Annotated in this window: 212 protein-coding genes, 3 tRNA genes and 1 pseudogene (1 of these 216 cut by a window edge); 107 read left to right on the top strand and 109 right to left on the bottom strand. The window is 71.3% G+C overall.

The annotated features are described in order from the left end of the window. Positions 1-2: 2 nt before the first annotated feature. Positions 3-1,010, top strand: coding sequence for a sugar phosphate isomerase/epimerase family protein (locus EV187_RS18055; RefSeq protein ID WP_130354443.1), 1,008 nt, complete (start codon positions 3-5; stop codon positions 1,008-1,010). Positions 1,011-1,100: 90 nt separating this feature from the next. Here the strand turns inward: EV187_RS18055 and EV187_RS18050 are convergent, their stop codons facing one another. The 11 genes from EV187_RS18050 to EV187_RS18005 all read right to left on the bottom strand — a co-directional run bounded on the left by EV187_RS18050 (position 1,101) and on the right by EV187_RS18005 (position 12,821). Then, positions 1,101-2,327, bottom strand: a complete 1,227-nt coding sequence (locus tag EV187_RS18050; RefSeq protein ID WP_130354442.1) for an ROK family transcriptional regulator — start codon at positions 2,325-2,327, stop codon at positions 1,101-1,103. Positions 2,328-2,398: 71 nt separating this feature from the next. Beyond that, positions 2,399-2,962 (bottom strand): isopentenyl-diphosphate Delta-isomerase, encoded by a 564-nt coding sequence (gene idi / locus EV187_RS18045; protein ID WP_130354441.1) that lies wholly within the window; start codon positions 2,960-2,962, stop codon positions 2,399-2,401. Further along, positions 2,959-4,374, bottom strand: coding sequence for an alkaline phosphatase family protein (locus EV187_RS18040; protein WP_130354440.1), 1,416 nt, complete (start codon positions 4,372-4,374; stop codon positions 2,959-2,961). Before EV187_RS18040 ends, idi begins: the two co-directional genes overlap by 4 nt. Further along, positions 4,371-5,588, bottom strand: coding sequence for a metabolite traffic protein EboE (eboE, locus tag EV187_RS18035; protein WP_130354439.1), 1,218 nt, complete (start codon positions 5,586-5,588; stop codon positions 4,371-4,373). The genes EV187_RS18040 and eboE overlap by 4 nt, the downstream gene beginning before the upstream one ends. Further along, on the bottom strand, positions 5,588-6,463 hold the full coding sequence (locus EV187_RS18030) for a TatD family hydrolase (protein WP_130354438.1): 876 nt from the start codon (positions 6,461-6,463) through the stop codon (positions 5,588-5,590). The genes eboE and EV187_RS18030 overlap by 1 nt, the downstream gene beginning before the upstream one ends. 2 nt (positions 6,464-6,465) lie before the next feature. Beyond that, a complete protein-coding gene (locus EV187_RS18635; RefSeq protein ID WP_207221890.1) occupies positions 6,466-7,077 on the bottom strand; it encodes an EboA domain-containing protein in 612 nt (203 codons plus the stop codon). Next, positions 7,074-7,964 (bottom strand): sugar phosphate isomerase/epimerase family protein, encoded by an 891-nt coding sequence (locus EV187_RS18630; RefSeq protein ID WP_207221889.1) that lies wholly within the window; start codon positions 7,962-7,964, stop codon positions 7,074-7,076. Before EV187_RS18630 ends, EV187_RS18635 begins: the two co-directional genes overlap by 4 nt. Then, on the bottom strand, positions 7,961-8,827 hold the full coding sequence (locus tag EV187_RS18020) for an SCO3242 family prenyltransferase (protein ID WP_130354437.1): 867 nt from the start codon (positions 8,825-8,827) through the stop codon (positions 7,961-7,963). Before EV187_RS18020 ends, EV187_RS18630 begins: the two co-directional genes overlap by 4 nt. After that, complete coding sequence (locus tag EV187_RS18015; RefSeq protein WP_242609697.1) at positions 8,824-10,071, bottom strand: inositol-3-phosphate synthase; 1,248 nt, start codon at positions 10,069-10,071, stop codon at positions 8,824-8,826. Before EV187_RS18015 ends, EV187_RS18020 begins: the two co-directional genes overlap by 4 nt. 23 nt (positions 10,072-10,094) lie before the next feature. Further along, a complete protein-coding gene (locus EV187_RS18010) occupies positions 10,095-11,246 on the bottom strand; it encodes a polyprenyl synthetase family protein (RefSeq protein WP_130354435.1) in 1,152 nt (383 codons plus the stop codon). A gap of 273 nt (positions 11,247-11,519) precedes the next feature. After that, positions 11,520-12,821 (bottom strand): alpha-hydroxy-acid oxidizing protein, encoded by a 1,302-nt coding sequence (locus EV187_RS18005; RefSeq protein ID WP_130354434.1) that lies wholly within the window; start codon positions 12,819-12,821, stop codon positions 11,520-11,522. A 118-nt stretch (positions 12,822-12,939) separates the two neighbouring features. Here EV187_RS18005 and EV187_RS18000 point away from each other — a divergent pair, with 118 nt between their 5' ends. Together EV187_RS18000 and EV187_RS18840 are read left to right on the top strand one after the other, a co-directional pair. Next, the gene (locus tag EV187_RS18000) at positions 12,940-13,347 is read left to right on the top strand and encodes an NUDIX domain-containing protein (RefSeq protein WP_130354433.1); all 408 of its coding nucleotides are present in this window, start codon (positions 12,940-12,942) and stop codon (positions 13,345-13,347) included. Positions 13,348-13,405: 58 nt separating this feature from the next. Next, positions 13,406-15,052, top strand: coding sequence for an alpha/beta hydrolase (locus tag EV187_RS18840; RefSeq protein WP_130354432.1), 1,647 nt, complete (start codon positions 13,406-13,408; stop codon positions 15,050-15,052). 47 nt (positions 15,053-15,099) lie between these two features. On the opposite strand, the gene EV187_RS17990 is transcribed toward EV187_RS18840, so the two are convergent. The 5 genes from EV187_RS17990 to EV187_RS17970 form a co-directional block, all read right to left on the bottom strand. Continuing rightward, a complete protein-coding gene (locus EV187_RS17990; protein ID WP_130354431.1) occupies positions 15,100-17,208 on the bottom strand; it encodes a multicopper oxidase family protein in 2,109 nt (702 codons plus the stop codon). 167 nt (positions 17,209-17,375) lie between these two features. Continuing rightward, the gene (locus tag EV187_RS17985; RefSeq protein WP_165391271.1) at positions 17,376-18,236 is read right to left on the bottom strand and encodes a serine hydrolase; all 861 of its coding nucleotides are present in this window, start codon (positions 18,234-18,236) and stop codon (positions 17,376-17,378) included. 143 nt (positions 18,237-18,379) lie between these two features. Next, positions 18,380-20,341 (bottom strand): M13 family metallopeptidase, encoded by a 1,962-nt coding sequence (locus EV187_RS17980; RefSeq protein ID WP_130354429.1) that lies wholly within the window; start codon positions 20,339-20,341, stop codon positions 18,380-18,382. An 89-nt stretch (positions 20,342-20,430) separates the two neighbouring features. Then, entirely contained in the window at positions 20,431-21,132 is a 702-nt protein-coding gene (locus EV187_RS17975) for a potassium channel family protein (protein ID WP_130354428.1), read from the bottom strand. Next, the gene (locus EV187_RS17970) at positions 21,125-22,501 is read right to left on the bottom strand and encodes a TrkH family potassium uptake protein (RefSeq protein ID WP_242609696.1); all 1,377 of its coding nucleotides are present in this window, start codon (positions 22,499-22,501) and stop codon (positions 21,125-21,127) included. Before EV187_RS17970 ends, EV187_RS17975 begins: the two co-directional genes overlap by 8 nt. A gap of 218 nt (positions 22,502-22,719) precedes the next feature. Here EV187_RS17970 and EV187_RS17965 point away from each other — a divergent pair, with 218 nt between their 5' ends. Continuing rightward, entirely contained in the window at positions 22,720-23,367 is a 648-nt protein-coding gene (locus EV187_RS17965; protein ID WP_130354426.1) for a DUF305 domain-containing protein, read from the top strand. 107 nt (positions 23,368-23,474) lie between these two features. On the opposite strand, the gene EV187_RS17960 is transcribed toward EV187_RS17965, so the two are convergent. Continuing rightward, a complete protein-coding gene (locus EV187_RS17960) occupies positions 23,475-25,277 on the bottom strand; it encodes an LVIVD repeat-containing protein (RefSeq protein WP_130354425.1) in 1,803 nt (600 codons plus the stop codon). A gap of 187 nt (positions 25,278-25,464) precedes the next feature. Between EV187_RS17960 and EV187_RS17955 the strand changes: the two genes are divergently transcribed. After that, complete coding sequence (locus EV187_RS17955) at positions 25,465-26,817, top strand: MATE family efflux transporter (protein WP_130354424.1); 1,353 nt, start codon at positions 25,465-25,467, stop codon at positions 26,815-26,817. Here the strand turns inward: EV187_RS17955 and EV187_RS17950 are convergent. The 3 genes from EV187_RS17950 to tdh all read right to left on the bottom strand — a co-directional run bounded on the left by EV187_RS17950 (position 26,798) and on the right by tdh (position 30,465). Next, a complete protein-coding gene (locus EV187_RS17950) occupies positions 26,798-27,913 on the bottom strand; it encodes a LacI family DNA-binding transcriptional regulator (RefSeq protein WP_130354423.1) in 1,116 nt (371 codons plus the stop codon). The two genes, EV187_RS17955 and EV187_RS17950, sit on opposite strands and share 20 nt — an antisense overlap. Positions 27,914-28,209: 296 nt before the next feature. After that, positions 28,210-29,403, bottom strand: a complete 1,194-nt coding sequence (locus EV187_RS17945) for a glycine C-acetyltransferase (protein ID WP_130354422.1) — start codon at positions 29,401-29,403, stop codon at positions 28,210-28,212. Positions 29,404-29,421: 18 nt separating this feature from the next. Further along, on the bottom strand, positions 29,422-30,465 hold the full coding sequence (gene tdh / locus EV187_RS17940; RefSeq protein WP_130354421.1) for an L-threonine 3-dehydrogenase: 1,044 nt from the start codon (positions 30,463-30,465) through the stop codon (positions 29,422-29,424). A gap of 238 nt (positions 30,466-30,703) precedes the next feature. Between tdh and EV187_RS17935 the strand changes: the two genes are divergently transcribed. The 3 genes from EV187_RS17935 to EV187_RS17925 all read left to right on the top strand — a co-directional run bounded on the left by EV187_RS17935 (position 30,704) and on the right by EV187_RS17925 (position 33,576). Next, positions 30,704-31,999 (top strand): MFS transporter, encoded by a 1,296-nt coding sequence (locus EV187_RS17935; protein ID WP_130354420.1) that lies wholly within the window; start codon positions 30,704-30,706, stop codon positions 31,997-31,999. Positions 32,000-32,060: 61 nt separating this feature from the next. Continuing rightward, entirely contained in the window at positions 32,061-32,756 is a 696-nt protein-coding gene (nucS, locus tag EV187_RS17930) for an endonuclease NucS (protein ID WP_130354419.1), read from the top strand. Positions 32,757-32,889: 133 nt separating this feature from the next. Then, on the top strand, positions 32,890-33,576 hold the full coding sequence (locus EV187_RS17925; protein WP_341272768.1) for an HAD hydrolase-like protein: 687 nt from the start codon (positions 32,890-32,892) through the stop codon (positions 33,574-33,576). 16 nt (positions 33,577-33,592) lie between these two features. Here EV187_RS17925 and EV187_RS17920 read toward each other — a convergent pair whose 3' ends face one another. Together EV187_RS17920 and EV187_RS17915 are read right to left on the bottom strand one after the other, a co-directional pair. Next, positions 33,593-34,021: a hypothetical protein gene (locus tag EV187_RS17920; RefSeq protein WP_130354418.1), complete on the bottom strand. Its 429-nt coding sequence runs from the start codon at positions 34,019-34,021 to the stop codon at positions 33,593-33,595. Between the two features lie 85 nt (positions 34,022-34,106). Next, positions 34,107-34,970 (bottom strand): alpha/beta hydrolase, encoded by an 864-nt coding sequence (locus EV187_RS17915; protein ID WP_130354417.1) that lies wholly within the window; start codon positions 34,968-34,970, stop codon positions 34,107-34,109. A gap of 317 nt (positions 34,971-35,287) precedes the next feature. On the opposite strand from EV187_RS17915, the gene EV187_RS17910 reads away from it, so the two are divergent. After that, positions 35,288-38,092, top strand: a complete 2,805-nt coding sequence (locus tag EV187_RS17910) for an immune inhibitor A domain-containing protein (RefSeq protein ID WP_207221888.1) — start codon at positions 35,288-35,290, stop codon at positions 38,090-38,092. Between the two features lie 137 nt (positions 38,093-38,229). Here EV187_RS17910 and EV187_RS17905 read toward each other — a convergent pair whose 3' ends face one another. Then, positions 38,230-38,937: a TetR/AcrR family transcriptional regulator gene (locus tag EV187_RS17905; RefSeq protein ID WP_130354415.1), complete on the bottom strand. Its 708-nt coding sequence runs from the start codon at positions 38,935-38,937 to the stop codon at positions 38,230-38,232. Positions 38,938-39,109: 172 nt separating this feature from the next. Here EV187_RS17905 and EV187_RS17900 point away from each other — a divergent pair, with 172 nt between their 5' ends. Continuing rightward, positions 39,110-40,069 carry an NAD-dependent epimerase/dehydratase family protein gene (locus EV187_RS17900; protein ID WP_165391270.1) on the top strand — a complete coding sequence of 320 codons (960 nt, stop codon included), beginning with the start codon at positions 39,110-39,112 and terminating at the stop codon, positions 40,067-40,069. A gap of 58 nt (positions 40,070-40,127) precedes the next feature. On the opposite strand, the gene EV187_RS17895 is transcribed toward EV187_RS17900, so the two are convergent. From EV187_RS17895 to EV187_RS17880, 4 genes are all read right to left on the bottom strand, one after another. Beyond that, on the bottom strand, positions 40,128-40,481 hold the full coding sequence (locus EV187_RS17895) for a putative quinol monooxygenase (protein WP_130354413.1): 354 nt from the start codon (positions 40,479-40,481) through the stop codon (positions 40,128-40,130). Continuing rightward, positions 40,478-41,245 carry an ATP-binding cassette domain-containing protein gene (locus EV187_RS17890; RefSeq protein ID WP_130354490.1) on the bottom strand — a complete coding sequence of 256 codons (768 nt, stop codon included), beginning with the start codon at positions 41,243-41,245 and terminating at the stop codon, positions 40,478-40,480. Before EV187_RS17890 ends, EV187_RS17895 begins: the two co-directional genes overlap by 4 nt. Positions 41,246-41,334: 89 nt before the next feature. Continuing rightward, positions 41,335-42,375: an ABC transporter permease gene (locus EV187_RS17885; protein ID WP_242609695.1), complete on the bottom strand. Its 1,041-nt coding sequence runs from the start codon at positions 42,373-42,375 to the stop codon at positions 41,335-41,337. Positions 42,376-42,497: 122 nt separating this feature from the next. Further along, on the bottom strand, positions 42,498-43,598 hold the full coding sequence (locus EV187_RS17880) for a substrate-binding domain-containing protein (RefSeq protein WP_130354411.1): 1,101 nt from the start codon (positions 43,596-43,598) through the stop codon (positions 42,498-42,500). A 172-nt stretch (positions 43,599-43,770) separates the two neighbouring features. On the opposite strand from EV187_RS17880, the gene EV187_RS17875 reads away from it, so the two are divergent. Then, positions 43,771-44,775 (top strand): LacI family DNA-binding transcriptional regulator, encoded by a 1,005-nt coding sequence (locus EV187_RS17875; RefSeq protein ID WP_130354489.1) that lies wholly within the window; start codon positions 43,771-43,773, stop codon positions 44,773-44,775. 4 nt (positions 44,776-44,779) lie between these two features. Further along, entirely contained in the window at positions 44,780-45,709 is a 930-nt protein-coding gene (locus EV187_RS17870) for a carbohydrate kinase family protein (RefSeq protein ID WP_130354410.1), read from the top strand. Positions 45,710-45,735: 26 nt separating this feature from the next. Here the strand turns inward: EV187_RS17870 and EV187_RS17865 are convergent, their stop codons facing one another. Together EV187_RS17865 and EV187_RS17860 are read right to left on the bottom strand one after the other, a co-directional pair. Further along, positions 45,736-46,773, bottom strand: coding sequence for a LacI family DNA-binding transcriptional regulator (locus EV187_RS17865; RefSeq protein WP_165391269.1), 1,038 nt, complete (start codon positions 46,771-46,773; stop codon positions 45,736-45,738). 159 nt (positions 46,774-46,932) lie between these two features. After that, on the bottom strand, positions 46,933-47,448 hold the full coding sequence (locus tag EV187_RS17860) for a GNAT family N-acetyltransferase (RefSeq protein WP_130354408.1): 516 nt from the start codon (positions 47,446-47,448) through the stop codon (positions 46,933-46,935). A 715-nt stretch (positions 47,449-48,163) separates the two neighbouring features. On the opposite strand from EV187_RS17860, the gene EV187_RS17855 reads away from it, so the two are divergent. From EV187_RS17855 to EV187_RS17835, 5 genes are all read left to right on the top strand, one after another. Then, complete coding sequence (locus EV187_RS17855; protein WP_423190905.1) at positions 48,164-51,121, top strand: GH32 C-terminal domain-containing protein; 2,958 nt, start codon at positions 48,164-48,166, stop codon at positions 51,119-51,121. A gap of 163 nt (positions 51,122-51,284) precedes the next feature. Continuing rightward, positions 51,285-53,897: a DUF4062 domain-containing protein gene (locus EV187_RS17850; protein WP_165391268.1), complete on the top strand. Its 2,613-nt coding sequence runs from the start codon at positions 51,285-51,287 to the stop codon at positions 53,895-53,897. Beyond that, positions 53,894-56,524: a DUF4062 domain-containing protein gene (locus EV187_RS17845; protein WP_130354406.1), complete on the top strand. Its 2,631-nt coding sequence runs from the start codon at positions 53,894-53,896 to the stop codon at positions 56,522-56,524. Before EV187_RS17850 ends, EV187_RS17845 begins: the two co-directional genes overlap by 4 nt. A 16-nt stretch (positions 56,525-56,540) precedes the next feature. Beyond that, the gene (locus EV187_RS17840; RefSeq protein WP_165391267.1) at positions 56,541-59,171 is read left to right on the top strand and encodes an ATP-binding protein; all 2,631 of its coding nucleotides are present in this window, start codon (positions 56,541-56,543) and stop codon (positions 59,169-59,171) included. A 104-nt stretch (positions 59,172-59,275) separates the two neighbouring features. After that, on the top strand, positions 59,276-61,918 hold the full coding sequence (locus EV187_RS17835; RefSeq protein WP_165391266.1) for a DUF4062 domain-containing protein: 2,643 nt from the start codon (positions 59,276-59,278) through the stop codon (positions 61,916-61,918). 122 nt (positions 61,919-62,040) lie between these two features. Here the strand turns inward: EV187_RS17835 and EV187_RS17830 are convergent, their stop codons facing one another. Continuing rightward, the gene (locus EV187_RS17830; RefSeq protein ID WP_130354403.1) at positions 62,041-63,630 is read right to left on the bottom strand and encodes a glycoside hydrolase family 68 protein; all 1,590 of its coding nucleotides are present in this window, start codon (positions 63,628-63,630) and stop codon (positions 62,041-62,043) included. 741 nt (positions 63,631-64,371) lie between these two features. On the opposite strand from EV187_RS17830, the gene EV187_RS17825 reads away from it, so the two are divergent. After that, a complete protein-coding gene (locus tag EV187_RS17825; RefSeq protein ID WP_207221887.1) occupies positions 64,372-66,075 on the top strand; it encodes a glycoside hydrolase family 32 protein in 1,704 nt (567 codons plus the stop codon). Between the two features lie 61 nt (positions 66,076-66,136). Here the strand turns inward: EV187_RS17825 and EV187_RS17820 are convergent, their stop codons facing one another. Continuing rightward, positions 66,137-67,201: a LacI family DNA-binding transcriptional regulator gene (locus EV187_RS17820; protein ID WP_130354402.1), complete on the bottom strand. Its 1,065-nt coding sequence runs from the start codon at positions 67,199-67,201 to the stop codon at positions 66,137-66,139. A gap of 101 nt (positions 67,202-67,302) precedes the next feature. Between EV187_RS17820 and EV187_RS17815 the strand changes: the two genes are divergently transcribed. Beyond that, a complete protein-coding gene (locus tag EV187_RS17815; protein ID WP_130354401.1) occupies positions 67,303-68,418 on the top strand; it encodes a DUF998 domain-containing protein in 1,116 nt (371 codons plus the stop codon). Positions 68,419-68,425: 7 nt separating this feature from the next. Here EV187_RS17815 and EV187_RS17810 read toward each other — a convergent pair whose 3' ends face one another. Together EV187_RS17810 and EV187_RS17805 are read right to left on the bottom strand one after the other, a co-directional pair. Then, a complete protein-coding gene (locus tag EV187_RS17810; protein WP_130354400.1) occupies positions 68,426-69,790 on the bottom strand; it encodes a threonine/serine exporter family protein in 1,365 nt (454 codons plus the stop codon). Between the two features lie 11 nt (positions 69,791-69,801). Continuing rightward, on the bottom strand, positions 69,802-71,361 hold the full coding sequence (locus EV187_RS17805) for an SLC13 family permease (RefSeq protein ID WP_130354399.1): 1,560 nt from the start codon (positions 71,359-71,361) through the stop codon (positions 69,802-69,804). 131 nt (positions 71,362-71,492) lie between these two features. On the opposite strand from EV187_RS17805, the gene EV187_RS17800 reads away from it, so the two are divergent. Continuing rightward, positions 71,493-73,193 carry an MFS transporter gene (locus tag EV187_RS17800; protein WP_207221886.1) on the top strand — a complete coding sequence of 567 codons (1,701 nt, stop codon included), beginning with the start codon at positions 71,493-71,495 and terminating at the stop codon, positions 73,191-73,193. After that, the gene (locus EV187_RS17795) at positions 73,190-74,707 is read left to right on the top strand and encodes a leucyl aminopeptidase (protein ID WP_130354397.1); all 1,518 of its coding nucleotides are present in this window, start codon (positions 73,190-73,192) and stop codon (positions 74,705-74,707) included. The genes EV187_RS17800 and EV187_RS17795 overlap by 4 nt, the downstream gene beginning before the upstream one ends. A gap of 44 nt (positions 74,708-74,751) precedes the next feature. Here EV187_RS17795 and EV187_RS17790 read toward each other — a convergent pair whose 3' ends face one another. From EV187_RS17790 to EV187_RS17780, 4 genes are all read right to left on the bottom strand, one after another. Then, positions 74,752-75,009: a zinc-ribbon domain-containing protein gene (locus tag EV187_RS17790; protein ID WP_130354396.1), complete on the bottom strand. Its 258-nt coding sequence runs from the start codon at positions 75,007-75,009 to the stop codon at positions 74,752-74,754. A gap of 74 nt (positions 75,010-75,083) precedes the next feature. After that, complete coding sequence (locus EV187_RS17785) at positions 75,084-78,089, bottom strand: helix-turn-helix transcriptional regulator (protein ID WP_242609705.1); 3,006 nt, start codon at positions 78,087-78,089, stop codon at positions 75,084-75,086. 101 nt (positions 78,090-78,190) lie between these two features. Next, a complete protein-coding gene (locus tag EV187_RS18470) occupies positions 78,191-78,379 on the bottom strand; it encodes a hypothetical protein (protein ID WP_165391264.1) in 189 nt (62 codons plus the stop codon). Between the two features lie 334 nt (positions 78,380-78,713). Then, on the bottom strand, positions 78,714-79,394 hold the full coding sequence (locus EV187_RS17780) for a pyridoxamine 5'-phosphate oxidase family protein (protein WP_242609694.1): 681 nt from the start codon (positions 79,392-79,394) through the stop codon (positions 78,714-78,716). A gap of 86 nt (positions 79,395-79,480) precedes the next feature. Between EV187_RS17780 and pdxR the strand changes: the two genes are divergently transcribed. The 4 genes from pdxR to EV187_RS17760 all read left to right on the top strand — a co-directional run bounded on the left by pdxR (position 79,481) and on the right by EV187_RS17760 (position 82,428). Further along, entirely contained in the window at positions 79,481-80,977 is a 1,497-nt protein-coding gene (gene pdxR / locus EV187_RS17775; RefSeq protein WP_165391263.1) for a MocR-like pyridoxine biosynthesis transcription factor PdxR, read from the top strand. A 178-nt stretch (positions 80,978-81,155) separates the two neighbouring features. Beyond that, on the top strand, positions 81,156-81,518 hold the full coding sequence (locus EV187_RS17770; protein WP_130354393.1) for a LysM peptidoglycan-binding domain-containing protein: 363 nt from the start codon (positions 81,156-81,158) through the stop codon (positions 81,516-81,518). Between the two features lie 71 nt (positions 81,519-81,589). Beyond that, entirely contained in the window at positions 81,590-81,991 is a 402-nt protein-coding gene (locus EV187_RS17765; RefSeq protein WP_130354392.1) for a hypothetical protein, read from the top strand. Between the two features lie 14 nt (positions 81,992-82,005). Beyond that, positions 82,006-82,428, top strand: coding sequence for a hypothetical protein (locus EV187_RS17760; RefSeq protein ID WP_130354391.1), 423 nt, complete (start codon positions 82,006-82,008; stop codon positions 82,426-82,428). A gap of 23 nt (positions 82,429-82,451) precedes the next feature. Here the strand turns inward: EV187_RS17760 and efeB are convergent, their stop codons facing one another. The 3 genes from efeB to efeU are packed head-to-tail and all read right to left on the bottom strand — an operon-like array spanning position 82,452 to position 85,890. Then, positions 82,452-83,741 (bottom strand): iron uptake transporter deferrochelatase/peroxidase subunit, encoded by a 1,290-nt coding sequence (gene efeB / locus EV187_RS17755; RefSeq protein ID WP_130354390.1) that lies wholly within the window; start codon positions 83,739-83,741, stop codon positions 82,452-82,454. Then, positions 83,738-84,961 (bottom strand): iron uptake system protein EfeO, encoded by a 1,224-nt coding sequence (efeO, locus tag EV187_RS17750; protein WP_130354389.1) that lies wholly within the window; start codon positions 84,959-84,961, stop codon positions 83,738-83,740. Before efeO ends, efeB begins: the two co-directional genes overlap by 4 nt. Positions 84,962-84,993: 32 nt before the next feature. Then, positions 84,994-85,890 carry an iron uptake transporter permease EfeU gene (efeU, locus tag EV187_RS17745; RefSeq protein WP_130354388.1) on the bottom strand — a complete coding sequence of 299 codons (897 nt, stop codon included), beginning with the start codon at positions 85,888-85,890 and terminating at the stop codon, positions 84,994-84,996. A gap of 154 nt (positions 85,891-86,044) precedes the next feature. Between efeU and EV187_RS17740 the strand changes: the two genes are divergently transcribed. Next, a complete protein-coding gene (locus tag EV187_RS17740) occupies positions 86,045-88,207 on the top strand; it encodes a S9 family peptidase (protein WP_130354387.1) in 2,163 nt (720 codons plus the stop codon). A 103-nt stretch (positions 88,208-88,310) separates the two neighbouring features. Continuing rightward, on the top strand, positions 88,311-89,630 hold the full coding sequence (locus tag EV187_RS17735) for an FAD-binding oxidoreductase (RefSeq protein WP_130354485.1): 1,320 nt from the start codon (positions 88,311-88,313) through the stop codon (positions 89,628-89,630). 9 nt (positions 89,631-89,639) lie between these two features. On the opposite strand, the gene EV187_RS17730 is transcribed toward EV187_RS17735, so the two are convergent. Beyond that, positions 89,640-90,251, bottom strand: coding sequence for a DUF1349 domain-containing protein (locus tag EV187_RS17730; RefSeq protein ID WP_130354386.1), 612 nt, complete (start codon positions 90,249-90,251; stop codon positions 89,640-89,642). A 39-nt stretch (positions 90,252-90,290) separates the two neighbouring features. Beyond that, positions 90,291-90,656 (bottom strand): metalloregulator ArsR/SmtB family transcription factor, encoded by a 366-nt coding sequence (locus tag EV187_RS17725; protein WP_423190906.1) that lies wholly within the window; start codon positions 90,654-90,656, stop codon positions 90,291-90,293. A 111-nt stretch (positions 90,657-90,767) separates the two neighbouring features. On the opposite strand from EV187_RS17725, the gene EV187_RS17720 reads away from it, so the two are divergent. Then, positions 90,768-92,117 carry an FAD-dependent oxidoreductase gene (locus EV187_RS17720; RefSeq protein WP_130354385.1) on the top strand — a complete coding sequence of 450 codons (1,350 nt, stop codon included), beginning with the start codon at positions 90,768-90,770 and terminating at the stop codon, positions 92,115-92,117. Here EV187_RS17720 and EV187_RS17715 read toward each other — a convergent pair. Continuing rightward, positions 92,114-92,548: a DUF2834 domain-containing protein gene (locus EV187_RS17715; RefSeq protein ID WP_130354384.1), complete on the bottom strand. Its 435-nt coding sequence runs from the start codon at positions 92,546-92,548 to the stop codon at positions 92,114-92,116. The two genes, EV187_RS17720 and EV187_RS17715, sit on opposite strands and share 4 nt — an antisense overlap. Positions 92,549-92,599: 51 nt before the next feature. Between EV187_RS17715 and EV187_RS17710 the strand changes: the two genes are divergently transcribed. From EV187_RS17710 to EV187_RS17700, 3 genes are all read left to right on the top strand, one after another. Next, positions 92,600-93,499, top strand: a complete 900-nt coding sequence (locus EV187_RS17710) for a metalloregulator ArsR/SmtB family transcription factor (RefSeq protein WP_130354383.1) — start codon at positions 92,600-92,602, stop codon at positions 93,497-93,499. 83 nt (positions 93,500-93,582) lie between these two features. Further along, complete coding sequence (locus EV187_RS17705) at positions 93,583-93,990, top strand: arsenate reductase ArsC (protein ID WP_130354483.1); 408 nt, start codon at positions 93,583-93,585, stop codon at positions 93,988-93,990. 2 nt (positions 93,991-93,992) lie between these two features. Beyond that, positions 93,993-94,658, top strand: a complete 666-nt coding sequence (locus tag EV187_RS17700; RefSeq protein WP_242609693.1) for an arsenate reductase ArsC — start codon at positions 93,993-93,995, stop codon at positions 94,656-94,658. Between the two features lie 85 nt (positions 94,659-94,743). On the opposite strand, the gene EV187_RS17695 is transcribed toward EV187_RS17700, so the two are convergent. Next, positions 94,744-95,400 carry a hypothetical protein gene (locus EV187_RS17695; RefSeq protein WP_130354382.1) on the bottom strand — a complete coding sequence of 219 codons (657 nt, stop codon included), beginning with the start codon at positions 95,398-95,400 and terminating at the stop codon, positions 94,744-94,746. A gap of 116 nt (positions 95,401-95,516) precedes the next feature. Here EV187_RS17695 and EV187_RS17690 point away from each other — a divergent pair, with 116 nt between their 5' ends. Further along, positions 95,517-96,122 (top strand): GIY-YIG nuclease family protein, encoded by a 606-nt coding sequence (locus tag EV187_RS17690; RefSeq protein WP_423190904.1) that lies wholly within the window; start codon positions 95,517-95,519, stop codon positions 96,120-96,122. Positions 96,123-96,801: 679 nt separating this feature from the next. On the opposite strand, the gene EV187_RS17685 is transcribed toward EV187_RS17690, so the two are convergent. Continuing rightward, on the bottom strand, positions 96,802-97,026 hold the full coding sequence (locus EV187_RS17685) for a hypothetical protein (RefSeq protein WP_130354381.1): 225 nt from the start codon (positions 97,024-97,026) through the stop codon (positions 96,802-96,804). A gap of 150 nt (positions 97,027-97,176) precedes the next feature. Between EV187_RS17685 and EV187_RS17680 the strand changes: the two genes are divergently transcribed. Beyond that, on the top strand, positions 97,177-97,617 hold the full coding sequence (locus tag EV187_RS17680) for a MarR family winged helix-turn-helix transcriptional regulator (RefSeq protein ID WP_242609704.1): 441 nt from the start codon (positions 97,177-97,179) through the stop codon (positions 97,615-97,617). Between the two features lie 6 nt (positions 97,618-97,623). Here the strand turns inward: EV187_RS17680 and EV187_RS17675 are convergent, their stop codons facing one another. From EV187_RS17675 to EV187_RS17650, 6 genes are all read right to left on the bottom strand, one after another. Beyond that, positions 97,624-98,271, bottom strand: a complete 648-nt coding sequence (locus EV187_RS17675) for a DM13 domain-containing protein (RefSeq protein WP_130354379.1) — start codon at positions 98,269-98,271, stop codon at positions 97,624-97,626. Continuing rightward, positions 98,264-99,181 (bottom strand): NAD(P)-dependent oxidoreductase, encoded by a 918-nt coding sequence (locus tag EV187_RS17670; protein ID WP_130354378.1) that lies wholly within the window; start codon positions 99,179-99,181, stop codon positions 98,264-98,266. Before EV187_RS17670 ends, EV187_RS17675 begins: the two co-directional genes overlap by 8 nt. Positions 99,182-99,305: 124 nt before the next feature. Continuing rightward, positions 99,306-100,451 carry an alcohol dehydrogenase catalytic domain-containing protein gene (locus EV187_RS17665; protein ID WP_130354377.1) on the bottom strand — a complete coding sequence of 382 codons (1,146 nt, stop codon included), beginning with the start codon at positions 100,449-100,451 and terminating at the stop codon, positions 99,306-99,308. A 100-nt stretch (positions 100,452-100,551) separates the two neighbouring features. Continuing rightward, complete coding sequence (locus EV187_RS17660; RefSeq protein WP_130354376.1) at positions 100,552-101,943, bottom strand: MFS transporter; 1,392 nt, start codon at positions 101,941-101,943, stop codon at positions 100,552-100,554. 154 nt (positions 101,944-102,097) lie between these two features. Further along, positions 102,098-103,036, bottom strand: coding sequence for an EamA family transporter (locus tag EV187_RS17655; RefSeq protein WP_242609692.1), 939 nt, complete (start codon positions 103,034-103,036; stop codon positions 102,098-102,100). Positions 103,037-103,064: 28 nt separating this feature from the next. Further along, positions 103,065-104,594 (bottom strand): FAD-dependent monooxygenase, encoded by a 1,530-nt coding sequence (locus EV187_RS17650; protein WP_242609691.1) that lies wholly within the window; start codon positions 104,592-104,594, stop codon positions 103,065-103,067. Between the two features lie 100 nt (positions 104,595-104,694). Between EV187_RS17650 and EV187_RS17645 the strand changes: the two genes are divergently transcribed. Continuing rightward, a complete protein-coding gene (locus EV187_RS17645) occupies positions 104,695-105,609 on the top strand; it encodes a cation diffusion facilitator family transporter (RefSeq protein ID WP_341272767.1) in 915 nt (304 codons plus the stop codon). Between the two features lie 73 nt (positions 105,610-105,682). Further along, positions 105,683-106,993 carry an AI-2E family transporter gene (locus EV187_RS17640; RefSeq protein WP_242609690.1) on the top strand — a complete coding sequence of 437 codons (1,311 nt, stop codon included), beginning with the start codon at positions 105,683-105,685 and terminating at the stop codon, positions 106,991-106,993. On the opposite strand, the gene EV187_RS17635 is transcribed toward EV187_RS17640, so the two are convergent. Further along, on the bottom strand, positions 106,990-107,805 hold the full coding sequence (locus EV187_RS17635; protein ID WP_130354374.1) for a DNA/RNA non-specific endonuclease: 816 nt from the start codon (positions 107,803-107,805) through the stop codon (positions 106,990-106,992). The genes EV187_RS17640 and EV187_RS17635 overlap by 4 nt on opposite strands. 128 nt (positions 107,806-107,933) lie before the next feature. Here EV187_RS17635 and EV187_RS17630 point away from each other — a divergent pair, with 128 nt between their 5' ends. Continuing rightward, a complete protein-coding gene (locus tag EV187_RS17630) occupies positions 107,934-109,805 on the top strand; it encodes an alkyl/aryl-sulfatase (protein ID WP_130354373.1) in 1,872 nt (623 codons plus the stop codon). Between the two features lie 56 nt (positions 109,806-109,861). Here the strand turns inward: EV187_RS17630 and EV187_RS17625 are convergent, their stop codons facing one another. After that, a complete protein-coding gene (locus tag EV187_RS17625; protein WP_242609689.1) occupies positions 109,862-110,728 on the bottom strand; it encodes a DNA/RNA non-specific endonuclease in 867 nt (288 codons plus the stop codon). Positions 110,729-111,027: 299 nt separating this feature from the next. Between EV187_RS17625 and EV187_RS17620 the strand changes: the two genes are divergently transcribed. Together EV187_RS17620 and EV187_RS17615 are read left to right on the top strand one after the other, a co-directional pair. Then, positions 111,028-112,440 carry a pyridoxal phosphate-dependent decarboxylase family protein gene (locus EV187_RS17620; protein ID WP_130354372.1) on the top strand — a complete coding sequence of 471 codons (1,413 nt, stop codon included), beginning with the start codon at positions 111,028-111,030 and terminating at the stop codon, positions 112,438-112,440. Positions 112,441-112,534: 94 nt separating this feature from the next. Next, positions 112,535-113,398: an SDR family oxidoreductase gene (locus EV187_RS17615; protein ID WP_130354371.1), complete on the top strand. Its 864-nt coding sequence runs from the start codon at positions 112,535-112,537 to the stop codon at positions 113,396-113,398. 74 nt (positions 113,399-113,472) lie between these two features. Here EV187_RS17615 and EV187_RS17610 read toward each other — a convergent pair whose 3' ends face one another. Further along, the gene (locus tag EV187_RS17610) at positions 113,473-114,063 is read right to left on the bottom strand and encodes a septum formation family protein (RefSeq protein ID WP_165391262.1); all 591 of its coding nucleotides are present in this window, start codon (positions 114,061-114,063) and stop codon (positions 113,473-113,475) included. Between the two features lie 123 nt (positions 114,064-114,186). Here EV187_RS17610 and EV187_RS17605 point away from each other — a divergent pair, with 123 nt between their 5' ends. Together EV187_RS17605 and EV187_RS17600 are read left to right on the top strand one after the other, a co-directional pair. Next, positions 114,187-114,522 carry an ArsR/SmtB family transcription factor gene (locus tag EV187_RS17605; RefSeq protein WP_130354369.1) on the top strand — a complete coding sequence of 112 codons (336 nt, stop codon included), beginning with the start codon at positions 114,187-114,189 and terminating at the stop codon, positions 114,520-114,522. Further along, complete coding sequence (locus EV187_RS17600) at positions 114,519-114,983, top strand: SRPBCC family protein (protein ID WP_130354368.1); 465 nt, start codon at positions 114,519-114,521, stop codon at positions 114,981-114,983. Before EV187_RS17605 ends, EV187_RS17600 begins: the two co-directional genes overlap by 4 nt. A 50-nt stretch (positions 114,984-115,033) precedes the next feature. Here EV187_RS17600 and EV187_RS17595 read toward each other — a convergent pair whose 3' ends face one another. From EV187_RS17595 to EV187_RS17585, 3 genes are all read right to left on the bottom strand, one after another. Further along, positions 115,034-115,378: a DUF1036 domain-containing protein gene (locus tag EV187_RS17595; protein ID WP_130354367.1), complete on the bottom strand. Its 345-nt coding sequence runs from the start codon at positions 115,376-115,378 to the stop codon at positions 115,034-115,036. A gap of 1 nt (position 115,379) precedes the next feature. Continuing rightward, positions 115,380-115,604, bottom strand: coding sequence for a hypothetical protein (locus EV187_RS17590; RefSeq protein ID WP_130354366.1), 225 nt, complete (start codon positions 115,602-115,604; stop codon positions 115,380-115,382). Positions 115,605-115,802: 198 nt separating this feature from the next. Continuing rightward, the gene (locus EV187_RS17585) at positions 115,803-116,747 is read right to left on the bottom strand and encodes an N-acetylglucosamine kinase (protein ID WP_130354365.1); all 945 of its coding nucleotides are present in this window, start codon (positions 116,745-116,747) and stop codon (positions 115,803-115,805) included. Positions 116,748-116,856: 109 nt separating this feature from the next. Between EV187_RS17585 and EV187_RS17580 the strand changes: the two genes are divergently transcribed. Then, positions 116,857-117,294 carry a DUF7144 family membrane protein gene (locus EV187_RS17580; protein ID WP_130354364.1) on the top strand — a complete coding sequence of 146 codons (438 nt, stop codon included), beginning with the start codon at positions 116,857-116,859 and terminating at the stop codon, positions 117,292-117,294. On the opposite strand, the gene EV187_RS17575 is transcribed toward EV187_RS17580, so the two are convergent. Both EV187_RS17575 and EV187_RS17570 read right to left on the bottom strand, forming a co-directional pair. Beyond that, positions 117,224-119,719 carry an HAD-IC family P-type ATPase gene (locus EV187_RS17575; protein WP_130354363.1) on the bottom strand — a complete coding sequence of 832 codons (2,496 nt, stop codon included), beginning with the start codon at positions 119,717-119,719 and terminating at the stop codon, positions 117,224-117,226. The genes EV187_RS17580 and EV187_RS17575 overlap by 71 nt on opposite strands. 184 nt (positions 119,720-119,903) lie before the next feature. After that, positions 119,904-120,998, bottom strand: a complete 1,095-nt coding sequence (locus EV187_RS17570) for a ThuA domain-containing protein (RefSeq protein WP_165391261.1) — start codon at positions 120,996-120,998, stop codon at positions 119,904-119,906. 267 nt (positions 120,999-121,265) lie between these two features. On the opposite strand from EV187_RS17570, the gene EV187_RS17565 reads away from it, so the two are divergent. The 4 genes from EV187_RS17565 to EV187_RS17555 all read left to right on the top strand — a co-directional run bounded on the left by EV187_RS17565 (position 121,266) and on the right by EV187_RS17555 (position 123,677). After that, a complete protein-coding gene (locus EV187_RS17565) occupies positions 121,266-121,610 on the top strand; it encodes a cupin domain-containing protein (protein WP_130354361.1) in 345 nt (114 codons plus the stop codon). Positions 121,611-121,698: 88 nt separating this feature from the next. After that, complete coding sequence (locus EV187_RS18465) at positions 121,699-121,848, top strand: hypothetical protein (RefSeq protein ID WP_165391260.1); 150 nt, start codon at positions 121,699-121,701, stop codon at positions 121,846-121,848. A 45-nt stretch (positions 121,849-121,893) separates the two neighbouring features. After that, the gene (locus EV187_RS17560) at positions 121,894-122,757 is read left to right on the top strand and encodes a carbohydrate kinase family protein (protein WP_242609688.1); all 864 of its coding nucleotides are present in this window, start codon (positions 121,894-121,896) and stop codon (positions 122,755-122,757) included. 35 nt (positions 122,758-122,792) lie between these two features. Continuing rightward, positions 122,793-123,677: a hypothetical protein gene (locus EV187_RS17555; protein WP_130354360.1), complete on the top strand. Its 885-nt coding sequence runs from the start codon at positions 122,793-122,795 to the stop codon at positions 123,675-123,677. A 21-nt stretch (positions 123,678-123,698) separates the two neighbouring features. Here EV187_RS17555 and EV187_RS17550 read toward each other — a convergent pair whose 3' ends face one another. Further along, positions 123,699-125,981, bottom strand: coding sequence for an LLM class flavin-dependent oxidoreductase (locus EV187_RS17550; protein ID WP_130354359.1), 2,283 nt, complete (start codon positions 125,979-125,981; stop codon positions 123,699-123,701). 107 nt (positions 125,982-126,088) lie between these two features. On the opposite strand from EV187_RS17550, the gene EV187_RS17545 reads away from it, so the two are divergent. Beyond that, positions 126,089-126,460, top strand: coding sequence for a winged helix-turn-helix transcriptional regulator (locus EV187_RS17545; RefSeq protein WP_130354358.1), 372 nt, complete (start codon positions 126,089-126,091; stop codon positions 126,458-126,460). Positions 126,461-126,485: 25 nt separating this feature from the next. On the opposite strand, the gene EV187_RS17540 is transcribed toward EV187_RS17545, so the two are convergent. Next, positions 126,486-127,403, bottom strand: a complete 918-nt coding sequence (locus EV187_RS17540; RefSeq protein ID WP_242609687.1) for a DNA-3-methyladenine glycosylase family protein — start codon at positions 127,401-127,403, stop codon at positions 126,486-126,488. A 71-nt stretch (positions 127,404-127,474) separates the two neighbouring features. Next, a complete protein-coding gene (locus EV187_RS17535; RefSeq protein ID WP_207221883.1) occupies positions 127,475-127,948 on the bottom strand; it encodes a hypothetical protein in 474 nt (157 codons plus the stop codon). Positions 127,949-128,030: 82 nt separating this feature from the next. Between EV187_RS17535 and EV187_RS17530 the strand changes: the two genes are divergently transcribed. After that, on the top strand, positions 128,031-128,708 hold the full coding sequence (locus tag EV187_RS17530) for a hypothetical protein (RefSeq protein ID WP_130354357.1): 678 nt from the start codon (positions 128,031-128,033) through the stop codon (positions 128,706-128,708). Here EV187_RS17530 and EV187_RS17525 read toward each other — a convergent pair. Further along, positions 128,667-129,536 carry a universal stress protein gene (locus tag EV187_RS17525; protein ID WP_130354356.1) on the bottom strand — a complete coding sequence of 290 codons (870 nt, stop codon included), beginning with the start codon at positions 129,534-129,536 and terminating at the stop codon, positions 128,667-128,669. The genes EV187_RS17530 and EV187_RS17525 overlap by 42 nt on opposite strands. 177 nt (positions 129,537-129,713) lie before the next feature. Between EV187_RS17525 and EV187_RS17520 the strand changes: the two genes are divergently transcribed. Continuing rightward, entirely contained in the window at positions 129,714-131,459 is a 1,746-nt protein-coding gene (locus EV187_RS17520; protein WP_130354355.1) for a sensor histidine kinase, read from the top strand. Further along, positions 131,456-132,103 (top strand): response regulator, encoded by a 648-nt coding sequence (locus tag EV187_RS17515; protein ID WP_130354354.1) that lies wholly within the window; start codon positions 131,456-131,458, stop codon positions 132,101-132,103. The genes EV187_RS17520 and EV187_RS17515 overlap by 4 nt, the downstream gene beginning before the upstream one ends. Positions 132,104-132,133: 30 nt before the next feature. Here the strand turns inward: EV187_RS17515 and EV187_RS17510 are convergent, their stop codons facing one another. Further along, positions 132,134-132,559 carry a pyridoxamine 5'-phosphate oxidase family protein gene (locus tag EV187_RS17510; protein ID WP_130354353.1) on the bottom strand — a complete coding sequence of 142 codons (426 nt, stop codon included), beginning with the start codon at positions 132,557-132,559 and terminating at the stop codon, positions 132,134-132,136. 94 nt (positions 132,560-132,653) lie between these two features. Continuing rightward, positions 132,654-133,133 (bottom strand): universal stress protein, encoded by a 480-nt coding sequence (locus tag EV187_RS17505; protein WP_207221882.1) that lies wholly within the window; start codon positions 133,131-133,133, stop codon positions 132,654-132,656. Positions 133,134-133,304: 171 nt separating this feature from the next. On the opposite strand from EV187_RS17505, the gene EV187_RS17500 reads away from it, so the two are divergent. Continuing rightward, positions 133,305-134,027 (top strand): histidine phosphatase family protein, encoded by a 723-nt coding sequence (locus tag EV187_RS17500; RefSeq protein WP_130354352.1) that lies wholly within the window; start codon positions 133,305-133,307, stop codon positions 134,025-134,027. Then, the gene (locus tag EV187_RS17495; protein WP_130354351.1) at positions 134,011-134,922 is read left to right on the top strand and encodes an ADP-dependent NAD(P)H-hydrate dehydratase; all 912 of its coding nucleotides are present in this window, start codon (positions 134,011-134,013) and stop codon (positions 134,920-134,922) included. Before EV187_RS17500 ends, EV187_RS17495 begins: the two co-directional genes overlap by 17 nt. Before the next feature lie 14 nt (positions 134,923-134,936). Here EV187_RS17495 and EV187_RS17490 read toward each other — a convergent pair whose 3' ends face one another. After that, the gene (locus EV187_RS17490) at positions 134,937-135,416 is read right to left on the bottom strand and encodes a YciE/YciF ferroxidase family protein (RefSeq protein ID WP_130354350.1); all 480 of its coding nucleotides are present in this window, start codon (positions 135,414-135,416) and stop codon (positions 134,937-134,939) included. A 290-nt stretch (positions 135,417-135,706) separates the two neighbouring features. Between EV187_RS17490 and EV187_RS17485 the strand changes: the two genes are divergently transcribed. Beyond that, positions 135,707-136,756, top strand: a complete 1,050-nt coding sequence (locus tag EV187_RS17485) for a diacylglycerol/lipid kinase family protein (RefSeq protein WP_207221881.1) — start codon at positions 135,707-135,709, stop codon at positions 136,754-136,756. 18 nt (positions 136,757-136,774) lie between these two features. On the opposite strand, the gene EV187_RS17480 is transcribed toward EV187_RS17485, so the two are convergent. Next, positions 136,775-137,215, bottom strand: a complete 441-nt coding sequence (locus EV187_RS17480) for an SRPBCC family protein (protein ID WP_130354349.1) — start codon at positions 137,213-137,215, stop codon at positions 136,775-136,777. A 191-nt stretch (positions 137,216-137,406) separates the two neighbouring features. Here EV187_RS17480 and EV187_RS17475 point away from each other — a divergent pair, with 191 nt between their 5' ends. After that, positions 137,407-137,604, top strand: a complete 198-nt coding sequence (locus tag EV187_RS17475) for a hypothetical protein (protein WP_130354348.1) — start codon at positions 137,407-137,409, stop codon at positions 137,602-137,604. Next, a complete protein-coding gene (locus tag EV187_RS18625) occupies positions 137,597-137,773 on the top strand; it encodes a multidrug transporter (protein ID WP_207221880.1) in 177 nt (58 codons plus the stop codon). The genes EV187_RS17475 and EV187_RS18625 overlap by 8 nt, the downstream gene beginning before the upstream one ends. 33 nt (positions 137,774-137,806) lie before the next feature. On the opposite strand, the gene EV187_RS17465 is transcribed toward EV187_RS18625, so the two are convergent. Further along, positions 137,807-138,385, bottom strand: coding sequence for a TetR/AcrR family transcriptional regulator (locus EV187_RS17465; protein WP_130354347.1), 579 nt, complete (start codon positions 138,383-138,385; stop codon positions 137,807-137,809). 86 nt (positions 138,386-138,471) lie between these two features. On the opposite strand from EV187_RS17465, the gene EV187_RS17460 reads away from it, so the two are divergent. After that, positions 138,472-139,554 (top strand): SDR family NAD(P)-dependent oxidoreductase, encoded by a 1,083-nt coding sequence (locus tag EV187_RS17460; protein WP_130354346.1) that lies wholly within the window; start codon positions 138,472-138,474, stop codon positions 139,552-139,554. Positions 139,555-139,607: 53 nt separating this feature from the next. Here EV187_RS17460 and EV187_RS17455 read toward each other — a convergent pair whose 3' ends face one another. Then, entirely contained in the window at positions 139,608-139,967 is a 360-nt protein-coding gene (locus tag EV187_RS17455) for a DUF5655 domain-containing protein (protein ID WP_130354345.1), read from the bottom strand. 83 nt (positions 139,968-140,050) lie between these two features. Here EV187_RS17455 and EV187_RS17450 point away from each other — a divergent pair, with 83 nt between their 5' ends. The 5 genes from EV187_RS17450 to EV187_RS17430 all read left to right on the top strand — a co-directional run bounded on the left by EV187_RS17450 (position 140,051) and on the right by EV187_RS17430 (position 142,822). Then, positions 140,051-140,593, top strand: a complete 543-nt coding sequence (locus EV187_RS17450) for a YbaK/EbsC family protein (protein WP_130354344.1) — start codon at positions 140,051-140,053, stop codon at positions 140,591-140,593. Between the two features lie 49 nt (positions 140,594-140,642). After that, positions 140,643-141,350, top strand: coding sequence for an SOS response-associated peptidase (locus EV187_RS17445; protein ID WP_130354343.1), 708 nt, complete (start codon positions 140,643-140,645; stop codon positions 141,348-141,350). Between the two features lie 112 nt (positions 141,351-141,462). Next, positions 141,463-142,134 (top strand): HAD family hydrolase, encoded by a 672-nt coding sequence (locus EV187_RS17440; RefSeq protein WP_130354342.1) that lies wholly within the window; start codon positions 141,463-141,465, stop codon positions 142,132-142,134. Between the two features lie 27 nt (positions 142,135-142,161). Next, positions 142,162-142,542, top strand: coding sequence for a DUF2255 family protein (locus EV187_RS17435; RefSeq protein WP_130354341.1), 381 nt, complete (start codon positions 142,162-142,164; stop codon positions 142,540-142,542). A gap of 67 nt (positions 142,543-142,609) precedes the next feature. Then, positions 142,610-142,822 (top strand): SCO4848 family membrane protein, encoded by a 213-nt coding sequence (locus EV187_RS17430; RefSeq protein WP_130354340.1) that lies wholly within the window; start codon positions 142,610-142,612, stop codon positions 142,820-142,822. A gap of 6 nt (positions 142,823-142,828) precedes the next feature. Here the strand turns inward: EV187_RS17430 and EV187_RS17425 are convergent, their stop codons facing one another. The 3 genes from EV187_RS17425 to EV187_RS17415 form a co-directional block, all read right to left on the bottom strand. Further along, complete coding sequence (locus EV187_RS17425) at positions 142,829-143,131, bottom strand: NIPSNAP family protein (RefSeq protein WP_130354339.1); 303 nt, start codon at positions 143,129-143,131, stop codon at positions 142,829-142,831. A gap of 64 nt (positions 143,132-143,195) precedes the next feature. Beyond that, positions 143,196-143,441, bottom strand: coding sequence for a DUF1653 domain-containing protein (locus EV187_RS17420; protein WP_130354338.1), 246 nt, complete (start codon positions 143,439-143,441; stop codon positions 143,196-143,198). Positions 143,442-143,507: 66 nt separating this feature from the next. After that, a tRNA-Leu gene (locus EV187_RS17415) sits at positions 143,508-143,594 on the bottom strand. A gap of 234 nt (positions 143,595-143,828) precedes the next feature. On the opposite strand from EV187_RS17415, the gene EV187_RS17410 reads away from it, so the two are divergent. From EV187_RS17410 to pknB, 9 genes are all read left to right on the top strand, one after another. Then, on the top strand, positions 143,829-144,665 hold the full coding sequence (locus tag EV187_RS17410) for an HAD family hydrolase (RefSeq protein ID WP_423190903.1): 837 nt from the start codon (positions 143,829-143,831) through the stop codon (positions 144,663-144,665). After that, the gene (locus tag EV187_RS17405) at positions 144,662-147,172 is read left to right on the top strand and encodes a glycoside hydrolase family 65 protein (protein ID WP_130354336.1); all 2,511 of its coding nucleotides are present in this window, start codon (positions 144,662-144,664) and stop codon (positions 147,170-147,172) included. Before EV187_RS17410 ends, EV187_RS17405 begins: the two co-directional genes overlap by 4 nt. A 65-nt stretch (positions 147,173-147,237) precedes the next feature. Then, positions 147,238-147,981, top strand: coding sequence for an FhaA domain-containing protein (locus EV187_RS17400; RefSeq protein WP_130354335.1), 744 nt, complete (start codon positions 147,238-147,240; stop codon positions 147,979-147,981). Then, entirely contained in the window at positions 147,978-148,538 is a 561-nt protein-coding gene (locus EV187_RS17395) for an FHA domain-containing protein FhaB/FipA (protein ID WP_130354334.1), read from the top strand. Before EV187_RS17400 ends, EV187_RS17395 begins: the two co-directional genes overlap by 4 nt. A gap of 3 nt (positions 148,539-148,541) precedes the next feature. Continuing rightward, entirely contained in the window at positions 148,542-149,771 is a 1,230-nt protein-coding gene (locus EV187_RS17390) for a PP2C family protein-serine/threonine phosphatase (protein WP_130354333.1), read from the top strand. Continuing rightward, complete coding sequence (locus tag EV187_RS17385; protein ID WP_242609686.1) at positions 149,764-151,176, top strand: FtsW/RodA/SpoVE family cell cycle protein; 1,413 nt, start codon at positions 149,764-149,766, stop codon at positions 151,174-151,176. Before EV187_RS17390 ends, EV187_RS17385 begins: the two co-directional genes overlap by 8 nt. Then, positions 151,173-152,627 (top strand): peptidoglycan D,D-transpeptidase FtsI family protein, encoded by a 1,455-nt coding sequence (locus EV187_RS17380; RefSeq protein ID WP_130354332.1) that lies wholly within the window; start codon positions 151,173-151,175, stop codon positions 152,625-152,627. The genes EV187_RS17385 and EV187_RS17380 overlap by 4 nt, the downstream gene beginning before the upstream one ends. Continuing rightward, entirely contained in the window at positions 152,624-154,318 is a 1,695-nt protein-coding gene (locus EV187_RS17375; RefSeq protein WP_130354331.1) for a protein kinase domain-containing protein, read from the top strand. Before EV187_RS17380 ends, EV187_RS17375 begins: the two co-directional genes overlap by 4 nt. Positions 154,319-154,371: 53 nt before the next feature. After that, a complete protein-coding gene (gene pknB / locus EV187_RS17370; protein WP_130354330.1) occupies positions 154,372-156,066 on the top strand; it encodes a Stk1 family PASTA domain-containing Ser/Thr kinase in 1,695 nt (564 codons plus the stop codon). A 23-nt stretch (positions 156,067-156,089) separates the two neighbouring features. Here the strand turns inward: pknB and EV187_RS17365 are convergent, their stop codons facing one another. The 3 genes from EV187_RS17365 to EV187_RS17360 are packed head-to-tail and all read right to left on the bottom strand — an operon-like array spanning position 156,090 to position 157,682. Further along, positions 156,090-156,728, bottom strand: a complete 639-nt coding sequence (locus EV187_RS17365; RefSeq protein ID WP_130354329.1) for an anthranilate synthase component II — start codon at positions 156,726-156,728, stop codon at positions 156,090-156,092. Further along, the gene (locus tag EV187_RS18460) at positions 156,725-156,883 is read right to left on the bottom strand and encodes a hypothetical protein (protein WP_165391259.1); all 159 of its coding nucleotides are present in this window, start codon (positions 156,881-156,883) and stop codon (positions 156,725-156,727) included. Before EV187_RS18460 ends, EV187_RS17365 begins: the two co-directional genes overlap by 4 nt. Before the next feature lies 1 nt (position 156,884). Then, on the bottom strand, positions 156,885-157,682 hold the full coding sequence (locus EV187_RS17360) for a class E sortase (protein WP_130354328.1): 798 nt from the start codon (positions 157,680-157,682) through the stop codon (positions 156,885-156,887). A gap of 71 nt (positions 157,683-157,753) precedes the next feature. Here EV187_RS17360 and EV187_RS17355 point away from each other — a divergent pair, with 71 nt between their 5' ends. Further along, on the top strand, positions 157,754-157,993 hold the full coding sequence (locus tag EV187_RS17355; protein ID WP_130354327.1) for a cell division protein CrgA: 240 nt from the start codon (positions 157,754-157,756) through the stop codon (positions 157,991-157,993). A gap of 279 nt (positions 157,994-158,272) precedes the next feature. On the opposite strand, the gene EV187_RS17350 is transcribed toward EV187_RS17355, so the two are convergent. Both EV187_RS17350 and EV187_RS17345 read right to left on the bottom strand, forming a co-directional pair. Further along, on the bottom strand, positions 158,273-159,148 hold the full coding sequence (locus tag EV187_RS17350) for a rhomboid family intramembrane serine protease (protein WP_242609685.1): 876 nt from the start codon (positions 159,146-159,148) through the stop codon (positions 158,273-158,275). Between the two features lie 7 nt (positions 159,149-159,155). Continuing rightward, entirely contained in the window at positions 159,156-159,695 is a 540-nt protein-coding gene (locus EV187_RS17345) for a peptidylprolyl isomerase (RefSeq protein ID WP_130354326.1), read from the bottom strand. 120 nt (positions 159,696-159,815) lie between these two features. Between EV187_RS17345 and EV187_RS17340 the strand changes: the two genes are divergently transcribed. Further along, positions 159,816-160,340, top strand: coding sequence for a hypothetical protein (locus tag EV187_RS17340; RefSeq protein ID WP_130354325.1), 525 nt, complete (start codon positions 159,816-159,818; stop codon positions 160,338-160,340). Between the two features lie 561 nt (positions 160,341-160,901). Next, positions 160,902-161,150, top strand: a complete 249-nt coding sequence (locus EV187_RS17335; RefSeq protein WP_130354324.1) for a hypothetical protein — start codon at positions 160,902-160,904, stop codon at positions 161,148-161,150. 178 nt (positions 161,151-161,328) lie between these two features. Here EV187_RS17335 and EV187_RS17330 read toward each other — a convergent pair whose 3' ends face one another. From EV187_RS17330 to EV187_RS17320, 3 genes are all read right to left on the bottom strand, one after another. Continuing rightward, complete coding sequence (locus EV187_RS17330; RefSeq protein ID WP_130354323.1) at positions 161,329-161,775, bottom strand: NUDIX hydrolase; 447 nt, start codon at positions 161,773-161,775, stop codon at positions 161,329-161,331. A 76-nt stretch (positions 161,776-161,851) separates the two neighbouring features. After that, a complete protein-coding gene (locus tag EV187_RS17325; protein ID WP_130354322.1) occupies positions 161,852-162,622 on the bottom strand; it encodes a hypothetical protein in 771 nt (256 codons plus the stop codon). Between the two features lie 77 nt (positions 162,623-162,699). Then, entirely contained in the window at positions 162,700-163,656 is a 957-nt protein-coding gene (locus EV187_RS17320; protein ID WP_130354321.1) for a hypothetical protein, read from the bottom strand. A 43-nt stretch (positions 163,657-163,699) separates the two neighbouring features. Here EV187_RS17320 and EV187_RS17315 point away from each other — a divergent pair, with 43 nt between their 5' ends. Together EV187_RS17315 and EV187_RS17310 are read left to right on the top strand one after the other, a co-directional pair. After that, entirely contained in the window at positions 163,700-164,047 is a 348-nt protein-coding gene (locus EV187_RS17315; RefSeq protein WP_130354320.1) for a GntR family transcriptional regulator, read from the top strand. A 114-nt stretch (positions 164,048-164,161) separates the two neighbouring features. Further along, on the top strand, positions 164,162-164,491 hold the full coding sequence (locus EV187_RS17310) for a hypothetical protein (RefSeq protein WP_130354319.1): 330 nt from the start codon (positions 164,162-164,164) through the stop codon (positions 164,489-164,491). 4 nt (positions 164,492-164,495) lie between these two features. On the opposite strand, the gene EV187_RS17305 is transcribed toward EV187_RS17310, so the two are convergent. From EV187_RS17305 to dnaA, 9 genes are all read right to left on the bottom strand, one after another. Further along, positions 164,496-164,568: transfer RNA gene (locus EV187_RS17305), tRNA-Ala, on the bottom strand. A 44-nt stretch (positions 164,569-164,612) separates the two neighbouring features. After that, positions 164,613-164,686: transfer RNA gene (locus tag EV187_RS17300), tRNA-Ile, on the bottom strand. Between the two features lie 65 nt (positions 164,687-164,751). Beyond that, positions 164,752-165,156: a DUF3566 domain-containing protein gene (locus tag EV187_RS17295; protein ID WP_130354318.1), complete on the bottom strand. Its 405-nt coding sequence runs from the start codon at positions 165,154-165,156 to the stop codon at positions 164,752-164,754. Positions 165,157-165,162: 6 nt separating this feature from the next. Next, entirely contained in the window at positions 165,163-167,712 is a 2,550-nt protein-coding gene (gene gyrA, locus EV187_RS17290; protein WP_242609699.1) for a DNA gyrase subunit A, read from the bottom strand. 79 nt (positions 167,713-167,791) lie between these two features. Next, positions 167,792-169,804, bottom strand: a complete 2,013-nt coding sequence (gene gyrB / locus EV187_RS17285) for a DNA topoisomerase (ATP-hydrolyzing) subunit B (protein WP_130354316.1) — start codon at positions 169,802-169,804, stop codon at positions 167,792-167,794. Positions 169,805-169,927: 123 nt separating this feature from the next. After that, positions 169,928-170,419 carry a DciA family protein gene (locus tag EV187_RS17280; RefSeq protein WP_130354315.1) on the bottom strand — a complete coding sequence of 164 codons (492 nt, stop codon included), beginning with the start codon at positions 170,417-170,419 and terminating at the stop codon, positions 169,928-169,930. After that, positions 170,412-171,596 (bottom strand): DNA replication/repair protein RecF, encoded by a 1,185-nt coding sequence (recF, locus tag EV187_RS17275; RefSeq protein ID WP_130354314.1) that lies wholly within the window; start codon positions 171,594-171,596, stop codon positions 170,412-170,414. Before recF ends, EV187_RS17280 begins: the two co-directional genes overlap by 8 nt. A gap of 97 nt (positions 171,597-171,693) precedes the next feature. Beyond that, a complete protein-coding gene (dnaN, locus tag EV187_RS17270; RefSeq protein WP_130354313.1) occupies positions 171,694-172,842 on the bottom strand; it encodes a DNA polymerase III subunit beta in 1,149 nt (382 codons plus the stop codon). A 568-nt stretch (positions 172,843-173,410) separates the two neighbouring features. Next, a complete protein-coding gene (dnaA, locus tag EV187_RS17265; protein WP_130354312.1) occupies positions 173,411-174,832 on the bottom strand; it encodes a chromosomal replication initiator protein DnaA in 1,422 nt (473 codons plus the stop codon). Positions 174,833-175,260: 428 nt separating this feature from the next. Between dnaA and rpmH the strand changes: the two genes are divergently transcribed. The 8 genes and pseudogenes from rpmH to EV187_RS17220 all read left to right on the top strand — a co-directional run bounded on the left by rpmH (position 175,261) and on the right by EV187_RS17220 (position 183,797). Next, on the top strand, positions 175,261-175,398 hold the full coding sequence (rpmH, locus tag EV187_RS17260; RefSeq protein ID WP_022889115.1) for a 50S ribosomal protein L34: 138 nt from the start codon (positions 175,261-175,263) through the stop codon (positions 175,396-175,398). Positions 175,399-175,405: 7 nt separating this feature from the next. Next, positions 175,406-175,762 carry a ribonuclease P protein component gene (gene rnpA, locus EV187_RS17255; RefSeq protein WP_130354311.1) on the top strand — a complete coding sequence of 119 codons (357 nt, stop codon included), beginning with the start codon at positions 175,406-175,408 and terminating at the stop codon, positions 175,760-175,762. 55 nt (positions 175,763-175,817) lie between these two features. Next, positions 175,818-176,054: pseudogene (gene yidD / locus EV187_RS18835) on the top strand (membrane protein insertion efficiency factor YidD); the annotation flags it as partial. Between the two features lie 180 nt (positions 176,055-176,234). Next, positions 176,235-177,191: a membrane protein insertase YidC gene (yidC, locus tag EV187_RS17245; RefSeq protein WP_130354309.1), complete on the top strand. Its 957-nt coding sequence runs from the start codon at positions 176,235-176,237 to the stop codon at positions 177,189-177,191. A gap of 3 nt (positions 177,192-177,194) precedes the next feature. Continuing rightward, entirely contained in the window at positions 177,195-177,692 is a 498-nt protein-coding gene (locus tag EV187_RS17240) for a Jag family protein (RefSeq protein ID WP_130354308.1), read from the top strand. Between the two features lie 16 nt (positions 177,693-177,708). Beyond that, entirely contained in the window at positions 177,709-178,338 is a 630-nt protein-coding gene (gene rsmG / locus EV187_RS17235; protein ID WP_130354470.1) for a 16S rRNA (guanine(527)-N(7))-methyltransferase RsmG, read from the top strand. 3,489 nt (positions 178,339-181,827) lie between these two features. Continuing rightward, positions 181,828-182,814 (top strand): ParA family protein, encoded by a 987-nt coding sequence (locus EV187_RS17225; protein ID WP_130354306.1) that lies wholly within the window; start codon positions 181,828-181,830, stop codon positions 182,812-182,814. After that, positions 182,814-183,797, top strand: coding sequence for a ParB/RepB/Spo0J family partition protein (locus tag EV187_RS17220; RefSeq protein ID WP_130354305.1), 984 nt, complete (start codon positions 182,814-182,816; stop codon positions 183,795-183,797). Before EV187_RS17225 ends, EV187_RS17220 begins: the two co-directional genes overlap by 1 nt. Before the next feature lie 79 nt (positions 183,798-183,876). Here EV187_RS17220 and EV187_RS17215 read toward each other — a convergent pair whose 3' ends face one another. The 6 genes from EV187_RS17215 to EV187_RS17190 form a co-directional block, all read right to left on the bottom strand. Beyond that, complete coding sequence (locus EV187_RS17215; RefSeq protein WP_130354304.1) at positions 183,877-184,836, bottom strand: D-alanine--D-alanine ligase family protein; 960 nt, start codon at positions 184,834-184,836, stop codon at positions 183,877-183,879. Positions 184,837-184,853: 17 nt separating this feature from the next. Further along, the gene (locus EV187_RS17210) at positions 184,854-186,176 is read right to left on the bottom strand and encodes an aminotransferase-like domain-containing protein (RefSeq protein ID WP_130354303.1); all 1,323 of its coding nucleotides are present in this window, start codon (positions 186,174-186,176) and stop codon (positions 184,854-184,856) included. Between the two features lie 168 nt (positions 186,177-186,344). After that, the gene (trxA, locus tag EV187_RS17205; protein WP_130354302.1) at positions 186,345-186,668 is read right to left on the bottom strand and encodes a thioredoxin; all 324 of its coding nucleotides are present in this window, start codon (positions 186,666-186,668) and stop codon (positions 186,345-186,347) included. 55 nt (positions 186,669-186,723) lie between these two features. Further along, on the bottom strand, positions 186,724-187,731 hold the full coding sequence (gene trxB / locus EV187_RS17200; protein ID WP_130354301.1) for a thioredoxin-disulfide reductase: 1,008 nt from the start codon (positions 187,729-187,731) through the stop codon (positions 186,724-186,726). Between the two features lie 138 nt (positions 187,732-187,869). Next, on the bottom strand, positions 187,870-189,495 hold the full coding sequence (murJ, locus tag EV187_RS17195; protein WP_242609684.1) for a murein biosynthesis integral membrane protein MurJ: 1,626 nt from the start codon (positions 189,493-189,495) through the stop codon (positions 187,870-187,872). After that, positions 189,488-191,857, bottom strand: coding sequence for a DUF6049 family protein (locus EV187_RS17190; RefSeq protein ID WP_130354299.1), 2,370 nt, complete (start codon positions 191,855-191,857; stop codon positions 189,488-189,490). Before EV187_RS17190 ends, murJ begins: the two co-directional genes overlap by 8 nt. An 85-nt stretch (positions 191,858-191,942) precedes the next feature. On the opposite strand from EV187_RS17190, the gene EV187_RS17185 reads away from it, so the two are divergent. Next, positions 191,943-193,373: a CCA tRNA nucleotidyltransferase gene (locus EV187_RS17185; RefSeq protein ID WP_130354298.1), complete on the top strand. Its 1,431-nt coding sequence runs from the start codon at positions 191,943-191,945 to the stop codon at positions 193,371-193,373. Between the two features lie 22 nt (positions 193,374-193,395). Here the strand turns inward: EV187_RS17185 and EV187_RS17180 are convergent, their stop codons facing one another. Next, entirely contained in the window at positions 193,396-194,007 is a 612-nt protein-coding gene (locus tag EV187_RS17180) for a class I SAM-dependent methyltransferase (RefSeq protein WP_242609683.1), read from the bottom strand. Between the two features lie 168 nt (positions 194,008-194,175). Here EV187_RS17180 and rpsF point away from each other — a divergent pair, with 168 nt between their 5' ends. The 5 genes from rpsF to dnaB all read left to right on the top strand — a co-directional run bounded on the left by rpsF (position 194,176) and on the right by dnaB (position 197,866). Beyond that, positions 194,176-194,589, top strand: coding sequence for a 30S ribosomal protein S6 (gene rpsF / locus EV187_RS17175; protein ID WP_130354297.1), 414 nt, complete (start codon positions 194,176-194,178; stop codon positions 194,587-194,589). Between the two features lie 5 nt (positions 194,590-194,594). Then, on the top strand, positions 194,595-195,104 hold the full coding sequence (locus EV187_RS17170; RefSeq protein WP_130354296.1) for a single-stranded DNA-binding protein: 510 nt from the start codon (positions 194,595-194,597) through the stop codon (positions 195,102-195,104). Between the two features lie 45 nt (positions 195,105-195,149). After that, complete coding sequence (gene rpsR, locus EV187_RS17165) at positions 195,150-195,410, top strand: 30S ribosomal protein S18 (protein WP_056727560.1); 261 nt, start codon at positions 195,150-195,152, stop codon at positions 195,408-195,410. Positions 195,411-195,421: 11 nt separating this feature from the next. Then, positions 195,422-195,874 (top strand): 50S ribosomal protein L9, encoded by a 453-nt coding sequence (rplI, locus tag EV187_RS17160; RefSeq protein WP_130354295.1) that lies wholly within the window; start codon positions 195,422-195,424, stop codon positions 195,872-195,874. A gap of 618 nt (positions 195,875-196,492) precedes the next feature. Then, entirely contained in the window at positions 196,493-197,866 is a 1,374-nt protein-coding gene (dnaB, locus tag EV187_RS17155; protein ID WP_130354468.1) for a replicative DNA helicase, read from the top strand. A 228-nt stretch (positions 197,867-198,094) separates the two neighbouring features. Here the strand turns inward: dnaB and EV187_RS17150 are convergent, their stop codons facing one another. Then, on the bottom strand, positions 198,095-198,772 hold the full coding sequence (locus EV187_RS17150) for a trimeric intracellular cation channel family protein (RefSeq protein ID WP_130354294.1): 678 nt from the start codon (positions 198,770-198,772) through the stop codon (positions 198,095-198,097). Between the two features lie 79 nt (positions 198,773-198,851). Next, positions 198,852-199,562: an alpha/beta hydrolase gene (locus EV187_RS17145; RefSeq protein WP_130354293.1), complete on the bottom strand. Its 711-nt coding sequence runs from the start codon at positions 199,560-199,562 to the stop codon at positions 198,852-198,854. A 332-nt stretch (positions 199,563-199,894) separates the two neighbouring features. On the opposite strand from EV187_RS17145, the gene EV187_RS17140 reads away from it, so the two are divergent. Next, entirely contained in the window at positions 199,895-200,164 is a 270-nt protein-coding gene (locus tag EV187_RS17140) for a hypothetical protein (protein ID WP_130354292.1), read from the top strand. A gap of 96 nt (positions 200,165-200,260) precedes the next feature. Here the strand turns inward: EV187_RS17140 and EV187_RS17135 are convergent, their stop codons facing one another. The 5 genes from EV187_RS17135 to EV187_RS17115 form a co-directional block, all read right to left on the bottom strand. After that, positions 200,261-201,076, bottom strand: a complete 816-nt coding sequence (locus tag EV187_RS17135) for an SGNH/GDSL hydrolase family protein (protein WP_130354291.1) — start codon at positions 201,074-201,076, stop codon at positions 200,261-200,263. Positions 201,077-201,317: 241 nt separating this feature from the next. Further along, positions 201,318-201,875: a hypothetical protein gene (locus EV187_RS17130; RefSeq protein ID WP_130354290.1), complete on the bottom strand. Its 558-nt coding sequence runs from the start codon at positions 201,873-201,875 to the stop codon at positions 201,318-201,320. Between the two features lie 12 nt (positions 201,876-201,887). Beyond that, on the bottom strand, positions 201,888-202,847 hold the full coding sequence (locus EV187_RS17125; protein WP_165391258.1) for an alpha/beta fold hydrolase: 960 nt from the start codon (positions 202,845-202,847) through the stop codon (positions 201,888-201,890). Between the two features lie 222 nt (positions 202,848-203,069). Continuing rightward, positions 203,070-203,810, bottom strand: a complete 741-nt coding sequence (locus EV187_RS17120; RefSeq protein ID WP_130354288.1) for a hypothetical protein — start codon at positions 203,808-203,810, stop codon at positions 203,070-203,072. Between the two features lie 81 nt (positions 203,811-203,891). After that, positions 203,892-204,203, bottom strand: a complete 312-nt coding sequence (locus EV187_RS17115) for a DUF1905 domain-containing protein (RefSeq protein ID WP_242609682.1) — start codon at positions 204,201-204,203, stop codon at positions 203,892-203,894. 183 nt (positions 204,204-204,386) lie between these two features. Here EV187_RS17115 and EV187_RS17110 point away from each other — a divergent pair, with 183 nt between their 5' ends. Further along, on the top strand, positions 204,387-205,082 hold the full coding sequence (locus tag EV187_RS17110; RefSeq protein ID WP_130354287.1) for a hypothetical protein: 696 nt from the start codon (positions 204,387-204,389) through the stop codon (positions 205,080-205,082). Here the strand turns inward: EV187_RS17110 and EV187_RS17105 are convergent, their stop codons facing one another. Then, complete coding sequence (locus EV187_RS17105; RefSeq protein ID WP_242609681.1) at positions 205,083-206,363, bottom strand: wax ester/triacylglycerol synthase domain-containing protein; 1,281 nt, start codon at positions 206,361-206,363, stop codon at positions 205,083-205,085. Between the two features lie 211 nt (positions 206,364-206,574). On the opposite strand from EV187_RS17105, the gene EV187_RS17100 reads away from it, so the two are divergent. From EV187_RS17100 to EV187_RS17085, 3 genes are read left to right on the top strand one after another with little or no spacing between them, the layout of a single operon-like run. Beyond that, complete coding sequence (locus EV187_RS17100; RefSeq protein WP_130354286.1) at positions 206,575-207,753, top strand: Re/Si-specific NAD(P)(+) transhydrogenase subunit alpha; 1,179 nt, start codon at positions 206,575-206,577, stop codon at positions 207,751-207,753. After that, positions 207,753-208,157 carry an NAD(P) transhydrogenase subunit alpha part 2 gene (locus EV187_RS17095; protein WP_242609680.1) on the top strand — a complete coding sequence of 135 codons (405 nt, stop codon included), beginning with the start codon at positions 207,753-207,755 and terminating at the stop codon, positions 208,155-208,157. The genes EV187_RS17100 and EV187_RS17095 overlap by 1 nt, the downstream gene beginning before the upstream one ends. Further along, a complete protein-coding gene (locus EV187_RS17085) occupies positions 208,154-209,527 on the top strand; it encodes an NAD(P)(+) transhydrogenase (Re/Si-specific) subunit beta (protein WP_130354285.1) in 1,374 nt (457 codons plus the stop codon). Before EV187_RS17095 ends, EV187_RS17085 begins: the two co-directional genes overlap by 4 nt. 92 nt (positions 209,528-209,619) lie before the next feature. Here the strand turns inward: EV187_RS17085 and EV187_RS17080 are convergent, their stop codons facing one another. Next, on the bottom strand, positions 209,620-210,045 hold the full coding sequence (locus tag EV187_RS17080) for a VOC family protein (RefSeq protein ID WP_130354284.1): 426 nt from the start codon (positions 210,043-210,045) through the stop codon (positions 209,620-209,622). Between the two features lie 126 nt (positions 210,046-210,171). On the opposite strand from EV187_RS17080, the gene EV187_RS17075 reads away from it, so the two are divergent. From EV187_RS17075 to EV187_RS17065, 3 genes are all read left to right on the top strand, one after another. Further along, a complete protein-coding gene (locus EV187_RS17075; protein WP_130354283.1) occupies positions 210,172-211,137 on the top strand; it encodes a helix-turn-helix transcriptional regulator in 966 nt (321 codons plus the stop codon). A gap of 177 nt (positions 211,138-211,314) precedes the next feature. Next, entirely contained in the window at positions 211,315-211,899 is a 585-nt protein-coding gene (locus tag EV187_RS17070; protein WP_130354282.1) for an HdeD family acid-resistance protein, read from the top strand. Continuing rightward, the gene (locus tag EV187_RS17065) at positions 211,896-212,264 is read left to right on the top strand and encodes a hypothetical protein (protein ID WP_130354281.1); all 369 of its coding nucleotides are present in this window, start codon (positions 211,896-211,898) and stop codon (positions 212,262-212,264) included. The genes EV187_RS17070 and EV187_RS17065 overlap by 4 nt, the downstream gene beginning before the upstream one ends. A gap of 186 nt (positions 212,265-212,450) precedes the next feature. On the opposite strand, the gene purB is transcribed toward EV187_RS17065, so the two are convergent. Continuing rightward, positions 212,451-213,830, bottom strand: a complete 1,380-nt coding sequence (gene purB / locus EV187_RS17060; protein ID WP_130354280.1) for an adenylosuccinate lyase — start codon at positions 213,828-213,830, stop codon at positions 212,451-212,453. Further along, complete coding sequence (locus tag EV187_RS17055; RefSeq protein WP_130354279.1) at positions 213,827-214,354, bottom strand: low molecular weight protein-tyrosine-phosphatase; 528 nt, start codon at positions 214,352-214,354, stop codon at positions 213,827-213,829. Before EV187_RS17055 ends, purB begins: the two co-directional genes overlap by 4 nt. A 90-nt stretch (positions 214,355-214,444) precedes the next feature. Between EV187_RS17055 and EV187_RS17050 the strand changes: the two genes are divergently transcribed. The 3 genes from EV187_RS17050 (at position 214,445) to EV187_RS17040 (ending at position 217,215) form a co-directional block, all read left to right on the top strand. Beyond that, entirely contained in the window at positions 214,445-215,338 is an 894-nt protein-coding gene (locus tag EV187_RS17050; protein WP_130354278.1) for an aminoglycoside phosphotransferase family protein, read from the top strand. A 96-nt stretch (positions 215,339-215,434) separates the two neighbouring features. Beyond that, positions 215,435-215,752, top strand: a complete 318-nt coding sequence (locus tag EV187_RS17045; RefSeq protein ID WP_130354277.1) for a hypothetical protein — start codon at positions 215,435-215,437, stop codon at positions 215,750-215,752. Beyond that, complete coding sequence (locus EV187_RS17040) at positions 215,749-217,215, top strand: hypothetical protein (protein ID WP_130354276.1); 1,467 nt, start codon at positions 215,749-215,751, stop codon at positions 217,213-217,215. Before EV187_RS17045 ends, EV187_RS17040 begins: the two co-directional genes overlap by 4 nt. On the opposite strand, the gene EV187_RS17035 is transcribed toward EV187_RS17040, so the two are convergent. Further along, entirely contained in the window at positions 217,187-217,573 is a 387-nt protein-coding gene (locus EV187_RS17035; protein ID WP_130354275.1) for a phage holin family protein, read from the bottom strand. The two genes, EV187_RS17040 and EV187_RS17035, sit on opposite strands and share 29 nt — an antisense overlap. Before the next feature lie 53 nt (positions 217,574-217,626). Here EV187_RS17035 and EV187_RS17030 point away from each other — a divergent pair, with 53 nt between their 5' ends. From EV187_RS17030 to EV187_RS17015, 4 genes are all read left to right on the top strand, one after another. Beyond that, positions 217,627-218,736 carry a histidinol-phosphate transaminase gene (locus EV187_RS17030; RefSeq protein ID WP_130354274.1) on the top strand — a complete coding sequence of 370 codons (1,110 nt, stop codon included), beginning with the start codon at positions 217,627-217,629 and terminating at the stop codon, positions 218,734-218,736. A gap of 16 nt (positions 218,737-218,752) precedes the next feature. Next, positions 218,753-219,886 carry a thiamine pyrophosphate-dependent dehydrogenase E1 component subunit alpha gene (locus tag EV187_RS17025; protein ID WP_242609679.1) on the top strand — a complete coding sequence of 378 codons (1,134 nt, stop codon included), beginning with the start codon at positions 218,753-218,755 and terminating at the stop codon, positions 219,884-219,886. 125 nt (positions 219,887-220,011) lie between these two features. Further along, the gene (locus EV187_RS17020) at positions 220,012-220,995 is read left to right on the top strand and encodes an alpha-ketoacid dehydrogenase subunit beta (RefSeq protein ID WP_130354464.1); all 984 of its coding nucleotides are present in this window, start codon (positions 220,012-220,014) and stop codon (positions 220,993-220,995) included. Between the two features lie 36 nt (positions 220,996-221,031). Further along, a complete protein-coding gene (locus EV187_RS17015; protein WP_130354273.1) occupies positions 221,032-222,474 on the top strand; it encodes a dihydrolipoamide acetyltransferase family protein in 1,443 nt (480 codons plus the stop codon). 25 nt (positions 222,475-222,499) lie between these two features. Here the strand turns inward: EV187_RS17015 and EV187_RS17010 are convergent, their stop codons facing one another. Further along, positions 222,500-222,985, bottom strand: a complete 486-nt coding sequence (locus EV187_RS17010; RefSeq protein ID WP_165391257.1) for a GNAT family N-acetyltransferase — start codon at positions 222,983-222,985, stop codon at positions 222,500-222,502. Positions 222,986-223,136: 151 nt separating this feature from the next. Between EV187_RS17010 and EV187_RS17005 the strand changes: the two genes are divergently transcribed. From EV187_RS17005 to EV187_RS16990, 4 genes are all read left to right on the top strand, one after another. Beyond that, a complete protein-coding gene (locus EV187_RS17005) occupies positions 223,137-224,228 on the top strand; it encodes a metal ABC transporter substrate-binding protein (RefSeq protein ID WP_130354271.1) in 1,092 nt (363 codons plus the stop codon). Between the two features lie 4 nt (positions 224,229-224,232). After that, positions 224,233-225,048, top strand: coding sequence for a metal ABC transporter ATP-binding protein (locus EV187_RS17000; RefSeq protein WP_130354270.1), 816 nt, complete (start codon positions 224,233-224,235; stop codon positions 225,046-225,048). 61 nt (positions 225,049-225,109) lie between these two features. Next, positions 225,110-226,033, top strand: a complete 924-nt coding sequence (locus EV187_RS16995) for a metal ABC transporter permease (protein ID WP_130354269.1) — start codon at positions 225,110-225,112, stop codon at positions 226,031-226,033. Then, on the top strand, positions 226,033-226,751 hold the 5' portion of the coding sequence (locus tag EV187_RS16990) for a metal ABC transporter permease (RefSeq protein WP_130354268.1). It continues 124 nt past the right edge of the window; 719 of the gene's 843 nt are visible here — the first part of the coding sequence; it begins with the start codon at positions 226,033-226,035; its stop codon lies off the right edge, out of view. Before EV187_RS16995 ends, EV187_RS16990 begins: the two co-directional genes overlap by 1 nt.

Genomic DNA, 226,751 nt, shown 5'->3' with positions numbered 1-226,751 from the left:
CCGTGACCCGACCCATCACCCTGTTCACCGGCCAGTGGGCCGACCTTCCCCTCGAGGAGGTCGCACGGCTGGCCGCATCGTGGGGCTACGACGGCCTCGAGCTGGCGTGCTGGGGCGACCATCTCGACCCGTGGCGCTGGGACGACGACGACTACGTCGCCGACCGGCTCGCCCTGCTCGACCGCCACGGCCTCAAGGTCTGGGCGATCTCGAACCACCTCACCGGGCAGGCCGTCTGCGACGACCCCATCGACGCACGGCACCAGGGCATCCTCCGCGAACGCGTGTGGGGCGACGGCGACCCCGAGGGCGTGCGACAGCGTGCCGCGGAGGAGATGCAGAACACGGCTCGACTGGCCGCCCGCCTCGGCGTCGACACGGTCGTCGGCTTCACCGGGTCGGCGATCTGGAAGTACGTCGCCATGTTCCCGCCGGTCTCGCAGGAGGTCATCGACGCGGGCTACCAGGACTTCGCCGACCGCTGGAACCCGATCCTCGACGTCTTCGACGAGGTCGGTGTGCGGTTCGCCCACGAGGTCCACCCGTCGGAGATCGCGTACGACTACTGGACCACCGTCCGCACGCTCGAGGCCATCGGGCACCGCCCGGCGTTCGGCCTCAACTGGGACCCGAGCCACATGGTGTGGCAGGACCTCGACCCGGTCAGCTTCCTCTGGGACTTCCGCGACCGCATCTACCACGTGGACTGCAAGGACACGAAGAAGCGCATGGGCAACGGACGCAACGGCCGGCTCGGCTCGCACCTCGCCTGGGCCGACCCGCGCCGCGGCTGGGACTTCATCTCCACGGGCCACGGCGACGTGCCCTGGGAGGACGCCTTCCGCATGCTGAACACGATCGGCTACCAGGGACCGATCTCGATCGAGTGGGAGGACGCCGGCATGGATCGCCTGCTCGGCGCTCCCGAGGCAATCGAGTTCGTGCGCCGACTCGCTTTCGATGCACCCGAGGCCGCATTCGACGCCGCGTTCAGCACCAAGGCCGACTAGCGCCGAGCACGCTCGAACATATGACGGATGCCCCGGGGTCACCCCGGGGCATCCGTCATATCTACCGAGCGCATTGCGAAGCGCGATGGATCAGACCTTGGCTGTGGTCGGCGCCCCGATGACCATCTCCTCGATGTTCGCGGGCGAGAGGGCGTGGTGGATCGCGAGCATGCAGGCGCCGAGCACCGCGGCATCCGCACCGGCCTTCGACTGCGTGATCTGGAGGTGCTCGGTGGCCAGCGGCATCGACCGCGTGTAGACGATCTCGCGGACGCCGGCGATGAGGTGCTCGCCCGCCTGCGCCAGCGACCCGCCGATGACGATCACCGAGGGGTTGATGAGGCTCACGCAGGTGGTGAGGACCTCGCCGATGTCGCGGCCGGCCTGTCGGACGGCCTGGATCGCCGTGATGTTGCCGCCCTTGACGAGCTCGACGACGTCCTGGCTCGACTCGGGCGACATGCCGGTGTCGCGGAGGTCGCGGGCGAGCGCGGGACCCGAGGCGAGCGCCTCGAGGCATCCGCGATTGCCGCACTGGCAGGGCACGTCGGCGCCGCGCGCGACGTGCACGTGGCCGATGTCGCCCGCGGTGCCCTGCGCGCCGCGCTGGAGGATGCCACCCGAGATGACCCCGGATCCGATGCCGGTGGCGACCTTGACGAAGATGAGGTGGTCGACCTCGGGCCAGGAGAGCTCCCGCTCGCCGAGCGCCATGATGTTCACGTCGTTGTCGACGAGCACGGGGGCGTCGAAGCTGTCGTGGAACCAGCCGGGGACGTCGAAGCGATCCCAGCCGGGCATGATCGGCGGGTTGATCGGGCGGCCGGAGCTGTGCTGCACGGGACCCGGAAGCCCGATGCCGATCGCCAACAGGTCGCCGGGAGCGCGGCCGAGCTGGTCGAGCAGCTCGTGCGCTGCGGTGGAGACCCAGCTCAGCACCGCCTCGGGACCCTCCGCCACGCGGATGCGCTCGCTGCTCTCGGCCTGGATGCGGCCGGTGAGGTCGCTCACCGCGATCCGCACGTGCGAGGCGCCGACGTCGACCCCGAGCACCACCCTTCCGCTCGCGGCGATCGCGAACTGCGAGGACGGCCGGCCGCCGGTGGAGACCGCGTCGCCCACCGGACCCACGAGGCCCAGGTTCATCAACGCGTCGATGCGCAGCGCGACCGTCGAACGGGCGAGGCCCGTCATCGACGACAGCTCGGTTCGGGTGCGCGGGCGCCCGTCACGGAGGATCTGGAAGAGGTCGCTCGCCACGGACGAGCCGAGGGCGGTGACATGTCCGTCCTGCCCTTGGCGACTTATGTCGGTCATAGGTCCATTCTTCCACAATCTCCGATCAAAGTATCGGGAGCTCGGTCGCAAGGGCGCCCCCCTTTCGGTTGTCACGACGGCGCCTCGAGGATCCGCGCCGCGCGCAGTTCCTCCGCCTGCAACACGCTCCACGGACTGAGGATCGAGGGCATCGCGTCGACGACCCGCAGGAAGTCCGCCGGGTCGACCCAGCGCCACTCCATCACCTCGTCGGGGGCAGGCTCCGGATCGCTCGGCAGCTCCGCGAACCAGACGGGGCACACCTCGTTCTCGACGATGCCGTCGGGGGCGACGGCACGATACCGGAACTCCGGGAGCACCGGTCGGAGCGAGCTCGGCTCGACGCCCAGCTCGTCCTGAACCCGCCGGCGGATCGCCGACTCGACGTCCTCGCCGGGCCCCGGGTGACCGCAGCAGGTGTTCGTCCACACGCCGGGCCAGGCCCGCTTCGCGAGCGAACGCCGCGTGAGGAGCATCCGGCCGTCACGATCGAAGCCGTAGCAGGAGAAGGCGAGGTGCAGGGGCGTGTCGGGGCCGTGCACGTGCGCCTTGTCCATGGTGCCGACCGGGGTGCCGGCCGGATCGAGGAGCACGACCTGCTCCGTCGGGGCGGAGACGGTCGCCGAGGGGGTCATGGCGCACCCACGGGCGCACCCGCCGGCGCGCCGACTCGGGCCGCCTGCAGCACCAGGTCGCGGACGCGGGCGGCGGCCACCGTGTCTCCCGCACCGTCCCAGAACGGCAGCGACGCGTCGGAGCAGAGGAGGAGCGGGCTGTCCGCATCGGTCGAGGGCAGCCGGCCGTGCGTGCCGCGCACGCACGACGGATCGAGCGGGATGACGTTCATCGCGTACCGCAACCCGACCTTCTTGCGCAGCAGGCCGAGGCCGGCGCGGGCCTTCGCGAACCGATCGGCCGGGTCGAGGAAGAGCTCCGCCGGGTCGTAGCCGGGCTTGCGGTGGATGTCCACGCCCCGCGCGAACTCGGGCGCCCGGTCGTCGTCGAGCCAGTAGTAGTAGGTGAACCACGCCCCGGGCTCGGCGATCGCGACGAGCTCGCCCGAGCGCTCGTGGTCGAGCCCGAAGCGGGCCTGCGCCGACCGGTCGAGCACCTCGTCCACCCCGGGCAGGGCGGTCAGGAGGTCGCAGACGCGTTCGAGGTCGGCGGGGTCGGCGACGTACACGTGCGCGACCTGGTGGTCCGCCACCGCGAACGCCCGCGACGTCCACGGGTCGAGCTGCTCGCGACCCTGCTGCTCGTAGACCTCGAGGAGTCCCTCGGTGCGGAGGGCGCGGTTGACGTCGACGGGGCGGTCGGCGGTCTCGATCCCGTACTCCGCCACCGCGATGACCGTCGCGCCCGCCGCGCGCGCGTCGTCGAGCAGCGGGGCCAGCACGGCATCGAGCTCGGCGGCCGCGCGGTCGGCCTCGGCCGAGTCGGGGCCGAACCGCTGGAGGTCGTAGTCGAGATGCGGCAGGTACGCCATCACGAGGTCGGAGCGGTGCTCGCGCATGACCTTCCGGGTTGCTTCGACGATCCAGCGCGTCGAGGCGATCGACGCCGTGGGCCCCCAGTACTGGAAGAGCGGGAACTCTCCGAGGGCGCCCGTGAGCTCGTCGTGCAGGGCGGGCGGGCGCACGTAGGCGTCGGGCGACTTGCGCCCGTCGGCGTGGTAGATCGGCCGTGGCGTGACGGTGATGTCGGTGCTCGCGCCCATCGCGTACCACCAGCCGATGTTCGCGGCGGTGAAGCCGGGCCGCAGCCGTCGGGCCTGCTCCCACACCTTCTCGCCCTGCACGAGCGCGTTGTGCTGTCGCCAGAGATGCACCTCGCCCTGGTCGCGGAAGTACCAGCCGTTGCCGACGATGCCGTGCTGGGCCGGCGAGAGGCCGGTGAGCATGGTCGACTGCACGCTGCACGTGACCGCGGGCAGCACGGTGCCGAGGCGGACCTGGGCACCGGATGCCGCGAGGCCGCTGAGGCGGGGCATCTGCGCCAGGGCTCGCCTCGTCATGCCGACCACGTCGAGGAGGAGGACCGAGGTCATGCCGGCACCCCCGAGCGTGCGGGGGCCGCGGGGGCCGGATGCCGCGTGGCGGCGTCGAGGGCGCCGACGGCCGCGTCGGTCGCGTGGGCTGCGCCTTCGTCGGCGTCCAGCGCCGCGGCGGCCCAGCGCACCTCCCCGGCGATCCCGGCGACGAGGTCGTCGACGCCGCCGGGCAGCACGGTCCAGGTGTACGTCTCGACGTCGACGTGCGCCTCGTCGCCGTGCGGGATCCCGCGGATGGCGTCGAGCACGGTCACCAGCACGTCCGTCGTCGCCGTGAGTGGCGGCGTTGGCGCCAGGTGCAGCGGCACGTGGAAGTGGACGCGCCACGGGCCCTCGCCGGGCAGGGCGTCGAGCGCCTCCGCGAGGTCGTCGGCGGCGAGCACGACGCCGTCGGCCCGGAGCTCGCGAGTCTGGTGGAGGTAGCGCGGCTCGCCGAAGCTCGCGATCGCGGCACGGCTGACGGGATCGGACGGCCGCTCCACGTGGAGCGCGGCCGACGCCTGCACCTTCACGACCCGCAGTCCGGCATCGGCGATGCGTCGCATCGCGACCGCCGGATCGGCGAACGACACCGCGAGGTGGCAGGTGTCGAGGCAGACGCCGACGAACTCCGGATCGATCAGGCCCGACCGCGTGCGCGGGGCGAGCCAACCGACCACGTCGTCGACGGTGTCGAGCACGCAGCCCGGCTCGGGTTCGATGGCCAGCCGCACCGTGCGGCCGGTCGCCTCGCGGAGCGCGCGCAGCTCGCGCGAGACGAGCGCCAGGGCCTCGGTCGCCGCCCGATCGTCCGCCTCGGTCCACGGCTCGCGCCACGCGAGCGGGAGCGTCGAGATGCTGCCGGCGGCCCCCTCGGGAAGGAGGTCGGCGAGCACCCTGGCGCAGTCGAGGGTGTGGGCGACCCGGCGGGCGTCGGTCCAGTCGGGACGGTAGACGTCGAGCTTCACGACGTCGGCGTGGAACGCGCGGTAGGGGAAGGCGTTGATCGTCCGCAGGACGAGCCCGTTGACCTCCAGCCGCGCCTGCAGGCGACGCCGATCCTCGGAGCTCGAGGCGAGCCGTGCGGCGAGGTCGGCCGGGAGCCACAGCCCCACGCCGAGCCGGTCGAGGCCGGCCGCCCGGCGCACCGGGCCGGCGAAGGCGTCGAGCTGTTCGAGCACCCCGTCGAGGTCCTCGGCGGGATGCACGTTGGTGCAGTACGACAGCTCCATCAGGCCCTCGCTCCTCGCAGCACCGAGTTGCCCTCGAAGGTGGCCGGGGCGGGCGGCTCGGCCTCGCTGAAGCCCGGGACCGGGTCGAGGTGCAGGCGCCCGCTCTGCCCGTAGAAGGCCACGGGGTTCTGCCAGAGCACGACGTCGACGTCGTGCTCGGTGAATCCCGCGTCGAGCATCGCGCGACCGGTCTTCGCGGTCTTCAGCGGGTCGGACTGCCCCCAGTCGGCGGCGGAGTTCACCAGCATCCGCTCGGTGCCGTATTCGCGCAGGATGGCGACCATCCGGCGCTCGTCCATCTTGGTGTCGGGATAGATCGAGAAGCCCATCCAGCACCCGGAGTCCGCCACCTCGGCGACCGTCGTCTCGTTGAGGTGGTCGACCACCACCCACCCGGGCGAGATGCCCGACTCGCGCACGACGTCGAGCGTGCGGGACGTGCCGGACGCCTTGTCGCGGTGCGGCGTGTGCACCACCGCGGGAAGCCCGAAGTCCCGTGCGAACGTCAGCTGCGTGCCGAAGACCTCGTCCTCCTCCGGCGTCATGGAGTCGTACCCGAGCTCCCCCACCGCGACCACGCCGTCCTTGGCGAGGTAGCGCGGCAGCACGTCGAGCACCTCGCGGCAGCGCGGGTCGTTCGCCTCCTTGGGATTGAGGCCGATCGTGCAGTGGTGGCGGATGCCGTACTGGGCGGCACGGAACCGCTCCCATCCGATCAACGCGTCGAAGTAGTCGACGAAGCTGCCGACGTTCGTGCGCGGCTGGCCCAGCCAGAACGACGGCTCGACGACGGCCCGCACGCCGGCCTCGTACATCGCGACGTAGTCGTCGGTGGTGCGTGCGCTCATGTGGATGTGGGGGTCGAGGATTCGCATGTTCAGCCTCCCGGCGTCGTGGTGATGGTGGCGAGTCGCCGCATGTCGTCGGTCACCGGCCGGCCGGCGGCCCGTCGCTCCTCGACGAGGCCGACGGCCATGCGGGCGAGTTCGTCGTCCGCGCGGCGATCGAGTCCCGCGACGACGTCGAGCGGGATGCCCATGAAGAGGGCCTTGAGCACGCCGTGCCGCCAGGCGTGCTGGTCGAGGTGCTCTGCGGCGAACGACCCGAGGGCCGCCGCGACCAGGCGCGGGTCGTTCGTGCGCAGCGCGTCCGACACCAGCTCGAGGCCGGCCGCGACCACCTCCGGCGGCGTGCCGGTCGCGGCGTTGAGGCCGCACAGCACCCCGCGGCGCTCGGCGTCATCGCCGTGACGGTAGAGATCGCCGAGCTGCTCGGCCGAGTCCACCGGTGACAGCGCGCGCAGCAGGGCCCCCACGAGCTCGGCCCGCGCCCCGTCGTCGACGGTCCCGCGGCGCACGCCGAGCGGATCCCCTGCCGGATCGAGCGGCGCTCGCCCCACCGCGCGACCGGCCGCCGGGAACAGCACCACGATGCGCTGCGGTTCGGCGGCGACCTCGCGTGCGGCGTCGATGGTCCACTGGTTCGTCATGGTTCCCTCCAGGCGTCATGGATGGCCCGCATGCTCCGCGACGCCACGCCCGGGGCGTCGTGCGCGTGCCGCGGCAGCTCGACGGCCGCCACGCCGCGGTAGCCGAGTTCGTGAAGCGTCGCCAGTGCCGCGGCGAGGTCGAGCCGACCGTGGCCGAGCTCGAGGTGCTCATGCGCCTCGGGCGACATGTCGTCGACCTGCACGTTGACGAGCAGCGCGCCGGCCGCCCGCAGCGCGCCGACGACGCCCTCCGGTTCGACGACGACGCAGTGGCCGAGGTCGACCGTGATGCCGAGCGCGGCGGGCGAACCCAGCTCCTCGCGCAGGCGCAGCGCGTCGGCCACGGTCTCGACGAGCATTCCGGGCTCGGGCTCGAAGCCGAGCACCACACCGGATGCCTCCGCATACGCGACGATCTCGCGCATCCGGCCGACGAGGCGGCGGCGGGCCGCGTCGGGTGCGGAGTCGTCGGGGACGACCCCGGACCAGAGCGAGACGCAGTCCGCACGGAGGATCGCCGCGAGGTCGATCGCGCGACGCAGGAAGCGCATCCGCGGTTCCGCATGCTCGTCGACGAGCGTCGGCCGGTGCTTCACGTACGGGTCGAGCAGGTACCTCGTGCCGGTCTCGACGACGACGCGCCAGCCCAGCTCGTCGAGGCGCTCGCGCAGGCGCGCGGCGCGCTCGTCCGCGTCGGGCGCGAACGGATCGAGGTGCGGGTGCCCGAGGGTGAGCGCGAGCGCGCCGTAGCCGTTCGACTCCAGCACGCGGAGTGCCGTGTCGAGCGTGTGGTCGGTGAAGCCGTTCGTGCCGTAGCCGATGGCGAAGCCGGCTCCGGGAAGTGCCGACGGCGCCGTGATGGCGGTGCGGACCGCTGCACCCGTCATGTCACGTCCCCCGCCGTGCGCCGCGCCGAGAGCCGGCGGCGGACGAGGTCGACGGCACCGAGCGCGGCGGCGGGCAGGAGCGCGCCGGTGCGAGCCACGAGCGCCGCCTGGAGCGGGATCATCGCCCCGATCCCCGCACGCGTGGCCGTGCGGGCGTTCGCGGCCGACGGGTCGCCGAGGGTCGCCAGCTGGCTGGGCAGTGCCGACCCTGCATAGGCCGCGGCGCCCGTGATCGCTCCCGCGACCGCGCCCGGTCGGTCGCCCGCTCCGGCGATGGCGGCGATCGTCGTCGCACCGGTGGCCGCGATGCCCGCCAGGGCGACACCGGTCGAGCCGCCGTGCACCTCGCCACGCGACTGCGCCGTGACGGCCGCCGTGTGCAGTGCGACCGTCGCAGCGGCCGGCGCCGCGACTCGGGCACCTCCGGCCCCCATCATGACGTCGAGGCCCCGGCACGCCGCCATGCCGACGGGTCCGACGGCGGTGTCCTTGAACACGGTGTTGTACGCCACGATGGCGCCGGCGAGCGGCACCGCGACCGCGAACGCTCGTCGGCCACCGCCGGACGCGGCCAATCCGAGCCCGGCCGCGAGGCACGCGGTGGCGATGCCGAGCGCCCGACGAGGCGAGACGCGGCCCGAGGGAATCGGGCGCTCGGGACGCTCGACGGCGTCGAGTGCGCGATCCGCGTAGTCGTTGAGGGCCATGCCGCCGCTGTAGAGGAAGACGGATGCCACCGGCAGCAGCCACTGGCGACGGCCGAAGCGCCGACCCCCCGCATGCCCTCCGGCGATGGTGTCGCCGATCACCGTCAGCGCTGCGGGCGCTCGAACCAGTTCGAGGACGTCGGTGACGGCGCTCACCGCGCGGTCCCGGCGGACCGCGCCTCCGACGACAGCCTGGCCCCGACCTGCTGGGCCCACTCCCGCAGCTCGGTCGTCTGCTGTCCGAAGTCGTGCACGTCGCTCCCCCACGGGTCCTTGAAGAAGAAGCCGAGCTCGGGCACGACGCCGCGGGCGCCCGCGGCGTCCGCGAGTGCGAGCAGGCGCGCGATGTCGAGCACGAGGGGCGCGGCGAGCATGGAGTCGTACGCGCTCCAGATCGTCTGCATCGTGATGCGCGACCCGAGGAAGCCCTCGGCGTGGATGTGGTCCCAGGCCGTCTTGATGTCGCCGAGGTCGGGCACGTTGTCGATGTGCAGCGGGGCCACGACATGCTCCCCCACGAGGCTGCGGAGGCCGCGCGTCTTGGAGGCGAGCTTGCTCCGCACCGCTTCGGGGTCGGCGAGCGTCGCGCCGTCGCCGCCGCCGAGCAGGTTCGCCCCGGCCCACGACTGCACGTGCATCCCACGAGCACCGAACATGGGCGCGAGTGCCGTGCGGATGAGCGTCTCGCCCGTCTTGCCGTCCTGGCCGGCGAACGGGATGCCCCGGTGGACCGCCAGCGCTCGCAGCGCCGGGAGCGCGAGCCCGGCCGAGGGCGTGAAGCACGCGTATGCGCTCCCGGACTCGATGGCGGCGAGCGCCGCGACGGCGCTGGAGGGCAGCACCGCCTCCGTCGAGTCGGCGAGCGCCCGCGTGAGCAGGGTCGCGTCGTGGAACTCGGGCCGATCGTCGGGGATCGGCTCCGTCGAGGAGACGTCGATCACGACGACGCGATCGAGCCCGTTCGCGTCCCGGAACGCCACGATGTCGCCGGCGAGGCGCAGCACCGCCTCGGCCTGCGTTCCCGCGTGCGTCGAGGGGTCGTAGCCCGGCCGGATCTCGGCGTCGGCCTGCTCGAGGCCGGCGAGCGACGCGGTCACGTACCGCTGGGGAATCATGCCCGAGTCGGCGAGGGCCTGTGCGCGGTGCACGAGCGGCGTGGTGCTGATGTCGTGCCCGCCCAGGACGAGGTCGCCGAAGGCGGGCAGCGGCACGTCGTCGAAATCGAGGCCGGCCGTCGTGCACCCGGTCGGCGGCGCGAGCTCGGTCGCGAGGGCGTGCAATCCGACGGCGACGGCGGTGGCGACGGATCCGCGTGCGCCCACGAGCCACACGCCGACTCGGCCGTGGGGCCAGCCGGTCGCGGTCGCGTTCGCCGAGGTAGCGGTGTCGAGAATGGTCACGTCGTTCCTCCAGGGTGTTCCGGTCATCGGGTTCGGCTCCGCATCGATCCGGCGAGGGTCGCCAGGTAGGCGGCGAGCGGGGCCGGCAGGTCGTCGGCGAGGCGGATGCCGCGCGCGATGAGTTCGTCGATCGTCTTCGCGACCTCGTCGCGCGCGCCCGTGCGCAGCACGATGTCGCGGACGAGGTCGGCGTCGTCGTCGGTGGCCGTCGTCGTGCCCAGCACCGCGTCGAGCGTCGCCCGGTCGGCGCTGCCGGCACGCAGGTGGGCCAGGCGGATGTGCTCGGTGCGCTTGCCCTGCCGCACGTCGGACAGGACCGACTTGCCGGTCGCCGCCGCCGAGCCGAACAGGCCGAGGTCGTCGTCCGCGAGCTGGTAGGCCACGCCGAAGGCGATGCCTACCCGGTCGAGGCATCGGATCACGTCGACCGAGGTGACCCCGGCCGCGATGGCACCGAGGCGCAGCGGGAGCGACACGCTGTAGACGGCGGTCTTGAGCTCGGCGACGTGCAGCGGCATCGCGAGGTCGGGGCGGAGCAGCTCCGACCGCACGTCGAGCAGCTCGCCCGCGATCGTGCGCTCGACCGCGGTGGTCGCCTCGACCGCCAGCCGGTGCCGCACGGGCAGCGCCGCCGGCACGAGGAGCAACGCCAGGAGGGCGGCGTTCAACGCGAGATCTCCGGCGAGCAGGCCGGCGGCGATCGCCTGGCGTTCCGCCGCCTCCTCGGCGACGCCCGCCGCGCGGTCGCCGGCATGGTACCGGGCGATGAGGTTCGCCCGCCCGTGCCGCATCCGGTCGCCGTCGATGAGGTCGTCGTGCATGCAGAGGCCGAGGTGCAACAGCTGCTGCGCCCCGGCGACGTCCTCGAGCAGGGCGCGGTCGTCGCCGCCGAAGCCGAGGTACGCCGCGGCGACCAGTCGGGGACGCAGGTGCTTGCCGCCGTCGGATGCCTCGGCCTCGTCGAGGAGGCCGGCGAGCTCGGGCCCGGCGTCGGCGCACCGTGCGCGGACCCGATGCCACTGCGCCGCTGTCGTCGCCGGCGACGCGGCGGCGTAGGCCTCGACCTCGGCGGCGAGCCACCCGATGGCGACGTCGGGTGCCGGAAGCGCGTCGACGGCCGACGGAACCTGGTGCGCGGGCGCCGACGGCACGGTCATCGCCGGTGATGGCTTCATGCAGCTCCTCCGTCGACGATGACAGGCCCGCCCGACGCGGGCGGCGCCCGGGTCGCGTGCACGAACGGGTGAGAACCTCTCTGGAGGCTTCTGCCGATCCGTGCGACAAAAGCCAACCTAGCGACGACGTAAGTCGAGCGCAACGGGTCATTACGGCGAGTTGTGTGGTACAACTTTCGATTCTCGGCGCCATCGCAGATCGCGGGCGTCGCCGCGGCATCGCGGGCGGCGCCGCGGCTCCGCCGCGTCAGTCGACACCGGTCGTGACCGGGATCACACCGCCCGGAGGGAGTCGCGGCCGATCTCGTCGATCGAGCGGTGCCCGGCGAGCGCCATCGTGAGGTCGAGCTCCGCGATGTGGTTGCGCACGACCTCGCGCACGCCGGTCTCGCCGGCGACCGCGAGGCCGTACGCGTACGGCCGGCCGATGCCCACCGCGGTGGCGCCGAGCGCGAGCGCGATGAACGCGTCCGCCCCGCCGCGCACGCCGCTGTCGAGGACGATCGGCACGCGTCCCGCGACGCGCTCCACGATCGCCGGCAGGGCGTCGAGCGTCGCGACCGAGCGATCGACCTGGCGGCCGCCGTGGTTGGAGACCACGATGCCGTCGGCACCGACGTCGAGGGCGCGGCTCGCGTCATCCGGATGCACGATGCCCTTGAGCAGCACGGGCAGCGACGTCCATTCCCGCAGGCGTGCGAGCCGGTCCCACGTGAGGCTCGGGTCGGAGAACACGTCGAGGAACGTCTCGACGGCCGCCCGCGGCAGCGGCGACCGGAGGGCCTCCCGCACGCCGCCCTCGACGAGGCGGGTGCCCGCGCCGGCGCGGGCGATCGAGAGTGCCGACGCCAGCAGCGTGGGCGTGACCTTCGGGCGCGCCCCTCCGCCGCCGTCGCGAGCGACGCGTCGGCGCACGAGGTCGGCGAACACCGGGTCGCTCGTGTACTGGGCGATGCCCTGGCCGCGGGTGAACGGGAGGAACGCCAGGTCGAGGTCGCGGGTGCGCCATCCGAGCACGTGCGTGTCGAGGGTGACGACCACGGCCTCGCAGCCGGACGCCTCGGCCCGCCGCAGCAGCGACGCGTTGAGTTCGTCCGATGCGCTCCAGTAGAGCTGGAACCACCGCGACCCGGCGCCCATCGCCGCGGCGACCTCCTCCATCGGGCGGGACGCCTGGTTCGACAGCACGTAGGGCACGTCGAGGGCGGACGCCGCTCGGCCCACCGCCACGTCGGCGTCGGCGTGCGCGAGCTCGGCGACGCCGATCGGCGAGAGCAGGAACGGCGTGGCGCGCCGTCGTCCGAGCAGCTCGATCGACAGATCGCGCTCGGCGACGTCGCGCAGCACGCGCGGCCACACCTGCCAGCGCGCGAACGCGGCGCGGTTCGCGGCCATGGTCGCCTCCGCGCCCGCACCGCCGGCGAGGTAGGCGAACGCCTCGGCCGAGGTCGCCCTGCGCGCCGCGCGCTCCAGGGCGCCGCCGTCGACCGGGACGGCGGGCTTCGTGCCGCTCACGCCCGCCCGGTACACCTCGGACTGCACGGCTCGCGCGTAGCCGCGGTGCGCATCGGTCATCGGGCCGCTCCTTCGCGATCGGACTGCGAGCCAGCGTAGCCATGCTCGTGCGCGCTCACCACGGCGTCGCCGCATCGGCTCGACGGATGCCGCCCGCGCCCGCCCTATGGTGGAGTGGATGTCCCAGCTGCCCGACCTGCTCGTCGCCGCCATCGCGCTCGTGCGCGAACGGCGCGTGCTCATGGTCACCGCGCGCGACCGCGACGTGCACTACATGCCCGGCGGCAAGATCGACCCCGGCGAGACCGCCGCGCAGGCCGCTGCGCGCGAGGCGCGCGAGGAGGTCGCGCTCGAGCTCGACCCCGACGCCCTCGAGGAGCTCTTCGAGGTGGTCGTGCAGGCGCACGGCGAGCCCGACGGTCGACTGGTGCGCATGCGGGTGTTCCGAGCCGAGACGGATGCCGCGCCCGCCGCCTCGGCGGAGGTCGGCGCGCTGCACTGGGTGACGACGGCCGACGCGGGCCGGTGCCCGCCCGCGGGCGCGGAGGTGCTCCGGCGGCTCGCGGCATCCGGCGTCATCGACTGACGCGACGCGGATCCCGCCGGCACGGCAGGGCGCCCGGTACGCCTCGTAGACTGCGGTCATGTCGGTGACACGCGAGTTCCGCCGCGACGACGGTGTGACGGTGATCACCGAGTCCGGGGTCGCCGGCGGCCCGTGCTTCGTGCTGGTGCACGGCATTGGCATGGGCCACCGCTACTGGTCGGATCTCGCCGACGCGCTCGCCCGCACCGGCCGTGTGCTCGCACTCGACCTGCCCGGATTCGGCGACGCGCCGGAGCCGGAGCATCCGCTCTCGATGCCGGAGTCGGGCGACTACCTCGCGGCGCTCCTCGACGCCGAGGACCTGCGCGACGTCGTGCTCGTCGGCCACTCGATGGGCGCGCAGATCGTCGCGGAGACCGCGGCGCGGCGTCCGCAGCGCGTGGGCCGGGTGGTGCTCATCGCCCCCACCGTGAACCCTCGGGAGCGCAGCGCGACGATGCAGGCCCTGCGCCTGCTGCAGGACGAATCGATCTCGAAGCCGAAGGTGCTCGGGCTCGCCCTGCTCTCGTACGTGCAGGCCGGGCCGCGGTGGTACTTCGCGAAGCTCCGCCTGATGGTCGACCATCGCGTGGAGGACGCACTGCCGCACGTCTCCGCGCCGGCCCTGGTGATCCGGGGAGCGGACGACCACATCTCGCCGCGCGGCTGGGCCCAGGAGGTCGCGCAGCTCCTGCCCCGCGGCCGCTACGTCGAGGTGCCGCATCGCGGGCACGAGACCATGGTCACGGCCGGCGAGTACGTGGCCGCGCTCGTCGATGCGCACGCCCGCGGCGAGGCCGTGGGCATCGACGTGCGCGTGCCCGCCGAGCCGGAGCCCCTCTCGCTCGTCGCACGGCTCGCGTGGTGGGCCGCCGACTACGCGTACGCCGGTGTGCGGCAGCTGGCGCTGTTCGCGCCGCCGTGGGCCATCGGACGCCGCCGGCCCTCGCCGGCCGGCTGGAGGTCGGGGTCGCCGGAGCTGCCCGAGATCGTGCTGCTGCCGGGCGTGTACGAGCACTGGACGTTCCTGCGCCCGCTCGGCGACGCGCTGAGCCGGGCGGGCTACCGGGTGCGGGCGGTGCACGGGCTCGGCACGAACCGCCGAGGCATCGCCGAGACGTCGGAGCGGCTCGGTCGCGCACTCGCGCGCACCCGCCCACCCGCCGCCGGCCGCGTCATCGTGGCCCACAGCAAGGGCGGGCTCATCGCCAAGCACCTGCTCGTCGCGTCCGGAGCCGCCGTCGCGGCGGCGGTCGAGGGTGCGGCAGGCGGCGACCCGGCCGCGGCGGCGGCCAACGCGGGCGTCGCACCGACCGGTGAGCGTTCGGAGGGCTCGGCGGGCTCGGCTGAGACGACCGCGAGCGCCGCCACGACGACCACGCAGGTCGCACCGCTCGGCCTGCTCGGCGTCGTCGCCATCTGCACGCCGTTCCGGGGCTCGCGGCTCGCGGTGCTCCTGCTGGATCCGAGCGTGCGCGCCCTGCTGCCGAGCGACGAGACGATCGTGCTGCTCGGTCGCGAGACCTCGGTCAACGGACGCATCGTCTCGATCTTCGGTCCGTTCGACCCGCACATCCCCGACGGCAGCATGCTCGAGGGCGCCACCAACGTGCGGGTCCCGGCGGCCGGCCACTTCCGCGTGCTCGGGGCGCCCGCAACCCACCGCGCGGTGCTCGACGCCGTGCAGCTGCTGTCGGCGCGCTGACCGGCGGCTGCGGATGCCGCGCGGACGCGGCATCCGCCCGAGGGAGGTCAGCGGGGCTGGCCGGGCTGTTCCGGCCCGATGCGGTATGGCCGCATCATCTCGTTGTCCTCGTGCTCGACGATGTGGCAGTGCCAGACGTACTGGCCCGCGGTGTCGAAGGTCGCCCGCACGCGGGTGATCTGGCCGGGATACGCGATCACCGTGTCCTTGCGGCCGGTCTCCCACCCCTCCGGGCCCGAGACGTCGCCGTCAGGCTGGAACGGCACGACGATGTCGTCGGGGTCGTCGACGTCGCGCACGAGTCCCTCCCGGTCGACCACCTCGAACGCGACCTCGTGCACGTGCATCGGGTGCGCGTCGGCCGTCGTGTTGACGAACTCCCAGACCTCGGTCGACCCGACCGCCGGGTTGTCGCTCACCGGGTCCTCCCACTCGTACTCGACGGGCACCCCGCCATCGGCCGTTCCGAGCAGCGCCGCGACCGGCCCGTCGACGGCATCCCCGTTCGCGTCGAACCCGATGCCCGACTTCTCGACGAGCACCAGCGAGCGGATCACGGACTCCGGCGGCAGCGGCGCGACCGCCGGAAGCACGAGGAACTCCCCCGGCGTCGTCGGATCCGGCGCCGTGGCGGGAACGACGCGGAACTCGAGCACCTGACCCGTGGACTCAGGGTCGGCGACCGGGAAGTCGACGCCGGGGATGCCGCCGCCGAACGGCTCGTCGGGACCGACGTTGCGAAGCACGTGGTTGCCCACCGGCACGTTCGTGAAGTCCACGATCACGTCGGCCCGTTCGGCGAGGCCCATCAGCAGCCGGCCGCCGTGGTCGGCGGTCAGGTTCACCGGCGCGGACAGGAACCCGCCCTCGTTTCCGATCTGCCACGCCTCCACGCCCGGGATGCCGTTGAAGTCGAGGATGAGGAACCGCGACTGGCAGCCGTTGAGGAAGCGGAACCGATACCGGCGCTGCTCGACGACCTGGAACGGCCACGTGTTGCCGTTGGCGATGAGCATGTTGCCGAAGAACTCGGGGTTCCAGATCGGCGAGAACTCGCCGACGGGGATGTAGTCGGCGACGATCTTATCGAAGAACGCCCTCGAGTCGGGGTAGAAGAGCGAGCCATCGTCGTTGAACGAGCGGTCCTGCACGGCGATCGGGATCTCGTAGTACGTCTTGTTCGACGGGAACTTGTCGTTCTCCTTCGGGGCGGGGCCCGGGAGCACGGCTGTGGTGCCGGAACGGCTGTCGAGCACCGAGTCGTCCCCGTCGGGGCCGCCCCGGATGAGGAAGAAGCCTGCCGGGCCCGCGTACACGTTCACGCGGGTCATGCCGAGGGTGTGGTCGTGGTACCAGATCGTCGAGGCACGCTGTGTGTTCGGGTACTGGAACGTGGCGAACCCCGGCCCCCACTCGACCCCGTACCTGGTCGCGGCCTTGTCGGCGAAGAACTCGTACCAGGTGCCCTCCGTCGCGTAGCCGGCGGGGATGTCGGCGGCGGCCGGCAGGTACCACGCCTCGGCGTAGCCGTCGCTCTCGTCGCCGACGCCGACCGAGCCGTGCACGTGCGTGACGATCGGCACTGGCCCCCCGTACGCGCCAGGGGTCGCCTCGAACATCGGCCGCGAGTCGCGCCCGTCCTCGCCGCCGGGCGGGTTCGCCCAGTGCAGCGTCGGGTCGACCGGCAGCAGGTGCGGCAGGTGGTTCCCGTCCACGTCGACGAGCTCGTTGATCCACTTGACCCGGACCGGCCGATTCCACCGCGCCTCGATCGTGAGCGAGGGCGCGTTGTGGACCAGGAGCCCGTCCTTCCTCGCGGAGGCCACGGCTCCGTAGCCCCAGACGAGCGTCGGCGGGAGACCGGCGGGCAGGACCTGCTGCGCGAACTGCCGCATCGAGATCTCATAGGAGTCCACGTTCTTGCCGCCCTGCACGGTGATGGTGCCGGCCCGCGGCATGACCGGCGGAATGAGCAGCGGCGTCCGGAACTTCGGCACGTCCAGGGGCGACAGCGTGCCGCCGGGAACCTGGGCGAGTGCAATCGCCGCTCCGTCAGGGCCGGTCGCGTAGAGGACGAAGCCGACCCCCGCGGCACCCGCAGCTGCGATGAACGTGCGCCGACTGATGGACCGCTCTGATCGGCGCTCCGCATCCATGAGGGACACCTCCTTGTGGCAACCGACGCGACGTTGCGCCAGCGCTCCTCGTAATCGGTCGCCCCCCGGCTGATTCCACGAACCTACGCGCGAGGCGTGTCCTCGGTCGGGACCTTCGGCCCCCGCGACCGGAGCGATGACGGATGCCGCGCGGTCGCGGCATCCGCTCAGTGCACGTACTCCAGCAGATCGAGCCCGACCTGGCGCATGCCGTCGAGCACCGCCAGGCGCGAGGTGAGCATCGTGTCGGCGAAGTACATCGACACCGCGTAGGCGACGCTCGCCCGCGGGCCGCGGAGTACGCCCACCTCGCTGCGGACGCCGCCGTCGGTGCCGGTCTTGTTCATCAGCAGCACGCCGTGGTCGGGCATGCGGTGCGCGAGCGGATCGAGCCCGAACGCCGAGGCGACCATCGAGAGGTCGGAGTTGAGCGACAGCCAGCCGACCACGCGCTGCGACACCTCGGGGCTCACGATCTCGCCGCGGGCGAGCGACGCGAAGAGCCACGTCAGCTCCTTGGCGGAGCCGATTGAGAGCTGGGGCGCGTCGTCGGGGCCGCGATGGTCGCGCACCAGGTCGAGCAGCGCCGTGCGGGTGAGCCCGAGCGCCTCGGTGCGGGCGCGCACCGCCTCGAGGCCGATGTAGCGGATCAGCACGTTGGTGGCGAGGTTGTCGCTCGTCGCGCCGATCAGGCCGGCGAGGTCGGCGAGCGGCAGCGACGGCGACTGCATGTGCTGCCAGATGCCGGAGTCGCCGACCGAGTCGCGCGGCGCGCGGTCGAGCACCGTGAACGCGTCGGAGCTCGCGCCGGTGAGACGCGAGGCGACCTCGACGAGCAGCAGCACCTTGCCGATGGAGGCGGTGGGCATCACGACGTGGTCGTCGACCGAGAACAGCACCTTGCCCGTCGCGAGGTCGGTGGCCCTGGCCGACACCTGCACGCCGTCGAGGGCGAGCTCGCCGAGGGCGTTGAAGCCGCGCGCGAAGTTCTCGTTGGGCTCCTCGGTGCGGTGCCGTCCACGTCGCATGCTCGCATGCCGTGCGCGCCGCTCGGAACCCTGCGACGACGTCACCACGGTGATTGCACGATCTTCCTCGGACGGTCGGCGCTCCCCCACCGCGGTCTGCGGCGCGCTCGAGAACAGTTGGCTGGACGGTTGTGTTCGGTCGGCTACCAGATGGTCACCCGCTCGGCCGGCTCGAGCCAGAGGGCGTCTTCGGAAGTCACACCGAAGCCAGTGTAGAACTCGTCGATGTTCCGCACGATCTGGTTGCAGCGGAACTCGTTCGGGGAGTGCGGATCGATCGCCAGCAGGCGGATGACCTCCTCGTCGCGCCCCTTCATCTGCCAGGCCTGTGCCCACGAGAGGAAGAAGCGCTCGGCGCCCGTGAGGCCGTCGACGACCGGCGGTTCGGCGCCGTCGAGCGAGAGCACGTAGGCCTTCCAGGCGATGGCGAGGCCGCCCAGGTCGCCGATGTTCTCGCCGATCGTGAGCGCGCCGTTCACGTGGTGCTCGGGCACCTGCGCGGGTGCGAGCGCGTCGTACTGGGCGATGAGCGCCTTCGTGCGGTCCTCGAACGCGTCACGGTCGGCCTCGGTCCACCAGTCGGTGAGTCGCCCGTCGCCGTCGTACTTCGAGCCCTGGTCGTCGAAGCCGTGGCCGATCTCATGGCCGATGACCGCGCCGATCGCGCCGTAGTTCGCGGCGGCGTCGCGCTCGGGCGTGAAGAACGGGTACTGCAGGATCGCCGCGGGGAAGACGATCTCGTTGAACCCCGGGTTGTAGTACGCGTTGATCGTCTGCGGCGTCATGAACCACTCGTCGCGGTCGATCGGCTTGCCGATCTTGCCGAGCTCGCGGTTGAACTCGAACTCGGCCGTGGCGCGCACGTTGGCCACCAGGTCGTCGGCGTCGATCTCGAGCTTCGAGTAGTCGCGCCACTTCACGGGGAAGCCGATCTTCGGCGTGAACTTCGCGAGCTTCTCGAGCGCGCGGGTGCGGGTCTTCTTGCCCATCCAGTCGAGCGCCGTGATCGACTGCCGGTAGGCCTCGACGAGGTTGGCGACGAGGTCGTCCATGGCCTGCTTCGCGGCCGGCGGGAAGTGGCGCTCCACGTAGATGCGGCCCACGGCCTCGCCCATCGCGCCCTCCACGAGCGAGACGCCGCGCTTCCAGCGCTCGCGCATCTGCGGCGTGCCGGTCAGCGTGCGGCCGTAGAAGTCGAAGTTCGCCTCGACGAAGTCGTTCGACAGGTAGGCCGCGTTCGAGCGGATCACCTGCCACGCGAGCCAGTCCTTCCACGCCGGGAGCCGCTCCTCCGTGAGCAGCGCGCCGAGTCCCTCGACGAAGGACGGCTCGCGCAGCACGAGCTCGTCGAACGCGCCCTCGGGCACGCCCATGGCGTCGCGCCACACCTGCAGGTCGACGGATGCCGCGGCCGCGGCATCCGCCCACTGGAACAGGTTGTACGTCTTCTCGCTGTCGCGCGTGTCGACGTTGTTCCAGTGCACCTTCGCGAGGTCGGTCTCGAGGTCGAAGACACGGACGGCCCGGTCGGCGGGATCCTCGAGCTGGGCGAGCCCGAACATGCGCTCGAGGTGGGCGTTGTACGCGGTGCGCACGCCCTCGAAGCGCTCCTCGCGGAAGTAGCTCTCGTCGGGCAGGCCGATGCCGCCCTGCTCGACGAAGACGAGGTAGCGCTCGGGGTCGCCGGGGTCGTTGTCGACGTACAGCTGCAGGAAGCCCGAGACGCCCTGGCGCTCCAGGCGGCCGAGCGTCTCGAGGAACGACTCGACCGAGGCGACGAGCGACACGTCGACGAGCTGGCCCGCGATCGGCGTCGCGCCGAGCAGGTCGGCTCGCTGCTCGTTCATGAAGCTCGCGTACAGGTCGCCGACCTTGCGGGCCTCGGTGCCCGGCTCGGCCTGCTGCGCCTCCTCGATGATCTCGCGCACCGCCTGCTCGGCCTCCTCGTGCAGCACGAGGAACGAGCCGTAGCGGGCCTTGTCGGCCGGGATCTCAGTGCGTTCGATCCACCTGCCGTTGACGTGCCGGAAGAGGTCGTCCTGCGGACGCACGTCGGCGTCGAGTTCGTCCTTCGCGATGCCTGAGGGAAGCGTGACGTCGGTCATCCCCCCAGCCTAGGCCGGGGTGCCCGGCGAGCGGATGCCCCGACGGCGCGTCTCACGGCGCACTCGCAGCGTGGCGGCATCCGGCCCCCTCAGCGCAGCTGCGCGAACCCCTCCGCCTTGCGAGTCGGACCGACGATCAGGATGGTGTCCTCACTCTCCAGCACGGTGTCGGCGTCGGCGTTGGTCCACTCGGCGCCGGGCTTCTTGTACGCCGCGATGGTGACGCCGAACTCCTTGCGCAGCCCCGTCTTGCCGAGCGGGATGCCGTGCAGGCGCGCCGGCGGCGACGACTTGACCACGGCGTAGCCGCGCTCGATCTCGATGTAGTCCTGTGCCGCGCCACGCACGAGGTGGGCGACCTTGCGGCCCATGTCGCTCTCGGGCGACACGACGTGGTGCACGCCGAGCTGCTCGAGGATCAGGGCGTGCTCGTCGCTGTCGGCCTTCGCCCAGATCGATGGCAGGCCCATCGACAGCAGCGCCGACGAGGTGAGGATCGAGGACTCGAGGTCGCCCCCGATCGCGACGACCACGCGGTCGAACTGGTCGATCGAGAGCTGGCGCAGCACCTCGGTCTTGGTCGGGTCGGCGCGCACTACCTGGGTGAGCTTGCCGTTGAGGCTCTGCACATTGTCGTCGCCGGCGTCGATGCCGAGCACCTCGGTGCCGCCGGCCATGAGCTCGAGGGCGAGCGATCGGCCGAACCGGCCGAGCCCGATGACCGCGACCGAATCGGCCTCGGCGATGCGGCGAGTGGTGCTCTGGTCGCCGAACAGCGAACGTCTAGCCAACGACGGGCCTCTCCTTCGGGAATTCGTACAGGATGCGGCGGTCGCGCAGGACGAGCGCGGTGCCGAGGGTGAGCGGGCCGACGCGGCCGGCGAGCATGAGCACCGCGAGCACGATCTTCGCCGAGTCGGGCAGGTCGGGGGTGATCCCCGTCGAGAGACCGGTGGTGCTGAACGCGGAGATCACCTCGAAGAGGATCCGCCCGAGCGGCAGCTCGGTGAGCTGCAGCAGCAGGAGCGTCGGTCCCACCACGGCGGCGACGCTGACGAGCACGACCGTGATCGCCTGGCGGTGCACCGCGCGGGAGAGCCGCTTGCCGAAGATGTTCACCTGGAGCTCGCCGCGGAACTCGGCGAGCATCACGAAGAAGAGCACGAAGAAGGTGGTCACGCGGATACCGCCGCCGACGCTCGCAGGTCCCGTGCCGATGAACATGAGGACGTCGCTGGCGAACCAGCTCTCGTCGTTCATCGCCGCGATGTCGACGGTGTTGAACCCGCCCGACCGGGTCATCACCGACGCGAAGAAGCCGGCGAGGACTCGCGTGGCCGGGTCCAATGGACCGAGGGTGCCCGGGTTGTCCCACTCGACGATCGTGAGATAGCCCGCCCCGAGCAGGAGCAGCACGACGGTTCCGAACACCACCAGGTTCGTGTTCATGCTCCACCGCAGCGGGTGCCGCCACTCCTTCCAGAGCTGCACGATGACCGGGAACCCGAGACCGCCGAGGATGACCGCCGCGCAGAGCGGCAGGCAGATGAATGGGTCGCCGACGAACCGCATCATGCTGTCGGACTGGAGCGAGAACCCGAGGTTCGTGAACGCCGAGATCGAGTCGAAGATCCCGTTCCACGCTGCGCGACCGACGTCCCACCCGTAGTGCGTCAGGTACCGCAGGAAGAGGAGCAGGGCGACGATCGCCTCGATGAGCAGCGTGATGCCGATGACGGTACGCACGAGCTTGCGCAGGTCGGTGAAGCCCTCGGCGCGGAACTCGTTCGCGGCATTGAGGCGCGTGCGCAACGAGAGCCGGCGCGCGAGCAGCACGCCGATGAGGGCGGCCGAGACGAGGATGCCGAGCCCGCCGAGCTGGGTCATCACGATGAGCAGGAGCTGGCCGAGGAAGGTCCAGTGCGTCGCAGTGTCGACGGGGGTGAGGCCCGTCGTGGTCACGGCGGACGCGGCTGTGAACAGCGCGTCCACGGGCGTCGTGACGCGTCCGGGCGCCGTCATGCCCGGCAGCAGGAGCAGCACCGTGCCCGCCGCGATCGCGACCGAGAAGCCGACCACCACCACCTGCGCCGGGTGCAGGCGGAATCGCCGACGCAGACCCTCCGTCGGGCTCTCGTTGACGGGCTTGCGCGTGGCCACGGGCACACCATACGCCCGTGGGAGGCCGTTCGGCAGCATGCCCGCGCCCCGAGCATGCCGGCGGGCGGAGATCCCGTGCGCACGCCGCTCGGACCGGCCGATCTCGCGTCCACGGAGGATTTCGGCTTGACTGGAGGTCATCCAGGGGTCACAGGCGATCGGTGCACCGGCGTTCGCCGAGCCCCTTCGAATCGAGGACGAGGTACAGGGTGACGGCGATGGGGCGGTCCTGGCGACTGGGAACGATGGTCGTGCTCGCGCTCGGCCTGACGGCGTGCACGGCGGAGGCCGATCCCGCGCCGAGCGGTCCGGTCGTGCAGCTCGGAGCACCCGGCCAGCCGAACCGCACCCTCTCGCCCGAGGAGGCGGGCCAGCTCGGGGCGCCGACGTTCGTCGAGGAGGACGTGACGTTCATGCGAGACATGATCGATCACCACTCCCAGGCCATCGTGATGACCGGCTTCGTGGACGCCCGAACCGATGACCGCGACATCCGGCTGCTCGCCGAGCGGATGCAGATCAGCCAGGAGGGCGAGCTCGACCTCATCGTGCAGTGGCTCCAGGACCGGGTCCAGCCGCTGCGTGACGGCGACCACGACGGGCATGCCGAGGGGCACGAGATGCCCGGGATGCTCACGGAGCAGCAGCTCGCGCGCCTCGAGGCGGCCGACGGCAGCACGTTCGACCGGCTGTTCCTCGAGTCCATGATCCAGCACCACCAGGGTGCCCTGCAGATGGTCGACGAGCTCTACGCCTCCGGCGGCGGCCAGGAGTCGGCGATCGACCAGTTCGCGCGTCACGTCGAGTCCGACCAGGGCATCGAGATCGCCCGAATGCAGGAGATGCTCGCCGAACGCGCGTCCTGATCCGCGCCGCGGCGGCGGGCGGACGTGACGATGCCCGGTGATCCGCGGACCACCGGGCATCGTCATCGAGTGGGGAGGCCGGCCGGAACCGGCCTCCCCGAACGGAATCAGCCGAACGTCCCGGCGAGCGCGTCGAGCGCCTGCACGAGGTTCGAATCGGCCGGAGCGCCCGACGTGCGAGCCGCCGTGTCGAGGTGCGCCGCGATGGCGGCGGCACTGGCCGACTCGCCCGCCAGCTTCTCGGCCTGGTCGATGGACTTGTTCACCTGCTTCAGCGCGTTGCCGCTCAGGCTGCCGTCGCGCGCCGCCTGGTCGACGTACGACCGTGCGACGGCGAAGCTCGGGGCGTGCACCAGCTTCGTCTGGAGCTGTGCGTTGAACTCGTCGAGCTGGATCTCCCCGGCCGCGGCGATCTCGTTGGCCGACAGGTGGTCGCTCGGCGTGAAGGCCAGGCTCTCGAAGCCGCGCGCGATCTCGCTGCCGAGCACGTTCCCGTTGTACCAGTACGTCGACCAGTACCCGCCGAGGTTGAGTCCCGTCGGGTTCGGCGTGTTGATCGGCCCACGGTCGAGGTAGGCGATCTCGGTCGGGTTGGCCGTGTCGGTGAAGTCGATGACCGACAACCCGCCCTGGTACCAGGCCTGCACCATGATGTCGCGACCCGGAACCGGCACGATCGAGCCGTTGTGGGCGACGCAGTTCTCCTGCGACGTCTGCGGAACCGGGAGCTTGTAGTAACTCGCGAACTGCAGCTTGCCGTCGACGATGTCGAAGATCGCGTCGGCGCCCCACTGCGGCTGGTCGGTCACCCGGCAGCGAGCGGACGTGCCGCCGCCCCACTCATCGGTGAAGATCACCTTCGTGCCGTCGTTGTTGAACGTCGCCGAGTGCCAGTACGAGAAGTTCGGGTCGGCGACCGCGTCGATCCGCACCGGATTCGCCGGGTCGGAGATGTCGACGAGGAGGCCGTTGCCCTGGCACGCGCCCGCGAGGAGCCCGATCTCGGGGAACGCCGTGACGTCGTGGCACGTGTTCGTGTTCGGCAGCGGGCTGTACGGCGTGCCGCTCGGGTGCAGCGTGCCGGACTGCGTGTTCTGCAGGCCGTTGTACGCGCCCGTGGTCGGGTCGGTGAAGATCCTCGGCTGGCTGACGATCGCGGCCGTCTGGGGCGCCGCGAGCGGCACCTTGATGACGTCGATGCGCCACTGCGTGGGGTTGCCCGTGGTCACCGGCGCAGTGGTGAGTGCCGCGTTCTCGCAGCCCGCGAGCTCCGCCGACGACCGGACGCCAGAGGTGCCCGAGTTGTAGATGTAGACGTTGGCAGGGTCGTCGGGATCGGTCACGAGCGTGTGCGTGTGCGAACCGCGACACGTCTGCACGCCGGGCAGTTGCACGGGGTTGTCGATGTCGCTGATGTCGAAGATGCGCACGCCGCGGAAGCGTTCGGTGTTCACCGGACCGGGAGCGCCCTGGGTGCCGCAGTCGATCCGGCCGCGGGTCTCCTCGACCGACATGAAGAGCAGGTCGCCGTAGACCGACACGTCACCCTGGCCGCCGGGGCACACGAACGCGGAGCGCAGCGTCGGAGCCTCGGCATCCGCGATGTCGTAGACCTGGAAGCCGTTGAAGTTGCCGACGATGGCGTGGTCACCGGTGAACGCCAGGTCGGAGTTCACGAAGCCGAAGTTGCCGGGGGCCGCGTCGAACGGTGCGACGCGAGGGAGGCTCGCCAGGAGCTCGATGTTGCTCGTCGCCGTGACCGCGTCGAGGTATCCCGGCGGGAGGTCGACGCGGGGGTCGGTGTCGGCGGCGGCCGCGGTGGCCGTCAGCAGGGACGCGCCGAGCAGCAGTGCTCCGGCGGCGGCGAGCGCTCGCCTGCGCGATCGTGGTGGTCGGTGTGAGGTTCTCATCGGTGGTGCCCTCTCTCTTCGCGCTTCTCCGAGCGATCGATGCCCTCCGACGAGCGAGCCGCACGACGTCGTGCTGCTCGCGGCCCCGAGGGCCGAACTGTTCACCAACGTATCGGGAAACGGGGTACGAGCGCAGCATGCGTTTTCCGGTACCGCGGTCGGTCCGCGCGCATAGGCTCGAAGGCGCATGAGCACCACCACCCGATCTGCCCGCGCGGTCGACCGCGACATCCTGCGCCTCGCCGTGCCCGCGCTCGGCGCGCTCGTCGCCGAGCCGCTGTTCCTGCTCGCCGACACGGCGATGGTGGGGCACCTCGGCGCCACGCCCCTGGCGGGCCTCGGCCTCGCCAGCGCGGTGCTGCAGACGATCATCGGCCTCATGGTGTTCCTGGCCTACGCCACGACACCGGCGGTGGCCCGCCGTCTCGGCGCGGGCGACGAGCGCGCAGGGGTGGCGGCCGGGGTCGACGGGCTGTGGCTCGCGCTCGGGCTCGGTGCGGTGCTCGCGCTCGCGGGCTGGGCGGCGACGCCGTGGCTGGTCCAGCTCTTCGGCGCGTCGGCGGCGGTCTCGGCCGAGGCATCCGCGTACCTCTCGATCTCGATGGCCGGCCTGCCGGCGATGCTCGTGGTGTTCGCCGCCACCGGCCTGCTGCGCGGCCTGCAGGACACGCGCACGCCGCTCTGGGTCGCCGGTCTCGGGTTCACGGCCAACATCGGGCTCAACGCGCTCTTCATCTACGGGTTCGGCTGGGGCATCGCGGGCTCGGCCATCGGCACCGTCATCGCCCAGTGGGGCATGGTCGTGGTGTACCTCGTGGTCATCGCCCGGCACGTGCGGCGCGTCGGTGCGAGCCCGTGGCCGCACCACGCGGGCGTCCTGCACGGGGCGAGGTCGGGCGGGTGGCTGTTCCTGCGCACGCTGAGCCTGCGGGTCGCGCTGCTGCTCGCGACGTGGGCGGCGACCTCGCTCGGCCGAGACGAGCTCGCGGCGTACCAGGTCGCCATCACGATCTACTTCACGCTGGGCTTCGCGCTCGACGCGCTCGCGATCGCCGCGCAGGCGCTCATCGGCAAGGGGCTCGGGTCGAGCGACGTGGCGCATGTGCGGGCCGTGTTGCGTCGCTGCGTCGAATGGGGCATCTGGTCGGGTGCGGTGCTCGGCGCGATCGTGGTCGCGACGGCCTGGGTGCTGCCTGCCCTGTTCACCTCGTCGGCCGAGGTCGCCGCGCTGCTGCCGCCGTCGCTCGTGGTGCTCGGCCTCTCGGCGCCGCTCGGCGGGCTCGTGTTCGTGCTCGACGGCGTGCTCATCGGCGCCGGCGACGCGCGCTACCTCGCGTGGACGGGCCTCGTGAACCTCGCCGTGTTCGTCCCGCTCGCGCTCGGCACGGTGTGGTGGGCGGATGCCGCGGGCCTCCCGGGCGCCGCATCGCTCGCGTGGCTCACGGCGTCGTTCGCGATCGGCTACCTCGCCGCCCGCGCGATCACGCTGTCGGTGCGGGCGCACGGGTCGACCTGGATGGTCACGGGCGCGACGGCGTAGCGCCCGCCGCCGACGGCGAACGGGGTGGCGGGCCCGTGGTGTCGCCGACGTGGAGCGTGCTCGTGAAGCAGACCGACTCGGGCGGCTCGCCCGCGAGCAGCTGCACCACGGCCTCGCCCGCCGCGCGGCCCTTCGCGACCGACGGCTGCACGAGGGTCGTCAGGTCGTGCTGCAGGCCGTCGACGCGGATGCCGTCGAATCCGAGCACGCTGAGTTCCGCGGGCACGGCCACGCCGAGCTCCTCGGCGGCCTGGATCACGCCGGCCGCGAGCAGGTCGCTCTGCGCGATGACCGCAGTGGGGCGGTGGGCCGGGTCGGCGAGCAGTGCGCGCCCGGCCTCGAGGCCCTCCTCGATCGAGCTCACCGCGGCGGCACGGCCGGTGGCGTGCGGGAACACGTCGCGAGCGCCGAGCAGCCGCTCGCTGGCGGTGTCCGCGGTGCTGCCGCGCTCGAGGTCGGGCGTCAAGGGGCCGCGCGTGCGGGCGGCGTCGAATGGGAGCGTGACGAGCGCGACATCCGTGTGCCCGAGGTCGCGCAGGTACTCGGCGCCGCGTCGGGTCGCCTCGCGGTTGTCGATGGAGATCTGGGGCACGTCGTCTCCGGTCGCGCCCTCGATGGCGACGGCCGGGATGCCGCGGCGACGCAGCGCCTCGACGGAATGCCCGAGCCGCGGGCTGCATCCGACCAGCACCACCGCATCGACGGGTGCGCTCTCGATGCCGACGGCGTTGCCGCCCTCCTCACCGGTGTCCGTGAGCAGGAGGAGGCCCGCGCCGAGCGGCGCGATTCCCTCGGTGATGCCGTCGAGCATCTGGATCTTCACGGGATCGAGGAAGGCCGCGCGCACGCGCTCCTCGAGCACCACGCCCACGATGCCCGAGCGGCCGCGGCGCAGCGAGCGCCCGCGGGGGTCGGGGCCGGCGTAGCCGAGCTCGGATGCCGCGGCGAGCACGCGCTCCTTCGTGGCATCCGACACCGGGCCGGAGCCGCTGTAGGCGAGCGAGGCCGTGGACGCCGAGACGCCGGCCAGCGCCGCCACGTCGGCGAGCGTGGGACGGGTGATCGGGGCGGTCCGCGGTGCGGGATCCGTCTGCATGGGGCTGATTCTAGGCCGAATCGATTCGAGCGGGCTGGGGCGCGGTACCACGGCGGCCGCTCGGCATCGCATGGCGGCTCGGCCGGCGCAATTCAGGAGATCGGGCGCCCTCCCTCCGGTCAGCGGGTCACGGGTCCCGAAACTCCTGCGTTGCGGGCACCGCTGGCGATGCACACCCTCGCCGAGATGACGCGAACTGCCGCTTCGCACCTGGAAGAGCGACCGTTCGCGTCATCTCGCTTGGGTGAAGCATCCGCGCCGGCCGCGCCGGGCGCCGTCCGCCCGCGCGAGCGCCGTCACGCCGGCGCGGCCGCCGTCACCTCGTCGCGCGCCGCCGCGAACGCCGCGACGCACCGGCGGATCTCGTCCTCCGAGTGCGCCGCCGACAACTGCACCCGGATGCGCGCTGCGCCGCGCGGCACGACCGGGAAGCTGAACGCGGTGACGTACACGCCCTTCGCCTGCAGGGCGTCGGCGATGCGCGCCGTGAGGGCGGCGTCGCCGAACATCACGGGCACGATGGGGTGCTCGCCGGGCAGCAGGTCGAAGCCCTCGGCCTCCATGAGCGCGCGGAAGAGCGCCGCGTTCGACCGCAGGGTGACACGCAGCTCACCCGACTGCTCGAGCAGTTCGAGCGCCTGCAGCGTGCCGGAGACGATCGCGGGAGCGAGCGTGTTCGAGAAGAGGTAGGGACGCGCCCGCTGGCGGAGCAGCGCCACGATCTCGGCACGCGCCGCCACGTAGCCGCCGGATGCCCCGCCGAGCGCCTTGCCGAACGTGCCCGTCGTGATGTCGACTCGACCCTCGACGCCGCAGTACTCGGGCGTGCCGCGTCCGTGCTCGCCGACGAACCCCACGGCGTGCGAGTCGTCGACGAAGACCAGGGCCTCGTACCGCTCGGCGAGGTCGCAGATCTCCTGCAGCGGGGCGATGTAGCCGTCCATCGAGAACACGCCGTCGGTCACGATCACGCGCCGTCGCGCATCGGACGCCTCCTGCAGCCGGGCCTCGAGGTCGGCCATGTCGCGGTTCTTGTAGCGGTAGCGCCGAGCCTTCGACAGGCGGATGCCGTCGATGATCGACGCGTGGTTGAGCTCGTCGGAGATGATCGCGTCATCCGGCCCGAAGAGCACCTCGAAGACGCCCCCGTTCGCGTCGAAGCACGACGAGAACAGGATCGTGTCGTCGTAGCCGAGGAACTCCGACACCCGCCGCTCGAGCTCCAGGTGCAGCTCCTGCGTGCCGCAGATGAACCGCACGCTCGCGAGTCCGTAGCCCCACTCGTCGAGGCCGCGGTGCGCGGCGGCGACGATGCGCGGGTCGTTCGCGAGCCCGAGGTAGTTGTTCGCGCAGAAGTTCAGCACCTCGCGTCCGGCGACCTCGATCTCCGACGACTGCGGCCCGCGGATGCCGCGCTCCCGCTTCGTGAGCCCGGCCGCCTCGATCTCGTCGAGCTCCGTCCGCAGCTGCTCTTTCACCGTTCCGTACATGTCCGACAGCTCCTGTTCCTACAGCTCGGTCCAGTCGAGGATGACCTTGCCGACCCCGCCCGAGGCCGCGGCGTCGAAGGCGGCGCGCCAGTCGCGCGCCGGGTAGCGGTCGCTGATGATCGACGCGATCCGCGAGCGCAGCGTCTCGCTGGTCTGCAGCATCGCGCTCATCGAGTTCCACGTCTCGAACATCTCACGGCCGTAGATGCCCTTCATGGTGAGCATGTGCGTCACGACCTTGCCCCAGTCGATCGCGTAGGGTTCCGACGCCAGGCCGAGCAGCGCGATGCGTCCGCCGTGGTTCATGTTCTCGATCATCTGGGGCAGTGCGGATGCCGCTCCGCTCATCTCGAACCCGACGTCGAACCCCTCGCGCATGCCGAGCTTCGGCTGCACGTCGTGGATGCGCTCCCGCGACACGTCGACCGCGGCATCCGCCCCCATCTTCAGGGCGAGCTCGAGGCGCGCGGGGCTCACGTCGCTCGCGACGATGAAGCGCGCGCCGACGTGGCGGGCGACGGCGATCGACATGAGGCCGATGGGGCCGCAGCCCGTGACGAGCACGTCCTCGCCGACCAGCGAGAACGCGAGCGCGGTGTGCACGGCGTTGCCGAACGGGTCGAAGATCGCGCCGACCTCGGGCTCGACCGACGCGTGGTGCACCCACACGTTCTCGCCCGGGATGACGACGTACTCCGCGAACGCCCCGTCGCGGTGCAGGCCCACGCCCTTGGTGCGGATGCACATCTGGCGGCGGCCCGCTCGGCAGTTGCGGCACATGCCGCACACGATGTGGCCCTCGCCCGACACGTGGTCGCCCGGGGCCACGTCGTGCACGAGCTCGCCCACCTCGACGACCTCGCCGTAGAACTCATGGCCCGGGATCAGCGGCGCCCGGATCTCGGCGGCGGCCCAGTCGTCCCACCGCTCGATGTGCAGGTCGGTGCCGCAGATGCCGGTGCGCAGCACCCGGATCTTGACGTCCGCCGGTCCCGTCTCCGGCTCCCGCCGGTCGACGAGTTCGAGGCCGGCGCCGGGCGCGGGCTTGTAGAGGGCCTTCATTGGCAGGTGTCCGTTTCGTACGGGCGCCGCGGGGTCTGCGGTGCCGAGCTCGTGCACCGAGGGTCACGGCGCGCGTCGAGGTGACCCGTACATCGTAGTCACGGGGCGAAGCGGATGACGCGGCCGCCGTGGACTCCGAGCCGCGGTCGACGTTGCGGATCGAATCGATTCGACTACACTGGATCCGACCACCTGGACGTTCCGGCCGATCGGCCCCACCTTCGACGACGAGGCAGTGATGTCGCAGCACCGAGACGACGAATCCGTCCTGGCCGAGAGCCACGACGGCGGCCGCCCCGCGGAGGCCGCTCGACCGCGACGCGAGCTCCTCGCCTGGCGCAACGCGGTCTTCGCGATCTTCTTCCTCTCGGGCCTCAGCATGGCGAGCTGGGTCGCCCGCATCCCCGTGGTGCGCGACGACACCGGCCTCAGCACCCAGGGCGTCGGACTCGTCATCCTGGGCGGAGCAGCCGGGTCGGTGCTCGGCCTCATCGCGGCGCCGTGGCTGATGGCGCGATTCGGCACGCGCACCGGCATGATCGGCGTGCTCGTGACCGTGTCGGTCGGCCTGGTCTTCGTGGGCGTGGGCGGCTCGATCCTGCCGTCGATCCCGCTCGTCGTGATCGGGCTCGTGCTCTTCGGATTCGGGAACGGTTCCGTCGACGTGATGATGAACGTCGAGGGCGCCGAGGCCGAACGCGAGATCGGCAAGACGCTCATGCCGCTCATGCACGCGTTCTTCAGCTTCGGCACGGTGGCCGGCGCCGGCATCGCCGCCGCGGCATCCGCTCTCGGCATCTCGATCACGATCCACCTCGCGGTCATCGCGCTGCTCATCATCGGCGCGGTGATCGTCGCCGTGCGGTACGTGCCCATCCGTGAGGAGCTCGGAGACCACCCGCACCACGACGCTCCGAGCGTGCCCTGGCGGCAGCGCCTGCGAGAGAGCCTCGCGGTCTGGGGCGACGGGCGCCTGCTCCTCATCGGCGTGGTCATGCTCGGCATGTCGTTCGCCGAGGGCGGCGCCAACGACTGGCTCGCCCTGGCGGTCGTCGACGGCCACCACTTCGACGCGACCGTCGGCGCGGCGATCTTCACCGTCTTCACGGTGGCGATGACGGCCGCGCGCGTGCTCGGCGGCCCGGTGCTCGACCGATTCGGCCGCGTGCCGGTGCTGCAGGTCCTCGCCGCCACCGGCGTGGTCGGCCTCAGCCTGTTCATCTTCAGCACCGAGACGTGGATGCTCATCGTCGGCACCGTGCTCTGGGGCGTCGGCTGCTCGCTCGGCTTCCCCGTCGGCATGTCGGCGGCCGCCGACGTGACCGACCGCCGCCTCGCGGCCTCCCGCGTGAGCGCCGTGGCGATCATCGGCTACTGCGCCTTCCTCGCGGGCCCGCCGTTCCTCGGCTTCCTCGGCGAGCAGTTCGGCATCCTCAACGCGCTGCTCGTGATCCTCGGCCTCATGGTGCTCGCCGGCGTCGCGGCACCCGCGGCGCGGGAGCAGACCGGGCCGAGGGCACGGGTCACGGCCTGACACCCGGTCGCCTGCGTCACCGGCGACGTTCCGCGACATCCGGTCGCCGTACACTCGACAGGTGCGCCTCGTCATCGCCCGCTGCTCCGTCGACTACGCGGGGCGGCTCTCCGCCCATCTGCCGCTCGCGACGCGACTGCTGATGGTCAAGGGCGACGGCAGCCTGCTCGTGCACTCCGACGGCGGCAGCTACAAGCCCCTCAATTGGATGAGCCCCCCGTGCACGCTCGAGGCGGCCGAGCCCGACGACGACCAGCGGGCCGCCGGGGTCGTCGAGCTGTGGAAGGTCACCCACAAGAAGACCGCCGACCAGCTCGTCGTGTCGATCCACGAGGTGCTGCACGACTCGGCGCACGAGCTCGGCGCCGACCCCGGCCTGCAGAAGGACGGCGTCGAGGCGCACCTGCAGCAGCTGCTGGCCGAGCAGATCGAGCTCCTCGGCGAGGGACACCGGCTCGTGCGCCGCGAGTACATGACCGCGATCGGCCCGGTCGACATCCTCGCGACGGATGCCTCGGGCGCCTCGGTCGCGGTCGAGCTCAAGCGCCGCGGCGACATCGACGGCGTCGAGCAGCTCACTCGCTACCTCGAGCTCATGAACCGCGATCCGCGCCTCGCGCCCGTACGCGGCGTCTTCGCCGCGCAGGAGATCAAGCCGCAGGCGCGCACGCTCGCGGAGGACCGCGGCATCCGCTGCGTGGTGCTCGACTACGACGCGATGCGCGGCATCGAGAGCGGCCACGCCCGCCTGTTCTGAAGCTCGATGAGCCGGTTCTGAAGCTCGATGAGCCGGTTCGGTGCTCGGCGCCGAGTGCGGTTGGGGCGTTCGAAACACGAATGTCGTTCGGTTCCTGAGAAACGCTCAGGGAATGCCCCCGTAGGATGTCACGGTGACTTCCCCCATGCCCACCCAGACCCTCGCGCCGCAGCGCACCTGGTCGGCCGTGCTGTTCGACCTCGACGGCACGATCGTCGACTCGGCCTCGGACATCACCGCGTCCCTCGCGCACATGTTCAAGGAGCTCGGACTCGACGTGCCCTCCGATGAGGTGCTCCGCTCCTACGTCGGCCCCCCGCTGCTCGACAGCCTCCGCCTCACCGCCGGCTTCGACGACGCCGAGGCCTGGGAGGCGCTCAACGTCTACCGCGACCACTACGCCGACCACGTGCTGCGCTCCCCCGTCTTCCCCGGCGTCGCCGGCGTCCTCGAGCGCCTGCATGCCGCCGGCGTCCCCGTCGCGCTCGCGACCTCCAAGCCCGAGTCGATGGCCCGCGAGGTGCTCGACCACGCCGGCCTCACCCCGTACTTCACCGAGATCACGGGCGCGAGCGACGACGAGGAGCTCAGCACCAAGGCCGACGTCGTGCGCGAGGCGCTGCGGCGCTTGCGGGAGCGGGGTGTCGACGTCTCCAATCCGGTGATGGTCGGCGACCGCGGCTACGACACGCTCGGCGCCGGCGCGAACGGCGTGCCGACGATCCTCGTCGAGTGGGGCTACGGCTCCCCCGCCGAGGCGAGCGACGCGATGGCGGTCGTGCATTCGACCGACCAGCTGCGCAACCTGCTGCTGGGCTGACGAGGCGCGCTAGCGCTCAGTACCCGCCCGTGTCCTTCGGCACGACCTCGACCGTGAACGTCACGGCGTCGCCGGTCTCGCCGTTCTCGAGCGTCACGTCGGTCTCGCCGACGGACGTCGCCGTGAGGCCCGGGTTGAACTGCGCGCTGCCGTCGTCACGCCCCGGCACGAACTCGACGACCTCGGGATCGGCGATGTCGGCCGTCCACGCTGTGGAGGTCTCGTCGTCGCCGGTCAGGTCGACCGTCCCGCCCTCGGGCACCTCGACCGTCGTGCCCTCCAGTGCGTCGATCTCGACGATCACCGGCGGCAGCGCCGACGACCCGCCCGTGGAACCGCCCGACGAGCAGGCTGTGAGTCCGATCGCGCCCGTCGCCAGCAGCGATGCGACGGTGACGGATGCCGCGACGCGGCCTCGCCCGTGCCACCCCCGGATCCCACGCATCCGAACCACCCCCGCGACCGATCGTACGCCGCGCCGGGGACGACCGGGAGGGCGGCGCGCGACGACGGCGGGCGGCATCCGATCGCTACTGGATGAACCGCTGCACGAACGCGAGCGCCTCGTCGGCGACCTCGCGCCAACCCGAATCGATCGTGAGTGAGTGCCCGCGGCCGGGGATGGTGACCTCGGTGGTCGTGCCGGGATTCCTCGACTGGATGCGATAGCTCGCGTTCGTGATCGCCGGGGGCACGGTGTGGTCCAGCTCGCCGCCGATGATGAGCATGGGGCCGCGCTCGGGATTCTTCGAGTCGACCGCCGTCTCGCCGCCGAACGGGTTGAAGTTGGCGAAGGCGGCCTGGAAGAGCGGGGCTCCGGCCGCGGGCACGTGGAAGGTCTCGTAGAGCTGCCGCGCCTCGACCTCGTCGAGGGCGTTGGCCCAGCCGTAGGCGAACTGGTCGAAGGTGAGCGAGACGCCGCGGCCGGCGTTGGCCGGGTTGGCGAGCACCGGTGCCGCCGACTTCAGCGACGAGGCCGGCAACGGCAGCACGCCCTTGAAGGGCGCGTTGTCGATCGAGACCGTGGCCGCCGCGACGCCGGCTCCCGCGATCTTCTGGGCGATGAGGCCCCCGAACGAATGGCCGACGACGACGGGCGCCTGGTCGAGCAGGGCGATCGCCGCGAGGTAGTGGTCGGTGACCTCCTGCACCATCTTCCTCGCGAACGCCTCGGGATGGTCGCGGGCCTCGGCGACGGTGTCGGGGTCGTCGGGCCAGCCCGGCGCGAGGGTGATGAACCCGTTGTCCTCGAAGAAGTCGCGCCAGGGCTGCCAGCTGCTGGAGAGCAGCCACAGGCCGTGCACGAAGACGACGGGCGTGAGCTCGGAGGCGTTCGCCCGGTCGATCTCCGCGCGTTCCCAGTCGGCCAGGGTCGGGGCTGCCTGTTCGCTCATCGGTGGATCCTCTCGCCGTCGGCCGCGGGCTTCCCGGCCCCGGCTCAGGCTATGCCCGCCGGCACCGCACGACCAGACCCCTCCGGGGTTCTGTAACGCGCTGTTCACGTCGACGCAGCCGCAACTCCTCCGGCGGCGGCCCGGCCGATTCGTGCGCCGCACGCAATGGATCTGCGTCTCTCTCCACAGATTCGGGAAAGGGGTTCCATCGAGCGCGCACGGCACGGCAGGATGCCGCTTACGCCCTCGAACGGGGGGCGTTGTTTCGTGCGCCGGGGTCATCCCCCGGCGCATTCGGAGGGAGAAGCATGATTGGAATGACCACTCGCGCGCGCAGGCGCGTGGTGGCGACGATTCCCGTGCTCGCGCTCGCGGCCGCCGGATTGGCGACCATGGGTGCGACCACGGCATCGGCTGCGCCATCGCACGTCGCTGCGCCGGTGATCGGCGACGACGAGTACTACATGAACTACGTCTCGCCCCGCGCCGAGGAGGCCTTCGGCACGGATGAGGAGGTCGTCGCCGACGCTGCGGGTCGCAGCACCGCGGGGGCGGATGCCGCGATCGAGAAGGCCGACGCGCTGGACCGCAAGTTCGGCCAGGGCAACCCGGTCGCCGCTCGCGGACTCGCGAAGCTGGAGGCGAAGTCGATCACGACCGGCAAGAGCCCGAAGGAGCTGAAGAACGCCAAGCAGGCGTCGTCGACGCAGGAGGCGAAGCTCCTCACGATCCTCGTCGAGTTCGACGAGGACGCGCAGGACGACTTCTCCGGCTCGTACGTGCCGACCGAGTTCGGCTCGACGGAGTGCAAGCCGGGCGACGTGCAGAGCGGACCGCTCCACAACAACATCCCGAACCCGGCCGACTACGACCTCGAGGACAACAACTCGATGTGGGTGCCGGACTTCTCCTCCGAGCACTTCAACGCGATGCTGTTCACCGACGAGGGCATCACCGAGCGAGTGCGCACCGACCTCACGGGACCCGATGGCAAGCCCGGCTTCGACATCTCCGGCTACACGATGAAGAACATGTACGAGGAGATGTCGCGCGGCGCCTACACCGTGCACGGCTCGGCCACGCCGTGGGTCACCGTGCCCCACTCCGAGGCCTACTACGGCGCGAGCCTCTGCTTCCAGAACGAGGCCGGCGAGTACGAGGCGGGCGCCATCCAGGACATGCAGGGTCACCCCGACAACCCGCTCGGCCCGGGCCAGCTGCCGATCGACGCCGTCGCGGCGCTCGCGGACGCGCAGCCCGACTTCCCCTGGGCGGACTACGACATCGAGGACCAGGGCGACCGCGACGACGACGGCAACGTGCTCGAGCCCGACGGCGTGATCGACCACGTCGTGCTCGTGCACGCCGGCGAGGACAAGTCCGGCGGCGGCGGCGCCGAGGGCACGTACGCCATCTGGGCCCACTCATCGGCTGTCGCCGGCGGCGCTCCCATCCCAGGCACCGACCTCACGCTGTCGAACTACATCGTGCAGCCCGAGGACTCGGGCGTCGGGGTGTTCGCCCACGAGTACGGCCATGACCTCGGCCTGCCCGACCTCTACGACACGTCCGGCGCCGGCAGCTCCGACGTCGATTTCTGGGACCTCATGAGCTCCGGCTCGCACTCGGGCCCGATCTTCCAGTCGATGCCGACCCACATGGGCCTCTGGGACAAGTGGGTGCTCGGCTGGGCCGATCCGGTGGAGGTGAACCCCGGCGACGACCCGACCACGGTCAAGGTGGGTCAGACCTCACGGCCGCAGAAGGGCACGCAGGACGGCGTCAAGGTCAACCTGCCCGACAAGGTGGTCACCCTGGCCGAGCCGCACAGCGGTGAGAACATGTGGTACACCGGTGCCGACCAGGACTGGGCCGACCTGCGCCTGGGCCGTACGGTCGAGAACGTCCCCGCCGACGCGAAGTTCTGGATGTGGAACAACTACGTCATCGAGGCGGACTGGGACTACGGCTTCGTGGAGGTCTCGGCCGACGGCGGATTGACGTGGACCGAGCAGAAGGTCTACGCCGAGAACGGCACCGAGGTCTCGACGAGCGACGCCTACGCCGACCCGAACGGCCGCATGGCCGACTACGGGAACAAGAAGTACGGCCTCACGGGTGACTCGCACGGCTGGGCGCACCACTACATCGACCTCTCGTCGTTCGCCGGCACGACGGTGCAGGTGCGCCTGCGCCTGGCGACGGATGCCGCGTTCCAGGACCGCGGCTGGTTCTCCGACGACTTCGCACTCACGAGTGCGGGCGCCGAGGTGTGGAGCGACGACGTCGAGGGCGGCGAGAACGGCTGGGAGACCGAGGTCGCCTCGTTCACCACGACCACCGGCCCGGGCTGGCGCATCGACACCGGAACGTCGGTCAAGGCGCAGTACTACCTCGTCGAGTGGCGCAACTACGACGGCTTCGACGAGGGCCTGAAGTACGCCTACAACTCGACGTACAGCGTGGGCGCCTGGAAGGTCGAGAAGCTCGCCTACAACGCGCCGGGTGCGCTCGTCTGGTACCGCGACACGACGTACGGCAGCTCGAACCAGATCCTCACGAACGAGGCGGCCCTCCCGAGTTACGGCGCGAAGGGCGGCCTGCTCATCGTGGACAGCCATTTCGATCCGCTGCAGCGCACGGGTACCGCCGCGGACGTGGATCCGTCGGTGCTCAACGTGATGCCGTCGCGTGCGCAGTCGTCGAACGCGGCCTTCGGCCTCGTCGACACGCAGCCGTTCACGGAGTGCTTCACGGATGCCGCACTCACGGAGTACTGCACCGACATCGCGTCGCAGACGCCGGTGAGCACCTTCACCGACGACCAGGGCTGGGTCCCCGGATTCGCGCTGCGCGAGTCCGACGGACGCCTGTTCTACCGCGATCGCGACGCCTCGGTCGTCGTCCCGTCGGTGGGCAACGCCCAGTACACCACGCCGCTCTACGACCTGCAGGGCAACCGCCTGCCGGCGTACGACGGCGTGAATGTCGGCCTGGGCCCGTTCGGGTCGGGCAACCCGGCGGACTCCGGCGTCGGCTACGGCACGGTGATCGCCGTCAAGAAGGCCCTCGACGGCAACCGCGGCGCCCTGATCAGCATCACCCCGCCCAGCGCGGAGTGAGCTGACCCACGGCGACATCGGCGAGGCGCCGGCTCCTCAGGGGCCGGCGCCTCGTCGCGTCCGCCGCCGGAGGCAGGCCGTGTCCGTCGCGCCGCCCGTCATGGCACGCCGTCGCGCCACGACGCCGCGGTTCGTCCTCAGCGCACTCCGATGAGCCCGTCGAGCAGGCGCTGCACGCCCCACGTGAACTGGGCGGTCGAGTTGTGCTGGGCCGCCACCGCCTCGGTGCGCTCGCTGAGCGGGAAGGTCGCGAGATCGGTCCACAGCGTGGCGCCCGTCGCCTCCGTCGCGAATGCCCGGTCGGATGCGTCCGCGGGCTCGGACTCGGCGTCGGCTTCCGCCGACTCCAGCGCGATCGAGCCGAGCACGTAGACCTGCAGCGCGTATGCCGCACGGGCGGCGTCGTCGAGCTCGAGCCCCGCCGCCATGAAGGACTCGAGGAGCGTCTCGTTGAGGCGCATCGCGTTGGGCCCGTCGAGCGGGCCGCTCATGATGAGGCCGAGTGCGCCCGCGTGTCCGGTGAGGAGTTCGCGCAGGCGGAGTGCCAGCGCGAGCAGTCGGGTGCGCCCGGCGGCGACGCCGGCGGAGCCGGGAGCACCGGCCTCGCCGGCGGCATCCGTTGCGCCGGTCTCGCCGGGGTCGAGGCGGGCGAGCAGGTGCTCGACCATCCCGCGGAGCAGGGCGTTCTTGCTCGGGTAGTAGGTGTACAGGGCGGTCGGCGTGAGGCCGAGGCCGCTGGCGACGCCGCGCACGGAGACGGCGGCGAAGCCCTTGGCCTCGAGGAGGTCGAAGGCCACGTCGAGGATCTCGGCATGGGTGAGGCTGCGACGGGGTCCCGGCCTCATGCTCGTGCACGCTTGCGATTCATCTCAACACACCGTACAGTGTTATATCACTGCACGGTGTGCAGAGTTACGCGACGAGGTGCATGCGTTCCATGGTCCATCCCGCAGGTCGGCCCACGACGGCCGTCTCACCCGCCCACGAGGCCGACGGATCCGCCATGGCGATGATCGCATGACCGGGCCCGTGCACGTCGTCTTCGGGTCGGGTCCCGTCGGCCGCGCGACGGCGCTCGCGCTCGTCCGCCGCGACCTGCCCGTGCGCCTCGTGAACCGCCGCGGTCGAGCGGCGCTCGGTCGCGACCGTGAGGCGCTGCGCGCGGTCGAGCTCGTGACGGGCGACGCCACGGATGCCGCGTTCGCCTCGAGCGCGGCGCGGGGCGCGGCATCCGTGTACCAGACCCTGAACCCCGAATACCACCGCTGGGCCGAGGACTTCCCGCCGCTGCAGCGCGCGGTGCTCGCCGCCGCGGAGTCCGCGCGAGCGCGGTTCGTGAACATGGACAACGTCTACTCGTATGGCCGCCCCGGAGGGCGGCCGCTCACCGAGCAGAGTCCGCAGCATCCGCACACGCGCAAGGGGCGCGTGCGCCTCGAGATGGCCGACGAGCTCTGGTCCGCCCACCGTGCCGGTCGGGTCGAGGTCGTGAGCGGACGGGCGTCCGACTACTACGGCCCGGGCGCCGGCATCGCCTCGCCCCTCGGCGACCGGGTGCTCGACGCCGTCGTCGCGGGCAGGCGGGTCTCGCTGTTCGGCGACCCCGACCTGGTGCACAACTACACCTACCTCCCCGACATCGGCGAGGGCCTCGCCGTGCTGGGCACCCGTGCCGACGTCGTCGGGTCCGCGTGGCACCTGCCGAACGACCCCGAGCCGTGGTCGAGCCGCGCCATGGTGGAGGAGTTCTCGCGGCTGGCCGGCACCCGACCGCGCATCGGCGGCCTGCCGAAGACCGCCCTGCGCGCCGTCGGGATCTTCAACCCCACCGTGCGCGAGCTCGTCGAGATGGCCTACGAGTTCGAGGAGCCGTTCGTCGTCGACTCGAGCCGCATGGCCGCCCTCGGCGTGCGGGCGACGCCGATCCCCGAAGCGCTCGAGCGCACCGTCGCCGCCTACCGCGCCGACCACGCCTGACGCCGCAGGCGCAGACGACGACGGCGCCCGCGTCGAGCGCAGGGCGCCGCCGCCGGGCTCAGCCGATCGGTGCCAGGAACGTGAGCACCGAGCCGTCCTCCACGATCAGGGGCGCGAGCGCCGCGTTGAACTCCGCCCCGTACGGTGCGGCGAGGTGCGCGGCGAACGCCGCCTCGTCGCGGTACGCCTCCACCACGGCGAAGCCCGTGCCGATCGGCTCGGGGCCGGATGTCGCGGCGGATGCCCCGGGGGCGGGCGCGACGCGGTGCGGCTCGAACGCGAGGCATCCGGGCTCCTCGCGAACGATGGCCGTGAGCGCGAGGAGGAGGCGTGCGACCTCCTCCTCCCGCCCGGGCAGGGCGGTGAACCGGGCGATGAGCTCGACCCGGCCGTCCTCGCTCGACCAGCTCATGCGCGCGCGGCCCCCGTCATGATGGCGACGGCGTCGGTCATCGAGTGCGACTCCGGTGTGATCGTCGCGGCCCGCTTTCCGAGGCGCTGGATGTGGATGCGGTCGGCCACGTCGAACACGTGCGGCATGTTGTGCGAGATGAGGATCACGGGGATGCCGCGGTCGCGCAGGTTCCGGATGAGCTCGAGGACCTGGTTCGACTCGCGCACGCCGAGCGCGGCCGTGGGTTCGTCGAGCACGACGACCTTCGAGCCGAAGGCCGCGGCGCGCGCCACGGCCACCGCCTGGCGCTGGCCTCCCGAGAGGTTCTCCACGGGCACCGTGACGTCCTGCAGGGTCGAGATGCCGAGGGCTTTCAGCTCGTCCTTCGCCTTCTGCCGCATGCCCTTCTGATCCACGACGCGGAAGACCGAGCCGAGGACGCCCTTCTTCCGTTCCTCGCGACCGAGGAAGAGGTTCGCGGCGACGTCGAGCGCGGGCGACACCGCGAGGTTCTGGTAGACCGTCTCGATGCCTGCGGCGCGGGCGTCCTGCGGGCGCTTGAAGTGCACCGGCTTCTCGTCGAGGAAGATCTCGCCCTCGTCGGGGATCTCGGCGCCCGTGAGGCACTTGATGAGCGTCGACTTGCCGGCGCCGTTGTCGCCGATGACGGCGAGCACCTCTCCCGGGTAGAGTTCGAGGCTCACCCCGTCGAGGCCGACCACGCGGCCGAACGTCTTCACGAGCCGGCGGGCCCGCAGGATCGGCACTCGCGTGTCCTCGATGACGGGCGACGGGGCCGCGGCACCCGTGAATGCGCCGATGGCCTGGTCGATGTGTGCGTCGCCGGCCGTCTCAGCCGGTTCATTGGCGTTCACTTGCGTACCTTTCGGATCCACTGGTCGACGGAGACCGCGACGATGATGAGCACGCCAACGGCGAAGGTCTGCCAGAGCACGTCGAGACCGGCGAGCGAGAGTCCGTTGCGGAACACGCCGACGATGAGGGCGCCGAGCAGGGTGCCCCAGACGGTGCCCCGACCGCCGAAGAGGCTCGTGCCGCCGATGACGACGGCGGTGATCGAGTCGAGGTTGAGGTCGACGCCGGCGTTGGGCGAGGCGGCGTTGGTGCGGCCGATCTGGATCCACGCGCCGATCGCGAGGATCGCGCCTGCGGCGAGGTAGACGCTCATGAGCACCCGGTTGACGCGGATGCCGGCGAGGCGGGCCGACTCGGGGTCGTCGCCGACGGCGTACACATGCCTGCCCCACGCGGTCTTGGCGAGGATGAACGCGATGACCACGTACAGCAGCAGCATCATGACGACGCCCACGGTGAAGTTCACGCCGAGCACGTTGAACGTGGCGCCGGTCCAGGTGAGGAGTTCGGGCATCTCGCCGCCCCGCACCGTGGCACCGCCCGAGTAGAGCAGCGTGAGCGCGACGAAGATGTTCAGGGTGCCCAAGGTCACGATGAACGGCGGCAGCTTGAGCCGGGTGACGAGGAAGCCGTTGAGCGCGCCGGCGCCGAGGCCGACCACGAGGCCGAGGAAGAGGCCGAGCACGGCTGGCAGCCCGGCCTGCACGGTGGTCTGCGCGATCACCATCGAGCTCAGCACCATCACCGCGCCGACCGAGAGGTCGATGCCCGCGGTGAGGATGATGAGCGTCTGGGCCACCGCGAGGGTGCCGACCACGGCGACCTGCTGTGTGATGAGCGACAGGTTCGCCGGGTTCAGGAAGCGCTCGTTGAGCAGTCCGAACACGATGACCGACAGCACCAGCACGATCGCCGGGCTGATGGCCGGATAGCGGTGCAGCGTGTTGCGGATGCGGCTGAGCGGGGTGGTGCGGTCGAGGAACTCCTCGGCCAGGTCGAGTGCCGCCGTCGGCGGCTCGGTCGTGTGCTGACTCACGTCTGGTTCTCCGATGTCTGGTGGCGGGACGGCGCGACCCGGCCGGTGTCGGCGGATGCCCATATCGGGTCAGGGCATCCGTCGCCCGGGTCGCACCGCCCCGGCGGGGTGATGCGGGAGCGTCAGCCCCAGCAGATGTCGGCGGCCTCGGCCGTGTCGATCGACTCGACCCCGTCCTGGGGCTCGTCGGTGACGAGCTCGACCCCGGTGTTATAGAAGTCGAGGCCCTCGGTGTTCTCGGGCGCCTCCCCCGACTCGACGAGGTCGTAGATCGCCTGCACGCCGAGCTCGGCCATCTTGACCGGGTACTGCTGGCTCGTCGCCCCGATGATCCCCTCCTTGACCGCGTCGATGCCGGCGCAGCCGCCGTCGACCGACACCACGATGAGTCCGTCGGTGGCGCCGGCGGCCTTGAACGCCTCGAACGCGCCGTACGCGGCGGGCTCGTTGATCGTGTAGACGACGTTGATGTCGGGGTTCTTCGAGAGCAGCGTCTCGGCGGCGGTGCGGCCGCCGTCTTCGGCGCCCTGCGACGCCTCGTTGCCGACGATCTCGTAGTCGCCGCCGCTGTACGCGCCGGCGGCCTCCTCGTCGCCGTTCGCGGCGTCATCGGCGAGATCGATGCCCATGCCGTCGAGGAAGCCCTGGTCGCGTGCGACGTCGACCGACACCACCTTGTCGTCGAACAGGTCGATCATGGCGATGGTGGCCTTCTCACCGGCCAGCTTGGCCGCCGTCCACTCGCCGATCTTCTGTCCCGCGAGGAAGTTGTCAGTCGCGAACGTGATATCGACGGACTCGGGGTCGGCGGGCGGCGTGTCGAGCGCGATCACGAAGAGCCCGGCATCACGTGCCTTGACCAAGGCGTCCTCGACGGCGGGACCGTTCGGCGTGATGAGGATGCCGGCGTCGCCCTTGGAGATCGCGTTCTCGACGGCCTGGATCTGGGTGTCCTCGTCGCCGTCCTCCTTGCCGGCCGCCATGGTGAGCTCGACACCAAGGTCCTCGGCTGCGGCCTCGGCGCCGTCCTGCATGGCGACGAAGAAGGGGTTCGTGGTGGTCTTCACGATGAGCGAGACGCCGACGGTGTCGTCCCCTCCGGCGTCGGTCGAACCGCCCGAGGCGCCGGATGCGCATCCCGTGAAGGCGAGTGCTGCCACCGCGGCCAGCGAGCCCGTGGCGATGAGGCGGCGGCGGAGCGCGCGCGGTGCTGCGTGATTCATCGATGAATCTCCTCTTGTTGGGGGAACCGCTGTCACCCTGACAACGATGTCAACATAGGTGTAGACCATGCTGATGTGTATAGTCAAGTCGCACACACACATTGGAGACCGAATCGTGACATCGTTGTCAGACGCGACGTCATCGCCGGATGCCGCGCGCTCGCGCCCGACGATGCGGCATGTCGCCGCGCTCGCCGGCGTCGGCGTGAAGACCGTCTCGCGCGTGATCAACGGGGAGCCGAACGTGTCCGCCGCGACGATCGCCAAGGTCAACGCGGCGGCCCGCACCCTCGACTACCAACCCGACCTGCACGCCGGCAACCTGCGGCGCGCCGACGGGCGCACCCGCACGCTCGGGCTCCTCGTGGGCAGCGTCGACAACCCCTTCGCCGGTGCGGTGCACCGTGCCGTCGAGGACGTCGCGCTCTCGCGCGGCGTCGCGGTCTTCGCCTCGAGCCTCGACGACGACCCCGACCGGGAGCAGGAGGCCGTCTCGGCCTTCCTCCGCCGACGGGTGGACGGGCTCATCCTCACCACGGTGTCCGGAAGCCAGGCCTACCTCGCCCCCGAGCTCAGGCGCGGCACCCCGGTCGTGTTCGTCGACCGCGAGCCCGCCGGCATCACGTCCGACTCCGTGGTGAGCGACAACGCCGACGGCGCGGCCCTCGCGACCCGCCACCTCCTCGAGCGCGGCCATCGCCGCGTCGCGTACCTCGGCGACCGGCACGTGATCCAGACCGCGCGCGAACGGCGCCGGGGCTTCCTCGAGGAGCTCGGCCGCGCCGGCGTCGCCACCCGCGACGTGCCGGTGATCGAGGGCCTCCATGACGAGGAGACCGCCCGCCTCGCGACCCTCGAGCTGCTCGAGTCCCCCACGCCGCCCACGGCGATCTTCAGCAGCCAGAACCTCGTCACGATCGGCGCCATCCGAGCGCTGCGACAGCTCGGCCGGCACCGGGACACCGCGCTGGTGGGCTTCGACGACGTGCCGCTCGCCGACCTCCTCGACCCGGGCATCACCGTCGTCGCGCAGGATCCGCAGCGCATCGGGCGCACGGCCGCCGAGCGCGTGTTCGCCCGCCTCGATGGCGACCACGAGCCAGCGGCGCGTACGATCGTGCCGACCCGACTGATCGAGCGCGGCTCCGGTGAGATCCTGCCGCGCGGGGAAGGTTGACCGCATGACGAACGCGACTCCGTCGCCGAGGCGGATCACCGTCGTCGGCGACGCGCTCATCGACGAGCTGCGCGACGAGCACGGCGCCCGCGAGTTCGTCGGCGGTGCGGCGCTCAACGTGGCCGTGGGACTCGCGCTCCTCAACCAGGACGTCACGCTCGTCGCGATGCTCGGCGACGATGAGCCCGCCTCCCGCATCCGTGCCTACCTGCGCGACTACGGCGTGCGGCTCGTCGAGAGTCCGTCGGAGCATGGCACCTCGCGCGCAGTGTCCGACCGCACCGACGGCGAGCCGCGGTACGAGTTCAACGAGGCGGCGAAGCGCCGCGGCATCCGCTTCGACGACGCGACCCGGGCCGCGCTCGACGCTGCGGAACTCGTGGTCGTGAGCTGCTTCCCGTTCGACGACGCGGCGCAGTACGCGGCGCTCGTCGAGGCGATCTCCCGTCCGGGCGATCGGCTCGTGGTCGACGGCAACCCGCGATCGGGCATGCTCGCCGATCGCGACGCGTTCCTGGCGAACTTCGAGGACTTCGCCTCGCGGTCGCTGCTCGTGAAGATCGGCGACGAGGACGCCGACCTGCTGCTCGGCGACTCGCTCGACGCCTTCGTCGATCGGTTGCTCGCACGCGACCCCGGCGCCGTGCTCGCCACCGCGGGTCGGGACGGCGCCACGCTGCACCGCGCCGGCGAACGCCCGATCCACGCCGACATCGTGCCGCTTCCCGGCCCGATCGTCGACACGATGGGCGCGGGCGACGCGACGCTCGCCGCGGTCGTGCGGCACATGGTCGTCGGCGGCGTGCCGACGACGAACCGGGAGTGGGCCCAGACGCTCCACGAGGCGATGGTCATCGCGGCCGCGACCGTGCGCCACGAGGGCGCGCTGCTCCGGATGCCGCACCACGACGCCGAGCCCGCCTACCCGAGCTGACGAGCCCGGTCCCGCGGCACGAACGCTCAGCGCCGGCTGAGCCAGTCCGTGAGCCGCCGGCGGGGCGGCGCGACCGATCGGCGCTCGACCAAGGCGCCCGCGAGCAGGAGCGGCGCAGCGGCATCCACTTCGCGACCCTCGATGCGGTCGAGCAGCGACCGCATGCCCCACCGGCCCATCTCGCGGTGCGGCAGCGTGATGGTCGTGAGGCCCGGGTCGAGCGCCGCGGCCACGATCTCGAGATCGTCGACGCCGATGATGGAGCAGTCACGAGGCACCTCGAGCCCGAGCGCCTCGGCGGCCTGGTAGACGCCCATCGCGACCTGGTCGTTGAAGCAGAAGATCGCCGTCGGACGCACGCCGGGGGCGCGCTCGAGCAGGCGACGCCCCATGCGGCGGCCGCCCGCGGCATCGGGCGTGGTGCGTTCGACGACCGCGTGCATGTCGTAGAGCCCCGCCCACTCGACCGCGGACCGGAATCCCGCGTGACGACCACGCGACGCGGGCGTGTCCGCCGCCGAGTTGATGAACGCGAGGTGTTGATGCCCCGCGGCGACGAGGTGCGCGACCGCGACCGACGCGATGGCGCGCTCGTCGGGTGCGACCGCCGGCACGGCCCAGCCGGGCGTCGGAACCGCGTCGATGAGGACGAACGGGATGTCGTCGATGCCGTGGGGGCGATCGATCTCCTGGTGGGAGCTGCGGGCGAACAGGATCCCGTCGACCCTGCGATCGGCGAGCGCCCTCACGTGGCCCTGCTCGAGCTCGAGGTCGCCTCCGGAATCGACCACCATGAGCAGCGCGTCGCGCTCGCGCGCCTCCTCCTGCACCCCTCGGATGATTCGGCCGGCGAACGGCGTGGTCGCGATGCAGTCGATGACGAGTCCGACGACCGCCGAACGACGCCTCCGCCGCGCCACGCCGTTCGGCACGTACCCGAGACGTGCGGCCGCCTGCACGACGCGCTCCCGCGTCTCCGCACGCACCGCACGCGTTCCGTTCAGGGCGTGGGACACGGTGGAGGGCGACACCCCGGCCTCGGCGGCGACCTCCGCGAGGCCCACTGTCCCGACAGTCCCCACGGAGGCGCCCGGCCTGCGTGCGTTCCCCGGCTCGTTTCCCATGTGCATGGAGCCTACGGTGGAGGGACGGCTTCGGGCACGGCGGGACCGGCCGCGACGACGGTCGGATGCCGCGGCATCCGCTTCTCGCCCGGCATTCCGTCAGCGCACGAAGCGCACCTCGGTGACCTGCCAGAGCTCGTCGAACTGCTCGGCGCCGTCGAGTTCGAAGCCGTTGCGCCGGTAGAACGCGTGCGCGCGAGGGTTGTCGTCGAGCGCCCAGAGGTAGGCCGGACGGTCGCCGATGGCGGCATCGACGAGCGCCTGGCCGACGCCCGTGCCGTGGTGCCCCTCGAGCACGTAGATGGCCTCGAGCTCGAGCTCGCGCGGGGCGCCCGGCTCGTGGCCACGGCTGGTGGTGGCGAACCCCACGATCTCGTCGTCGACGACCGCGACCCAGATCGCCTGGCGGTGGAATCCCTCGGGCACCGGGTACACGTCGTTGGCGATGGCGAGGTTCGCCGTCCAGAACGAGATGCGGATGACCATCGTCCACGCCTCGACGCGCTCGCGGTCGACGCGGCCCGGCCGGACGTAGGTCGTCTGGTGGCTGTCCCAGTGCACGCGCGCGATGCCGGGGGCATCCGCGACCAGCGCCGTGCGGATGACGGTGGCCATGCGTCGAGGCTACGACAGCCGCCCGCCGGGGGCCCGACTCGCCGCCCGCCGGGGTCACCGGCGTGACGCGATTCGTCGCTCCAGGGGACGGATGACGACAGTTCGCGTCACCTCGGCGAGATGCGGCGGGTCGACGCTCCCAGGGGTCGGATGACGACACGTCAGTTCACCTCGGCGAGATGACCCGAGTCGACGCTCCCAGGGGACGGATGACGACACCTTGGGTCACCTCGGCGAGATCACGCGAGTCGTCGCTGCAGGGTCGGATGACGACAGTTCGGGTCACCTCGGCGAAATGACGCGAGTCGACGCTCCCAGGGGTCGGATGACGACAGTTCGCGTCACCTCGGCGAGATCACGCGAGTCGTCGCTCCACGGGACGGAAGACGACACTTCGCGTCACCTCGGCGAAATGACGCGAGTCGTCGCTGCGTGGGACGGATGACGACACTTCGCGTCACCTCGGCGAGATGCGGCGGCGCGGCCGCGACATCCGGGCCGCGGCGCGCTCGGATGCGACGCCCGATGGGTGGCCGGCACGAGGCGGCGGGAGGGACCCTGCGAGGGCAGGTGGACCGGCATCCGGGCGGGCATGACGCCGCGGCATCCGGCCCCCCTTGCAATGTCCGGCGGACAGTGCGTAGCATCGCGGCCGTTGACTGACAACGATGTCACGACAGACTCGTGACGCGCGCGATGAAGGGCGAAACAGACGATGACGACGAAATCACGATGGCGCACCGCCGCGGCCGCGGTCGCGGTCGCCGCGCTGGCGGCGGGCATACTCGGAGCCATGCCCGCCAACGCGGAGGAGACCGGGGCGCCGACCCTCGCCTCGCCGGCTGAGGAGCAGTACCGCCCCTACCTGCACTTCTCTCCCGAGCGGAACTGGATGAACGATCCGAACGGCATGGTGTACGAGAACGGCACCTGGCACCTGTTCTTCCAGCACAACCCGCACGGCACGCGCTGGGGCAACATGAGCTGGGGCCACGCCACGAGCACCGACCTCGTGCACTGGGAGGAGCAGCCCCTCGCCATCCCGCAGACGTTCGACGCGAACGGCGTGGCGATCGAGGACATCTTCTCGGGCTCCGTCGTGGTCGACGAGCAGAACACGAGCGGCCTCGGCACCGCCGAGAACCCGCCGATGGTCGCGATCTACACGAGCGCGTACACGCCGGCGCACCCGACGCACGCGGGGATCCAGGCCCAGTCGCTGGCGTACAGCCTCGACCACGGGCAGACCTGGACGAAGTACGAGGGCAACCCCGTCTACGACCGCGGCTCGGCGAACTTCCGCGACCCGAAGGTCTTCCGCCACACCGACCCCGACACGGGCGAGTCGTACTGGGTCATGGTCGCCGTCGAGGCGCTGCAGTACAAGGTCGTGCTCTCCCGCAGCGACGACCTGAAGACCTGGACCCACCTCAGCGACTTCGGCCCGGCCAACGCCACGGGCGGCATCTGGGAGTGCCCTGACCTGTTCCCGCTCGCGGTCGACGGCGACCCGGCGAACACCAAGTGGGTGCTGGTCGTGAACCTCAACCCCGGCTCCGTCGCCGGTGGCTCGGGTGGCCAGTACTTCGTCGGCGAGTTCGACGGCACGACCTTCACGTCGGAGAGCACGGTCGGTTCGGAGACGCTCCCCGAGGGTGAGGTCTTCGCCGGCTTCAACGGCGGCGACTACGAGGGGTGGACCGTGGCGAACGAGCCGGGCAACTGGGCGAACGGGCCGTGGACGGATGCGCCCGCTTCGGGCACCCTCGAGGGCCAGAACGCGGTGAGCGGATTCGTCGGCGCCGGCCTCGTGAACGGATTCGCCGACCACGACTGGCCGGTCGGCTCGATGGAGTCGCCGACGTTCACCATCGAACGCGACCACGTGAACCTCCTCGTCGGCGGCGGCAACCACCCGCACGTCGACGGCACGCAGCTCGGCAACGAGCCGCCCGCCGGGCGCCTCCTCTTCGACGGCTTCGAGTTCGCCGACGGCACCACCCTCGCCGACACCGGCTGGCAGGTCACGGGCGACTTCGCGACCGAGCCCTGGCGCAACCCGTCGACGGCGGGCGGCGACTATTACCTGGGCCAGAAGCGGCTCAACACCTGGGAGGGCGGCCCGAAGGGCGACGACAACCTCGGCGACCTCACCTCGCCGAGCTTCACGATCGCACCGGGCGAGGACCACCTGTCGTTCCTGCTCGGCGGCGGGAAGCGATTCAACGGCACCCTCGAGGTGCGGCTGCTCGTCGACGGGGAGGTCGTGCGCACGGCCACCGGGCCCGAGGCCGGCCAGCTCAACTGGCAGTCGTGGGACGTCTCCGAGTTCGCGGGCCGTGCGGCGCAGTTCCAGGTGCACGACGATGCGACCGGCGGGTGGGGTCACCTGACCGTCGACCACGTGGTGCTCGGCGCCGCCCCGGCGCAGCCGCGGAGCGAGGAGACCTCCGTCAGCCTCGTCGTCGACGGCGCGGTCGTGCGCACCGCCACCGGCCGCAACAGCGAGACCCTCGACTGGGTGAGCTGGGACGTGTCGGAGTACGCCGGCCGCGAGGCATCCGTGCGCATCATCGACAACAACCGCTTCGGCTGGGGCCACATCCTCGTCGACGAGGTGATGTTCGCGGATGCCGCGGCCGCGCCCCGCATCGAGGGGTACGACTGGCTCGACTGGGGCCGCGACTACTACGCCACCGTGTCGTTCAACGGCGCACCCGACGGCCGCCGCGTGATGCTCGGCTGGATGAACAACTGGGACTACGCCAACGACATCCCGACGGGCTCGTGGCGCAGCGCGATGGCGCTCCCCCGCGAGGTCGAGCTGGTCTCCACCCCGAAGGGGCCGCGGCTCGCGCAGTCGGTCGTGGCCGAGTTCGCGCAGCTCGAGCAGGACGAGCGGGTGTACACGGATGCCGCGCGGCCGATCGCGTCCGGTTCCGAGACGCTGCCCGTGGCCGGTGACGTGCTGCGCATCGACGCGGTGATCGCGCCGGGCGAGGCCGACGCCGTCGGGCTCAGCGTGCTGGCGGACGGCGAGTCCGCGACCCGCATCGGGTACGACGCGGCATCCGGTCGCCTGTTCGTGGACCGGCGGGACTCGGGGAGCACGGGCTTCCACCCGGCGTTCGCGTCGCTCGACGACGCCCCCGTCGCGCTGGCCGACGGTCGCCTCGCGATCACGGCGTACGTCGACCGGAGCTCGGTGGAGGTCTTCACCGCAGACGGGCGGACGACGATCACCGACCAGGTGTTCCCGAACGCCGGCGCCGACGCGATCGGCCTCTGGGCCGACGGCGAGGGCGCGACGCTCGAGTCGTTGACGGTGACGCCCATGCACGGCGCGATGTGGAAGGAGGCCGGCGTCGACGGGGCGACCGCCGCTCCGCCCGTGGCGGAGGTCACGGCACTGACCGGCCCCAAGCGAGGGCCCGACGCCGACGGCGACTTCCTCGTGAAGGTGAAGGTGGGCCGGGGCGAGCCGACCACGGTCGTGCGGCTCGTCGAGCACGGGTCGGTGATCGCGCGCACGTACCGGTCGGCCACTGGCGAGCGCGTGGTCGAGTTCGCGATCACGGATGCCTCGCCCGGCGAGCATCGCTACACGGTCGAGCTCGAGAACTCGGCCGGCATCACCGACGGGGGCGGCCTCGTCGTGCGGGTCGCCGGCTGAGACCGGCGGGTGGGATGCGGCGCTGCTGACCGCCGCATCCCGCCCGCCGTGGTTCCGGGCGCATATCCCCCGTGCGGGTGCTGGACGGGCGCGGGGAAGCCGCCCACAATTGCTCCATGGGGCGGCGGCGATCTCTCTCCCCGGCGACGTCGACGGCGTCGCCATGATCGACAGCGCCGCCGGGCTCCCGATCCGCACGCCCGACCAGCGGCTCCGGATCTTCGTCAGCTCGACCCTCAAGGAGCTCGAGCCCGAGCGACGCGCCGCACGCGCCGCGATCGAGCGGCTGCACCTCGCGCCCGTCATGTTCGAGCTGGGCGCCCGGCCGCATCCGCCGCAGGAGCTCTACCGCGCCTACCTCGAGCAGAGCGACGTCTTCGTCGGGATCTACTGGGAGCACTACGGCTGGATCGCGCCGGGCGACGAGATCTCCGGCCTCGAGGACGAGTACCGGCTCGCCCCGCGCGACATGCCGAAGCTCATCTACCTGAAGCAGCCCGCTGAGCGCGAGGAACGCCTCGGCGACCTGCTGACTCGGATCCGCGACGACGACACCGCGTCGTACACGCCCTTCTCGAGCACCGAGGAGCTGGCGGAGCTGATCGAGGCGGACCTCGCCATCCTGCTCGCCGAGCGGTTCGACGCCTCCCGCCGGCAGTCGGCGCCCTCCGTCGCGGAGAGCGTCGCGGAGATCCCGGGAGCCACGGATCACATCCCCGTGCCCTACACCGAGGCGGTCGGCCGGGAGCAGGAGGTCGCCACGCTGCTCGACTGGCTCGGCGACGACGCGCAGCGGCTCGTCACGCTCGTGGGGCCGGGCGGGATCGGCAAGAGCCGGCTCGCCATCGAGGTCGCGAGGAGCGCCGGGGCGCCGTTCGACCGGGTGACGTTCGTGATGCTCGAGCACGTGCACGATCCCGGCGACGTGCTCCCCGAGATCGCGCGGGAGCTCGGCGTGCGCGACACGGGCGACCGTCCGCTCAGCGCGCAGCTGGGCGTCGCCCGTTCGGGCCGACGCGACCTCATCGTGCTCGACAGCTTCGAGCAGGTGCTCCCGGCCGCCGCCGACGTGATGTCGCTGCTCAACGACCTGCCCGACGCGACCTTCCTCGTGACGAGTCGGGCCCGCCTGCGCGTGCGGGGGGAGCGCGTCTTCGACGTCGAGCCGCTCACCATTCCACCCGACCCGTCACGGGCCTCCGTCGCGGCGATCTCCGAGGCGCCGGCGGTGCAGCTCTTCCTGGCGCGCGCACGCGCCGCGGATCCGCGCTTCGACCTGACGGACGAGAACATCGAGGGCGTCGCACGCATCTGCCGGGCGCTCGAGGGCGTGCCGCTCGCGATCGAACTGGCCGCGGCACGCATCCGCGCGCTCACGCCCACCGCGATGCTGGGCCGGCTCGATCGGATGCTCCCGCTGCTCGTGACCGCGGCGCGCGACATCCCCGAGCGCCAGCGCACCATCCAGGCTACCGTCGAGTGGAGCATCGACCTGCTCAGCGCCGATGCGCGGGCACTGTTCGTCCGCCTCGGCGTGTTCGCCGGGGACTTCAGCCTCGATGCCGTCGAAGCGGTCACGGCGCGCGCGCCGTGGGCGACGGACCTGCTCGAGAACCTCCTCGAGCTCGTCGACGGCAGCCTCGTACGCCAGCACGACGACGAGGGCGTCCCGCTCTTCTCGATGCTCGTGCCGGTCCGCGAGATCGCGGCCGCGCGCTTCGCGCTCGAGCCGGATGCCGCCGCCGTCCGCCGCGCGCACGGCGAGCACTACCTGCGACTCGCCGCCGAGATCGAGCCCCTCCTGCAGGGACGCACGCAGGCCGGCGCCCTCGCACGGCTCGAGGCCGAACGCGACAACCTGCGTGCCGCGTACCGCCACCTGATCACCATCGGGGCGGTCGACGGCGTGGCCCGTGCGGTCTGGCGCCTCTTCCTCTACTGGTGGATCCGCAGCCAGCTCGCCGAGGCCAAGGCGTGGATGGAGGACATCCTCGACGCCGGCGTGCCGATGCGCGACCACACCCGGGCGATCGCGCTCGGGCTGCGGGCGTGGGTCTCCCTGTCGCAGCCCGGCAACGAGGTCGACCTTGGCCCCATCGAGTGGAGCCTTGCACTGTTCCATGCCGTGGGCGACCGACTGGGCGAGGCCGGGGCGCTCACGACGCTGAGCATCGCGTGCACGGCGACCTCGCCGCCCGACCTCGAACGCGCCGAGGGATTGCAGCGCCGGGCGCTCGAGCTCGTCACCATCGAGGAGCAGCCGACCTTCGAGGGGCTCTTCCGCGTCGCGCTGGGCAGCCTCGCCCTGATGCAGGGCGATGCCGACCGTGCCGTCGAGGTCTTCGAGGGCGTCCTCGAGGATGCCCGCCGGCAGGGCGACGTGTTCCTCGAGAGCCTCACGCTCGCGAACTCCGGCTGGGCCCGGCTGGCTCGTGGCGAGGCGCGTCCCGACCTGTTCGCCCGGCACCTCGAGCTCTCGCTCCAGCTCGGCAACGACGACGGCATCGGCTTCGCGCTCGAGGGACTGGCCGCCTGCGCGGCCGCCGCCGGCGACGTCGAGCGCGCCGGCGTCCTGCTCGGCGCGGGCGAGACCGTCCGCCTCCGGACCGGTCTCGTGGACCAGCGTTCCAACGTCACGTACCGGCCGTTCGTCGAGCGGATCCTCGCATCGGACGGCGCACGCGAGTTCGAGGCGGCTCGGGGGCGCGGTCGACGGATGTCCCGTCGCGTCGCGCTCGACCTCGTGCTCGACTCGGCGGAGCCGATGGCGTCATGAGCGCCGAGGCCCGCGCCGCGCCGATCCGCACGCCCGACCAGCGCCTGCGCATCTTCGTCAGCTCCACCCTGAAGGAACTCGAGCCCGAGCGCCGCGCCGCCCGCGCCGCGATCGAACGACTGCGGCTCGCCCCGGTGATGTTCGAGCTCGGCGCCCGGCCGCATCCGCCGCGACAGCTGTATCGCGCGTACCTCCAGCAGAGCGACGTGTTCGTCGGCATCTACTGGCAGGAGTACGGCTGGATCGCCCCGAGCGAGGAGATCTCGGGACTCGAGGACGAGTATCGGCTCGCCCCGCGTGAGATGCCGAAGCTCATCTACGTGAAGCAGCCGGCCGAGCGCGAGGAGCGGCTCGCCGAGCTGATCGCGCGCGTGCGCAGCGACGACACGGCGTCGTACACGCCGTTCTCGACGGCGGACGAGTTGACCGAGCTGCTCACGGCCGACCTCGCCACGCTGCTCGCGGAACGGTTCGACGCGTCGCGCGCGGTGGTCTCGCCACCCGGCGTCGAGGCCATGCCGGCGGGGCGCATCCCGGCACCGTTCTCGGACGCCGTCGGCCGCGAGCGCGACCTCGCGACGCTCCTCGAGTGGCTCGGCCAAGACGCCCGACGACTCGTCACGCTCGTCGGCCCGGGCGGGATCGGCAAGAGCCGCCTCGCGATCGAGGTCGCCCGCAACGCCGGCGGACGCTTCGACCGGGTGACGTTCGTGTCCCTGGCGCAGGTGCGCGATCCCGACGAAGTGCTCGGCGCGATCGCGCGCGAGCTCGGGGTCCGCGACACGGGGGACGCCCCGCTGAGCGAACAGCTGGGCGTGGCACGCGCCGGCCGACGAGACCTCATCGTGCTCGACAACTTCGAGCAGGTCGTCGACGCCGCCCCCGACGTCGTCTCGCTCCTCACCGACCTGCCCGGCGCGACCTTCCTCGTGACCAGCCGCGTGCGGCTGCGGGTGCGCGGCGAACAGGTCTTCGACGTCGAGCCGCTCGGCCTGCCTCCGGAGCCCTCGCAGGCGTCGGTCCAGGCCATCCTCGAGGCGCCGGCCGTGCAGCTGTTCCGCGATCGCGCGCGGTCCGCCGACCCCAGGTTCGACGTGACCGACGACAACGCGGAGGACATCGCCCGCATCTGCCGGGCGCTCGAGGGCGTGCCGCTCGCCATCGAGCTCGCCGCCGCCCGCATCCGCGCCCTCACGCCCGCGGCGATGCTCGGGCGGCTCGACCGGGTGCTGCCGCTGCTCGTCACCGCGGCGAGGGACGTGCCCGAGCGCCAGCGGACGATCCGGGCGACGGTCGAGTGGAGCATCGACCTGCTGGGCTCCGACGCGCGCGCGCTCTTCGAGCGACTCGGGGTGTTCGCCGGCGGCTTCAGCCTCGATGCGGTCGAGGCCGTCACCGCGGGCGAGCCGTGGGCCGCCGACCTGCTCGGCATCATCCTCGAGCTCGTCGACGGGAGCCTCCTGCGGCAGCACGAGGAGCACGGCCTGCCGCTCTTCTCCATGCTGGTACCGGTGCGCGAGATCGCGGCCGCACGCTTCGAGCTCGACCCGGATGCCGAGGCGGTGCGCCGCGCGCACGCCGAGTACTACGTCGGCCTCGCCGCCGAGACCGAGCTGCTGCTCCGGGGTGCGACGCAGTCCGCCGCGCTCGACCGGCTCGAGGCGGAACGTGACGACCTGCGCGCCGGATGCCGTCACCTCATCGCGGTCGGCGAGGTCGACGTCGTCGCCGACGTGGTGTGGCGCCTGTTCCTCTACTGGTGGGTCCGCAGCCTGCTGCCGGAGGTGAAGGCGTGGATGGAGGCCGTGCTCGAATCGGGCCGGCAGCTCTCACCCCGTACGAGGGCGATCGCACTCGCGTTCTCGTCCTGGGTCGCGCTCTGGCAGCCCGATTCGGAGATCAGGACCGAGCGCATGGAGGAGGCGGTCGCGCTGTTCCGCGGGGTCGGCGACGAGTTCAGCGTCGGGTTGGCCCTCGCCATCGCATCGCTGTCGTACATGTCCGCCACGCCCGCCGACCTCGACCTGGCCGAGGAGCGGCAGCGCTCGGCGCTCGCGCTGGACACGGTTCGACGCGATGCCACCTTCCATTCGCTGTTCGAGAGCGTGCTCGGTCGCATCCTGCACCTTCGTGGAGATGCCGCCGGAGCCGTCGCGTGCTACGAGCGCGCACGGGAGATCGCCGGACACGCGGGCGACGAGTTCGCCGAGCGCATCGCGCTCAACCAGATCGGCTGGTCGCGCATCGCGACCGGCGAGCCGCAACCCGAGCTGTTCCGGCGTGCACTGGAGCTCTCGCTGCGCCTGCGCAACGAGGACGGCGATGCCTACGCGCTCGAAGGATTGGCCGGCTCGGCCGCCGTGGTCGGCGACATCGAGCGGGCCGGCTTCCTCTTCGGCGCGGCCGAGGCGCTGCGCGCGCGCACGGGCCTCCACGAGCAACGCTCGTACAGCACGTATCAGCCGTTCGTCGACGCCATGCTCGCCACCGACCGTGCCGCCGAGTTCGAGGCGGCGCGCGTCGTCGGTCGCCGGATGCCGCGACGGGCCGTGCTGGAGATCGCGCTCGACCCCGAGACCGTGGCCGCCGCCACCGGGAGCCCGCGTCCGTCGGAGGTGCCATCGTGAGCGCGGACCCCCGGTCATGAACCGCCCGACCGGCCCAGCGCCGATCCGCACGCCCGACCAGCGCCTGCGGGTGTTCGTCAGCTCGACCCTGAAGGAGCTCGAACCCGAGCGACGTGCGGCTCGCGCCGCCATCGAGCAGCTGCGGCTCGCCCCCGTCATGTTCGAGCTCGGCGCGCGCCCGCATCCACCGCGCGAGCTCTACCGGGCCTACCTCGGCCAGAGCGACGTGTTCGTCGGGATCTACTGGCAGCAGTACGGGTGGATCGCGCCCGGTGAGGAGATCTCGGGGCTCGAGGACGAGTACCGGCTCGCCCCGCGCGAGATGCCGAAGCTCATCTACGTGAAGCAGCCGGCCGACCGCGAGGAACGCCTCGCCGAGCTCGTGTCCCGGATCCGCGACGACGGCACGGCGTCGTACACGCCGTTCTCGACGGCCGACGAGCTCGCCGAGCTCCTGGCGGCCGACCTGGCGACGCTCCTCGCCGAACGGTTCGACGCGTCGCGCGCTGGCCCCGCCGCCGCGGCTGAACCATCCCCGGCATCCGTCGCACCGACCGGGCGCATCCCGGCTCCCTATACCGAGGCGGTCGGCCGCGAGTTCGAGGTCACGGCGCTGCTCACGTGGCTGGGGGACGACGCGCAGCGCCTGGTCACCCTCGTCGGCCCCGGCGGGATCGGCAAGAGCCGCCTCGCGATCGAGGTGGCCCGCAACGCCGGCGCGCCCTTCGACCGCGTGACCTTCGTGTCGCTCGAGCACGTGCGCGAACCCGAGGACGTGCTCCCGGCGATCGCGCGCGAGCTCGGAGTGCGCGACGCGGGCGACCGGCCGCTCTCCGAGCAGCTGGGAGTGGCGAGGGCGGGGCGCCGCGACCTGATCGTGCTGGACAACTTCGAGCAGGTGCTGGATGCGGCGCCCGACATCGTGTCGCTCCTGACGGACCTGCCCGACGCGACCTTCCTCGTGACGAGTCGCGCGCGACTGCGCGTGCGCGGCGAGCAGGTGTTCGACGTCGAGCCGCTCGCCGTACCGCCGGATCCGGAGCAGGCGACCGTCGAGGCCATCCTGGAGTCGCCGGCCGTGCGGCTCTTCCGGGACCGCGCACGTGCGGCCGATCCCCGGTTCGACGTGACGCCCGACAACGCCGCCGACATCGCCCGTATCTGCCGCGCCCTCGAGGGCGTGCCGCTCGCGCTCGAGTTGGCGTCCGCCCGTATCCGCGCCCTCACCCCCGCCGCGATGCTCGCCCGGCTCGATCGCGTGCTCCCCCTGCTCGTGACCTCGGCCCGCGACCTGCCCGAACGCCAGCGCACGATCCAGGCGACCGTCGAGTGGAGCATCGACCTGCTCGGGGCGGACGCGCAGGCGATGTTCGTGCGCCTCGGCGTCTTCGCCGGGGACTTCAGCCTGGATGCGGTGGAGGCGGTCACCTCGGGTGAGCCGTGGGCGTCGGACATCCTCGGCACGCTCCTCGAGCTCATCGACGGGAGCCTGCTCCGGCAGCATGGCGACGCCGACGTGCCCCTGTTCTCGATGCTCGTTCCCGTGCGCGAGATCGCAGCGGCCCGCTTCGACCTCGATCCGGATGTCGCGGGCGTGCGCCGCGCGCACGCGAACCACTATCTCCGGCTCGCGCTCGAGACCGAGCCCCTCCTGCGCGGCGCGACGCAGGTGTCGGCGCTCGAGCGACTCGAGGCGGAGCGGGACAACCTGCGGGCCGCCTTCCGCCACCTGTTCACGATCGACGAGGTGGACGCGGTCGCCGATGCCGTCTGGCGGCTGCTGCTGTACTGGTGGATCCGCAGCTACCTTCCCGAGGCGAAGACCTGGACCGAGGAGGTGCTCGACATCGGCGTGCCCATCTCGACGCGCACTCGCGCGATCGCCCTCGCGTTCCCGTCGTGGGTCTCGCTCTGGCAGACGGATGCCGAGATCAGCACCGAGGACCTCGAGCGCAGCGTCGAGCTCTTCCGCGAGACGGGCGACGAGTTCAGCGAGGGCCTCGCGCTCACGGTGCTCTCGCTCGCGTATATGTCGGTGGACCCGCCCGACCTGGTGGTGGCCGAGCAGCGGCAGCGGGCCGCCCTCGAGCTGGCGGACGTGCAGCGCGACGCGACCTTCCACTCGCTCTTCACCGGCGCGCTCGGGCGCCTCAGGGCGCTGCTCGGCGACCCGGCCGAGGGTGCCGCGCTCCTCGAGGCAGCACGCGCGGAGGCGGCGAGCGCGGGCGACATCTTCGCCGAGAGCGTCGCACTCACGCAGATCGGGTGGGCTCGGCTGGCGGTCGGCGCCCCTGATCCCGCTCCGTTCCTGCGCAACCTCGACCTCGCGCTCCGACTCGGCAACGACGTCGGGGTGGCGTTCGCGCTCGAGGGACTCGGGGCGAGCGCCGCCTCCTCGGGCGACCTGGAACGCGGCGGTGAGCTCCTCGGCGCGGCGGAGAACCTGCGCACCCGCACGGGGCTCTGGGACCAGCGCGCGTACATCACGTACCAGCCGTACGTGGACGCGGTGCTCGCCGGCGAGGGGTCGGCGGAGTTCGAGGCCGCCCGCGCACGAGGACGGCGGATGCCACGGAGTGCCGTGCTCGCGATCGCGCTCGGCCCGGAGGTCGCGCAGCCCTCCGCGAGCGGCTCTCCCGTGACGTAGCGGCATCCCCCATCCGGGTGCTGGACTGCCGCGACGGCCGCGCGGACAATGGGCAGCATGGGGCGTCGGCACGGATGCACCCAGGGGTTGAAGGCGCCGCCACCATGACCGGCGCCTCGGGGTCGCGCGTCATCCGCACGCCGGACCAGCGACTGCGGGTGTTCGTGAGCTCCACCCTCAAGGAGCTCCAACCCGAGCGGATCGCCGCACGCGCCGCGATCGAGCGACTGCATCTCGCTCCCGTCATGTTCGAGCTCGGCGCGCGGCCCCACCCACCGCGCGAGCTGTACCGCGCCTACCTCGAGCAGAGCGACGTCTTCCTCGGGGTCTACTGGCAGGAGTACGGCTGGATCGCGCCCGACGAGGAGATCTCGGGACTCGAGGACGAGTACTGCCTCGCGCCGCGCGAGATGCCGAAGCTCGTCTACGTCAAGCAGCCCGCCGAGCGCGATGCACGACTGGCCGGGCTCGTCGCCCGGATCCGCGACGACGACACGACCTCGTACAAGTCCTTCTCGACGGCGGAGGAGCTCGGGGAGCTCGTCGAATCGGACCTCGCGATCCTGCTCGCCGAGCGGTTCGACGCGTCGCGCTCCCCGGCCTCGACGGCCGAGGCGAGTGCGACGATCGCGACGACCGACGCGGGTCACGCGGACGACGCCGCCGAGCACCTCCCGGTGCCGCCCGACGAGCTGCTCGGCCGGGAGGCCGACCTCGGGACGCTGCTCGACTGGCTCGGCGGCGACGATCCCAGGCGACTGGTGACGCTCGTGGGTCCGGGCGGGATCGGCAAGACGCGGCTCGCGATCGAGGCCGCGCGGCTCGCCCGCGACCGGTTCGACCGGGTGACGTTCGTGGAGCTCGAGCACGTGCGCGACGCCGGCGGCGTGCTGCCGGCCGTCGCGCGGGCGCTCGGCGTGCGTGACGACGGCAGCGTGCCGACGCTGGAGCGTCTCGCAGTGGCGCGCGGCGGGCGTCGGGACCTCCTCGTGCTCGACAACTTCGAGCAGGTCATCGCGGCCGCCCCCGAGGTCGCGGCGCTGGTCATCGAACTCCCCGACGCGACCGTCGTCGTGACGAGCCGCGCCAGGCTCCGGGTGCACGGCGAGCAGGTCTTCGACGTGGAGCCGCTGCGCCTCCCACTGGATCCCGACGCCGTGTCGCTGGCCGAGGTCGCCGACGCACCGGCGGTGCGGCTGTTCCTCGAACGCGCGCACGCCGCCGACGCGAGGTTCGACCTCACCGTGGAGAACGCGGAGGACGTGGCCCGCATCTGCCGGGCGCTCGACGGCGTGCCGCTCGCGATCGAGCTCGCGGCGGCGTGCATCCGCGTGCTCACGCCGACCGCGATCCTCGCGAAGCTCGACCGCGTGCTCTCCATCCTCCGGACGTCGGATCGCGACATGCCCGAGCGCCAGCGCACCATCCGCGCGACCGTGGAGTGGAGCATCGACCTGCTCGGGCCGTTCGCGCGCGCGTTGTTCATGCGGCTGGGCGTCTTCGTCGGCGACTTCAGCCTCGGTGCCGTCGAGGCGGTGGCCGGCGGCGAGGTGTGGGCCGTCGACCTGCCCGGCACGCTGCTGGAGCTCGTCGACGGCAGCCTGCTGCGCCAGCACGATGTCGGAGGCGAGCCGTTCTTCTCGATGCTCGTCCCGGTCCGGGAGCTCGCCACCATGCGATTCGCCGAGGATGCGGATGCCGACGCGGTCCGGCGCGCGCATGCCGCCTACTACGTGCGCCTCGCCGAGGAGATCGAACCGCTGCTGCGGGGGTCCACGCAGCAGGCTGCCGTGGAGCGGGTCGAGGCGGAGGGCCACGACGTCCGTGCGGCGTTCCGTCACCTCATCGCCCTCGGCGAGGTCGACACCGTCGCGGATGCGGCGTGGCGGATGCTCCTGTACTGGTGGATCAGGAACCTCCTGCCCACGGCCAAGTCCTGGACGGACCGCATCCTCGAGTCCGGCGTGCCGCTCGCGGATCGCACTCGCGCGATCGCGATCACGTTCTCGTCCTGGGTCGCCCTCGTGCACCCCGGCACCGAGATCGATCGGGCGCCGCTCATCGAGGCCGCCGCGCTCTTCCACGCCGCCGGCGACCGATTCGGCGAGGGCGCCGCACTGACCGTGCAGGGCATCGCCTGCGCGACGGCCTCGACGCCGGACCTCGACCATGCCGAGGAGCTCCAGCGCCGGGCGTTCGAACTCGTGACGTGGCAGGACGACGCGACCTTCAACTCCCTGTTCCGCGGCCAGCTCGGCGCCATCGAGCTCCGGCGCGGTCGCACGCGCGAGGCGCTCGAGATCTTCGACACGGTCATCGACGACGCGGTCCGCATCGGCGACCACTTCGTCGAGATGATCGAGCTCACGAACTCCGGCTGGGCGCGGCTCGCGCTCGGCGACCCGCGCCCCGAGCTGTTCGCGCGACACCTCGAGCTCACGGTGCAGCTCGGCAACGAGGAGGGGGTGGGGCATGCGCTCGAGGGGCTCGCCGCCTGCGCGATCGCGATCGGCGACATCGAGCGCGCCGGGGTGCTCTTCGGCGCCGTCGACACGGCACGGACGCGCACGGGTCACATCGACCAGCGCACCTACCCCACGTCGGGGTCACTGGTCGAGCAGGTCCTCGCCTCCGAGCGCGCCGCGGAGTTCGAGGCGGGCCGGGAGCGCGGTCGCACGATGTCGCGGCGCGCCGCGCTGCGATTCGCGCTCGGCCACTCCGCCACGAGGGCGGCGGCGCCCGCCTGACCTGGCGGCCGGCGGCCGACGGCCGCGGCCGCGGCCGTTCCGGCGTCATCGGCGACCCGCCGGCAGGTGGGCGAGCGGATGCCCCGGGGCCGACCGCCCCGGGGCATCCGTCGTTCGATCGCCTACTGCAGCTTGCCGCCGGAGTTGACGTCGAGGCCCGCCGGGATGTCGGCCCAGCCGCCGAGCCCGCCGTCGCCGTACGAGTAGTCCACGCTGGTCGTGTCGCCGTGGATGTCCATCTTCACGGTCGGAGCGAGGGTTCCGCCGCGCACGAAGTCGTCGTGCGTGCCGATCGTGTCGATGAAGGACTGCACGAGGCCGCCGGGCATCACGTAGTGCGAGTACGCCTGGAAGTGGCCGGGGTGCTGGTTGAAGTCCGGTGCGAACGGCTGGCCGCCGGCGAAGTTGAGGTTCGTCGGATTGCCCAGCGCCAGGCCCGAGCCGCCGTTCAGCGGCTGGAAGTCGCTGCGGATGCCGTCGCCCACGAAGCCGTAGACGCCCTCGGGCCCGTCGAGGCCCGCTGCGAACGTGCTGCGGTGGCTGATCGTGAAGAGGTAGGACTTGCCGTCCTTGAACACGAACTGCGGGCGCTCGGTCTGGTCGGTGACGCAGTTGGCCGAGAGGATCGGCGGCAGGAACTCCCACTCGGTCAGCTCGTCGTTCTTCGCCTTCGCGAGGCCGATGTTGCCGATCTGGTAGGGCGCGCCCGAGGCGTTGACCTGCTCGACCGTCTCGGCGTAGGGGTCGCCCTCGCGATAGCCGAGGTCCTCGGCGTCGCAGGTCGCCGACTCGCGCGGCATGGCCGAGTTGCCCTCGAAGACCATGTAGGTCTCACCGGGGTGTGCCGGATCCTCGAACGTGAACGGGTCGCGGAAGTTGAAGAACTGGTTCTGCTCGCCGGTCTGGTAGTACGTGCCGTCGGCCTGGAGGAGGTCGGTGACCGTGTCGAAGCCGGTGAGCTTCACGCCGTTCTTGTTGGCGTGGACCTTGCCGACGCTCAGCGCGATGCGCGGGTCGTAGGGCTTGATGTTCGAGCCGTCCGGATTGCGGTAGAACGCGACATCCGTGAAGAACAGCTTGATCTCGCCGCCCTTGAAGATGCGCGCCGAGCCGGACCACTGGGTCTGGTGGCTGTACGACTGGTCCTCGAAGATCTGACCGGTCACGCCCTCGTCGAAGACGAGGCCGCCGTAGGTCCAGCCGCCGTTCTCGGGCCGCTCGTCGGCCGGGATCCCGGCCGGGCGGAAGAAGTAGCCGATCTTCGCGTAGTGGTGGCGCTCGTCGAAGCCGAGGCTGCGGTCGGCGACCAGGGAGAAGATGACCTCCTGCCCGTTGACGCTGTACTGGTTGCCGTCCTCATCGGTCAGGGGCCACGTGTCCCAGACCCAGACCTCGCCGTTCGACATGTCGGGGAAGTCCTGCGGCACCGTCGGCATGGTGAGCGCCGCCGGCATCGAGTTCTCGCGGGACGGCGCCTCCGCATCGGAGATGCGCTGCAGCTGCCGAGCGTCGGCACGGGTCCACTTCGCGGTGAAGTCGTCCTCCGGTGCGTACGCCTCCTGCGTGTGCACCGTGGGCTCTGGACCGGGCTGCAGGTCGTCGGGCGCGGCGACGGCTCCCGCCGTGCCGGTGAGGAGCGTCGCGACCAGCGCGCCGACCGTGGCCGTTGCTCCGATGAGCGGGCGCCTGATGCGCCGAGTGGATGTTGACATGTTCGTCGCCTTTCGATGGTGATCGAACCGACTGCGACCGCGTCGCGCGGCAGGCGCCGCTCGCGTGGCCGGATGCAGCCGGCATCCGACGGACGTGCGTCCGTCGAGGGGGACGGGCCTCGCGACGAGGCCGCCCGGTGGGCCCGCCGCAGCGGGTGCGGCGAGGGAGGGTCGGATGCCGCGGCCGGACGTGGTCACGTCCTGCGGCGTCCGTCCGGACTCGGCCCGGCTCCGTTCGGCGTCAGCCGACCGGTCGGGACTCCCGGGGCGCCATGGCGCCCGTGACGAGCTCGACGGGCGGGCGGATGCCGCCGCCGACGCCAGGGTGCGTGCGCGGTGCACGGCCTGGCATGTTCATCTGATGTCGCTTCCGTTCGCTGGTGGATCGGCCCGAGCGGTACGCGGGTCGGATCTCGAGAACGTGGCGTTGTACTCCCCCGGCACAGGAACCTATGCGCCGACTGACAACGTTGTCAAGTCGATTCGGCGAACGCGTGGCTCAGTGCGTACGCATGCAAATTCGCAGATCAGCGGGCTGCTGCGGATGGTCGCGGTTTCATGCCCCGAGGTCGGGCTGACGAAATTTGCAAATCGATTTGGAGCCGGTAGCGTGGCCGACGATTCCTCGAGTGGCGCTTGCGCTCCTCCCACAGAACCGCTGCGACGGCGCACCTCCGGAGACGGACCCCGCGCAGGCGGGGCGACGTGACCGGCGGTGCGCGAACCACACGACGGAGGATCATGAACCGAACACCTCGACCCGGCGCGCCGCCCGGCGCGACGCCCGACGCGTCCGTGCGCCGTCGGCGAGCCATCGGCTGGGCGGTCGCCGCACTGACGGCGACGATCATGCTCATCACGGGTGCCCTGATCGCCATCGGCGCCGGCGGCGACTCCGGTTCGCCCGAGCCCGTGCCGGAGGCATCCGCTGACCCGGAGCCGCGCTACACACGGCCGGCCGACTGGAGTCCCTACCGGCCGGCCGTGCACCTCACGCCCGCCGAGCGGTGGATGAACGACCCGCAGCGCCCGTTCTGGCTCGACGGCGCGTGGCACTACTACTACCTCTACAACGCCGACTACCCCGACGGGAACGGCACCGAGTGGTACCACGCGACCTCGACGGACCTCGTGCACTGGCGCGAGGAGGGCGTCGCCATCGAGAAGTACGCGAACGGCCTCGGGGACATCGAGACGGGCAGCGCCGTCGTCGACACCGAGGACACCGCCGGCTTCGGCCGCGGCGCCGTCATCGCGATCCTCACGCAGCAGGACGAGGGCGTGCAGCGCCAGTCGCTCTTCGTCTCCACCGACGGCGGCTTCCGCTTCGAGCCGTTCGACGGCAATCCCGTGATGGACAACCCGGGCGCGCAGCACTGGCGCGACCCGAAGATCGTCTGGGACGACGCCCGCCGCGAGTGGCTCATGGTGCTCGCCGAGGGCCACAAGCTCGGCTTCTACACGTCGCCCGACCTGAAGGACTGGACGTACCGCTCGGGATTCGAGCGCGACGACCTCGGCGTCCTCGAGTGCCCCGACCTGTTCCGGATGTCGGCCGACGGCGACCCGGCGAAGACCACCTGGGTGCTCGCGGCCGGCGTGAACGGCAGCGAGCACGGCATGACCACCGGCACCGCCTACTGGACCGGCGACTGGAACGGCGAGTCCTTCACCGCCGCCGACCCCGAGCCGTCCTGGCTCGACCGCGGCGCCGATTTCTACGCGACCGTCACCTGGGACGACCCCCGCCTGCCCGAGTCGGAGCGACTCGCCGCGCGGTACGCGATCGGCTGGCTCAACAACTGGGCGTACGCCGGCGATCTGCCCACCGGCGACTGGCATGGGGGTGCCGACTCGGTCGTGCGCGAGCTCGTGCTCCGGACCGTCGACGGCCGGCCGGCGCTCGTCTCCACGCCGGTCGAGGCGCTCGACTCGCTCGAGGGCGAGGCCGAGACGGTCGACGGTGAGCGGGTGACGGATGCCGCGGCCACGCCGCTCCCCCAGCCCGACTCCGACGCCTACCGCCTTCGTGTCGCGGTCGCACCCGACCCCGAGGACCCCGCATCCGAGGTGCGCTTCCGGGTCAAGGTCGGCGATGGCGCCTTCGCCACGGTCGGCGTCGACTTCGCCGCGGGGGTCGCATTCGTCGCCCGGGACGCGGACGTCGCGGCGGCGACCATGCCCGACGCCTACCGCACCGTGCGCACGGCGTCGGCGCCGGCGCGCGACGGGGTCGTGACGCTCGACGTGATCGTCGACGCCTCGTCGGTGGAGGTCTTCGTGAACGGCGGCGAATCCGTGCTCTCGAGCGTCGTCTTCGGCGCGCCGGGCGCGAACGGCCTCGCGGTCGAGTCGGTCGGCGGCACCACCGAGCTGCGCTCCCTGCGGCTGGCGCCCCTCGCGGTCGCCCCGGTCGAGCGCCTGCACGACCGCGCCGCGGGCTGACGCCTGAGCGCGGGCCGGGCGGGTGACGGCGGCCGGGCGGGCTCACGGCGGCCGGGCGGGCTCAGCGGGGCGGGGCCACCGAGGCGCGCTCCACGAGCTCGCAGGCGAGCAGCACGGTGCCCGCGACATCCGTCGACGTGCCCTCGATGCGGTCGAGCAGCGTCGTCATGCCCCACCGGCCCATCGCGCGATGCGGCAGCGCGATGGTCGTGAGCCCGGGCTCGAGGCCGTCGGCCACGATCTCGAGGTCGTCGACGCCGATGACCGAGCAGTCGGCCGGCACCTCGAGGCCGAGGGTGGATGCCGCCTGGTAGACACCCATGGCCATCTGGTCGTTGAAGCCGAACACGGCAGTGGGACGCTCGCCGGGCGGCGCCTCGAGGAGCCGGCGCCCGGCGGCCCGCCCGCCCCGCGCGTCGGAGCTTCCACGCTCGACGCGGCTCCCCGCGGCGGCGAGACCGGCGTCGGCGAGCGCCGCCCGGAAGCCCGCCTCCCGACCTCGGGTCGCCGGGGCGTCATCCGTCGTCGAGGCCATCGCGATGCGCCGGTGGCCGGCGGCGACGAGGCGGCCGACCGCCGTCGCCGCGATGCCGTGCTCGTCGGGGGCCACGGCCGGCACGAGCCAGCCACCGGCCGGCACGCCGTCGACGAGCACGACCGGCGTGGCCCCGAGCGCCTCGGGCTGCGCCACCTCCTGATGGGACATCCGTGCGATCAGCACCCCGTCGACGCGATGGTCGAGGAGCGAGCGGAGCTGCTGCGCCTCGAGGCCGGGGTCGCCCTCGGTGTCGACCACCATCAGCACGACGCCGCGGTCCCGGGCCGCGTCCTGCGCGCCCTGCACGATGCGGCCGGCGAAGGGGGTCGTGGCGATGCGATCGCTCACGAGTCCGACGACGCCCGTGCGCTGCAGCCGCAGCCCGCTCGCGACCCGGTTCGGCGTGTAGCCGAGGAGTTCCGCCGCTCGGATGACGCGCTCCCGGGTCTCGGCGCGCACCGCCCGGGTGCCGCTCAGCGCGTGCGAGACGGTGGTCGGCGAGACGCCGGCGGTCGCCGCGACGGCGCGGATGCTCGGACGAGGTGCCGCCGCGGCATCCGCTCGCCCCCCGCCCGGTCTCGGCCCCATGCCCATCGAGCCTACGCGCGCCGCCTGGCGGCCGGGCGGTGACGAGACGACACCTGGACGACCTCTCGCTCCCCGGCGGGCGGTGGGCGTACGATCCAGCCATGACAGCGTCCACCGCGGTGCAGGCCACCGCCGATGCCCCTCCCCGACGCCGGCTCGCCGTGGAGTCCGAGGCCCTGCTCGCCGGGGCCGTCGCCGCCGGGGTCACCGGCCTCATCGCCCTGCTCCTCTTCGCCGGCGGCGTGTGGCCGCTCTGGGGTGGACTCTCCGTCGGCCTCGTCGCCGCGGTCGCCGTGCTGCTCGTGGGCCTCGGTGCGGGCGCCACCGGCTACTGGCGCTCCCGCAACCTGCCGGGGCAGGAGTGGCGCCACCGGCTGAAGCCGTGGAAGTTCTCGGTCGACGTCGGCACGGTCGCCGCCGTGCACGCGATCATCGGCTTCATCCTCACGATGGTCGTCTTCGTGATGCTGCAGCGCAGCTTCGAGGGACTCGTCGTCGACGTCTGGACGTCGATGGGCGCGGTCGCCGTCGCCTCCGGCCTCGCGGCGTACTGGATCTACCTCTCGGTGTCGTCGATCACCACGCCGAAGCTCGCGATGCTGCTGATCGTGTTCATGGCCTCGGCGACCCTCGCCAGCATGGCGACGGCCCAGGACCCGCAGTGGTGGGAGTACCACTTCAGCCAGCTCGGCACGGCCGACGACTTCTCGAGCTCGCTGTTCAACCTCGCGCTCATCATCGGGGGTGCGTTCGTCACGACGTTCGCGCTCTACGTCGACCGCGACCTCACGACGCTCGTGAAGCAGGGCGTGCTCGAGCGGCCCTCGGCGCCGCGCGTCGTCTCGGTCGTCTTCATCATCATGGGCGTGCTCCTCGCCGGTGTCGGCCTGGTCCCGGTGAACGTCAGCACGCCGATCCACAACCTCTGCGCGGTGGGCATGTCGATCTCGTTCCTCGCGCTGCTCATCGGGTCGCCGTGGATCCTGCGCGGCATGCCGCGGCGCTTCTTCGTGTTCTGCACGGGCGGCATCGTGCTGCTGCTGGCCTCAGCCGTGCTGTTCGAACCGCTCGGGTACTACAACCTCACGGCGTTCGAGCTGGCGGCGTTCTCGATCATCTTCGGCTGGATCTCGGTCTTCATCCGGTTCGTCAGCGCGCTGACGGTGCCGTCGACGGATGCCGCCGCCGGCGTCGCCGACGTCGCCCGCGCCGCCTGATCCGACCTCAGAGCGCCGGGCGCTCCATGCGGTTCGACACGACCGAGCCGGCGAGCACCCCCAGCGAGATCGCCACCATCGTCGAGAGGGTCGCGACGATCGAGTTGAGCCCGCTCGTGTCGCCGTGGAGGAGGTCGGTCATGCCCACGAGCCCGAGGGCGCCCGGCACGAGGAGCCAGAACGACGGCATGAAGCTCACGAGGGCGGCCGGGCCTCGCGGCTGCTGCGCGACCAGCGCGGTCACCGGCACCACGACGAGCGCACCGACGAACGCCGAGAGCACGCCGCCGAGGAACGCGGCGCCGATCACCTGGGCGGCGTAGGCCATGAAGAGGACGAGCAGCATCCACAGGATGGATCGCCGCGGCACGCACTGGTGCACGGCGATCCCCACGCCGAAGACGGCCACCGCGATCCACGGCGCAACGGGACCGAGCGCGTCGGGGTTCTCGGTGAAGTCGAAGTCGGGGACCCCGGCGATCGCCCCCGCGGTGACGATGCCGGCGGCCAGGAGCACCAGCTGCCAGCCGCCGGCCGCGAGGCGGCCGGCTCCCGAGATCATCTGACCGGTCGACAGCTCGAGGGCCGCGGTGGTGAGCAGCACGCCGGGCAGGAGCACGACGAGCGGCGCGATGAGCGCAGCCAGGATCCCCGGGCCGAACCCCGCCCGCAGCAGGAGGAACACGACGAGCGCGACGAGGAACGCCATCCCGACGGTGAGGAGCGCGCCGTAGCCGCTGGGCAGGCGCTCGCCCACGAGCAGCGCGGCGCCGACGACCACGCCGAGCCCCGCCGACAGCGCCACCCCGGTCCACGACGATCCGAGGAGCGCCGCGAGCGCGCCGCAGAGCACGACGTAGCCGACCACTCGCAGCATGGGGCCGTACGGCGGAGTCATCGCACGGATCTCACGGATGCGGCGGACCGTCGACTCGGGGTCGAGCACGCCCTTCCGGGCCGCGTCGACCGTGCGCTGCAGCTCGTCGACCTGCGCCAGCACGAGGCGCCGCTCGCCGCTCGTGATCGCGCCGGTGCGGTGCTGGCCCTCGCCGCGCGCGGAGACGAGCAGGGCCGTCGGGAACACCAGGACCTGGCTCGACGGCAGGCCGTTGACCCGGGCGATGTCCTCGAGGGCCCGCCGCACGGTCACGCCTGAGAATCCCGCGTCGATCATCGCGTCGCCGACGGACTCGGTCGCCGCGAGCGTGGCGGCCGAATCCGGCTCTCCCGTGCGGATCACCGGGGTCGACCCGGTGGTCACCGCGGATTCCGCGGTCGCGACAATGTCCCGCCGCCGGCTGTGCAGGGCCAGCAGGATCAGGACGCCGACGAGCAGCACGCCTCCTGCCACCAGCACCGAGATGTCGACCATCGCCCATCCCCTCAGAACGGCCAGACGAGCGGAACGTAGAGCACCGCGACGAGCAGGAACAACAGCAGCAGCGGAAGCCCGAGCTTCCAGTAGTCGCCGAACCGGTACCCGCCGGGCTCGAGCACCATCGTGTTGGCCGGCGTCGCGACCGGTGTGAGGAACGACGCGGCACCCGACACCGTGAGCGCCATCATGAACGGCAGCACCGAGACACCCAGGTCGGCCGCGACGACCACCGCGATCGGCGCCACGATGAGCACGGTGGCGGTGTTGGAGATGAGCTGGCCGAGCACCATCGTGAGCAGGCACATCGCCGCGAGCGCCAGGTACGGCGAGGCGTCGCCGATGACGTCGAGCAGCCCCGTCGCGATCACGTCGGCCGTGCCCGTGGTGATGAAGGCCGTCGACAGCGGGATCATGCCCGCCACGAGCACGACCGTCGTCCACGAGATGCTCCGGTAGGCCTGCGTCGGCGTGACCACACGGCTGAGCACCAGGGCGGATGCCGCGGCGAGCCCGGCGATCGCCGCCGGCACGAGTCCCGTCGCGAGCAGGAGCACCATCGCGGCGAGGATCACGATCGCCCGCTTCGCGCCCGCGCCGAGCGGCACGGCACGGCGCACCCGCGCCGGATCGTCGACGACGAGCACGTCGGGACCGGCCGTGTTCCGCTGCAGCTCGTCCCAGCCCCCGGTGAGGAGGAGCGTGTCGCCGGCCCGCAGCCGCGAGTCGGCGCCGACGAGGTTCTCACCACCGCGCTGCACGGCGAGCACGACGAGATCGCCGCTCGGCGTGACCATCCCCGGGAACAGGTGCAGGCCGATGAGCTCCGACCGCGGCGCCACCACCACCTCGGTGACCCCGCGGCGCACGCCGATGAGCTCGGTGCCCTCGGGCAGGGCGTACTGCTCGCGCAGGGTGCGCGCGTGCGCACTCACGTCCTGCGGCAGCGCGGTCGGTGCACGATCGGGCAGCAGCCGTCGCCCGAGCACGGCGATGACGAGCAGCGTGCCGACGACGAGCGGCACGCCCACCAGTCCGAACTCGAAGAAGCCGAACGGCCGCGCCCCCGCATCCGCCGCGGCCTCGCTGACGATGATGTTCACCGGGGTGCCGGTGAGCGCGAGGAGCGACCCCGCGTGGGCCGAGAAGGCGAGCGGCATGAGCATCTGCGAGGGCGGCAACCCGGCGCGCGTGGCGACGACCACCACGACCGGGATGAGCGCCGCGACCGCGCCGTTCACGCTGATGAGCGCCGTCACGCCCGCGACGAGGAGGCACACGACGAGCAGCAGCGGCGTGCGCCCGGTGCCCGCCCGGCCGATGACCTGCCGGCCCGCCCACGCCGTGACCCCGGTGGAGTCGAGCGCCTCGCTCACCACGAAGAGCGAGGCGATGAAGATCACCGTCGGGTCGCCGAACCCGGCGAGCGCCTGACCGAGGTCGAGGATGCCCGTGATCCACAACGCCACCGCGACGCCGATCGCGACGATGCCGAGCGGCACGCGATTCGACATGAACGCCACGATGGCCAGCGCGAGGATGACGAGCGTCGTCACCACGGGATCCATTCGCTCAGGCTAGTGGCGGATGCCGCCTTCGGGGCGATCCCGGGGTTCGCCGTCCTGTTCCCCACGGGCGCGCGTCGCAATACAGTGAGACCGTCCGATGCGCGTGCATCGACGTGCGACCGGGGGCATGTATGACATCAGCGACGGGTTCGACGGGAGCGAGCGGCGCGGCGGCGACCGGCGAGGGGATCACGGCCGCGGCCACGTCGTGGCTCCCGCTCATCGTGGTCGTGCTGACCCAGATCCAGGCCTCGTTCGCGGTCAACGCCCTCACCGTCTCGATGGCCGGCATCACGACCGACCTCGACACCCCGGCCACCTCGGTCGGCACGGCGATCACGGCCGGCACGTTCGCCATGGCGGCGTTCATCCTGCTGGGCGCCAAGGTCGGATCGCGGTTCGGCACCCGCGGAGTGTTCCAGATCGCGGTCGCCATCCACGGGGCTGCCATGCTCGCGGTGGCCCTCAGCGTGAGCCCCGCGATGCTCTTCATCGCGCAGGCGTCGTCGGGCGCCGTCATCGCGCTGATCGCGCCCGCGCTCACGGTCTTCATCGCGACGAACTACCACGGCGCGCAGCAGGCCAGGGCGATCGGCTTCCTCGCCGCGGCGATCCCGGCCGCCGGCGTCCTCGCCCTGCTGCTGGCCGGGTGGTTCGCGAACACGATCGGCTGGCGCTGGTCGTTCGTGCTCATGGTGGCGCTGGCGGTGGTGAACCTGCTCCTCAGCTTCCGCCTGAAGCGGGTGCCCGCGCAGCCCGGACTCACCATCGACTGGACCGGTGCGATCCTCGCGGCGATCGGGATCATCCTCCTGAGCTTCGGCTTCAGCGGCCTCGCCACATGGGGCCTCTGGCTGGCGACGCCGCAGGCGCCGTTCGACGTGGTCGGCCTCTCCCCGGCGCCGTTGCTCATCATCGCGGGCCTCATCGTCGGGCAGGCGTTCTTCGCCTGGCTCCGCCGCCGCGGGCGCGAGGGCCGGCCGCGCATCTTCGACCTGCGGGTGCTCGCCACGGGCTCGGAGCGGGCCGTGACCGCATGCATGGCGACCATGCTCTTCGTCGGAACGGCCGCGAACTTCCTGATCCCGCTGTACATCCAGGTGGTGCAGGGACGATCGAGCATCGAGACGTCGTTCTCGATCATCCCGTACACGCTGTCGATCTTCCTCGCGTCGACGCTCGTCGCGTACCTCTACGGTCGCTTCACCCCGCGGCTGCTCGCGACGGCCGGGTTCATCGTCGTGGCATCCGCGCTCATCCTGCTCGCCTTCACCGTGCGCGGCGAGTGGAGCCAGGGCTTCGTGGTGGCCGGCCTCATCCTCCTCGGCCTCGGCCAGGGCGCCATCGTGGCGCTGGTCTTCAACACGCTCCTCTCCGCCGCGCCGAAGCAGCTCGCCGGCGACGTCGGCGCGTGGCGCGGACTCGTGCACAACCTCTCGGGCAGCATCGGCATCGCCGTGGCGAGCGCCTTCGCCGTCGGCATGCTCTCGACGCTGCTCCTGACGAGCGCGCAGGAGCATCCCGAGATCTCCGACGAGCTCATCGCCCAGGTGAACTTCAGCGAGGCGAACTTCCTCACCAACGAGCAGCTCGCCGACGTGCTGCGCTCCCGTGCCTCCGGTCCCGAGCTCGACGCCGCCATCCTGATCAACGCGGAGGCGCGCCTCGAGGCCCTGAAGATCTCGCTCCTCGGGCTCGCGGCGGTGTCGCTGCTCGCCATCGTTCCGGCGACCCGAATGCCCGGCCGGCGCGACGGCGACCTGCCCGAGAAGCTCGAACCAGACGATGACGACGTCATCGATCCCATCGACGAGAAGGAGGCGCTGGCATGACGCGCGATCCCGGCAGGCTGATCCCCGACGACTTCAGTGCGACCCCCTCGCTCGACGCGGTGCCCGCCGTCGCGGTGGTGGGCGAGCTCGACGATCAGGGGCTCGACGCGATCGGCGTGCTCATCACGAGCGACGGCGACCTTCCCGGCGGCATCGGCCTCGATCGCGAGGCGCTCGCGTTCGCCGGCTTCGAAGCGAAGTCGGGCACGACGATCGCGCTGCCCAGCTCGGCGCGGCCTCTCATCATCGTCATCGGTGCTGGCCCGTCGGCGGAGCTCGGCACCGACCGCCTCCGCGACGCGTCGGCGGCGTTCGCGCGCGCCACCTCGCGCTTCGGCCGCATCGGGCTGCGCGTGACCTCGATCGGCACGGCGGATGCCGCGGGCGCCGGCCAGGCGCTGGCCGAGGGCGCCGTGCTCGCCCGCTACCGCTTCAGCGAGCTGCAGCGGAAGCCGAAGGACACGCCCCTCGAGCGCATCGAGCTGCTGCTCGACGGCGCCGACCGTGCGGCGGCATCCGGCGGCGTCGAGACCGGGGTCGTCACCGCCCTCGCCGCGAACATCGCTCGCGATCTCGCGAACAGCCCGCCCGGCCACCTCACCGCCACCGACATCGGGCACGTCGCCGTGGCGCTCGGGGCGCGCTTCGGCTTCGACGTCGAGGTGTTCGACCGGCAGCAGCTCATCGACCTCGGCTGCGGCGGCCTGCTCGGCGTGAACGCCGGCAGCGCCGAGGAGCCGCGCATGGTGAAGCTGAGGTACACGCCGGCCGGAGCGTCCAGCGGGCACCTCGGGCTCGTCGGCAAGGGCATCATGTACGACTCGGGCGGCATCAGCCTGAAGCCGTCGGACCCCATGCACCTGCTCATGAAGATGGACATGGGCGGCGCGGCATCCGTGCTGGCGGCCTTCACGGCGCTTCGGGCGCTCGGCGCGACGGCGACCGTGACCGGCTGGCTCATGTGCACCGACAACATGCCCTCGGGGTCGGCCTACAAGCTCGGCGACGTGCTCACCGCACGCGGGGGCACCACCGTCGAGGTGAAGAACACCGACGCCGAGGGCCGGCTCGCGATGATGGACGCCCTCGTGCTCGCGAACGAGGACGGCGTGGACGCGATCATCGACATCGCGACGCTCACGGGCGCGGCCCTGATGGCGCTCGGACCGTCGGTCGCCGCCGTGATCGGCAACGACGCGTCGACGGTCGCTCGGGTGAAGGCGGCCGCCGCGGCGACGGACGAGCCCGTCTGGGAGCTGCCGCTCGAGCGGAAGTACCGCAAGCAGCTCGACTCGGATGTCGCGGACCTGTCGAACCTCGGAGGCCCGTACGCCGGCGCGACCACCGCCGCGCTCTTCCTCGCCGAGTTCGTGGGCGAGACGCCGTGGGCGCACCTCGACATCGCGGGCACCATGCAGTCTGGCGAGGACGACTCGTGGCGCTCGAAGGGCGCGACCGGATTCGGCGCGCGGCTGCTCATCGACATCGCGCGGGGGTTCCAGCCGACCAAGTGACGGCGCGGCCCCGGTCGGCCTCGTGCGCGCCGCCGGAACGCGTCTCAGGCGACCTGGCGGTTGCGCGCCGCCCATTCGAGACCGTGCGTCGCCTGTTCGCGCGTCAGGGCCGTGGTACCGCCGCAGTTCGAGCAGACCACGACGTAGCGCCGGGAGACCGTGAACAGCGGGATGAAGAAGACCGAGAACCGCGTGGCGCTCTCGATCACCTCCTGCGACGCAGGCGTGCGGCAGTATTCGCAGACGAAGGACACGACCGCGAGCACGCGGTCGCGCAGCGTGGTGCCGAAGATCAGGAGCATCCTCGGATGCTACGGATCACGGCCGTGCGAGGGGAGGGACTTGCGGTCGTCGCGCGCACGTGCGTGTGCGTGCGTCAGCGCAACGCGCCGGCCCGGTACGCGGCCTCGGTGCGGGTTGCCGCGCCGAGCTTGCGCAGGATCGCGGAGACGTGCACGCTCGCGGTCTTGCCGCTGATGAAGAGGCGCTCGCCGATCTGGCGATTGCTCAGGCCCTCGGCGATGAGCTCGAGCACCTGCCGCTCGCGTGCGGTGAGCTCGGCCGCCGCCAGTACGTCGGCATCGGACGGCGCACCAGCCACGCCGATCTCGGGTACGGCCAGGCCGGCACCGCCGCCCACGCCCTCGAGCGACAGGCCGGCGGCCGATGCGACACGCAGGACGCGATCGCGCACCGCCACCACGCCGCCCGAGTCGGCGACGTCGAGCGCCGCCTGGAGGGAGGCGCGAGCGGCCGTGCGGTCGGCCCCGGCCAGCTCGGCCTCGGCCTGCCGCAGGAGCGCGTATGCGACGAGGAACCCGGGCGCCTCGGGTGCGGCGACCGCCTCGACGGCCGCCCGCCACGCGCCGACGTCGGTACCGGCATCGCCGGCGCCGGCGCCCTCGGCCGCCTCGGCGAGCTCGGCCTCGAAGAGCGCCGCCCACACGGGATGCGTCGGCCAGTACGACATCTGCTCGAGCAGCCCGCGCAATTCGGGCACCGAGGCCTCGACCTCGTCGGCGACGGCTTCGCTGACCGCGTGCGGCCGGGCGCGCACGGCGGCCGCCACGCGGGCCCCCACCCACAGGAACGGCAGCGCGTAGCCGGCGAGCGGCGGGTACTGCTCGTGCAGGAGCGGGCGGACCTCGTGCCACGCGCCCGGGAGGTCGTCGTTCGCGAGCGCGAGCTCGGCGGCGACGCGCCCCACGCCGAGGCGGGTCTGCATCTCGACCTCCATGACGGCGGACATCGCCGGACGCGCGCCGCGGTACAGCCGGGTCGCGGCCTCGGTCTCTCCGCGCCAGAGCTGCGCCCAGATGCGGGCGCGCAGCAGGTAGACCGTGTCGGCGGTGGGCGGATCGAGTGCCAGCGCGCGATCGATGAGCTCGTCGGCGCGCTCCCACTCCCCGAGCGCGAACAGCGGATCCACCGCGTTCGAGGCCAGGATGACGCCGGAGCTGCGCTCCACGCCCTGCGCGCGCGACTGGGCCAGACCCTCCTCGGCGAGCCGCACCGCCTCGTGGTAGTTGCCGACGAGGTAGTGCTGGTCGGAGGCGTTCACCCAGTAGCGCAGCAGCGCCACGCCGTCGCCCTCGGCGAGTTCTCGCGCGCGCTCGAGAAGGGCGAGCCCCTCCTCGACGTCTCCGCGATCGGCGCGGCTGATGCCGGCGATGTTCGTGGCGATCGACGCGTACCGTGGCGACCCGATCTCGCTCGCGACGGCGAGGGCGCGATCGGCGGTCTCGACGGCGTCGTCGAGGCGGCCGTCGATCATGAGCCGACCGGCCAGCGCCGTGAGCGTGGTGGCGCGGAGGTCGCTCGGACCGGTGTCGCCGCGCGCGTCGAGGGCGGCGAGCGCCTCTTCGAGCACGGCCACGGATCCCCCCTTGCCGACGTTCGCGAGGTAGAGGCCCTTGTCGCGCAGCAGCCTCGGGTAGTTCGGGTCGTCGCGCGGGCACTCGGCCAGCGCCGACTTGATGAGCGCGAGGCTGCGCTCGCCCTCGCCGGCGTTGCGGAGGTAGGACGCCGTGCGGCCCATGAGCTCGAGCTTGCTCATGCCCGCGGCCGCCTCGGGGTCGGGAACGACGTCCCACAGGCCGAGCGCGCGTTCGCCGAGCTGGGCCGCCGTCGCGTACGCGGCGGCGGCACGCGCCTCGCGCATCGCCTGCATCGTCGCGGGGAAGGCCCGGGCCGCATCGTGCGCACCGAGCCAGTGGTAGGAGATCTCGGCGGCGACGCGCCGGGTGCCCGCGGCGGCGGCCGCCTCGTAGGCCTCGGCGTAGCGGGCGTGGAACCGGGCGCGCTCGCCCGGGAGGAGGTCGTCGAGGATCGCCTCGCGCACGAGCGCGTGACGGAACGAGTAGTCGTCGCCGTCGACCGTGAGCACGCCGAACTGGACGCACCGGCGTGCCGCGGCGTCGAGCTCGTCGTCGGTGCCGCGGTAGACCTGCGCGAGCATGGCGTGGGACACGCGGACGCCACCGGTGGAGATGAGCCGCAGCAGCTCCTGCGCCGACTCGGGCAGGCGTTCGTAGCGGGCCAGCAGCAGCTCGCGGAGCGTGTCGGGCACGAAGCCCTCGTCGCGGCATCCGTCGATGCCGACCAGCTCCTCGACGAAGAAGGGAACGCCGTCGCTGCGGCGGAACACGGTGTCGAGCACCCTCGCGCTCGGAGTCTCGTCGACGATCATCGACCTCGTGAGCTTGCGGACCTGGCCGCGGTTGAGCCGGCCGAGCTCCCGGCGCTCGACCCACCGGTCGCGCTCCGCCTCGGAGAGGAAGTCGCGAACCGGATGCCCCCGCGTCACGTCTTCGGTGCGATAGCTCAGCACGGTGAGCACGCGGCTCGAGCCGAGCGCGCGCATGAGGAATCGGAGCAGGGCCAGGCTGGCCGCGTCGATCCAGTGCAGGTCTTCGATGACGAAGACGATGGGCCGCTCGCGCGAGAACGTCTCGAGCAGCACCGCGATCGCCTCGTGCAGCTGGCTGGTCGCCGCACCCGCCGCGGCCTGCGCGGTCGACGCGGCGGGCACGGGCTCGGCGCCGGGCGCCGCGAGCTCGGGAAGGAGCGCGATGAGCGCCGCCCGCCCGGGGCCCACGGCCTCGAGCACCCGCTCGGCATCCTCCTGGGCGACGAGCGTGCGCAGCGCCGTCTTGACCGGCGCGTACGGCGCCGCCACGCTGCCGAGGTCGACGCACTGGCCGGCGAGCAGCCGGACGTCGGAGGGAAGGCCGGCTTCGAACTCGCGGATGAGCCGGGTCTTGCCGATGCCGGCCTCGCCGCCGATGATGACCGTGAACGGCGCGCCCGCACGCACCTCGTCGAGACGCTCGTTGAGCCTCGCGAGGTCGGTGTCGCGGCCGATCATCGCGGGCGCTGACATGCTCACGTTCTCATGGTGCCACGCTCCACCGACACCGGCGGCAACCGGGATGGTCGTGATCGCGCTCGGCGGAACGCCGTCGGTCACGACCGCCGCCCCGCTCACCGCAGGGCGAGTCGGAGTGCGCGACCGTGACCGCGGTGCGAGCGGTGCGCGACGGGCTCGGACGACGCCCCCGCGTCGTCCGAGCCGCGCGCCTCCGCCGCCATCCGCAGGACGAGCTCTCGCTCTGCGCGGTGCACGTCGGCCTGGTGGAGGCCGAGTGCGACGAAGTCTGCCGAGAACTGCATGATTCCTCCCGATGTCGTCCGATCCGTCCGATCGGATGCCTTCAGCGTGCTCGGTAAGGTGCCGGGTGCTCATCGGGCGATCGCCCTATTTCCACGCAGCAGGTGCTCAGTCCCACAGGGGCCTGGGTCGCGCGGGCGGCAGGGGGCCCGGGCGTGCCGGTCGACGGGGTCGTCCGGGAGGCGCGTCGTTCGTCGGGTCGTGTGGCTCAGAAGCGCAGGGTCGGCGTGCGGCGGTAGCCGTCACGGCGGAACTGCACGAGCGAGGTCGTGATCGCCACGGCGGCGAACACTCCCAGCACGATCATGGTCGCGAACATCTCGCACCTCCTTTCCATCAGGGAAGTCTGTGCTCCGAGCGGGAGCGCGTCATCAGGGCGACCACCGAGACCGGGGTCGGGGTCCCCTCGGGCGTGAGGGGTGAGGGAACGGGCGTTCCCCATCGGCGTTCGCGCGGCACGACGCCGGCCCACGTCGAGTGGTCCTCGCCGTCGTCGGTGTCCTCGGATGCCCCGGCCGCACGCGTCTTCATCACCACGTCGTCGAGGGCCAGGCGCAGCACGCGGGTGGCGGCGGCCTCCCTGCGCGTGATGGCGCGCACCTCGGCGGAGCGGCCGGGCATGAGCCGCTCGGAGAGGGCGAGCAGCGCGGCATCCGCTCGCTCGTCGTCGACGGGCTCGAGCACGCCGTAGACCACGGCGCTGCGGTAGTTCATCGAGCTGTCGAAGAGCGACCGGGCGAAGACGAGCCCGTCGAGCGCCGTGACCGAGAACGCGACCGTGGCGCCTTCGGCGGCGGCGCGAAGGGCGAATCCGCCGCCCGTCGAGCCGTGCACCAGGAGGTGCTCGCCGTCACGCGCGTACCCCATGGGCACGACCACCGGGACGCCGTCGACGACCGCCGCGAGGTGTCCGACGAGCTCCTCGTCGAGGAGCGCGAACAGCGCGTCGCGGTCGGTGGTCTGCCGCTCGGCGAGTCGGCGGATGCGGCGGGGGGCGGTGGTGTTCGTCAGGGTCACGCTGCTAGTCTCGCGAGCACACTGGTTCGACAGTCAGTCCAGTTCTCGCAACTTCCACCAGTCCAGTGAGCACCCCAGGAGGAATCGTGGACGGTCCGATCCTCGTCATCGACCGCGACGCCGCCCGGCCCATCGGCGCGCAGCTCGTCGACGGCCTGCGGCGGGGCATCCTCGCCGGGGTCCTGCGTCCCGACGACCCCGTGCCCTCGACACGAGCCCTCGCGGCCGAGCTCGGCGTCTCCCGCAGCGCGGTGGTCGCGGCGTACGAGCAGCTCGCCGGCGAGGGCTACCTCGAGATGCGGCAGGGCGCGCCGACCCGCGTGGCCGAGCTGCTGCGTCCCGACGCCGACGACGGACGGCGGCCCGAGTCGCCGTCGCCCGCGCCGGATGCCCCGGCGGGCTCCGTGGCCGAGGCGCCGGTCCGACCCCGCATCGACCTGCTGCCGGGGCGCCCGTCGACGACGCGCATCGACGCCCGCGCCTGGCGGGCGGCGTGGCGGCACGCGGCCGCGCTGGAGATCCCGTCGGAGTCGCCGCCGCCGTTCGGCGTGGCGGCGCTGCGCACCGAGATCGCCGACCACCTGCGCCAGGCGCGCGGCGTGGCGTGCGCGGCCGACGACGTCGTGGTCACCGCCGGCACGAGCGAGGCCCTGTCGCTCGTGGCCGCCGCCCTCGCCACGCTGGTCGACGGCGGAGCGCCCGTGATCGCCGTCGAGCACCCGGGCTACCCATCGGCCCGGCGCACCCTCGAACGTCGCGGCGTCCGGACCCTCCCGGTGGCGGTCGACGGCGACGGCATCATGGTCGAGGGCCTGCGTCGGATGCCGCGACCGCCGGACGCGGTCCTGGTCACGCCGAGCCACCAGTACCCCCTCGGCGGCCGCCTCCCGGTCGCCGCCCGGCTGGAGCTGCTCGAGTGGGCGCGGGACGCGGACGCCCTCGTGATCGAGGACGACTACGACAGCGAGTTCCGCCACCTCGGGCCTCCCCTCCCGGCCCTCGCCTCGCTCGACGACGGCGGGCGGGCGGTGCTCGTCGGCAGCTTCTCGAAGGTGCTCACGCCGTGGCTCCGACTCGGCTACCTCGTGCTCCCACCGAACCCGGCGCTGCGTGCCGCCATCGCGCGCGTCCGCGACGACGAGGCGTGTCCCGTGCCCGGCGTCGCCCAGGACGCGGTCGCGGCGCTGCTCACGGGCGGCGCCGTCCGGCGGCACATCGCGGTGACGCGACGCGACTACGCGCACCGGCGACGTCTCGTGATCGAGGCGCTCGACGGCCTGCCCGGCGCGCCGCTCTCGGGGCTCGACGGCGGCCTGCACGCGGTCCTCGCGCTCCCGGATGCCGCGGCATCCGCCGCCGTGGTCTCGCGCCTGGCCGCGGAGGGCGTGGCGGTCGCGTCGCTCGCGGAGTACTCGGCGGTGCCGGGCGACGAGCCGCCCGGCATCGTGTTCGGGTACGCCGGGCCGGGCGACCGTCTGCTCGCCGAGGGACTCGCCCGGATCCGCGCCGCGATCCTCGCCCTCGCCGGGCCGCTCGAGGGCTCGTCGGGCTCCGGCGCCCCGGGCCCTGTGGAGAGCGGATGACGCTTCCCCGCCCGATCGATAGGCTGGCCCGAACGGCGCGCCCGACGGAGGAGCGCCGTTCGGCACGTCGATCGGGGGCTCGGTGAGGCGACGGCTCGGCACGGCCGCGGCATCCGCCGGACTCGCTGCCCTGTTGCTCAGCGGTTGCGTGGCCGCACCCGTTGCCACACCTCCGCCCGTGACCATCACCGCGACGGTCACCGCCACGCCGACGCCGACCCCCGGGCCGCCGTCGTCCGCGCCGGCCCCAGCCCCCGCACCGGCTCCCGAGCCCGTGCCGAACGCACCGGCGCCGGTGGTCGAGTGGGGTCCCGCCTACGACACCGGGTCCCGCGACGGGGCCACCGGCACCCCGGTGCTCGACGGCAACGGGGTGCCCGCCAGCTACACCGTGGTCGCGGGCGACAGCTTCTTCGACATCGCGCAGCGCTTCGAGCTGCCGCAGCAGCAACTGCTGCGCATGAACCCGCAGATCCACGACTTCGGCGAGACCGTCTACATCGGCGACGTCATCAACCTGGACTGGACGAAGACCGGCTGAGCGGATGAGCCCACGACCGGATGTCCTCCCTCCGGAGTACCATCGGCGGCAGATGAAGGCGGTCTGATCGCATGAACGACGTCGTCACGCTCGAGCCGTGGAGCCCATGGCCGCTGCTGATCCCGGGGGTCGTCCTCGTCGTGGCGGTGGTCGCCTCGGTGCTCGGCACACGCCATCGCCACAAGCGGGTCCGCGAGCTGGGATACCTCGGCTTCCTCGTCGCCGCCCTGGCGGCACTGGCGATGGTCTGGGTCCTGTCGGCGATCTGGGACTCCCGGCAGCGGGTCGAGGCGCTCACCGAGCTCGGATACCTCACGCCGACGTTCGGCGGTGGCATGAGCTTCGCGGCCGGCACCACCGGCGTCGTGCCCTTCCAGGCGGTGCACGGGGAGGAGCGGGTCCGCGGTGTGCTGCGACCGCTCGGCGGCGACCAGTGGGAGGTCTCGCTCGTCGACGAGGACGAGGACGACTGACCCTGGTCGGTGCCATGCTCCTCCTGACCAGCGCGATCGCCGACGAGGTGGTGCGAATCGAGCCCTGGAGCCCGTGGCCGTTGATCTTCCCCGCGATCCTCGCGGTGATCGGCATCCTCGCGTCGGCGGTGGGCACGCGGTTCCACTCCAAGACGATGCGCGAGACCGGCTATGTGGCGTTCCTCCTCGGCGCCCTGGCCGTCGTCGCGATGACCTGGTCGCTCTCGGGCATCTGGGATTCCCGGCAGCGCGCGGACGCGCTCATCTCGATCGGTTATGAGACCCCCACGTTCAGCGGCAGCCTGAACCTCGCCGGGAACCGCCTCGCGCCGATCGCCTGGCAGGCGGTGCGCGACGGGGAGCGCGTGCGCGGGGTCCTGCGCCCGCTCGGGGACGATCGGTGGGAGGTCGCGGAGATCGAGGAGGACGAGGACTGAGTCCCGCCCGCTCCATCACCGGCTCAGGCGAACAGCGCCTGCCCCACGAACTCGCCCTCGCGCACGCCCCCGGGCACCGCGAAGATCGCCGAGCCAACGTGCTTGAGGTACTCGTTCAGCCCGTCGGCGGCCAGGCTGGTCTGCACGTCGATGAACTGCTGCGGCGTGCGCTGGAACGAGAGGAAGAACAGGCCGGCATCGAGTCGGCCGAGCTCGTCGTTGCCGTCGACGAAGTTGTAGCCGCGCCGCAGCATCCGCGCCCCGCCGTTCGAGGAGTGGTGCGCGAGGCGCACGTGCGCGTTCGTGTCGATGAGGGGCTTGTCGGCGACCCCGGTCGCCTCGAAGTCGGGCTCGGAGAACTCGGTGCCGCCCGAGAGCGGCGCCCCCTCGCCCTTCGACCGGCCGACGAGCATCTCCTGCTCGCCGAGCTGCACGCGGTCCCAGTTCTCGATGATCATGCGGATGCGTCGGGCGACGAGGTACGAGCCGCCCGCCAGCCATGCGGGGCTGTCGGAGGCCTGCACCCAGACCTGCTCGTCGAGCAGGGACCCGTCCTCGGCCTTGAGGTTCGCGGTGCCGTCCTTGAAGCCGAAGAGGTTGCGCGGGGTCGTCTGCGAGGTCGAGGTCGACGACGTCCGGCCGAAGCCGAGCTGCGACCATCGCAGGCTCGCGCGGCCGAACGCGATCCGGCTGAGGTTCCGGATCGCGTGCACGGCCACCTGCGGGTCGTCGGCGCAGGCCTGGATGCAGAGGTCGCCGCCGCTGCGCTCGGGCTGCAGCGCGTCGCCCTGGAATCGCGGGAGCGGCTCGAGGGCCGCCGGCCGACGGGCGGCGAGGCCGAAGCGATCGGCGCCGGAGGCATCCGTGAAGAGCCCCGGACCGAAGCCGAACGTGATCGTGAGGCCGCTGGCCGGCAGGCCGAGCGCTTCACCGGTGTCGACCGGCGGGGCGTAGTCGGAGCCGCCCGTGGCGCCGCCCTCGGCGACCTCGAGGCCCTGGGTCAGCCGTGCCGCGGCCTCCGTCCACTCGGTGAGCAGCTCGATGAGCCCCGTCCGGTCGAGCGTGGAGCTCACGTCGAAGGCCGCGAAGTGCAGGCGGTCCTGGGCGGGGGTCGTGATGCCCGCCTGGTGGGCGCCGAAGAAGGGGTAGGCGGATGCTCCGCCGCCCCCGCCCGCGGCGCCGATCGTGCCGGTGGCGGCGACGGCGACCCCCGCGGCTCCCGCCGCGCCGACGGCGGCGCCGGCCGCCCCGGCCCCGAGGAGGCCGAGGAGGGCGCGTCGGCTGACCCTGTCGGCGGGGCGCGGCTCGGTCATCGGGCCTCCGGCTCCGCGACGCCGAGCACGGTGTGGGTGAGCTGCGACAGCGGCTCGGCCAGGGCGTTGACCTGGTCGGAGAGGGCCTTCTTGTCGGCATCGGTGAGCTCGGCGTAGTTCACGAAGCCCGACTCGAGCGAGCCGTACTCGCTCAGCGCGGCCTCGAGGGCGGCGAACTGCGCGTCGATCTCCGCGGCGAGCGCCTCGCCGTCGTCGCCCTTCGACTCGGCGAGCGTGCGCACGGCGCCGAAGGCGACGCCCGCGCCCTGCACGTTCGCGGCGAAGTCGGAGAGGTCGGTGCCCGACCACCAGTCCTCCTCGCCGGTGATCTTGCCGGCGGCGACCTCGTCGAGGAGCGCGATCGCGCCGTTCGAGATCGCGTCGAGCGACACCGAGAAGTCGTCGGCGGTCACGAGGTCGTGCAGCTCGGCGACATCCGCGACGAGGCCGTCGGCGAACGCCTGGCGCTCCTCGTGGGTGGACGGGGCCCAGTCCGCGAGGGCGTCCTGGCCGTCGGAGTTGAGGTCGCCCGCGGCCGGCGGCCAGAGGTCCTTCTCGATGCGGTGGAAGCCGGTCCAGTCGAGGCCGTCGGCGACGGCGTCGACCTCGCGGAAGTCGATCTTCGGGTCGAGGTCGCCGAACGCCTCGGCCGTGGGCTCGATGCGCTCGTAGGGCACGCGGGTGGCGGCGAACAGCGACCGGGCCGTCTCGTCGTCGCCGGCGGCGTAGGCGGCGGCGAACGCCTCCACGGCGGGGAGCAGCTCGGCGGCCTGCGAGCGCACGTAGCCGAGGTACTCGGTCACGGCCTGGTCGGCGAGGGCCTGCTCGTCGTCCGAGACGGCGGAGGCCTCACCGGTGACGGTGAACTCGGCGAGCCCGATCGGGGCGCCGACCTGCTGGAACTTGCAGGCCGTGTAGTACGTGCCCGGCGCGAGCTGGGCGACGAACTCGACCTCCTGGCCCGGCGTCACGTTCTCCTTCTCGCCGACGATCCGGAGCTGGTCCTCGGCGAGGATCTCGAACTCGTTCACGTCGCTGCCGGCGTTCGCGAGGCTGAACGTCACGGCGCCGGCGCTCGCGGTGGCGGTGGCCACGGCGCATCCGTCGTCGGTGATCTCGACGGGGATCGCCGAGGCGAGGTCGGCTTTGGCGACGCAGCCCGTGAGGGCCAGTGCCAGTGCGGTCACGGCAGCGGATGCCGCGAGGGCACGTCGGGTCATCGGAGCTCCAATGGGTCGGGGGTCGGGGGTGGTCAGTTGCCTGCGACGGCGGGAGCCGCCGCGGGATCGGGGGCCGGCGCGGTCGCCGCCGGCGCGCTCGGGACGGCCGACGCGCGTGACGTGAACCGCCGCCGCTGCAGCAGCCGCAGGTAGAGCGCGACCGTCACGATGACGTAGGCGAGCCACCCGATCACCTGGGCCCACGTCGGCTCGGGCGTGAAGTTGAAGATGCCGCCGAGCACCGTGTCGATCCAGCTGCCGGGCGGGACGACGCCAGTGAGGCTGTATGCGTGGGTGCCCCAGCCGGGGATCACAGATGCCTCCTGCAGGTCGCCGATGCCGTAGGCGAGCACGCCCGCGGCCACGAGGATGAGGAACAGCCCGGTCCACGTGAAGAAGACCGAGAGGTTGAAGCGCACGAGCCCGCGGGAGATGCCCCACGAGATGACGACCGCGGTGAGGATGCCGAGCACGGCGCCGACGGTGCCGAGCACCGGGTCGCTGCCGCCGGCGACGTTCGCCCACACGAAGAGCGCCGTCTCGATGCCCTCGCGACCCACCGACAGCGCGCCGAGCACGACGATCGCGATCCAGGAGCGGTCGATCGCGGCATCCACCTGGCCGCGGAGCTCCTTCGACAGGCCCGCGCCGTGGGTGCCCATCCAGAAGATCATCCAGGTCACCATGGCGACGGCCACGAGCGAGAGCGCGCCGCCCAGCACCTCCTGCGCCTGGAAGGTGAGCGCGTACGGTCCCCACGTGAGGAGCGCGCCGACGCCCAGTGAGACGGCGACGGCGATGCCGATGCCCACCCAGAGCCGTCCGAGCAGGTCGCGACGCCCGAGCTTGCCGAGGTAGGCGACGAGGATGCCGACGATGAGGCCGGCTTCGAGGCCTTCTCGGAGGCCGATCAGGTAGTTGGCGAGCACACGCGTCTCCCGGGACCGGTGGGTGGATTGAGCTAAGGCTAACCTAACCACTTCGCCCAAAGCGAAACGGATGCCCGTCTCCGTCGCGGGACGTCGCACTCGTCGCGCCGCTCCCGGGCTCATCCCCCGCGGTCGAGGGCGTAGCGTGGAGATCGTGCTCACTCCTCCCAAGACCGAGAAGCGACCGATCGAGCGCGAGCATCACGGCGACGTGGTGGTCGACGAGTACGAGTGGCTCCGTGCGAAGGACGACCCGGCGGTCGTCGCACACCTCCACGAGGAGAACGCCTACACGAAGGCGAGGACCGAGCATCTCGCGATCCTGCAGGAGCAGCTCTTCGAGGAGATCCGGGCGCGCACCAAGGAGACCGACCTCAGCGTGCCGAGCCGCGAGGGCGACTGGTGGTACTACTCGCGCACGGTCGAGGGCCTGCAGTACGGCATCCACTGCCGCGCACCGATCGCGGGCCCCGACGACTGGGAGCCGCCGGTGCTGCCCGAGGCATCCGCACGCGGGTCCGCGGATGCCTCGCCCGCCGCGATTTCGGGCGAACAGGTGCTGCTCGACGACAACCTCGAGGCCGAGGGCCACGAGTTCTACTCGCTCGGCAGCTTCGACGTGACCGCCGACGGGTCGACGATGCTCTACGCCACCGACGTCGAGGGAGACGAGCGCTACACGATCCGGCTCCGCGCGATCGACGACACCGGCCGGGCCTACGACGACGTCATCGAGGGCACCGCGGCCGGCGCCGTGTTCGACCCGACCGGGCGGTATCTCTTCTATGCGACCGTCGACGAGTCGTGGCGCCCCGACACGATCTGGCGCCACGAGGTCGGCACGCCGACCGCCGACGACGTCTCGGTGTTCCACGAGCCCGACGAGCGGTTCTGGCTCGGCGTGGGCCTCACCCGCAGCCGCAGGTTCCTCATGATCGAGGCCGGCTCCAACGTCACGAGCGAGACCTGGCTGCTCGACGCCGACCGGCCCGAGGGTGAGTTCACCGTGGTGTGGCCGCGCAAGGAGGGCGTCGAGTACGACGTCGAGCACGTGGTGGCCGGCGGCAGGGATCGGCTGCTGATCGTGCACAACGACGGCGCGGTGAACTTCGAGCTCGTGAGCGTCGCGGCATCCGAGCCCCGGGGACCGCGACGGATGCTGCTGCCGCACAACCCCGACGTGCGCCTCGAGGGCGTCGACGCGTTCCGCGACTTCGTCGCCGTCGAGTACCGCCGCGAGGGCCTGCCCCGGGTGGCGATCGCGAAGGTGCCGGCGGCCGGCATCCCCGAGGGTGCCACGCCCGACGACACCCTGCATGAGCTGCCGTTCGACGAGGCGCTGTTCTCGGTGGGCGTCGGCGGCAACCCCGACTGGACGCAGCCGACCCTGCGGATCGGGTACTCGAGCTTCGTCACGCCGTCGACCGTGTACGACGTGGTGGTCGCGACCGGCGAGCGGAAGCTGCGCAAGCGCCAGCCCGTGCTCGGCGACTACGACGCCACTCGCTACGCGCAGCGCCGCGAGTGGGCGGCCGCCGACGACGGCACGCGCATCCCGATCTCGCTCGTGTACCGGCACGACCTCGTCGACCTCGGCACGCCCGCGCCGACCCTGCTCTACGGCTACGGCTCGTACGAGCACGCGATCGACCCCGCGTTCGGGATCCCCCGCCTGTCGCTCCTCGACCGGGGCATGATCTTCGCCGTCGCCCACGTGCGCGGCGGAGGTGAGATGGGGCGCCTCTGGTACGAGCACGGCAAGAAGCTCGAGAAGCGCAACACGTTCACCGACTTCGTCGCGGTGGCCCGCCACCTCATCGACGAGGACGTCACCGCGCCCGACCGGCTCGTCGCCCAGGGCGGCAGCGCCGGCGGTCTGCTGATGGGCGCCGTGGCCAACATGGCGCCGCGATTCTTCTCGGGGATCCTCGCCGAGGTGCCGTTCGTCGATCCGCTCACGTCGATCCTCGACCCGTCGCTGCCGTTGACCGTGATCGAGTGGGACGAGTGGGGCAACCCGCTCGACGACGCCGAGGTCTACGCGTACATGAAGTCGTACTCGCCGTACGAGAACGTGCACGCGAACCACTACCCGCCGATCCTCGCGGTGACCTCGCTGAACGACACGCGCGTGCTCTACGTCGAGCCGGCGAAGTGGGTGGCCCGCCTGCGCGACGCCGGGGCCGACCCGCTGCTGAAGACCGAGATGGCGGCCGGACACGGCGGCGTCTCGGGGCGCTACTCGGCGTGGCGCGAGCGTGCGTTCGCCTACGCGTGGGTGATCGATCGGGCGAAGGCGCACCCCTCGGGCGAGTAGGCGCGGGGCGGATGCCGCGGCCTCGGCGCCGTGGCAGGAAGTCGGTGTTCGCGGGCAGCGAGCGACCTTCCCGTGTGTCGGCGGCCGCTGCCAGACTGGCGGGATGTCGATCCTCTCAGAGCTGAGTGAACGCGTTCCCGGCCGGGCTCACGGACCCGGCACCACCGAATACGACGCCGGCGCCGCGGTCTTCGCGGGCGTCGGAGAACCCGAGGTCGTCGTGCGCCCGCGCACCGCGGCCGAGGTCGCGACGGCCGTCGGCCTCGCCGCGGCATCCGGCCTCGCCATCGCCGTCCGCAGCGGCGGACACGGCCTCATGCCCGTCGACGACGGACTCGTGGTCGACCTCGCCGAGCTGTCGTCGGTCGAGGTCCGCGCCGACGGACTCGTCAGCGTCGGAGGCGGCGCGCGATGGGCCGACGTGGCCGCCGTCCTGGCCCCTCGCGGGCTGGCGATCAGCTCGGGCGACACCCGCGACGTGGGCGTCGGCGGCCTCGCCCTCGGCGGCGGCATCGGCTGGTTCGTGCGCCAGCAGGGCCTCACCGTCGACGCCCTCCGCGAGGTCGAGCTCGTCACCGCGGCGGGCGAGGTGCTCACGGTCGATGCCGAGCACCATCCCGACGTGTTCTGGGCCCTGCGGGGCGGCGGCGGCAACTTCGGCGTCGTGACCCGGTTCGTGTTCCAGGCGGTGCCGGGCGATGGCCTGGTCGGCGGGCACGTGCACTACGACCAGTCCGACGTGCCGGCGGTGCTGCGGGCTTGGCGCGACGTCATGCGCGCGGGCCCCGACGAGCTCAACTCCACCCTCATCGTCATGCCGCCGTTCGCACCCGAGATGCCCGCCGGCCCGCAGCTCGCCGTCGCCCTGCAGGGCGGCGAGCAGCGGCTGCGCGAGCTGCTCGAACCGCTGCTGTTGCTGCCCTCGGTCACCGAGGTCTCCCTCGCGCCGGTCGCCTACGGCGACCTGCTCGAAGACGCTCCGCCCGGCCGGCCGCCGTTCCTGTTCGTCGGCGGCAACGGGTTCGTGCCCGACCTCTCCGACGAGGCCCTCGACGCGATCGCGCGGGCATACGACCGCGACGTGCCGACGATGGTCCTGCTCCGCGGCCTCCGCGGCGCGTTCGGCCGGGTCGCACCCGACGCGACCGCGATCGCCCACCGCGACGCCGAGGCGCTGCTCATCGTGAACGGCGTGCTGCCGCCCGACGCCGGGCCCGAGCAGATCGCGGCCGCCAAGGCCGGCAGCGACGCCGCACTCGCCTTCACGACCGGCACGTACGGCAACTTCGCGATGGAGCGCGGCGAGGAGGTCATCGCGTCGATGTACCCGCCGGCCACGCTCGAGCGGCTGCGGCGCATCAAGGCCGAGCTCGACCCGAACAATGCATTCCGGCAGAACCACAACATCACGCCGGCTGGCTGAGCGGGGGCGTCACGCGATCGGCGGATCCTCGTGCAGGTCGGCGTCGGCCGGCGCGAGCTCCCAGCCGGTGAAGCGCACCTCGAGGTCGGCGCGCATGGGTGCGCACACCATCGGCCCGGCCGACGCAGCGCCCGCCGTGAACGGGGCGACGCGCAGCGTGCGCCATCCGCTCGTGGCGGTGCGTGCGCGCATCGTCACCGAGTCGCCCGCCTCGCCGCCGCGGCTGGCGCGAATCGTCACGAGCTTCCCCGCCCACTCCGGCACGGGCGCCAGCGACCAGTCCGAGACCCCGTCCGTGACCACGGCGCCGAGGTGCAGCACGCCGTCGGAGACCTCGAGGCCGGTCTTGATCCAGTGGTCCGGCCCGATCCACAGCAGCAGGCCCGCCTGATCGTAGAGCCCGGTGAGGCTCGACGCGTCGAAGGTCGCCTCGACCGCGGAGGCGGCAGGCCAGTCCACGAGCAGCGCGTGGCCGTCGTCGTGGACGAACCCGTAGTGGGTCGTGCGCCACCAGTCGCTCCCCGCGGATGCCCCGACCACGAGGTCGTCGCCGTCGAGGCGGGAGGTGGCGGGCTCCCTCGTCCAGCTGCCCGCTGCCCAGTCCACGCGGCGTCGCTCCATGGCTCCAACGCTAGCGCGGCGCCGAGCGCGGCCCGATGGTCAGACCGAGCGGAGCGGCGCCGCGACGGCGTCGAGTGCGCCGGGCACCAACCGGTAGTACGCCCAAGTGCCGCGCTTCGAGCGCGAGAGGAATCCGGCCTCGGTAAGGATCTTCAGGTGGTGCGAGACGGTCGGCTGGCTGAGGCCGACCGGCTCGATGAGGTCGCAGACGCACGCCTCCTGCCCCTCGGAGGCCGCGACGATCGATACGAGCCGCAGTCGCACGGGGTCGGCGAGCGCCTTGAGCCGCCGGGAGAACACCTCGGCGTCGGCCGCGGTGATGGTCTCGCGGGTGAGCGGTGCGCAGCACGCGGCATCCGTCGACGGCACCGAGACGAGCGTGGCGGATGCCTCGTCGCGAGTCACGAGCGTCAGGTCGGTCAGGGTCACGGAACCAGCCTACCTGAATATTGACAATCATCGATATAGTCGCCACACTCAGAATATCGACAAACGTCAATACACGAAGGATCACGGATGACCCTCCTCGACCTCACCCCTCCCCGGCAGCTCGCCTCCCGCCTGCAGGGCCTGCCCGTCGCGATCATCGGCGCCGGCCCGATCGGGTTGGCGGCCGCCGCCAACCTCGCCGACCGCGGCCTCGACTTCGTGGTGCTCGAAGCGGGCGACCGCGTCGGCGCGAGCGTGGAGCAGTGGGGGCACATCCGGCTGTTCTCGCCGTGGAAGCACCTCGTCGACCCGGTCTCCCGTCGCCTGCTCGCCGAGACGGGCTGGGTCGAGCCGCCCGCCGACTCACTGCCGACCGGTGCCGAGCTCGTCGAGGCCTTCCTGCGACCGCTCGCCGCGCTGCCGGCGATCGCGTCGCGAATCCGATTCGGCGTCGCCGTCACCGACGTCACCCGCGAGGGGATGGACCGCACGCGCACGGCCGGCCGGGCGCAGGCGCCGTTCCTTCTCCGGGTGAGCACGGCCGACGGCGTCGAGGAGCTCACCGCCCGCGCGGTGATCGACGCGTCGGGCACGTACCGCACGCCGAACCGGCTCGGCTCCTCGGGGCTCGACCCGCTCGGGCTGCCCGAGGTCGCCGACCTCGTCGGCCACGCACTGCCCGACGTCCTCGGCCGCGAGCGCGATGCCTTCGCCCGGCGTCGCACGGTGGTCGTGGGCGCCGGCCACTCGGCGGCCAACACGCTGCTGAACCTCGCCGCCCTCGCCGAGTCGGAGCCCGGCACGCGCGTCACCTGGGTCATCCGCAACGCCTCCGCGGCGCGCGTCACGACGGCGCCCGACGACGAACTGCCGGCGCGGGCGTCGATCGGGGCACGCGTCGACGCCCTCGTGGCGGAGGGCCGCATCGAGCTCGTCGACCGGTTCGAGATCGTGCGGCTCGGTCGGGTGGAGGGCGATGCCGGCGGCGCGGCATCCGTGCGCATCACGGGGCGGCGCGGCGACGGGCTCGAGACGATCGAGGCCGATCGCATCGTGAACGCCACCGGGTTCCGGCCGGACCTCGAGATGCTCCGCGAGATCCGCCTCGAGCTCGATGACATCGTCGAGGCGCCGAAGCGGCTGGCACCGCTCATCGATCCCAATGTGCACAGCTGCGGCACCGTCGAGCCGCACGGGTTCGCCGAGCTCACGCAGCCCGAGCGGGACTTCTTCATCGTGGGCATGAAAAGCTACGGCCGGGCGCCGACGTTCCTGCTCGCCACGGGCTACGAGCAGGTGCGGTCGATCTCCGCATGGCTCGCGGGCGACGCCGCGTCGGCGCGCAACGTCGAGCTCGTGCTCCCCGCGACGGGCGTGTGCTCCACGGATGCCGCGCCTGCGGGCTCGGGCTCCGTGGGCGGGAGCTGCTGCGGCTAGGCGACCGAGGGCGGCGGCCCGTCGGAGGCATCCGGCGAGCCGCCGGCTCGATGCCGCTCCGCCGCGGCCGCGGCCCGCGCCGCGAAGCGTGCCCGCCGTGCGGCCTCGCGCATGTTGAGGCGGCGCTGCCGCATGGCGAGGAACAGCGGGAACGTGAACGCGAACGCCGTGAGCGCCGACGCCACGACGTAGAGCCAGCCGAAGCGCATGCCGAGGCGGCGTGCCTCGACGATGATGAAGATGCTGCCCGCGACCGCCGCGACCAACAGGTCGACCGTGATCGACGAGACCGCCGGTCCGCTCGTCACGAGATCGCCGATGAAGTCGCGCATGCCGATGATCGCCAGGCCGTTGAACCACCACGTGCCGATCAGGCCGCCGATCGAGAGCAGCAGGTAGACGACGGCGAGCGGACTCCAGTGCGCGGTCATGCCTCCAGTGTGTCGGACGCCACGTCCCGCACGACGCATAGACTTCCGCCTATGAGTGCGAACGGGGCGGCGCGCGACTTCCGCCTGCTCACCGACCCGACCAGGATGCGCATCCTCGGGCTCATCCAGGAGAGCCCCGACGGCCGCGCTCTGGTCGGGCGCCTCGCCACGGAGCTCGGCCTCACCCAGCCGACCGTGAGCCACCACGTGAAGGCCCTGCACGACGCGGGCGTGCTCGACCGCGCGCCAGAGGGCCGCCTCGCCTGGTACTCGATCGCGCCGGCGGCCGCCGATCGCGTGCGGGACGTGCTGCAGACGGATGCCGCGGCGCACGCCTCGGCCGAGGTGCTCGCGCGCGTGGCATCCGACCTCGCCGACCGCTTCGAGGGCGTGTTCTCGCCCGAGACCGTGGGTCGGTACGTGCGCGAGAGCCACGACCTGCTCGTGGAACGGTCGGGGCTCACCCGCTACGTGCCCTCGCGCACCGCCGCGTTCGCGGCCGAACGGCTCGAGGCGCTCGCGAGCGAGCAGGCACCCCACCGTGGCGTGCGCCCCGAGGTGCTGTTCGTCTGCGTGCAGAACTCGGGACGCTCGCAGTTGGCAGCGGCACTGCTGCGGCAGCTCGCGGGCGACCGTGTTCGCGTGCACACCGCGGGATCGGCCCCGGCGAGCGAGGTGCGATCCACGATCGTCGCCGCCCTCGACGAGGTGGGCGTGCCGCTCGGCGGGGAGTTCCCGAAGCCGCTCACCGACGAGGTGGTGCGTGCGGCCGACGTGGTGGTCACGATGGGCTGCGGCGACGCCTGCCCCGTGTATCCGGGCCGTCGCTACCTCGACTGGGAGCTCGACGACCCCGCCGAGCTTCCGCTCGCCCGCGTGCGTGAGATCCGCGACGACATCGAGGGGCGCGTGCGCACCCTGATCGACGACCTCGCGGTGAACGCGGCGTGAACACGCGCACGGCGTCCGTGCTGCGGCTGGCGTATCGATAGATGGCGGTCTATGCTTTTGGTGTGACCGGAAGCGAGGGACCGATGTCCGAGAAGCCCACCGTGTTGTTCGTCTGCGTGCACAACGCGGGCCGGTCGCAGATGGCCGCCGGGTTCCTGCGCGAGCTCGCCGGCGAGCGCGTCGAGGTGCTGTCGGCCGGTTCCGAGCCGAAGGACCGGATCAACCCGGTCGCGATCGAGGCGATGGCCGAGGAGGGCATCGACATCGCGGGGAACACTCCCAAGGTGCTCACGGTGGAGGCCGTGCGCGAGTCCGACGTGGTGATCACGATGGGCTGCGGCGACGCGTGCCCGATCTTCCCGGGCAAGCGCTACGAGGACTGGGAGCTCGAGGACCCGGCCGGGAAGGACCTCGAGACCGTGCGCCGGGTGCGCGACGACATCCGTGCGCGAGTCGAGTCGCTCGTCGCCGAGCTCGTGCCGGCGGCGTAGCCGTGACGGATCTCGACATCGCCGGCCGGCGCGGCCTGCCCGGGCTCGCGTACCCCGAGCGATACCTTCACGAGCTCGCAGTGGAGCTCACCCATCGCTTCGCCGGCACCTTCAGCGCCGAGACCGTCGAGCGGTACGTCCTCGAGTCGTACACGGCACTGCTGCGCACCGCGACCGTCAAGGCGCACCTCGCCAACCGCGTCGCACGCTTCGCCGGGGACCGGCTGGCGGCCTTGGCCCAAGTCGAGGGCGCGATCGCGCATGACGTGCCCGAGGTGCTCTTCGTGTGCGAGCAGAACGCCGGACGATCCCAGATGGCCGCCGTGCTCATGCACGACCTCGCGGGCGATCGCGTGCATGTCCGCTCCGCAGGCTCGACACCGGCCGGCGACCTGAACCCGGCCGTCGTCGTGGCGCTTCGGGAGATCGGGCTCGACGCGAGCCGCGAGTTCCCCAAGCCGCTCACCGACGACGTCGTGCGCGCGGCCGACGTCGTGGTGACCATGGGATGCGGCGATGCCTGCCCCGTGTATCCGGGCAAGCGGTACCTCGACTGGCAGCTCGACGACCCCGAGCTCCTCTCGCTCGACGAGGTGCGTCGTGTTCGCGACGAGATCCGAACCCATGTCGACGAGTTGCTCGCAGGCTTGACGGTGACGCTCGCCTGACGAGGGCCCGACCCGCGCCTGGCGACTCCCGGATCCGCGTCAGCCCGGTCCGCGTCAGCCCGTCCCGCGTCAGCCGGCCGCCGCGTCAGCCTGACCAGGCGCCGAACGAGTCGTCGAGCTCGTCGAGCGTCTCGCGACGGCGGCGGGCGTCGGCCACCTCTCGTTCGAGGGCCAGCTCGAGCCCGCGCATGCGGTCGTCCCGTTCACGCTCGTACGCCTCGTCGACCTCGATCTGAGGCCACTCTCGGGCGAGGCGCTGGTCGATCTCGCCGGCGATCTCCGCCCATGCCTCCTGCCGCGCCCGCTCGGCGAAGTCGGCGAGGTAGGCGTCGTCGCTGCGCAGCTCGGTGAGGCGGGCGGCCACGGCCGCGTTCACCCGTTCGCGCAGGCGGAGGTTCCAGGCATCCGCGCGGTGGTAGTCGTGCTGATGCGCGGAGCGCCCCTCGCGCTGGTTCGCGGACTCGCGCTCCGCCGCCGACCACTCGGCGACCTCGTCCATCTCGCGCACGAGCTCGTGCAGCACCTCCCGGGCGGCCGCCGCGGCGCGCGTCGCGTCGAACGGCTCCTCGCCGCGCAGCGCCATCACGATGATGCGGTTCTTGAGCGCCATGCGGCCCGCCGCCTCGGAGACGAGCAACCCCTCGGCGTAGGACTCCTCGAACGTGAGCGGCTCCACCTCGGGCAGGGCGGCGCGGTCGAACGGCGTGAACCGCTTGCGCTTGCGTCGCCACCAGGGGGCCATGGTCCGCGCACCTCCGAGCGCCCGTGTCCGCCGCGGGTCGGCGGGGTCGGAGAACGAGCCTACCCCGGGCTCGTCGGCGACGATCGGGTGTCGGCGGTCGTGCGTAGCCTGCGTTCATGAGGGCAGCGGATGCCGCGGGGCGGCCCCGAGCGAGTGCCGCGTCGGGGTGCTGCGTGGTGGCCCCCGACGGGCGCATGTGCGGACGGCCGATCGAGCCCCGGGCGCCGCTCGGCCTGTGCCGGGAGCACCTCCTCGAGGCGCACGACTGGGTGACCCGGGACGTGGGCGCTACCGACCTGTTGCCCTCGCCGTGCCGCGCCTGCGGTTCGCAGGTCGGCGTGCGGTACCCGTCCGGATGGATCTGCGCCGAATGCGAGTGGCGGGTCGGCGACGTGCCCGACGACGAGCTCGACCGCCCACGCGTCGAGGTCGTCTACTACATCCGCTGGCGCGACCAGATCAAGATCGGCACGTCGGTCAATCCGCGGATGCGACTCGCCACGCTGCCGCACGACGAGGTGCTCGCCTTCGAGCGCGGCGGGCGGGCGCTCGAGCAGCGCCGGCACGCGCAATTCGCGGCGCACCGCTTCGCCGGCACGGAGTGGTTCGCGGTGCACGACGCCCTGCTCGACCACGTCGCCGAGCTCGCGGCCGGGGTCGACGACCCGTGGGCGGAGTACGAGCGCTGGGTGCTGCGGCGCATCGCGCTCCGCGCCGGCTGACTGCCGCGAACCCCGTTGCCGTCGGCGCACCGGCTTCGGCTCCTCGGCGGCTGACCACCGCGAACCCCGTTGCCGCCGGCCCACCGGCTTCGGCTCCTCGGCGATGGTTTGATCGGTTGTTCGGTTGATCGGTTGATCGATTGATGGAGGGTTCGATGGTTCCATCTGGGGTTCGGTGATCCGGTTTGGGGCCGGGACTTCGATGGTCCGGAACTCCGAGACTCCGGAAATTCGAGACTCCGGAACTTCGAGACTCCGGAACTTCGACACTTCGACACTCCGACACTCCGACACTCCGAGATCCGAGATCCGAGACCCGAGACCCGCGACCCGCGACCCGCGACCCGCGACCCGCGACCCGCGATCCGAGACCCTCGGTACTTCGGCCCTTCGGTACTCGGTACTTCGGACCCGCAGAACTTCGCACTTCGGCACCGTCGCGCATCCTGCGGCAGATCGTTTCCGGCGCGTGATGACCGCACAACCGCACACCCGCACACCCGCACAGCCGCACAGCCGCACAACCGCACAGCCGCACACCCGCACAACCGCACACCCGCACAACCGCACAACCGCACAACCGCACAACCGCACAACCGCACAACCGCACACGAAGCGTCGCCCTGCCACTGCGATCTCGGCGTCGTCGTCGCAGGAGCCTTCGGACGTGCAAACGGCCCTACGGGCAGTGCAGCTGCGTGCGCTCCCCCGAGCGGTCGATGACGTGCTCGGACATGGGGGCGCCGCACAGCGGGCACGCGGCGGGCCGGGCGGGCGTCGGCTCCTCGTCGTAGGGGCCGAGCGGAGGCGGGCCGATGTACGGCAGCAGGCGCGCGTTGAGCCGCTCGATGAAGCCGGCGTAGCCGCGCGGGCCGGTCCGCTCGCCGCGAGTACGTCGTGTCATACTCATTAGTGTACTAACTATTTGGACACACCGCATACTGGAGCCATGGACCGACGACCCACCCGCGACGAGCCCGTCGTGGTCGAACGCCACGCCGGGGCGGGCGCGACATCCGTCGACGTCACCGATGGAGCACTCCCAGACACGGCCATCGCGACCGACGACGACCTGCTCGCCCTCGAGAACCAGGTGTGCTTCGCACTCGCGGTCGCCGCGCGGGGCGTGATCGGCGTGTACCGCCCGATCCTCGAGCCGCTGGGCCTCACGCATCCGCAGTACCTCGTGATGCTGGCGCTCTGGGGTCGCAGCCCGCGCACGGTCCGCGACCTCGGCGAGGCGCTGCAGCTCGAGCCCGCGACGCTGTCCCCGCTGCTGAAGCGGCTCGAGGCGCAGGGATACGTGACTCGGGAGCGCAGCGTTCGCGATGAGCGGGCCCTCGACGTCGCGCTGACGGATGCCGGACGCGCCCTTCGCGAGCGCGCGCTCGGAATCCCGCCCCAGGTCGTCGACCGGCTGGGCATGAGCCTCGAGGAGCTCGCCCTGCTGCGCGACCGGCTCACCGAGGTCATCGCCGCGGTGCAGCGCGGCTGACGCGGCTCAGCTCGGCGTCATCGCCGCGGCGCCGAAGGACACCGCGAACTGCACGCACCAGAGGTCGACCGTCGGATACGCCGCGAGGTCGACGCCGGTCGGGATGTCGTAGAGCTGGTCGCCCTGGTTGCCCTTGATCATCCCCAGGTCGACGTACGGATGGCCGCCCGCCGTGAACCAGCCGTCGAAGCCCTCGACGACGGGACCGGCGCTCAGCCACACGTGCACGTCGGGACCGTTCGTCGTCTCGAGGTCCTCGATCGCGAGCTGCCGTGAGCCGTCGGGCAGCTGGATCACCCGCACGGTTCCCGAGGTCTCGTGCTCGTGGCTGATGAGCGTGCCGTGCGACAGTTCGACGGGCGCTGCGGGCGGCGGCGACGGCGCCGGCATCGCCGTGTCGCGCGCCGACGGCGGCGACGAGGACCCGGCCGTGGGCTCACGCGCGGGCGCCGCCGTGGGCGCCGCGGACGCGACCGGGATCTCGTCGTCGACCCGCACGTCGATGAAGAGCAGCCAGGGCTGGAACACCAGCGCGGCGATCACCGCGCCGACCGCGAGCACACCGCCGATCACCCACCACCACACGTGACGGCGATGCGGCGGCGGTGTGGCATCCGTCGTCCCGGTGGCGGCAGGCTCGCCGGCGTCAGGCATCGGGATCGAAGCCCTCGACGCGGCCGTCGGCCGATGCGTACTTCACGATCAGGCTGCAGTCCTTGCCCCCGTACCCCTCGGCGATGAGGCGCTCGAACTGGTCGAGTGCGATGCCAGCGGCCGGGAGGTGGAGTCCGGCCTGCTCCCCCGCCGCGAGCGCGAACGAGAGGTCCTTCTCGGCGAGCACCGTGGTGAAGGTGGCGTCGAAGTTGCGGTTCGCCGGGCTGGTCGCCACCACGCCGGGCGCCGGGTACCAGGTGCGCAGCGGCCACGAGTCGCCCGACGAGACCGAAGCCACCCTGAAGAAGGTCTCGGCATCGAGGCCGAGCTCGGCGGCCAGCTGCGACCCCTCCGCGAGGCCGAGGAGCGAGACGAAGAGCATGAGGTTGTTGGCGAGCTTCGCGGCGATGCCCATCGTGGGGCCGCCGACCATGAACACGTGACCCGCCATCGGCTCTACGAGCGAGGCCGCCTCCGCCACCGCGTCATCCTCGCCGCCGAGCATGAACGTGAGCGTGCCGGCGGTCGCGCCGGCGATTCCGCCCGACACGGGCGAGTCCACGAACCGGAAGCCGCGCTCGGCCGACGTCTCGTGGCAGAACCGCGATGTCTCGACGTCGACCGTCGACGTGTCCAGCAGCAGCGCCGTGGTCGGCGCCGTCGCCCACACGCCACCCGCGCCGCCGAGCACCTCGCGCACGTGCTCGCCTCGAGGCAGCGAGGTGAACACCGCGTCCGCGTCCACCACGGCCTCGGCGATCGTGTCGACGACCCGCACCCCGCGGGCCGCGGCGGCCGCGCGGCACGCCGGGTCGGGGTCGACGCCCCGCACCTCGTGTCCGGCGGCGACGAGGTTGCCCGACATCGGGCCGCCCATGTGCCCCAGACCGATCCAGGCGATGGTCGCCATGGCCCCTCCCGACTTCATCGACGCGGAGTGCGCTCGGTGCGGTCGCCCCGGCAGGGCCCCGCGATTCCACGATACGTTCGCGGCATCCGCCCGGCAACGGATGCCGCGGCCCGGCGGCATCCGCTCAGAACCGGATGACCTGCCGGATGGCCGCGCCGGCCGCGAGCGTGTCCATCGCGTCGTTGACCTGGTCGAGCGCGATGTGCGACGAGATCAGTCCCTCGACGGGCAGGCGGCCCTGCCGCCACAGCTCGGCGTACCGCGGGATGTCCCGCGACGGCACCGCCGAGCCGAGGTAGCTGCCGACGATCGTTCGTGCCTCGGCGGTGATCGTGAGCGGCGAGAGCTCCACCCGCGCCGCCGCCGACGGCAGGCCGACGGTCACCGTGCGCCCACCGGGCGCGGTCAGCGCGAAGGCCGTCTCGAAGGCGCGCGGATGCCCCGCCGCCTCCACCACGAGCGGCACCGTGAGTCCCCCGGCGATCGCCTCGTCGGGCGTGAACGCCGCGGTCGCCCCGAGCTCGCGTGCCCGGTCGAGCTTCGACGGCACCGCATCGACGCCGATCACGCGTCCATGGCCGAGCGACACGGCGGTGATGAGCGCCGCCATGCCGACCCCGCCGAGGCCCACGACGACGACGTCCTCACCGGGACGCACGGCGCCCGCGTTCACGACCGCACCGCCGCCCGTGAGCACCGCGCACCCGAGCACGGCCGCGACGTCGGGCGGCACGTCGGCGCCGACCACCACCGCCGAGCGTCGATCCACCACCGCGTGCGTGGCGAACCCCGAGACGCCGAGGTGGTGGTGCACGGGTCGTCCGTCGCGGTGGAGGCGGATGGCGCCGTCGAAGAGCGTGCCGGCGGTGTTCGCCGCCGTCCCCGGCGCGCAGGGCATGACGCCGTCGGTGCGGCATCCGTCGCACTCCCCGCACCGCGGTAGGAACGCCGTCACGACCCGGTCGCCGACGGCGAAGCCCGCAGCGGATGCCGTGGCGCCGACCGACTCGACGATGCCCGCCGCCTCGTGGCCCAACAGCATCGGCACGGGCCGCGGCCGGTTGCCGTCGACCACCGACAGGTCGGAGTGGCAGACACCCGCCGCCTCGATGCGCACGAGCAGCTCGTCGGCGCCCGGCGGGTCGAGCTCGAGCTCGCCGATCGCGATCGGCCGCGACGCGGCGAAGGGTCGCCGCCGCCCGAGCTCCTCGAGCACGGCTCCGGTGATCGTGCGGGTGGCAGTGGTCGTGGCGGTGGCGGTGGCGGTCATGCGGTACCTCCGGGTGGCGTCGCGGGCGGGCGATGGCGTACGGATGCCGCGGCACGGCCGGCTCGTGAGGAGCCCGCCGTCCGCGGCATCCGCTCGAGGCCTAGACCTTCGCCTCCTCGGCGAGCTTCTCGCGGTCCGCGTCGTCGATCGAGCGGAGCGAGATGCCCACCGTCTCGCGCAGGGCGATGACGGCGATGAGCGTGACGCCCGCGGCGAGCGCGAGGTAGATCGCGACCGGCACCCAGCTGCCGTAGGTGGAGAGCAGCATGGTCGCGATGATCGGCGCCAGCGAGCCGGCGACGATCGACGTGACCTGGTAGCCGAGCGAGACTCCCGAGTAGCGCATCCGGGTCGGGAACATCTCGGCCATGATCGCCGGCTGGCTGGCGTACATCAGCGCGTGGATGACGAGGCCGAGGATGAGGACGCCGACGATCAGCCAGTCGTTCTGCGTGTCGAAGAGCGGGAACGCGACGAAGCCCCAGACGGCGGCGAGGATCGCGCCGGCCGCATACACGGGCTTGCGCCCGAGCCGGTCGCTGAAGCGCCCGACGATCGGGATCACCGCGAAGTGCACGACGTGGGCGATGAGGATGAGCGTCAGGATCGTCGACGTGATCATGCCGAGGTGCGCCGACATGTAGGTGATCGAGAACGTCACGACGAGGTAGTACATGATGTTCTCGCCGAAGCGGAGGCCCATCGCCGTGAAGACGCCGCGCGGGTAGCGCTTCAGCACCTCGATGACGCCGTAGTTCGTCTTCTTCGCCGCCTCGACCTCCTTCTGCGCCTCGAGGAAGATGGGCGCGTCGGTGACCTTCGTGCGGATGTAGTAGCCCACCGCCACGATCACGACCGAGAGCCAGAAGCCGATGCGCCAGCCCCAGGCGAGGAACTGCTCCTCGGTGAGCGTGCGCGACAGCGTGAGCAGCACGACCGTGGCGAGCAGGTTGCCCGCGGGCACGGCCGCCTGCGGCCAGCTCGCCCAGAATCCGCGCTGCTTGTCGGGCGAGTGCTCCGCGACGAGGAGGACTGCGCCGCCCCACTCGCCGCCCACCGCGAAGCCCTGGAAGAACCGCAGCACGATGAGGAGGATGGGTGCGAGGTAGCCGATCTGGTCGAAGGTCGGCAGGCAGCCCATGAGGAAGGTCGAGACGCCGACGAGGATGATCGCGAGCTGCAGCAGCTTCTTGCGACCGTACTTGTCGCCGAAGTGCCCGAACACGATGCCGCCGAGCGGGCGGGCGATGAAGCCGACCGCGTAGGTGAGGAACGCCTTGATGATGTTGTCGAGCGGATTGTCGCTCGGCGGGAAGAAGATGACGTTGAAGACGAGGGTCGCCGCGGTGGCGTAGAGGAAGAACTCGTACCACTCCACGATCGTGCCGGCCATCGAGGCGGCGACGACCTTCCGCAGCCCCGCGGGGACGCGAGTGCCGGGCGGTTCAGTGGTGGTGCGGGACGTGCCCTGGGTCGAATTGTCGACAGCCATCGGCGACTACCTCCTTGTAGTTGGCGACGCGATAGGGGGAGATCGCGATGCTGGCGATTCTGACGTGCGCGGGGGTGTGCAGCAATCGCGTATCCCGCACAGTGGGTGTGCATCCATGCAGATAAGGGTCCATGAACCTGACAGGTGAGTCAGGTCAAGCCATGCCCTCTGCCGTCTGCTCGAGGTCGGACTTCGGGCGGTCGCGCTGGGTCGCGATCGCGGTGCCGGCGGCCCCGCAGACGATGGCGATGGCGATCACCTCGACCGGCGTGAAGGTCTCGGAGAGCACGAGCCAGCCGAACACCGCCGCGATCACCGGCCCGAAGCTCGTGATGATCGCGTAGAGCCGCGGCGTGATGCGCCGCAGGATGAACGTGTCGAGGCTGTATGGCAGGGCCGACGAGAGGACGCCGACGCCGAGGAGCAGCCACACGACCCGCCAGTCGATCACCGACGCGTCGAACGTCGCGATCGCGAAGGGCAGCAGCAGCGCCAGGCTCACGATGCTCGCGACGGTGAGCCCCTCGAGGCCCGGCAGGCCGACTGCGACGCGCCGTGTGAGCACGATGTAGCCCGCCCATGCCGCGGCCGCCGTCAGCGCGAGCGCCACGCCCCACGGGTCGATCGCCGCGGCATCCGACGACCCCGGCCCGATGAGGAGCACCACGCCGACGCCGGCCGCGAGCGCGCACCCCACGTCGAGCAGGCGTCGCGACGTGGCCAGCGCCAGGCCGAGCGGGCCGAGGAACTCGATGGTCGCGGCGATGCCCAGCCCGAGCAGGTGCACGGACTCGTAGAAGGCGAGGTTCATCACGGCCAGGACGACGCCGAGCGCGAGCGCCGGCCACAGCCGCCGCCAGGTGAGCTCGGCGCGCCTGGGCCGATAGAAGGGCAGCAGCGCCGCGACCATCACGACCTGGCGCGCGGCGACCACCACGAACGATCCGACGATCGGGATGAGCAGGCCGGCGAGCGACGAGCCGAAGTTGATCGACACCTCGGTTCCGAGCTGCGTCGCGGCACCCGTGAACCGGCGACGGCGCAGTACGGCGTCGGGCTCGGGCGTCGGCGAGGGATTCGGCGCGGCGGTCACCGTTCGACGATACGCGGTGCCCGCCTCGTCATCCGGCCAGCTGCTCGCGGAACGCCGGCGGCCCGCCCTCCACGGCGCGTGCGGGGGCCGCGGCCGCCACGAACCCGTCGGGGCGCACGAGGTACACGAGGCCCGGGTCGAGCCGACGGTGGGGATCGGGTGGGAACGCGTGCCACTCGAGCTCGAGCGACTCGCCGATCGTGCGCACCTCGGGCTCGTACGCGCCGTACCCATGCACCTGCCACGTGAACGACCGCAGCACGTCGAAGTTGTCGCCCGTCCACGGCAGGCGGCGGCCGACCACCGGGTCGCGGCGAGACGAGGGTCGCGGCGACATCCGGTAGTGGATGCGCGTCTGCGACAGGTAGCCGAACACGCGACCGCCACCGGCGACGCGGGGAACCGCGCGCACGACGATCGGGCCGAGGAACGGCACGATGCGCCCGCGCACGAACCGGGCGAACGGCCCGTCGGCCGTGACGGCGGCGAACGCGCGATCGGTCGTGTTGACGAGGATCCGGCCGACCGGGCGGCGCTCGGCCTCGTACCGGTCGAGTCGCCGGTCGGGCATGCCGCGCACGAGCACGTCGGCGATCGCGCATGCGAGGTTGTGCGCCTCCTGCAGCCCCGTGTTCATGCCCTGCGCGCCGACCGGGGAGTGGATGTGCGCCGCGTCGCCGACGAGGAAGCACGGGCCGACGCGGAAGCGCTTCGCGAGCCGGTGGTGCAGGCGGTAGGTCGTGAACCAGTCCGCATCGGAGAAGCCGACCCCGAACTCGCGGTGCGTCATCGTGCGCACCTCCTGCTCACGGAGTTCACCCGCCGCGTCGAGGTCGCGGTCGCGGACCACCCCGAGCAGGCGCATGCGACCGGGGCCCATCGGGAAGGCGAGCAGGAAGTGCTCGGCAGTGATGCGCATGTTGATCGCCCCGTCGACGAGGCCGGTCACGCCCGCGGCATCCGCCACGTAGAAGGTGTGCGCGTTCGTCACGCCCTCGAACGGCACCCCGAGCGCCTCCCGCACGGGCGAGTGGGCCCCGTCGGCGCCGATGCAGTACCGCGCGCGCACGGTGACCGTGCCGCCGGGCGCGTCGAGCGTCGCGACGACGGATGGCGCGTCGTCGCCGCTTCCCCTCGCGGTCTCGAGCCGGGCGAGCCGATGTCCCCAGCGCACCCCGCGCCCGAGGTCGGCGAGGGCGTCGACGAGCATCCGCTCGGTCCGGCTCTGCTCGAACACGGTCAGCTCGCGGTACGGCGTCACGCCCTCGCTCATCGCCCGCAGCTCGATCCGCCCGAACGGCCGGCGGCCGGCGCCCGGCACGAGGGTGGTGGCCGGCGATCGATCGGCGAGCACGCGGTCGACGAGCCCGAGCTGGTCGTACAGCTCCATGGTGCGCGCCTGCACGGCGAGCGCCCGCGACTCACGGGTCGGCCCGTCCTTGCCGTCGACGATGATGGCGTCGACGCCGAGGCGCGCGAGGCACACGGCGGCCATGAGCCCGCTGGGGCCCGCGCCGACCACGAGCACGTCCGCCTGGAGTTCCCCGACCTCCGCCACCTCTCAACTGTGGCACCGACGCGGCATCCGATGCCAGACTCCAACGATGGCGGCGGTACGGGGGACGAGGGAGCGATCGGAGGAGCCGGCCGAGAGCCTGGTGACGGTCCTTGTCGCGCTCGCGGTGAACGCGCTGATCGCGGTGGCGAAGTCGTTCGCGGCCGTCATCACGGGGTCGGCGTCGATGGTCGCCGAGGCCGCGCACTCCTGGGCCGACACGGGCAACGAGGTGCTGCTCGTCATCGCGGAGCGGCGGTCGAGGCGGCCGGCCGACGAGCGGCATCCGCTCGGCTTCGGCAAGGACGCCTACATCTGGTCGATGTTCGCGGCCTTCGGGCTGTTCACGGCCGGCGCGGTGGTGTCGATCCAGCACGGCATCTCCGAGCTCGTCGACCCCGAGCCGGCGAGCGACTACGGCGTCGCCTACGCCGTGCTGGCCATCTCGTTCGTGCTCGAGGGGGTCTCGTTCATCCGGGCCTACCGCCAGGCGCGCGCCGACGCGCAGCGACGCAGCGTCGCGACGCTCGAGCATGTGGCTCGCAGCTCGAACCCGACCCTTCGCGCCGTGTTCGCCGAGGATTCCGCCGCCCTCATCGGGCTCCTCCTCGCCTTCCTCGGCGTCGGCTTGCACCAGCTCACGGGCTCCCCCGTGTACGACGCGATCGGCTCGCTGCTCGTCGGCGTGCTGCTGGCGGTCGTCGCCGTGGTGCTCATCGCCCGGAACCGCGTCTTCCTCCTCGGGGAGGCGGTCGACGACGCGACGCGCGACACCGTGCGCGCCGAGCTCCTCGCTTCGCCGGCCGTCGATCGCGTCGGCTTCCTGCACATGGAGTACATCGGTCCCGGCGTGGTGCTCCTCGTCGCGGCGGTCGACCTCGTGGGCGATCGCACCGAGGCGGATGCCGCGCGCGAGCTCCGTCGGCTCGAGGCCGAGCTCATGCGGCGCCCGCACGTGGGCCGCGCGTTCCTGACGCTCGCCGCCCCCGACGACGGGGCAGTCACGCGAACTAGGTGATGCCGTCCGCGGCATCCGCTCGCTATGGTGGGCACGAGCGCGGGCCCTGGGTAGTTCGCGGATCGGAGTCCTCATGTGGTGGACCAGGAAGCGATCGACGTCGCGTGAAGCGGCCGAGGCAGCCGCGGAGGCGGCAGCCGAGGCCGAAGAGGAGGCCGAGGCGAAGGCCGAGGCGGAGTCGCTCGCGACGATGTCGAAGCATCGCAACGCGTACATCCTCATGGGCATCGGCGGCGGTGCGCTCGCGGCGTTCGGCCTCGCCGCGATCTCCGGGATCTTCGCCCCGGTGTTCTTCGCCCTCGTGCTCACCATCTGCGTGCACCCCCTGCGCATCTGGCTCGAGAAGCGCGGCGTGCCGCGCGGCATCGCGACGGGCTCGGTGATCACGGCGGTGACGCTGCTGCTGCTCACGTTCGGCTACGCGGTGATCGTGGCGTTCGGGCAGTTCACCGAACTGCTCCCGCAGTTCGCGCCGCAGATCGCCGCATTCGGGCAGGACGTCGCCGACTGGCTGACCTCGCTCGGCATCAACTCGGCGGAGATCAGCGCGGCCGCCTCGAGCTTCGACCCGGCCACGCTCATCGGCTTCCTGGGCGGGATCGTCGGCGGGCTCACGGGGTGGATCACGATCCTCGTGATCATCTTCACGATGCTGCTGCTCATGGCCATGGACGCTGGGTTCATCCCCACCCTCTTCCGCCAGCTCTACCCTGCGCGGCCGCTCGTCGTGGGCTCCCTCGTGGCCTATGGCCACAACGTGCGCCGCTACATGGTGGTCACCACCGTGCTCGGCCTGGCCCAGGGCTTCGTCAACTGGATCGCCCTGGTGATCCTGCAGGTGCCGGGCGCGTTCATCTGGGGCCTGCTGGCGTTCATCTGCTCGTTCATCCCGAACGTCGGCTACTTCCTCGCGATCATCCCGCCGATCATCTTCGGCGGGCTCGTGGGCGGATGGCCGACCGTGATCGCGGTCATCGTCGTCTACGGGCTCATCAACGCCGTCATCCAGTCGATCATCCAGCCGCGCGTCGTCGGCAAGGCGGTGTCGCTCAGCCAGACGATCACCTTCTTCTCGGTGCTGTTCTGGGCGGTCGTGATCGGCCCGATCGGCGCCATCCTCGCGATCCCGCTGACGCTGCTCGTGCGACTGCTGCTCGTCGACACGAACCCGCAGATGAGCTGGATCCGTCCGATGATCGGGGAGCTCGACGAGACGAAGGCGATCATGGCCCAGTTCGACGCCGAGGCGAAGGCCGCGCGCAAGGCGCGCAAGGCCGCAGGGAAGGCCGCGGCCGGCCGGACCGGTGGTGGTGGCGGAGTCGAGGGCACTCCCGAACCGGCGACGGGCGCGCCAGCGGGCGCCGCGACGGGCACCACGACCTAGAGCAGGATCTCGCCGGGCTGCTCGACGAGCCGCCACCCCACCGCGGTGACGGTCGCCGGCAGCCGGTCGGCAGCGACGAGCTCGGGCATCGCGAGCCGCGTGAGCGCGGCGATGTCGGCGATGGGCACTTGGAACGTGCGGAACGGCCCGAGTGGCGGCGCCTCCCCGGGCACGGGCTCGCGCACCGCGCCGGTGTCGACGAGCGGCGCCTGGTCGACGACGAAGCCGATCGCGGCCAGGCCGCCCCCGTCTGAATCGGCGCCGGTGCTCCACGCCGCGATCTTCCAGAACCGCAGGGGCACGCGGATGCCGCGATACGGCGGATCGCCGGCGCCGAGCACCGGTGCGGTGAAGACGCTGAGCCGCTGGCGATGCACCCGGGCGTGCTCGAGCACGTGGTCTTCGAGCCCGAGCCACAGCTCCGTGGACTGGTTGAAGCCCGACGCCTGCGGTGCCGCGTTCGTGTACCGGAACGTGTCGCCGTTCGCGCGCGCGGCGACCTCTGGGCTGCCCCACACCGGATCGCGCCGGCGCACGAGGTGACCCCGGTCGAGGTCGTTGTCGGCGTACACCAGTGGGCCGGCCTGCCAGTCGGCCGGGATGCGCTCGTCGAACTGCCAGCGGTCGCCGCGCTCGAGCTCGACGAGCAGCGCCCCGTCGACGTTGACGCCGGTGACCCGTGCGAAGCGGCGGACGGAATCGAGCACCACGGTGAAGTGCACGTAGTCGAGTTCGACGGCGGCCGCGGCATCCGCCTCGTCGACTCGCGGCATGGGTGCCGCCACCCCCAGGAACCGCGCGTCGAAGCCCATGTCCCCACTCGACCACGACCCGCCGACACCCCGCAATCCGTTCACCTGCGGGGTGTGGACGGCGGACCGACCCGCGGGCAGAATGAGCCCGGGCGGGCCGCGGGCGCCCGCGACGGGGGGATGCGCAGATGACCGACTCGACGCGGAGCAGGAACGACCGGCGGGGACCGGCCGATCCGGCCTTCCCGTACGACGACCGACGCGACTTCGACGACGCGACGCGGGGGCGCATCGCGACGCTCGAGCCGGGCGTGATCCGAGGCGCGGCGGGCGACGTGGTGTACGACATCGACTCGTTCGGGTTCCTGAGCGGCGAGGGATCTCCGACGGTGCATCCGAGCCTCTGGCGGCAGTCGAAGCTGGTCTCGATGCAGGGGCTCTTCGAAGTGGTCGACGGCATCTACCAGGTGCGCAACTTCGACCTCTCGAACATCACGTTCGTCGAGGGCGACACCGGCGTGATCGTCATCGACCCGCTCATCTCGACCGAGCCGGCTGCGGCGGCGCTCGCGCTGTACCGGGAGCACCGCGGCGAGCGCCCGGTGGTCGCCGTCATCTACACCCACTCGCACATCGACCACTTCGGCGGCGTCAAGGGCGTCGTCACCCAGGAGGAGGTGGACGCGGGCGTGCCGGTGATCGCGCCGGAGGGATTCCTCGAGCATGCGATCTCCGAGAACGTCTACGCCGGCACGGCGATGGGCCGACGCGCCGCGTACATGTACGGGGCCGCCCTCCCACGGGGTGAGCGCGGCAGCGTGGGGGCCGGCCTGGGCCAGTCCACGTCGTCCGGCACGGTCACGCTCATCGCGCCCACCGTGTACATCACCCGCACGGGCGAGGAACTCACGATCGACGGCGTGCGCATCGTCTTCCAGATGGCGCCCGGAACCGAGGCGCCCGCCGAGATGCACTTCTACTTCCCCGACCGCAGGGCGCTCTGCATGGCGGAGAACGCGACGCACACCCTGCACAACCTGCTCACGCTCCGCGGGGCCGTGGTGCGCGATCCGCATGCCTGGGCCGGGTACCTGACCGAGGCCATCGAGCGGTTCGGCGGCGAGGCCGAGGTCGCGTTCGCGTCCCATCACTGGCCCACCTGGGGCACCGATCGCGTCGTCGAGTTCCTCTCGACGCAGCGCGACCTCTACGCCTACCTGCACGACCAGACGCTGCGGCTGATGAACCAGGGTCACACGGGAACCGAGATCGCCGAGCTGATCGAGCTCCCGCCGGCCATCGAGGCGGCCTGGCACACCCACGGCTACTACGGCTCGATCAGCCACAACGTGAAGGCGATCTACCAGCGCTACATGGGCTGGTACGACGGCAACCCGTCGCACCTCTGGCAGCACACCCCCGTCGAGGCGGGAAAGCGGTACGTCGAGTTCATGGGCGGCGCCGACGCCGTCGTCGAGAAGGCGCGCGGCTCGTTCGAGGCGGGCGACCTGCGCTGGGCGGCGCAGGTGCTCGACCATGTCGTGTTCGCCGAGCCCGACCACGAGGGCGCCAGGGCGCTGCTCGCCGACGTGCTCGAGCAGCTCGGCTTCGGCAGCGAGAACGGCACGTGGCGAAGCGCATTCCTCTCCGGCTCGATGGAGCTCCGGGGCGCCGCATTCGGCACCCCCACGAGCCCGGCAGCGGCCGACATCCTCGGCCAGCTGACTCCCGAGCTGTTCTTCGACGCCGTCGCCGTGCAGGTGAACGGCCCGAAGGCGTGGGACCTCGACGTCGCGACGAGGTGGACCTTCCCCGACCACGACGGCGCGACCTACCGCGTGACCCTGAGGAACGGCGTGCTCAGCTCCGTGCGCGACGGGCGTGGCGACGTCGCGCTGACGCTCACGGTGCCGAAGTCGGCGCTCGGACCGCTCGCGATGCAGGACGTGACGGCGGCACTGGACGCGGGCCTCCAGCTCGATGGCGACGCGAGCGTGCTCGGGGATGTGCTCGGCGTGCTCGACCCCGGCGACCCGAACTTCAATATCGTGACGCCCTGAGCGGGCGGAGTGATCGATGCCGCGGCGCCGACGTCGCGGCATCCGCCACGCGTCGGTCAGACCAGGATGTCCGCGGTCGACTGGAGCGGCCGCCACCCGGTGACCGATCGAGGCAGGTGCTCGGCGTCGATCAGCTCGGGCATCGTGAGCCCGGTCAGCTCCGCGATGTCGCGGATCCGCACCTGGAAGGTCCGGAAGGGTCCGAGGGGCGGTGGTGCGCCGAGCGCCCGCGGGAGCTCGTCGACGTCGACGAGCGGCGACTGGTCGACCACGAAGCCCGTCGTCGCGAGCCCCTCACCGGTGTTCCACGCCGCGATCTTCCAGAACTTCAACGGGATCCGGATGCCGCGGTACGGCGGATCATCGTCGGTCAGCACCGGGCCGGTGAACACGCTGAGCTTGAGCTCGTGCACGCGCGCATGCTCGAGCACGTGGTCCTCCAGGCCCAGCCACAGCTCGCGCGACTGGTTGAACCCCGAGGCCTGCGGGGCCGCGTTGGTGAACATGAACGTGTCGGTGTTCGCCCGCGCCGCGACCGCCGGCTCGCCCCAGACCGGGTCGTTCCGGCGCACGAGATGCCCGCGGTCGAGGTCGTTGTCGGCGTAGATCTCCGGCCCCGCCTGCAGCTCGGGTGGGATGCGCTCGTCGAACACCCAGCGATCGTCGCGCGGCACCTTCACCAGCCGCGCCCCGTCGATGTTCACCGCGGTGACCCCGGCGAAGCGCCTGACCGTGTCGAGCATGACCGTGAAGTGCTCGTAGGCGAGCTGCACGGATGCCGCGGCCTGCGCGTCGCCCATCCGCGGCATCATCGCCGCCACCCCGAGGAACTCGGGGTCGAAGCCCGTGGCCTCGCGCGCCTCGCTCGGCGGCGGCGCCGCATCGGCGACGGTCGGTGCCGTCGTTCCCTCGTCCGGTTCCATGATGTCCCTCCGAATCGGACCCCACATCGATGAGGGTTCCTCGACTCAGGTGTACTCCATGCCGGGCGAGGCGGCATCAGGGACTTCCCCGACGAGGATTCCGCGCTCGTCAGCGCGCTCTCCAACGGCATCGCGCACGACGTGCGGCGATCGCGGCCACTTTCCTGCGTGGAGCTCCTTCGTCACGCATGAAACCTGCATTCCGCGAAGACTCCACTGCGCGATTTTGCGGACGAACCGGTCGGTGTGCGACCCTGCTCTGGGCCCGTCGCCGCCAGGCGGGCTCGAGAGGAAGATCGATGAACGCCCAGGACGCATCCGCGGCACGCGCGACGAACGGCGCCGACCCCACGCGCATGCACGCCGTCTCCGCCGAGACCACCGACCTCGTCGACCTCGTGCTCGACTACTCGCGGCGACGGATGCTCGCTCGCGACACTCCGCTCGACAAGCCGGTCTCGGAGTTCGAACTCGATCGCCTCGCCGGTCGGGCGATCGGCGAGGCCGGCATCGGGGCCGCACGCGCGCTCGCGCTGTTCGAGCACGTGCTCGCCCCCGCCTGCATCACCACCGACCACCCGCAGTACCTGTCGTTCATCCCCACCGCGCCGACCAAGGCGGCGACGGCCTTCGACCTCGTCGTGTCCGCGAGCGCGGTGTACGGCGGGTCCTGGCTCGAGGGGGCCGGCGCGGTCTACGCCGAGAACGAGGTGCTGGCCTGGCTCGCCGGCGAGTTCGGGCTCCCGGCCACCGCGGGCGGCGTGTTCGTGCAGGGCGGCACGCTCGGCAACCTCTCGGCGCTGGTCGCGGCGCGCGAGCACGCGCGGTTCGTGCTGCGCACGGCGGGCACGGATGCCCCGGGCCGCTGGAAGGTCGTGTGCAGCGCCGAGGCGCACTCGTCGATCGCCTCGGCCTCGCGCGTGATGGACGTCGACGTCGTGCCGGTCGCCCCCGGCGACGACGGGATGCTGCGCGGCGACGCCGTGCGGGCCGCACTCGAGGAGCACGGGGCATCCGTCTTCGCGGTCGTCGCCACCGCCGGCTCGACCAACTTCGGCATCGTCGACGACGTGGACTCGATCGCCGCCCTCAAGGAGGAGTTCGACTTCTGGCTGCACGTCGACGGCGCCTACGGGCTCGCCGCCATGCTGTCGCCGCTCGCGCGCGACCGGTTCGCCGGCGTGGAGCATGCCGATTCGGTGATCGTCGACCCGCACAAGTGGCTGTTCGCGCCGTTCGACGCCTGCGCACTCATCTACCGCGACCCCGAGACCGGTCGCCGCGCGCACACGCAGCATGCCGAGTACCTCGACACCCTCACCGAGACGAGCGAGTGGAGCCCGTCGGACTACGCGGCGCACCTCACGCGACGTGCCCGCGGCCTGCCGCTGTGGTTCTCGCTCGCGACGTACGGCGGCGGCGCCTATCGTGCGGCGATCACGAGCTCGATCCGGCTGGCGCAGGACATCGCCCGTGAGATCGAGTCCCGCGACGGCCTCCGGCTCGTGCGCGACCCGCAACTGTCGGTCGTGGTGTTCGAGCGCGAGGGCTGGTCGCGGGAGGACTACGGCGCGTGGTCCGCGCGCCTGCTCGACGACCAGCGCGCGTTCGTGACGCCGAGCTCGCACGCCGGCCGCCCGAACACGCGCTTCGCGATCGTGAACCCCACGACCACGTTCGACCAGCTGGCGGGCATCCTCGACACGATGTGACTTGCTTCCCCTCCGATCGGCGAGGAGCCTTGAAGGAGGAGGTGACGGCACCCGGACGGGCGCGGATCGAGGCACCGTCCGGACGCGAAGCGAGATGAACGAGACGCGCCCACTCGCCGGCCGGAACGTCGTGGTCACCGGAGGCACCGGGGGGATCGGGAACGCCAGTGCCGCGGGACTCGCCACCCTCGGGGCGCGGGTCGCCATCGTCGGTCGGGATCGAGCGCGAGCGGAAGCCGCCGCCGAGGAGCTTCGCCGCCGGTCGTCGAATGACGAGATCGACGTCTTCGAGGCCGACCTCTCCGTTCAGGCGCAGGTGCGCCGACTCGCCGCCGACCTGCAGGAGCGCTACCCGCGCCTCGACGTGCTGGTCAACAACGTGGGCGGCTTCTGGGCGCATCGCCACGTCACCGAGGACGGGCTCGAACTGACGTTCGCACTCAACCACCTCGCGCCGTTCCTGCTCACCAGCCTCCTGATCGACCGGATGCGGGCGCAGGAGCGTGCTCGGATCGTGAACGTCACGTCCAGCGCGGAGTCGCTCGGCAGGATCGACTTCGACGACCTGCAGGGGGCCGAGCGCTACTCGGGTCAGCGCGCCTACAACCAGTCCAAGCTCGCCAACGTGCTCTTCACCTACGAGCTCGCGCGTCGCCTGAGCGGAACGGGTGTCACCGCGAACGTGGTGCACCCCGGCGTCACGCGCACCGCCTTCGGCGCGGAGGACCAGATGCGGTTGTTCGCGGCGACGGGTGGCATCGCGCGTCCGTTCATGCGCTCCCCCGAACGCGGCGCGGACACGGTCGTCTGGGCGGCCTCGTCGCCCGAGCTCGACGGCGTGACGGGCGGGTACTTCCATGATCGCCGCCCCAAGCGCTCGTCACCGCGTTCGCACGACGAGGCGACGGCGAAGCGCCTGTGGCAGGTCAGCGAGGAGTTGACCGGAGCCGCCTGGTGACGCCCGGATGTCGCGGACCTCGGCGCGCGCCGCGGCGGCATCCGTCGTCATCGACGGATGCGGGCGCGCTCAGGTCATGCGGCCAGGTCGCCTGCAGGTGCTCCGAGCTCGACACCGGGCTGATAGAGCGTGCACAGGATCACGCGGTCGCCCCAGTTCCACGAGTCCTCCACGGGGGCCCAGTACGTGTACGAGAACTCGGAGTCGTCCCACCGCTCGCCGATGTACGGTTCGAATGCCGAACGGCACTCGTCCTCCGCGACGCGCATGATGCGGTCGTCGCCGGGGAACTCGGCGCCCTCGAGGATGCGGTACTCGTGGTACACCTCCTCGATGTGCGGGCCGTCGCAGGGGAGGAGTACCACGAGCCCCGTCTCGTAGTCGAACTCGCCGATGCAGTCCCCGACACGGAGCGCCTGCACGCTCACCCGGACCCGCCCGTCGTCGACCGGGGCCGGGCCCGCGCCGGGTCCGGCGGGTTCGACGGTCGAGGGGGCGTCGGTTGGCTCCGCGGCCGGAGTCCCCAGGAGTTCACGCGCGCCGCCGCGAAGGCGCTCGAGGCCGTCTGCGAAGGGAGCGACGGAGCATCCGGTCAGCACCCCCGCGACGACGACGGCCGCGACGAGGGCGATGGCGCGGCGGCGGACTGCTCTGACAGGTGGCAACGGCGGCTCCTCGCTCGATGATGGGCGGTCGCTGCGACCGGTCAGAGCATCATACGGCTCCGAGGTACCCGGGCATGCTCCCGTTTATTGAACTTTTCGGTTCAGTGTTATACACTGAACCACATGGTTCAGCAACAGGCACTCGATCGGGCGTTCGCCGCCCTCGCCGACGAGACCCGCCGCGCCATCCTGACCCGCCTGGGCGAGGGGCCGGCCACGATCACCGAGCTCGCGACGCCATCGGGCATGACGCTCACCGGCATCCGCAAGCACGTGGACGTGCTCGAGGCCGCGGGCCTCGTCACCACCGAGAAGGTCGGCCGCGTGCGGCAGGTCCAGCTCGGCACCGAGCGTTTGGACGACGCCATGGCGTGGATCAGCTATTACCAGCGACTCTGGGAGCGTCGCCTCGACGGCCTCCAGGTCTACTTCACTCTCAGGAAGGGAACGGAATCATGAGCGAGATCGACACGAGCGAGACCATCGGGCTGCGGCTGACGCGAGAGCTCCCCGCGACGCCCGAGGAGGTCTTCGACGCGTACACCGACGCCGAGAAGCAGAAGATCTGGTTCTCGATCCTCGACGAGGAGCCCGGCGTCGTCGAGATCGAGGTCGACCTGCGGGTCGGCGGTAAGCAGGTCGCCGTGTGGGGGCCGAACCGCGACACGCTGTTCCGCGAGGAGCAGACGTTCGTCGAGATCGACCGCCCGCACCGGCTCGTGACCGAATCGACGGGCAGCGACCCGAGCGGGCAGACCATGTCGACGCACGTCGTCGTCACCTTCGAGCCCAGCGACGTGGGAACGCTCGTGACCGTCGAGCAGACCGGCTTCCCGACCCCCGAGGTGCGCGACTTCTTCTCGACCATGGTCTGGGTCGGCGCGCTCGACCGCATCGAGGCGTTCCTCACGCGCGCATGACCGTGTGCGCGGCGGCCCGACACGGCTCGCCGCGCACGCGGTTTCGGGCGTCAGCCCTGCAGCACGAGCGAGTGGTTCACGCTCGTGGTCGGAACCAGGAGCATCCGCAGTCCCTTCGGGCTGCTGTCGGTGCTGGACGTGCGCCAGCACCAGTCGAACGCCCTGACCGGCAGGTTCGTGACGAACGGGCCGGCCCACTGCATGCCGGCGTCGTTCTCGGCGTACCAGAAGTACTTCGCGCCGTTCGACGCGCCCCCGCGGATGGTCGCGCGCCCGCCGGGCCCGATCTGCCACCACCCCTTCTTCGCCCAGTTGTCGCCGTCGCAGTTCGGGGAGTGATAGGCCAGCGCCACGTACATCGTCGAGGCCGTTCCGTTGTGGACGTAGATGGCCATGTCAGTCCCCCTCGCCGACGCTGCGCGGATTGGGGATCGTGTCGGCCTGCTCCGCCCCTGCCGGGGCGGACGCGAGGAGCCCCGGGCGATGGACCTCGCCCGTCGCCTCCGATCCCTGCTCGGATCGAGCGGTGGTCGGACTCTCGGCGTCGGACTCGGGCGGCGGGGCCAGCGTCGCGACCTCGTCCGCGGTGAGTGGACGTGAGAGCTCTGATCGGTCGTTCATGCGTTCCTCCATTCGGATGGTGCGTCCGACGGTGGTGGACACGCGAGGCGCCCCGCAATCGCCGGCTCGGCACGATGGCGAGCTGGAGCGCGTCGTCTCGACGGGTGCACGGCAGAACCGACGGCCGACGCTCCCCCACGCGAGCCGACCAGGCTAGCCCCCCAACACGGCGCAATATAGTGCTCCGCCGAGAGGCGGTCAAGAGCGGATCGGGTCCGTTCCCACCGACGCCGTGGCGATGTGACCCGCGAGCGCGCTGGTGGGCGCCACCGCGGCCAGGGCGGCGGCTCCGTCGAGCGGATGCGCCTCGCCGATCCGGATCTCCGCCGACGGCACGCCCTCGAGCACCGCGGCCGTGAACGCGGACGTCAGTTCGGCACCGCCGAACACGCCGCCGACGGCACGGACCCGGGGTGCGGTGGCCTCGGCCTCGCCGACGCGTCGAAGCCCGGCGATCACGGATGCCGCGAGCTCGCGCCCCGCCGCCGACACGATCACCCGGGCGACCGCATCGCCCGCGCCCGCCGCGTCGGCGACGTGCCTCGCATACGCGGCGATGCGCCCGACGCGACCCGGATCCGACTGCAGCTCGATGTACGCGTGCTCCAGGTCGGGGAACTCGCCCAGCGCGATCGCGGTGAGCGCCGTGGCGTCGCCCCGCCCGTCGTGGGCGCGCATCACTGCGTCGAGGCCGGCGCGTCCGAGCCAATAGCCGCTCCCCGCGTCCCCGAGGAGGTAGCCCCACCCGTCGACCCGCGCCAGCTCGGTGCGTCCGACCGCGAGGGTGACCACGCCCGTGCCCGAGGCGACCACGGCGCCGCGGTCGTCGCCGAGCGCGCCGAGGTAGGCCGTGATCGAGTCGTGCGCGAGGTGCACCGCTCGAACGCCGTGCTGGGCGGTGGCGGCGAGCAGGTACCCGGGGTCGGCCTCGTCGGACGTGAGGCCCGAGACGCCCAGCCCGACCTCGTCGAACGACCGGCCGGCCTCGACCGCGTCCTCCATGACCCGGGCGAGCTGCGGCAGGAGCGGCAGGTCGGTGCGGATGCCCGGACCGGCCCACTCGCTGGCGCCCGCGGCATCCGCGTGGCGCACCTTGATTCCCGACTGGCCCGCATCGATCGCGAGCCGCCCGCCGTCCGTCACATCGTCCTCCAGCCGGCCGAGGCCCTGGCGTCATGCTAACCCAGCGCGTGCAGGGCCCCGCTCGTATGCTGGAGCCGAGCGCTGCGCTGCGCGCCGGGAGGGGGCCGAGATGAGCGACGAGGCCACGGGGCTGCGGCCTCCGAAGCGGGTGATCGTCGTCGTGGTGCTCGCCTACATCTCGGGGGTCTTCGACATCGTCGCCGGCGTCGTGCTCATCCTGCTCCGCTACGACGACTCGGTCCGCGCCTCGGGCAACGCGTTCCCCGTGACGCTCTGGGGCGCGGGCATGATCCTCATCGGACTCCTGACGATCGCCATGGCGTCGGGCCTGACCCGTGGGCGCAACATCGCGCGCATCTTCGTGACGGCGCTCGTGGCGCTGTCGACCATCGTCGACCTCATCGACATCATCGCCGCGCCGGGCGACGGGGGCGCCTGGTGGTCGTTCGGCATCGGCGCGGTCGTGACCGCGCTCATCATCCTCGCGCTGTGGGCGGGACGGTCGGCCGAGTTCTTCCGCCGCGCTCGGACGCTTCCTGCTGCCTGACGGCGGCGGCGAGCGCGGGCGCCGGCACGAACGTCATGCGCGCGACCGCGCGCCGGTGCACGAAGCGCACCACCTCGATGCCGGCGATCGCGACGAGCGACGATCCGATCACGAGCAGCGCGGTCGTCAGCGACGGGTCGGTGAACTGCAGGAAGTCCGAGATCAGCGGGACCGAGTAGACGAGCACCAGTCCGATCATCATCGAGCCGATGATCAGGATCTTCCAGCCGTCGATCGGCCGTGAGAGCACGATGAGCACCCAGAGGCCGACGATCGTGAGGATCATCGTCGACCCGGTGCGCAGCTCGTCCTGCGGGATCCCGGCGTCGGTCGCCATGCGGCTGTAGAGCGCCAGTACCAGCGCGATGATGATTCCGGCGGGGATCGCGAAGCTGAGGGAGCGCCGCAGGAAGCCCGGCACGTAGCGCCGGCGGTTCGGCATGAGCGCGAGGAAGAACGCCGGCAGGCCGATCGTGAGCCCGTCGACGACCGAGAGCTGGCGCGGGAGGAACGGGAACGGCAGCAGCATGACGCCGAACAGCACCGCGAGTGCGGTGGCGTAGGCGGTCTTCGTGAGGAACAGCATCGAGACGCGCTCGATGTTGGCGATGACCTGCCGCCCCTCGGCCACGACGCCGGGCAGCTGCGAGAACCGGCCGTCGAGCAGCACGAGCCGGGCCACGGCCTTGGTCGCCGCGGAGCCCGAGTCCATGGCGATGCCGATGTCGGCCTCCTTGATCGCCAGCGCGTCGTTGACGCCGTCGCCGGTCATCGCGACGGTGTGGCCCCTCCGCTGCAGGGCGGTGACGATGTCCTTCTTCTGCGACGGCGTCACCCGGCCGAAGACGACGTGCTCCTCGAGCGCCTCGCCGAGCTCGTCGAGGTCGACGGGCAGTTCGCGCGCGTCGAATCCCGACGGGGCGTCGACGCCCACCTCACGCGCGATCGCCGCGACGGTCTGCGGGTTGTCGCCCGAGATGATGCGCACGGCCACGCCCTGCTCGGCGAAGTACTCGAGGGTCTCCTTCGCGTCGGGGCGCACGCTCTCGCGGAAGGTCAGCAGGGCCACGGCGGTGAGCGACCCGGGCAGGCGCTCGGCGTCGGCGCGCTCCTGCGTGAGCTCCTCGGGGCTGTGGGCGAGCACGAGCGTGCGCCGGCCGGTCGCCGCGAGCTCGGCCGCTCGGTCGCGGAGGTCGACCGCGGCATCCGAGGCGTCGACGGATGCCGCGAAGACCATCTCGGGGCCGCCGAGCACCCAGGTGCCGGCACCCGCGAACCCGACCGCGCTCCACTTGCGCGCCGACGAGAAGGCGATGCGCGCCTCGGGCTGGAGCACGCGCTGCACGGGATACGGCTCGACCAGGCACCGGGCCGTCGCATTCGCCTCGGGCTCGGCGCCGTACCATGCGAGCACGTCGGTCCATCCGTCGGGCGGCGTGGCGACGAGGGCGTGCGAATCGTCGAACACGATGTCGCCCTCGGTGAGGGTGCCCGTCTTGTCGAGGCAGATGAGGTCGACCCGCGCGAGGCCCTCGACGGCGGGCAGCTCCTGCACGAGCACCTTGCGGTTGGCCAGCTTCACGGCACCGACCGCGAACGTGATGCTCGTCATGAGCACGAGCCCGAGCGGGATCATCGCGACGACCGAGGCGATCGTCGCCACCGCGGCGTCCTGCCACGAGCCGTCCTCGATCGCCTTCGGCCATCCCCCGGCGGCGACCATCTGCGCGTTCAGCACCAGCAGGCTGACCGGCCCGATGATCCACGCCACCCAGCCGAGCACCCGGTTGATCGAGCTGCGCAACTCGGATGCCACGAGCGAGAACTGCTTGGCCTCGCTCGAGAGCCTGTTCGCGAACGAGTCCGCACCGACCTTGTCGACGACCGCGGTGCCGCCTCCGCCGATCACGATCGACCCCGACAGCACGGCATCGCCGGGCGCCTTGTCGACCGGATCGGATTCGCCCGTGAGCATGGACTCGTCGAGCTGCAACCGTTCGGACGACGCCACCGAGGCATCCGCCCCGACCTGATCGCCCGCGCGCAGCACGAGCGTGTCGCCCAGCACCACCTCGGCGATGGCGATGTCCGTTTCGGCGCCGTCGCGGAGCACACGCGCCTGCGGCGCGTGCATGAGCGCGAGCTTGTCGAGCGAGCGCTTCGCCCGGAACTCCTGCACCGAGCCGATGATCGTGTTCGCGATGGCGCTCACGCCGAACAGCGCGTCCTGCCAGCGCCCGATGAGCAGCAGTACGAGGAAGCACGCCGCGATGATGCCGTTGAAGAGCGTGAAGACATTGGCGCGGATGATGCTCCACGCGCTTCGGCTCGTGGGACTCTCGAACGCGTTGGTCTCGCCGCGCGCGATGCGCTCCGCGACCTCGGCCGTGGTCAGGCCGGTGGCACTCGCGACGCTCGCCCCCATGCGGTCATCCCACCACACAAGGGGGTGAGGGCGACAGCATCGCGGGAGAGTCCGCCGTTCGGGGCCGGGAATGCGGCGGCCCTCGACCTCGCTGGAACGACGAGGTCGAGGGCCGGCGGTGCCGGTGCCGCGAACCGGGACGCGCGGGCCGGTCAGGCGGAGCGCGCCGGGTCGCAGCCGGGCGTCAGAGCAGGGCTTCCTGCCACTCGATGAGGTCGCCGATCTTGGCGACCAGGACGTCGTCCTGGATGCCGTGCGCCTTCGCCCGGGCCTGCTGCAGCGTGGCGACCGCCGCCGCGTGGTCGCCGGCGGTCGCCGACTCCTCCGCTTCGGCGAGGTACGCGGCGATGTCGGCGCCGAGGTGCGTGTTCTTCACCGACGCGGGGATGCCCGCGAGGATCTCGTCGACCTCGGTGAAGGTGACGCAGTCGCCGCCGCCGGTCACGACGCCCGCGGTCCACTCGATCCCGGCCAGGATGTGCTCGAGGAAGAGCGGGTCCGCCCACGAGGCATCCGTGTGCCCGGCCCCCTCGTACCAGGAGCGCCCGCCCTCGAAGTTCTGGCACCAGGCGATCGGGTGGTCGGCGCCCATCGCGCCGCTGCCCGGGTTGTAGGTGGATTCGTCGAGGGTGATCAGGACGTGGACGTCCTCACGCGGGTTGGTCGTGAAGTTGTACCACTCGTCGAACCGCACCCACTCGGCCGGCAGCATCTCGGTGGAGGGGTGGCCCGGGCTCTCGACGCGCATCGTGGCGGTCTGCTGCGCGGGGTGGTTGCGGAATCGCGCTCCGCCGCCGGTGAGCTCGCTGTACCACGGGACGGTGTGCATCGAGTCGGTCGCGGCATGCAGGCCGACGTATCCGCCGCCGTCGTGGATGTAGCCCTGGAACGCCGCGAGCTCGGCGTCGTTCAGCAGCCGAGGCCGGTTGGGGTCGAGGTTGTTCGTCCCGTCGACGGGCGAGGCGAAGATGATGGAGGCGTATTGCGAGAGGTCCTCCGCCGAGGTGAACGGCGTCGTGGGCAGCGTGAGGCTCGGCTGCCGCGAGTCCCACACGTCGACGGTGAATCCGTTCTCCACTCCCAGCGCCTTGACGGCGAGGGTCGTGTCGTCGATGTGCGAGTGGCGGAACCCGAGGGTCTGGCCCACCACGAGCACCTTGTACTCGTCGGCGCTCCCGGCAGTGCTCTCGGCGAAGGCGGGTGCTGCGCTCAGCCCCAGAGTGGCGGTGATGCCGATGGCGCAGACCCCGGTCATCACGCGACGGACGCGTTGCTTCATTGGTCGTTCTCCCCTTCGAGTTGGACCGTACGGAGGCCGCCTGCCACACCTTCGTGAATATGTTGCCGCAGACGACATATGTTCGGAATCCGACACTAATGCTGCCGACATCCGTATGTCAATGAGTCGTGGATCCTTACCTGCACTGCGGACGCACATCTTTTGCACGTCGGCAGGAGAAACCACGCGGCGAGCATGACGGTGGCGGCATCCGGGCCCTCGCGTTATCGTGGCCGCGCGTTCGGCTCGACGACGAGGAGGATCACGATGGTGCTCAGGTACGAGCGACCGGATGACGCGACCGACGACCTGGACTGGAACGACCAGGTCGAGGGCGCCACGATCGGGTCGCAGGTGTCGCTGATCTTCGTGTACTCGTCGCGTGACGGCGCGGGACCGCGCCTTCACCAGCACCCGTACACGGAGACGTTCGTCGTGCGTCACGGCCGCGCGCTGTTCACCGTCGCCGAGGAGCGGATCGAGGCGGTCGGCGGCCAGGTGCTCGTCGTTCCCGCGCTCACGCCGCACAAGTTCGCCGTGATCGGCGGCGACCCGTTCGTGTCCACGAACATCCACGCGAACCCGACGTTCGAGACGGAGTGGCTCGAGTAGCCGGGGAGTCGCGGCCGACCCCGGCGGCGGGCGCGGCGCAGGAGTAGCCTGTGCCCAATTCCCCCTGACGACGAGGACGGGAGGGATCATGGCCGGGAAGAAGCTGCGCTGCCGCCTGGGCGTGCACAAGTGGGTGCTGCACCACGAGCCCGAGTCCGGCACCCGGTTCTACCAGTGCGCCCATTGCGGAAAGGACCGGTCGCCCGACGGCGCGCTGCCGCCGATCGGCATGGGCTGAGCCACGGCGGCGGCGACCGGCCGGATTCCCCGCCAGACTGAGCGGGTGACCGATCACGTCTTCATCGCCGGGCCCGCGTCGTGGAACCGGATCGTGCTGCTCGACCGCCTGCCCGAGCCCGTGCCGCACATGCAGTTCGCGCTCGACGAGTACGAGACGCTCGGCGCGACCTCGGCCGGCAAGGCGCTCGGGCTCGTCGGCCTGGGCCGCCCCACGGTCCTGCATGCACTCATCGGGGGTGACGTCGAGGGTGAACGCGTGCGCTCGCTGCTCACCGAAGCGGGCATCGAGTTGATCGAGGGCGACGGCGGCACCACCGAGCGGCACCTCAACCTCATGACCCGGGCAGGCGAACGCGTCTCGCTGTACGTCGCGACGCCCCGGCCGCTCGAACCGGGTCCGGCCACCGCGGCCGTCGCCTCGATGGCGGATGCCGCGGCGATCGTGCTCGACCTCGCACCCGTCGCGCTCGACCTCATCGAGGCGGCGCGCGCCACCGGCCGCCCGATCTGGACCGACATCCACGACTACGACGGCGAGGCCGAATTCCACCGCCCGTTCATCGACGCGGCCGACGTGATCTTCATGAACGCCGACCGCATCGGCGACGACCCGTTCCCGTTCATGGAGGGCTGCATCGAGGGCGGCGCGTCACTCGTCGTGTGCACCCTCGGAGCCGACGGCGCCGTCGCGATCGACGAGCGGATGACGCGGCACCTGGTCGCGGCGGAGCCCGCCGAGGTGCGCGACACGAACGGCGCGGGCGACGCGTTCATGGCGGGCGTGCTCGACGCGACGCTGGCGGGGTCGCCGCTGCCCGCCGCACTGCGCGCCGGGGCGCGGCACGCGGCATCCGTGCTGGGCACCCGGCACCTCCACCCGCGGTTGGACGTGCTGCTCGGCGACTGATGGCGAGCGGCCGCCCGTCGCGGCATCATGGGTCGATGGACGACGGGGAGCGACGGCGACGCCCGATCCCGAGCGATCGCCGCGGCGACCTGCTCGCGGGTGCGCGTGACGAGGCGGCTCGCCGACGCCCGGCCGACCTGCTCACCCGGTGGTCGACGGATGCCACGGTCGGCCCGAGTCCCGTCGACCTCCGCACCAGCGTGGCCTTCGACGCGCTCGCCCTCGACGCCGCCGAGGCCTACGAGGGCGTGCTGCTCTCACCCGTGACGCCGCTCGGATCGACCTCGGTCCTCGCGCCCACCTCCCAGGACCGCGCCCTCTCGACGATCCGCGCCTCCGAGGTCGTATCCGATCCGACGAACGTGCTGGCCCTCGAGTGCGGTCGGCGCCTGCGCGCGGATCCGACCGCACATGTGCGGTTGTGCACCACCCATCAGGTGCTGCGGATGCAACCGGCGGGGAACGAGCCCGGACGCACCCTGCACTTCCGCCTGTTCGTGCTGGCCGACGCGGGACCCGGCCTCGCCGACGACGGGTTCGAGGTCGCGGCCGTGGTCTCCCAGCTCGAGGCCCATCGACGGATCCTCGACTTGGCCGGGCGCACTCGCGACGTGCACTGGAACCGCCCGGCGGCGATCGTGCGCTCCGACGGCACGTCCCCCGCCCTGCTGGAGCGGGTGCTCACGGCGATCGGCTCGGCGCAGCCCGACGTCGACGTGCGCACCGAACCGCTCGTGTCGGACTACTACCACGGACTTCGGGTCGGGTACGGGGTGCACACCGCGAACGGCGACTTCGCCGAGATCGTGGACCTGGGCCTCTTCGACTGGGTGGCGCAGCTCACGAGCAATCGGCGCCATCGGTTCGTCGCGAGCGCGATCGGCATCCAGCTGCTGGCGATGCTGTTCACCGACGCGTGACGGCCGTCGCGGCGTGAAACGCTACGCCGGGCGCACGTTCGCGTTGTCGCGGAACACGTTGCCGGGGTCGACCTGCGCCTTGATCGCGCGCAGCCGCGCGAGCGTCGCGGGCGGGAACGCGGCCTCCACCTGCTCGTCGCCCTGCTCGGTTTCGAAGCTCAGGTAGGCGCCGTCGAGGTGCGGGCCGATGAGCTCTCGCCACCGCTCCGAGGTGCGCTGCCGGCTCGACCCGAACGCGACGACGCTGAATTCCGACGAGCGATGCGCGAAGGCCATCGCCTCCGCCGGCACGTCGTGGACGGCGCCGCCGACCGCTCGCAATTGGAAGAAATACGTCGCCCCGCTGTCGAGGAACCGCGCCGCGTCGCGGGCGAACTCGGGGGTGATCCGGCCGATGAGGCCCGACCGTGCGGTCGGATCCCCCTCTGCGGCGTGCGCGGCGTCGTCGGAGTTCGAGATCACCGTGCGGTAGCTCGTGATGCGTACGTCCTGCCCGATGAGCGGCGCGGCCTCCGCGAGCGGCTGCAGCCGTGCGAGCACGGTCTCGGGGTCGTCGGAGTCGACGACGGCCATGACCTGCGCGACGCGCGGCTCGCCCGGTCGGGCGCCGCCCATGATGAGGAAGCTCGTGAGATCGCGCGGCGCATCGACCACCCAGTCCCCCCACGCCCGCAGGAACCCCGCGGCGTCGCTCGCATCGAACGCGAGCTGTGCGAATCCCACATCGCCCACCTCGTCCACCTCGAACTCGAACGCGGTGACGATGCCCACGTTCGCACCGGCGCCCCGAACGGCCCAGAAGAGCTCCGGATGCCGCGTGGCATCCGCTCGCACGATGCGACCGTCCGCGAGCACCAGCTCGACGGCGCGCACGTGGTCGATCGTGAGCCCGTGCTCGCGCACCAACCACCCGATGCCGCCCGCGGTCGCGAGGCCGCCGACGCCGACGCCGCCGTAGTCGCCCGAGCTCAGCGCCCAGCCATGCGGCGCGAGGAACGCGGCGACGTCCTTCCAGCGGGCCCCCGCGCCGATGCGCACGAGTCGCCGCGACGCGTCGAGCACCTCCATCGCGTCGAGCCGGCCGAGGTCGATGACGATGCCGCCGTCGTTCGTGGACCGTCCACTGATGCCGTGGCCGCCGCTGCGCACGCCGAGCGGCACGGTGGGGTTGGCGCGGGCGAACGCGATCGCCTCCGCGACCTCCTCGGCATCGCCCGGGCGCAGCACGAGCCCGGGCGACCCGCCTCGCAGATACGTGGACCTCACGCGGACGTAGCCGGCGTCGCCGGGCTCGACCGCGTTCGCCGCGAGCGACACGGGCAGCGCGTCGTAGTCGATGCCCGCGCGGCGCTTCGCGCGCACCGCAGTGCTGCGACCGACCCAGGTGGCCTCGGCGACCGTCGCGGCATCCGCGTGCCTGAGCTCGTGCGCGACGGCCTCGCGGAGGGCGGGGGCGACCTCGGCGGCGAACCGCTGCATCGTGGCAGGGTCGTCGCTCGCGAGGATGAACGTGCCGATGCCGTCGTCGACCACGTACGGCAGCAGCTGCTCGACCCACTGGGCGGCCGGCCCGTCGAGGAAGCCTCCGCCGCCGCCCGACGAGAATCGGCCGCCGATGTTCACGAGGCGGCGGATCTCGCGCGGATCGCGTCCGGCGGCGAGCGCCGACTCGTCGATCGTGCGGTTGCCCGCGGCGAGGTCGCCGGGCTTCAGGTACGCCAGCGACGGCAGCCACCCGTCGCCCTTGCGACCGATGAGCCGCAGCATCCGGGGCTTGAGCGCGCCGATCCAGATGGGGATGTCGTGCGCTGGAGCGGGTCCGCGCTTCGCGCCGCTGACGTGGTAGTAACCGCCGTCGACCTCGAAGCGGGTGCGCTCGCCCTGGTCCCAGACCCCGCGGATGACGTCGATCGCCTCCGAGAGGGCGTCGACGGCCTGCCCGGGCGTGAGCCGTCGTCCGCCCATGGCGTCGATCGCGTCCCAGAATCCGCCTGCGCCGAGCCCGAGCTCGAAGCGGCCGCCGCTGAGCAGGTCGAGGCTGGCGGCGGCCCGTGCGAGCACCGCGGGCGGGCGCAACGGCAGGTTGGCGACGTTGGCTGCGAGGTGGATGCGCTCGGTGCGCGCGGCGACCCAGGTGAGCAGCGTCGACGTGTCGTGGAATCGCGGCTGGTACGGGTGGTCCTGGAACGTGACGAGGTCGTAGCCGGATGCGTCGGCCAGTTCGGCGAGGCGCACGGCCGCCTGCGGCGGGTCGTTCGTCGGGGTGATGAAGGTGCCGAACTGCAGCTCGTGGCCGTAGTGCATCCTGCTCCGATCGGGTCATGCGAATGGATGCCTCCATGCTCGCCCAGCGCGATCGGGAATGCACGGAGGGGGTAAGTCGCTTACTCCGAGTGAGTGATGGAGGTCTCATGGGTGCACGCCCGAACGAACGACTCGAGGAACTCGGGCACATCGACGAGGCGGCCTGCCGCCGGTTCCAGTCCACCGTCGAGTTCGCCGGCCGCAAGTGGAACGCGGCCATCCTGCTCGCCGGCGTGCGCGGCGCACGGCGCTTCTCGGAGTACCGTGCCGCGGTCACGGGCATCTCCGACCGCCTGCTCGCCGCCCGCCTGCGCGAGCTCGAGGCCGAGGGGCTGATGGAGCGGCACGTGCGCGCGACCACGCCCGTGGCGATCAGCTACACCCCCAGCACCGACGGCCTGCGACTGATCGAACTGCTCCAGCCGCTCACCGAGTGGGGACTCGAGCACGCCGAGCCCATCGAGCGGCGGGCATCGTGACGCCGCCGCCGAGGCGCACACCCGCTCAGATCGCGCGGTGGTCGACGAACGACATGCGGGGACCCCGGCGCGGACGACCGCGCACGCCCGCCGCGCCGAGCAGGCGCACCACGCGGTAGCGATGCCCCGCCCACGGCGCCATCGCCACGAGCATCTCGTCGTCGGTCATGTCGCGGCCCCAGAGCGCGTGGCCCAGGTAGTTCGACAGGTGGTAGTCGCCCACCGAGAGCGCATCGGCGTCGCCGAGCGCGCGCTGGGCGACCTCGGCGGCGGTCCACGCGCCGACGCCCGGCATGAGCGTGAGGCGGGCCGCGGCATCCGAGGGGCTCATGGCGACCGCCTCCTCGAGGCGGGCCGCGTAGCGCGCGGCGTTCACGATCGTGCGGGCGCGTCGCGGGTCGACGCCGGCGGTGTGCCACTCCCACGTCGGGATCGACGCCCACCGCTCGGGCGACGGGGCCACCCGCATCTTCCGCGGCGTGGGGCCGGGTGCCGCGTCGCCGAAGCGCCAGACGAGCCGCCGCCACGAGTCATGGGCCTGCAGCGTGATGACCTTCTGCTCGAGGATGGCCGGCGCGAGCGCCTCGAAGACCCGGCCGGTGCGCGGGATGCGCAGGCCGGGGTTGCGTCGGTGGGCGTCGTCGAGCAGTCGGATGCCGGGCTCGAAGTCGCCCGGATCGTCGCGTTCGCCGAGCAGCTCGGGTGCCGAGGCGACGCCCGATCGGGCGCCCGGCCCCCAGCCCTCGCAGCGCAGCTCGTCGGAGGCGGGCTGGGTGTAGCGCAGGGTCGCGACGCCCTCGTCGGTGCGCGTGGTGCGCCACACCGCCCCGCGCTCGTCGCGGTGGTACGTGGGATCGCCGCCCCCACGCCGGAGCGCACCGATGGTCTGCAGCAGGTCGGTCGGATGCCGCGGGCTCCAGGTCAGCGCATGCTCGGCGATCACGGCTCCAGTGTGCACCACCCGCCTGACAGCGACGGGTCCGCGCATGGGCGTCGCGCGATCGCCCGGAGGGCTCAGGTTCGGCGCCCGGCCGCCTCGCCGACCCGGGCCGCGGGCGAGTGCCGACGCGGTCCGAGGCGATGGTGCACGTCGAGGAGCAGCAGCACCAACCCGATCTCGAGGAGCCCCACGGCGAAGTACACCGCCTGCAGCACGCTGAACGGGATGACCGCCATCTGCACGAAGATCCAGATGAGCAGGGCGAAGCCCGCTGCCGCGCCGCCGAACAGCGCCCACGGACGGTGGCGCTCCAGCTCCGCGAACGCGAGCGCATGCCCGCCGCCGATCACCACGGCGAGGAGGAGCCCGGGGACGAGGTACGACGAGAATGGCGACCCCGCGAGGAACTCGGACGGCGGAGTCCACGAGGACGAGAACCCCTCGGAGAGCGCACCGATCATCAGGGCCGCTCCGCCGGCCAGGGCGGTGACGGCGACGAACGCCTGGACCAGCAGCAGCGTGAGCCGGATGCCTCGGTGCTCGATCATGCTCCCAGACTCTCCCGGGCCGACCTCTCGAGACGGGCCGAAGGTCCCCCGGATGCCGCCGCGCCCCGCCTAGCGTCGAGCCGTGCACGCAGGAGCGGTCGGCGCGGTGGGCGGAGTCGGCGCGGGTGCCTCGGACCGCCGGCGTGATCGGCGCGCCCTGCGCTGGATCCTCGCCGTCTCGATCGGGGAGGCCACCGGCTTCGCCGTCGCCGCGGGGACGGCCGTCTTCACGATCGTCGCGGGGATCGACGACCCCCTGCGCCTCGTGCTGGTGATCGCGGCGGGCGCGGTGGAGGGGACGGCACTCGCGATCGGCCAGTACGCCGGGATGCGCGCCGACCGGCCGCGGGCCGGGTGGTGGATCGTCGCCACCGCTTCGGCCGCGGCGTTCGCGTGGACCCTCGGCATGCTCCCGAGCACGCTCGGCATCGACCTCTCGTCGCCGGGGCCGCTCGTCCTGGTCGCGGTCGGCGCCGTGCTGCTGCTCGTGAGCATCCCGATCGCGCAGTGGCTGGTGCTCGCGCGCCCGCGCCCCGCCCGGTGGGTGCCGGTCAACGCCGGGGCATGGCTCGTCGCGATCCTGTGGACGTTCACGCCCTCCCCGTTCATCGACGAACAGAGCCCCGTGGCGCTGGTCGTCGCGCTCTACGTGACGGCCGGTGTGCTCATGGCGGTGACGTTCGCCTGTCTCACGGCGCCGCTCGCCCTCCGGCTCTTCTCACCCGCCGGCATCGCTCGAGGCGGACACGCGGACGAGTGATGGGACGGACACCGGGCGCTCGGCGGTCGATTCGAACGGCACGATGACGACCGGTCCGCCGGCGTTCATGAGGAGATCGCCGTTCGTGCGACCGAGCGGACGGAATCCGCGCGCCCCGGGAGCCGTCGGCCGGCCGCTGACCGTGAGCACTGCTCGTCGGGAGACGCCCGCCAGCGTCTCGCCCGGAGGCGCCGTCGACCGGCGCACGACGATGTCGTCGGAGAGGTCGGACGCCTCCGGGAGGTCCCAGACGATCCGCAGCACCGCCTGCTCCTCGACGGCCGTCGGCCCCTCGGCGCGGACGAGCATCAGGCGCTCCTCGAGGCGCAGCGCCTCGCGCATGGCGAACCTGACCACCTCCGTCCAACCCGGCGGGCCCCCCACGCCGACCGCGACACCGCTGCGCCCATCCGACGCGTCGACCGGCACGACCACCGTCGGCACCGGCGAGACGGCGGCGAGCTGGAGCCCGCGAGAGCCCAGCGCGTGGCCGTGGAACGTCCCCACCTTGTGGGTGCCGATGACCACGGACTCGAACGCGGATGCCTCGGACGCCAGCACGAGCATGGGCGCACCGACGGCGATCGCCGCCGTGACGTCGACCGATCCCGCCCGCTCGCGGGCGAACTCCAGCTCGCGCAGGGCGACGCCTTCAGCCGTGGCTCTGAGCTCGCCGAGGTCGCGATCGCCGATCGCGCCCCACTCGTCGTCGGCGACGATCAGCAGCACGACGCCGGTGCGGATGCTCCGCGCCCGCTCGAGCGCCCACGAGACCGCCGCGCGGCTCGCCAGCGAACCGTCGATCCCGACGAGGATCCGGCTCGGCATACTCGACCACCCCCACGATTCGGCCGGCGGTCGCCGGACTGGGAACGAATGCTCCCAGCGTGCCGCTCACGTGCGACGGATGGCGGGCCGTAGGTCCCGCCGGACCGCGCCATCGCGTCGCTCGTGGGAGCCGTCCGGCGGTGATAGCCTGCCGACATCCCCCGGGGTGGAGGTGAAATGGCGGAGCGATCACCGCTGTCCTTCCCCGATCATCCGAGATCGGAGCTCGACCGGGCGCTCGAGGAGCTCGTGGAGCGCGCGGGCGAGGTCATGCACACCCAGGGGCGGCTTCGCGCCCTGCTCAAGGCGACACAGGCCGTCGTCGAGCCCATCGAGCTGCCGATGGTGCTCGAGCGCATCGTGCACGCGGCGCTCGAGCTGGTCGACGCGGAGTACGGCGCGCTCGGTGTCGTCGCGCCGGGGGGCGGCCTGGAGGAGTTCATCCACGTGGGCATGCCGCCCGAGACGGTGACCGCGATCGGTCACCTCCCCGAGGGTCGCGGGGTGCTCGGGGCCCTCATCGACGACCCCCGGCCGATCCGCCTGGCCAACATCAGCGACGATCCGAGGTCGGTCGGCTTCCCGCCGGGGCATCCGCCGATGAGCGGATTCCTCGGCGTCCCCGTCCGCGTGCGCGACGACGTGTTCGGCAACCTCTACCTGTCGAACCCCCGAGCCGCCGAGTTCACCGCGGAGGACGAGCAGCTCGTCACGGCACTGGCGGCCACGGCGGGGTTCGCCATCGCGAACGCCCGGCTCTTCGACGAGACGAGGATGCGCCAGCTCTGGACGGCGTCCTCGGCCCAGATCGCGTCGTCCCTGCTCGACACCGCCAGCGGCTCGGCGCTGCCCATGCTCGCCGACGAGCTCATCGCGCGCACGACGGCGGAGCGGGTCTGCATCGTGCTGCCCGGGCCCCGACCGTTCACCGTGACGGTCGCCGAGGCCCGCGGCCATGGGGCCGGCGACCTCGCGGAGTCCGAGATCCCCGCCATGCGCACGGCTGCGGGCATCGTGCTCGAGAGCGGCGGGTCCCGGACGCGCCCGGGTGGCCGTCACGACGATCTCGCCGATGCGCTCGCGATCGCCGACGGGGGCGACGTCGGGCCGTCGATGTTCGTCGCGTTGACCAGTTCGCAGCGGGCCTGGGGGGTGCTCGTCGCCGCCCGGTCGCCGGGTCGACCCCATTTCACGGCCGCGGAGCTCGACATCGCCGACGACCTCGCCGCGCGCGTCGGCCTCGCGATCGAGCTCGCGAAGGCCCGCGAGGATCGCCAGCGCGCCCTGCTCGTCGAGGATCGCGCGCGCATCGCCCGCGATCTCCACGACCACGTGATCCAGCAGCTGTTCGGTACGGGCCTGACGCTGCAGGCGGTCGCGGGCGAGATCGACGACGACGGGCTGTCCCGACGGCTCCGCTCGGCGATCACGACGCTCGACGAGAGCATCGCGCAGATCCGCACGATCATCTTCGCGTTGCGGCCGCACGATGAGGCCGTCGGGTCCGTCCGGCGTCGCGTCCTCGAGATCGCCACCCAGTGCTCCGCATCGCTGGCGCATCCCGTCGCGGTCGGCTTCGCTGGACCGCTCGACCTCCTCGTCGAGGGCACCCTCGCCGACGACGTGGCGGCGGTGGCACGCGAACTGCTCACGAACGCGGTGAAGCACGCCGCAGCCGACACCGTCCGGCTCACGGTCGAGGCGGGGGACGAGGTGATCCGGGTCGTCGTCGAGGACGATGGCGCCGGCATCCGCGACGGCGGTCAACGCAGCGGACTGGCCAACCTGCAGGACCGTGCGGAGCGCCGCGGCGGCGCCCTCGAGATCGACTCGGTGCGCGGGCGCACGACCATCGCGTGGAGCGTGCCGACCGAGACCGAGACCGAGGCCGAGTCCGACGCCGACGCCGGCGGCGGTCGATGACGACGCGGATCTTCCTCGTCGACGATCACGAGATCGTGCGCCGCGGCGTCGCCGACCTGCTCGATCGCGAGCCCGACCTCGAGGTGGTCGGCGAGGCGGGCGACGCATCGCATGCCCTCGGCCGGATCGCCGCGACGATGCCGGATGTCGCGATCCTCGACGTGCGGCTGCCCGACGGCGACGGGATCGAGCTGTGCCGCGAGGTGCGCTCACGCCATCCCGAGGTGCGCTGTCTCATCCTCACCGCGTACGACGACGACGAGGCGGCCATGTCGGCGGTGCTCGCGGGCGCTGCGGGCTACGTGCTGAAGAACATCAACGGGTCAACGCTGGTCGACGACGTGCGAGCGGTCGCCGCAGGGCGGTCGCTGCTGCCCGCCGGGGTGACCAGGCGAGTCGCCGCCGGCGCGACCGACGAGGACCGCACCGACCCCCGGTACGGATCGCTGAATCTCCGTGAGCGGCAGGTGCTCGCGCTCATCGCGGAGGGACGCACGAACCGCCAGATCGGCGACGAGCTGGGGCTCGCCGAGAAGACCGTGAAGAACTACGTGTCCGGCCTCCTGCGCAAGCTCGGCCTCGAGCGCCGCACGCAGGCGGCCGTCTACCAGCTCGAGCACCGGCCGCCGAAGTCCACGACGTGAACGGATACCGCGCACGTGCGATCTGGCGTGTCAGCCCCGCTCGGCGGTTCTGGGGCGCTCGAACGTGCGGCCGCGCACCTCGGTGGCCGTGATCCGCACCCAGCGGTCCTTCTCCTCGGGCGCCCACGGCGTGATGCCGAGGCGTTCGGCTGCGGCGACCTCCGACTGGCGGTCGAACTCCTCAGCGGTCCCCTTCACCACGACGCTGAAGGCATCGGTCTCGGTGTAGCCGTCGACCTCGAAGGCGACGTGGTTGCGGATGGTGAGCTCCAGGAGCTTGGTGCCGGGAGAGGTGCGGAACACGATGGTGCGTCCGTCCACCGCGTGGTTCACCGGGAAGATGTCGATCTCGCCCGCGGCCGTCGCCGCCACGCGCCCGAACGGCGCGTCCGCGAGGTGACGCCAGCATTCCTCCTCCGACAGCTCGCGGGTCGGTGTGCGCTCGTCGTCGTCCATGCGTCGAGTCTGCGCTCGGCGGAGCCCGCGGAGCCGGGTCGAAGGTCCCGCAGCATCGCCGTGGCGGCGCTGTCCGGCGGTCGCTCGACGGCGCTCAGCGGCCGTGCACGACGAGCACCGGGCAGTGCGCGTGCTCGGCGACGGCAGCGCTGACCGAGCCGAGCAGCAGTCCGGCGAATCCGCCGTGCCCGCGGCTTCCGACCACGATCATCTCGGCGTGGGTCGATTCGTCGATGAGCGCCTCGGCGGGCCGTCCACGCCGGGTCCGGGTCGCGAACCACTCGGGCGTCACCTCGCCGAACACCTCCTCGGCCGTCCGCCGCACGATGCGTTCGGCGTCGTCCTCCGGCGTCCAGTCGAGCTCGGGGTAGTACCCGCCGTAGACGAACGACGGGTAGTTCCACACGGCGAGCGCGCGGACGTGGAGATCGAGCCGGGGTGCGAGACCGGCCGCGTACCGCAGCGCCGCGATCGAGGAGTTCGAACCGTCGACGCCGACGATCATGGCGGGCGGTCCGGGCTCGGGTTCGGGGTGCGGATCCGGCGGATGCGGGTCGCGCAGGCTCTCGGGCATGCCCGCATCCTCCTCGGATCGCGCGCAGGGGACTGGGCCGAAGGTCACACCGCGCGTTCGCGGCATCCGCTGGCCGTCGACCCGCCGGCCCTACCGGCGCGTCGCGTGCGTGTCAACGCGTTCCCTCGTGCGGCATCCGGTGGTTGGCTCGTTCGAGGACGGAGGTCGCGCATGGTGCGGGAACTGTGGCTCGCGAGGCACGCCGAGAGCGTGGGCAACGTCGCCGCGACGCGGGCGGAGGCCGAACGCCTCGAGGTCATCCCCCTCGACATCCGCGACGCCGACGTCGGCCTCTCGCCGACCGGCGCCGAGCAGGCCGACGCCCTCGGCGACTGGCTGCAGCCGCGGCTGCCCGAGCTCGACACGCTGTGGAGCTCGCCCTACGCCCGGGCGCGCCAGACCCTCGCCGCCGCGCTGGGGGACCAGCACGGCGATCGGGTCGTCTTCGCCGACGAGCGGCTGCGCGATCGGGAGCTGGGCGTGCTCGACCTGCTGACGCACGCCGGGGTGCAGGCCCGCTTCCCCGGCGAGCTCGCGCGCCGCCGGCACCTCGGCAAGTTCTACCACCGGCCGCCGGGCGGTGAGTCGTGGGCGGATGTCGCGCTGCGGTTGCGCTCCTTCTTCCGCGACTTCGAGGCCACCGCGGGCGATCGCGCCTTCGTCATGGCGCACGACGCCATCGTCATGGTGTCGCTCTACGTGCTGCTGGGATTGAGCGAGGCCGAACTGCTGGAGTTCGCGCAGGAGAACCTGGTCGGCAACGCGTCGGTGACGCACCTCGAACGGGTCGACGGACGGTTCCGCCTGGTCGAGTTCGGGAACGTCGACCACCTGCGCGTCGAGGGCGCCCCGGTCACCGCGCACCCCGGAGTCGACGATGTCACGCCCCGGTGAGCCCGTCGGGGTCGATGCGCGGATGCTGCGCGAATGGCCGCTCCCCCCGCCCGGCGGCTCCAAGAACGCGCGCGGGCGGGTGGTGGTGATCGGCGGATCGGAGCATTCGCCAGGCGCCGTCATGCTCGCGGGCATCGCCGCCCTGCGCGTCGGCGCGGGACGGCTGACGTTCGTCACGCCGTCGGCGATCGCCCTGCCCGTGGCCGTCGCGGTGCCCGAAGCCGGCGTGCTCGCACTCTCCGACGGTGGGGCGGATGCCGCGGGCGACCCGCTCGGCGAGCGGGTTCGGTCGGAACTCGCCACCGCGGACGCAGTGCTCGTCGGCCCCGGACTCGACGACCCGGACGTCACCCGGCGCCTGGTGGAGGCGGTGTGCGCGGCGGACGGCGGGGCCACCGCCCTCGTGCTCGACGCCTTCGCGCTCGGAGTGCTGCCCGGGCTCGACGTCGCGTTGCCCCGCGCGGCGGTGCTGAGTCCGAACCTCGACGAGGCGGGCATCCTGCTCGGCGCGCACGCCGGCGACGACCCCGCAGGCGGCGAGGGCGGCGGCGGTCCAGACGCCGACCCCGGCGACATCGCCGCCGCCGTGGCGCGCATCGCGGAACGCTACGGCGCCGTCACGACCTGCTTCGGCGAGGTCGCCGCACCGGGTGACGGCGCCTGGCACGTGGAGGCGGGCGGTCCCGGCCTCGGCACCTCCGGCAGCGGCGACGTGCTCGCGGGCGCGATCGCGGGCCTGCTGGCGCGCGGCGCCGACGCCGCGCAGGCGACGGTCTGGGCGACCCACCTGCACGCGAGCGCCGGCGACCGCCTCGCCGAGCGGATGGCCGACGTGGGGTTCCTCGCGCGCGAGCTCTGCGACGAGCTGCCGCGCGGCCTGGCCGCGAGCGGCTGACGCCGCGGACGCGGTCAGGCGATGCGCTGCAGCGTGGCGTACAGCTCTTCGCTGGTGTGCGTCTCCTGGTCGAGGTTGTCCTGGAGCAATGCGACGGCCTGGGGCGCCTGCATGCCCGAGACCGCGATGATCAGCGACTGGTAGGCCGAGATCTCGTAGTGCTCGTTGCCGAGGGCGCACGACAGGACGACCTGGTCGTGGAGCTTCGGGGCGGTGCGCTCGATCAGCGATCCGGCCTGCCTGCTGATGCCCTTCGTGCTCGGCGAGGGCGCGGTCGCCTCCTTGAGCTCGAGCAGTCGGAACACCTCTCGCAGGTTCGCGATCTGGTCCTTGGTCTCGTCGGCGTGGTGGCGGAACAGCTTCTTGATCTCGGCCGAGCGGGCCGCCTTCGCGAGCTCCCCCAGCGCGGCGAGCGAGTCGTTCTCCATCGTCATCGCCGTTCGCAGCTGGAACCGCAGGAGTTCCTCGGGGGTCTTCAACGTCTGCTGCACCATGGTGCGTCCTCTCGATCCTCACCCGCCTCGGTGCGGGAGGCCATCACGATCGCACCGCCCTGTGGCCGCCGATAGGGGCTTGACGCCGGTCGATGGCTCATCGCCGCCCACAGGAGGGCACGGTGCCCGCACGCGCGAGCGCGTACGTCAAGGGGGCTGTCCCGGGGCGCCGTGGACCGTAGGCTCGCGAGCGAGCACCCGACACGGGGACCCGCTGCTGCGGCATCCGGAGTCGACGGCCGCCGGCCCGGCGCCGCTCACCGATCCGAGGACGTGAAGCCCTGACTGCCGTGGAACCCGAAACCGACGACCGCACCGCACCGGACGCGACGGAGGCAACGCCCCCCGCTGCGACGGAGACCGCCCAGCGCCTCGCCGCCGTCATCTACAACCCCGTGAAGGTCGACGTCGAGGAGCTGCGCGCGGCCATCGCCGCCGAGCCCGCCTCGGCCGACTGGGCCGAGACCGCCTGGTACGAGACAACGGAAGCCGACCCGGGCGGCGGGCAGGCGAAGCAGGCGTTGGAGGCGGGCGCCGACCTGGTCATCGCCGCGGGGGGCGACGGCACCATCCGCGCCGTCGCCGAGGTGCTGGGCGGCACGTCGACGTCGCTCGCCCTGCTGCCGTCGGGCACGGGCAACCTGCTCGCGCGCAACCTCGACCTGACGCTCGACGACATGGAGCACTCCATCCGCACCGCCTTCGACGGCGTCGACCGGCGGATCGACCTCGCCTGGGCCGACATCCGGCGCGAGGGCGGCGGCGTGGAGCGCGCGGCGTACCTCGTCATGGCCGGGTTCGGGCTCGACGCCAAGATGGTCTCGAACACCGACGACGACCTGAAGGCCAAGGTCGGCTGGCTCGCCTACGTCGACGCGATCCGCAAGGCGCTGCGCGAGGAGAACCGCATGCGGATCAAGTACCGCGTCGACGGTCACGGCACCCACAGCGTCTCGGCCCACACGCTCATCATCGGCAACTGCGGGTCGCTGCCCGCCAACATCCTGCTGCTGCCGACCGCGGCCATCGACGACGGCCGGTTCGAGGCGGTCTTCCTGCGGCCCGAGAGCGCGTGGGGCTGGACCCAGATCCTCGTGAAGGTGATCTGGGAGAACGGGGTGCTGCGCCGCACGAGATTGGGTCGCAAGCTCGTCAGCCGCGACGTCGACGCCCTGCGCTACGTGCGCGGGCAGCGGATGGACGTCGTGCTCAGCCACCCCGACGAGATCGAGCTCGACGGCGACACCTTCGGCCGCGCCGAAGCGTTCCGCACGTGGATCGATGCGGGCGCGCTCACCGTGCGCGTGCCGGCCGGCGACGGCGAGCCGACCGCCGAGTGACGGATGCCGCGGCATCCGTCACTCGCGTGAGCGGCCCTCCGCGACGTACGCGAGCCGGTGCAGCGTCTCGCGGTTGCGCAGGAAGAGCATCGGCTCGATGAGGAATCGGGGCACCCACGCCCCGGGGCCCTCGACCGGTTCCTCCTGGAGCCGCACGACGCATCCGGTGCCGCGGGGCCGCACCTCGATCGTCACGCGCGCCTCACCGAGGGGCCAGCCCTTGGCGCGCACCACCGCACGATGCGGCGGGTCCCACTCGAGGCTCACGGTCTCGTCGTCGATCAGCACCGGCCAGACGCCCACCGAGTGCGCGAGCCTGCTCCGCTCGGCCGGCCAGGCGGCGTCGACGTCGCGCATGCGGGATGCCCCGACCACCCAGGTCGGGTAGAGCCAGCCGTCCGCGAGCACACCGAAGACCGCGGTCGGCGGGCAGGACATCGCCCGTACGTTGCGTGACATCGCGCACCTCCCCGGGCCGCATCCACCGGGCCCGAATCGACGCTAGCCCGCACACGCGGTCGCCTCGGGGGGATTGACAGGCGCGACGCCGCCGTCGCCGCTCGCCGTACCCGCTCGACGGCGGCGCGGCAACCCCTCGACGGCCGCCGTCGCCGCGGCCTACGGTCGCAGGACGATCGAATGGAGCAGCGATGGCAGCCGACCCCGAGCTCACCCCGTCCGTCCCCGACACCGGTGAGCAGCCGCCCGATGTGCACGCCACCGGCCGCGGCGGCGACGACATCCCGTTGCCCGAGGAGTTCGAGGAGGGCGGCGAGACCGTCGCGGCGGACACCGCCTCGGGCGGAGCGCCCGAGCCGGCGGGCGACCCGGTTGATGTTGATGAGTGACCGCGAGCGGAGCTCGGGCGACGCCGGCGCCGACGCCGAAGACGTCGGAGAGATCGTCAACCCCGAGGACCTGCCCACCCGCATCGAGGTGAGCGAGCACGACGGCGTCACGCGGATCGACATCGCCGATGACGCCGACATCCGGCCGGGCGAGGTCGACGAAGCCTGATCGCGGCGTGACCGGGCTCTGCCGGCCCGAGCGTCAGCGCGGTGCGAACGCGGCGTGGAAGATCGCCCACGCCCGGCGCGCCACCGCGCGCCGGTCGTCGACGTCCGTGCGGGCGAGCACGTCGGCGAGCATGGTGATCGCGAGCAGCACGTCGTCGGTCGCGACGTGCTCGCCGATGCGGCCGGCCGCGCGTTCGCGTTCGAGCACCGTGCCGGCGACGGCGGCGAGCCGGATGCTGAGGTGCGCGACGTGCTCGTCGTGCCGGTTCGTCCAGATGAGGTCGATGAGGGCGGTCGAGACGACGGCCTGCTCGATGATCGCGTCGAGCAGGTCGTCGAGCGTGGCATCCGGGGGCTCGACGGATGCCTCGAGCTCGTCGATGTTCTCGTCGAACACGGCCACGGCGAGCGCGAGTCGATCGGGGAAGTGCCGGTAGAGGCTGCCCTGCCCGACGCCCGCCTTCTTCGCGACGGCGCTGAACGGCGCCTGCAGGCCGTCGGCGGCGAACACCTCCCGCGCGGCCGCGATGAGCGCCCGGCGATTCCCGGGGCCGGCGGCCGGACCACGATTGGGCTTCGCCGTGCGCGGAACTCCCTTCCCACGTTCAGGCATGGGTGCTACCTTACTACCGGACAACGATGTCCGGTATGGCACGGCCACCGGCGGCCGCCGCAGCAGCGGACAGAGAAGGAAGCAGCATGAGCACCCCCAAGACCCTCACCGGCGACGACTCGATCAAGACCTGGCTCGAGCACCCCGTCGGCGGCCCGATCGTCCGCGACCTGCTCTCGCAGGCCGGCCAGAACCCCGATGTGCTGAAGCCCGTGCAGCGTCTCGCGATCAAGCGCCTCGTGAAGCTGAGCAAGGGCCAGTTCAGCCAGCAGATGGTCGACGACCTCGTCGCACGCGCGGCCGCAGGTGAGGTGCCGGCCGGTGCGGCGGATGCCGCGACCGAGGGCCGCGCGCCCGCCGAGTCCGCTGCCGAGGCGGCCGACGGCGCGCCCGAGGTCGAGCGCCCCGAGTGGATCGAGCGCCTCGACCATGGCCGCTTCTCGGGCCGGACCGTGATCGTGACCGGTGCGGGCTCCGGGATCGGGCGCGCCACCGCGTCGCGCATCGCACGGGAGGGCGGCCGCGTGATCGCCGTCGACGTGTCGCAGGAGCGCCTCGACGAGTTCGCGTCGGAGCACGTCGGCGCCGACATCGTGACCCTCGTGGCCGATATCACCGACGACGCCAAGGTCGCCGAGATCGTCGCGGCGGCGGGCGAGCGCATCGACGGGCTCGCGAACATCGCCGGGATCATGGATGACATGACGCCCATCGGCGAGCTCACCGACGCCGTATGGAAGCGGGTCTTCTCGGTGAACGTCGACGGCACCATGAAGCTCATGCGCGCCGTCGTGCCGACGATGCTCACGCAGGGCATCGGGTCGATCGTGAACACCGCGTCCGAGGCGGCGCTGCGCGGCTCGGCGGCCGGTGTGGCCTACACCGCGTCCAAGCACGCCGTGGTGGGACTCACGAAGTCGACCGCGTTCATGTACGGCCCGAGCGGCCTGCGCGTGAACGCCGTGGCCCCCGGCCCGACCATCACGAACATCGAGGCGACCTTCGCCTCGCCGCTGGGCGCCGAGCGCGTGCGCCAGGCCATGGCGATCCTGCCCGATGCCGCAGAGGCCGAGGCCCTCGCCGCGTCGATCACGTTCCTCCTGAGCGACGACGGCGTGAACGTCAACGGCGTCGTGCTCGCGTCGGACGGCGGCTGGTCGGCGGCGTGAGCCGCGAATGACCGATGGGCCGGCACGCGACACCGTGCCGGCCCATCGGGCGGTCAACGCGTGCCCGGCCCCACCGTCTCCCACGCCTCCCTGAGGAGGTCGTCGAAGGCATCGTCGAGCTCGTCGACCGAGCCGAACGTCAACCGATGCATCGTGACCTTCTTCGTGGTCGGGAACGCCGTTCGCAGCTTCGGGTGCTCGGCGCGCCGCAGCAACTCGATGCCCACCTCGAGCCAGTGGCTCTTGACGTAGGCGCTCGCGAAGACGCGCCTGCGGGCGAACGAGACGTCGGTGCGGTTCACCCGCATCTCGACGTCGCCGAGGGCGAGCCCCCGGTCGCGGAACGCCTCGAGCTTCCCGAGGTCCTCGGGCGAGAGCCCGTCGGTCAGCTCCTCCCAGGTCGCGCGCGCCATCCGTCACCCCCCGCTCCGGTCACCTGTTGGGCAGGTTACTCCCGGGCCGCGGCAGCCGTGGCATCCGTCGTACGCTACTCGTCATGCGCTTCGGAACGCTCGACTTCACGGCGGCCGCCGACTCCGCCGAGCTGCTCGCGGCGCCGACGGCCGCCGCGATCGAGGCAGCGGATGCCGCGGACGCCGCCGACGTGCTGGTCGCGGCCATCGACCCCGGCCTGGCCGACACCGCCGCGTTCTGCGCGAATTACGAGATCTCGATGGCCGACGGCGCCAACTGCGTCATCGTGCAGGCCCGACGCGGCGAGCGCACCTGGTATGCCGCGTGCCTCGTGCGCGGGTCGGACCGCGCCGACGTGAACGGCGTCGTGCGGCGCCACCTCGACGCGCGGAAGCTCTCGTTCGCGTCGATGGACGACGCGGTCGCACTGACCGGCATGGAGTACGGCGGCATCACGCCCCTGGGCCTGCCCGCCGACTGGGCGATCCTGGTCGACGAGTCGGTCGCGGCGCACGAGCGCCTGATCATCGGCAGCGGCATCCGCGGTTCGAAGCTCCTCGTGACGGGGGCGTTCCTGGCGTCGCTGCCGAACGTCGAGGTGCTGGCGATCGCGCAGGCGGGCTGAGCGAGGCGCCCGGGCTTGACGTGTCGGCGGGCGGGTGCAGACTGGCAGCATGTGCGGACGCTTCGCCAACGACGCCAAGGTCGACGAGATGATCCAGGAGTTCGTCGCCCAGGGGGGCGACTACCGCGACTGGGTGCCGCAGTACTCGATCGCTCCGACGCAGGTCGTGCCGATCGTCCGCGAGCGGCAGAACACGGAGTCGGGCGAGGTCACCAGGTCGGTGGATGCCGCGGTGTGGAACTTCCACCCCTCGTTCATGAAGGACTCGAAGCGACCGCAGTTCAACACCAGAATCGAGACGGTGGCCACGAACGGACTGTGGAAGGGCGCCTTCGCATCGTCGCGGTGCCTCGTGCCGATGCGCGGCTACTACGAGTGGACGGGCGAGCCGGGTGACAAGCAGGCGTGGTTCCTGCACGGCGAGCAACCCATGCTCGCCGCGGCCGGCATCTACACGGCGCGCAAGGTCGGCGACGAGTGGGAGGTCTCCACGTCGATCATCACGCGGGAGGCCCGGGACGCGTCGGGTGAGATCCACGACCGCATGCCCGTGTTCCTCGAGCGCGACGTGTGGGACGACTACCTGGCCCCGGTCAAGCTCGACGACTCGGGCAAGGAGGAGATGGTGTCGATGCTCACCGCGGAGTCCGAGAAGGTGGCGTCGACGATCTCGACCTACGAGGTCGACCGCCGTGTCAACAACTCCCGCACCGTCGACCCGACCGACGCGACGCTCATCGAGCCGCTCGACGCCTGAGCGGATTCCGGCTCCGCGCGCCGAGCGCGCCGACCGAGCCCACCTCCTTGCGCAGCCGGCCTCCAGTCGCAACCCGTGGTGCGCTCCCGTGCCACGCGTGTACAACGGGGCGATGAGCACCTCCGACCGTGTCCGCGCCGTCCTCTTTGACATCGACGGCACGCTCGTCGACTCGAACTACCTGCACGTCGACGCCTGGCAGCGCGCTCTCGCGGAGCAGGACGTCCACGCCGACGCATGGCGGATCCATCGGGCCATCGGGCAGGATGCCTCGCGGCTGGTCGCGTCATTGGCCGGCGAGCGCGACGACGCGTGGGTCGAACGGGCGAAGGAGTCCCATTCCGCGCACTACCGCGAACTCGCGGAGCGCCTGCGGGCGTTCGACGGCACGGCCCCGCTGCTGCGGGCGGTGTCGGCCCGCGGCATCCGCATCGTGCTCGCCACGTCCGCGCCCGGTGACGAACTCGAGCTGCTCCTCGCGACGCTCGCCGACGCGCGCGAGGCCGTGCACGCGACGACCTCCGCCGAGGACGTCGACCGGGCCAAGCCCGACCCGGCCCTCATCGCGGTGGCCCTCGAACGGGCCGGCGCGGCGCCGTCGGAGGCGGTCTTCGTCGGCGACTCGACGTGGGACATGATCGCGGCAGGCCGCGCCGGTCTCGCCGCCTTCGGGCTCCGCTCGGGAGGGGTCTCGGACGCCGAGCTGACGGATGCCGGTGCGCAGGCCGTGTACGACGACCCCGCCGACCTCGAGCGCCACCTCGGCGACGTCGTCGAGCCGTGACACCCGTTGGCGGAGACTGGAGGAACGATGAGCTCGTGGACCGAGGATGAACTGCGCCGCATCGCCGGCGCGGAGGAGCTGAAGATCGCGTCGTACCGGCGTGACGGGTCGCTGCGCCCGTACGTCACCATCTGGGTCGTGCGCGCCGGCGACGATGTGGTCGTGCGATCGGCCTACGGTCCCGACAACGGCTGGTTCCGGCGCGCAACGGCGAGCGGCCGCGGTCGCATCCGGGCCGGCGGCGTCGAGCGCGACGTCGAGTTCGCGGATGCCGCGCCCGACGCCCACGCGGCGATCGACGCCGCGTACCACGAGAAGTACGACCGCTACGGGCCGCGGATCGTGAACACCGTGGTGGGCGACCAGGTGATCGACACGACCTTCCGGCTCGTGCCCTCCGCGGACTGAGCCCGCGGACGACGGTGGTCGACTTCGCGCGCGGGTGATCGCTCCGAACCGCGTCTACGATCGGACGGTGCTCCTCTTCGCCGCGATCCTGCTGTTCGCCAACGCCCTCTTCAACGCCATCGCGTGGCCGCGCTTCTACCCGCGCATCGCCGCCGACCCGCGGGCCCGCGACGCCGACGGCCGACGCACGGCCTTCTACACCGTGCACGTGGTGCTCATCGTGATCGCGCTCGTGCTCGCCGCGGCATCCGCCGTCACCGGCGTCGTCATCCTGCTCTGAGCACGCTCACTCGAACAGCGGCGAGAGGAAGCGTCGCTCGTACCTGCGGATGCACTTCGTCTCGGTCGCGAATCGGAGGGCGTCGAGGCACTCGGCGTCCTCCGCGGCGGCCGCACGGTACTGCTCGTACGACGCGAGCGACGGGAAGGTGAGTGCGAACGCCTCGTCGCTGTCGCCCTCGCTCGGGAGGAAGTAGCCGTGGTGCGTGCCGCCGAGCCGGTTCACGAGGTGGATCCAGCGACGTCCGTAATCCGCGAACTCCGCCTGCTTGTCGGGGTCGATCTCATAACGGAGGTGCACGGTGATCATGGTTGCGCCCATTTCGTCGGCTCGGGATGGTCTTCATGAGACTGCCACAGCCGACCGCGGTCGGTCATCGGGCCGATCCGTCGGGCACCCGGGCGAAGCGCGGCACGGTGCGACCGTCTCGCTCGACGAGCTCGGCGAACATCGCCGCGGGACGCACCCAGTGGGCGTAGTCGCCGTAGAGCTGGCGGTACACCACGAACTCCTCCTCGGTCTCGCTGTGGCGCGCGACGAAGAGCACCTCGTACGCATCGCCCTTGTAGTGCTCGTAGACCCCGGGCTCGATCGCGTGGGGCGCGCTCGCTTCGCTCATCGCCCCATGCTACGGAGCCCGCGGAGACGGAAACGGCCCCGATCGATGATCGGGGTCGGGACTGCGTGGTGCGCGAGGGGGGACTTGAACCCCCACACCCTTGCGAGTACTGGCACCTGAAGCCAGCGCGTCTGCCAATTCCGCCACTCGCGCACGTGTGGATGCACCGGAGTGCGTCCAACCACGAGAGACTAACATCTCGCGGCGCGCAGCACCATTCGGGCCCGGGCTCCGATGGCGCCGGATGACCGGGCGGATGCCGGGCGGATGCCGCGAGCTCGCTCCGTGATTCCTCGGAGTCCGCCTTCGGCCTCGCGCTCGCCCGCCACCGGGAATAGCATCGATCAGCGGTACCGGTGCCCTGACCGATGCGACGAAAGGACGGCGGTGACCTCGCCCGACAACTCCCCCACTCCCCCGACTCCCGTCGATCCGCGCGACGCCGACCTCAGCGGCATCCGCGGCTGGCTGTTCGACCTCGACGGCGTGCTCACGCCCACCGCGGTGGTGCACATGCACGCGTGGTCGCGGCTCTTCACGCCGTTCCTCGAGGCGCACGGCGCGAAGCCGTACTCCGACGACGACTACTTCGCCTACATCGACGGCAAGCCCCGCTACGACGGGGTGCGGTCGCTGCTCGAGAGCCGCGGCATCCGCCTCGAAGAGGGCGAGGTGACGGATGCCCCGACCGCCGACACGGTGCACGGACTCGGCAATCGCAAGAACGACGCGTTCAACGCCACGCTCGCCGAGGAGGGCGTGACCGCGTATCCGGGCAGCGTCGCGCTGCTCGACGCCGTGACGCGAGCCGGCGCCGCGATCGCCGTCGTCTCGAGCTCGAAGAACGCCCCCGCCGTACTCGCTGCCGCGGGCCTCGCCGACCGCTTCGAGGTCGTGGTCGACGGCGCCGTCGCCGCCCGCGAGGGCATCCCCGGCAAGCCGGAGCCCGACATGTTCGAGCGCGCCGCCGAGCTGCTCGGGCTGCCCACCGAGGCCTGCGCCGTCGTCGAGGACGCGGAGTCGGGCGTGAAGGCCGGCGCGGCCGGAGAGTTCGGTATCGTCGTCGGCGTCGACCGCGGCGTCGGCCGCGAGGCGCTCGAAGAGCTCGGCGCCGATGTGATCGTCGACGACCTCGACGAGCTGCTGCCCGCGGTCGAGCGCGCTGCCGCGGCATCCGCCCCCGAATCCCCCGCACCGAGCACCACCCGAGAGGACCCCTCATGAGGTTCGCCGACCACGACCCGCTGAACCGCAGCCGGTTCCCCATCGACGAGTGGGCGCTCGTCGAGACGGACTTCGGCCTCGCCGACATGGGCCGAACCGAGACGCTGTTCGCCGTCGGCAACGGGTACCTCGGCCTCCGCGGCAACGTCGAGGAGGGCCGCGACGGCCACTTCCATGGCACGTTCGTGAACGGGTTCCACGAGACGTGGCCCATCCGGCACGCCGAGGAGGCGTTCGGGTTCGCCCGTGTCGGCCAGACGATCGTGAACGCACCCGACGCGAAGGTCATCCGCCTCTACGTCGACGACGAGCCGCTGGTGCTCACCGTGGCCGAGCTCCTCTCCTACGAGCGGCGCCTCGACTTCCGGCTCGGCGCGCTGAGCCGCTCGATCGAGTGGCGCACGCCGTCGGGCAAGCGCGTGCTCATCACGAGCCGGCGCATGGTCTCGTTCACCGACCGCCACCTGGCCGTGCTCGACTACGAGGTCGAGATGCTCGACTCGGATGCCGCCGTGACCATCTCGAGCCAGATCCTCAACCGCCAGGACGGACGCGACGAGTACCGCTCGGGCGTCACCGAGACGCCGGCCGGATTCGACCCGCGCAAGGCCGAGCAGTTCATCGAGCGCGTGCTGCAGCCGCGGGTGAAGCGCGCCGAGGGCTCGCGGTACATGCTCGGGTACCAGACCACCAACTCGGGCATGACGATCGCGATCGGCGCCGAGCACTCGATCGCCACCGAGAACCAGTTCACCGAATCCGGCTCGATCGGCGACGACCTCGCCAAGCACATCTACCGGGTGCACGCCAAGCAGGGCAAGCCGATCCGCCTCACCAAGACGATCAGCTACCACACGGCCCGCACCGTGCCCGCACGAGAGCTCGTCGACCGCAGCGACCGCACGCTCGACCGGGCCGCGGAGCTCGGCGTCGCCGAGATCTTCGAGCAGCAGCGGTCGTGGCTCGACGACTACTGGGCCCGCTCCGACGTCGAGGTCGCCGACCAGCCGGCGGTCCAGCAGGCCATCCGATGGAACCTCTTCCAGCTCGCCCAGGCCAGCGCCCGCACCGACGGCGACGGCGTCGCCGCCAAGGGTGTCTCCGGCTCGGGCTACGGCGGCCACTACTTCTGGGACAGCGAGATCTACGTCCTCCCGTTCCTCAGCTACACGGCCCCGATCGTCGCACGCAACGTGCTCCGCTTCCGGCAGCGGATGCTCGACGCCGCCCGCGCCCGGGCGCTCGAGCTCAACCAGCGCGGGGCCCTGTTCCCGTGGCGCACGATCAACGGACAGGAGTCGTCGGCGTACTACGCCGCCGGCACCGCGCAGTACCACATCGACGCCGACATCTCCTATGCGCTCTGCCAGTACGTCGCGGCCACGGGCGACGAGGACTTCCTCGGCCGTGGCGCGATCGACATCCTCGTCGAGACCGCCCGCATGTGGGAGGACCTGGGCTTCTGGCGGTCCAACGCCGACGACGTGTTCCACATCCACGGCGTCACCGGGCCCGACGAGTACACGACGGTCGTGAACGACAACCTGTACACGAACGTGATGGCGCGCTTCAACCTCGCGTCGGCGGCCGCGGCGGTCGACAACCTGCAGGTGCACGACCCGGTCGCCTACCACAAGCTCGTGACGCGCCTCGAGGTGACGCCCGCCGAGGTCGCGAGCTGGCGTCGGGCGGCGGCGCACATGCACATCCCGTACGACGAGCAGCTCGGCATCCACCCGCAGGACTCGGCGTTCCTGCAGAAGGAGCTGTGGGACCTCGAGAACACGCCGGAGGACCGCCGTCCGCTCCTGCTGCACTACCACCCGCTGGTCATCTACCGGTTCCAGGTGCTGAAGCAGGCCGACGTGGTGCTCGCCCTCTACCTGCAGGGCGACCGGTTCACCACCGAGATGAAGCGCGCGAACTTCGAGTACTACGACCCGCTGACCACGGGCGACTCGACGCTGTCCGCGGTCGTGCAGTCGATCATCGCGGCGGAGGTGGGCTACCACGAGCTCGCGATCCGCTACTTCCGCTCGGCGCTGTTCGTCGACCTCGCCGACCTGCACCACAACGCGGCCGACGGGGTGCACGTGGCCTCGACCGGCGGCGTGTGGAGCGCCCTCGTCGCGGGCTTCGGCGGGTTCCGCGACCACAACGGCGTCTTCGCCTTCGACCCGCGCCTGCCCGACGCGTGGTCGAAGCTCACCTTCCGCATCACGCTTCGCGACACGCGTCTGCGGGTGACGGTCGAGCCCCAGTCGATCTCGTTCACGGTCGAGGTCGGCGACGAGGCTCGCGTGCGGGTGCGCGGCGCCGAGGTCGTGGTCTCCGCGGATGCCCCGGTCACCGTGCCGCTCGACGGCCAGGGCCCTCGCCTCTACGGCGCGCCGACCATGCGCGACGTCACGGGTTCGCGGCGAGCCGACGGCACGCTGCTCACCGCGTCGATGCCCACGCTGTCGCTCGATCTCGACGAGGAGGATACGGTCGTGCCCGTCGACTGAACGCGGGCGTTCACAGCCGCTGCGGCTACCATGTCACACAATCACGGAACGGGATCGGGAGACCTGTGGGCCTACTGGACAACTTCGAGAAGGGTCTCGAACGCGCCGTCAACGGCGCCTTCGCGAAGACCTTCCGCTCGGGGCTGCAGCCCGTCGAGATCACCGCGGCGCTGAAGCGCGAGATCGACACGAAGGCGGCGGTCGTCTCTCGCGACCGCGTGCTCGTGCCGAACACGTTCGCGGTGCGCATGTCGCCGACCGACCACGACCGCATGGCGGGCCTCGGGCCGGCCCTCGTCGACGAGCTCACCGACCTCGTGCAGAAGCACGCCGCGAGCCAGCGCTTCCAGTTCGCGGGCGGCATCTCGATCACCCTCCAGCCCGACCCCGGGCTCTCCGAGGGCATGGTGCAGGTCGACTCCCGCAACGTAAAGGGGCAGGTGGCCTGGACGCCGGTGCTCGACGTGGCCGGCAAGCGGTACCCGATCCTGAAGGGCCGCACCGTCATCGGCCGCGGCAGCGAGGCCGACGTCACCCTCGACGATTCCGGCGCCTCGCGGCGCCATGCCGAGGTGCAGTGGGACGGCACCCGGGCGCGCGTGCGCGACCTCGGCTCCACGAACGGCACCCAGCTGAACGGCGCTCCCGTGAAGGAGGCGGTGCTCGAGCCCGATTCGGTCATCACGATCGGCCGTTCCCGCATCGTGTTCCGCGTGCTCGCGCAGGCGTCGGCGGCCGACGCCGGTCGTAGCGTCGACCCGGCGACCCAGCGCCACGACATGGGCGGGTTCTGGGGGCCCGGCGAATGAGCGAACTCACCCTCCTGGTCCTCCAGCTCGGATTCCTGCTGCTGCTCTGGGTCTTCATCTTCGCCATCGTCTACTCGTTGCGCAGCGACCTGTTCGGGCAGCGCGTGCGCAAGCTGCAGCCGGATGCCGCGGCCGCGTCGCCCGCGCCGGCGTCGCCCTTCCCCGGCTCGCCCGCCGCCGCGGCGGCCGCCTCGGCACCCACGGCCGCCGTCTCCCATCCGGCAGCGCCCGCCTCCGGGCCGGGCGGGGAGACCGCGTCCACCGACAACGCCAGCCGCCTCGTCATCACAAGCGGGCAGAAGGCCGGCGCCGAATTCCCGCTCGGACGCGACGAGATCACGATCGGCCGCTCCAGCGACTCGGCGATCATCATCCGCGACGACTACACGTCGACCCATCACGCACGCCTCATGCTGTGGAACGGCCGCTGGATGCTCCAGGACCTCGATTCCACGAACGGCACCTTCCTCAACGGCTCCCGAGTGACCGTGCCGACCCCCATCCCGCTCGGAGCCACCGTCAAGGTCGGAGCGACGACGTTCGAGCTGCGGCGGTAGGCCATGGCCACGGTCAAGGCGAGCGCGGCGGTCTCGCACGTCGGGCGGGTCCGCTCGAACAACCAGGACTCCGGCTACGCCGGGCGCAACCTGTTCCTCGTCGCCGACGGCATGGGCGGCCACGCCGGCGGTGACGTGGCGAGTGCCATCGCGACGCGCCGGATCGCGGAGGCCGACGGCGACTACGCGTCGGCGCCCGATGCCGCGGCCGCCCTCGAGGGCGCCCTGATCGCCGCCAACCGCGAGCTCGCCGAGACCGTGGCCGAGCACTCCGAGCTCACCGGCATGGGCACCACGGTGAGCGCCGTGCTGCTCGACGGCGACCGCGTCGTGATCTCGCACATCGGAGACTCGCGCATCTACCTGCTGCGCTCCGGCGAGCTGAGCCAGATCTCCACCGACCACACGTTCGTGCAGCGGCTCGTCGACGCCGGCCGCATCACCGCCGAGGAGGCGATGGTGCACCCGCGGCGCTCGGTGCTCATGCGCGTGCTCGGCGACGTCGAGAGCTCGCCCGAGATCGACTCGATGGTGCTCGACACCCGCGAGGGCGACCGATGGATGCTGTGCTCCGACGGCCTCTCCGGCGTCGTGTCGTTCGACGAACTGCACGAGCTGCTGTCGGCCGACGCGGGCGCCAAGCAGGTGGCCGACCGGCTGGTGAAGGCCTCGCTCGACGGCGGCGCACCCGACAACGTCACCGTGGTGGTCATCGACATCGGGGATCCCCCTGCGCCGGCGACGCCGCCCCTCGTCGTCGGGTCGGCGGCGGCGCCCCTCGCGTTCGGTGCGGCGGAACCGGTGCGCGCCCGAGGCATCCGGCTCGCGCCCTTCCGCGCGCACCCGGTGCAGGAGACGCACTTCGAGCCCGACTCGGCCGACTACTTCGACGAGCTCATCGAGGAGGACGCCCGCCGTCGCCGTCGCCGTCGCCTCGTGTGGAGCCTCTGGATCGTGCTGCTCGTGGCGGCGATCGTCGCCGTGTTCGTGCTCGGCTACCAATGGACCCAGACGCGGTTCTACGTGGGCGAGTCCAACGGCCGCGTGGCGATCTACCAGGGCATCCAGCAGGACCTCGGCCCGATCTCGCTGCACGAGCTGCACACCGAGACGACCATCGACGTCGCGGACCTGCGCACGTACGACCAGCAGCGGGTGGAGCAGACGATCAGCGCCGGCTCGTTCTCGGAGGCCCATCGAATCGTGCAGCGACTGGAGGAGTCCGTTGACTGACCGCGCCGGCCGCACCGCCGAGGCGCCCCGCTCGAGCGGGCCGCCCACCGGCTCCGTGCGCCGCATCCGCCTCCCGCAGAGGCTGCGGAACATGGAGCTCTGGCTGCTCATCGTGGCCTGCATCATCAACGCCGCGGCGATCGTGCTCGTGCAGCTCGGCGCGATGGGGCGCATCGACACGCAGCTCGTGCTGCTCGGGGCCGGCCTCTCCGTCCTCGTGTTCGGGCTGCACATCGCGATGCGCTTCGTCGCGCGCGACGCCGACCCGTTCCTGCTGCCGATCGCGACCGTCCTGAACGGGCTGGGCATCGCGATGATCTACCGCATCGACATCGCCGACGGCGAGAGCGGCTGGGAGAGCGCGTCGGTGCGCCAGATCGTGTGGAGCGCGATCGCCATCGTCGCGGCGATCGTGACGATCCTGGTGATCCGCAACCACCGCGTGCTCTTCCGGTACACGTACCTGTCCGGTCTCGTGGCGATCGTGCTCCTCCTGCTGCCGCTCGTGCCGGGCATCGGGCGCGAGGTCAGCGGGGCGCGCGTCTGGATCGGCATCGGCGACGTCGCGACCTTCCAGCCCGGCGAGATCGCGAAGATCGCGCTCGCGGTCTTCTTCGCGGGATACCTCGTGCGCAACCGCGACTCGCTCTCGATGGTCGGGCGCAAGTTCCTGGGGATGCAGTTCCCCCGTGCACGCGATCTCGGTCCGCTGCTCGTGGTGTGGGCGCTCTCGATGGCGGTCATCGTGTTCCAGCGCGACCTCGGCACCGCCCTCCTGTACTTCGGGCTCTTCCTCGTCATGCTCTACGTCGCGACGAGCCGGTTGTCGTGGGTCGTGCTCGGACTCAGCCTCTTCATCGGCGGCGCGATCGTCGCCAGCCAGACCCTCGACTACGTCGGCAACCGGTTCGCGAACTGGCTCGACCCCTTCAACGCCGAGCGCTTCGACCAGGAGTTCGGCGGCAGCTACCAGCTGGTCCAGGGACTCTTCGGGCTCGGGAACGGCGGCCTCATCGGCACGGGCTGGGGCCAGGGCCGCCCCGACATCACGCCGGTGCCGCAGAGCGACTACATCATCGCGAGCCTCGGCGAGGAGCTCGGCCTCGCCGGCATCTTCGCGATCCTCGCCCTCTACGTGCTGTTCGTCGCCCGCGGGTTCCGCATCGGGTTCGCCGGGCAGGACGACTTCGGCAAGCTCCTCGGCGTCGGACTCTCGTTCGTCATCGCCCTGCAGGTGTTCATCGTCGTGGGCGGCGTCACCCGCGTCATCCCCCTGACGGGCCTCACGACGCCGTTCCTCGCGGCCGGCGGCTCGTCGCTCGTCGCGAACTGGATCATCGTGGCGCTGCTGCTGCGGCTGTCCGATACCGTCCGCAACCATCCGAGGCTGGTGATCGACGGATGAACCGCGAGCTCAAGCGCGTGACCATCGTCGCGCTGCTCATGTTCCTGACCCTGTTCGTCTCGACGACGATCATCCAGTACGTACAGGCGGAGGCGCTCGCGGCCGACCCGCGCAACTCGCGCACCCTGTACGAGAGCTATTCCGTCGAGCGCGGCCCGATCCTCGTCGGAGGCGACCCGATCGCGTACTCGCAGCCCTCGGACGACGACTACAAGTTCCAGCGCGTGTACTCGAACGGCCCGCTCTACGCGCCCGTGACGGGATACATCCCCGTGAACGGCGAGGCCACCGGGCTCGAGCGGTCGCTCAACTCCTACCTCAGCGGGCAGAGTTCCAGCCAGTTCTTCGACCAGCTGAACCGCCTCATCTCCGGCCAGGATCCGATGGGTGCCTCGGTCGAGGTCGCCATCGATCCGGTCGCGCAGCAGGCCGCCTGGGACGCGCTCGGCGACTACACGGGCGCGGTGATCGTCACCGAGCCCTCCACCGGCCGCATCCTCGCGATGGTCACGAAGCCCACGTACGACCCGAACGCCCTGGCCGTGCACGACAGCGCGCAGGTGCAGGCCACCTACGACGGGCTCCTCGCCGACCCGAGCGACCCGCTGTTCAACCGCGCGACGGGCGGCGACATGAACCCGCCCGGCTCGGTGTTCAAGCTCGTGGTCACCGCCGCGGCCCTCGAGTCGGGACGCTACACGCCCGAGTCGACCTTCCCGAACCCGTCGTCGCTCACGCTGCCGGGAACCGACGCGGTGGTGCGCAACTCGGGCGGCGGCACGTGCGGGGGCGGCGGCGAGGTGACGCTCGCCGACGCCCTGCGCCTCTCGTGCAACATCCCGTTCGCCGAGCTCGGCATGGAGCTCGGCGACGCCGCGATCCGCGAGCAGGCGCAGAAGTTCGGGTTCAACAGCGAGTTCGAGATCCCCACCGCGACCGAGCCGAGCGTCTACCCGCGCGTGCTCGACGAGGCGCAGACCGCGCTGACCGCGTTCGGCCAGGGCGACGTGCGCGCCACGCCGATGCAGATGGCGATGGTCTCCGCCGCGATCGCGAACGGCGGCATCGTCATGGACCCCGACCTCGTGGACGCGATCACGGCCCCCGACTTCACCCCGCTGCAGGAGTTCGAGCCCGCGGAATTCGGCCGCGCGATCAGCGAGGAGACGGCGAACACCATGGTGCAGATGATGGTCAACGGCGTCGAGAACGGGGCCGCGAGTAATGCAAGAATAGACGGCGTCAGCGTGGCCGGTAAGACCGGTACCGCAGAGAACGGCGAGAGTGACCCCTACACTCTCTGGTTCACGGGTTTTGCCCCCGCCGACAACCCTCAGTATGCGATCACGGTACTCGTGGAGGATGGCGGGGGACTTGGACAGGAGGGGTACGGCAATCTCATCGCCGCACCCATCGCAAAGCAGGTACTAGAGGCGGTGCTGAACACATGAGACCGAGCGCAGGGCTCACCTTCGGAGGGCGCTACGAGCTGCAGTCCCGGATCGCGATCGGCGGCATGGGCGAGGTGTGGCAGGCCACCGACCTCGTCATCGGTCGCCAGGTCGCCATCAAGATCCTCAAGGACGAGTACCTCGGCGACCCCGGATTCCTCGAGCGGTTCCGCGCAGAGGCCCGCCACGCCGCGCTCGTGAACCACGAGGGCATCGCCAACGTCTTCGACTACGGCGAGGAGGACGGCAGCGCCTACCTCGTGATGGAGCTCGTGCCCGGCGAGGCGCTCTCGACGATCCTCGAACGCGAGCACGTGCTCTCGACCGACAAGGTGCTCGACATCGTCGCGCAGACCGCCGCGGCGCTCCAGGCCGCGCACGCTGCGGGCCTCGTGCACCGCGACATCAAGCCGGGCAACCTGCTCATCACGCCCGACGGGCGGGTGAAGATCACCGACTTCGGCATCGCCCGGATCGCCGACCAGGTACCGCTCACCGCCACCGGCCAGGTGATGGGCACGGTGCAGTACCTGTCGCCCGAGCAGGCGTCGGGTCACCCGGCGTCGCCGACCACCGACATCTACTCGCTCGGCATCGTCGCCTACGAGGCGCTCGCCGGCCGTCGCCCATTCACGGGCGAGTCGCAGGTGGCGATCGCGATGGCGCAGATCAACGAGACGCCGCCCGACCTGCCCGTCACGGTCTCCGAACCGGTGCGCAACCTCGTCTACGCGTGCATCGCGAAGAACCCGGCCGACCGCCCGCAGACCGCGGCGCACCTGGCGCGCGCCGCAACGGCGCTCCGTCGGGGCGACGTGCAGGCGGCCGCCGCCGCCGTGCCCGCCGTGCTCGGTGCCGCCGGCGCTACGGCGGCGACCATGCTGATGCCCTCGCAGGGCGCGACAGCCGCCACCACCGTCCTCCCGGCCGCCGCGGCGGCCGGTGTCGTGTCGAGCGAAACCATCGAGGACGAGCCCGTCGAGAAGAAGCGGAGCCCCTGGACCTGGCCGCTCATCGTGCTCATCGCGATCCTCGCGATCGTGCTCATCGGCACGATCATCGCGCTGACCCTCAACCGGGGTGGCGGCGAGGATCCGGTGACCTCCACGACGGCACGGCCCACGTCCACGAGCGCGCCGCCGACCACGCAGGCGCCTCCCACGAGCGAGGCGCCGCAGACGATCCAGGTCGACCGCAACGCGTACATCGGCATGAACGTCGACGAGGCGGCCGCGCAGATCGAGGCGCTCGGCCTGCCCGTGGTCCGCGAGGAGGGCGGTGCCGCGACCGAGCCCGGACTCGCCGACACGGTCTCCGAGGTGAACCCGAGCGGGCCCGTACAGCCCGGCACCACCATCACCCTCACCTACCTGACCGCGCCCGAGGCGCCGAGCGCGCCGACGAGCGCCCCGACGACGAACACCAATCCGGTCGAACCCGACGTCGGCCAGATCACGGTGAACTGGACCGCCCAGACCTGCCCCGCCGGCCAGACCCTGAGTGGCTACGAGGTGTCGGTCACCGGCGACGCGACGGTCCCGAACAACCCGGTCTTCGGTCCGGGCACCACGAGCGCATCGGTCAACGTCAACAACACGCCCGGCGGCTCGTTCGACGTGACGTTCCGCTACTTCTGCGGCCAGCTCGACTCGCCGTTCTCGCCCGCCCTCACGGTGGACATCGAGCCGTGAGCACGGATCGGAACTGACGAGAACACCGGACGAGTCGAGGACGGAGCTGCAGGGTGAGCGATGAAGGACGCGTGCTCGCGGGACGATACCGCGTGGGTGCGCTCATCGGTCGCGGCGGAATGTCCGACGTGCACGTCGGCAGCGACGCCCGGCTCGGCCGCCAGGTGGCGATCAAGCTCCTGAAGCCGCAGCTCGCCACCGACCCCGCGTTCCGCATGCGGTTCCGGCAGGAGGCCCAGTCGGCCGCGCGGATGGCGCACCCGACGATCGTGCGCGTGTTCGACGCGGGCGAGGAGACCGTCGTGGACTCGGCCGGCCAGGAGGTGCAGCTTCCGTTCATCGTCATGGAGTACGTCGAGGGCCGCCTCCTCAAGGACATCATCCACGACGGTCCGCTCGAGCCCGTGGCGGCCGTGCGCGTCATCGACGGCGTCCTCACCGCGCTCGAGTACTCCCATCGAGCCGGCGTGGTGCACCGCGACATCAAGCCCGGCAACATCATGATCACCACCACGGGCCAGGTGAAGGTCATGGACTTCGGCATCGCGCGCGCCGTGTCGGACTCCGCGACGACGGTCGCGCAGACCACCGCGATCCTCGGCACGGCCTCGTACTTCTCGCCGGAGCAGGCGAAGGGCGAGACCGTCGACGCCCGCACCGACCTCTACTCGACCGGTGTGGTGCTCTTCGAGATGCTCACCGGGCGGCCGCCCTTCCGCGGCGAGACTCCGGTGGCGGTGGCCTACCAGCACGTGAGCGAACGCCCGGTGAAGCCGAGCGTGATCAACCCGAAGGTCTCACCCGCGCTCGACGCAGTGGTGCTGCATGCGCTCACGAAGAATCGCGAGCAGCGATACCAGACGGCGGCCGAGTTCCGCGCCGACGTCGACACCGCGGCATCCGGGCGCGTGCCGGTGCATCGCCAGCCCGACGAGGCGACGATGCTGTTCGGAGCGCCCACCAGTTCGCTCTCGAGCTCCGAGCTGGCCCTGCGCCAGCTCGCCGAGGACGAGACCATGACGCGCACGCAGCGGCGTCCGCCGGCGATCTGGATCTGGTCGGGCATCATCGCCGTCGTCGTGATCGTGATCGCCGTCATGTACTGGGCATTCAACCTGCAGCCCACCGACGACCTGCCGTCCAACGCCCGCGAGATCCCGACCCTCGCCGGCGCCAGCTACGAGGAGGCGGTCCAGCAACTCCAGGAGCTCGGGCTGCCCGCGTCGCGGATCGACGAGTCGAGCGACACCGTCCCCGCCGACCAGGTCATCCGCACCGATCCGCCCGCCGGTGAGATCGTCGACACGGACACCCCGGTCACCGTGTACGTCTCGACCGGACGAGAACCGGTCTCCGTGCCCGACGTGCGCAACAAGACCCTCGAGCAGGCGAAGGCCGACGTGCAGGCGGCCGGCCTCACTCCCGGCACCGAGACGCGCGAGAACTCGCCGTCGGTCCCCGCCGACACGGTACTCGGCACGACGCCCGAGGGCGGCACGTCGGTCGAGGCCGGTTCGGCGATCGACTTCCGCATCTCGAGCGGGCTCGTCACGCTCACCGACCTGACCGGCCAGACGCTGTCGGCGGCGTCGTCCTACCTCTCCGCCGAGAACCTGCGGCTGACGCCGGTACCGAAGCCCGATGCGTCCTGCAAGTCCCAGCCGGGTTCGCCGGTCACGCGGCAATCGCTCGCTCCGGGCGATGTCCCGCAGGGCTCGGAGGTCGAACTGACCTACTGCGCGGGCTGACGCACCAGCTCGGCGCCGTGCCGTCAGCTGACGCGCACCAACGGGTTGAGGTGCACCGCACGCTCGCGCGCCTCGGGCAGGCCGGCGACGGCGAGCCAGTTGCCGAGCATCCGGTATCCGCCCTCGGTGAGTACCGATTCGGGGTGGAACTGCACGCCGAAGATCGGCGCCGACTCGTGTCGAAGGCCCATGATCACGCCGCCCTGCGTTCGGCTGGTCACCACGAGTGCTCGGGGCACGGTGCCGTCGACCACGGCGAGCGAGTGGTAGCGGGTCGCGGTGAACGGCTGCGGCACGCCGTCGTAGAACGCGCTGTCGTCGTGCGTGATGCGCGAGGTCTTGCCGTGCATGAGCTCCTCGGCGTTCGTCACCACCGCGCCGAACGCCTCGGCGATCGCCTGGTGGCCGAGGCACACGCCGAGCAGCGGCTGGCCCGAGCTGAGGGCGGCCTCGACGACGGGAATCGACACCCCGGCATCCGCGGGCTTGCCGGGACCGGGCGAGATGAGCACCGCGTCGAACTCCGCGATGCGCGAGGGCACGTCGGATGCCTCGATGACGTCGTTGCGCACCACCTCGGTCTGCGCACCCAGCTCCTGAAGGTAGCCGTTCAACGTGTAGACGAAGCTGTCGTAGTTGTCGATGACGAGAACGCGGGTCATGTGTCCACCGTGACTTCGATCGGATTGACGATGCCGTCGACCCATGGGAAGACCCACGTGAAGAGGGCGAAGACGGCTGCCGCGAGGAGCAGCAGCAGCAGGATGATCCGCAGCCACACCGGGCCGGGGAGCACACGCCACAGGGCAGCGTACATGTCAGGACTCCCAGGTTGCGACGACGTCGGCGATCTCGGCCGGCGGACCGGCGCTGCCGGGGCGCCACGACTCGAGTACGCCGTACGCGATGATGCGCTCGGCGGTCGAGTACAGCGGGTTGCAGCTCGTGAGCGTGACGATGCGGTCGGTGGGCTGCAGGTCGGGGTGATGCGGCACGGGCGCGAGCACGTCGACGGCCTCGGGCGTGACGTACTCGAAGTCCCGGAAGCGGTAGGTGTACCACCCGTCCTGCGTCTGGATGTAGATCGCGTCGCCCAACTGCAGCTGCTCGATCTCGTGCATGCCGCCGCCGTAGGCGCTGCGGTGCGAGGCGATGGCGAAGTTGCCGACCTCGCCCGGCATCTGGGTGCCGGCGTAGTGACCCACGCCCAGGTAGGTGCTGTTCAGCACGTCGGCCCCGGTGCCCTCGGCGATCCTCCGCTGCGAGCCGTCGCCGAAGCGGGGCACGTACATCACCGCGAACGACTCGCCGTTGGCATGCTCCGAGGCGTCGACCACCGGATCCCCGTAGTCCTCGGTCTCGGTCGGGGGTTCGGGTGCGTCGCCGCGTGCGGAGCGGCCCTCCTCGAGCCATTCCGCGCTGAGATCGGATGCCGCGCTCGACTGCTGCCCGGCCATGATGGCGTCGTTCCACCACAGCTGCCAACCGAGGAAGAGCAGGATCAGCGCGCCCGCGGTCAGCAGCAGTTCGCCGAGCACGCCGACGACGCTCACCCGCGGTCGAGCACGCCCCGACGCCGGCGTCGCGCGACGACGCTCGGGCTGCTCGACGGACATAGGAGCGATTCTATTCCGCGTCCGACAGGCCCGAGTGGGAGTACGCATCCGACTCGGATAGAATCGCCCGCATGGCACGTACGAAATCATCGAAGCCCGCGCGCGCGGAACAGGCGAGCGGCGAAGACGCGCCGAACCCGGTCTGGTTCAAGCCCGTCATGTTCGGCTTCATGCTGATCGGGCTCGCCTGGATCATCGTCTTCTACGTGAGCCAGGGCCGGCTGCCCATCGCCGACCTCGGCTCGTGGAACATCCTCATCGGGTTCGGCATCGCGTTCGTCGGGTTCCTGATGACCACACGCTGGCGCTGAGCCGGCGACGCTTTCGAGCGGGCGGATGCTGCGGCATCCGCCCGCTTCCTGTGTCGTCGCGCGCGCACGACGCCGAGTTCTCCACAGGTTGTACACAGGGTGGATACCCCCGCCGATACGCCGTGTCCCCTGAAATGGCGTCAACTACACCCGTGTAACTCTCCCCAACTGTGGAGAGTGGTGTGGATAACTCCACAGCGGATGCCGCCTCCGCTCGTGATGGGCTCGAACGCGCGGCGAGACCGCCGAGCGAGCCGTCAGGTGATCGGCAGGTGGCCGTCAGGTGATCGGCAGGTAGAAGTACCGCAGGCTCAACAGCAGGAGCACCACCGTCAGCGCGATCAGCAACCACACCTGCAGCGCCTGCTGCGATCGCTTGCGCGTCTCGACGTAGATGAGTCCGACCAACGCTCCCCCGACCAGCCCGCCGAGGTGCGCCTGCCACGCGACGTTGAAGCCGGGCACGAACCCGATCACCAGGTTGATGCCCAGGAGGACGAACAGCTGGGTGGTCTGCCCGCCGAGGCGTCGCTGGATCACGAGGAACGCGCCCATCAGTCCGAAGATCGCGCCGGATGCCCCGACCACCCCCGTGCGCGGATCGCCGAGCCAGAGCACGCCCACCGATCCGGCGAGCCCCGAGACCAGGTAGAGCGTGAGGAATCGCCAGCGCCCGAGGAGCCCCTCCAGCAACTGACCGAAGATCCACAGGGTGTACATGTTGAGCAGCACGTGGAAGATCAGCCCGGTCGAGTGCACGAACACCGACGTGATCATGCGCCACGGCTCGAAGTTGCCCGGCAGCGAGTAGACCCCGGCGTAGAGCAGTCGATCGGTGACCGCGAGACCGGGGATGAGCTGCAGCAGGAAGACGGCGAGGGTGATGCCGATCAGCGCATACGTCACCACGGGAGCGCCGCGACCTGCCGCCGAGCGCGCACGGGTGAGGACCGCGGACTTGGTGCGCGGCGCCGACGCACGCTGCTCGCGCATGCACTCGGGGCAGATCACGCCGACCGGCGCCTGCGTCTGGCACTCGGGGCAGATCGTGCGGCCGCACCGCTGGCAGAGGATGTAGCTCTGACGATCGGGATGCCGGTAGCAGAAGCTCGATCGCTCGGCGTCGCCATCGCCCCCGGCAGGCACAGTGCTCACCGGCGGGTCAGGCCTCTTCGATCGTGATGCTCTCGATCACGACGTCCTCGAGCGGGCGGTCGCGCCCGTCGGTCGGAACCGAGGCGAGCTTCTCGACGACGGCCTGGCTGGCGGCATCCGTGACCTTGCCGAAGATGGTGTGCTTGCCCTGCAGCCACGTGGTGGGGCCGACCGTGATGAAGAACTGCGAGCCGTTGGTGCCGCGGCCTCCCTGGATGCCGGCGTTGGCCATGGCGAGCACGTACGGCTCGGTGAAGTCGAGCTCGGAGTTGATCTCGTCGTCGAACTGGTAGCCCGGGCCGCCGACGCCCTGACCGAGCGGGTCGCCGCCCTGGATCATGAAGCCGGGGATGATGCGATGGAAGATCACGCCGTCGTAGAGCGGGTCGTTCGACTTCTCACCCGTTGCGGGATGCGTCCACTCGATCTCACCGGTCGCGAGGCCGACGAAGTTCTTGACGGTCTTCGGGGCCTGGTGCCCGTAGAGGTCCACCTTGATCGGGCCGTGGTTGGTGTTGAGGGTCGCGACTGCGGTGTGAATCGGCATGCTCCTTATTCTGTCACGGGCGGATTCGTCAACCGGCATGAAGGATTCCGACTCCCACCCCGCTTCCAGCCGTTTCGGTGGCAAGATGGAGTGATTCGCTGCACAACGATGGAGGTCGAGATGAGCCTGTCACGCAAGCGCCGGAAGGAACTCAAGCGGCTGCGCAGCAGTGCGTCAGAACTCTGGGGGAATCAGCAGGACCTGCTCGAGCACGCCAACACGGTTGCGCGAGAGGCGAGCCGCCAGCTCGGCTACCTCACCCGTGAGGAGGTCGTCCCGCGCGTCCGCACCGGCTACGAGGGCTACGTCCGCCCCGGCGTGGAGCAGGCGAAGAGCTTCGTTCGTTCGGCGGGCGACACGGCCGAGCGCACGATCGGGAACGCGCTCGGCTCGGTGCTCGCGATCGGCGACATCGCCAACGACGCACGCGTGCGACGCGCCGTCGAGCGCGTCTCCCCGCGTGCCGCCGCCGTGGTGAAGCAGAAGCAGGGTCCGGGCGTCGGCACCTACCTCGCGATCGGCGCCGGCATCATCGCCGCCGTCGGCGTCGCGTACGCGGTGTGGCAGACGTTCCGCGCCGACGACGAGCTGTGGGTCGCCGACGACGAGCCCGACACGACGGCATCGACCACTCCCTCGGTCTGACGAAGTTCACGAAGGCCCCGCCCATCGAACGGCGGGGCCTTCGTCATGCGCGGAACGACCTCGCGCGCTCAGTGCCAGCACTGATTTCCGACGAATCTGGGAAATCGCCTTGCATTCAGCCTGAGATCCCCGCTAATGTCAACTCTCGGCCCTGGCAAACAGAATCCGGAGAGGAGTTGATACCCATGATGCGCATCTATGACGAGCCGCACACGGGAGTCCTCCTCGCGCCGACGGCCTGCTAGTCCGCTACGACGACGCGCGCGTCAGCGCCTGATCGTCTCTCCGCCCACTCGGGCGTGACCCGCGGCTTCCGCCGCAGCATCCGACGACCTCGATCGTCACGGTCCAATCGACCCACGGATGCCGCACCGGACCCGGTCCGTCGGACACCGCCCCGCCAGTGCGCACTGCCGTGCGCCCGCATCCGCCTCGCACTCGCGTGCCCCCGCGCCGATTCGTCCACGGGCGCACGCTTCCCGGCACCACCGACGAATCACCCGCCGTCCCGGCATCCGCCGGATCGGCTCAACCACCGCACCACCAACCGAAGGAATGATCGTGAACACGACGTCTCTCACCGCAGGTTCGGCTCCACAGGGCCAAGCCACCGAACTGCGTGCCCAGGCACGCCAACTGCACGAGCGGCTCGCCCGCCGCGTCGGCCTCGCGCTGCTCGCGTGGAGCCGACGCCAGGACGAGCGCCGCAGCCACGACGCAGTGCACCTGCGCCGCCGCACCGCGGAGCTCGCGACCCGTGCACACGACGAGCAGTACCGTCTCGTCACCCTCGGCGCCCCGCTGGCCTGATCGCCATGGGTACCTCGATCACCGAGACCCCGCGGCTCCTCCCCGACTCGATGGGGATGCGACCCGCGGGGGCCTCGGCTGCGTACGGCGGCGTCGAGAGCGCACCGGCCGACCAGGTCGCTGCGTTGTCGTCGTCGCCGTCGCGGCACTCGTGCCCGCCGTGCCCGCCGGGCGACGGTCAGGGCGCCGGCGGCGCCACCCCGTCTGCCGGCTCAGCCTCGTTCATGCGCAGGGCGATGTCGAGCAGGCTCACGCGCTTCAGTCGCGGCACCTCCGAGAGCGGGAACCAGCGCGCCTCGTCGCTCGAGCCGCCGATCTCACTGCGCAGCTCGCCGCCGAGTACCGTCGCGCGGTAGACCACGCGCATCGCGTACAGCGGCACCGTCCCCGAATGCCGCTTCGGCGCGGGCACCACCATCGTGTCGATCCCGAGCAGTCGATCCACGGATGCCTCGTAGCCGGTCTCCTCGAAGATCTCGCGCTTCGCCGCGTCGACCGGATGCTCCGACCCCTCGATCCCGCCACCGGGAAGCGTCCATCCGGACCGGCCGTGCTCGTTCCAGTGGGAGAGCAGGATCTGCCCGTCCCGGATGATCACGGCGTACGCGGCGATGCGGATGTCCATCTCGTCACTGTACGACAGTGATGAGCGCTCGACCCCGCCGGGGCGACTGTCGCCCGCCGGGACGCGGTCGCATCGATCAGGGGTCAGGCGGGCTCGTGTCGAACTCGAATGAATCGACGACCGCAGTCGAGGCCGAGAGGTGATCGTCCCACGCGGCGGCCTCAGCCGAGTAGATGACGATCATGACCGTGGCGTGCATCCCGCTCGGGAGGCCGGCCGCGTCGAGGACGATGATCCGGAACTGCTCACCGGGCTCGGCCCCCCACGAGATGAAGCCGGGCGAGTACACCAGCGGCACCAAGGGACCGCCGCCCGAACAGGTCCCCGTCCAGTCCGCGGCGAGGGACACATCGATCTGCTGACCGGAGAGCCCCCCGATCGTCACCGCGACGGGTCCGCTCGTGCTCAGGCCGGGCCGGGTCGCCAGCGCGCCGACGACGTCGCTCGCCGCCGCGCCGACGCCGGGTGCTGCCGCGTCCGCGCAATCCTCGGCTGCGACACCGATGTTCGGAAGCACGTTCAGGAAGGTGACGGGAGGACCGCCGGCCCGGATCCGTTCGCGGTTGTCGGCGGTGTCCGGCGTGAGTGCGAGGAGTCCCTCTGCCGCAGGCTCGGAGAGCCATCCGTCGGGGGCCGTGAAGGTGAGCGGAGGCCAGAAGCTCGGGGCGGATTGCGCACCGGCTGCAAGGGCCGCGTAAGGGGTCCCCTCGAATGCGGGCATCGGCGAGGTCGACTCCTGTCCGCTCGGAACGGCGTTCGGCTCCGACGTCTGGTTGTCATCGGTGCCGGCGCATCCGAGCAGCGTGAGTACGAGAGCCACTGCTGCGGTGGCCAGAGGTGCGTACATCGCGACCTCCCTTCGGTCGAGTCGAACCGGCCGATCACGTCGATCGCCCACGTCGGGGTGAGCTCGGAGGTCACCACTCAACCACCCCAGGCGATCCACCCTCCGTGGGGCAGGACCGGGTGGATGGCCATCTCGACCTCCGCACCGTCCGTGGTCGTCAGCACTCCGAGTGCGGGTTCACTCTGCGGCACTTCACCGGCCGTCGCGCCGACACCGTCGATGGGTCGCGCGGTGGCCCACACGGCAGTCGCCGTTGCGCGGGTCACGACGAAGCATTCCGTTCCACGTGCGGATGCCATGGCCGATGGATCGGGCACGAAGCTCATGCCCGCGTTCCGGTCGGTGAATCGCCGCTCGGTTCCGGCGAGGATCGGCTGCAGTGTCGCGGGGAGACGCGGGACGAGGTCGCCGACGTCGACGAATGGCTCGGCATCACCGCCGTCACCCAATCTGCACATCGCGTAGTGGGTCGGCAGGTACTCGACCGGCATCCGGTCGGACCACGCTCCTGCCGGCACCGAGCCCCAGTCGATGAGGAACGAGAACGGCGTGAGCTCGCCCGAGCGCACGAGTTCGAGGCCCTGCGGGCTGAGGTGCTGCTCGACGATGCCGGGAATGCGGTCGGGATGCCAGAGGAGGCGACCGTCCTCGTACACGTAGACCCATCCCATGTGGATCCGAGACCATCGGGCGACGACGCCGGCCTCGCGCTCGGTGCCGCTGAACCAGGCCGAGCCCGCCGGCCCAGCGGCGACGCGGATCGGATCGGATCCGCCGCCGCCGAACAAGGTCGCGGCCCCGAGTGCCACCGCGACGGCCGAGGCGGCGAGGGCGATCGTGTAGCCGGTGCGCCGACGGCGTCGACGCCGGCGCCGCCGTGCGTCGGAGATCACCCCGTCTTCGACGCTGGGCGGCCCGGCGACCAGGACCGCCTCGTCGTCAGCAGACGGTCGGTCGGGTCGGTCGTCTCGGTCCTGTTCTTCCCACTCGTCGGCCTCGCGGACACGTGGACGGTGGGGGACCAGCATGGTCATCATTGCGTCCTACCACGGGAATGACACTATTATGATTAGCATCATGATCGACGTCAAGCTCGACCGGAACGATCGGACCGACCTGTACGAGCAGGTCGCCGGCGAGATCAGGAGGTCCATCGCCGACGGAGAAGCACAGCCGGGCGAACGACTTCCGCCCGCGAAGGACCTGGCGGCGGTGCTGGGCGTCAACACCAACACCGTGCTTCGAGCCCTTCGCCTCCTGCGCGACGAGGGCCTGCTCGAGTTCCGACGCGGTCGGGGCATCTCCGTGGCAGCGTCTCCTGAGCGCGGCGCCGTGGTGCAACGGTCACGCGAACTCGTCGAGTTCGCGCGTCGCCACGGCTACAGCGCCCAGGAGATCATCGAGATCATCGGCGGCATGGCGTAGCCGCGGTCGACCGAGATCCGCGCCGGCCCCGACGAGCATCACAGCTTCATCACGGCGATCACGGCTTCATCACAGACGGCGCCGGCACCCCGTCCGCCTCGTTAGCATCCCTGCATGCGAGACGAGGTGAACCGATCCATCCTCCTCCAGGCCGTGATCGCGGTCGGAGCCGGCATCGCCCTGTTCTGGCTCGCCTCGCTGCTGCCCGTCATCTGCCCAGCGATGGGAGGCGGCGCCTACTGCGGGCCGGAGCTGCGACGGCAGGCCGCCGCATCGAGCACCCTGCTCGTGGTGGCGGTGGGCATCGCCGCGGTGGCGGCCGCGATGTCGGTGCCGCTGCACCGGCGCCGACGGGCATTCGGATGGGGCACGCTCGTGCTGTGCGCGGTGATCGTGGGCGGCATCGGCTGGATCGTGGTCTCGGCCGGATTCATCGTGATCTGAACTGTGGAGCCTAGGAGATTCGAACTCCTGACATCCTGCTTGCAAAGCAGGCGCTCTACCAACTGAGCTAAGGCCCCCGAGCGGATGCCGCGGGGCATCCGCGTGTGTGGAGTTATCGGAGTGGGGATACGAGGACTTGAACCTCGGACCTCTTCGTTATCAGCGAAGCGCTCTAACCGCCTGAGCTATATCCCCGAATTTCGGCCGAAGGAAAGACTACCGGACGCCCCGGGAATCTCCGAATCGAGCCGATCCCGGCGTCAGTTGTTGGTGAAGCCGACGAGCAGGCCGCCCGTGATCTTGACGCTGAGGTTGTACAGCACCGCCAGGATCGCACCGAGCGCCGTGGTCACGACGAGGTTCAGGAGCGCGGCGACGACCGCGAAGCCCATCACGTTGCCGAGTGAGAGCACCGAGGTGAGGTCGCCGCTCGAGCCCGCGACATCCTGCACGAGCGAGTTGACCTGCTCGAAGATGCCGGTCGAGTTCAGCACCGTGTGGATGAGGAACGTCACCACGATGCTGATGACCGCGAAGCACACCGCCACGAGGAACGAGAGCTTCACCGCCGACCAGAAGTCGATGTAGACGAGGCGCAGGCGCACCTGCTTGGCCGGGGGCCGGCGGTTCGACTTGCGGGCCAGCTTCTCGGCGACGCTACTCATTGACGGTTACTCCTCTCCCGCGGGCTCGGCCGCTTCGGACTCTGCGGCCTCCTCCACGAGATTCCGTTCGGAATTCTTCGCGATGGCGATGATCCGGTCGTCGTCCGCGAACTTCGCGAACACGACGCCCATCGTGTCCCTGCCCTTGGCGGGAACCTCGGCGACGTCAGAGCGTACCACCTTGCCGCTGGCAAGAACCACAAGCACCTCGTCGCCGCTGTTGGCGATGAGCGAGCCTGCGAGGTCGCCGCGGTCCTCGTTGAGCTTGGCCACCTTGATGCCGAGGCCGCCACGTTGCTGCTTGCGGTACTCCTCGACTCGCGTGCGCTTGGCGTATCCACCCTCGGTGACCACGAACACGTAGGTGTCCGACGGGCTGAGCTTCTGTCCGTTGCCCTCGTCGCCCGCCGCCGCCGGCTCGGACGGCGCCTCCTGGGCCGTCTCCGCCTCGGTCTCGATCCCGTTCGAGTGAGCCACGACGGATGCCTCGAGCAGGCTGTCTCCACCGCGGAAGCTCATGCCCTTCACGCCCGACGTCGAGCGGCCCATGGGCCGCAGCGCCTCGTCGGTCGCCTCGAAGCGGAGCGACATGCCCTTCTTCGACACGAGCAGGATCTCGTCGTGCTCGTCGGCGAGCATCGCCGAGACGAGTTCGTCGTCGCCGCGCAGGTTGATGGCGATGATGCCGCGCGATCGGTTGGTGTCGTAGGCGGTGAGGTCGGTCTTCTTCACCAGCCCGTCGCGCGTGGCGAGCACGAGGTACCTCGCCACCTCGTAGTCGCGGATGTCGAGGATCTCGGCGATCTGCTCGTCGGGCTGCATCTCGAGCAGGTTGGCGACGTGCTGGCCCTTCGCGTCGCGGCCGCCCTCCTGGATCTCGTACGCCTTGGCGCGGTAGACGCGACCCTTGTTCGTGAAGAAGAGGAGCCAGTGGTGGGTCGTCGTGACGAAGAAGTGCTCCACCACGTCGTCGGCGCGCAGCTGCGCACCCTTCACGCCCTTGCCGCCGCGGTGCTGCGAGCGATAGTTGTCGCTGCGCGTGCGCTTGACGTAGCCGCCGCGCGTGACGGTGACGACCATCTCCTCCTCGGGGATCAGGTCTTCGACGGACATGTCGCCGTCGAAGCCCGGGAGGATGTGGGTGCGCCGCTCGTCGCCGAACTTCGCGACGATCTCGGCGAGCTCGTCGGAGACGATGGTGCGCTGGCGCTCGGGCGACGCGATGATCGACTGGTAGTCGGCGATGAGCGCGGCGAGCTCCTCCGCCTCGTCGATGATCTTCTGGCGTTCGAGGGCGGCGAGGCGACGCAACTGCAGCTCGAGGATCGCGCGCGCCTGCAGCTCGTCGATGTCGAGGAGCCTGATCAGCCCGTCGCGCGCCTCCTCGACCGTGGGCGAGCGGCGGATGAGCGCGATGACCTCGTCGAGCGCGTCGAGCGCCTTGAGGTAGCCGCGCAGGATGTGCATGCGCGCCTCGGCCTCCCGGAGGAGGAACTGCGTGCGTCGCACGATCACGTCGATCTGGTGGTCGACCCAGTGCGCGATGAAGCCGTCGATCGACAGGGTGCGCGGCACGCCGTCGACGATCGCGAGCATGTTCGCGCCGAAGTTCTCCTGCAGCTGCGTGTGCTTGTAGAGGTTGTTCAGCACCACCTTGGCGACGGCGTCGCGTTTCAGCACGATCACGAGGCGCTGGCCGGTGCGGCCCGAGGTCTCGTCGCGGATGTCGGCGATGCCGCCGATCCGGCCGTCCTTCACGAGGTCGGCGATCTTGATCGCGAGGTTGTCGGGGTTGACCTGGTAGGGCAGCTCGGTGACGACGAGGCAGGTGCGACCCTGGAGTTCCTCGACCGAGACGACCGCGCGCATCGTGATCGATCCGCGGCCGGTGCGGTAGGCGTCGTTGATGCCCTTGACGCCGAGGATCTGGGCGCCGGTCGGGAAGTCGGGCCCCTTGATGCGCTGGATGAGCGCTTCCTGCAACTCCTCGCGCGAGGCATCCGGGTGCTCGAGGTACCACTGGGCGCCGGATGCCACCTCGCGGAGGTTGTGCGGCGGGATGTTGGTCGCCATGCCGACGGCGATGCCGACCGAGCCGTTGACGAGCAGGTTCGGGAAGCGCGCCGGCAGGATCGACGGCTCCTGGGTGTGGCCGTCGTAGTTGTCCTGGAAGTCGACGGTGTCCTTCTCGATGTCGCGCACCATCTCGAGGGCCAGCGGCGCCATCTTCGTCTCGGTGTACCGAGGCGCAGCCGCACCGTCGTTGCCGGGCGAGCCGAAGTTGCCCTGTCCGAGCGCGAGCGGGTAGCGCAGGCTCCACGGCTGCACCAGGCGTACGAGCGCGTCGTAGATCGCGGTGTCGCCGTGCGGGTGGAACTGGCCCATCACGTCGCCCACCACGCGCGCGCACTTCGAGAACGACTTGTCGGGCCGGTAGCCGCCGTCGTACATCGCGTAGATCACGCGGCGGTGCACGGGCTTCAGGCCGTCGCGCACCTCCGGCAGGGCGCGGCCCACGATCACGCTCATCGCGTAGTCGAGGTACGAACGCTGCATCTCGAGCTGCAGGTCGACCTGGTCGATCTTGCCGTGGATGCCGGGACCCTCGGTGTCGTCGGCGCCGGGATTCAGAACATCAGATGTCAAGGAAACGCACGTCCTTCGCGTTCTTCTGGATGAAGTTGCGGCGGCTCTCGACGTCCTCGCCCATCAGGGTCGAGAAGATCTCGTCGGCGGCGGCCGCGTCCTCCATGGTGACCTGCAGCAGCGTGCGGGTCTCGGGATTCATCGTGGTCTCCCACAGCTCCTGGTGGTTCATCTCGCCGAGGCCCTTGTAGCGCTGGATCCCGTTGTCCTTCGGGATGCGCCATCCACGGGCGGTGCCGTCGGCCAGCAGCAGGTCGCGCTCCTTGTCGGAGTACACGAACTGGTGCTCGGCGTTGGTCCACTTGAGGCGGTAGAGCGGCGGCTGAGCCAGGTAGACGTAGCCGAGTTCGATGAGCGGGCGCATGTAACGGAACAGCAGCGTGAGCAGCAGGGTCGTGATGTGCTGGCCGTCGACATCGGCGTCGGCCATGAGCACGATCTTGTGGTACCTGGCCTTCTCCGTGTTGAAGTCCTCGCCGATGCCGGCGCCGAACGCCGTGATCATCGCCTGCACCTCGTTGTTCGCGAGAGCACGGTCGAGGCGCGCCTTCTCGACGTTGAGGATCTTGCCGCGCAGCGGCAGGATCGCCTGCGTCTCGGGGTTGCGTCCCTGAACAGCGGAGCCGCCGGCGGAATCGCCCTCGACGATGAAGATCTCGGAGATCGAGGGATCCTTCGAGGAGCAGTCCTTGAGCTTGCCGGGCATTCCGCCCGACTCGAGGAGGCCCTTGCGACGGGTGGCCTCGCGCGCCTTGCGGGCAGCGATGCGGGCGGTGGCGGCCTGGATGGCCTTGCGGATGATGTCGCGGGCCTGCGTCGGGTTGCGCTCGAACCAGTCGCCGAGCTGGTCGCCGGTGACCTTCTGCACGAACGACTTGGCCTCGGTGTTGCCGAGCTTCGTCTTGGTCTGGCCCTCGAACTGCGGCTCGGAGAGCTTGACCGAGATCACGGCCGTGAGGCCCTCGCGCACGTCGTCGCCGGAGAGGTTGTCGTCCTTCTCCTTAAGGATGCCCTTCTCGCGCGCGTAGCGGTTGATGAGCGTCGTGAGCGCCGCGCGGAATCCCTCCTCATGGGTGCCGCCCTCGTGCGTGTTGATCGTGTTCGCATAGGTGTGCACTGATTCGGTGTACGCCGTCGTCCACTGCATCGCGACCTCGAGCGCGATCTTGCGGTCGGTGTCCTCGGACTCGAACGAGATGATCTCATCGTTCACGAGGTCGGTCTTCTTCGACCGGTTGAGGTACTCGACGTAGTCGACGAGGCCCCGCTCGTACAGGAACGTGTCGGTGCGCGGAGCCGCGGCATCCGTGACGCTCTCGGCCGTGTCGTCGGGATCGATGTCGACGTGCCCGCTGCGGAGGTCGGTGAGGGTGATGCGCAGGCCCTTGTTCAGGAACGCGTACTGCTGGAACCGGGTGCGCAGGGTCTCGTAGTCGAACTCCACGGTCTCGAACACGTCGGGGCTCGGCCAGAAGGTGATCGTCGTTCCGGTGGCGTCGGATGCCCCACCCTCGGCGAGCGGCGCATCGGGCACGCCGACCGTGTACGACTGCGTCCAGACGGAGCCCTGGCGTCGCACCTCGACGTCGAGCCTCGACGAGAGGGCATTGACGACGGATGACCCGACGCCGTGCAGGCCGCCCGAGACCGCGTATCCCCCGCCGCCGAACTTGCCGCCGGCGTGCAGCACGGTGAGCACCACCTCGACGGTGGATCGACCCTCGGCCTTGTGGATGTCGACCGGGATCCCCCGGCCGTCGTCGATGACGCGCACACCGCCGTCGGGGAGGATCGTGACGTCGATGGTCGTCGCGTACCCTGCGAGCGCCTCGTCGACGGAGTTGTCCACGATCTCGTAGACGAGGTGATGGAGCCCGCGGGGCCCGGTCGAGCCGATGTACATGCCCGGTCGCTTCCGAACCGCTTCGAGGCCCTCGAGAACCTGGATGTCATCAGCGCCGTATGCCGGCTTCTGCTGGGCCTTCGTGGGTTCGGCTGTCATGTGTGAATCGGGCTCCTGACCGTCATTCTGGCGACCCTTCATCCTATCAAACGGAGGGTCGACCTCGGCCCGGAAGCGCCGATCTGAGGCGATGACACAGGGGGAGTGACCGAATTTGCCGTCTCAGCCGTAGGTATCGCGCGGACCACGCCCTGGAACCGATCTGGGACCCCTTTTCCAGGTGGGGGCATCCGGCCCTTGGAAGCGGATTGTCTCGACCCCGGCGCCCGGGTACCGATCGAGGATGCGCGTGACGAGTTCGGTGCGCATCAGGCGGAGCTGCGTCGCCCACGCGGTGGACTCGCAACGCACCTGCAGCACCCCGTTCTCGATCGCGATCGGCTCGGAGTGCTTCGCGGTCTCATCGCCGGCCACGTCGGCCCACGACGCGAGCATCTCGTGCTGCGCCATCGGGGCGGCCCATCCGAGCTGCGTGGTGAGTCCGTCGATCGCGTCACCGAGCGGCTTCGGGTCGCGTCCGGGCGTGAACGGCTCGCTGCCCGTGACCTCGCGCGTGCGGCTGCGGGCTCGGCCCGGCCGCGGCCTGGTGTCGCCGAAGATCTCGCGGAAGTGCCGGTAGACGCGCGCCGCCTCGGACCGTGCGGGGTCAGACATCCGTGGTCGCCCCCTCCTCCTCGACGATGCGGCCGGCGTCGATGTGCACGATGCGGGCCGTCAACGGCTCGGGGACATCCTCGAGCACGGCCGCGGTCACGAGCACCTGCTCGAACCCGCCGATCGCGGCGGCGAGGCGTTCGCGGCGAAGCCGGTCGAGCTCGGCGAACACGTCGTCGAGCACCAGCACGGGGTCACCGGTGGTGGAGTCGCGGCGCAGCAGTTCGGCGGAGGCCAGGCGCAGCGCGAGGGCGAACGACCACGATTCGCCGTGGCTCGCGTACCCCTTGGCGGGCAGGCCGTTGAGGAGCAGCACCACGTCGTCGCGGTGCGGGCCGACCAGCGTGATGCCGCGCTCGAGCTCCTTCGGACGCAGCACGCGGAGCGCCTCGGTGAAGCGGCGGCGGGTGTCGGCGGCGGCGACCGCGGGGTCGGCCGGCGTCGCGGCATCCGCGAGCCCCTCGTCGTCGGGATCGGCGCCGTCGATCGAGAGGGACGGTCGGAGCTCGGGTGCGTGGTCGGCGTCGACGATCGACCGATAGGCATCGGCGACCGGCGTCGCGAGCTCGGCGACGAGGGCCACCCGCTGGTCGATGAGCTCGGAGCCGAGCTCGATGAGCCGCTCGTCCCAGATGTCGAGCGTGGGGAGCTTGTCGGCGGCGAGCCCGCGGGCCCGGGCGCTCTTCAGCAGCGAGTTGCGCTGCCTGAGCACCCGGTCGTAGTCGGCCATCACGCCCGCGAGCCGGGGGGTGCGCTGCACGAGCAGCTCGTCGAGCATGCGACGACGCACCGATGGCTCCCCGCGCACGATCGCCAGGTCTTCGGGCGCGAACAGCACGCTGTGCGCGTAGCGCGGCAGCTCCCGGGTCTTCACCGGTGATCGGTTGAGCTGGGCCCGATTGGCGCCCTGCCGGTTGAGCTGCAGCTCGACGAGCAGTTCGCGGTCGCCGTGCGTGAGGAGGGCCCGCACGATCGCGGCATCCGCCCCGGCCCGGATCAACGCCTGGTCGCCGGAGACCCGGTGCGAACCGAGCGTCGAGAGGTAGCCGATCGACTCGACGAGGTTGGTCTTGCCCTGGCCGTTGCGGCCGACGAACACGGTGGCGCCAGGGCCCAGGTCGAGTTCGGCACGCTCGTAGTTGCGGTAGTCGGTGAGGGAGAGGCGGGCGACGTGCACGCTGGGCTCCCTTCGAATCCGAACGGATCAACGCTACCCCGCGCCACCGACGGCCTCGCGGGTCCGATCCCCACGCCGGCTCGGACGGTCGGCGGACTCAGCGCAGCAGGAGGTTCGGCTGCAGCAGGTAGCGGTAGGTGTCGGCACCGGCCTGCTCGCGCGAGGACTGGCTGGTGATGAGCACCGGGCCCGGCTTGTTGGGATTCTCGGTCTTCGTGAACGAGATGCGCACGAACTCCGAGTGCACGGCGCCGAGGCCGTCGAGCAGGAACTGCGGCTTGAGCGACACGACGGTGTCGTCGCCGGTGAGGATCGCGTCGATCGTCTCGGAGGCCTGGGCCTGCTCGCTGCCGATCGCCTCGAGGGTGAGGCCGTCGGCCGTGAAGGTGTAGCGCAGGGCGGCCTCCCGCTCGAGCACGAGCGCGACGCGGCGTGTGGCCTCGATGAGGTCGGCGGTGTTCATGACCGCGTGATTGTCGACGGTGTCGGGGAACAGCCGGCGCACCGGGGGGAAGTTGCCCTTGATGAGCAGCGAGGTCACGGTCTTCTTCTCGGCGCTGAACGCGATGAGCTCTCGGTCGTCGCGGCTCGTGATCGCGACCGAGATGGTGCCCGAGTGACCGAACGTCTTGCCGACCTCCTGCAGGGTGCGGGCCGGGACGAGCGCGGTGACCGACTGCTCGCTCGCGACCCCGCCGCCGTCCCACTCGATCTCGCGCACGGCGACGCGATAGCGATCGGTGGCGACCAGGCTGAGGTTGTTCTCGCGCACCTCGAGCTGCACGCCCGTGATGACCGGCGTGACATCGTCGCGCGACGCGGCGACGGCCACCTGGGCGACGGCGGTGGCGAACTCCTCGGCGGGCACGACGCCCGACTCGGCGCCGATCTCGGGAATGGACGGGTATTCCTCGACCGGCATCGACAGGAGCGTGAAGCTGGCGGAGCCGCAGCTAACGGAGATGCGCGACTCCTCGGTCGCGACGCGCACGGGTGCGTTCGGAAGGCGGCCGGCGATCTCGGCGAGGAGTCGTCCGGAGACGAGCACGGTGCCGGGCTCCTCGACGTCGGCCTGGATCTCGGTCTGCGAGGACACCTCGTAGTCGAACGAGGAGAGTACGAGGCCGTCGTCGTTCGCCTGGATCAGCACCCCCGACAGGATCGGCAGGGTGGTGCGCTGCGGGAGGAGCTTGACGGCGAAGGAGACGGCCTCACTGAAGACGTCGCGATTGACCTGGAACTTCACGGTTCTCCCTCGTGGATGTCGCTTGGGTGGCTCCCATGCTATCGGCAGTGCTCCGGCGGGTGATGGGACATTCCGAGGCGGATGGTCGGCGGGTCGAAGGTGCCGCCGGTCGCGACCCACAGCGTGGCGGAGTCGGACGAGCGGTCGGAACGGCGAAGCCGAGGCCCGCGACTCGACCCCCGACTCGAATGTTGTCGGGTCCCCGGTTAACCAGTTCTCTCTTAACGGTGTTAACCGTTGTGGAAACTGTGGATGGTGTTCAGGGATCCGCGGAACGACGCCCGAGTCGGCCCATCCGATCTGTGCACAGTGTGTGCATTCAGGTACGGATGCCGCGTGCCGGCGACGTGGGCGGCACCGCGTTATGCACAGGCTCCGGCCCCGTCTCAACAGGCTCAGCGGGGTTGCTCGTTAACAATCCACAACTTTTCCACAGTTGTGGGAATCGCCTCCTGAGCGGGCGGACGAGGCGCCGGATGTCATGCCGGAGGCGTGTGCCGGGTCGGCGGACGTCACGAGGTCGGGGAAGGACTCGGTGGTCGGGCCGGCGCCGGCCGGCGGCATCCGATCAGCGGTAGCGGCTCGTCTGCTTGATACGAGCGGTGAGCTCGGTGACCTGGTTGTAGATCGACCGTCGCTCCTTCATCAGCTCGGAGATCTTCTTGTTGGCGTACATGACGGTGGTGTGGTCGCGGTTGCCGAACAGCTGCCCGATCTTCGGCAGTGACAGGCTCGTGAGCTCGCGGCACAGGTACATCGCGATCTGCCGCGCCGTCGCGACCGCCTGCGAACGACTGGAGCCGTAGAGGTCGTCGACGGTCAGCTTGAAGTACTCCGCCGTCGCCGTGATGATGTCGACCGGCGCCACGACGTTGTCGGTGTCATCGGTGATGAGGTCCTTCAGCACCGTCTGCACGAGTGGCATGTCCACCGGCGTGCGGTTCAAGCTCGCGAACGCGGTGACGCGGATGAGGGTGCCCTCGAGCTCGCGGATGTTGCTCGACACCTTCGAGGCCATGTACTCCAGGATCTCGTCGGGCACCTGGAGGCGCTCCGACTGCGCCTTCTTGCGGAGGATCGCGATGCGCGTCTCGAGGTCGGGCGCCTGAACGTCGGTGATCAGGCCCCACTCGAAGCGGCTGCGCATGCGGTCCTCGAAGCCGGTGAGGTGCTTCGGCGGCACGTCGCTCGTGATCACGACCTGCTTGTTGTGGTCGTGCAGGGTGTTGAAGGTGTGGAAGAACGCCTCCTGCGTCTCCGCCTTGCCCTGCAGGAACTGGATGTCGTCGATCAGCAGGATGTCGATGTTGCGGTATCGCTGCTGGAAGAGCGATCCGCGGTTGTTCGCGATCGAGTTGATGAAGTCGTTGGTGAACTCCTCCGACGACACGTAGCGCACGCGGATGCCCGGGTAGAGGCTCATCGCGTAGTGGCCGATCGCGTGGAGGAGGTGGGTCTTGCCGAGGCCCGAGTCGCCGTAGATGAAGAGCGGGTTGTAGGCCTTCGCCGGCGCCTCCGCGACCGCGACGGCCGCGGCGTGCGCGAATCGGTTGGACTGGCCGATCACGAAGCTGTCGAACGAGTACTTCGGGTTGAGCCTCGCGTCGCGCGGGCGGTCGCCACCCGTGTGCTCGAACACCGACTGCGGGGAGGCCGGGAGCTCGACCGGATTGGGATAGTCGTCGAGGCCCGCGGTCTGCGGCTCGGGGGCGCGGGCCTCCTCGAGCTCGGGATTCACGACCACGTAGAACGAGGTGACCGACGACGGCGCCTCGATGGCGCTCATCGCCGAGAGGAGGCTCACGCGCATCCGCTGGTTGAGCATGCTGGCCGTGAAGTCGTTCGGCACCTCGAGGTAGAACGTGCCGGCGGCGATGCCCTTCGGCTCCACCAGGTTGAGGAAGCCCTGCAGCATCGGCGTGATCGCAGCGTCGTCGGAAAGCCGGTCGAGGACGGTCGCCCAGGTGTCGGAGATGGGCTGCTCTGTCATCGTTCCCCGCATTCGTTCGGTGCCGTCGTGTGCCGCTGATCGATCCCCCGATCGACGATGCAAGCGGCGCGAGGCGAAGTGTTCACAGCGTTATCCACCGCCTGTGGGCAGAATCGGGAAGTCGCCCGGAATTCCGCGTGCGAAGCTGGGGATAACTGGTCTCACACGGTAGCGAATCACAGCCCCGGGAACAAATGCCGGGAGAGGGATTCGACGGCCCGCGCGTGTCGATCCACAGGGGATCCCGAGGTACGCGCGATACTGTGTCGTTTGCACTACGCCGGGTTCGAGCCGCACCTGGTTTGACCCCGGGACTCCGAGGCCGTAGTTTTAATAGGTTGACCCCAGCCCTTTCGGGCACCCAGTTTTCCTGCCGCGGCATCGCATCCACTGCGCGGCGCGGAGATTCCAACAGCCGGAGAAGAAGAATGAGCAAGCGTACGTTCCAGCCGAACAACCGTCGTCGCGCCAAGAAGCACGGCTTCCGCCTTCGCATGCGCACCCGCGCCGGTCGTGCCATCCTGTCGGCACGCCGCGCCAAGGGTCGCACCGAACTCTCCGCATAGTCCTTCGGTGCTCGCCAAAGCCAATCGCATCACGAGCGCCGACGACTATCGAGTCATCGTGCGCCGCGGTGCGAAGGTCGCCGGTGCCCACACCGTGAGCTATCTGCGCTCACGGGAGTCGGGCACCGACGCACGCTTCGGCTTCATCGTCTCGAAGAAGGTCGGCACCGCGGTGCGTCGCAATCTCGTCCGGCGCCGGCTCAAGTCGGTATGTCACGAGGCACTCGCCGACGGCGCACGAGGCGTCGACGTTGTGGTGCGCGCCCTGCCGGGTGCCGCCGAGGCGGAGTGGAGCCAGTTGCGAGCCGAGGTGCTCGAGGCCCTGTCGGCTCCCGCCGCCGTTCCCCTCGCGAAAGGTCGCTGACGTGCGCGACCTCGCCCTGTTCCTGCTCCTCCTCCCCCGCAATGCCGGGGTGCTGATGCTTCGGGCGTATCGCAAGCTCATCTCACCGCTCTACGGCGATGTCTGCCGGTACTACCCGTCCTGCTCGGCCTACGGCCTCGGTTCGGTGCAGCAGCAGGGCCTGCTCGTCGGGTCGGCACTGACGGCGTGGCGCATCGTGCGCTGCAACCCCTGGACGGCCGGCGGCATCGACGACGTGCGGATCTCCCGCCACGACCGTTACCGCATCACGACGTTCGGCTGGGTCGTTCCGAAGGGCATGTTCCCGAAGGCCGAAGCGGATGCGGCGGCCGCTCGGCTCGCCCATGAACTCGAACACCAGGCCACCGTCGACGCCGGCGTCGCACGCCACTCGCACCTGCGCCCGGTCACCGTTGAACCGGTGCTCACGAACTCGTCCCCCATCCTGTCCCGAAAGGACTGACCCGCACCCATGGACATCCTCAGTCTGATCCTCTGGCCGATCAAATGGGTGATCGAGCTGATCCTCGTCGCCTTCCACTCCATGTGGACGTTCTTCGGCCTCGACCCGGACGCGGGCGTGACGTGGGTGCTCTCGATCGTCGGACTGGTCATCGTGGTGCGCGCGGCGCTGATCCCGATCTTCGTGCGCCAGATCAAGAGCCAGCGCCGCATGCTCGAGGTCGCGCCGCAGCTCAAGAAGATCCAGGACAAGTACAAGGGCAAGAAGGACCAGTACTCTCGCGAGGCGATGTCGCGCGAGACCATGGAGCTGTACAAGAAGACCGGCACCAACCCGCTCTCCTCGTGCCTGCCGCTGCTACTGCAGATGCCCATCTTCTTCGGCTTGTTCTCGGTGCTCAACGACGCATCGGTGCATGACAAGGCGGGCGTGGGCTTCCTCAGCCAGGAGCTCGCGGACTCGTTCGCGAACTCGGTCTTCCTCGGCGCGCCGCTGAGCTCGACCTTCATCGAGGCATTCAACAACGGCGGTCAGCCGTGGCAGACCATGGTGGTCGCTTCGGTCATGATCGTGCTGATGACCGCCTCGCAGTTCATCACGCAGCTGCAGATCGTCTCCAAGAACATGTCGCCCGAGACCAAGGCGAGCCCCATGTTCCGGCAGCAGCGCATCCTCCTGTACCTGCTCCCCCTCGTCTTCGCCTTCTCGGGTGTCGCCTTCCCCATCGGCGTCATGTTCTACTGGCTGGTCTCGAACTTCTGGACCATGGGCCAGCAGTTCGTCGTGATCCGCAACATGCCGACCCCGGGCAGTGAGGCCGCGAAGGCCCGCGAGGCCCGCCTCGCCAGGAAGGGCAAGCTCGTCGTCGAGGAGAAGCCCGAGAACGACGTCGCCGAACAGAAGAAGCCCACACAGCGCCAGCAGCCTGTCAGCAAGGCTCGCGCGAAGAAGCAGGGCGGGAAGTAGACCATGACCGACGTGCAGAACGAGACCGACGACCGCTCGATCGCCCAGCTCGAAGAAGAAGGCGACATCGCAGCGGACTATATCGAGGAGCTCCTCGACATCTGCGATCTCGATGGAGACATCGACATCGACGCCCGCAACGGTCGCGCCTACGTTTCGGTGAACGCCGGCGATGGAGCGAACCTCAACCTGCTGTCGAAGCCCGACACCGTGAGCGCCCTCCAGGAGCTGACGCGCTTGGCGGTGCAGACGAAGACCGGCGTGTTCTCCCGCCTCATCCTCGACATCGGAGGGTCGCGAGACGTTCGACGCAACGAGCTCGCGGGCCTGGTGAACCGCGCCGTCGAGCGCATCGAGGGGGGCGCGGCCGAGGCTGCACTCCCGCCGATGTCGTCGTACGAGCGCAAGCTCGTGCACGACCTCGTCAGCGAACGCGGGTTCCACTCCGAGTCGCGCGGCGAGGGCGCCGATCGCCACACCATCATCACCCGCGGTGCCTGACGTTTCACGTGAAACGATGATCGGCGGACTCGAACCTGAGCCCGCGGCGGCGGCCGAGGTGTTCGGACCGCACATCGAGCGCGGCCGCCAGTTCACGGAGGCGCTGGCGCGCCACGGCGAGGAGCTCGGCCTGATCGGTCCGCTCGAGCTCCCCCGCCTGTGGACCCGCCACATCCTGAACAGCGCGTTGGTCAGTCCGCTCCTGCACCCCGGCCGCGTCGGCGACGTCGGGTCGGGCGCGGGTCTCCCTGGTCTGGTGCTGGCCATCATGCGCCCGGATGTCTCGTTCACGCTCATCGAGCCGATGGAACGACGTGTTGCCTGGCTCGAACGCCAGGCCGGCGAGCTCGGTCTCTCCAACGTCGAGGTCGTTCGCGCCCGGGCCGAGGAGTCGAAGCTGAAGGGTGCACTCGACCAGGTGACCGCCCGCGCGGTGAGCGCACTTCGGACCCTGATCCCGGTGACCGCTCCCCTGCTCCGACCTGGAGGCGAGCTCGTGCTCATGAAGGGCGCGGGAGTCGACGGAGAGATCACCGCCGCCGAGAAGGCGATCCGCAAGTACCGGGTGCACGACGCTGAGGTGATCGTGCTGGGTGAAGGCGTGGTGTCCGAGGTCACCCGCGTGTTCCGCGCGACGGTGGGCTAGGTCGATCAGACCGTACCGCGCTTCGTTGGGGCAGCTCCTGATCCCCGTGATCCACCGTTCCCAAGAGAACGGACGAGTCTGCCCTTCGACGTGGACGACTCCGCGTGGCGCGTGGCGTCGGCGGGTCGTGGTTGCGATGGACGGAGAGCCCACCGAGACGGCACCCGACCGACCACTCGCCATCCGGTCGGCTCGAGTCGATCTGCAGAGCCGGCGCCGACGCGAGGCCGTCGAACTCGACGGAACTGGAACGGCACCCGCCTGAGTCCGAGGTGACCCCCGTTCAAGGTGACGAGAAGACGAAATCAGACTCCCCCGGAGCTCACACGTCACGATCGAGTGATCGGCGTCGTCGATCGAGCCCGGTGGATCGTCGAACCCGGTGGGGGCCGGCCGGCCCTCCCCTTCCCGACGTCGTCACACGTTTCCTCGACGTCGTCACGCGCGCGGGATCCACGTCTCCACTTGCCACAGTCCCGCGTCGGGGGCAGGGGTGTGGGTTGCCTCGGCCCAGCCGCCAATGCGGGAGTGTCGCGCCCTGGCACATCAGGGCGGGCGAACACTCTGGTCATGCCTCGACGCGGGCACCGCGTGTTCGTTCCCCGAGCCACGGTGCCACGAAGCCCACGAGCCTCCCCCATCGGTCAAGCGAGCACCAACACGATCCCAGTCCACCGGCTCCTGCGCGCTCCGAGTGGCCGCTTCACGACCGGCGACCAAGAGAGAGGCCCTGTCGGGGTCGAGGCGTTCGTCCCTCGCGCTCACCCGCACCCGGGGGTCACGCGCATCCCAGACGTTCGTTTCACGTGAAACGGGTGAGAGGGGCCCCGAAATGGGCGAGAGTGGTCCCGGGGGTTCCGGTTCGTCCTTCCTGTTGTTCAGTCTTCGACTCAGGGCGTCAACGTCAGCACCAGTCGGTGATTCAGGAGGAGCTCACGGTCGCCTGTTTCACGTGAAACAGCTTGTGAGCCCGGCTGGGCCGGTGCGTCGGGAGATTCCCGCCGGGTGCTGGCCGGGGATGGATGCCGGCCGGATGCAGGCGCGATTTGGGACAGCTCACATACGGGATGCTGGTGTGGTGCAGCCCGATGGAGTGTTGCCGTGCTGCGAGCAGATCAGCGTATTGGTGCGCGCCGCCGCAGTACGCACATGAACCACGTGATCCCTCGCAACCCTCACACCCTCGAGCGCGCCCATCGCCTGAGGTGGACCGGGCACCAAACCCGATCTGCCGTCGGAGCCCACCACCGCCGTCGAAGCGATGCGTCTATCGCCGTGCGACGTGCTCATCCGACGCGGACCGAGCCTGCGGTGGGCCGCGCGCGATGCTCGGCGCCGGGCAACACCATCTGATGCACTCACCCGTTGGAGTCACCACCGTCGTTGAAGCGATGCGTGTATCGCCGTGCGACGTGCTCATCCGACGCGGACCGAGCCGCCGGTGGGCCGCGCGGGATGCTCGCCGCCGGCCAACACCATCTGATGCACTCACCCACATCGGCGCCCCCCACCTCGAATGGGTTCTCGAAGCCACCATGTTCTTCCCGCCGCAGCTCAGCCAGCCCGAGCAGAGCAGGCGGAGCCCGGTGGCGGTCGACACACGACACCCTACGCAAGCACCGAGTGGCTGAGCGAGGTTCCGTTGGCCTGGTCCAGGCTGACGCGCATCACAGGTGGTCTGACCCTGCTCCTTTCATACGTTTCACGTGAAACACTCACGGACGAGCAGTGGGGAGAGATCGCTCCACGATCCACCCCGGTGATCGCACACGCCGACTCGGCGTTCCACGAGAACGCTCGTTGTGGCGCTGTGACCGCCGATGCACACCGCCATTGACGGCATGGGACGGATCCGGCTCGATTGATTGACCCCGCGGAGTTCCAGCCCGTCCTCTTCAATAACCTGGGATACGGGCGCTGAGCCAACGAGGTTGGAGCCGCGCGCGGTGCAAGCGAGGTTCCTCATCGAGGACGGAACAGGGTCCGAGACCGACCGTCCGCGAATTGCCTCCGGATCCGGAGATCCGGGGTGATCCGCCCCATGCCCGACGGTGGCGACGGTTAGGCTTGACACTCAAGTCGGGAACGCGGCAGCGCAACCGACGGCGAGATGGCGCAACGGTTGGAGCGACGGGTATGGCACAGGGTGGACGCGGATGGTTCCACCGCAAGCGCCACCAACCCGAATCCGAACAGCCCACAGGCACCACCCACGCCAGTTCCTTCACACCACAACAGGCTCAGCCGAATCCGACGCCGCCGCCAGTCGTTGTGCCACCCGCGGTCGCGGCCGGACCCGATGCGCAGTGGAGTCCCGAAGCGCGCGCCACACCAAAACCGCCGCAGACGCCGACGGTGAGTCCTCCACCGCCGCCGATCGGCGCATCGCCCTCATGGGCGCCTGCGCCTACCGCAGTCTCGTCGCCCACGGCCGACGGCCGGCGCGACGACCAGGCGGAAGCCGAGGGAACCGGCATGGAACCGCCCACGGCGTCGACCACGGCGTCATGGGTGCGCGACCCGGATTCGTCAGCTCCGGCAGGAGAGAGCAGCGGCACGCTCGGTGCGGTCCCGACGGCACCCACCCGCGCCACCGCGGCCGACACGGAATCACCGACCACCGCCTGGACGTCGACCGGCGTCGGTCATATCGACCCGGCTGGAGAGCAGTCCCACGAGGATTCGCCGGTGCGCGAGATGAGGCCGAACACGGCGCCGATCCCGCCCGAGCCCACCGCGACTCCCGTCCACGTCGGCGTCGGATCACCGAAGCCACCGGCGGCGACGAACTGGCCGAGGTCGAGCAGTACGGAACCGGCGAACCCCACAACCGCCACCGGAAGCTATGACTGGGATGCCGCGACGGCCGCCGCACTGAACGATGAGCCGGCCGCGCCGGACGCAGCCGCTCCCCCGCACGAGCACACCCCGACGACCGCCGACCGGTTGCTCGAGGACATCATCCGCGAGATCGTGGGCGACGCCGCGGCCGAAACAGCCTCATCGCTGCAGCCCGAACGACCACGGCCTGATTCGGCCACCGGTGGGCCTGAGGATGAAGGTGGACGAGCACCGCGTGGCCCGGGGCTCACCACCGAGCCGACGTTCGAATCGACATCGACCTCCCCCACGGCTCCCCGACCCACGGCGGCCACGGTCGGTCCGGCCGCGGGCGGCGACGGCAGCGTGCCGTCGACCACATCTGCCATCGCGCCGATCGCCGTTCCCCGCGAAGTGCCGCGAGAGGCCGCTTCCGCTCCCACGGACCCACCGGGGCAGCTCGCCGCCGGGTCCGGCGCGCCCGACGCCGGCGCGGTGACCCATGAAACCGAGGAGCTCACTCCAGCGCCGAGCCCGTCGAACCTCACCGGCGAACCGAGGGGCCACGGATCCACCGCCGCGACCGGTAGCCTTGACGAGCGAGTTCCGACGAACCGCGGCACGTATGACGACACCATCGCGCCGCGCTTCGCGCACGGTTCCACGGAGATGATCGCACCGCCGATCCAGCCCGCCAGCGCCGGTGTTTCACGTGAAACCGTCGAGCTCGCCCCTGAAGTTCCCGTTTCACGTGAAACGGACACCCGACACGGAGGAACTCCCCTGGCCGATCAACTCGCGGACGAGACACGGCGCCGCCTCGCCCTGGACGAGGAGGTGCTGCCGTTGCCGGCCAGCACGCGCATCCTGACGATCTCCAACCAGAAGGGCGGCGTCGGGAAGACCACCACCGCGGTGAACCTCGCCGCGGCCTTGGCGCGGACGGGTGCACACGTGCTCGTGATCGACCTCGATCCGCAGGGAAACGCCTCGACCGCGCTCGGCGTCGATCATCGCTCCGAGCAGGAGAGTGTCTACGACGTGCTGGTCTCCGACCTCCCCCTCGCGGATGTCGTGCGCCCGTCGACCGAGCACGAGCACCTCGACTGCGTCCCCGCCACCATCCACCTCGCCGGCGCGGAGATCGAGCTCGTGTCGCTCGTCGCGCGCGAGCAGCGCCTCCGCCGTGCTTTGGACGCACACCTGGCGAGCATGGATCGTCCATACGACTACGTGTTCATCGACTGCCCGCCGTCCCTGGGCCTGTTGACGATCAACGCCTTCGTCGCCGCGCGTGAGGTGCTCATTCCGATCCAGTGCGAGTACTACGCGCTCGAAGGCCTCTCGCAGCTCCTCAGCAACATCGAGCTCATCGAGAAGCACCTCAACTCCGAGCTCCGCCTCTCGACGATCCTGCTCACCATGTACGACTCGCGCACGAACCTCGCGCAGCAGGTCGCGCAGGAAGTGCGCGACCACTTCCCCAACCAGACGCTCGACACGATCATTCCGCGCTCGGTGCGAGTCTCCGAAGCACCGAGCTACGGCCAGAGCGTGATCAGCTACGACTACGCGTCGAGTGGCTCCCTCTCCTACCGAGAGGCGGCGGCCGAGATCGCGCGGCGTGGCGCAGCAACCCAGAAGGACACCAACTGATGGCAACCAAACGAACCGGTCTCGGCCGCGGCATCGGCGCACTCATCCCGACCGGCGACGACGCCAGTCGCGCCACGCGCCCCGTCGACGTGTTCTTCCCCGATGCCGATTCCACCCCGGCGACGGCGATCGCTGCCGTCGAGCAGGCCGCCGCCGCGGAGGGGCTGCTGACGGTGCCCGGTGCGCACTTGGCGCGCCTCGATCCCGACGACATCGTCCCGAACGCCCAGCAGCCGCGCAGCGTCTTCGATCCCGAGGACCTGGCGGAGCTCGTGCACAGCATCCGCGAGTTCGGCGTGCTGCAGCCGATCGTCGTGCGCCCGCATCCCGACCAGATCGGCAAGTACGAGCTGGTCATGGGCGAGCGCCGGCTTCGAGCCACGAAGGCCGCCGGTCTCGACACCATCCCCGCCGTCGTGAAGGACACGGCCAACGAGGCCATGCTCAGGGACGCGCTGCTCGAGAACCTGCACCGCTCGCAGCTCAACCCACTGGAGGAGGCATCCGCCTACCAGCAACTGCTCGCCGACTTCGGCATCACCCAGGAAGAGCTCGCCTCGCGCATCGGTCGATCCAGGCCGCAGATCTCGAACACGCTCCGACTGCTGAAGCTTCCCGAAGCCGTCCAGCTCCGGGTCGCTGCCGGGGTGCTGAGCGCGGGTCACGCGCGGGCGATCCTCTCGATCGGCGACGACCCCGAGGAGATGCAGCGCTTCGCCGACAAGATCGTGAACGAGGAACTCTCGGTCCGTGCCGCCGAGGCGATCGCCACGAGCGAGCCGAAGCCGTCGCGAGCGAAGCCGGCCGCCGGAAAGCGCCAGGACTTCCTCGACGACTTGGCCGGTCGACTCGGGGATCGCCTGAACACTCGGGTCCGCATCGCATTAGGTACGCGGAAAGGCCAGATCAGCATCGATTTCGCGACGGTTCAGGACCTGCGTCGGATCCTCACGGACCTCGGCGAGGAACTCGACGGCGTCTGACGCGAGGTCGCGCTCAGGATCGTTCCTGACGAACCGAAGCAGGCGCGCTCAACACGCCATCGACCGTCGATCCACGGAGTCAGGACGCGCGTGCCGCCGCCGAGCGAACGAGTCCTCCGTAGACGGTCGGCGCGTCGGTACCCGACGCCTCGATCGCGAGCGGGACCAACGACGTCTCGGTGAGTCCGGGGATGACGTTCGCCTCGAGGAACCACGGCCTGCCCGACGAATCCACGATGAAGTCGACGCGGGAGAGGTCGCGCAACCCGAGCGTGCGATGCGCGAGCACCGCGGCATCCGACACGACGGCTGCCACGTCGTCGTCGAGGCGCGACGGGGCGTAGAAGGTCGTCTCCCCCGCGTTGTACCGTGCCTGGAAACCGTAGACGCCGGAGGTCGGTTCGATCTCGACCGGCGTGAGCGCGCGCGGCCCGTCGCCGGTGTCGACGACGGCGACGGTGATCTCGGTTCCCACCACGCGTCGCTCGACCACGGCGACATCGTCGTACGTGAACGCCTCCACCATCGCGCGCGGCAGGTCGTTCGTGTCGTCGACGATCGTCACGCCCTGCGCGGATCCGCCCGACCCGGGCTTGACGACCAGGTCGCCCTCGAGCCCGCCTCGCACCACTCGGAGCACGCTCGCGGCGCCCAGTTCACGGAACGCCTCGTGCGAGAGCACGATCGACTCGGGGATCGACAGGCCCGCCTCGGCCACGAGCGAGCTCGCGACGGGCTTCGACCAGGCGCGACGCGCGGCGGCACCGGTCGAGCCGACCGTCGGCACCCCGAGGGCCCGCAGCAGGTCGAGCAGCGACCCGTCCTCGCCGCTCGAACCGTGCAACGCCGGGAACACGACATCGGGCCGCTCCTCGTCAAGGAACGGAAGCAGCCCGGCATCAGGATCGCGGAGCACCACCCGGTGGCCCGCCTCGATCAGCGCATCGGCGACGCGCCGTCCGGAACGGAGCGAGACGTCGCGCTCGTGTGAGATGCCGCCCGCCAGCACGACGACGTACAGGCCACGTGAATCACTCATGATCAGGGGTTTCTCCACTACTTGAGGTCGGACGGCGGGGCGGAGTCGAAGTCGGCGCTCGGGGGGAGCTGCAGGGTGCCCGTGCCCGCGAACGTGTCGAGAAGATCGAGCTCGCCGTTGACGACCGTAGCGAGTCGTCTGATGCCGACTCGGATGGCGTCGGGTGTCGGGTAGCAGAACGACAGCCGCATCGCGTGTCGTCCGCGACCGTCGGCGAAGAAGGCGGTGCCCGGCGTGTACGCCACGAGTTCCTTGACGGCGCGTGGGAGCATCTGCTTCGAATCGAGCACGTCGGGCATCGTGACCCACACGTAGAAGCCGCCGTTGGGGTTCGTCCACCGCAGCTGCGGCAGGTACTCCCCCAACGCCTCGATCATGGCGTCCTTCCGCTCGCGGTATACGCCGCGGAACGTGTCGATCTGCGCGCGCCAGTCGGTGCTCGACAGGTACTCCGACACGACGAGCTGGCTGAACGAGCTCGGCGAGAGGATCGCCGACTCGGCGGCGAGGATGAGCTTCTCGCGGATCGCGTGCGGGGCGAGTGCCCAACCGACGCGGAAACCGGGGGCGAGCGTCTTCGAGAACGAGCCCAGGTAGATCACGTGCTCCTCGTCGAGCGAGCGGAGCGCATTCGGCGCCGGCTCGTCGAAGTGCAGCAGGCCGTAGGGGTTGTCCTCGAGCACGAGGATCTCGTTGGCGCGGCAGATCTCGAGGATCTCGGGTCGTCGCGACGCCGACAGCGTGACACCGGCCGGGTTGTGGAAGTTCGGGATCGTGTAGAGGAACTTGATGCGCCGTCCCTGGCCGCGCAGATGCGCGATGGTCTGCCGCAGTGCTTCGGGAATGAGCCCGTCGTCGTCCATGGCGACGTGCACCACGCTCGCCTGGTACGAGCGGAAGACCCCGAGCGCGCCGACATAGCTGGGCGATTCGGCGAGTATCACGTCGCCCGGGTCGATGAACAGCTTCGCCACCAGGTCGAGCGCCTGCTGCGAGCCGGTCGCGGTGACGACGTTGTCGACGGAACCCCGGATGCCCTCGAGCGCCATGACGTCGAGGATCTGCTCGCGCAACGCGGGGATGCCCTGGCCGGAGCCGTATTGCAGGGCCGTCGGACCCTGCGTGCGCATCACGCGCTCCATCGACGAGACGATGAGCTCCTGCGGGAGCGCGGAGACGAACGGCATGCCGCCGGCGAGGGAGACGACCTCGGGGCGGGAGGCGACGGCGAAGAGGGCTCGGACCTCGGAGGCGGAGAGCCCGGCGGCTCGCTCGGCGTAATTCGCGTACCAGGGGTCGAGATTGTTGCCGGTCCGCTGGGGGACGCCGTCAGAGGTCACTTCGCTTCCGTTCTGCTCAGGGTATTCATGCTAGTTGCTGGGTTCGGGCGGCCCGTCCGAGATGACGGGGCGTGCGGGACGCGGCATCCGGAGCCCTCGCGGACCCGGAAACGCGAGAGACCCGCCCGGCGTGTGCCGGGCGGGTCTCTGCGTGTGCGAGGCGGCCGACTACGAGATGTAGGCGGCGAGGTCGGCCTCGAGTGCGGGCTTCGGCTTGGCGCCGATGACGGTCTTCACGACCTCGCCCTTCTCGAAGACCTTGAACGCCGGGATTGCGGTGATCTGGTACTTCATCGCGAGCTGCGGGTTCTCGTCGACGTTCAGCTTGACGATGTCGAGCTTCTCGGAGTGCTCGGTCGCGATCTGGTCGAGGATCGGGCTCACCATGCGACACGGGCCGCACCATTCGGCCCAGAAGTCCACGAGCACGGTCTTGTCGTTGTTGAGGACCTCCTGCTCGAAGGTGGCCTCGTTCACTGCGCGTGCAGTCATTGTGTTTCTCTCCTTCTGGGTGAACCGGATGTCGGGGACGCGTCGGTGACGACGCTCAGCTCGTGCGGGCGAAGTTCTCGATGGCCACGGCCTCTTCGATCGCCTCCGCCTCGATCTCGGCGATCTCGGGCGAGGCCGCGCCCTCGAGCGCGGCCAGGTAGTGCTCCGCATCGAGGGCCGCGACGGTGCCCGAGCCCGCTGCCGTCACTGCCTGCCGGTAGAACGGATCGATCACGTCGCCGGCAGCGAAGACGCCGGCGACCGAGGTGCGCGACGAGCGGCCGTCGACCGCGATGGTGCCCTCGCGGGTGAGCTCGAGCTTGCCGTGCACGAGGTGCGTGCGCGGGTCATTGCCGATCGCGACGAACAGGCCGTCGAGGTCGAGTCCGCGCTCCTCGCCGGTGACCGTGTCGCGCAGCGTCACGCCCGTCACCGCGGTCGCGCCGTGGATGGCGGTGACCTCGGCGTTCCAGATGAACTCGATCTTCTCGTTGTCGAACGCGCGCTGCTGCATGATCTTCGACGCCTTGAGCGAGTCGCGGCGGTGGATCACGTAGACCTTGTCGGCGAAGCGGGTGAGGAACGTCGCCTCCTCCATCGCGGAGTCACCGCCGCCGATGACCGCGATGGTCTTCTGGCGGAAGAAGAAGCCATCGCACGTCGCGCACCACGAGAGACCGTGGCCCGAGAGGATCTCCTCCTCGGGAAGGCCGAGCTTGCGGTACGCGGAACCGGTCGCATAGATGAGCGCTGCGGCCTCGTGGGTCTCGCCGTTGCCGAGCTTCACACGCTTGACGGGGCCGTCGAGGTCGAGTTCCACGACATCGTCGTAGACGACCTCGGTGCCGAACCGCTCGGCCTGCGCCTGGAACTTCGCCATCAGGTCGGGGCCCATGATGCCCTCGGGGAACCCGGGGTAGTTCTCGACCTCGGTCGTGTTCATCAGCTCGCCGCCGATCTCGACGGAGCTGGCGATGAGGAGGGGCTTGAGCTCTGCGCGGGCGGCGTAGATCGCGGCCGTGAATCCGGCCGGCCCCGAACCGATGATGATGATGTCGCGCAACGCAACTCCCTCTGGTTCTCGTGCGTGTGGCATCCGAGTTCCGGATGTCACGTGTGAGTCAACACAGTCTAGGCGTCGGCTATTCCGGCGGTCCCCGCGATGCCCGTGTGTAACGGATGCCTCGGCGTGGCCGCCTGCTCAGCCGCGCCCGAAACGCCGGAGCACCGGCTCGGCGAATCCGCGCAGCTCCGGCGAGCGGAGCAGCCAGAGGCCCGCGAAGTACAGGACCGACATGGCGACGCCGATGACCGCCATGGTGACGACGGCGCCGAGGATCCCCGAGACCGCGAATCCACCCTCCACCGTGCCGCCGAGCAGCACCAGCAGTCCGATGCCGGCGGCCAGGGGGAGCACGAGTGCGGCGAACGACCTGCCGAAGCCTCGGGCGATGCGCCCTCCGTCGAGCGTGCCGAGGCGACGCCGCAGGAGCCAGGCGGCCACGGTCAACTGGGCGATGCACGCGATCGTGGTGACGAGCGCGATGCCGGCCGCCAGAAGGTCTTTCGGCAGCGCGAGGCAGGCGAACGCGCCGGCGGTGAACACCACGACCTGGAAGAGCGTGAAGCGGAAGGGCGTGCGGGTGTCGCCGAGCGCGTAGAAGGTGCGTTGCACGACGAACAGCACCGAGAAGGGCACCAGCCCGAGCGTGAATGCGATCACGACGTTGCCGAGCGCCGCGGTGTCCGCGTAGCTGGCGGTCTCGAAGACCGCCGCGAACGGGTAGGCGATCACGAGGAGCACCGCGGCCGCGAGGTTGATGATGAGCGTGATCCCGCGGATGGCGCTGGAGACGTCGTCACGGACCCGACCGAGGTCGTCACCGGCGGCGTGCTCGCTCATGCGCGTGAAGTACGCGGTCGCGATCGACACCGTGATCACCGAGTGCGGAAGCATGAAGATCAGCCACGCGTAGTCGACGGCCGCCACGGAGGCGTTCTGACCGGACGCCGTGCCGAGCACCTGCGTCTGCACGATCCCGGCGAACGTGGTGAGCAGCAGCATCCCGAACGTCCAGCCGGCCATCCGGCCCGCCGTGCCGAGGCCAACGCCGCGCCAGGCGAAGTCGGGGCGGTACCGCAGCCCGATCCGGCGCCAGAACCAGAAGAGGATGAGCGCCTGCGCGGCGATGCCGGCGGTCGCCGAGCCGGCGAGCACGGCGATCATCGCGGGTGTCCAGGCATCCGCTGGTCGCGCACCGTCGGGGTCGACGCCGAACAGCGACGCGAACACGAGCAGGCCGGCGATCGCCACCACGTTGTTGAGCACCGGCACCCACGTGAAGGGCCCGAAGCTGCGCCGCGCGTTGAGCACCTCGCCGAGCAATGTGTAGAGGCCGTAGAAGAAGATCTGCGGCAGGCACCACCAGGCGAATGCGATCGCGAGCTCGAGGGTCTCGCGTGGCAGCGTTGCGCCGTAGAGGAGCGTCAGGAGCGGCGCCAGTGCCGTCGCCGCGACCGTCGCCACGGCGAGGATGACGAGGGCGACGGTGAGGAGCTTGTTGATGTAGGCGCTGCCGCCGTCGGCGTGCGCTCCGGCTCGCACGATCTGCGGCACGAGCACCGCGCTCAGCACGCCGCCCGCGACGATGACGTACACCGTGTTCGGGAGCCCGTTGGCGACCGCGAACGCGTCGGCGCCCGCGGATCCCACGACGCCGATGGTCGCCGCGACGATGATCGCCTTCACGAACCCGAGCATGCGCGACACGATCGTGCCGGATGCGAGGAAGGCGCTGGCGCGGCCGATGCGGTCGGCGTCAGTCACGCGCGGGTTCCCTCGGGGCGTCGTCATCCGTCGCATGGGCGTCTCCGTGGACCGAGTCGGCCGCCGGGACAGGGGCGTCGCCGGTCACCGAGTCGTCGGCCGCGTCCGCCGCGGCCGCCGCGGCCGCCGCCCGCTCGCGTCGCCGGCGGCGGATGTTGCGCCAGACGCCGATGCCGAACACGAGGATCGCGATCGCCGCGAGCACCGCGGCTCCGAGGCCCTCCCAGTCGGCCTGCACGTTGGCGGGGATCTCGACGGGAGTGCCGATCGGCACGCCGGTGGGAGACGTCAGCGAGACCTCGAGGGTCACCTCGCCGTTTCCGACACCCGCGGCGACCGGCACCCGAACGGTGGAGCGCGACTCGGGCTCCACGGTCTGCTCGACCCGCTCCTCGACGATGAGCCGTCCGTTCGAGGGGGACACGTCGACCACGACCGTCACGGGGTAGGGCAGGTCGTTCTCGATCGTCGTGGGCACGCCGGTCTCGGTCGAGACCACGTTGATCGTGCTGCTCGGCACGACGGAGACGCTGCCGAGCACCCCGCGTTGCGTGACGAGCCAGTCGGCGACCGCGGCGTTCCACGCCTCGCGATCGTCGAGCCAGGCGACGTCGAGCAGCGACATGAGCTCGCGCCTCGTGGGCCCGGTGAGCAGCCGCTCGTCAGCGAGGACGGTCGCGAACTCCGTGACCTGGGCCTCGGACTCGACCATGCGCGCGACCTGGCTGCGGCGCTCGTCGGACTCGGGCTCGTCGATCAGCATCCGGGACTCGGGCGGGGCGCCGATGGCCTCGGACAGGCCGGCGAGCGAGGACCAGCCCGATCCGCCGATCGCGTCGATGAGGGCCGAGACGCGGGCCGTCTGCGAGGTGGCGCCACGGTCGAAGGTGGCGAGCACGGTCGTGCGCGAAGCGCCGGCGTCGAGCGCGAGTTCGGCCAGCAGCTCGCCGGTCGCTTCGCGCCATTCGGTGTCGGTCGAGGCCTCGGATGCCGCTCGGAGCGGCGCGTTGAGCCCGGCATCCGCAACCAGTGCCGTGGATCCGTCGATCGTCGCCGACGCCGACGCCGGCCCGTCGACCGGCTCGACGTTGCCCGGCGCGAGGAGCGCGGTCGTGAGGCCGGCGGCGTCGAAGTAGGCGAGGTTGCCCGCGGCGACCGTGTCGTCGGCCGGCCAGGCGAGGTCGGTGCGCGTGTACGGCCACTCGAGCAGTTCCTCGGTCGTCGGTACCTCGCCGGGCGTCGGCTCCGGCTCGACGGGCTCGTCGGTGGCCGGCGCCGATTCGCCGCCGCCCGTGTCGACGCCATTGCCGGCGCCGGCGGCGAAGTTCGCGGGGTCGAGCGCATCGGAGAACGACGTCGGAGTGAGGAGTGCCGGCAGGCCGAGCTGCGCCTGCACGGCCAGGTCGGCGTCGGCGTACGCGAGCGGGAAGACCTCGTTCGGCACGTCGGCGAGGCGCTGGAGCCAGGAGAGGGCGGATGCCGGCGCAGTGGTGCCGAGTGCGCGGATGGAGGCGATGATGCGCGGGTCGATGCCGATCGCCACGCGTCGCCCGGCCAGCGCGTCGAGCTGGCGCGTGAGGAGCCCGGTGGGGCCCGTCCAGTTCTCGAGCTGGCCGGCGTCGATGAGACCGGCGGCCCCGCCGGACGTGGGCACGGTGAGTGGGGCGGCGAGTGCCACGGCGACCGAGCCGGATGCCGGGACATCGGCATTCGCGTACGCCGACGTGCCGGCGGCGACCACGGTGTCGCCGACGAGGAGCTCTGCGCCGAGGCCGACGACGGGAGAACCGTCGAGTTCGGCGAAGGCCTCACCGGGCACGGTGAAGGCGACGACGGTGGCGCCGCCGGCGGCGAGGCTGCGCGACTCGCTCTCGGCGAGCGGCACGTTCGACGACGTGATGCCGGTGGTTCCCTCGAGGTCGGGGGCGAGCCAGTCGTCGAGCGCGGCCTGGTCGTCGATCGCCGAACCCGAGCGCACCAGCCGCACGACGCCCGCGGCCAGCGCCTCGCCGGTGGCGTTCTCGATCTCGACCGAGACGGCCACGGGCGCTCCGAAGGAGAGGCTCGTCGCGATCGTCGGTGCGACCCGCACCCGGAGGCCGCTCTCCTCGTCGTCGGCGGCCTGTCTCGAGCCGGCCGGTGACATTCCGCCGACGGCATGCGACCCTGCGTGGCTGCCCGCAGCCCATGCGGCCTGCTGGCCGGCGCCCGGGTCGACGCCTGCGCTCGCAGCGAGCGGGGCCGCCGCCGCACCGGTGAGCGCGGCCAGGCCGAGCGCGGCCAGCGCCAGGCGGAGACGACGTCGAGGGAGTCGGGGGGAGGAGTCGGCGCGGCGACGCGCAGGGTTCGACTCGGCCACCATGCAGGCGATTCTACGGCGTGGGCTCGAGGCATCCGCTCGGCGTCCACAGCGGGGGTTCGTCGCGGGCCCGCTTAACATAGGGGGCATGCAGAGTGTCGCGGCGGCCCTCGACCGGCTGGGCGAGCTGGCCGCTTCGCCGACCGTCGCGACGCTGGCCGCGGCATTCGCGTCGTCGGGACACGAGCTGGCCCTCGTCGGCGGCCCGGTCCGCGATGCGTTCCTCGGCCGTGGCACCAACGACCTCGACTTCACCACGGATGCCACACCCGACGAGATCCTCGCGATCGTGAAGCCGATCGCCGAGGCGCACTGGGACATCGGCCGGGCGTTCGGCACGATCGGCGCGAAGATCGCCGGCGAGACCGTCGAGATCACCACGTACCGCGCCGACTCCTACGACGGCGACTCGCGAAAGCCCGAGGTCGTCTTCGGCTCCAGCCTGGAGCACGACCTCACGCGCCGCGACTTCACCGTGAACGCGCTCGCACTGCGGCTCCCGCAGCTGACCCTGGTCGACCCGTCCGGCGGCGTGGAGGACCTGCTCGCCAAGACCCTGCGAACGCCGGCCGCTCCCGAGCAGTCGTTCGGCGACGACCCGCTGCGGATGCTGCGCGCCGCCCGGTTCTCGGCCCAGCTCGGCTTCGACGTCGAAGCGGGCACGCGTGCGGCGATGACCGCGCTGGCACCCGAGATCGACCGCATCTCCGCCGAGCGCGTGCGCGACGAGCTGTCGAAGCTGCTGCTCACCGCGGCGCCGCGCGGCGGCATCCGCCTGCTCGTGGACTCGGGGCTGGCCGAGCGCGTGCTCCCCGAGATCCCCGCCCTGCGGCTCGAGGTCGACGAGCACCACCATCACAAGGACGTCTACGAGCACTCGCTCACGGTGCTCGACCAGGCGATCGACTACGAGGTGTCGCGCGGCAACCTCGACTCCCCCGACCTCGTCCTCCGCCTCGCGGCGCTGCTGCACGACATCGGCAAGCCGGCCACGCGCAGGCTCGAGCCGGGCGGGGCGGTGTCGTTCCACCACCACGACGCCGTGGGTGCCAAGCTCGCCCGCAGGCGCCTGCGGGCCCTGCGGTTCGACAACGACACGATCGCGGCCGTCTCCCGCCTCATCGAGCTGCACCTGCGGTTCTTCGGGTACGCGGATGCCACGTGGACCGACTCGGCCGTGCGTCGCTACGTGCGTGACGCCGGCGACCAGCTCGAGCGGCTGCACATCCTCACTCGGGCGGATGTCACGACGCGCAACCGCCGCAAGGCCGACCGCCTCGGCTTCGCCTACGACGACCTCGAGGAGCGCATCGCCGTGCTCGCCGAGGAGGAGGAGCTCGCGGCCGTGCGCCCCGAGCTCGACGGGCAGCAGATCATGGCCCTGCTCGACGTGAAGCCGGGGCCGGTCGTCGGCGAGGCCTACCGCTACCTGCTCGAGGTGCGGCTCGACGAGGGCCCGATCGGGCCGGATGCCGCGGCGGAGCGCCTGCGCGAATGGTGGGCGACGCGCGACGCCTGATGCGCGGCCGAGCCGACCGGGCTCAGGGCTCCGCGGGAACGAACTCCGCGATCAGGCAGCGGTACTCGGGGGTTCCGTCGGCGTCCTCCTGCTGCCATTCGGCGACGCGGTCGACGATGAATCCGGATGCCTCGCCGAGGCGCCCGAGGGCCTCGGGCGAGCCGAACGGCGCGTGCGCCTCCGGGCCGCCGCGACCGTGCCTTCCCGGACTGTCGTCCGCGAAGCTCGCGACGATGACGCAACCGCCCGGACGCAGGACCCGGCGCCACTCCCGCATCGCCGCCGCCGGATCGGGCACGAGGTGCAGCACCGTCGAGCACGTGACCACGTCGTACGAGCCGTCCGAAGCGTCGAGGTGCGTGGCGTCCCCGACCTCGAAGTCCGCACTCGGGAGCGCGGCCCGGGCGACGGCGATCATCCCGGCCGAAAGGTCGACGCCCGCGAGGCGCCAGGGGCCCGACGGCAGCGACCGCAGCACGAGGCCGGTGCCAGTCCCCACGTCGAGGAGGTCGCGCACGGCGCCGAGCCGAACGAAGTCGGCCACCGCCTGCGCGAGTCCGCGATGCATCGCCGAGTCGTCGTAGGTCGCCGCACGTTCGTCGAACCGGGCGGCGAGTTCCGCGGTGGTCTCCACGTGGCCAGCGTAGGCCGACAGCCCGAGTCGCGGTCAAGGTGAGGAATCCGCTAGACTGCCAAGGTTGCCCGTGTGCCGCATTGCGCGGCCTCCACGACGCGACGTATGCACAACCCTCCTGCTGCAGAGATCCTGTAGCCGTTTGAGTCCGAAGGAGGTGGGTTAGTCATGCACCAGTACGAGCTGATGGTCATCCTCGATCCCGAGATCGACGAGCGCACCGTTGCTCCCAGCCTTGACAAGTTCCTCAACGTCATCCGCAATGATGGCGGCACCGTCGACAAGGTCGACATCTGGGGACGTCGTCGTCTGGCCTACGAGATCAACAAGAAGTCCGAGGGTATCTACGCCGTCGTGGACTTCACCGCCGAGTCCGCGACCACCAACGAGCTCGACCGCCAGCTGAACCTCAGCGAGGCCGTCATGCGCACGAAGGTGCTCCGCGCCGAGGAGGCCATCGCCCAGGTCGCCGCTCACGCGAAGGCCCAGGAGGAGAAGGCCGCCAAGAAGGCCGCCGCGTCCGCGAAGGCCGGCGCGAAGGCTGCCGCGGCCGCCAAGGCCCCCGCCTCGAAGGACGCCTAGTCCTCATGGCCGGCGAGACCATCATCACCGTGGTGGGCAACCTCACTGCAGATCCCGAGCTGCGCTACACGCAGAACGGGCTGGCGGTTGCCAACTTCACCATCGCGTCCACTCCCCGCACGTTCGACCGTCAGGCGAACGAGTGGAAGGACGGTGAAGCGCTGTTCCTGCGCGCGAGCGTCTGGCGTGAATTCGCCGAGCACGTCGCCGGTTCACTCACCAAGGGTTCCCGGGTCATCGCTTCCGGGCGTCTCAAGCAGCGTTCCTACGAGACGAAGGAAGGCGAGAAGCGCACCACCATCGAGCTCGAGATCGACGAGATCGGTCCGAGCCTGCGCTACGCCACCGCGTCGGTGACGCGCGCCCAGTCCAACCGCGGCGCGGTCGGCGGCGGCTCCTTCGGGGGCGGCCAGTCCGACGACGCGTGGGCGCCCAGCGCTCCCGCAGCCCAGTCGGGCGGCGGCGACGTCTGGAACACGCCGGGCACCAGCTACGGCGACGAGACCCCCTTCTAATATTCAGCGGGTCTCGCGACTCGCATCCACAAGACAGGAAAACCAATGGCTGGAAAGAGCAGCGGCGACCGCCGCAAGCCGAGCCGCGGGAAGGGCGCGAAGAACGCCGCCCCGGCGAAGTCCATCAAGGTCGGCGTCATCGACTACAAGGATGTCGCCACCCTTCGCAAGTTCATCTCGGAGCGTGGGAAGATCCGCGCCCGTCGCATCACCGGTGTCTCCGTGCAGGAGCAGCGCCTCATCGCCCGCGCCGTGAAGAACGCGCGCGAGATGGCCCTCCTGCCCTACTCGGGCTCCGGCCGCTAAGGAGCACGACAATGGCAAAGGTTATTCTCACGCACGAGGTCACCGGCCTCGGCACCGCCGGCGACGTGGTCGAGGTCAAGAACGGCTACGCGCGCAACTACCTGGTCCCCAAGGGCTTCGCGACGCCGTGGACCCGCGGCGGCCAGAAGCAGGTCGAGCAGATCAAGGCCGCGCGAGCGGCCCGCGAGCTGCACTCGCTCGAGGACGCCCAGTCCCTCAAGGCCAAGCTCGAGTCGGCCAAGGTCAAGCTGACCGTCAAGGCCGGCCTCGGCGGCCGTCTCTTCGGCTCCGTCAAGACGGCGGATGTCGCGGCTGCGGTCCAGGCCGCCGGCCTCGGCGAGCTCGACAAGCGCAAGATCGAGATCCCCACCCCCATCAAGGCGGTCGGCGAGCACGAGGCGACCGTTCGCCTCCGCGACGAGGTCTCGGCCACGATCACCCTCCAGGTGGTCGCTGCGAAGTAATTCGCACACCCACGCAGACGGCGGTTCGGGCTTCGGCCCGGGCCGCCGTTTCGTCGTCGTCGACGGACCTTCACCGTAGCCGAGGTTCTCAGAGGCGCGATGAACGCTGCGGGCGGCGACGCGCGCAGGAGCGATGTTCGGGACGCCCGCGAGGGCGTCATCGACCCGCCCGACCGTCTCCCTCGACGGCCGGCCCCCACGGATTCCGACTGGACCGGTCTACCACCGCGAGCGGTCGGACGCAACCTGAGGCTCGGTGTTTCCTGTGATGGTTGTGCACAGGCGTTCCCACACCCGCCGTGGACTTCTGAAGAAGTTTTCCCCCACAGGTGTGGAAACAGGAAACGGCTGGTCAATACTGAATTCAACCCGTGTAATTCGCCACTTCTCCACAGTTTTCCACAGGCAGTGTGCACACATTCTGCGGCGTTTCGCGCAGTTTGTCCCCAGAGTTATCCACAGGCTGGGTTGTGCTGGGGACGAGCCTCCCATACCGTGAAGCAGCGTCCTTCGATCAGCGGGTTTCCCCCGGTCGGTCAGCCCATGTCAGAGGCTCCGGCCACACTGAGTTGCGGGCGCTGAGCACTCAGCTGGCGGAGCCTATCGGAGGTCATGGAGTTGTCGATCGCGCACATCGGGATCGCCGGGCCGATCGACGACGGCGAGGCTCGCAGGGGTGAACGCACCCCCCCGCACGACCTGCTGGCAGAGCAGAGCGCGCTCGGGGGAATGATGCTCTCGAAGGACGCCGTCGCCGACGTCATCGAGACCGTGCGCGGCATCGACTTCTACGTGCCCAAGCACGAGGTCGTCTTCAACGCGATCCTCTCGCTGTACTCCCATGGCGAGCCCACCGACGTCATCGCGGTCACCGACGAGCTCACCAAGACCGGCGAGCTGCAGCGCGCAGGCGGGGTCGAGTATCTGCACACGCTCACGAGCCTCGTGCCCACGGCGGCGAATGCGGGCTACTACGCGTCGATCGTCGCCGAGCGCGCACTGCTTCGCCGCCTGGTCGAGGCCGGCACGCGCATCGTGCAGATGGGCTACGCGGGCGAGGGCGAGGTCACCGAGCTCGTCAATAACGCCCAGGCCGAGATCTACGGGGTCACCGGATCCACCGAGAGCGAGGACTACGTTCCGCTCACCGACGCGGTCACCGCGGCGATCGACGAGATCGAGGCGGCCAAGCACACCGACGGCAAGTTCACCGGCGTTCCGACCGGATTCGCCGACCTCGACGAGCTCACGAACGGCTTCCACCCGGGGCAGATGATCATCGTCGCCGCCCGTCCCGCGATGGGCAAGTCCACGCTCGCGCTCGACTTCGCGCGCGCCGCGTCCATCCACCACGACCTGCCGTCGATCCTCTTCTCCCTCGAGATGGGCAAGAGCGAGATCGCCATGCGCCTGCTCTCGGCCGAGGCATCCGTTCCCCTGCAGATGATGCGCAAGGGCACCGTCGACTCCCGCGACTGGACGACCATCGCCTCGACGCGCGGTCGCATCAACGATGCGCCGCTCTACATCGACGACTCCCCGAACATGACCCTCGTCGAGATCCGGGCGAAATGCCGGCGGCTCAAGCAGCGCGTGGGTCTCAAGATGGTCGTCATCGATTACCTCCAGCTCATGACGAGCGGCAAGCGCGTCGAGAGCCGCCAGCAGGAGGTCTCCGAGTTCTCACGTGCGCTCAAGCTGCTCGCCAAGGAGCTGCAGGTGCCCGTGATCGCCCTGTCACAGCTGAATCGTGGGCCCGAGCAGCGCGCCGACAAGATGCCGGCGCTCTCCGACCTGCGCGAATCGGGCTCGATCGAGCAGGATGCCGACATGGTGATCCTCCTGCACCGAGAGTCCGCCTACGAGCGCGACAGCCCCCGTGCGGGCGAGGCGGACCTCATCGTCGCGAAGCACCGCAACGGCCCCACCCGCACCATCACGGTGGCGTTCCACGGCCACTTCTCGCGGTTCACCGACATGGTGCAGGTCTAGCCGGCCGACTCGGCGTATCCGCGACATGTCGGGGACCGCGCCGACTCGGCTGCAGGGGGTCGGCCGCCATCACCGGGCATTTCACGGACTGGTCGAGGCGATCATCGCGGCGGCAAACTCCATCTGGCGGAGGGTGCTCCACGTGACAGGGCCAAGGTCTTCAGCAGCCGTGCGGCTCCTTCGGATTTCGACTCCATTCGGGCGCGACATCGATACTCGGATGGCGTTTCAGATGGCGCGTTCGGGGGGCGACGGTGCCTTCGGTCGCCGAGGGCGGATCGCGCGCTGCTCGGGGAAGGTCCACCCGAGGAGGAGGGCGGCCAGACGCACCGATGTGGTGACCACCACGCAGATGACGCCTGCGATCGGGATCGGCGTGCCGAACTCTGCGAGCAGGATGAGCGCGCCGGCGCCGGCTCCGGAAGCGACGGCATAGAGCGTGCCGACGTGGAGGAAGGAGATCGGCACATTCAGGAGGATGTCGCGCAGCATTCCGCCCCCGACGGCTCCGATGACGCCGACCACCAGCGCCCCGGCTTCACCGACGCCCAGCGAGAGCGCCTTCGAGGCGCCGACCGCGCCGAACAGTCCCATCACGACCGCGTCGAGCACGGTGATCAGCCAGTCCGCTCGCGTGAACAGCGGCTGCAGTACCATGCCGAGGATCGCGGATGCGCCCGCCACCAGCAGGTACCAGTTCATCCAGACGACGACGGGCGGCTGATTGAGCACGACGTCGCGGAGGAGGCTTCCTCCGAGGGCGACGGTAAGGCCAATCACGATGACGCCGAGCACGTCGATGCGGCGATGTCTCTCGCCCGCGGCGAACAGGGCGCCTTGGAGGCCGCCGAGTCCGGCAGCGACGAGCTCGATCCACAGCGTCACCTGAAACGGCGTGATGGACATGCGGCAACTCCTGGGGAGTTCGGGCCGGCTCAGGCGACGCGCGCGAGCCGGCCCGAGGGTGGGAACTGTCGTGGTGTGTTCAGCCGGCGCTGCCGGCAGCGTGCTGTGCGGCGGTGACGATCACGTTGGAGACGACGCCGGACTGCGTCATGAACACGGCGTGGCTGGCCGAGACGTGGGTGATCTCTGCGCCGGCGCGCGTCGCCATGTGCTGCAGCATCGCCTGGTCGAAGGACATGTCCTCCGTCGCGATGACCGCCCAGCTGGGCTTGTCGCGCCAAGCCGCCTGCTTCACCGGGGTGGCGAAGGCTGACATGTTGATCGGCACCTGCGCGTCGCGAAGGAACGCGGCATCCGCGTCACTGGCATCGGCGGCGAACCCGATCTTGAAGGTGTCGCGGTTGAGGAAGCCGAATCCGTCGTCGACGACGTCGATGACGAAGTTCGGAGTGGGCGCGAACCCTTCGTACTGCTGCGAGGTGTTCTCGCCGCTGTCCGGGGCGAGCGCCGATACGTAGACCAGTCCGGCGACCGCGGGATGGTTGCCGGCCTCGGTGATCACCGTGCCACCCCAGGAATGGCCGACGAGGATCGTCGGCCCGTCCTGCAGGTCGAGCACCCTCGTGGTGGCCGCGACGTCGTTCTCCAGCGAGGTGAGCGGGTTCTGCACGATCGTGACCCGGTAGCCCCGAGCCGTCAGGTTGTCGTACACGCCCCGCCATCCCGAGCCATCAGCGAACGCTCCGTGCACCAGCACGACGTTCTTGGTCTCCTGATCGGTGGTGTCCATGTTGCTCTTCCCGTCTTCTCTCGCCGGGCTCTACCCAAGCGGATCTCGATTCGAGGCGGCGATTGCCGTTTCCGATGTGCAATATATTGCATGTTGCAAGGCGCCGCAAGCGTCTGCCGAGTTGCGATGGATGCGAACTGCTCGATGGAGGGGGAAGCGGCGGGCAGCGTCTGTTGAGTTCGACGTCTGGCACACGGCGACCATGACCCCCGCCCTTCGAGCCACCCCATCTCGTCCGATCGTGGCCACACGGGATGCTCCAGTGGGCGCCGCAGCTGGACGAGCAGGGCGGGTCTCACGGGCTGCGGGCCTCGGACGCGAGATGATGAAGCATGTCCTCCTCCGTCGAACGCCGCTCCAATCCGGCTGCCTGGGCCGCGTTCTGGTTCGCATTGGCCGGCCTCGTGCTCATGCCCATCCCGCTGTTCATCGGGCTGATCCTCGGCGGCGGCCTCTCGATCGTCGCCGCAATCCTCGCCGTGATCGCCCTCTTCAAGGGGCTCGCGCGCGGCGGCAAGGGCATCGCGCCCGTCGTGTTCGCCGCGATCTTCATCGCGCTCACGTGGGGCGGCATCTCGGTCGGGGGCGGCACCGTCTGGTAGGTCGACCGGCCGGTGGTTCATGCTCATCAAGCGTGCCGTCGCATCCGCAGGCGCGGTGCCACGAGTCCGGATATGGTCTACTCCGGAGCCGCGTTGTCACTCCCCATCGAGCACGGCCTCCAGCTCCGGCCACACGTGATCGGCGTAGGCGGCTTGGCCGATTGCATTCAGATGGTCGAAGTCATCGTTGGAGAAGTACTCCGGAAGCGCCACGAACGCGGCACCGGCGCCCCCGTCGTCGGAGCACTGCGGAAACTCTGCGCACACCCGTGACTGCTCGGCCTCGTACGCCTCGATGACTCCGGTCAGGTACGCCGCGCCCGTCGGGTTCCAAGCGCCGTCAGGCGTGTACAGGTCGCACCGCCCCTTCCCCGCGAACTTCCGGGCCTGTTCCGGGGTCAGGATCGCCTCGTTCTGAGCCGGCCGACCCGCCTGGGTCGTCACGACGACACGGGACTTCGGTGAGGCGTCGACCACGGCTTGGATGGCGGACCGCATGCCCTCGCCGAATTGAGCGACGTTCTCGGCATCCGACCCGTCGCATCGGATGTCTCCACCGATCGCGCCGATGACCACGAGCTCGGGAACGGGCACCTCGGCGAGGCCCTGGGAGGCCTGGCCCTCGAGGGCGGATGCCCGTGCGCCACCTGAGCCGGCGTTCGCGGCATGCCCGTCCGTCTCGGGGCGGCGCTCGATCATCCGCTGGTAGATGCTCCCAACGCCGGGGTTCGTTCCCGTGACCCACGATCCCGCGAACATCCCCGCGTCGGCCGTCTCCGGCGTCAATGACCCCTTGCCCGTCACCGTCCAGTTCCCGAGGGCGATGATGCCGAGCGGGCCCTCGACTTCGGTCGAGGCTGACGTGGCACATCCCGTGGTCAGCAGCACCGTCGCGACAAGGGTGAGCGTCACGGTGGGAGAAGGACTCCGGCGCATCTCGTCTCCTCCCTCCACTGGGAGCACCGAGCGCCAGCGTCGGCGAGAGCACTCGCTCTGGAACTCGCCGCGAGGGCGGACGTCGCATTGCCGAGTACGTCGCCGTGCCGGGCAGGAGAGCAGTCGCAATCGCGGTCGCTACGTCAAGGTTCCCACAGACCCGGAGTGCGGCGAACAGGAGAAGCCCGGATGTTCTGAGTGCCGGGGTGCACGGACGTCATCGACCCGGATCGACCGGCTTCCGGTCCGGTGATTCCGTCACGGCCATGGTGGCGTCGAATTCGGCCATGATCAGCGCGACGGTGCTGGCGAACCCGGCCGCGAGCACGATGAGGAGCGAGGGGATGAACGCGGATGGTTCGGGCACCCAACCGCCGATGAGCCAGGGCAACACGACGGCCACGAGGACTGCGGCGTTGGTGAGCCATTCGTTGATCAGGGGCGCCCTGGACAAGCCGGATCCGCCCTGCATCAGTATCCGCCTGCCGGTGTCGATGCTGGTCAACACCAGCACGAGCCCCAGGACGATGAACGTCAGGGTTCCCCAGATGGGATCGAGGGCCGCGAGGACGAGCGCCACGAGCAATGGGAGCGAGTACGCCGCGAAGACCCATCGCATTCCGGAGCGAAGGTACCGATCGGCGGCGACCGAACCGGACATCCGCCGGTGCAGGCCGGACTCGATGTAGAAGAACACCCCGACGATGAACGTGCCCAACATCGTGGCGGAGACGCCGGCCAGGCCGAGCAGGAAGTCACCCTCACCGACACGCATCCGCAATCCCCCTCACCCCGTATCACCGGCCATGACGTCGCGGATGGCGTCCATGACGACCTCCGGTCGGTCGTCTTGGATGTTGTGGCCCGTGTCTTCGACCTGGATGAGCGCGCCGCGCGTCGACTCGCCGGCGAACTCCTGGTGACCGGCGGTGATGGCCGCCAGCGTCGCCTCGTGGTAGTCGCGTGGCAGACCCGGCAGGTACGGAAGGGGTGGCGCTCGGAGCACGACGACCGGGAGCTCCCCGAAGATCGGCCCGGGCTCGTTGTCGAGCAGCCCCGCCACCTCCTCGTCGCTCGCCGCCACGAGGAGGTGCTCCGGGTTCTGGGCCGGGTCGAAGAGGAAATCGGTCAGGAAGCGGCGCTCCTCGGCCACCTCCGGTGACTCGTCGGGCTTCTCCGGAGGCAATGCGGCGCGTTGGGCAACGCTGACGCGCGGTGACCATGGGTCGATCAGCACCACTCCGGCGACCCGCTCCGGAGCACGAGCCACGAGCCCGACGGCAGGAAGCGAGCCGAGGGAGTGCGCGGTGAGGATGACCGGCTCCTGCAGGTCGGCGGCATCGAGCAGCGCCACCAGGTCCGTCACCTGGTCCTTCGTGGTGCGGCTGGCCTCCGGCGCCGGGTCGCTCCCGCCGACTCCGGCCCGGTCATAGGCGCACAAGTGGTGGCCGTCGGTCGCGAACTCGCTGGCCATGAGCTCCCAGGACGACGTCGTCGGCCCTTGGCCAGTGACGAGGAGGACAGTGGGCTCACCGGCGACCTGTTCGCCCCAGCACTGCAGGTGGAGCGCCCGACCCCCGATATCGATCCGCTCAGAGGACCTGGCGATCTCGTCTGCGGCGTCCGACGCGGCGGAGTCGCCGCGGGCGCCGGCCGGGCTCGCCTGGTCGCCGCCCGTGGTGCATCCGCCCGAGACGAGGGCGGTTGCAACGGCGAGGGAGACGGCGAGCCCGAAACGAGGCTCCATCCCCCTCATGGTCCTCCCCCTCGGTCGTGGGCACAACCGGTGCCGTAGTGGGGAGCGGCCCGAGCGGAATGATGCTGGCGCTGGCGGGCGTCGACGCGGGGTGCTGGACATCAGCCCAAGGGCGGGGTGCTGGACATCAGCCCAAGGTGAGCCTGCTGCGCAATGCGGCGTGCACCGGAGCCACCATCGGTTGAGTCGGGCGCGGGCACGCGGCGATGTACCTCAGAACGCGGCGATGAGGCCGAGCGAGACCGTTCCGGTGGGGCTGAGTCTCGCCGCCGAGAGTCCGTAGCCCTCCGCGCCGTACAGGATGCTCAGGCCGTCGGGTGGGAGGCGCCCGTCGACGGTGCACTCCGTGCGTGGCGTGCCGTCGGGCATCAGGAGCACGAGGCACACGTCCTCGCCGTCGGCCGTGCGCGTCAGGTAGGCGGCCGGTCCGTCGACCCGGGTGGCGAGCAGCCGCACGGATGCGGGATCGATCGCATCATCGACGGCGGCGACCTGCGTCGACTCGGCGGCCGGCGGCAGCCGATCGAACACCTCGAGGATCTCGGTCTCCTCGAGCGGCGGCCCGGGCTCCGCCGAGGCGACCGGCGTCGTCGACGCGGCGCCGTCCCCCGGGAGGCGGCCGGCGCCCCACCCGAGGACGGCGCCGAGCAACAGGCCGAGAGCGCCCGCGGCGATGGTCCAGCGCACGAGCCTCCCACGTCCCGTCCGGTCGCCGTTCAGCGTCCGCTCGGCGGACGAGGAACCCGTCGTGGCATCCGTGGCATCCGTGGCATCGGCGGACCCGGCGCGACTGCTCGCCCGATCGTCGTCGGCCGTACCGCGGACGTCGTCGCGGTCGGCAGCGCGTGCGAGCTCGCCGAGTTCGTCGATCGCCGACGCACGTTCGGCATCGGTCACGTCGGCCCCGTACGCGAGGCGCTGCAACGCTCGGATCCGGCCTTCGCTGGCGTCCACCCCAGCCCCCTCGCGGCCAGCATGCAACACCGTCCGTCCCGCTGCAAGGGCTCGCGGCGCGACGAGCGACCGTGGACCGACCTAGCGGCGCGCCGTGAGCTGCACGTGCACCGACGCGCCCTCCTCCTTGCCGATGGCACGGCGCACCTTGGCGGTGACCGCGAGCTTGTGGCGCCCGTCGCCGAGGGCCATGAACGAGCCCTGGAACGGCTCGCCGTCGATCGTGCCGGCCACCTTCACGAGACCGTGGGTGCCGAAGAACTCGGCCGACCGCGGCCAGACGACGTAGGTCCACCCGCCCTGGGCGGGACTTTTCTCCAGCACGGCGTCGAACGAGACGTCGAGGGGTTCCTTCGCCGCGTCGATGCGCACGCCATCGGTCATGGTGCTCATGATGCCCTCCTTCAGGCGATGTCACCAGTGAGTCGGATCCGCCGGCGAGTTCTCGACATCCGGGCGCCCTCGTCCGAGTCCGAGGATCCACGGATGCCTCAGTGGCATCACGGATGGCCGACGGGCCATCCGCGGTGTAGACCTGACCCCACAACCCGCATCCGGTACGGAGGTGTCGTCGACATGGACGAGACGCAGGCCGACGACGCCCCGCAGGTCGACGAGAGCCCTCCGGGCAGCGACCCGACGACCGGCGCGGGGCCTCGGGCCGGCCACATCGCCGGCGAGACCGCTCGCCGGCTGCCATCCGCGACCGCCTCGATCCTCGTCGGGGCCGTCTGCGGCCTCGCGTGGGCTGCCGCCTTCCGGGCGTGGATGGCCGAGTTGGCGGGCGGTGCGTCACGGCTCGACTGGTATGGCACCTTCGTGGGCATCCTCGGCGCGGGCGTGGTCGCCGGTGCGCTCCTCGGCCTCGCGGAGTACTTCCGCCGCACGGGCGGACGCCGGCACTGGCGATGGCTCGCGCTCGCGCCGCTCGCGTTCGCGGTCCTGCCCATGACGATGCCCGATGCGCTCCTCGCGCTCGTCACCCAGGGACTGGGCGGCGGTGCGATCGCGGTGTCCCTCACGGCGATCGCGGGCGGATTCGCCGTCTCGGGTCGCGGCCCGCTCTGGGCGCGGATCCTGTGCGGGGTGCTCGCGGTGGCGATCATCGTGGCGCTCGTATTCACCGTGCCCGCAGTCGGCGGCATCCGCCTCGCCCTCGATAAGCCGCGCGGCGTGTGGGTCGCGATGCTCGGCGCCGCGTGCGTCGCCGTGCTGTGCCTCGCCGCCTCCATCCCGTTCCGCCGCGTCGAGTCCGTCGTTCGCGCCCGTTGATCAGCCGCCCAAGCGCGTCAGCTCCTGTGCCATCGCCCGCGCGAACACGGCGCCGGGCACGTTCGCCGCATCGAAGTGGATGCCGCACCGGAGCCGACCGTCGTACGACACCGCGGCGACGCCGAGGCGCACGTTGGCGGCGAGCACGGAGACCGGCCAGATCGCGACGAGGGGGGCGCCCGCCAGGCGGAGCCGTGCGGTCGGGCCGGGCACGTTCGTCACGAACCCCGCGACGACATGCTGGCGGCGGCCGATGCGGTCCATGAGACGTGCGCCGACCGGACCGCGCATGAATTCGAGCGTCCCCTGCCCGCGTGCGCGCACCTTCTCGGTGCGGGTACGCGCCGCGATGAGCCGGAGGCGCGCGTCGGGATCGCGCTCCTCGAGCGGGAGTCGTACGAGCATGACGCCGACCTGGTTCGCCGAGGTTCCCCGCCGCCGCAGGGCCACCGGCACCGATACCGGAAGCTCGGCGGGGCGCTGTTCGCCGGCGGCCGAGAGGGCCACCAGGTACCCTGCGCCGACGGCGGCGAGCAGCGCGTCGTTCACGGTGGCGCCGAGGGGTCGCACGCGCTCCTCGAGCGCCGCCAGGTCGGCGTCCACGAATGCGACCCCGTGCTGCGAGCTGCGTTCACCGAGCAGCACGGTGGGGCCGAGGCCACGGCCGACCAGCGTCGTGAGCACGCGCCGAAGGCCGAAGGCGAGCCGTCCGATGAGGTTGGGCGGATGCCGCGTGGGGACCACGGCCGCCGGGCGCGGTGCGGACGGGGCGGCGGCATCCGGCCCATCCCTGTCAGCCGGCTCATCCCGCTCGAAGAGCTGCTGCGCGATCGCGACCGCAGCCACCCCGTCGGCGATCGCGTGGTGGATCCGCAGCACGACGCCGACGCGGCCGACGCTCGCGCCCGGCACGACCAGGAGCTCCCACGGAGGACGCTCGAGCGACAGCGGCAGGCTCATCAGCTGCCCGCACGCCCGCTCGAGGCCCTCGAGCCCGTCGACCGGCTCGACGAGCCGGACGTGGTGTTCGAGATCGGGTGACAGCTCGACCCAGCGATGCCTGCGACCCGCCGCCACGGGCACCTTGCGCAACTGCGGGAGCTCGGCGATCCGCGCACGCAGGGCCGTGCGCAGCGCGGCCGGGTCGGGGCGACCGTCAGCGCCGACGAAGCCGCCGGGCGCGAGCAGGCCCGCGATGAGGAACACGTTGACCTGGCCGACATGATCGAGCACGAGGTTCGCTTCGTCGACTGCCGCGAGCCGCCCTGTCGCCGACCGCATGCCCCCAGCCTAGGCGCCGCGGAACCGCGCCCGCCGAGCGGCGACGCTTCCGCGGCCTGAAAGATCGACCGATCTTTCGGGCCGGAAACCGGGCGAATCATCGATCGGATGCCGCGGCGACGGGTACGCTCGCCACACGTGCAGCAGTGCCGCGGCACGGAGACTCGCTCACCCCGCGGCCCCGCTGCACTCCCGTGTGAGAGGAGGACCCGTGAGGGTCGGCATCGCGAGAGAGCGACGAACAGGCGAGCGGCGAGTGGCCGCCACCCCCGAGACGGTGCGGCAATTGGTCGGCCTGGGGCTGGAGGTGCTCGTCGAGCACGGTGCGGGCGAGGCATCCGGTCACTCGGATGCCGCCTACGAGCAGGCCGGTGCCGCCATCGTCGACCCGCTCGGCCTCGGTGATCTCGACGTGCTCCTGCACGTCCGTCCGCTCGCGCCCGAGACGCCGGCACGGCTCCGTCGCGGGGCGGTGGCCATCGGCCTCGCGTCGCCCTCCACCGAGCTGCCCACCGTGCGCGCACTGCGCGATGCGGGCGTCACCTCGTTCGCGCTCGAGCTCGTGCCGCGCATCTCGCGGGCGCAGTCGATGGACGCGCTCACCAGCCAGGCCCTGGTGGCGGGTTACCGATGCGTGCTCGAGGCGGCCATGCGGCTCCCCCGGTTCTTCCCGCTCTACATGACGGCCGCCGGCACCATCCCGCCCGCGAAGGTGCTCGTGCTCGGCGCCGGCGTCGCGGGCCTGCAGGCGATCGGCACCGCGAAGCGCCTCGGCGCCCGCGTGTCGGCGAACGACGTGCGCGCGGCATCCGCCGATGAGGTGCAGTCGATGGGCGGCACGTTCATCCACCTCGACCTCGACGCGGCCGACGCCGGCGGCGGATACGCCAAGGAGCTCGGCGCCGACCGGGCGGCGCGACAGCGCCAGCTGCTCGCACCGCACGTCGCCGACGCCGACGTGCTGATCACCACCGCGGCCATTCCGGGCCGTCCGGCACCTATGCTCGTCACCGCCGACATGGTGCGGGCGATGCGCCCGGGATCGGTCGTCGTCGACCTCGCCGCCGAGTCCGGCGGCAACGTCGAGGGATCGGTCGCCGGCTCGGATGTCGCGGTGCCCACCGCCGACGGCGGAGGCACGGTGACCATTGTCGGCATGAAGGACGCCGCGTCGACCATGCCGACCGACGCGTCTCGCCTCTACGCGAAGAACGTCGCCAACCTCCTCGCGCTCATGACGCACGACGGATCCGTCGAGCCCGACTTCGGCGACGTCGTCGTGATGGACGCCTGCCTCACGCACGACGGCGAGGTGCGGCATCCGGCGACCGTGGAGGCCCTCGCGGCCGCCGACGCGCTCGCGCCCGACGAACAGGAAGGAACCCGCTGATGGACGGCGTCGCCCTGCTCACGATCACCGTGCTCGCGGTGTTCGTGGGCTTCGAGGTGGTCTCGAAGGTGTCGAGCACCCTGCACACCCCGCTGATGTCGGGCGCGAACGCGATCCACGGCATCATCCTGGTCGGGGCGATCATCGTCGCCGGACAGGCGTCCGACGGCTGGACCCTCGCGATCGCCCTGCTCGCCGTGGTGCTGGCGACCGCCAACCTCGTCGGCGGGTTCGTGGTGACCGACCGGATGCTGGAGATGTTCCGCGGCCGCAGGCCCACGCCCGCGGCATCCGGCACCGGCGCTCCCGCTGCGCCCGGCGCCCCCGGCGCCCCCGGTGCGCCCGGCGCCCCCGGCGCCCCCGGTGCGCCCGGCGCCCCCGGCGCGAAGGAGGCCGGTCGATGACGATCCTCTCCCCCACCTGGACCGCGATCCTCTACCTGGTCGCCGCCGTCTGCTTCATCCTCGCGCTCAAGGGGCTGAGCTCACCCAAGACCGCGCGACGCGGCAACCTGATCGGCGCCGCCGGCGCGATCATCGCGGTGGTCACCGTGTTCCTCTCGTCGAGGCTCGACAACATCCCGTGGATCCTCGCCGCCATCGCGGTGGGCTCGGCCATCGCGGCGCCGGTGGCCCGGCGCGTGCAGATGACGCAGATGCCCCAGCTCGTCGCGCTCTTCAACGGCGTCGGCGGTGGTGCGGCCGCGCTGGTGGCGCTCCTCGAGCTCGCCCACACGGATGACCCGTGGGTTCGCATCGCCATCGTGTTCACGCTGCTCGTGGGCGCGGTCTCGTTCTCGGGCTCGCTCGTGACCTTCGCGAAGCTGCAGGAGCTGATGACCACCCGCCCGGTGGTCTTCCCCGGACTGCCGGTGATCATGGGCCTCGTGCTGCTCGCGGCGATCGGCGCGGGCGTCGCGCTCGTCTTCACCGGTGCCGGGTGGCTCGCGGCAGTGCTGCTCGCCCTCGGCCTCCTGGCCGGCGTGCTGCTCGTGCTTCCGGTCGGCGGCGCCGACGTGCCGATCGTGATCTCGCTGCTCAACGCGTTCACCGGCCTCGCCGTCGCGGCGTCGGGCCTGGTGCTCGGCAACGTGCTGCTCGTGGTCGCGGGCACGCTCGTCGGGGCATCCGGAACCATCCTCACCCGGGCCATGGCATCGGCGATGGGCCGCAGCGTCTCGGGCATCCTGTTCGGTGCGTTCCGTGGCGGGTCGACGGCCGGATCCACCACGGCGTCCGACCGGCCCGTGCGCTCCTCGAGCGCCGAGGACGTCGCGGTACTGCTCGGCTACGCGCAGAAGGTCGTGATCGTGCCCGGCTACGGCCTCGCGGTCGCACAGGGCCAGCACACGGTGGCGGAGCTGCAGTCGGCCCTCGAGGCGCGCGGCATCGAGGTGGTCTTCGCCATCCATCCGGTGGCGGGTCGCATGCCCGGGCACATGAACGTGCTGCTGGCAGAGGCCAACGTGCCCTACGAGTCGCTGAAGGAGATGAGCGAGGTGAACCCCGAGTTCAAGACGGCGGATGTCGCGCTCGTCGTCGGCGCCAACGACGTCGTGAACCCCGCGGCGAAGTCGTCGCCGGGGTCGCCGATCTACGGCATGCCGATCCTCGAGGTGGAGGACGCCCGCCAGGTGGTGTTCCTCAAGCGCTCGATGCGCCCGGGCTTCGCGGGCATCGAGAACGAGCTGCTCTTCGAGCCGCAGACGACACTGCTCTTCGGCGACGCGAAGGACTCGCTGACCAAGGTGCTCGGGGCGGTGAAGGCGCTGTAACCGCCGAGTGGGGTTGCGGTCGCGGCCCGGCGCCGCAACCCCGCGACGCGGCTCGGCGCCGCAACCCCGGGACGCGGCCCGGCGGGTCGGCGTCAGTCTCCGGTCGGCCCCGAGGATGCCGCGGCGCCGCGGTCGCGAGCGACCGTGTCCAGGTAGTGCTGGTTGTACATGATGCCGAGCAGGTTGCCGAAGGGATCGACGACCACGGCGGTCACGAACCCGGGCCCGCGTTCGATCACCGGCTGGTACGGCGTCGCGCCGAGTTCGAGCAGTCGCTCGTACGATCCCGGCAGGTCGTCGACGTGCCACTGGATGATCTCGCCGCCCGGCTCGGTCGGGCCGGCAGGGCGGTACTCCGCGTCGATGATGCCGAGCTCGTGCTCGTAGTCGCCGACGCGGAACTCGATGTAGCCCGGCCGACGGAAGTACGGCTCGATCCCGAGGACCTCGGAGTACCAGGCGGCGGCGGCGTCGAGGTCGGCGGCGTAGTAGCTGACGGTGGCGAATCCCCTGAGCATGGGTGGTTCCTCTCGTGTGTCCGGTGCGATCGATGCGACCGGTGTCGGTCGACGATTCGGTGATGGGTCAATTCTCGAACGCAGAAGTGCTCATCCTCTGACTACTTTTGCGAGGAGAATCGGAGCATGCGCGCAGATCGGCTCGTCGCCACGCTCCTCACGCTGCAGGCGCGCGGACGGGTGACGGCGGCGCAGCTCGCGGAGGAGCTCGAGGTGTCGGTGGCGACCGCGCGGCGAGACCTCGAGGCGTTGTCGGCGGCCGGCATCCCCGTGTATCCGCAGGCCGGGCGGGGTGGCGGCTGGCAGCTGCTCGGCGGCGCGCGCACCGACCTCAGCGGGCTCACCGGCCCCGAGGCACGAGCGCTGTTCCTGCTCGTGGGGCCCGCGGCATCCGTCGACCCCGATGCGAAGGCGGCGCTGCGCAAGCTCGTGCGCGCGCTGCCCGAGAGCTTCCGAACGGATGCCGCCGCGGCCGCCGAGGCGGTCGTGATCGACCCCGGTGAATGGGGCCGCCCGACCGCGGAGCGCCCGGCGCTGCTGCCGGTGCTCGAGGCCGCCATCGTGCAGCGGCGCCGAGTGCGCCTGCGGTACGCCGCCTGGAACCGGGAGCCCGCCGATCGCGTGGTCGACCCGTGGGGCCTCGTGCAGAAGCAGGAGCACTGGTACCTGCTCGGCGCGGTCGCCGGCGAACAGCGCACCTACCGGGTCGATCGCATGCTCGAGGCCGAGGTCACGGACGAGGCCGCCGAGCGTCCCGACGACCTCGACCTCTCGGAGCTGTGGGAGCGGGTGACCGCCGAGGTCGAGCGGCGGCGCGCCGGCGCCGAGGCGACCGTGGTCGCCGACACGGGCATCGTGCCGCTCCTGCGCACCCAGTTCGGCCAGCGGGCGATCGAGGAGGCGCCGCTCGACCCGATGCGCTCGCGCGTGCGCATCTCGGCACCGACCGAGCAGCTGCTCGCCCGCGGCCTCGCCGGCTGGGCGGAGTACCTCGACGTGGTCGAGCCGGCGTCGCTGCGCGAGGAGCTCGCCCGCATCGGCCGCGCGCTCGTCGCCCGGAACCGCGACGACGACGCCGGCGCCCGGGAGTGAGGATTCCGCGCCCGTGAGTGAGGATCCTGGGTCCGAGTGCGGCGGGAGTGCCCCTCGGCGCGGAAACCTGCTCCACCACATCGAGGCCGGCCGCCGGCGGGCGGCGGGCTGGCCGGCCCTGGCGCGCGGCCCACGTAGGATGGATCGGTACCCCCCTCCGACGTGAAAGAGGTCGCCGTGGCCACCGCCCGCGATTCCGCTCCGGAGCGCACCCAGTACTGGGTCGTCCCGGTCGTGCGCGGACTCCTCGCGCTCGTGCCGGCGACCGTCATCACCTTCTCGCCGAACCACGCCCCCGAACTCGGGCTGCTCGTGTTCGGCGTCTGGGCGATCGTATCCGGCCTGCTGGTCGGCGCCCTGTCGATGCGCCTCGTGGCCGACCGCGGCATCCGCTCGCTCTTCCTCGTCACGGCGATCGTGACCGTCGCCACCGGCCTCCTCGCCGTCTCCGTGCCCGGCGGGCTGCCGTTCCTGCTCTACCTCGTGAGCGTGTGGGCGGCCGTCACCGGGTTCGTCGAGCTCTACGCGGGGATCCGCGCGCGGGGCCGCACCCCGGCCGCACGCGACTGGATGGCGGCCGGCGGCTTCACCGCGCTGCTCGCGATCGTGTTCCTGCTGCTGCCGCCCGACGCCGTCACTGCCGTCGGCCTGCTCGGCGGCTACCTCGTGATCCTCGGCGTCTACCTCGTCATCGGCGGGTTCTCGTTGAAGTGGGCCGCGGCGCCGGGCGCCGCGGCATCCGGATCGGAGCAGCACTCGTGAGCCAGTCCCCGGGCGAGTACAAGCCGAGCCGGCGCGAGGTGCTGCGGCCCGTCGAGTACGTCGGCGGTGCCGCGATCGCCGCGATCTTCACGGGGGTCATCACGCTCGTCGTGACTCGCGATCTCACGCTGGCACTCATCGGCACGGGCGGCGTGTTCATCATCGTGCTCGTCGCGCTCGCGCTCCTCGCGATGGCGGTCAAGCCGGATGCCTCGGAGTCGGCCGAACTGCACGAGGACGACGCGCACCGGCATGAGGGACCCGACGGTCGTCGCGAGCCGGGCGCCGACGGTCCGAGCACCGACGGGCCCGGTCTCGACGGGCCCGGACTCGACGGCCCGCAGGCTCCGCCGCCCGCGCACTGACCGGCGCACGGTGCGCCCTACGCGGCGTCCGCCCGCCTCCGCCGCGCCGTTGCGCCACTTCGGCGCCCTCAGCGCCAGCACAAGTGGCGCAGGCCGAGGCGAAGTGGCGCGGAGCGGCCTCGCTACGCGTTGCTACGCGTCGCCCGCGACCACGGGGCGCGCCCTCACGCGCGCCCGGCCCGCGGGTCAGAGCCGGTCGACGAGCTCCGACGCGATGCCCGTGTAGGTGGCGGGCGTGAGGGCGAGCAGGCGCTGCTTCGCGGCATCCCCGATCTCGAGGCCCTCCACGAAGGCGGCGAGCTCGGCGGCGCCGACGCGCCTGCCGCGGGTCAGCTCCTTCAGCAGCGCATACGGGTCGGCGATCGTCGAGCGCCCGGCGACGACCTCGGCGCGGATGACCGTCTGGATCGCCTCGCCGAGCACCTCCCAGTTGCCGTCGAGGTCGTCGAGCAGCAGCGTGCGGTCGAGGTCGATCTCGCCGAGCCCGCGCTGGATGTTGTCGAGCGCGAGCAGCGAGTGCCCGAAGCCGACGCCGATGTTGCGCTGGGCGCTCGAATCGGTGAGGTCGCGCTGCAGGCGGCTCGTCACGAGCGTCGCCGCGAGGGAGTCGAGCACCGCACTCGAGAGCTCGAGGTTCGCCTCGGCGTTCTCGAAGCGGATCGGGTTCACCTTGTGCGGCATCGTCGATGAGCCGGTGGCGCCGGCCTGCGGGATCTGGCGGAAGTAGCCGAGCGAGATGTAGGTCCAGATGTCGGTCGCGAGGTTGTGCAGCACCCGGTTGGCGTGGGAGATGCGCGCGTAGAGCTCGGCCTGCCAGTCATGCGACTCGATCTGGGTGGTGAGCGGGTTCCAGGTGAGGCCGAGCGACTCGACGAACTCGCGCGACACCTCGGGCCACGCGACATCCGGAGCCGCGACGACGTGCGCGGAGAACGTGCCGGTGGCGCCGGAGAACTTGCCGAGGTACTCGGTGGCCTCGACCTGGCGGGCGATGCGCTCGAGGCGGAACGCGAAGACCGCGAGCTCCTTGCCCATGGTCGACGGCGTCGCGGGCTGACCGTGCGTGCGGGACAGCATGGCCGCGTCGCGGTGCTCGACCGCGAGGGCCGAGAGCGTGTCGATGACGCCACGGTACTTCGGCAGCCAGACCTGGCGCACCGCATCGCGCACCGTGATGGCGTACGACAGGTTGTTGATGTCCTCGCTCGTGCACGCGAAGTGCGTGAGCTCGGCGATCGCGTCGAGGCCGAGCAGCTCGAGCCTGCGGCGCACGTAGTACTCGACCGCCTTCACGTCGTGCCGGGTGGTCGCCTCGAGCGACGCGAGCTCGTCGATGTCGACCTGCCCGAACTCGGTCACGATCGACCGCAGCTGCGCCTTCTGCTCGGCCGAGAGCGGCGCGGAGCCGAAGAATCCGCGGTCGGTCTGCGCGATGAGCCACTCGACCTCGACCTGCACGCGGGCGCGGTTGAGGCCGGCCTCCGAGAGGTGCTCGCCGAGTTCGCCGACGGCGGCGCGATACCGTCCGTCGAGCGGGCTGAGCGGCTGGGGAGGCAGCGAGGTCATCGGATTCCTTGTCTGAGTGCGGGGGCCAGTTGCCGGAAGAGCGCCGACGTCGACCGCTCTATCATCCCAAGAACTCGGTCGAAGGTCGCCGCGTCCGAGTAGTAGGGGTCGGGCACGTCGTGCAGTGGAGCGAGCTCGGAATCGAACTCGAGCAGCAGCCGCACCTTGTCCTGGTCGAGTCGCGTCGGCGCCTGGTTCCGCAGGATCCGCGACTGGCCCCGGTCGAAGGCCACGATGAGGTCGAGGGCCGGGAAGTCGCCCGCGTCGAACTGGCGCGCGCGATGGTGCGTCCCGTCGTAGCCGGCGCGATCGAGGGCGTCGATGGTGCGCTGGTCGGCGCGCTCGCCGACATGCCAGTCCCCGGTCGCAGCCGACTCGATGGCGATGCGGTCGCCGAGCCCCGCACGTTCGGCGAGGGAGCGCAGCACGACTTCGGCCATCGGCGAGCGGCAGATGTTGCCGGTGCAGACGAAGGACACTCGGAAGGGCTGCGCGGCGTCCCCGGCGGGTTCCGCTCGCGTCATGCTCCCATTCTGGACGAGATCGTCGCCGGGCACAGCAGGGAAAACGACGCCTGCGCTACGCTGGGCGGTCCGCGTCGAGGGAGGGTCGAGATGACGGATGCCCCGCCGGCCGACTTCCACGTCGACGAGGCGCTGGCCGCGCGACTCGTGGCGACGCAGCATCCCGATCTCGCCGGGCCCGTGCGGCTCGTCGCGCACGGGTGGGACAACGCGATCTTCCGCCTCGGCGACCGGTATTCGGTGCGGATGCCGCGGCGTCGCGCCGCGGTCGGACTCGTGCGCAACGAGCAGCGGTGGCTTCCCGAACTCGCGCCGCGCCTGCCCGTGGCGGTGCCGGCCCCGGTGCGGAACGGCCGTCCCGCGCCCGAGCTCGGCTACGACGTGCCGTGGAGCATCGTGCCGTGGTTCGACGGCGCGAGCGCGCTCGCGTTCGATGCCGAGACGCGCGGTGTCGCCGTGAACGCCATGGCGGACTTCGTCGCCGAACTGGCCGCGACGCCCGCTCCGGCGGATGCGCCGGCCAACGCGTTCCGCGGCGTTCCGCTGCTGCACCGCGACGAGGCCGTGCGCGCGCGACTCGCGGGCGGACGCGTGCCCGAGGCGGCGGCACTCCTCGGGGTGTGGGAGCGCGCCACCTCGGCGCGTGCGTGGACGGGCCCGAGCGTGTGGCTCCACGGCGACCTGCATCCGGCGAACCTGCTGCTCGCGCCGTCGGGAGCCCTGGTCGCGGTCATCGACTTCGGCGACATCACCGCCGGAGATCCGGCCACCGACCTCGCGACGGCGTGGCTCACGTTCGACCCGCACTCGCGCCGGGTCTTCCGCTCCGAGCTCGAGGCCCGTCGTGGCGTGGACGAGGCCACGTGGGACCGTGCCAGGGGGTGGGCGCTCCTGATCGCCTCGGCGGTCGTCGAGGTGGCCGGCACCACGGGTGACTTCGGCAGCGTGGCGTCGTACGTGCTCGAGCAGGTGCAGCTGGACTGAGGCGGCCCCTCCTCCACAGCGCCGTCGTCGGCGACAGGGTGCACGGATGCCGCGATCCCCGGGCCGTCGTCCGCACCGCCGCGCGAGGCTCGAGTCATGCACGAGGCCGAAGCACTCACCGCGATCACGGGTCGCGCCGCGACCGAGCAGGTCGACGGGGCGCGTCGGCACCTGTCGATGCTGCGGTCGCTGCTCGACGAGATGCAGGGCACGACGCACGCGTTGGTGCCCGGCGGCCCCGGGTCGTGGCGGTCGGCCGCCGCCGACGGGTACGCCGAGGGCCTCTCCTACCTGCGCGAACGCCTGGCGGGGGCGCTCGCTGCGATCGCCGATGCGGAGTCGGCACTCGAGTACTGCATCGCTCGCATGGAACGACGACTCGAGGCGTCGCGCCTCGACGGAGGCCGATCGTGAGCGGTGACCTCACCGTCTCCGGCGGAGGCTCCACGGCCGTCGCGATCGACGCCCTCTTCGTCGACGCGGCACGCCTCGGTGCCACGATCGCGGTCGTCGGCGACTGGATCGATCGGGCGGCGGTGATCCGCCGGGGACTCCACGTGCTCGACCTCGACGTGCCCTCGGTGATCGGTGCCGCGGGTTCCCCGACGCTCGATCTCGCGTTCGCGGGCATGTGCCTCGACCAGGGACTCGATCGTGCACGATGGCTGCGCTCATCACTGGTCGAGGCGGCGGAACGCTATGGCGCCACCGAGCGACTCGTCGACGGCCTCTGGCGACTCGGGGCGTTCATCGGGGCGCCATGGCTCGGCTTCCACGCGCCGGCGCTCCTCACCGGCGGCCTCCTCGCGGCCGGAGGGCTGCAGGCCGGCTCGGCCGCCTGGCGCGCCGCCGGCTGGGGATCGACGCCGCTCGAAGCCTGGCTCGTCGACCACCGAGGGATGCTCTCCGATCCCGACTTCGTCCGACTGGTGCGGGTGGCCGTCGACCACGCCGACGAGGTGGTCGCCGGTGCCGCGCGCCTGCCCTTCGCGGGGTGGATCGGATCGGCCGTCGGAGCACCCGAGAGCGCCTCGCTCGTGCTCGGGCTCGCCGGACTCCTCGGAGTCGCGGGCAGCCGCGTGCTCGTCGACCGGCCGGTTCGGGTGCAACAGGTCGACCCCGCCGGGCTCGGAGCGGTGGTGCCGCCCCCGGCCGGCATCGGCGAGCTCGCGGATCGAGTCCCGACGGGCGACGACGGGTCGCAGATCCGGATCGAGCGGTACGGCCCGCCCGACGACCCCCGCTGGATCGTCTACATCGGCGGAACGGTCGACTTCGGACTCGTCGCCGCAGCGCAGCCCGCCGACATGACGAGCAACCTCCACGGCATCGCCGACGACAGCGCGCTCGACGCGCTCCGCCTCGCGGGGGCCGACTCGGGCGCGGGCGAACGCGCCGTGCGCGAGGCCATGCGCGAAGCCGGGGTGGAGGCCGACGACCCGCTGCTCGCGGTCGGCCACTCGGGGGGTGGACTCATCGCCGCGGGCCTCGCCGGCGATCCCGAGCTCAACGCCATGGGAGCGGTCAGCCTCGGCGGCCCGGTCGCCTCGGCGCCGACGCGCGAGGGCGTGGGGGTGCTCTCCATCGAGCATGAGGAGGACCTCGTGCCGGCGACGGGCGGCGCGGGGCATCCGTCGCCCGACCGGGTCACGGTGTCGCGCAGCGTGCTCGATCCCGGTCGCGAGTACGGGGCCGTGTTCCCGGCGCACGAGTTGGCCCGGTACCGGGAGACGGCCGCCATGGTCGACGGATCGGAGGAGGCGCGCCTCGCGTCATTCCGCTCACTGGTCGCCGAGGTCACCGGCGGAGGCGACGGGTTGCGCAGCGACTGGGTCGCGACCCGCGAGGTCAGCTCTTCGACGACGGGCGGACGATGAGTCCGATCAGCCAGCTGATGAGGCCCAGCACCAGTGCGGCGAGCACGCCCCACCAGAATCCGTCGATCACGAGCCCGAAGCCCATGAGATCGCTGATCCACGCCACGAGCAGCAGCAGGAGCCCGTTCACGATGAACGAGATCAGTCCGAGGGTGAGCACGTACAACGGGAACGCGATGACGCGCACGAAGGTGCCGACGACCGCGTTCACGAGGCCGAAGATCAGCGCGATGAGCAGGTACGTGAGCACCGTGGCGAGCGTCGTGTCCTCGTACGGCACGACGCGCACGCCCGAGACGATGAACGTCGTCAGCCACAGGGCGAGCGCGACGACGATGACCTTGACGATGAACCGCATGCACCCACTCTGGCAGAGAGGTGGGTCGCGATCGAAGGGGTACGGTGGAATGCGTGACCGCACCGGAGCCAACGGGGGCGAGCGTTCGCCTTCGCCCCGAGATCGCCGCCCTTCCGCCGTATCGACAGGGCCGACCGGCGCCCGACGACGGCTACAAGCTGTCGAGCAATGAGAATCCGCACGAGCCGCTCCCCGGGGTGGCCGAGGCCGTCGCCGCGACGCTGCCCGAGATCAACCGCTATCCCGACGCCACGGCCCTCGTGCTGCGCGAACGACTCGCCGAGCGCTTCGGCGTCACACCCGATGAGGTGCTCGTCGGCGCAGGTTCGGTGTCGCTCCTGGCCCAGTTCATCGCCGCAGCCGCGGGCCCCGGCGATGAGGTGATCTACTCGTGGCGGTCGTTCGAGGCCTACCCCGGGCTCGTCACCGTGGCCGGCGCCACCAGCGTGCGGGTGCCGAACCGGCCCGACCATGGCCACGACCTCGACGCGATGGCCGCGGCGATCACCGACCGCACGCGCGTGGTGATCGTGTGCTCGCCCAACAACCCGACCGGGATGCTCGTCACCGCGGGCGAGTTCGAGGCGTTCATGGCACGAGTGCCCTCCGACCTGCTCGTGCTGCTCGACGAGGCGTACATCGAGTTCGTCCGCCATGAGGACTCCGTCGACGGCCGCACCCTGATCGGTCGGTACCCCAACCTCGTCATCCTCCGCACGTTCTCGAAGGCCTACGGACTCGCCGGACTGCGCGTGGGCTACGCGATCGGGCCCGAGCCGATCCTCGATGCGGCGCGTGCGACCGCGATCCCCCTCGGCGTGACCGCGGCCTCCACCGCCGCCGCGCTCGCGTCGCTCGAGCCCGCCGCCGAGGCGGAGCTGCTCGACCGGGTCGAGGTCATCGCCCGGCGGCGCGAGGCCGTGCACACTGCGCTCCTCGCCCAGGGCTGGCCCGTGCCCGGGGCGCACGGCAACTTCATCTGGCTGCCCACGGGCGAGGCCACGACGACGGTCGCCGAGCGACTCTTCGACGCCGGGCTCGTCACGCGGGCGTTCCCGCCCGAGGGCATCCGCATCTCGATCGGCGAGCCCGAATCTGTCGATACCCTCCTCCGGATTCTGGAGGAGCTTGTACCGGGCTCACAAGAACGGCACCCGGCGTAGCGGGTACCGTGGAACGGTGGCAGCCCGCGAGAGAGACTTCACCGCGCCGACGGTCCAACTCCTGACCCCCTCGGGAGAGTTGCGTCCGACGCCCGAGGCGGAGGAGTACCTGCCCCTCATCGAGGCGCTTCCCGACTCGATGCTCGAGCAGTTCCACCGCGACATGGCGATCTCGCGGCGGCTCGACCTGGCCTGCGCCAACCTGCAGCGACAGGGCCAGCTCGCCCTGTGGGTGCCGAGCCACGGGCAGGAGGCCGCGCAGGTGGGTTCGGCGCACGCCGCACGGGCCCAGGATCACATCTTCCCGTCCTACCGCGAGCACGTCGTCGGCATGATCCGCGGCCTCGACCCCGTCGCGATCCTCTCGCTGCTGCGCGGCGCGACGCTCGGCGGGTGGAACCCCGCCGAGAACGGCAACTTCCACCTCTACACGCTGGTCCTCGCGTCGCAGACGCTGCACGCCACGGGGTACGCGATGGGGATCCAGTTCGACGGCCAGGTCGGCACGGGCGACCCCGACGTCGACACCGCCGTGCTCGTCTACTACGGCGACGGCTCCACGTCGCAGGGCGACGCCAGCGAGGCCCTCGTCTTCGCCTCCAGCTACGAGACGCCGCAGGTGTTCTTCGTGCAGAACAACCAGTGGGCCATCTCGGTCCCCGTGTCGCGCCAGTCGCGCAGCCCCCTCTCCCTGCGCGGCGGCGGCTTCGGCATGCCCGGGGTGCGCATCGACGGCAACGACGTGCTGATCAGCTACGCGGTCACGCGGCAGTCGCTCGAGGAGGCGCGTGGGGGCGAGGGCCCGAGCCTCATCGAGGCGCTGACCTACCGCATGGGCGCGCACACCACGGCCGACGACCCCACCAAGTACCGCACCGACGCCGAGGTCGAGTACTGGGCGCAGCGCGACCCGATCACCCGATACCGCACCTGGCTCGAGAGCCGCGGCGCGTCGGCATCGTTCTTCGACGAGGTCGAGATCGAGGCGGCGGATGTCGCCGCCGACGTCCGCCGGCGGGCACTCGACGTGCCCGCGCCGTCGCGCGACCGGATCTTCGCCCACGTGTACAGCGAGCCGCATCCGCTCATGGCCGAGGAGTCCGCGTGGCTCGAGGCGTTCGAGACCGGATTCGAAGGAGGAGCGGCATGAGCGCATCCACCGAGCAGGAGCACCGCGTGGCCGACGTGCGCGCCTCCGAGGCGGTCGATACGCGACCGGCGCTCCCCCCGGCGTCGCCCGCCGTCGCCTCCGATGGAGCACATGCCGATCCGGGCATGCGCGGCATCCACACCCTCTCGATGGCGAAGGCGATCACCGCGGGCCTGCGCGAAGCGCTGCGCGCCGACGAGAAGGTGCTGCTCATGGGCGAGGACATCGGACCCCTCGGCGGCGTGTTCCGCGTGACCGAGGGCCTGCAGGCCGAGTTCGGTGACAAGCGGGTCCTCGACACGCCGCTCGCCGAGTCCGGCATCGTCGGCACCGCGATCGGGCTCGCGATGCGCGGCTACCGTCCCGTCGTCGAGATCCAGTTCGACGGCTTCATCTTCCCGGCCTTCGACCAGATCACCACCCAGCTGTCCCGCCAGACAGTGCGCCACGACGGCACGATCTCGATGCCCGTCGTCATCCGCGTGCCCTACGGCGGCCACATCGGCTCGATCGAGCACCACCAGGAGAGCCCCGAGGCCTACTTCGCGCACACGCCGGGCCTGCGCGTGGTGAGCCCGTCGAGCCCGCACGACGCGTACTGGATGATCCAGGAGGCGATCGCCTCGAACGACCCCGTGCTCTTCTTCGAGCCGAAGAGCCGTTACTGGCCCAAGGGGCCGGTCGACCAGGACCACTCGGGGATGCCGCTGCACGCGAGCCGCGTCATCCGGCCGGGCACCGACGTCACGGTCGTCGGCCACGGCGCGATGGTGTCGACCCTGCTGCAGGCCGCCGACATCGCCGCGGGCGAGGGCACGAGCCTCGAGGTCGTCGACCTGCGCTCGCTCTCCCCCATCGACTACGGTCCGCTCCTCGACTCGGTGCAGCGCACCGGCCGGCTGGTGGTGGCGCAGGAGGCGTACGGGTTCGTGAGCATCGGCTCCGAGATCGCGGCGACCGTAGCCGAGCGGGCGTTCTACTCGCTCGAGGCGCCGGTGCTGCGGGTGTCGAGCTTCGACACGCCGTTCCCGCCCGCCGCGCTCGAGACCGAGTACCTGCCGAGCCCCGACCGGGTGCTCGAGGCCGTCGACCGCGCACTGGCGTACTGACCCGCGGCTGCGGCCGCGACCCGAGAGAGGCGTGAGATGAGCGAGATCCGGTTCCCGCTGCCCGACGTGGGCGAGGGGCTCACCGAGGCCGAGATCGTGCAGTGGCGCGTGGCGCCGGGCGATCGCATCGCACTCGACCAGGTGTTCGTCGAGATCGAGACGGCGAAGTCGCTCGTCGAGCTGCCGAGCGCGTTCGAGGGGGTCGTCTCCGAGCTGCTCGTCGACGAGGGCAGGACGGTCGACGTGGGCACCCCGATCCTGGTCATCCAGACGGATGGCGGCAGTGCGGATGCCGCGGCGCCGTCGTCCTCCGCTGCGGTTCCCCCGGCCGACACGCCCGCGACGGCCGAGGCAGCGGCCGGCGCAACCGTCGCGTCGCACGCCGCCGCGCCGTCCGAGGGCGGCGGAGCCGTGCTCGTCGGCCACGGATCCTCGGGCCCGGCGGCCACTCGCCGCAAGCGGCATCCGTCACCCGGCGGCGCGCACGAGAACCTCGCGACCGTCCCGGCGCCCACCGCCACTCCCCCGGCGGCACCCGTGCCGCGCCCCCAGGCAGGTGCTCCGGCCGGCGCGGCTGCGGCACCGGCTGCACCGACCGCACCGCGACCCGACTCGGGCGTGCCGGTCATCGCGAAGCCGCCGATCCGCAAGCTCGCGAAGGACCTCGGCGTCGACCTCTCGCGGGTGGCGCCCACCGGGCCGATCGGCGACATCACCCGCGACGACGTGATCCGCTCCGCGAGCCAGGTGAGCGTGTTCCGCAACATCCAGACGCCCGAGTGGCCGACCGATCGCGAGGACCGGATTCCGGTGAAGGGCGTGCGGAAGGCCATCGCGAACGCGATGGTGCAGAGTGCATACTCCGCGCCGCATGTCAGCGTCTTCGTCGACGTCGACGCCACGCGCACGATGGAGTACGTGAAGCGGCTCAAGGCCTCGCCCGACTACGCGGGGGTGCGCGTGTCGCCCCTCCTCATCATGGCGAAGGCCATGATCTGGGCCGTGCGCCGCAACCCGTCGGTGAACGCGCAGTGGACCGACGAGGAGATCATCGTCAAGCACTACGTGAACCTCGGCGTCGCGGCGGCGACGCCGCGCGGTCTGATCGTCCCGAACGTGAAGGAGGCGCAGGCGATGACCATGGTCGAGCTCGCGACGGCGCTGGAGCAGCTCACGCTGACGGCGCGCGAGGGCAAGACCCAGCCCGCCGAGATGCAGGGCGGCACGATCACGATCACGAACATCGGCGTCTTCGGCATGGACACCGGCACCCCGATCCTCAACCCGGGCGAGGTGGCGATCGTCGCGCTCGGCACGATCAAGCAGAAGCCCTGGGTGGTCGACGGCGAGGTGCGGCCGCGGTTCGTCACCACGGTCGGCGCCTCGTTCGATCACCGGGTGGTCGACGGCGACGTGGCGAGCCGGTTCCTGGCCGACGTCGCGTCGATCATCGAGGAGCCGGCGCTGCTGCTGGAGTAGCGGATGCCGCGGCATCCGCTGCGCGTCAGAGCCGGATCTCGTAGGTGAGCGAGTCGCCGGAGCGGCTCACCTCGGCGAGGCCGGCGTTCTCGAGCGCACGCCGCGCCGGCAGGTTCGCGAGCTCGCAGTCGGCTCGCGCGGTCGTCGCTCCCGCGCGACGGGCGAGTTCGACCGCCTCGAGCACCGTGTGCAGGGCCAGGCCCTGGCCGCGCACGGCCGGCACCAGCCCGAAGGCGAACTCGACCGCCCCCGCGTCGTCGGGGGGTCCGAACAGGTTCACTCCCCCGATGGTGGCGCCATCGTGGGCTCGTCGCACGAGGTAGGGGCCGAACGGGGCGGGGTCGCCGTTCTCGTGCACCGCCTGCACGTACTCGCTGAGGAGCTCGGGCTCATCGGTGAAGGCGTAGCCGCCCTCCCACCCGTCGCGCGGGTCGACCTCGCCGGAGAGCATGCGCTCGGCGTCGGCGACGGTGAACGGATGCAACGTGAGAAGGGTCGTCGTCGTATCCACGTGGCTCATGGTCGCACGACGGTGCGACACTCGCCAAAGCTCTCCACAGGAGTCGCATGGAATGTCACGTGCGGTTCAGCGGTTCCACATCTCCGGAATCGAGCGCCACATGGTTTTGACAATCATTATCAATAACAGGTAGTTTCGACGCATGACCTCGCGCACCACGCCCCGGCACCGACGTGCCGGCACCGCGATCGCCACGGGTGCCGCGATGGTTGCCGCAACGCTCGCCCTGGCCTCGTGCGCCAGCCCCGGGGCATCCGGTTCGGACGGACCGAGCGGCCCGTCGATCGTCGCGACGACCACGCAGGTGGGGGACTTCACGCGCGAGCTCGTGGGCGGCACGGCTGCGGTCATGCAGCTCCTCGCGCCGGCGCAGAGCGCGCACAGCTTCGACCCGTCGGCAGCGCAGCTCCTCGCCCTCGCCGACGCCGACGCGCTGGTCGTCAACGGGGCGGGGCTCGAGAGCTGGCTCGACGACGCGGTGAGCGCGTCGGGCTTCGACGGGGTGTTCATCGACGCGAGCACGGGCATCGAGGTGTACGGCACGGGCGACCACGACCACGACGACGAGGCGGCCGACGGCACCGACGGCGCGGACGCCGCTGAGGACGGGCACGACGACGCCGCGGGTGGCGATGCCCACGACGGCCACGACCACGGCGACGGCAACCCGCACATCTGGACCGACCCCGAGCTGGCCGAGCACATGGTCGAGAACATCGCGCGCGGCCTCGAGAAGGTGCCCGGCGTTGATGCCACCGCGCTCGCCGCGAACGAGCAGGCGTACCTGGACGAGCTCGACGCGCTCGACGCGTGGATCGAGGAGAACGTCGAGGCGGTGCCGGTCGACCGCCGACTGCTGGTCACCAATCACGACGCCTTCACCTACTTCATCGACGCCTACGACCTCACCTTCGTCGGCAGCGTGATCCCGAGCTTCGACGACAATGCCGAGCCGAGTGCGGCCGAGATCGACGACCTCGTCGCGAGGATCCGGGCCACCGGCGTCCAGGCGGTGTTCTCCGAGGCGTCGATCTCGCCCAAGGCGGCCGAGACCATCGCCCGGGAGGCGGGCGTCACCGTCCACTCGGGCGACGACGCGCTCTACGGCGACTCCCTCGGCGCCGAGGGAACCCCGGGGGAGACGTACCTGGGCAGCCAGGTCCACAACGCGACCCTGATCCTCGAGTCGTGGGGCGTCACGCCTTCCCCGCTCCCGGCAGTCCTGCAAGGATGACCGCATGACCGAGTCGCCGGTGCTGCGCCTCGAGGGCGTGGCCTTCACGCACCCGGGCGGTTCCGGGGTCTCGGGTCTCGACCTCGAGATCGCCCCCGGCGAGGCGGTCGCCCTCATCGGACCGAACGGCGCGGGCAAGTCCACCCTGCTCATGGGCGTGCTCGGGATGGTGACGCTCACGGCAGGCCGGATGACCGTCGCATCGAGTGAAGCGGATGCCGCGACCGAGGCATCGACGGCGGCCGCGGGTCCCCGCCGCACGCATTCCCAGGACGGCATGATCGGCTTCCTGCCGCAGGCCGCGGAGCTCGACCCCGATTTCCCCATCAGCCTCGAGCAGGTGGTGATGCAGGGACGATATCGCCGGCTCGGCTTCCTCCGCTGGCCCGGACGCGCCGATCGCGAGGCCGTGCGCCGCGCGCTCGAGACGGTCGGCCTCGGCGACCTCGCCCGTCGCCGGTTCGGCGAGCTCTCGGGCGGACAGCGGCAGCGGGGCCTGCTGGCCCGGGCGCTCGCGTCCGAGCCGCGCCTCCTCCTGCTCGACGAGCCCTTCAACGGCCTCGACCAGCAGAATCGCGACGCCCTCATCGACACGGTCCGCGGCCTCAAGGCCCGGGGTGTCGCCGTGCTCATCTCGACGCACGACCTCGAACTCGCGAAGCTCGTCTGCGATCGCGTCGTGCTCGTGAACGGGACGCAGCTCGCGTTCGGCCCCGTGGCCGACGTGCTCACGCTCGACAACGTGCAGGAGTGCTTCGATGGCGTCGAGGTCGAACTCGACGAGCACACGCTCGTGGTTCCCGGCCACGAGGGACATTGATGCAGAACGCGGCATACTGGCACGCGACCGCGCCTGGCATCCGGTGGGGGAGTGGCGCACGATGAGCCTCGTCGACGCGCTGTTCGGCGCCTTCACGGTGCCGTTCATGGCGCGCGCCCTCGTCGTGATGCTCGTGCTCGCCGTGGTCGCGGGCATCGTCGGCGTGCTCGTGAACCTGCGCGGTCTGGAGTTCATCAGCGACGGGCTGACCCACGCGGTGTTCCCGGGCCTCGCGATCGGGCTGGCCGTGGGCGGCACCGCCGGACTCCTGCCGGGTGCCGCCATCGCCGCCATGACCGCCGCGGTGGTGCTGACGTGGCTCGACCGCGCCGGCATCGCGTCGGATGCCGCCATCGCGATCGTGCTCACCGCGACCTTCAGCGTCGGCGTCATCGTCGTGTCGCGCGGCGACGACTACGCGGGCGAGCTGGAGGCGCTGCTGTTCGGACGGGTGCTCACGATCCCGCCGGCCGAGGTCCTGCCGCTCGTCGGCGTCAGCGCGGTGGCGCTCGCCGCGGTGGCGGTCACGATGAAGCAGCAGCTCTTCCGGGCCTTCGATGCGCGTGGAAGCCGCGCCGCCGGCGATTCGGCGTCGTGGCTCGATCTCGTGCTGAACGGCGCCGTCGCACTCGTGGTGGTCGCCGCGGCCAGCACGATCGGCACGCTGCTCGTGCTCGCCCTGCTGATCGTGCCGGGCGCCGTCGCCCGCCTGGCGACGCAGCGACTCTGGCTGCTCTTCCCCGTCGCCGCCCTGTTCGCCTCGGTCGCCGCGTGGCTCGGGCTCGCCGTCGGCTTCGCCGGTTCGGTCGGAGCGGGAATCGACCTCCCGGCGGGCAGCACGATCGTCGCCGTGTTCGTGGCGGGCTACGCGCTGGTGCTGCTCGGTCGCTGGATCGCCGACCGCCTCGGTCACCCGCGGGCCACCGAGTCGGGGACGCCCCCGGTGACCGCGTCGCTCGCCGCAACCGTGGGGGAGGGGCGCTGATGGGCTACTTCGAGCGTGCACTCCTCGCGTCGATCGTCATCGGCGCGGGCGCCGGATTCGTCGGCGCGCTCGTCGTGCTGCGTCGTCGCACGTTCTTCGCGCAGGCGCTCACGCACGGCACCTACCCCGGAGCGGTCGCGGCCGCCGCGCTCGGCGTGAGCGTGCCGCTCGGGGCGGCCGCGGCATCCGTGGTGCTCGTTGCGGTGATGTCGGCCATCGCCCGCGTGCGACGGCAGGGCGCGCAGGTCGCCGCGGGCATCGTGCTGACGGGCGGGTTCGCTGCCGGCGCGCTCCTGCAGGCGGTGATCCCCGGGCTGCCGGTGCGGGCCGAGTCGCTGCTCGTCGGATCGATCCTCACGGTCACCGACGCGGACATCGTGCTGGCGGCCGCCGTCGCCGTCATCGCCGTCGCGGCCGTCGCGGTCTTCGGCAAGGAGATCGCGTTCTCGACGTTCGACCCGTCGGGCTTCCGGGCGTCGGGCTACCGCGAGTGGCCGGTGGAGCTGCTCGTGCTCGGCCTCACCGCCGCCATGGTCGTGAGCGCGCTGCCGGCGGTCGGGGCGATCCTCGCGATCGCGCTGATCGCGGCGCCGGCCGCCGCCGCCCGGCTGGTCGTGCCGACCTACCGGGGCATCCTGCTCGCCGCACCCGTGATCGGCGCGGCATCCGGGATCATCGGGGTCGTCGCGTCCCGCGCCCTCGCCGTGGCTGCAGGACC

Source organism: Agromyces ramosus, assembly GCF_004216665.1.
GTDB classification, from domain to species: domain Bacteria; phylum Actinomycetota; class Actinomycetes; order Actinomycetales; family Microbacteriaceae; genus Agromyces; species Agromyces ramosus.
This window is presented reverse-complemented; position numbering and strand designations above follow the sequence as displayed.

Coding starts and splice junctions, on each gene's coding strand:
- gyrB (WP_130354316.1), bottom strand. CDS start 169,804: ATGACAGCCGAACCCACGAAGGCCCAGCAGAAGCCGGCATACGGCGCT.
- EV187_RS17935 (WP_130354420.1), top strand. CDS start 30,704: ATGTCGCAGCACCGAGACGACGAATCCGTCCTGGCCGAGAGCCACGAC.
- EV187_RS17145 (WP_130354293.1), bottom strand. CDS start 199,562: ATGGACACCACCGATCAGGAGACCAAGAACGTCGTGCTGGTGCACGGA.
- EV187_RS17630 (WP_130354373.1), top strand. CDS start 107,934: ATGACCGACTCGACGCGGAGCAGGAACGACCGGCGGGGACCGGCCGAT.
- EV187_RS17345 (WP_130354326.1), bottom strand. CDS start 159,695: ATGCCGATTCACACCGCAGTCGCGACCCTCAACACCAACCACGGCCCG.
- EV187_RS17600 (WP_130354368.1), top strand. CDS start 114,519: ATGAGCGAGATCGACACGAGCGAGACCATCGGGCTGCGGCTGACGCGA.
- EV187_RS17920 (WP_130354418.1), bottom strand. CDS start 34,021: ATGCGTGGGATCCGGGGGTGGCACGGGCGAGGCCGCGTCGCGGCATCC.
- EV187_RS17330 (WP_130354323.1), bottom strand. CDS start 161,775: ATGGACATCCGCATCGCCGCGTACGCCGTGATCATCCGGGACGGGCAG.
- gyrA (WP_242609699.1), bottom strand. CDS start 167,712: ATGCAGCGTTCGTACCTCGACTACGCGATGAGCGTGATCGTGGGCCGC.
- EV187_RS17590 (WP_130354366.1), bottom strand. CDS start 115,604: ATGAACGACCGATCAGAGCTCTCACGTCCACTCACCGCGGACGAGGTC.
- EV187_RS17080 (WP_130354284.1), bottom strand. CDS start 210,045: ATGCTCAGGGGATTCGCCACCGTCAGCTACTACGCCGCCGACCTCGAC.
- EV187_RS17795 (WP_130354397.1), top strand. CDS start 73,190: ATGACGCGCGATCCCGGCAGGCTGATCCCCGACGACTTCAGTGCGACC.
- EV187_RS17055 (WP_130354279.1), bottom strand. CDS start 214,354: ATGACGCGAGCGGAACCCGCCGGGGACGCCGCGCAGCCCTTCCGAGTG.
- EV187_RS17190 (WP_130354299.1), bottom strand. CDS start 191,857: ATGGTGGCCGAGTCGAACCCTGCGCGTCGCCGCGCCGACTCCTCCCCC.
- EV187_RS17980 (WP_130354429.1), bottom strand. CDS start 20,341: ATGACCGACGTCACGCTTCCCTCAGGCATCGCGAAGGACGAACTCGAC.
- EV187_RS17130 (WP_130354290.1), bottom strand. CDS start 201,875: ATGCGTGTCGGTGAGGGTGACTTCCTGCTCGGCCTGGCCGGCGTCTCC.
- EV187_RS17820 (WP_130354402.1), bottom strand. CDS start 67,201: ATGGGGCCGAGACCGGGCGGGGGGCGAGCGGATGCCGCGGCGGCACCT.
- EV187_RS18470 (WP_165391264.1), bottom strand. CDS start 78,379: ATGCAGTTCTCGGCAGACTTCGTCGCACTCGGCCTCCACCAGGCCGAC.
- EV187_RS17825 (WP_207221887.1), top strand. CDS start 64,372: ATGAACCGAACACCTCGACCCGGCGCGCCGCCCGGCGCGACGCCCGAC.
- EV187_RS18050 (WP_130354442.1), bottom strand. CDS start 2,327: ATGACCGACATAAGTCGCCAAGGGCAGGACGGACATGTCACCGCCCTC.
- EV187_RS17185 (WP_130354298.1), top strand. CDS start 191,943: ATGCAGAGTGTCGCGGCGGCCCTCGACCGGCTGGGCGAGCTGGCCGCT.
- EV187_RS17170 (WP_130354296.1), top strand. CDS start 194,595: ATGGCCGGCGAGACCATCATCACCGTGGTGGGCAACCTCACTGCAGAT.
- EV187_RS17850 (WP_165391268.1), top strand. CDS start 51,285: ATGATCGACAGCGCCGCCGGGCTCCCGATCCGCACGCCCGACCAGCGG.
- EV187_RS17525 (WP_130354356.1), bottom strand. CDS start 129,536: ATGCCGAGCCGGATCCTCGTCGGGATCGACGGTTCGCTGGCGAGCCGC.
- efeO (WP_130354389.1), bottom strand. CDS start 84,961: ATGACCCGACGTGCCCTCGCGGCATCCGCTGCCGTGACCGCACTGGCA.
- EV187_RS17915 (WP_130354417.1), bottom strand. CDS start 34,970: ATGAGCGAACAGGCAGCCCCGACCCTGGCCGACTGGGAACGCGCGGAG.
- EV187_RS17910 (WP_207221888.1), top strand. CDS start 35,288: ATGACCACTCGCGCGCGCAGGCGCGTGGTGGCGACGATTCCCGTGCTC.
- EV187_RS17115 (WP_242609682.1), bottom strand. CDS start 204,203: ATGAGCACCATGACCGATGGCGTGCGCATCGACGCGGCGAAGGAACCC.
- EV187_RS18635 (WP_207221890.1), bottom strand. CDS start 7,077: ATGACGAACCAGTGGACCATCGACGCCGCACGCGAGGTCGCCGCCGAA.
- EV187_RS17320 (WP_130354321.1), bottom strand. CDS start 163,656: ATGACCATGCTGGTCCCCCACCGTCCACGTGTCCGCGAGGCCGACGAG.
- EV187_RS17140 (WP_130354292.1), top strand. CDS start 199,895: ATGTCCTCCTCCGTCGAACGCCGCTCCAATCCGGCTGCCTGGGCCGCG.
- rpmH (WP_022889115.1), top strand. CDS start 175,261: ATGAGCAAGCGTACGTTCCAGCCGAACAACCGTCGTCGCGCCAAGAAG.
- EV187_RS16995 (WP_130354269.1), top strand. CDS start 225,110: ATGAGCCTCGTCGACGCGCTGTTCGGCGCCTTCACGGTGCCGTTCATG.
- rpsR (WP_056727560.1), top strand. CDS start 195,150: ATGGCTGGAAAGAGCAGCGGCGACCGCCGCAAGCCGAGCCGCGGGAAG.
- rplI (WP_130354295.1), top strand. CDS start 195,422: ATGGCAAAGGTTATTCTCACGCACGAGGTCACCGGCCTCGGCACCGCC.
- EV187_RS17105 (WP_242609681.1), bottom strand. CDS start 206,363: ATGCGGTCGGCGACAGGGCGGCTCGCGGCAGTCGACGAAGCGAACCTC.
- EV187_RS17445 (WP_130354343.1), top strand. CDS start 140,643: ATGTGCGGACGCTTCGCCAACGACGCCAAGGTCGACGAGATGATCCAG.
- EV187_RS17520 (WP_130354355.1), top strand. CDS start 129,714: ATGGCGGAGCGATCACCGCTGTCCTTCCCCGATCATCCGAGATCGGAG.
- yidC (WP_130354309.1), top strand. CDS start 176,235: ATGGACATCCTCAGTCTGATCCTCTGGCCGATCAAATGGGTGATCGAG.
- EV187_RS17480 (WP_130354349.1), bottom strand. CDS start 137,215: ATGTCACGCAACGTACGGGCGATGTCCTGCCCGCCGACCGCGGTCTTC.
- EV187_RS17860 (WP_130354408.1), bottom strand. CDS start 47,448: ATGGCCACCGTCATCCGCACGGCGCTGGTCGCGGATGCCCCCGGCATC.
- EV187_RS17310 (WP_130354319.1), top strand. CDS start 164,162: ATGCGAGACGAGGTGAACCGATCCATCCTCCTCCAGGCCGTGATCGCG.
- EV187_RS17280 (WP_130354315.1), bottom strand. CDS start 170,419: ATGTCTGACCCCGCACGGTCCGAGGCGGCGCGCGTCTACCGGCACTTC.
- EV187_RS17375 (WP_130354331.1), top strand. CDS start 152,624: ATGAGACCGAGCGCAGGGCTCACCTTCGGAGGGCGCTACGAGCTGCAG.
- EV187_RS17380 (WP_130354332.1), top strand. CDS start 151,173: ATGAACCGCGAGCTCAAGCGCGTGACCATCGTCGCGCTGCTCATGTTC.
- EV187_RS17455 (WP_130354345.1), bottom strand. CDS start 139,967: ATGGCGCGCGCGACCTGGGAGGAGCTGACCGACGGGCTCTCGCCCGAG.
- EV187_RS17510 (WP_130354353.1), bottom strand. CDS start 132,559: ATGGACGACGACGAGCGCACACCGACCCGCGAGCTGTCGGAGGAGGAA.
- EV187_RS17325 (WP_130354322.1), bottom strand. CDS start 162,622: ATGTACGCACCTCTGGCCACCGCAGCAGTGGCTCTCGTACTCACGCTG.
- EV187_RS17615 (WP_130354371.1), top strand. CDS start 112,535: ATGAACGAGACGCGCCCACTCGCCGGCCGGAACGTCGTGGTCACCGGA.
- EV187_RS18840 (WP_130354432.1), top strand. CDS start 13,406: ATGTCGGTGACACGCGAGTTCCGCCGCGACGACGGTGTGACGGTGATC.
- EV187_RS17620 (WP_130354372.1), top strand. CDS start 111,028: ATGAACGCCCAGGACGCATCCGCGGCACGCGCGACGAACGGCGCCGAC.
- EV187_RS17965 (WP_130354426.1), top strand. CDS start 22,720: ATGGGGCGGTCCTGGCGACTGGGAACGATGGTCGTGCTCGCGCTCGGC.
- EV187_RS17715 (WP_130354384.1), bottom strand. CDS start 92,548: ATGACCGCGCACTGGAGTCCGCTCGCCGTCGTCTACCTGCTGCTCTCG.
- EV187_RS17855 (WP_423190905.1), top strand. CDS start 48,164: ATGACGACGAAATCACGATGGCGCACCGCCGCGGCCGCGGTCGCGGTC.
- EV187_RS17315 (WP_130354320.1), top strand. CDS start 163,700: ATGATCGACGTCAAGCTCGACCGGAACGATCGGACCGACCTGTACGAG.
- EV187_RS17005 (WP_130354271.1), top strand. CDS start 223,137: ATGACCTCGCGCACCACGCCCCGGCACCGACGTGCCGGCACCGCGATC.
- EV187_RS17845 (WP_130354406.1), top strand. CDS start 53,894: ATGAGCGCCGAGGCCCGCGCCGCGCCGATCCGCACGCCCGACCAGCGC.
- EV187_RS17500 (WP_130354352.1), top strand. CDS start 133,305: ATGGTGCGGGAACTGTGGCTCGCGAGGCACGCCGAGAGCGTGGGCAAC.
- EV187_RS17960 (WP_130354425.1), bottom strand. CDS start 25,277: ATGAGAACCTCACACCGACCACCACGATCGCGCAGGCGAGCGCTCGCC.
- EV187_RS17020 (WP_130354464.1), top strand. CDS start 220,012: ATGCGCGGCATCCACACCCTCTCGATGGCGAAGGCGATCACCGCGGGC.
- EV187_RS17150 (WP_130354294.1), bottom strand. CDS start 198,772: ATGTCCATCACGCCGTTTCAGGTGACGCTGTGGATCGAGCTCGTCGCT.
- trxA (WP_130354302.1), bottom strand. CDS start 186,668: ATGACTGCACGCGCAGTGAACGAGGCCACCTTCGAGCAGGAGGTCCTC.
- EV187_RS17215 (WP_130354304.1), bottom strand. CDS start 184,836: ATGAGTGATTCACGTGGCCTGTACGTCGTCGTGCTGGCGGGCGGCATC.
- EV187_RS17760 (WP_130354391.1), top strand. CDS start 82,006: ATGCTCCTCCTGACCAGCGCGATCGCCGACGAGGTGGTGCGAATCGAG.
- EV187_RS17225 (WP_130354306.1), top strand. CDS start 181,828: ATGATCGCACCGCCGATCCAGCCCGCCAGCGCCGGTGTTTCACGTGAA.
- EV187_RS17785 (WP_242609705.1), bottom strand. CDS start 78,089: ATGTCAGCGCCCGCGATGATCGGCCGCGACACCGACCTCGCGAGGCTC.
- purB (WP_130354280.1), bottom strand. CDS start 213,830: ATGACCTCGCTGCCTCCCCAGCCGCTCAGCCCGCTCGACGGACGGTAT.
- EV187_RS17490 (WP_130354350.1), bottom strand. CDS start 135,416: ATGGTGCAGCAGACGTTGAAGACCCCCGAGGAACTCCTGCGGTTCCAG.
- EV187_RS17035 (WP_130354275.1), bottom strand. CDS start 217,573: ATGCGGTTCATCGTCAAGGTCATCGTCGTCGCGCTCGCCCTGTGGCTG.
- EV187_RS17710 (WP_130354383.1), top strand. CDS start 92,600: ATGAGTGCGAACGGGGCGGCGCGCGACTTCCGCCTGCTCACCGACCCG.
- EV187_RS17765 (WP_130354392.1), top strand. CDS start 81,590: ATGAACGACGTCGTCACGCTCGAGCCGTGGAGCCCATGGCCGCTGCTG.
- rsmG (WP_130354470.1), top strand. CDS start 177,709: ATGATCGGCGGACTCGAACCTGAGCCCGCGGCGGCGGCCGAGGTGTTC.
- idi (WP_130354441.1), bottom strand. CDS start 2,962: ATGACCCCCTCGGCGACCGTCTCCGCCCCGACGGAGCAGGTCGTGCTC.
- EV187_RS17505 (WP_207221882.1), bottom strand. CDS start 133,133: ATGCCCGAGAGCCTGCGCGACCCGCATCCGCCGGATCCGCACCCCGAA.
- EV187_RS17075 (WP_130354283.1), top strand. CDS start 210,172: ATGCGCGCAGATCGGCTCGTCGCCACGCTCCTCACGCTGCAGGCGCGC.
- EV187_RS17565 (WP_130354361.1), top strand. CDS start 121,266: ATGGTGCTCAGGTACGAGCGACCGGATGACGCGACCGACGACCTGGAC.
- EV187_RS17495 (WP_130354351.1), top strand. CDS start 134,011: ATGTCACGCCCCGGTGAGCCCGTCGGGGTCGATGCGCGGATGCTGCGC.
- EV187_RS17900 (WP_165391270.1), top strand. CDS start 39,110: ATGACCGGGCCCGTGCACGTCGTCTTCGGGTCGGGTCCCGTCGGCCGC.
- EV187_RS17830 (WP_130354403.1), bottom strand. CDS start 63,630: ATGTCAACATCCACTCGGCGCATCAGGCGCCCGCTCATCGGAGCAACG.
- EV187_RS17730 (WP_130354386.1), bottom strand. CDS start 90,251: ATGGAGCGACGCCGCGTGGACTGGGCAGCGGGCAGCTGGACGAGGGAG.
- EV187_RS17355 (WP_130354327.1), top strand. CDS start 157,754: ATGGCACGTACGAAATCATCGAAGCCCGCGCGCGCGGAACAGGCGAGC.
- EV187_RS17045 (WP_130354277.1), top strand. CDS start 215,435: ATGCACGAGGCCGAAGCACTCACCGCGATCACGGGTCGCGCCGCGACC.
- EV187_RS17575 (WP_130354363.1), bottom strand. CDS start 119,719: ATGGGGGCGAGCGTCGCGAGTGCCACCGGCCTGACCACGGCCGAGGTC.
- EV187_RS17555 (WP_130354360.1), top strand. CDS start 122,793: ATGGACGACGGGGAGCGACGGCGACGCCCGATCCCGAGCGATCGCCGC.
- EV187_RS17220 (WP_130354305.1), top strand. CDS start 182,814: ATGGCAACCAAACGAACCGGTCTCGGCCGCGGCATCGGCGCACTCATC.
- EV187_RS17535 (WP_207221883.1), bottom strand. CDS start 127,948: ATGATCGAGCACCGAGGCATCCGGCTCACGCTGCTGCTGGTCCAGGCG.
- EV187_RS17815 (WP_130354401.1), top strand. CDS start 67,303: ATGACAGCGTCCACCGCGGTGCAGGCCACCGCCGATGCCCCTCCCCGA.
- EV187_RS17365 (WP_130354329.1), bottom strand. CDS start 156,728: ATGACCCGCGTTCTCGTCATCGACAACTACGACAGCTTCGTCTACACG.
- EV187_RS17085 (WP_130354285.1), top strand. CDS start 208,154: ATGACGATCCTCTCCCCCACCTGGACCGCGATCCTCTACCTGGTCGCC.
- EV187_RS18000 (WP_130354433.1), top strand. CDS start 12,940: ATGTCCCAGCTGCCCGACCTGCTCGTCGCCGCCATCGCGCTCGTGCGC.
- EV187_RS17360 (WP_130354328.1), bottom strand. CDS start 157,682: ATGTCCGTCGAGCAGCCCGAGCGTCGTCGCGCGACGCCGGCGTCGGGG.
- EV187_RS17405 (WP_130354336.1), top strand. CDS start 144,662: ATGAGGTTCGCCGACCACGACCCGCTGAACCGCAGCCGGTTCCCCATC.
- EV187_RS17340 (WP_130354325.1), top strand. CDS start 159,816: ATGAGCCTGTCACGCAAGCGCCGGAAGGAACTCAAGCGGCTGCGCAGC.
- EV187_RS18030 (WP_130354438.1), bottom strand. CDS start 6,463: ATGCGAATCCTCGACCCCCACATCCACATGAGCGCACGCACCACCGAC.
- EV187_RS17545 (WP_130354358.1), top strand. CDS start 126,089: ATGGGTGCACGCCCGAACGAACGACTCGAGGAACTCGGGCACATCGAC.
- EV187_RS18010 (WP_130354435.1), bottom strand. CDS start 11,246: ATGAAGCCATCACCGGCGATGACCGTGCCGTCGGCGCCCGCGCACCAG.
- EV187_RS17125 (WP_165391258.1), bottom strand. CDS start 202,847: ATGGAGCCTCGTTTCGGGCTCGCCGTCTCCCTCGCCGTTGCAACCGCC.
- EV187_RS17625 (WP_242609689.1), bottom strand. CDS start 110,728: ATGGAACCGGACGAGGGAACGACGGCACCGACCGTCGCCGATGCGGCG.
- EV187_RS17515 (WP_130354354.1), top strand. CDS start 131,456: ATGACGACGCGGATCTTCCTCGTCGACGATCACGAGATCGTGCGCCGC.
- EV187_RS17550 (WP_130354359.1), bottom strand. CDS start 125,981: ATGCACTACGGCCACGAGCTGCAGTTCGGCACCTTCATCACCCCGACG.
- EV187_RS17790 (WP_130354396.1), bottom strand. CDS start 75,009: ATGCTCCTGATCTTCGGCACCACGCTGCGCGACCGCGTGCTCGCGGTC.
- EV187_RS17450 (WP_130354344.1), top strand. CDS start 140,051: ATGCGCTTCGGAACGCTCGACTTCACGGCGGCCGCCGACTCCGCCGAG.
- EV187_RS17295 (WP_130354318.1), bottom strand. CDS start 165,156: ATGAGTAGCGTCGCCGAGAAGCTGGCCCGCAAGTCGAACCGCCGGCCC.
- EV187_RS17675 (WP_130354379.1), bottom strand. CDS start 98,271: ATGCCTGACGCCGGCGAGCCTGCCGCCACCGGGACGACGGATGCCACA.
- EV187_RS17660 (WP_130354376.1), bottom strand. CDS start 101,943: ATGGCTGTCGACAATTCGACCCAGGGCACGTCCCGCACCACCACTGAA.
- EV187_RS17635 (WP_130354374.1), bottom strand. CDS start 107,805: ATGGGCTTCGACGCGCGGTTCCTGGGGGTGGCGGCACCCATGCCGCGA.
- rpsF (WP_130354297.1), top strand. CDS start 194,176: ATGCACCAGTACGAGCTGATGGTCATCCTCGATCCCGAGATCGACGAG.
- EV187_RS18630 (WP_207221889.1), bottom strand. CDS start 7,964: ATGACGGGTGCAGCGGTCCGCACCGCCATCACGGCGCCGTCGGCACTT.
- EV187_RS17095 (WP_242609680.1), top strand. CDS start 207,753: ATGGACGGCGTCGCCCTGCTCACGATCACCGTGCTCGCGGTGTTCGTG.
- EV187_RS18625 (WP_207221880.1), top strand. CDS start 137,597: ATGAGTGACCGCGAGCGGAGCTCGGGCGACGCCGGCGCCGACGCCGAA.
- efeB (WP_130354390.1), bottom strand. CDS start 83,741: ATGACCGAGCCGCGCCCCGCCGACAGGGTCAGCCGACGCGCCCTCCTC.
- EV187_RS17705 (WP_130354483.1), top strand. CDS start 93,583: ATGTCCGAGAAGCCCACCGTGTTGTTCGTCTGCGTGCACAACGCGGGC.
- EV187_RS17570 (WP_165391261.1), bottom strand. CDS start 120,998: ATGAAGCAACGCGTCCGTCGCGTGATGACCGGGGTCTGCGCCATCGGC.
- EV187_RS18005 (WP_130354434.1), bottom strand. CDS start 12,821: ATGACCGATGCGCACCGCGGCTACGCGCGAGCCGTGCAGTCCGAGGTG.
- EV187_RS17000 (WP_130354270.1), top strand. CDS start 224,233: ATGACCGAGTCGCCGGTGCTGCGCCTCGAGGGCGTGGCCTTCACGCAC.
- EV187_RS18465 (WP_165391260.1), top strand. CDS start 121,699: ATGGCCGGGAAGAAGCTGCGCTGCCGCCTGGGCGTGCACAAGTGGGTG.
- EV187_RS17870 (WP_130354410.1), top strand. CDS start 44,780: ATGACGAACGCGACTCCGTCGCCGAGGCGGATCACCGTCGTCGGCGAC.
- EV187_RS17690 (WP_423190904.1), top strand. CDS start 95,517: ATGAGGGCAGCGGATGCCGCGGGGCGGCCCCGAGCGAGTGCCGCGTCG.
- EV187_RS17605 (WP_130354369.1), top strand. CDS start 114,187: ATGGTTCAGCAACAGGCACTCGATCGGGCGTTCGCCGCCCTCGCCGAC.
- EV187_RS18460 (WP_165391259.1), bottom strand. CDS start 156,883: ATGTACGCTGCCCTGTGGCGTGTGCTCCCCGGCCCGGTGTGGCTGCGG.
- EV187_RS17440 (WP_130354342.1), top strand. CDS start 141,463: ATGAGCACCTCCGACCGTGTCCGCGCCGTCCTCTTTGACATCGACGGC.
- EV187_RS17240 (WP_130354308.1), top strand. CDS start 177,195: ATGACCGACGTGCAGAACGAGACCGACGACCGCTCGATCGCCCAGCTC.
- EV187_RS17640 (WP_242609690.1), top strand. CDS start 105,683: ATGTGGTGGACCAGGAAGCGATCGACGTCGCGTGAAGCGGCCGAGGCA.
- EV187_RS17665 (WP_130354377.1), bottom strand. CDS start 100,451: ATGACCGCCACCGCCACCGCCACGACCACTGCCACCCGCACGATCACC.
- EV187_RS17955 (WP_130354424.1), top strand. CDS start 25,465: ATGAGCACCACCACCCGATCTGCCCGCGCGGTCGACCGCGACATCCTG.
- EV187_RS17880 (WP_130354411.1), bottom strand. CDS start 43,598: ATGAATCACGCAGCACCGCGCGCGCTCCGCCGCCGCCTCATCGCCACG.
- EV187_RS17110 (WP_130354287.1), top strand. CDS start 204,387: ATGGACGAGACGCAGGCCGACGACGCCCCGCAGGTCGACGAGAGCCCT.
- EV187_RS18040 (WP_130354440.1), bottom strand. CDS start 4,374: ATGACCTCGGTCCTCCTCCTCGACGTGGTCGGCATGACGAGGCGAGCC.
- EV187_RS17420 (WP_130354338.1), bottom strand. CDS start 143,441: ATGAGCGAAGCGAGCGCGCCCCACGCGATCGAGCCCGGGGTCTACGAG.
- eboE (WP_130354439.1), bottom strand. CDS start 5,588: ATGGAGCTGTCGTACTGCACCAACGTGCATCCCGCCGAGGACCTCGAC.
- EV187_RS17950 (WP_130354423.1), bottom strand. CDS start 27,913: ATGCAGACGGATCCCGCACCGCGGACCGCCCCGATCACCCGTCCCACG.
- EV187_RS17800 (WP_207221886.1), top strand. CDS start 71,493: ATGACATCAGCGACGGGTTCGACGGGAGCGAGCGGCGCGGCGGCGACC.
- EV187_RS17695 (WP_130354382.1), bottom strand. CDS start 95,400: ATGGCCCCCTGGTGGCGACGCAAGCGCAAGCGGTTCACGCCGTTCGAC.
- EV187_RS17990 (WP_130354431.1), bottom strand. CDS start 17,208: ATGGATGCGGAGCGCCGATCAGAGCGGTCCATCAGTCGGCGCACGTTC.
- EV187_RS17835 (WP_165391266.1), top strand. CDS start 59,276: ATGACCGGCGCCTCGGGGTCGCGCGTCATCCGCACGCCGGACCAGCGA.
- EV187_RS17395 (WP_130354334.1), top strand. CDS start 147,978: ATGAGCGAACTCACCCTCCTGGTCCTCCAGCTCGGATTCCTGCTGCTG.
- EV187_RS17735 (WP_130354485.1), top strand. CDS start 88,311: ATGTCGATCCTCTCAGAGCTGAGTGAACGCGTTCCCGGCCGGGCTCAC.
- dnaA (WP_130354312.1), bottom strand. CDS start 174,832: ATGACAGAGCAGCCCATCTCCGACACCTGGGCGACCGTCCTCGACCGG.
- EV187_RS17390 (WP_130354333.1), top strand. CDS start 148,542: ATGGCCACGGTCAAGGCGAGCGCGGCGGTCTCGCACGTCGGGCGGGTC.
- EV187_RS17875 (WP_130354489.1), top strand. CDS start 43,771: ATGCGGCATGTCGCCGCGCTCGCCGGCGTCGGCGTGAAGACCGTCTCG.
- EV187_RS17895 (WP_130354413.1), bottom strand. CDS start 40,481: ATGAGCTGGTCGAGCGAGGACGGCCGGGTCGAGCTCATCGCCCGGTTC.
- EV187_RS17945 (WP_130354422.1), bottom strand. CDS start 29,403: ATGTACGGAACGGTGAAAGAGCAGCTGCGGACGGAGCTCGACGAGATC.
- EV187_RS17720 (WP_130354385.1), top strand. CDS start 90,768: ATGACCCTCCTCGACCTCACCCCTCCCCGGCAGCTCGCCTCCCGCCTG.
- EV187_RS17460 (WP_130354346.1), top strand. CDS start 138,472: ATGAGCACCCCCAAGACCCTCACCGGCGACGACTCGATCAAGACCTGG.
- EV187_RS17050 (WP_130354278.1), top strand. CDS start 214,445: ATGACGGATGCCCCGCCGGCCGACTTCCACGTCGACGAGGCGCTGGCC.
- tdh (WP_130354421.1), bottom strand. CDS start 30,465: ATGAAGGCCCTCTACAAGCCCGCGCCCGGCGCCGGCCTCGAACTCGTC.
- EV187_RS17425 (WP_130354339.1), bottom strand. CDS start 143,131: ATGATCACCGTGCACCTCCGTTATGAGATCGACCCCGACAAGCAGGCG.
- EV187_RS17580 (WP_130354364.1), top strand. CDS start 116,857: ATGAGCGACGAGGCCACGGGGCTGCGGCCTCCGAAGCGGGTGATCGTC.
- EV187_RS17840 (WP_165391267.1), top strand. CDS start 56,541: ATGAACCGCCCGACCGGCCCAGCGCCGATCCGCACGCCCGACCAGCGC.
- EV187_RS17465 (WP_130354347.1), bottom strand. CDS start 138,385: ATGCCTGAACGTGGGAAGGGAGTTCCGCGCACGGCGAAGCCCAATCGT.
- EV187_RS17595 (WP_130354367.1), bottom strand. CDS start 115,378: ATGGCCATCTACGTCCACAACGGAACGGCCTCGACGATGTACGTGGCG.
- EV187_RS17435 (WP_130354341.1), top strand. CDS start 142,162: ATGAGCTCGTGGACCGAGGATGAACTGCGCCGCATCGCCGGCGCGGAG.
- EV187_RS17670 (WP_130354378.1), bottom strand. CDS start 99,181: ATGGCGACCATCGCCTGGATCGGTCTGGGGCACATGGGCGGCCCGATG.
- EV187_RS17475 (WP_130354348.1), top strand. CDS start 137,407: ATGGCAGCCGACCCCGAGCTCACCCCGTCCGTCCCCGACACCGGTGAG.
- EV187_RS17810 (WP_130354400.1), bottom strand. CDS start 69,790: ATGGTCGACATCTCGGTGCTGGTGGCAGGAGGCGTGCTGCTCGTCGGC.
- EV187_RS17905 (WP_130354415.1), bottom strand. CDS start 38,937: ATGAGGCCGGGACCCCGTCGCAGCCTCACCCATGCCGAGATCCTCGAC.
- EV187_RS17015 (WP_130354273.1), top strand. CDS start 221,032: ATGAGCGAGATCCGGTTCCCGCTGCCCGACGTGGGCGAGGGGCTCACC.
- EV187_RS17805 (WP_130354399.1), bottom strand. CDS start 71,361: ATGGATCCCGTGGTGACGACGCTCGTCATCCTCGCGCTGGCCATCGTG.
- EV187_RS17685 (WP_130354381.1), bottom strand. CDS start 97,026: ATGACACGACGTACTCGCGGCGAGCGGACCGGCCCGCGCGGCTACGCC.
- EV187_RS17985 (WP_165391271.1), bottom strand. CDS start 18,236: ATGCGACGTGGACGGCACCGCACCGAGGAGCCCAACGAGAACTTCGCG.